Below are 230686 nucleotides of genomic sequence, written 5' to 3'. Positions count from 1 at the left end.
CCAGCTCTTCACGCACGGCCTGCTCGCACCGGAGGTGCGCGCCGTCGCTGACCTGTCGGTCATGGAAGCCCCCCCGCGCAGCGCGCGGCAGGCCGCCGCCCCGCCACCTGCCTCGGCGTCGAGCAGCGAGCGCCGTCGTTCCAAGGCCAAGACGACCTAGGTGACCTAGGTGTAGGGCTTTGCCTGAATAAACCGGCCGGAGACTCAGCGGTACCAGGACAGCTTACAGGGAATCCCTGACGAGGGATTCCATATCGCCCTAGCGGTCGGTCGGGCAGCAGCTGAGCTACAGCTAGCAGTCAACGGGATTTTCGGCGGGACAGTGAGGGGGTGGAGCGGGGAGCCGGAGGGGGAACCGCTCGGGCAACTCGGGAGGAGCGCAGCCTTGGGGAGCGGTCCTGCTCGTTCAATCGCGCCAGGCTGACCGTCGCGCGCTCTGGCCGGTCGCAGGCACTCTCTGGACGGCTCTCCGCAGAAGAACGGAACTGTCGAGGGGGGGCGGAATGGGCAACCAGACGGGTCGTGATAGACGGTTAATCCAGGAGCTGCTCCGGCAGACCTGCCGCTCGATCCAGTGGCGTGCGGACACCGCAAGGTCGATTGCGGACAGGATCGAGGTCGCCCTCGCCGAGCACGCGCTCCACGTCTCCACGCCGGACGTCGACCTGCGCGTCCGGCTGACCAAGGACTTTGCGCTCGCCATCGCGATACGCGTGCTGTCCTTCGGCGAAGACGCCGAGGAGTCGCTGAGCAAAGCCCTGTGTCAGGACAGGTCGCTCATGGCGGAGCTCGTGAAGGCAGAGTGGCAGCTCGTGCGCACCGCCTGCAGAACAGCCGAGCAGACCGCCGGGAGGCTGGTGCTGCTGACGGCGGTACCGGAGGCGTGAGACCGCAAGCAGGACGCGCGCCCAGAACTCGCGCCCTGGGCTCACGGCGAGAGATCCGTGAGAACCTCATGGAGCAGGGGGCTCGCCCGCTCGGCCCGGCGCCATGGCGAGCTGCACCCCGGAAGCTGCTGTCAAGAAGAGCGCAGCACCACATGACGCGACCGGGCCCACGAGGCGATAGAGATGGCGCCCCAGACCAGCTACAGCATTTACGTTCGCTTCCGGGGCAGGCGGCTCGCGCTCACGAAGCACATCCGCTCGCTCGAGACGGCTCGGTCTGCGCTGCAGGCCTTGCGGGCAGAGCGGTTCCACGACGCCGATCAGGTCTTCCTCGTCAACGACGCGACGAAGCAGATCGTCGACGAACGGGGGTGGGAGGACGCCGGGGGCCCCGCGGAGGATCAGCAGATCAGCGTCAACCTCCGCCTTCCGACCGATGGCAAGCGCACGGAGCGCACGCAGGACGCGGGGAACAGCGAGGCGGATCGATCGCCGCGAGGGGCCCAGGCTCCCGCGCTGCTCGCGGCGCCCGAGGTGCTTGCGCCGCCGCTCGCGGCGCCCGCCGATCACCTGGCGCGAGCCGAGGGCGAGGCGCGGCACGTCTCACCGGAGAGGAGGTGGTCCGGGGTCGAGAACCTGGAGCCGCCGCGCGCACGCCTGCGCCGCGCGATGGCGGCAGCCCAGGTCGCCCGAGCGCGCCACGATGCCGCGCTGGAGGCCATGACCAGGCTCCAGCCCGGCGGGAGAATGGATGAAATGACACTGATGAGGCTCAACGATTCTGCCCGAATGGTATCCGACCGATCCGCACACATCATCGAGCGGCTCGAGCAACTCCTGAAGCGCCTGGAAGGCGCGCGCTGATATGGTGAGATGACCGTGCGGCGCCGTGTCCCATGCGCGACATGGACGACGACAGCCATCGTTGACCGACCGCCCACCGGAACCCTGGCTTAGTCCCTGTCAGGCTCTCGCCGTCGCGAGACGCGTGAGAGAGCGCCCAACCGTTCAAGCCAACAATGCCCGAACAGAAGAAGTCACGCCGGACGCAACTCGGGGCACCGGGCCCGAGCGACGCCGCGCCCCAGGCCGGCAGGGCATCCGCGCCGGGGCGCGCGCCGGTCCCGCCGGAGGACGCCGGCGAGAGCGCCGCGGCGGGCGAGCCGCGCCCCGAGGGTGAGCTGCGCTTTCCCGTCGTCTGTGTCGTCGCTTCGGCGGGCGGACGCGGCGCGATCGCGGAGCTCCTCCGGCGGTTGCCCAGCAGAGATACCAGCCTCTCTCTCGTCCTGATCTACAGCGCAGATCCAGGGGAGCTCCCCCTCCTCGAGCTCGTGGCGCAGAGCAGCCCTCTCCCTGTGGCCGAGCTCCGATCAGGGATGAAGCTCGCGCCGGGTCGCGTCCAGGTCCTGCCCCCGGAGGCGCAGGCGACGCTGGCGGGGCTCCGCGTCGAGCTCGCGCCGCGGGGCGAGGGCGGCCCGGGCCCTGGCGATCTCTTCCTGCGCTCGCTCGCGGGCGAGCTGGGGTCGGGCGCCGTGGCCGTCGTGCTGTCCGGCGCTGGGAGCGACGGCGCGCTGGGGCTGAAGGACGTGAAGGCCGAGGGCGGGGTCACCTTCGCGGAGAACCCGCGCGGCGCGGAGCGGCCGGCGCTCCCGCGGAGCGCCATCGCGGCCGGAGGCGTCGACTTCGTCCTCAGCGTCGAGGAGATCGCGGCGGAGCTCGTGCGGATGGGTCGCCCCGGGCACGTCCTCGCTCCATGGCTCAGGCAGGGTGCGCCCCTCGGCATGGACGCCGAGCTCAGCAAGCTCCTCAGGCTGCTTCACGCCGCGGTGGGCGTCGACTTCAGCCAGTACAAGAAGAGCACCCTGAGGCGGCGCATCCAGCGGCGAATGACGCTCCATCGGCTCGCCACCCTCCAGGATTACCTGGATCATTTGAAAGCGCACCCCGGCGAGATCGAGGATCTCTACCAGGACCTCCTCATCAAGGTCACCACGTTCTTCCGCGATCCGGGCGCCTTCGCCGCGCTGAAGACCCACGTGTTCCCGGTGCTCATGCACAGCAGGCCGCAGGACTCCCCTGTTCGCATCTGGGTGCCGGGCTGCTCGACGGGCGAGGAGGTCTACTCTCTCGCGATCTCGTTGCTCGAGTTCCTCGAAGCCGACGCGACCGATCATGCCATCCAGATCTTCGGCACCGACCTGAGCGAGGCCGCCATCCAGCAGGCGCGGTCCGGGATCTACATCGAGAGCATCTCGATGGACGTCTCTCCCAGCCGGCTGCGCCGCTTCTTCGTCAGGGTACAAGGCGGCTTTCAGGTCAACAAATCGGTCCGCGATCTGTGCATCTTCTCGCGCCACAACGCCGCGGCCGACCCGCCCCTGTTGAAGCTCGATCTCACCAGCTGCCGCAACCTGATGATCTACCTGGAGCCGAGCCTGCAGCGCCGGCTGCTGCAGACGTTCCACCAGGCCCTCAAGCCCACGGGTTTCCTGCTCCTCGGCTCGTCCGAGAGCCTCACCACGGCGCCCGATCTGTTCGGGGTCGTGGACAGGACCCACAGGATCTTCTGCAAGCGCGCCGCGTCGGAGGCGGCCCACTCGCTCGCCCTCACCGCGCCCGCTCTGCCCGGCGCGCCGGTGGTCGCGCTGGCGTTGGAGAGGCCGCGGGAGCCCGAGGGGCTCGGCATGGATGCGGTGCGCAAGGAGGCCGACGCCATCGTCATGGCGCGCTATGCCCCCGCCGGCGTGGTCGTGGACGAGGAGATGCAGATCGTCCAGTTCCGGGGCAAGACGGGGCCCTACCTCGAGCCGTCACCGGGCGACGCCAGCCTCCACCTCTTCAAGATGGCCCGAGAGGGGCTCGTCCTCGGCATCCGGGCCGCCATCGACGCGTCGATGAACTCGGGGGCGATGGCCCGCAAGGAGCAGATCAAGGTCAGGCAGGACGAGAAGATCCGGTACGTCGACATCGAGGTCTGGCCGCTCAAGGTGCGGCTCCCGCAAGGGCGCTGCTTCCTCGTCACCTTCTCCGAGTCGGGCGCCGCGCGGCTGGACCGGCCGGGCAGCGACCCGGCCCCGAGCGACGCCCAGAAGGATCTGGAGATCGTCCAGCTCCGCAGGGAGCTCGTGACCACGAGGGAGTACCTCCAGTCGCTCATCGATGAGCTCGAGGCGACGAACGAAGAGCTCCTGTGCACGAACGACGAGATCCTCGCGAGCAACGACGAGCTGCACAGGGTGAACGACGCGCTCGCGGGCGCCCACGACGAGCTCGAGTCGGCGAACCAGGAGCTGACGACCATCAACGAGGAGCTCCGCAGCAGCAACGTCGCGCTCGGCCTCGCCAACGACGAGCTGCGCAAGCTCCTCGGCGGCATGAACATCCCGATGCTGATGGTCGACGCGGACCTACGGATCCGCCGGATCGCCGGCGCCGCCGACAAGCTGCTCGGCCTCGCCGCGAGCGACGTGGGCAGGTCCATCCTCGAGGTGAAGTCGAGGAGCGTGGCCGACATCGCGCCGGTCGTCGCCGAGGTGCTCGGCACGATGAGCACCGTCGAACGGCACGTCGAGGACCGCGACGGGCGCTGCTACCTCATGCGGGCACGCCCTTCCCGGACCACCGACGACGAGGTCGACGGCGCGGTGATCTGCTGGCTGGAGAGCGAGGCGCCGAGGCGCGCGGCGCGCGAGCTCGCGGGCGCGCGCGACGGCCTCTCCGCCGTCTTCGAGGTGCTGCGCCATCCGTTCCTCCTGCTCGACGGGGAGCTCCGGATCCGGGCCGTCACCCGGCGCTACTGCGAGCAGTTCATGGTCCCGCTCGGGGACATCGAGGGACGATCGCTCTCGGCCATCGATGCCGGATGGAACACCCCGCAGCTGGAGCAGCAGCTCCGGGACGTGCTCCACCGCCGCGCCGCGCTCGTCGACTTCCGCCTCGAGGCCGTGCTCGCGCACGCCGGCCGCAGGACGCTCTCGTTCTCAGCCTTCCGGCTCCAGGCCGACGAGGGCGAGCTCCCGGCCCTGCTGCTCGTCGTCGAGGACAGGACGGCGCCCGAGATCGACCCGGCCGGTCCACCCGGGCTGCGGCCAGCGCGCCGCGCGGGCCCCGGCTGACGCGCTCATCGCCGCCGTGTCCGCCAGTCCCCCGAGGCGATCCGAGGCGACCCCAGCGCCTGCCCTGCGGGCATCAGGTAGGCCTCGCAGAGCGCGCCCCCGTCGAGCTCGATCGGCTCACGATTGAAGAGGTCGGGGCAGTCCTCGTAGAGGTCGAGCGAGGGCAGCGCCTCCGGGTCCGGCTCGTACAGCTCCCCGAGGACCGCGACCGAGCCCCCGCGCACGAGCGCCGGGTAGGCGCCGAGATCGGCGAGCTCGAACGACGGGGCCGTGCGGGCGGGCCCGAGGCACCGCGCGCGCCCGAGCAGCGCGTGCGCGCGCTCGCCGCGCATCAGCGTGCCGTAGACGAACAGGCGCGCCGTCACCGGCAGTGCTGTTCGACCGCGGCGAGCAGCTGCTCGAGGTTGATCGGCTTTTTCAGGAACTGCGCCGCGCCGAGCGAGGACACGAACTCGTCGCGGCCCGTCGCGGAGATGATCACCACCGGGATCGCGGCGAGCTCCGGATCCTTCTTCTGCTCCGCCCTGAACTGCCAGCCATCCATGATCGGCATCATGAGATCGAGCAGGATGAGCCCGGGTCTCGGATCCGTTCTCAGCGCGCTGAGCGCCTCGCCGCCGTGCGCCGCCGACGCGACGGCGTACCCCTCCTCCTGCAGGAGCTCGGCGAGGGTCTCTCGAATATCCGGATCGTCATCGACAACGAGGATCCTCTTCAAGGGAGTGGCAGGCACGGTGCATCAACCACTATGCGAAAGCCTGACGTCACGGCGAAACAGGGAAAGCCCTGAATCCCTGCTCGGGTTCCGCTTGATGAGGCTCTTTCTGCGAGGAAGGGGGCTCATGAAGGTCTCTCTACGTCTCTCTCCGGCAATCAGCGCCGCAAAGGCGCCTCGGAGCGGAGCCCGCTCCCGCGTCGCCCGTGCGGCCATACAACCACGCGGGGTCGACGTTGGTTGAGCCGGCAGCTCTGGCAGGCGGGTACGGGCGTACGCATTACGGCGATCGATCGTCGGCGGTCGAGCCCGATGTTACAGCACGGTGGCGCTCCGGCGAAGCCGCTCTGTGCCCGATCTGCGGCCAGCCAGGGTGAGCGCAGCGCGGCTTGGTCGCCATCCACGTCATGAGCGGCGATCCTACCACCGGAGCCGGAGGGCGCAGCAGCCCGGCGTCCGCCGGAACGACGGCCCGAGGCGCTCGCGACGTGGTCCGAACGGGCAGCGTCAACGGTCGATATCTGTTGAGCCGAGCGAGCCGAGCACCACCTTCGAGAGGGTGCCCAGCAGGACGTCGATGTCCACCGGCTTCGGGATGAGCGCGGCCGCATGCAGCCGCTCGGCGATCGCCTGCATCTCGTGGGGGAGGCGGGCGGAGAAGATCATGAGGGGCGAGGGCGTGCCGAGCCCCTCGATCTCGGAGACGAACCGGTCCGTCGTCATGCCTGGCATCGTCAGATCAAGGAGGACCGCGTGGAAGCGCCGCTCCGCCAGCGCATCGAGCACCGCGCGCGCGGTGGCGGTCAGCTCGACCTCGTACCCTTCCAGGGTCAGGAGTTCTTCCAGCATCGTCGCGGTGTCAACGTCGTCCTCCGCAACCAGGATCACGTGCTTGCCACACATGGCTCCCCTCGGCTTTCTTCAGTAGCGGGGGTCGCTCGCCAGGGCAGCGCGCCCTCTCTTCCCCATGCTGGGGGAGGACGGGATGCGCGCTCGACGCTGCCCGAGCCTCCGCTGGCCAGCAGCCAGCGCAGCGCGAGCAACCTCGGTGATGCCCCCGGTGTGACGAATCGCCCGGACACACCGGAGCGCTCGCCGCGGTGCGCCACACGTACGACCACGCCACCAAGTGCGCAGCCCGACAGTCCGCCGCTGTCTGCCGATCCGGTACGTTCCGTTCCCCCTCTCCCGCCCAGGGCAATATGAAAGCCCGACTGCGCGCCGGATGCAACTCCGGGTAGAAGGAGCAACTCCGGGCGCAAGGAACCGACCGGGGGGCGGGGAGCGAGAGCAGACAGAGAGCGCGAACGGACTCCCCGACAGGGGAGACACCCTGGTAGACTCTCATGGATGCCTGGCGAACGCCGCGTCGCGCTACTCGCGATGGAACCAACCATGCCGGACGGTGGGGGAGCGCCGTCCAGCCATGGAGTCCGTCGTGTCGAGGCCTCCTTGCTCGCCGATCCGGACCTCGCCGGCGTGCCGATCCACGTGATCGACGCGCAGACGAGGGATCTCGACGCGTGGGTCGCGGAGGTCGAGACCGTGGACGCGGACGTGGTCGGCCTCGCCGCGCACGTCTGGTCGTTCCCCACGTTCATCGAGATCGCGCGCCACCTGCAGCGCAACCGGCCGGGGCGCACGATCGCCCTGTGGGGGCCCCTCGCGCGCCCCGCGATGTTCGCGCTCGCGCCCTGGCGCGACGCCACCGCTTGCATCGACGCCCTCGTGCACGGCAACGAGCTCACGTTCCGGGACATCGTCCGGCTGAGCGAGCGCTCTCCCGATGCGCTGCGCGCCGTGCCGGGGCTGCACGTGTCCACCGCCGGCGGCTGGGTCTCGACGGGCGACCCCCTCTACGTGGCGCCCGACGCGCTCCCCTCGCCGATCCGGATGAAGCTGCTCCCGACCGATCGCATCGTCCCGCTCGAGATCTGCCGCGGGGGCGCCATGAGCTGCGCGACGTGCGGCGTCTCCGCGGGCGACGCTGGCAGCGTCTTCTCCGAGGCCTACCTCGTCGAAGAGCTGAGCGCGCTCCGCGCCGCCGGCGCGCCGGGCGCGCAGATCGTCGACGCCCCGCTCAACCTGAGCGCGGAGGCGTTCCGGAACCTGGTGGCCGCGGAGAAGCAGGTCGGCTTCTTCAAGCAGGCGACGCTGACGGCATCGATCGATCCCGAGCACGTGCACGACGAGCACCTCGAGTTCCTCCGCGGCGTCGCGCGCGTGTCGCTCGACGCGCGGCTTCCGCCGCTCAACAAGGAGACGGGCGACGGCACGCAGCGCCCCTTCAGGGAGTCGAAGTTCGCGAAGGTGATCGAGGAGCTCTCGACGTTCACGGACATCGAGGTGGACATCCTCCTCGGCCTCCCGGGCGACGGCCCGATCACGTTCCGGCGCACGCTCGAGCGCGCGCGCGAGCTCCCGTGCAAGGTCCGCATCTTCCACAGCCTCGTCCTTCCGGACGACCTCATGGTCCGCGCGCCCGCCTCGTTCGAGCTCCGCTTCGACCCCTTCACGCTGATGATGCGCTCCTGCCTCGGCTGGTCCGAGGACGCGCTCTCTCGCGAGCGCAGCCGCCTCATCGAGATGGCCTACCGCGAAGGCGGCGAGATCACGCCGGACATGTGGTCGTTCCCCGGGCCTCGGGAGATGCGGCGGCCCACGATGCCGCTCGGCAGCGGCGTGGTCCCGCCGGGCGCCGAGATCCGGGTCGAAGGCGCGGCGACGCTCGCGCCGGCGGGCCAGGACTTGCAGCGCGTGCTCGAGCTCGGGATCAAGGAGGCGACCTCCGGCGGGTGGACGTTCGTGGAGGCCTCGGCGCGCCCGGGCGAGATCGTCGTCATCATGAAGACGCGCGACGGCGCGCTGGTCGTCGAGATGCGCCCCGCCTCACCCACGGAGAACGCCTACAAGGTCGTGGACGGCGTCGCGTTCGGCTACCGCTCGCCGCGCGGCGTGAAGATGAGCGACGGCGCGCTCCGCCTGCTCGATCGCGTCCTCCAGCGCCTCCACGCGCCGGCGCGCACGGCGCTCGGCCTGTCGACGCAGGACGGCGGCCCCGGCTCGGCGCGCGTCCGGCGCTTCCGCGCCACGCCCTCGTGACCGTCTCGCCCCGATCGCGCAGCGCGCCGCGAGCCTTCAGCTACTCCTTGCTGCGCAGGGCCGCCGGCGCCCGCGGCGGCATCGATTCCATGGGACGGACCCTCGAGAGGAGCTCTCTCCGGAGCTCGCTCAGGCGCGCCGGAGACAGCTCCATGTAGTCCACGATGTAGGGGTGGACCTGGCGGCTCTTGCCCCGGATGCTCAGCGCGCCGGTCGGCTGCGCCGGGACGCAGTCGTCGAGGGTCGCGTACGTCGTCTGGCAGATGATGATCTTGGAGCCGAGCTCCTTGTTGAACTGCTCGAGGCGCGCGGCCGTGTTTACTGTATCTCCGATGCAGGTGTACTCCATGCGCTGAAGCGAGCCGATGTTGCCGGAGATGACGGTGCCGGTCGCGATCCCGACGCCCATCTGGATCTCGCCGCAGCCGAGGAGCTTCCGCTGGTTCATGCGCTCGAGCGCCTGCACCATCTCGATCGCCGCGATCACGGCGCGCTTCGGCGCGTCCTCGACGGAGAGCGGCGCGCCGAACACCGCCATCAGCCCGTCGCCGATGTACTTGTCGAGGGTGCCCCCGTAGCGGAACACGATCTCGACCATCTCCGTGAAGTACTCGTTCAGGAACGAGACCACGGCCTCCGGCTCGACCGACTCGGTGAGCGGGGTGAAGTTGCGGATGTCGGTGAACATCACCGAGACGTGCCGCCGCGTGCCTCCCAGCTTGAGCCGCCTCGGATCGGACAGGACAAAGTCGACGAGATCCTTCGACAGGTACCGGCCGAGCTCCTGCTTCTCGCGCTCGAGCCGGAGGCGGGCCATGGACTCCACCTCGGCCCGCACGACCAGGTTGCGCGACATCCGCGCGATGATGCCGGCGACGACGCCGGGGAGCGCGATGAAGAGGATCTGCTGGCACTGGTCCGCGATGTTGATGGCGTTCTCTCCGTAGACGGACACCGGGCTGATCGGGACCGCGCCGGAGCCGACCGTGACGGCGAGCACGACGGAGTTGAAGAGGGCCGACAGCCCCGCCGAGTACAGGCACGCCGCGAGGCTGTAGCGGAAGCCCGACATCAGGTTCCAGAGGACGTAGACGGTCGCGAGGTAGCTCGTGAAGTACTCGATGATCCCGGAGTGGTTCCTCGCGCTCCCCAGGGCCGTGAGCGTCAGGAGCGCGAGGTCGACGAAGATGCTCACGTACTTGAGCCAGCCCGCGTAGACGCCGGGGCGCAGCCGGAAGAACGCGTAGAGCACGAGCGAGTAGGCGAGGTACCCGCCGGTCAGGATCGCGAAGATCTGGTTGGCGGCCGGCGTGTTGATCGTCCACACGTGCATGAACGTGGCGGCGCTGAGCAGCGCGAACGCGAACCGGATGTGGTTCACGATCTGCTCGCCGCGCATCTCCTGCGCCTCCATGATCCGCACGATCTCGGGCGACTTCTCGATGCTCATGTGCGCCGCTCCCCCCCGCGCCGCAGCCGGGACCGCGCGGCGGCGAGCCCACGCGCGCAGAGCGCGGTCGTCAGCGCTCTGCCCTGGTGGTGCCCCTCGCGACCGCGCTTCATGGGCACCCGGTAGAGCGGCTCCGCTGGCCAGGAGCCGTCCACGAGCTGGCGCTCGCCGAGGTAACGCATCCCTCGCTCGAGGAGCAGCGGATCGGGCCGCTCCGTCGTCGCGGCCCCCTCGAGGCACGCGGCCGTGCAGAGCGGCGCCCCGAAGCCGCCGTCGAGCCGCTGCGATCGGAGCATCCGCGACAGCGTCGCGGCCTCGACCGCCGCGACCTCGTCGGCCCACCGCGCGTCCCCCGCCCTCCCCCGGTAGAGCCGCGCGAAGCGGAGGAACGCGAGGTCCGTGTACGAGGCATCGTAGAAGCAAGCGCCCTCGATGCCGCCCTCCGAGGCGGCGTCGAGCACGCGCCGCGCGTTCGCGTCGATGAGCCGCGCGAACCGCTCCGCGTCGAACGAGAGCAGGCCCACGAGCAGGTTCAGCCGGACGGCCGCGCAGTCGTCGCCGGCCCACGCCACGCCCGGCGTGGTCGGCCCCGCGGGCCCGCGGTAGAACCAGGTCGGAACGACGCCGTCCTCACCCACGTTGGCCAGCATGACCTCGATCCACGACTCCGCCCGCTCCTTCGCGGCGCCCGTCTCGGCGACCAGCTCGAGCACGACGCCGAGGAGGTCGGCGTCCGGCGGGACGTCACGGAACGCGGTGAAGTAGCGGAGCTCTCCCGCCGGGATCTCCTCGAGCAACGCCGCGGCGTCGGCGCGGACGTCGCGCCCGACCTCCCCGATCTCGAGCAGCGCCCTCAGGATCGTCGCCCGGACGAACCAGTGCCCGACCGGCTGCTCGCTCGACCCGAGCACGCCGAAGCGCTGCACTTCCCAGGACTCGCGCCACGGCGCGGCGTCCAGGAGGAACGCGACCGCCGCCTGCAGATCCGCGCGCGCCTCGTCGGGCGGCGCCGGCTCGCCCTGCGCGCGCGGCGGCCCGAGCGCCGCGCCGGGGCCGAGGAGATCGCGGAAAGACATCAGCCCCTCGAAGAAGCGGAGGCGCTCGCCGAGCGCCTCGAGGAATTCGCGCTGCGCCTCGGCGAGGCCGCGCGCGCTCGGGCTCGTTCGAGGAGAGGTGGCCACGACCTCACGGGCGGACGCGAGCGTCTCCTGCATGCGCGCCGCGAGCGCGGCGCGGTACGGGCGGGTCGCGAGCAGGCTGTGGATCTCGCCGCGGCGCACGCGGGACACGCGCTCGCCCGAGAGCGCGCGGAGCAGCGGAGGAGCGAGCCCCGCGCCGCGCAGCCAGAGCGCGAAGAGCGGCGTGAGCGTCGGCGCTGCGAGGTCAGGCGCGATCGGATCGATCCAGAGGCGCACGAGCCCGTCCAGCAGCCAGATCGGCTCGGCCACGGCCTCTCCGAAGCGACGGGCGGGCGCGAGCTCGTCGCCTGCGACGAGCGCGGGCGCCGTCCAGAGGGCCACGGCCTCGCGCGCGCCGGCGGCGGTGGGCGCCGCCATGGCGCCGGAGCCGTCGATCTCGATCACCGGGTTCTCGCGCCACGAAGCCTCCGCCAGGTCGGCCAGGCCCAGGAGCCACCTGTAAGCGCGCGCGTCGTCCGCGTGCTGCGCGAGGAGACGCGCGGCGATCGCGCCCCGCGCGAGCGCGTCAGGAGCGCCTTCGATGCCCCCGGCGGCCACCGCGGCGACCGCCACGGCGGCGTCCGCGGCTGCGTCGCGCGCGGACACCCGCCCGCAGAGCCGCAGCGCCCAGCTGGCCCACGGGACGCTGTACCCCGGCGGTGTGCCCACGCTGCGCTCGAGCGCGAGCGCTCCCCACGCCGCTTCACCGCGCTGAAGCGCCCCCTCTGATGACAGATGCGCCGACCAGGCGCGCTCGCACACAGCCCGGTCACCCGGGTCGAGCCATGGCCAGGCGGCGGTCACCCCTCCAGCAGGGGACAGCGTCACATACCGACTCCGCCCTCACGCGCCGCGGCCGAGATGGCCGCATCGACCGCTTCGGGCGTCGAGGTCGCGGCATCCCGGATGCGCTGGAGCGTCTCCGCGCCGACGTCGTACCCCTCCGCCTGGATGGTGCGCTCGGGATCGGCAAGGAGCTGCTGGCGGAAGCTCGAATCCACGACGGCACGACCGATGAGCTCTGCCTCTGATTTCTTCGACGTCACGACTCCTCGCTTTCTCGCTCGGGAGGCTAGGAGACCTCCAAACGGCGAGCAAGTACAAGCAGGCGCGTCCGCGCGTGCTCGCGTCCTCGCGGGGTGTTGCGTCCGCGCACGACACCCCGGTTCACCGCGGCGCGACGACGGGCTCGCCGGCGAGCGCGCTGAAGAACGCGAGGAATACCCGCCGCTGGATCGCGACCATGTACTGCTCGCGCTCCCTGCAGAACCGCGCAGCCTCCGGTAGCCCGAGGGCCCCCGCGGCGACCTCGGCGCGAGCCAGCTCACAGCGCGCCTCCTCCAGGATGGCGTCGAAGCCGCCGCGCGCAAACAGCCGCGCGCGCAGGGCCGCCGCGCTGCGCATCTCCTGAGCGCGACAAGGCCCCCTGCCGGAGACGTCGGCCCCGCTCGGCGACGCCGCATCCGCCTCGGCAAGCGCCCAGAGCCGGGAGAGCACATACGTTGTGTTGCCGAACGCACGATCCTTCTCTGCGTGCAGCAGGTCCGCGAACAGCTGATGCGCTGCAACAAGGGCGGAAACGAACTCCTCGAGGGCGGCCAGGTGCTCGGCCTGCGACAGCGCGAACAGGGCCGCCGCGGCCGGGAGCACGAGCGGGCGCGAACGGGCAAGCACCCGCCGGAACGTGGCGCCGTCCCGCGGGCCTGCGCCGCGGTGGAGCCGCCGCTCGAGGAGCATCGCCTCGCCATACCCGAGCCAGACCTCTTCGAAGAGGCCCCAGAACGCGCTCCCGCCGGGCAGCGAGCGAGCGAGCAACGCCTGATGGCGAGCGAACAACGCCCCGGACAGGAGCACCGTCGCTCCAGGCTCACCGACCCCTTCGTCCAGCAGGTCGTCCTCGATCCGGACGTGCAGGTACCCGACCGCTGCTGCCTCGGCGAGGTCGACGGCGAGCGGCGGAAGCGCCGGCGATCCAGGGTCCAGCGCAAGCGCCGGCCCGCCGGGACGCGTCGCGACCCAGAGCGGAAGCGCGAGCACCGGGAGCGCCGTCGGGTGCGAGAAGTAGCCCTCGCCCGGCTCCCCCTCGAACAGCCTTAGGCGCGCGGCGAGCTCATCGAACAGCGCGCCGAGCTCGCTCCCCAGCCGCGCCCGGAACGACGCGAGCCGCCGCAGCACCTCGGCCTCGAGCGCCGCCTCGATGGCGCCTTGCGCGCCCCGGCCTCCCCCTGCGCGGCTGTCCTCGCTCATCCCACCTCCGGACGGCGCTGGCGGCGCCGACTCGGGCGACGCTAGCACGAGCAGCCCCGAGGGGGCGGGCGCCGCCGACTTTGCCCCGCGCGCCGCCCGTGCGACACTCAGCGACTTCACGAGATCAGAAACCATGATCGATTCCGAGCGTTTCGCTGGGCGTCACGGGGACATCACGACCGACGCGCGCGCTGACGTCCTCGATTTCCGCGACACCCTCTATCGCCCCACGATGGTGGAAGTGCCTCCGATCATGCCCCCGGAGCGCTTCGTGGAGTACGGCGTGCCCGTGCTCGACCAGGGCAAGAACAACGGCTGCACCGGCTTCACGGTCGCCACCGTGGCGCACTACCTGCTGCGCAGGCGCCGGGTCTCGCCGGACCGCAGCCTCGTCAGCCAGAACATGGTGTACACGATGGCGCGCCGCTACGACGAGTACCCCGGCGAGGACGACGCGCGGGGATCCAGCCTGAGGGGCGCCATGAAGGGCTGGCACAAACACGGTATCTGCTCCGATGAGCACTGGCCGTGGGACGCGAACGATCTCCACGGCACGCTCACCCCGGAGCGCGCAGTGGACGCGATGCTCCGGCCGCTCGGCCTGTATCAACGGGTGAACCACAGGGACCTCCCGGCGATGCACAGCGCCCTCGCGGAGGTCGGGATCATCGCGGCCTCGGCGCTGATCCCGTTCAACGGCTGGTATTACGGGACCCAGAGGAACGGCATCATCCCGACGGTCGACAGGACGAACCCCTTCATCGCCCCCTGGGGAGGTCACGCGTTCGCGATCATCGGGTATGACGCGGAGGGCTTCTGGCTCCAGAACTCGTGGGGTGTCGGCTGGGGCAAGGGCGGCTTCGGTCGACTCTGTTACGACGACTGGCTTCAATACGGCTTCGACGCGTGGGTCGGGCGGCTCGGCGTCCCGATCCGCCTGAACCAGGCGCGCTCGCTCCGCCCGCTCACGTCCACCAGCCGGACGTTCGCCAGCCTGCGGCCGCACCTCGTCAGCGTCGACATGCACGGCCAGCTCCAGCAGCGCGGAGCCTACGGCACGTCGTCGGAGGACGTCCGTATCATCATGGAAGAGGATTTCCTGAGCGCGACCGCGACATGGAAGCGCCGCCGGCTCGTCCTGATCGCGGGCGGCGGGCTGCGCCGGCAGATCGACGCGATCAACCGGATGTCGCGCCTCCGGCCGAAGCTGCTCGGGCACGAGATCTACCCCATCGAGCTCCTCTGGGAGACCGACCACTACCCCCGCCTCCTCGAGATCCTCCATCGCGCCACGGAGGGGCGCCGCCACGACGGCTACGATCCCAGGGCGTTCGGGTTCATGATCGATCGGCGCGACGACGCCCTCGAGCCGCTCGTCCGCCGCATGGGCGGCAAGGCCGAGTGGGACCGCATGAAGCTGGCCGCGGGCGACGCGACGATGGACGCCGACCACGGCGGCGTCCGCGAGATGATCGGCCGCCTCGCGTCGCTGATGGACAGCGATCCGAAGATCGAGCTCCACCTGGTCGCCCATTCGAGCGGCACCTTCCTGCTCGCGCCGCTCGTCCAGCTGGTCACCTCGGAGAAGGGCAAGAAGATCGAGGGCGGCCCGATGCGAGGTCAGCTCGGGCTCGGTCTCCCCATCGAGTCGCTCTCCCTGCTCGCGCCGGCGAGCGCCATCGACGCGTTCCGCGACACGTACATGCCGCCTATCAAGAGCGGCATGGTGCGCCGGTTCGCTCTGTTCACGCTCACGGACGAGGCCGAGCTCCAGGACCACTGCGAGGTGTACGGCAGGTCGCTCCTCTACCTGGTGTCGAACGCTCTCGAGCGGCGCCCGCGGGTGCCCGGCACGAGCGGCGTCTCGCTGCTCGGCATGGAGGCGGGGCTCCTCGATCCGGAGAACGCCGACGTCCTTTCGCTGCTCACGGAGACCAAGGACGACCGGCCCGTCGTGTTTCCGAGGGCGGAGTGGATCAAGGGGCCCAACACGAGGCCCCCTCCCCACGGCTCCGAGGCGCGGCGGCATGAGGACTTCGAGAACGACATGACCACGTGGAAGTCCGTCATCGCCCGCATCCTCAACCAGCCGTTCGCCGATCACCTGCCGCCCATGTCGGCGCGGGATCCGTGGTGAACGCGCCCCCCTCACCCCTCCGGGCGGCGCCGCTCCACTGAGCTCAACCCGCGGAGCGCCGGGGCGCCGAGCCGCCCGGGCGCGAGCGGCGGCGCGCTCGCGCCGCTCAGGAGGAGCGCGAACGACGCCCGGATCTCCTCGCCGAAGTTGATCCGGAAGAGGCCCATATCGGGGCGGCTGCGGATATCGCGGATCACGTCGCTGGGATCGCAGACCTGGCGCATCCCGATGAGCAGGGCGTACATCCGGATGAGGGTCGGGCCGCCATGGCCGGGAGCGAGCGACGGCAGGCACCGCTCGAGCAGCACCCCGGTGCGCTCGACGTGACCCAGGAGAGAGAGCTTGAAGCGGAGCGCGGCCTCGTAGCTGACGTTCTGCTCGAGCACGCTGTGGAGGATGCCGAGCAAGCGTGTCATCGCGTCGCGCGCGGCGAGGGTGGTCGACAGGATCGAGGCGACGCTCGCCGACGCGTCCTCGGCAGGCGCCCCGGGCGCGCCGCGGCGGGCCCGCGAGGGCCGAGGGCGCGCCGCGCTCGCGTCACCGCGGGAGGCGCAGAAATGCGTCAGATGGATATCCACATCGTGGAACCACTTCGCGAGCTCTTGATCGACGACCGCGAGAAAGAGCTCCTCTTTCGTGGTGAAGTAGAGGTAGAGCGTGCCCTTGGCGAGCCTGGTGCGCTCGGCGACCTGAGCCATGGTGACCTCGGGATAGGGGGTCTCCTGGAACAGCTGCCAGGCTGCGTCGATGATGAACCGCCGCCGCTCCTCCTTCTGCTCCTCCTTCCTCGCTCTCCGCGTCGGGCTCATAGACTTCTCGGTCTACGATGTCTCCAGAAGCGCCGCAATCCAGACTCATCGGTCACCACACAGCGCGAATTCGAGCCGACGGGCGCGACCAGCGCTCGCCGCGATCGCTCAGCAGAGCAGCGAAACGCATGTTGCATCCGCGGTAACCGCGTTCATCACATTTCGCCGGACACGGTCACACCGAACCCGTGCAGACCAAGGAACATCGGGGTGATGCCCGAACGCGCCACCCGCTCGACGGTCCTTGAGAGGGCGCGCGCGACCCGCGCCGGGAGCCAGCCCGAGCCCTCGGGTACGCCGAGAGGCGCGGCGGCGCGCGAGACGCGCGCGACGCGCGGCGCAGGCAGCGCGAACAGGCCAGCGCCATCGTTGCAAGGCAGCGCGAAGCAGAGAGGAGAAGAGACGAGGGTCGCCACCACGACGACCACCAATCCCTTCATGATCGCCGAACCAGCGCTCACTCCTGCACCCACATCTAACCTAGCGCTGCCACCGGCGATTGTCGTGAGCGGCAGGGCAGCAAAATAACGTTGTTGCTGTCCAACGATGGAAGTTCGACATGGAGAGTCGCCCTTTCTGCGACATCCCACCTACGCCACGGCCGCGCCAAGTCGGGCGCTCCCTGGATCGCGCCGTTTCAGCCGGCGGCCGCCATCGCCAGGGCTTTATGGATCACGCGGAGCGCGACGTCGGTGAGGCCGTAGGCCGGCAGCTCGGGGACGGGCACGAGGGCCACCTCGGAGGCGTCGTCCCCTGGAGAGAGTGCGCCTCCGATCGACTCGCACAGATAATCGAGGATCACATAATGATAGGGAGTCGCCACGATCTCCACGACCTCCACGAGGGGACCGACGCGGACGTCGAGGCCCGTCTCCTCGCGGATCTCGCGGGCAACGGCGTCCGCGAGCCGCTCTCCGGGCTCCACGCGCCCACCCGGAAGCGACCAGGAGCCCGCGAGGGGAGGACGAGCGCGCTTGACGACGAGCACGCGCGGCGCGTCAGGCGCGTTCGGCCGGCGATCGATGACGACGGCGCCCACCGCGACGCGCGGGGGCGAGAGGGCGCATGCCGGCGCGTCGCTCACGGGGCGGCAGCTTCCGTGCGGCCGGCCTTGCAGCGGACGTCGCCCGGCGTCGCGACCGCGAGATCGTACTCGCCCAGCGCGAAATCGCCGGGGATCACGACGGCCCCGTCGTACCGGCCGCGGTCGTCGGTCGACAGCGAGCCGACCGTCACGCCCTGCGGCGCCGCGGTCCCCGTCAGGATCACGTCGACGCGGACGTGCCCGCACGGCGCCCCGGCGCTGCTGACCTGTCCCTGGAGGTGGAGGGGAAAGCCGCGGCGGATGTCCTTGTCCAGCGCGGTCACGACGACGTCGGTGCTCTCCGCCGCGCGCCCGGCCGCATCGCTCGTGGGCGAGGACGCAGGGGGCGGCGGCACGGCGGCGCCGCTGCTCCCGGCCCCTGGGCCAGCGGGCCCCGGCTGCGTCTGCTCGGCGCGCGTGCGGTCGGCGAGATCCTGGCCCGAGTCGCGCTGCTCCGGCCAGCTGTAGGGATCCGGCGGCGGCACATGCGGCGGGCGGCTCGGATCGACCTCCTGGTCCATGTTGAGGGCGGCCCCCCCGAGGTCGATGCGGTGCCAGAGCGAGCCATCGAAGACCTCCACCCAGGCGTGCGCCTCGTTGACGACCATCCGCGCGGGGATCCCGATGTGCAGGGCGGTGACGAGGAACGCGAAGGCGCGGTGGCGGCAGACGCCTTTTCGCGAGAGCGCGAGATCCAGGTAGATGTCGCCGTTCCCCTTGGGCGGGTCGTCCGACGGGGCGAACGACCGGAAGTACTCGACCATCTTCTGAACGACGTCGCGCGGCCGCATCGCGGACGAGATGCCGATCGCCTGGGCGACCTGCCTGAACGCCGCCTCGTGGGAGGCCTCCTGCGGCCCGCGGAAGGGCTCGAGCTTGCTCCAGCCGACGTCGGCGAACTCGCTGCCGAAGGTCGCGCGGGCGATGGCGAGCTGCACGATGAGCCGGACGCGCGCGCTCTTCGTGCCGCGCACGAACCAGTTGTCGGCGCCGTCACGCAGGACGACGACCGGGGTATCGGGGTTCACGTGCATCCGCACGAGCCGCGTGTCCGGCCCGACCGTCGGGATCCGGACCGGCTCGTTGGGCACGAGATCGACCGCGATGTCCCCGTAGAACGCCTCATCGCCCGCCGAGACGGCGCTGTCCGCCTTGACGGTCTTCAGGCTCCGATCTCGGACGATGAGCGAGTAGTCCGCCCTCACGGCGTCGTACGCTTGCAGCCGCTTGAACGGCGCGGTCGCGGGGGAGAACGGATCGTCGTAGCGCTCGACGTTCGGCCGGCGGGTGTCTCGATCCGGCTCGTAGGACGCGTCGGGGCCGGCATCGGATCCGACGTTGCTGTAGACCTGCTGCTGGTTCGACGGCGGGCGCTGCGGGTCGGGCGCCGTGGCCAGGCCGCTCGGCGTCTGGATCGCCGCGGGGAGCCCGCCGTCGAGCGTCGTCGTGGCGAGCGACACGTCCTCCGCGGGATCCGGCGCGATGAACTCGTGCAGGAGCGACGCCTGCGCATCGGCGAGCCGCGACACGGCGCAGGCGAGCGCGAACACGAGCAGGCTGCGCGCCGAGCCGCCGAACCGGCGCCTGGACGCGGGGACAGCCGGGGGAGCAGCAGGGCGCAGGCGTGCGACCGGAGAGGACATCAGGGGCCTCTTATGAAACCAGAAACCCCGGTGATGTTCCACGGCGGCTGGTCGGTTGCCGTCAGCTACCTGCCCGACGGCCATCTTCGATCGCGCCGGGGGCGCCGGCGGTCCCCACGTCGCCCACGTCGCCCACGTCGATCACCGGTCAGCGCCGGAACTGCGCGGCGTCGGCGTGCTGGCGCCGCGGGTGCGGGGCGGAGCGCAGCCGGTCGATCGCTTCCGTCGACTCTCCGCGCGCGGTGAGCTCGGCGGCGAGCACGTCGAGGGCGGGCTGGAAGATGTCCGTCCGCGCGAAGCGGCCAGCGCGACCGCCCACGAGCCTCGGCAGGACGGCGACGATGCGCCGCATGCCGTCGGCGTAGCGGCGGGAGATGGCCAGCCGGTCGATGAGAGGCTCGAGGAAATCGGCGACCGCCGCCGCGCGGTCGCGGACGCCGTCGCAGGCCTCCTTCATCGGCTCGAGGAGCAAGAGCGTCCAGAGGACCGTGTCGTCGAGCGGCCGATCCGCCGCGGTGCGCCGGTCGACGTAGTCGAGCACGCGCCAGAGGCGCTGGCCGGGGCCGTCATCGCCGCGATCGTCGTAGAGCAGCGCCGAGACCTCCGGCAGGAGGACGTCGAGCACCCCGGTCTCCCACGCGAGGTAGATGGTGCGGCGCGCCTGGCCGCCGCGCAGCAGGCGCAGGATCTCCTCCGAGAGGCGCGGGCGCGCCGCGAGCGCGAGCGCGTCCCGGCAGTAGACGACCGCATCGTAGACGTCGGGGGTGATCGCGAAGCCCAGCCGACCAGCGAACTTGAGCGCGCGCAGGATGCGGATCGGATCCTCGCGGAAGCGCGTCTCCGGATCGCCGATCGTGTGGACCACCTGGCGGCGCACGTCCTCCATGCCGCCGACCCAGTCGAGGATCTGCCGCGCCTCCACGTCGTAGAAGAGCGCGTTGATCCGGAAGTCGCGGCGGAGCGCGTCCTCGTGCGCGACGCCGAACGCGTTGTCGCTGCGGATGAGCAGCTCGCTCCCCTCCTCGGAGTCCTCCTTCGGGTTGCGGCGGAAGGTCGCCACCTCGATGACCTTCCCGCCCTGGAAGAGGACGTGCACCAGGCGAAACCGCCGGCCGATGATGCGCGAGTTGCGGAACAGCTCGCGGACCTCCTCCGGCCGCGCGCTGGTGGCGACGTCGAAGTCCTTCGGGCGCCGATCCAGCAGCAGATCCCGCACACAACCGCCTACCAGGTAGGCTTGGAAGCCGTGGCGGACGAGGCGTCGCACGACTTTCTGGACGTCCGGATCGATCCGCGCCTCGTCGAAGACGACCTGGTAGCGCCGCGGGGTGGGGATGTCTTCGTCGACGAGCTCGACGCGGAACGGATCTTCGTCGAGGGCGCCTGTGTCCGTCGGCATGAGCTCGCCCTCGGGCCCAGCGCGTGGCCCGAAGGCGCTGCGGCTCTCGTACATCGGGAGTTCGGCGTCTTGAAACGCCGCTGTACCGTTATCAGGTGATGGGGTCGCGCGACCCATAGTCAGCAACCGAGAAAGCGCCAGGCAGAGCCTGGAGGGAGTGGAGGACGACTGGCGCGCGATTCTGGGATTCCAGTACTCGCTGGAGAACCGACCCGCGCAGATGAGGCCCGCGCCCGCGGACCTCCGAACCGCGCCGGCTCGCTCGCCGCGGCCGGTGTCGGCCTGACGAGCGGATCCGGCTGTCGCCCGGAACAAGAGATGGTAACGGCCGTCTAGCAGGGCTTCGCCGTGAGAGCAAAGCCGAGGCGCAGGGAGGCCGACGGAAGCCTCCGGAGCGAGCGGGCTTCACGGTTTGGTGCCCCAGTGCCCGACGCCGGGGGGCGGCGGCGCGCCGGTGTCGGGCGGAACGGCGGACGACGTCCCGGCGCGGGCCTCGGGCGTCGCGAGCAGCGCATGCCGCAGCTCCGCCATCGAGGCGAACCGGCCGCGGGGGTCCTTCACGAGCGCCTTGCGCACGACGGCGTCGAGCTCGCGCGAGATGAGCAGCCCCGGGTGTACCCGGTGCAGCGGCGGCGGCGGCTCGCGCCCGTGCTTCTCTGCGATGGCCGGGTACGGGCCCTGAAAGGGGACACGGCCCGCGAGCATCTCGTAGAGCACGATGCCCAGGGAGTAGACGTCGGCGGCGGGCGCCGCCGGCGCGCCCTGCGCCTGCTCGGGCGCCATGTACTCCGGCGTCCCCACGACCCGGGGGAGCAGCGGGCCTTCGGCGCCCTGGCCCTGGATGCACGAGAAGCCGAAGTCGAGCAGCTTGACGATCTCGCGCCCGTCCGCCGCGTGCACGAGGAACACGTTCTCCGGCTTCACGTCGCGGTGGATCACCCCGGCGCGGTGGGCGGCGTCGATGCCCGAGGCGAGGTCGGCGGAGATCCGGACCGCGCGAGACGGGACGAGCGCTCGGGTGAACGTCAGCGTGTCGGCGAGATCGAGCCCGACGAGCAGCTCCATCGCGAAGCACGGCGCGTCGCCGGCACGCTCGAGCGCATCGACGCAGAGGACGTTGGGATGACGGACGCGCGACGCCGCGCCGGCCTCTCGCTCGAACCGCGCGACGAGCAGCGGATCGTCGCGGAGCTCTGCCCGGAGAACCTTGACCGCGACGCGCGACGTCGCGGCCTCACGCGGCCTGCCGACGCGATCCGCGAGGTAGACGTGCCCGACCCCGCCGCTGCCGAGCAGCTGCACGACGCGGTACTTGTCGCAGAGGAGCTTGCCCACGAGCGCTTCAGCGGCGACGCGAGCGGGAGGCATGGGATCGATCGTAGCGCAGTCGCGCCTGCCGAAGGGCACGGAGGGCACACGGACGCGACGGCGGCGCAGAAGAGAGCGCTGGCCAGCCTGCGCGCAGCCAGGAGAGGTTCGCGCCCGTACCATTGGGCGGCCACATCGCGCGCCCCGCTGCAGCGCAGCGCTCCGGCCGCGACCGTTCCCACCGACCGGGCCGACGCCACAGGAGGACCGTGGCGCAGCGAGATGACGCGCAAAGTCATCGGTGTGCGCGCAGACCTGGTCGAGCCTGCAGCGGGCGTGATCAAGGGTCCCGGGGCCAGGCGAGCAGCACACCGCCACCGCAGGGCCGCGCGCCGCCCAGCAGCGCGGCGTGCGCTCCTAGAGCACGGCGAACTGCCCGTCCTGAGCGCAGGCGCGCGTGGATCGCTTGAGCGGCGACGAGGAGGCGGCCACGCTAGGCGCCGCATGACCGACGACCGTCGATCCTCCACCCCGAGCACGCTCGACCTCGACGCCGAGCTGGCGCCTGCGGCGACGAGCTCTGCAGAGCCGAGCGCAGCAGCCGCTTCGCACCCGTCCCCGCTGCGATGGCAGAAGAACCTCGCGCTCTTCTGCCTGACGGTCGTCTCGGTGTTCGTGGCCGGCACCCTCTGGACCCCGATCACGCCGGACGACGACAGCGCGCTCTCGTTCGTGAAGGCGCTGCCGCAGACGTGGCCGTTCGCGGTGCCGTTCCTGTCGATCCTGCTGGCTCACGAGTTCGGGCACTACTTCGCGGCGCGCGCGCACGGGGTGGAGGCGTCGCTCCCCTACTTCATCCCGCTCCCGGTGGTGAGCCCGCTCGGCACGATGGGCGCGGTGATCTCGATGAAGGGCAGGATCAAGTCGCGGAACGCGCTGCTCGACATCGGCGCCTCCGGCCCGCTGGCCGGCCTCGCGGTGGCGCTCCCGGTCCTCTTCGTGGGCCTCATGCACTCGGAGGTGCACGCGAGCTCCGGACCTGCGCTGCAGGAGGGGCGCAGCCTCCTGTATCTCCTTCTGAGGCGGCTCGCGGTCGGCCCGATCCCCGAGACCCATGACGTCTTCCTCGGCCCCACGGCGATGGCGGGGTGGGCCGGGCTGCTCATCACGGCGTTCAACCTCTTTCCCGTCGGCCAGCTCGACGGAGGGCACGTCGCGTACGCGTTGTTCGGCAAAGAGCAGGACCGCTACAGCCGCGCCGCGCACCTCCTGATGCTCGCGCTCTTCGTCGGCAACGTCGCCTATTTCACGCGGCACTTCATCGCGGAGGGGCTGTCCGACGCGCTCATCTCCGCGGTCGCGAACGGGATGCCTTGGCTCACGTGGTTCGGCTTGGTCCACCTGATGTTGCACGTCGGTGGGCGGGAGCACCCTCCCACGGAGGCCGGCGAGCTGTCGCCGGCGCGCAAGGTGATCGCCGTGGTGACGCTGCTCCTGTTCGTGCTGCTGCTGATGCCGACCCCGTTCGGCACCTACTGACCGCGCGGGCGTTCAGGGTTTCGCGGCGCCGAACTTCGCCCGGAGCGCGTCGCAGACGGCGGCGGGCGCGTAGTGGCTGACATCGCCGCCGTGGCTCGCGATCTCGCGCACGAGCGACGCGGAGACGAAGCCATAGTGGGTGCGCGTCGGCAGGAACACGGTATCGACGCCGGGGAGCATGTCCGCGTTCGCGTGGGCGATCTGCAGCTCGTACTCGAAGTCGGTCGCCGCGCGCAGGCCGCGGACGATCACCCGCGCGCCGACGCGCTGGCAGTACTGGATGAGGAGCCCCTCGAACGAATCGATCCGCGCGTTCGTCACCTCGCTCGTGGTCTGGCGCAGCAGCTCCAGCCGCTCCGAGTACGTGAACAGCGGGTGCTTCGTCGGATGCCGGCCGACGGCGATGATCACCTCACCGAACAGCTTCGACGCCCGCTGGATCAGATCGAGGTGACCGAACGTGATCGGATCGAAGCTCCCCGCGTAAACCGCCAACAGATCCTTGGACATGACGCTCACTGGTCCGGCGTCCGCTTGGGAGCGCTCGCGGGCGGCGCCGACTTCGGAGCGGCCGCAGGCGGAGTCGACCTCGGAGCGGCTGCGGGGGGTGCCGCGGGGGGGGTCAGCGGCGCCTGGAGCGCGGGCCCCTGGGGCGCAGGTGAGCCGGGCGCGCCTGCTGGACCGGCGCCCTCTGCTGGCGGCGCGGCGGGAGCCTGCCCTTCGTTGACGGGCGCCGGCGCGCTGCCCCGGAGCACCTTGTTCACCGCGGTGTCGTCCTCGATCCACATGAGCCGACCGCCGTCGCCGAAGGTGACACGGAAGTAGGCGAGCAGCCCCGCCCCGATCACGCCGTCCAGATCGAGCTGGAGCTGCTTCTCGATCGCCTGGAGCGGCGCCCCGTACACGCCCGGGACCTTGGGGATCTCCAGCGCGCCCAGCCGCAGCATCGGCACGACGCCCTGCTTCAGCTTCTGCTCTGGATCCTGCTCGACCCGCTTCAACCCATCGGCCTCGAAGCCGGCCTTCTTCCAGCCTTCCTTGTCGAGCGCGATCGGGAACGTCATCGACGTGTCGATGAGCAGCGGCCCCTGCACCGACTTGTCGGGGCCGAGGCTGCTCCGCAGCACCATGCCGCCGCCCTTGATGAACGCGACGTCGACGCGCGTCGCATCGGGCGGCGCCGGCGGGGAGAAGCTGCGCACGACGAACTGCCAGCCGCTGTAGTCGATGGTCGCGTTGAGGCGGCGGAGCAGGTTCACCCCGAGCAGCGCCTTGACCGGCGCGCCGATCTGCTTCGAGACGCCCGACAGGTCCTGCGTGAGGGCGGGCACGTCGTTGATCTCGAGCTTCTTGCCGAAGCGGAGGGAGACCCAGCTCGGCTCCTTGCGCGTGCTGCTGTCGAGGACCACCTCGCCCGTGCCGGTCGACACCATCGCGAGCGCCGACTCGCCGTCGATCTCGAGCGGGACGACGAAGAACGGGGCCGCGGGGCTGACGTGCTGCATCTCGATCGCCGCGAGGAGCGCGCCCGAGACCGTGAACGGCGCGCGCCCCGCGCCGCGCCTCGCCAGCTTGGCGATCGACTTCGCCCACTCGTCGACGACATCGGGATCGTCGAGCATCGCCTCGAGCTCGTCGGCGGCGGCGTCGAGATCGCCCTTGTACCAGAGCGCGCGCCCGCGGAGCCCTGCGGCCTCGGAGCCGGCGACGCCCTTGAGGAGGCGCAGCGCCTCGGCGTAATCGAGCCGGGCCAGCGCGATGCGCCCCGCGAGCAGCCGGGCCTCGGTGTCGGTCGGGACGATCGTCAGCGCCCTCGAGACCGCATCGCGCGCGTTCTCGACGTCGGCGGCCTGGAACTCCTGTCGAGCGCGGGCGAGCCATTTCTCGGCCGCCGGCGGGCGGGCGGACTCCGGGCCGATCATGCTCGAGCACGAGGCGAGGAAGGTCGCGGTCAGGAGGCCGCCGAGGCGGACGGCGAGGGAGCTTCTCGTCGGCGAGGTTCGGTTCGAGTGGATTCGCACGTGGATCTCAGGCCTTTTGCGGCACGCCGTCCGGCCCGAGCTCTCCCGGCGAAATCGGCTCGATCGCCAGGATGCGATCGGCCCGTAGCTCGCGACGGCTGCGCGACGGGAGCAGATAGCCGAGAACCCGGGGTGGGTCGAGGTCCGTTCGCACCCCCGTTACGCACACGACGAGCTCCTCCGGCCCCCGGCGCGCCGGACGGTACCTCACGCGCACGGTGGCGGCATGCTCGGCCGCGCGCACCGCCGCTGCCACCAGCGCCGGGCGGGCGTGGCGCTCGCCGATCCGGACGTGCCACAGGTCGCGCGGCGTCCGCGGCGCGAGGACCTCCACGATCTTGCGGAACACGGCGCGCAGGGCATGGACGTCGTCTTCGGCGCGGTGAGCGCGCTCGCGGTGCACGCCGAGCTCCCTGCAGAGGGAGGCGAGGCTGTGGCTCGGCAGGGCGAAGGCCCGGCGGGAGAGGACGAGCGTGTCGAGGTAGCACGGGAGGCGCCTCGCCCTGCCCGCCCGCGCAAACTCGGCCTCGAGGAACGCCACGTCCCATGCGGCCGCGTGCGCGACGAGCACCGCGCCCTCCGTGACCTGGTCGATGCGATCGCAGAGCTCGGCGAACGTGGGCGCGCCCGCGAGCTCCCGCGGATCGATGCCGTGCACGTGCGCGTTGCCGAACACGCCCGGCTCGGGCCGCACGAGCGACGTGATCGCGTCCTCGCACGCATCCCCCCGCGTCCGCTCGGCGCAGACCTCGATCACGCGATCGCTCTCGGGGCGGAGGCCCGTCATCTCGAGATCGAGGAACACGAGCGGCGCGCTCTCGATCGGATCATCCCATGGCGAGCCGGCAGGGGGCTCCGCGCCGGTCGCCCGCTCGGGCCCCACCCCTTCGCGCTGCTCCGTCATCCGACCTGCTTCCCCACCACGGCGGCTCGACCCAGGAGACGACCGTCCCTCGACATGGACGCGTCTTAGCGAATACGGCGCCCGATCGAAAGCGATCCGCGCGGAGCGTCGAGCGCGGCACGCCCGGCCCGTGACGTCCGGGCTCCGGCGCGCAGCCCGAGCTTCGACAGGGCGGGCGCCGGGGGTTCGAGGTGATGCCCTGACGGCTCAGGGCGCGGCGTCGCGCCCGATCCGCCGCGCGGCAATGGCAGAGATCCAGCAGAAACGCCGCCGTGCAGCGCCGGATGTTCACCGGAGCTTTCGTTGCTACACTGCCCAGCGTGCCGGACGGGGTAGCTACAGTCCCGGGAGGCTCTCCTCACGAGGAGCTCGATCTCGGCGACGGTTTTTCTGGGTTCCGCTGCGAGCGTAGGACCGAGCCGCTCGATCTCCCGGTCCTCGTGGTGAACCGCTTCTTCCAACCTGTGCAGATCACGACGGCGCGTCGCGCTTTCCTCCTGCTCTTCGGCGGGGCCGCCCTCGCCGTCGACGAGGTCGGCGATCTGCACGATTTCTCGGCGTGGCGGAGCTTGCCGGTGCGCGAGAAGGACGATGGCCTCCCCGTGGTCGGCGGCTCGCTCCGCGTGCCGCGCGTCCTCCACCTCCGCCGGTACGACCGCATGCGGCGCCCGACGATCCGGCTGACGCGGAAGAACGTGATGCTCCGCGACACGCACCAGTGCCAATACTGTGCGCGCCGCCCGCCCGTTCGCGATCTCAACATCGACCACGTGCTCCCCCGGTCGCGCGGCGGCGAGGACACCTGGGAGAACCTCGTGACCGCGTGCCGCACATGCAACCTCCGCAAGGGCTGGCGCACGCCGGACGAGGCCAGCATGCGGCTCATCCGCCAGCCTCTGCCGCCGCGGTGGTCAGCGACGATGCAGATCCTGATCGGCTTGCCGCATTCGTTCGACGAGTGGAGCCCCTTCCTCAGGGCCGGCTGACGGGCTCCCCCGTGGGTCTCTCCTCGGCGCCGAAGGCAGGCGCCGACGAGCTGTTCGTTCACGGCGCCACGGTCACGCGCCCTTGCTCGTCGCAGTAGGCGATCGCTCTCCACCCCTCCTCGGTGCAGAGGAAGAAGTCGATGCAGCCGGTCCAGCACGCGGTACCCACGCAGGTCTCCGCGGCATCCGCCGGGCAGTCCGGCTCCTGCAGGGCGGGCGAGCAGCCCGCGGCCTCGCCGCTGCGATCGAGCGTCACGACCTCGCACGCGCCGGGGCCGCCACCCGCGCCCGCATCCCGGTCCCCGGCAGGCTCACCGGCGGAATCGCAGGCCGCGGCCTCCGTCCAGGCCCCCTCGAGGCAGTCGTAGAGCGCACGACACGCGGCATCGTCGCAGGTGCCTCCCCGGCCGACCGGGCACCCTCCCTGGGGGATCTGGCCGCACAGCTGCGGCTCCGCGATGGGATCGCAGCCTGCCGGCGCGAGGACGGCGACGGCGGCGGCCGCGATGAAGCACAGCGGGATCTTCAAGACGGCCGTCGAGGAGAGCTCAGATTGCCGGCGGGAGGGGAGAAAAACGCAAGGCGCCTCGCCTCCGCTCAGCCGAACCGTTTAGTATGCGCGCCATGCGTCCCTGCGCCACTGCCAGCGCCGTGTTCACCGGAGTCCTCCTCGCCGCGGCCCTGTTCGCTGCCTGCTCAAGCGGCGCCGCGCCGCCGCCTTCGCCGCCTGACAGCGCGCCGCTCGGCGCTTCGCCGCCGCCTGCCTCGCAGCCGACGTCCCCTGGCGCCACGGCCCCTGGCGCCGCGGACCCGGGCGCCGCCGCGCCCGCGCAGCCGGACCGGCCTGCGAGCCGCAAGAAGGCCCCCGAGACCGTCGAGGACTGCAAGGTCATCGCCTCCGAGATCACGAACGATCCGCCGGACGGCGGGGTCGTGATGAACAACGCGACGACCTCCGCCGACGCCGGATCGAGCGATCGGCTGCAACCGCTCGTCGACGCGATCAAGGCGAGGCGCGACGGCTTCCGCTGCTGCTTCGATCTCTACGCCCGCAAGCACCCGGGCGCGCAGGGCAGGATCACGTGGCAGCTCAAGCTGAAGCCCGACGGGACCTTCGAGGAGGCGAGCATCGTGCGCGACAAGAGCGACGTGACCGCGCCGCAGGTCGAGTCCTGCATGGAGGAGCTCGCGAAGTCGATCACCTGGGCGCGCTCGCCGAGCGGCAAGGAGACCGTGCTGACCTACCCCTTCGACTTCAAGCGACGCAACTACTAGCAGCGCGCCGCCTGCGAGGAGCACGTCAGTGTCGAGCGACGCTTCGGGGATCCTGCGCGGCTCGGGCCACCCCGGCCGCAACGCCTACGCCGAGCTGCTCCGCGACACGCGCGGCCTGAGGCGAGAGCAGCAGCAAGCGCGCGAGGCGTGGTTCGCGCGCCTCGCGGCCGACAAGAAGGACGAGACGCTCTTCGAGCTCGAGATCCTCCTGAAGGGCGTCGCCTGCTTCGCGAACCCGCGGAACCACCCGGGCGCCGGGCGGCGCCAGACGATCGTCAGCCACGACTTCCGCGAGCACCTCCAGCACGCCCGCGACGGCATGGCGCGCGTCGTCCAGCTGACGCGCACCATGCTCGGCGATCGCGATCGCGCCTTCGTCTTCCAGCGCTACCTGGAGACGGTGCTCCCGGAGGACACGGCGCGCACGCGCCTCCTCCACGCGACGATGGCGCAGGAGTCGCCGGAGTCGAGCCTCTTCGTGCTTCGGCACGGCTTCACGAACCTCATCGAGGTCGCGGGCGGGCTGCTCCGGTTGCCGAGGGTCAGCTTCAGGCTCTTCTACGCCCACCTCGCGACGGCGATGCGCGAGATCGCCCAGAGCACGTTCTTCAACCCGCTCCACGCGCTCGAGTTTCGCCCGGAGTTCGATCGCATCCCGTCGACGCAGGTGCTCGAGCTCATCCACCGCGTGCCCGGCGAGCAGGCGCACCGGCTCGTGGCGCTCACGTTCCTCGCGCTGTTCAGGATGCTCAGGTACCTCCGCCTGCTCGACGCCATCGCGCTCGATCACTCGGATCACCGCGTGGCGGGGCGCGGGTACCTCGTGCTCGCGGTCCTGCGCAGCGACGCCCGCGCGCTCTCGAACTACCTCCGGCGCCGAGCGGGCGCGCTGCTCGCGGACAGCTTCGAGCGCGATCTGCTGCGCGTGCCCGCGAGCGACATCGTCGCGCGCCACGACGAGCTCGCCGCCGAGGGGCACCGCCTCCTCTCCACGAAGGCCGCGCTGAGTGGGCTCGCCGCCAACCTGCGGCTCGAGATGCGCCGCGCCTTCGAGCACGACCTCCCGCCCGCCGACGCGCTGGTGAGCGAGTCCGAGTACCGGGTCCGCCTCCGCGCCGTCTCGCACGGCCTCCGCCCCGCGCTGCAGAACGCGATCCTGTTCCTCGGCAGGTCGCTCGGCGCGAAGCTCGAGGAGGGCCGCGTCTTCGACGATCAGGCAGCGCGGCGCGCGACGAGCGATCGCCTCCGACGCGACGTGTGGATGTTCGCCCAGATCGCGCGCGCGTTCGCGAGCAAGGCGCGCAACACCGGCCCGGCGCCCGATCGATGGACCGGCATCGCGAGCTTCGCGTTCGTGCGCGAGTTCCTCTCGTATTTCCGGGCGATGGGCTACCCGCTGCTCCGGGTGGGCGACTATCCCCACGTCGACGCGTTCGTCTCCGCGATGACGGCGCTCGAGGAGAGCGACCTCCTCGATCCGCAGCGGCTCGACGCCGCCATCCGCGAGTGCGAGGCGTTCTTCGAGTTCCTGATGAAGCTGTTCGAGCAGATCTCGAAGCGCGAGGACCTCGCCGGCGTCCCGTTCGATCGCAAGGGCGCCGCGCGCGCTCTCCGGCTCTACCTCGGCGAGCGCACCTGAGCGCCCCTCGCGGGCCGCGCCGCCGCACCCTCAGAGCGCACCGAGAGCACGAGCGCCGCTCGCAGATCCTGGAAGCTCCCCCGCAGTCCGCCGTCGCTGAGCGGGGCCGCACGCGCCCCACCCGCCGCTCCGGCACCCCGGCGAACAGGCGCAGCGCGCCGCACGCCGATGCCGGCCACCTCGGCCGCAGGCGGCGGCGCAGCCGCGGGGACATCGTCCACCCGCGCGCGCCTCCGGCCTGGACCCGCGCGTCCGGATCCGCGGCGTCCTCACCCCCCGATGGTCTTGTAAGACGGATTATCTGGTCGCAACCGGCGGGTCGGCTCGCTGCGCCTCGTTCTGTTGGAAGACCCGAGGCGCTCCCGTGTCGTGTCGCCTTATTCCGACTCGTCGGACGGGCCGGTGCTCGCAGGAGCAGGCGCCGGCGTGCTCTTGCGCGCGCCGCGGGTGCTCGCGCCCTTGGCCGGCGCGCGCTTGGCGGCGGCGCGTCCTCGAGGAGCAGCCGCCTTCTTCGGCGCAGCCGCCCGCTTCCCGGCGGCCTTCGCCTTGCGCTTCGGAGCGGCCTTCTTCGCGGCCGGCTTCTTGGCGGCGGCGCGCTTCGGGGTCTTCTTGGCGGCGGCGCGCTTCGGGGCGGCCTTCTTCGCTGCCTTCCGCGCCGGCTTCTTCGCGACCTTCCCGGCCTTCGCGGCGGCCGGCTTCTTGGCCGACTTCGTCACCTTCTTCGCAGGCTTCTTCGCGGTCTTCTTAGCAGCCATTGGAAATCCTCCTGCATTCGCCCCGGCACGGCACGGCGGACATCGCCGAACGTCCTCTCCGCTACAGTTTCCTTACCGAGGCAACAGATGTTGCACGACGTATATTGCCACGCATGGTGATGGTCAAGGAAAATCTTGCAGGCCCTAAACCGATGTATCCCGTGTGTTCCAGGCAAACTGGTCCGCAAGCGTTGCGAGGGTAAACGTCGGAGCAGGCCGTGGTGAAAGCAACCAGACCGAACCGTACGATTGATTTTTGTTGACAACTTATTGAATGTCTGTCTTGCCCCTTTGCGCTCCTTCCTGGCGATCGCGCGCCTGCACGGCGCGGCAAACGGCGCCGGTGTGCTCATGGTCGCACGGAGGTCCAGCGTTGCGCAGGCTCTAGAGAGCCTTGTGCGGCGCCATTCGCCTCGCTACGGTCGCGCCGCCTGCGCGGCGCCCCTCATGGCCGAGCGCCGCGCTGCTCTAGGCTGCTCTAGGAGGAAAGGTATGTTGGTTCGTCGCTCGACGTCGTGGTTGTTGCTTGGCGCAACGCTCCTTGCGGGCTCGGGGGCGCTCGGGTGCGGCTACTCGGAGGAGGAGATGCAGGCGAAGATCCGCGAGATCGAGGGCCTGAAGACCCAGCTGAGCGCCGAGCAGGCGCAGAACAAGAAGGCCAAGAGCGAGCTCGACGAGGCGGCGGCCCGGATCGAGCAGCTCAAGTCCCAGCTCAAGGCAGCAGGCGTGGACATCTCCAACCTGAACGCGAACCTCGAGCAGCAGGCGCGCGCGCTCGAGGATTTCCGCCGCCGTGCCCAGCAGCTCGAGGACATCAAGAAGCGCTTCGAGGTCCTGCGGGACAAGCTCCAGGCCCTCACCAAGCTCGGGCTCAGCGTGACCGTCCGTAACAACCGGATGGTCATCCAGCTGCCCGGCGACGTCCTCTTCGACTCGGGACGGGAGACGCTCAAGAAGGAGGGTCAGGAGATCCTGCTCAAGGTGGCCGAGGTCATCCGCAACGACTCCGGCCTGTCGGCGCGCTCCTTCCAGGTCGCCGGGCATACGGACAACGCGCCGCTCGCCGGCGGCCGCTTCAAGGACAACTGGGGGCTCAGCGTGATGCGCGCCCGCGAGGTGCTGGCGTTCCTGCTCCAGCCCGAGGACAAGGCCGGCGGCGGCCTCAAGCCCGAGCGGTGGAGCGCCTCCGGCTACGGCGACACCGACCCGGTGAAGCCCAACGACACCCCGGAGAACAAGCAGGCCAACCGGCGCTGCGAGCTCGTGGTGCTGCCGAACGTCGAGGAGATGCTCGACCTGAAGACGCTCACCCAGTAAGGCTCGGGGCATGAGCGTCGCGGCCATCGACATCGGCACGAACTCGGTCCTCCTGCTCATCGCCGAGCGCCGCGGGGGTGAGCTCGTCGCGCTCGTCGAGCGCGCGACCATCACCCGGCTCGGCCAGGGGGTCGACGCGGCGCGCGCGCTCGCGCCCGAGGCCGTGGAGCGCACGCTCGCCTGCCTCGCCCGCTACGGGGAGGAGCTCCGGTCCCGGGGGGTCGAGCGTGTGGACGCCGTCGGTACCAGCGCGATGCGCGACGCCGCCGGCGGCGAGGCGTTCATCGCCCGCGCCCGCGAGCTCATCGGCGTCGCGCCGCGCGTGATCTCCGGGCCGGAGGAGGCGGCGCTCACGTACGCCGGCGCGCTGACGGGGCTCGACCTGCCGGCCCGCGGTCCCACGATCGTGGTTGACGTGGGCGGCGGTAGCACGGAGATCATCGTCGGCAGCGCCGGCGGCGCGGTGGAGCAGGCGGTGAGCCTCGACGTGGGGAGCGTCCGCCTGACCGAGCGTCACGTGCGCACGGATCCGCCGGCCGCCGCAGACCTCGAGGCCGTCCGCGCCGACGTCCGGGCGGCGCTGGCGACGCTTCCAGCCGTGCCCCAGCTCGCGGCGCCCACCCTCGTCGGCGTCGCGGGCACGGTGACGACCCTCGCCGCGCTCGTGCGCGACGTGGCCCCCTACGACGGCGCCCGCGTGCATGGCGCGCGGGTATCCGGGGCAGAGATCGTGGACATCACGTCCCGCCTCGCCTCCCTGCCGCTCGCCGCGCGCAGGCAGCTGCGCGCGCTGGATCCAGCGCGCGCGGACGTCATCGTGGCGGGCAGCGTGCTCATCGAGGAGATCCTCGCGTGGGCCTCGAGGTTCGCCGGAGCTCCCGTCGATCTCGTCGCTTCGGATCGCGGCGTCCGCTGGGGGCTCGCCGAACGCCTCAGCGCCGCCTGAGCACCCCGGCTCGTTTGAAGGCTGGACGGACTCAGTGCCCCAGGTCCGTCGCGTCCGTCACATTTTCGAGTCATCCCACCCAGGTCAGGTCCGCCACCTCTCCCGGAGAGGCCCGCTCTGCCCTAAACTAGGCGGGTGAGCCGGCGCGCACCTACGCCGATGCCTCCATCGGTACACACTGTCACCCCGCCCGACCCCGAGGAAAAACCAGAGTGATCACGCCACGATGGCTCAACCACGGGGATTTTCGTTGACCTATCTCGGCCGGCTCACTAGAGTGCGCGCGCCTGGCGCAAACTGGCCCTTTTTCAAGAGGGCCGTTCCCCCAACCTCAATCCCTTCCGCCCGCAACCGTCCGCTTCAACCGCCGTTTGTCAAGATTCCGCCGTGCACGCCAGAGCACCGACCTCTCGCGGGTCATGGAGGGTGCTCGCGTTCCTGCTTCTCGCACAGCGGTCTCGAGCGGCGGCTCATGGCTCTTTTCTCGAAATTTTTCTCGGAATGCGTGACGGTGTGTGTCGGTTCTGCGGGTCCAGGTTCAACCGCATGTGCAGCGTACGCCCCTCGAAGGGATTTCGGGAGGCAGACGAAAAACTAAAAGGACGGCGGGGTGGAAGGCAAAGGAGACGATATGCAGGCTCGTTCGGAGATCCAGTTCAAGGTGGGCGACAAAGCCGTCTACCCGGCCCAAGGCGTGGCCGAGGTGGTCAACATCGAGGAGAAGGACATCGCTGGCAACCGTCAGCGATTCTATGTTCTCCGCATCTTGGACACGGATCGAAAGATCATGGTTCCAGTCAGCAACGCGAGCGCGGTCGGCCTTCGCCAGGTCATCTCTGAACAGGAAATTCGAGAAATTTTCGACATCCTCCGCGAGCGTACCATCGCGTTCGACAACCAGACATGGAACCGTCGGTACCGCGGCTTCATGGACAAGATCAAGACGGGTTCTATTTACGACGTCGCCGAGGTGCTACGCGACCTCTATCGCTTGAAGACGGACAAGCAGCTCTCGTTCGGTGAGCGCCGCATGCTCGACACCGCCCGGACGCTGATCGTGAAGGAGATCGCGATCGCCCGAGGTCAGACGGAAGAGCAGGTGAAGACCGAGATCGAGGCGATCTTTCTCGCCAACTAAGGCGTTACCTCATGGTTAGCGGCCTTGCGGCCGCTGCCGATGGAGGCCGGCACTGCCGGCCTCCGGGCTTTTGTGGGCCGGGAATTCCGTGCACCATCGGTCCGGGCGCGTTCAGAGATCGCTGCCCGGTCGCTTCTGCACGGGAGGGAGCGGGGGCAGCGCCACATCGACGCGCCACCCCGCGTCCTCGTAGACGCAGGGCACCTGGACGCGCTCTCCCGGGAGCAGGCCGGCGATGTCCACGAGGGCGTGGGCGCCGGCGATCTGGGCGGTGTAGCGCTGCGGCTCGAAGCGCAAGAGGAAGCGGGACGGCGTGATCATCGCCTCGGGCGCGATCGCCTTGCCGGTCGCGGCGCTGTAGCGCTGCGCGCGCGACGCGAGGTTGTCCCGAGCGCGGCGCGACAGGAGCTCGAAGGCAGCCTTGGCGTCAGCCGGGTCGCCGTGCAGCTGGCGCAGGCGAGCGACCAGCTCCCGGACGGCGCCGTCGGGCGTGCCGCTCGGAGGCCGCCTGCTGCATCCGGCGGAGGCGAGCGCCGCGACCGAGAGCGCGACCGCCACGCCGGCACGCACGAGGCGCGCGCCCGGCCGTCGGGCGTCCTGTCGCGCGGGTTGCCGGTGCATGACCATGCGGCCTTCTCTTTAGAACGACGCGTCGCCGACGTCCACGGCGCGCGGCCGCCGGCCCCAGGGTGACGTCGCGGCGGATCGCGCTCTTACCGGATGTTGCGCGCGCCTACGCGCACGCGCCGTCACCCCGGCCCGGCGCTGGCGAGCGCGCCCACCTGGCGGAGCGCCTCGTACAGGACGATGGACACCGCGTTGGCCAGGTTGAGGGAGCGCACGGGACCCAGCGTGGGAATGCCGAAGACGTCGTCCGGCATCCGTGCGAGGAGCTCGGGGTCGAGGCCTACGCTCTCCTTGCCGAACACCAGCGCGTCGCCAGGCCGGAAGTCCGCGTCGAGGTAGCTCCGCGGAGCCACCGCGCTGAAGAGGCGGAGCCGAGCGTTCGGGTGATGGTGGCGAAAGTGGGCGATGTCGAGCTGCTGCTCGAGCGTGACCAGGTGCCAGTAGTCAAGCCCCGCGCGGCGGACACTCCGCTCGTCGATGCGGAACCCCAGCCTCCCGAGCAGATGCAAGGGGCTCTGCGTCGCAGCGGCGAGCCGCGCGATGTTGCCTGTGTTCTGCGGGATCTCCGGCTCCACCAGCACGATCCGGAACGGCGGATCGAGCGGCGCCGCACGGAGCCGGGGGCGACCATCTTTGAGCACGCCCTCTCTTTCCGCGACGCGACCGCGCGCCGCAACCCCCGAGCGGGGGATCGCGCGCGCGGCCTGGCTCGCCAGCGCCGCCTCGACAGATAGCCGGCCCACGCGGTCGCGCGGAAAACGCGAACCGAACGGACGGAGGCCCCTCTGTTCGCTTGACGGCTGTACGAGCGGACACGTAGCCTCCCGCCTCGGAGACACGGAATGCGCGCATCGTGCTGGATCGCTTCGGCTATTGCCCTCGCAGGAGTGGCGTCGTCCTCGCTCGCGGCCGCCGACGCCATGGATCCGGCGCTCGCGCGGCTCGTGCGCGACCCGGAGCCGAGCCTCGGCGGCGCCGCCGTGCCCTGCCGCATCACGGGGCCGGAGGGTGGCCTCTACTACAACCCCGCTTCCCGTTATCAACGCTGCCTGACCGACGACGCTGGGTTCGCCAAGCTCATCGCGCAGTACGGCTTCGCGGTGGCGCCGTCGGCGATGCACTCGGCGCGGACCACGGGCTACGGCGGGTTCGAGATCGGCATCGAGGCCAACTACACGAAGATTGACAGCGACGCCGACTATTGGAAGCAGGGCACGCAGGGGCCGCAGGATCCGACCAGCAAGAACTTCTCCATCGAGAACCGGAGCCCGGACTCCTTCCTGCAGCACTACTCCCTCAAGGTCCGCAAGGGTTTTCCGTTCGGGTTCGAGCTCACCGGCGCCGTCGGGTTCCTCGCCAACACCAGCCTCGTCAGCGCGGGCGCCGACGTGCGCTGGTCGCTGTTCGAGGGGTTCCGCCGAGGGCTCCCCGCGATCCTCCCGGAGCTCGCCGTCGGCGGTAGCGTCCGGAGCGTCACCGGGACCGAGGAGTTCCAGCTGACCGTGGCCGGCGCCGACGCAGTGATCTCGAAGCCCCTGCCGATCGCCGGCACGGTTGTGATCACCCCCTACGCCGGCTACCAGTGGCTCCGGATCTTCGGAGACTCGGGGCTCATCGATCTCACCCCGAACACCGACGCCGTGAACTTCTGCAACTTCCGAGGGGTGAACTCGCCTGCCAACCCGGTGCAGGGGCAGGACGGCAACCCGCTCCCGCACGACGGCCAGCCGGTGTGCGATGGCGGCTCCCAGGCCGACTTCAACAACACCGTGGTGTTCGACGCCGTGCGCATGAACCGCCACCGGCTCCATTTCGGCGCGCAGCTGCGGTTCCAGATGGTCAAGCTCGGCGCGCACTTCATCACCGACATCGTGAGCCCCGAGGACGCGAACCAGGGCGCGGCGAACGAGATCGACGGCGAGAACAAGTTCGCCGGGCTCGGGTCGCAGTGGACCCTCGGGATCGATCTCGGCGCGATGTTCTGAGACCCGCTGCGCCGGGGACGCTCGCCAGGGGCCCTCCGGCGCAGACCCGCTTCGAGCGGGCGCGGCTCGCTGCGCTCCTCAGCGCTTCGAGCTCAGATCGGGCAGCGCGTAGCCGAGCTCGGTGAGGAGCGCACGGAATGCGCGGTCCTCGTTCCGCGCCACGGTGAGGTGCTCCATGAACTTCTTGAAGTTGCCCTGAGCCGCCGCGTCGGCGGCGCGCTCGCTGTTCTCGAGCACGAGCAGGAGGTGCGGGTGCGCCTTGGAGACGGAGCTGGGGCACTCCATCTTGCTCGCCACCCGGGCGCGCGCTTCCGCGAGCGCATGCACCACCATGACGAGCTCCTTGTCATGGGTCCGCGGCAGGAGCATGTCGCCCTCCCTGCGCGCCTCGTCGAGCAGCAGGCTCGCCCTGTCCAGGTAGCTCCCGGCCCAGGCCGGCAGCGCGACGAAGAGCGAGCAGAGCGCGAAGGTGAAAGCAAGCATCAGGTGACGGATCATCGACTGGGTCCTCGGTCGTTCACGGTTTGCTCGGAGGACACCTCGCCGGATGGCGGGCCCCCCCTGCCCTCGGGCGCACCTTGCAGGGCCTCGGCGGCTGCCCGTCCATCGGATGCTGCGGCCGAGGGCTCCGGCGCGGCGCACGAAAGGAGCGCGGCGCGCGCGGCCGCCTGCTCCGCAAGCTTCTTCGACCGGCCCCGGCCGGTGCCGATGACCTGGCCATCGACCTCGACGGCGACGAGAAACGCGCGGTCGTGATCGGGCCCCTCCGTGCCCATCAGGCGGTAGCGCGGCGACGCAGCGCCGCGCGCCTGCACGCGCTCCTGCAGCTCGCTCTTCGCGTCACGCCCGAGCAGGCTGCCGCTCGCGAGCTGCGCGAGCGGGCTCGCGGCGATCTTCCGGCTCAGCGCCCGCGCGCTCTCGAAGCCGCGATCGAGGTACAGAGCCGCGACGAGCGCCTCGGTGGCGTCGGCGAGCACGTTCGTCTGGTCGCGCTCCCCGGCGACCTCCGCGCCGCGCCCGACCCGGAGCGCCGCGCCGAGCTCGATCCCTCGCGCCCACGCCGCCAGCGCGTCCGTGTTGACCAGGGCCGAGCGCATCATCGAGAGCTCCCCCTCCCTCGCCCCCGGAAAGCGCTCCATGAGGAGCTCCGTCACGCACAGGCCGAGCACGGCGTCCCCCAGGAACTCGAGGCGCTGGTTGTCCACGCGCCGGCCACCTCGCTGCTCGTTCGAGAAGCTCGGATGCGTCAGCGCCTCCTCGAGGTGCGGCAGGTCCCCCTCCAGCCCCAGATCCAGACGTTGCAGCAGCTCGCTCGGGAGCATCCCCAGCACCTTGCCCACGCGCAGCGTCAGCCCGCGCTCAAGCGGTCGGTCAGCTCTGCCAGCTCCAGGTCGAGCGCGGTCAGACCGCCAGCGTCATGCGTGGACCACGCGACCCGCACCTTGCCCCACGACAGCGCGATCTCCGGGTGATGATCGCGCCGCTCGGCCAGGAGGGCGATCTGCATCACGAAGCCAACGCCGGTGCCATAATCCGGAAACGAGTAGCTCCGCTCGATCTGCTCGCCCGCTCGCACCCAGCCCGGGTGAGCAGCGACGAACCCGGCGATCTCATCGTCCGAGAGCCGATCACGCTTGCCCATGGGACGCAACTATGGGCTAAGCCCCGCCCCGGTGGAACCCCGGAATGCGTCCCCCGCCCCGCGCGGCGTCCCCCGCGCGCGCCGTTCGTCGTGCGCTATCCTCCCGCCTCGATGACCGGGCTTCACGCCTGCCCCTTCTGCCGGGAGATGTTCGAGGCGAAAGAGGCGTCCACGTGCCCCGCCTGCGGCCTCCGGCTGGAGGCGCTCGCGAAGCTTCCCCCCTCGTACGACGCGCTCCAAGAAGAGCCTGACGAGCCGCTCCCGCCGCACATGGAACCGCTCCCGTGGACCTACGCCGGGCGCGGCCGGGGCGCCCTGCTTGCGCTCGCGCTCCTCGGGCTCGCGGCGTTCTTCGCGCCGTGGATCCACGAGACGGCCCCCGAGCTCCGCGACCTCAGCGGCTTCGGGCTCGCGCGACGGCTCGGCTGGATGTGGGCCCCGGCGGTCGCGTTCTTCGTGATGATCCCGCTCGCGCTGACCCGGAGGTCGATCCACAAGATGCGCGGCGCCCGCGTGGCCGTCGCTTTCCTCGCCGCGGTCGCCCTCGTCACCGTCGCGATGCGCCTGATGTTCACGCCGGGCAGCACGCTGCTCCGTCCCGTCCGCTTCACGTGGGGCTACGGGCTCTACGCGACCGGGGCGATCGCGCTGCTCGCGCTGTTCACCGCGGCGTTCTTCGGCGGAAGGATCGACGACCTCCCCACGGGGCAGCGGCGGCGGGGCAACGAGGTGCTGCACTGAGCACGCAGCGCGCACGCCCCGCGCGTTGACCGATGACGACCGGTGTTCCGACGTCGCCAGGTCGCCAGGTCGCCAGGTCGCCAGGTCGCCAGGTCAATCGATGGCCGTCTTCCGCGATAAGACGCCCTGCGCGCGCCAACGCAACGCCGACGCCGATCGGAGCCAGGAGGACGCGCCGGAACCACGCGGCGCGGGAAGCTGGAAGCTGGCGGAGGGAACGCGCCAAGCGCGTGGCCGGTGGTATCTCGGGTCGACAGGCTCGCCCGTGCGACGTAACCTTGATGGGAGTGGCCTTTGTCCGCTGCTCGAAGGTGCGCAATGGCCAAGCGATCTGCCAGCGGACGCCGTGAGCTCTCGCGGGACGACGAGACGTTCGATGTCCCCGCGGCGGTGCTCTGCGCGTGCTGCGGACAGCCCGACTGCGCCGGGTGCTCCGCGGCGAGCGACGAGGGCTCGGGGGTCGTCGCGATCGTCCCGTGGGAGCGCCCGATCGGCGGGGTCTGGTCGCGGCTCTGGGCCACCTCGAGGGCGACCACGCTGGGAGCCGAGACGTTCTTCGCGACGATCCCCGACGGCGCGCTCCCCGCGGCCATGCGCTTCGCCCTGCTGGCGGAGACGCTCGCGATCCTGTCGATGATCGCCGCCCTCCTGCCCCTCGTCGCGCTGGCGCTGCCGAGCCTTACGCTGGAGCTGGCTCGCAACCCGGCCGCACGCGCGAGCGCCCTCCAGTGGCTCGCGATCGGCGTTCCGGCGGTCACCGTGTGGATGGTGCTCGCGCACACCTTGCACGGCGCCGCGCTCGACCTCGGGGCACGGCGCCAGGGCGCGCGGCCGGAGCGCCGGCGCGCGCTCCGCTTCGGGCTCTACGCGTGCGGCTGGGATCTCATGGCCGGCCCGCTCGGCGCGCTGGCCATGCTCATCACGGGCGGCACCAAGGGAGCCGAGCAGGTCCTCTCCGCCTCGCTCCGGGTACCGGGCAAGGCGTCCATGGCGCTGCTCCTGGGCGTCTACGCGCTCCACCCCGACGCGGCGGAGCGCGCTCGACGCGCCGGGAGCATCGCCGCGCTCGCGCTCACCATCGCCTCCGGCTTCGCCGCCATCGCGCTCGCCATCGCCTTCAGCTGACACGCCGTTCAGCGCCCTCGGGGGTGTCGCCCTCGGCGGCGCTGCCCCCGCGGGTCTCGAGCGCCCATCCGTGCGCGCCGGCAGCCTCAGCGCATGTCGTGACGCGGCACGGGCGAGGGCGGAGGCGCGCCAGGACGCCGACCGCTCGCGAGGGTGCCCGGGCGCCTCTTCGGCTGCAGATCCCCCGTCGAGGTGATGTCGATGAGGTCCACGAGCTCGGGGGCGTGACCGGAGACGTCCTGCGCTCGCAGGCGATCGAGGAGCTGCTTCACCTGCGCCTCGGCCTTGCCGTGCGCGAGGATCTGACGGATGGACGGCGCCTCCTGCTCGAGCGAGCGGCTCACGGGTTTCCTGCTCTGGCGCCGCCACAGCACAGCAAAGCCATCGCCCTCAGGCACGGGCTCGGGCACGAGCTCCGCGTCTTTCACCCCGGCTGCAGCCGAGAGGAGCCCCGGGTCGACCTTCAGCCCCGGCTCGGACGTGGTGCCATCGGACGCCACGAAGCCGAGATCGCCGCCGCGCATGCTCGTCGCCTTGTCGAGCGATTTCTCGCGCGCGATTTCCTTGAAACGCTGGGGTGACGGGTCCTTCTTCAGCTCGGCCAGGATCGCCTCGGCCTCCCCGCGCGTCGCGACGAGGATGCGCCAGAGCGCCACCATCGCCGGCGAGCTGAACCTGTCGCGGTGGGCCTCGTAATAGGCGCGGACCTCCTCGTCCGTCACCGGGGAGCTCGCCGCCGCCTCCGCCTGGATCCGCTGCAGCAGCGCGGAGCGCAGGACACCGCGCACGCGATCCTGCACGTCGGCGCGCTCCGTCAGCTTCTGCGCGGCGGCCCCCTGGGCGAGGAGCAGCTCGCGCACGAGGACCTGGTTGACGAAGTTCTTCCGGATCTCTTCCGGGGTACGCCCGAAGGTCTGGAGCTGAAACGGCGGGACCTGCGCGAGCCTGCGCTCGACCTCCGACGCCGTGATCGCCGCGTCGCCGACGCGCGCCACCGGGGCGTCCGCAGCGACCGCTGGCTGGGCCTCAGCGCGGAGCGACGGGCCGGTCGACGCCGCGCACACGACCGCCATGGCGGCCGCGCCGAGGTGGAGCTTCAGCGTTCTCGCGGGCATCGGAGCGGGTTATCCCCGCGCCGGCAGGCAAGGTCAAGCTGCCCCTCGGCGCGCTGCCTCGGCGGACACGCCGCGCTCGTCCCCGCGTTCACCTCCGCGCTCGCCGCCCCGCAGCACCCCGGCCTTCCGCAGCGCGTGCGCGTCGAGCCCGACGAACCGGTACACGTCCGCGGAGAAACCGTAGGCGCGGTGGAGGTGCCTCAGGCCCTCCACGAGCTCGGCGGTCACCTCGACCGGGGGCGGGGGCGGGTACGCCTTGCGGATCGAGGCGAGCGGCTCGCCCAGCTCCAGGAGCTCCTCGACGCGCGACAGCACGTCGATCGGCTTGAGCGCGCGCTTGCCTCGCCGCGCGACGCCCTCGGCCAGCTCGGCGAGCAGGCGTCGGCGCCGGCGCTCGGTACGGCCGTCTCCGGCGCGGCCGCCGCCGCCCAGGAGCAGCTCGTTGAACCGGCGCGCGGCCCGGCGCTTCTCGACCGCATCCGGACTTCCCCGGCGGTTCTGCGCACCGCCACCCCGCTTGGCTGGACGTGGCGCTTTGGTGGACCCGGCCGTGCGGGCCGGCGAGCTCTTCGTCTTCACGATCCTCGGCAAGAGCACAGCGCGCTCGAGGAGCCGGTATTCCCCGGCACATCTTCTTGCTGTCCCGGCAGTATAGACAGCTCATCCTCCCGCTTCGAAGAAAGCGGCGGGCGCACGGTCATGCTCGCCCCGCGCGGCGCTGGACGTCAGCGCCCGCCTGCGCACCACGCGAGGGCCGTTCCGACGGCCGCGATCAGCCAGGCCGGCCACGTCGCGCGCACGAAGCCGGCGAGGTCCGACAGGGCGCCGCGCCGGGCGCGCCGCACCGCCTCGGCGTGGCCCACCCGGCGCAGCTCCTCGCGCGCGATCTGCTCGCGCTCCTCGTCGTCGAGCGGATCGCTGCCCGCCAGATGGTGCAGGTGATGTGTCACCTCGTGGTCGATCGTCTCCTCGATCTCCGCGTCGATGTCGAAGCCGGGATCCTCGCGGGCTTCCGACCGGAACGTCCGATAGAAGATCCGGATCTCCGGAGGATGGGCGATCCCGAGCGCATCCGCGGGTGTCCCGGGCGTGTAGCAGCCGAGCAACGGCTCGCCTCCGTCGTCGCAGGCCGGCACGCCTGCGTCGATGAAGAGATCGATGTTCCGCACGCCGCGGGCCTCGTAGATGCGCCCGGCCGCGGCGCGGACGCGCGCCTCGAAGCCGTCGAGATCCGGAAAGGCGCTCGAGGCGCTCGCCCGAGCCCTCGTCCCTGCCCTCGTCGAGCGGGGCTCCCCGAGCGCGTCCGCGTCCGCTCCGGGAGCGCGCAGCGGGGCGCGCGCGAGCTCCCGCTCGAGCGGCACGTCGAGATCGTTGCGGGCGCCGCAGCCCGGGCAGCGGTGGACGGCGAGGAGCCGCGCGGGGTAGCGCGCCTCGTGGTAGAGGTCGACGATCGCCGCCCACGCCTCGTCGGGAGCGCCGGCGAGCGCGTCGGCGATCACCGGCGCGCGGCGCTCGCGGCCGAGCGCCGCGATCCCCATGGCCACCACCAGCGACGGCGTGACGCGCAGGACGCCGTCGTCGGGCAGGCGGAGGAGCGGCATCGCTTCCTCGACGGTGCGCTCCACGAGCCGCACGGCGCGGCAGACGGCGCGACCCACGCGCAGCGCCGGGATCGGGTGCGACACGCCGAAGTCGAACGGGAGATCGAGCTCGGGATCGTCGAGCTCGCCATCGGTGAACGGCCCGATCTCCAGCAGGCCCGACGGAGCGACCTCGAACGGAGCGCTGCAGTTCTCGCAGGTGTAGGCGCCTGGCTCCTCGGGCACGATGCCAGCAGACGCGAGGAGCGCGCGCAGGACATGGGCGTCGGTGAGCGGGAGGCCGAGAGGATCCAGCGGCGCGCCGCGCGCGTCGGCCAGGACCGACGGGCCCGCGAGGACCTGCACGTCGAGCGCGCACCTGCCGATGGATGCGCGCTCGCCGCCGCCGCGGCCTGCGGGAGCGCCGAAGACGGACGAAGCGCGAGCGCGCGCGGCGGCGTCCGACAGGCGCGCCACGCCGCCGGAGGGGAGGTGGACCTGAGCGGGGAGCAGGCGTCGCGCGGGCGCAGGCATCGCGGCGGCCTATATAGCGGGTGGCTCGCCTCAGGGGTCCTCGGGACGCGGCGGACCGCCGACGGCGCCCTCGTCGGTCGGAGCGAGCGATCCCCACGGTTCACGATCCCTGTCGGTCTCGGACGGCTCGCTCGCCGCGCGGCCGACGTCGAGGCCGGCGGCGCTGGCGAGCTCGGCAGCCACCGCCGCGGAGAGCGAGCCTCCGCTGAGCGGTGAAGCGCCGGCGACGGTCGAGACGGGCGACGGCTCCGAGGAAGGGCGATCTCGGCGGCGACGGGGAGCGAGCACCGGCGCGCGCTCCCCGTCGCCGGCCGGATCCGGCGCGGCCGCGCCCACGCGATGGACGGTCGCGCGCAGCTGCACGCGCCCGAGCGACAGGCTCGCCGCGCTGGCGGGCGGCACGCTGGACGAGAGCTCCGCGCCCACGGGCACGCCTGTCCCGAAATCGAGGTAGCGGGTGATCGCCAGGGCGTAGATGAGCTTGCGCACGGTCGGCTCCGGCGCGACCCCGGATCGGAGGAGCGCGGCGAGCGTGGGCGTGGAGCTCTCCAGCGCCTCGATCACCGCGAGCTCGCCCTCGCGGAAACCGAAGCGGCCGGGCTCGAGGGCGGGGTGCAGGCGGAGGGGCACGGCCCCGATCCGCTCCAGGGTCCGCTGGAGGCGCGTCGAGCGCTCGCCGTGCTCGCGCAGCCCCGCCCATAGGAGCGCGAGGGGATCGACCTTCGCGGGATCTCCCCCCCACTCGGCCAGCGCGTCGAGGCCGTCGAAGTAGCGGTACTTCGTCTCCGGGGGCAGATCGAACAGGCGCACCATCCGCCGCACGAACTGAACCTGGGCGAGCCAATCGATGGTCGCGGCGTCGACGCACCCCGACAGCAGCAGCACATCCCCCAGGAGGCCCCTTGTCGCGAGCGCCTCCGCCAGGATCTCGGCGGTGATCACCCCCTCTTCGAGCAGGATCTCCCCGAACCGGGCGTAGCCGTCGCTCGGACGGATCTTCACGGGGTTCCCCCGGACGATCCGCAGCGTGTGCTCGGCGCCCGTGGGCTCCACCAGGATGAGCGCGCCGGTCAGCCGATGCTCGACGGCATAGACGAAAAGATGAGCGAACGGCGTCCGCTCCAGATCTCCTTCCGCCGTCGCGAGACCGTCGGGAGACATCCTGGGCCAAGCTACCATAGCGCGCGCAAGCCGGATCCCCCTTTCTCCACGCGCGGCGGCGCGGAACCTGGTCTGGTGGCGCTGGCGTCGCCGGTCCCGGAGCGCGCGGTGCACGCGCCGCCACACGCTGCCTCGCGCGTCGGGTCGCCGCCATGGATTCTTGCCGCCGCCGACGCACGCTCGACGCACGCTCGACGCACTCCACAGCCGTTCCACGCACGTTCAACGCCCGTTCACGCACGGCTTCCGGCGGAGTGCGCCTGCGCTCCGGCCGGGTGCTCCGCGCTCCAGCGTCAGGCGCGCAGCCGGCGGGCATCGGCCGCGGCGGTTCCGCGCTACGGTGGCAGACATGCCGCGCGGACATGTGCTGGTGCTCGACGACGAGCGGGCGATCTTGACGACTCTCCAGAAGGCCCTGTCGCTCGAGGGCTACACGGTCGACGTCGCCGGCGGCGTCGGGGTTGCAGAGGAGAAGCTCGCGAAGCGGAGCTACGACATCGCGCTCTTCGACGTCTCGCTGCCCGACGGTGACGGCGTGGAGCTGCTCCAGCGGATACGCGCGCTGGGCTCGGAGCTGCCTGTCGTGATGATGAGCGGCCACGCGACGGTCGACGCCGCCGTCCGCGCGACGCGGCTCGGGGCGATCGACTTCCTGGAGAAGCCGCTCTCGACCGATCGGCTGCTGCTCGTGCTCGAGAACACCCTGCGCCTCGTCCGCGCCGAGGCCGAGGCGAAGGCGCTGCGGACGCAGACCGGCCAGGTCGGCGAGCTCATCGGAGCGAGCCGGGCGATGCTCGACCTGCGCGAGCAGATCGCGCGCGCGGCGAAGGCGACCGCGACGGTCTTCGTGACGGGCGAGCGCGGCACCGGCAAGGAGCTCGTCGCGCGCGCGATCCACGGCGCGTCGAAGCGGGCGCGCGGGCCGCTCGAGAAGATGAACTGCGCCGCGGTCCCGAGCGAGCTCATCGAGAGCGAGATGTTCGGGCACGAGGCCGGCGCGTTCACGGGCGCGACGAAGCAGCGGCGAGGCAAGTTCGAGCGAGCGAGCGGCGGGACGCTGTTCCTCGACGAGGTCGGGGACATGCCGCTCGCGATGCAGGCGAAGCTGCTCAGGGTGCTCCAGGAGCGGGAGATCGAGCGCGTGGGCGGGCACGAGACGATCAAGGTCGACGTGCGCGTGGTGGCGGCGACGAACCGCGACATCGAGGCGGCGTGCCGGGAGGGGCAGTTCCGGCCGGATCTCTACGATCGGCTGAACGTGCTGCCGCTGTCGCTGCCGCCGCTGCGCGCGCGGCGCGAGGACGTGCCGCTGCTCGCGCGGCATTTCCTCGCGCTCGCCACGCAGGCGAACGATCGGCCCGGGATGGCGTTCACGGACGGCGGGATGAGCGTGCTGGTCGCCTACAGCTTTCCGGGGAACGTGCGGGAGCTGCGCAACATCATCGAGCGGCTGGTGATCCTGACGCCCGACGAGGCGATCGACGAGGGCGACGTGAAGGTCTGCCTCGGAGGGCAGCAGGCCGCGATGAAGGGCGGGCTCTTCCGGCCGGGGGTGCCGTTCCGGGTGCTCGCGGAGGAGGCGGAGCGGGCGATCCTGGAGGAGGCGCTCGGCCATCATGGAGGGCAGATGGCCGCGACGGCCCGGGGGCTCGGGCTCGAGCGGAGCCACCTGTACAAGAAGTTCAAGGCGCTCGGGCTGCGGGGGGACAAGGGGGAGGCGGAGGACGAATAGGCCGCCAAGGGAGGCGGTCCTCGCGGTGGCGCCGCGCCGAGGGGAGGGTCTGCGCGGCGGCCGGGGGTGGGCGCTCACCATCCGCCGAGGCGGGAGCGTGGAGCTTGCGCATGGACCACCACCCGGCATGTCTCCCGTCGGGCCTTGCCACCTGGGACGTTTCGTCGCGCGCCACACAAGGCGCGCCTGAGACGTCGAGCCCGCTGGACCCTTATGGCACCTCGGTCGGTGCTCGATCGCGCCCACCCCCGGCCGCCGCGCAGACCCTCCCCTCGGCGCTACGGGAGTGGAAGTGGCGCGACAGGTTCGGCCGCGACATGGGCCGCAGCTGGACCAATACTCCTTCCGGGGTGGTCATATCTTCGTGGGTGCGCGGCCTGGTCCCGGTGCTCCACGTCCGTACGAACGGCGCGTGCTCCGTCTGGGATCCCTGTCGAAATATTCCCTCGATGGGCAGCGCTCTGTACCGGCTCTCGTCGTCGCCTTCGCCCGATCCCAGCCCTATCTCTTCGAGGAAAGACAGCTCTGGGACGGGCTCGTTCACGAGGGCAAACCCGTCTGCAACGGGCTCGTCCAGGACTGGGTGACGTGGCAGCTCGAGGCGGCGGACAACGACGGGGCTCACCCGTTCGAGCTCCTCTGCCGCGTGCTCGATCAGCTTTCTCATCCCGAGGAGACGATGAAGCCCGGCAAGCCGGTGCGGCTCTACCTTGACGACGTGCGCAAGTTCCCGACCGTCGAGCTGCCATACGGAACGATCCCCATCGTCCACGCGTCCGCCGGGATGAAGCGGATCCTCGCGCTCTCCTACCTCATCGCGTGGTCCTGGTCGGAGCACGTGCAGGCGTCACGCCTGATCGGCTGGCAACCCTCGGAGCGCATCGTCGTGCTGATGGAGGAGCCCGAGACGCACCTGCACCCCAGGTGGCAACGCCACATCGTCCCCGCGCTCCTCGGTGCCCTGAGCAGGCTCTCCCCGTCGATGCGCCCGCAGGTGCTGCTGACGACGCACTCGCCCCTCGTTCTCGCGTCGATGGAGCCGCACTTCAAGCCGGCCAGCGACAAGCTGTTCGTGTTCGAGCTCCATGGCACCGACGTGACCGTGCGCGAGCTCCCGTGGACGAAGCGCGGCGACGCGATCGGGTGGCTCACGTCCCCGGTGTTCGGCCTGGAGCAGGGGCGCTCGATCGAGGCGGAGCGCGCCATCAAGGCTCGACTTCCGGCAGCAGTGGTACCGGATGTACTGCGAGGGAAAGCTCAGCCTGGACGGCCTCGCGCACTGGGCGCCCCTCCTTGCGCGCGCGGTGCGGAAGCAGCGGGAGCAAGCAGCCGCCGAGTCGGTGGCGAGCGACGGTGCCCCGCGCTCCGCGCAAGAGGAAGCGTCGGGCGCATGACTGCTGCCGCACCGTGGAAATCGGCCGTGGCGAAGTGTTCGCCCAACAGCGTCTGCCCCCGACCGGCAGACGGCACATCAGAGCCTGTCGCATAAATCGCCGGCCAGGCTTCTCAGAAGGCGCTGCGCCATCAAGGAAGGAGGTACTGGCGACCGCTTCCGGTTCCTCAAAGGCTCCCAGCTGCCTCCCCCAGACCGTTTCCGGTTCGCCGAAGGCTCCCAGCTGCCTCCCCCGAACCGTTTCCGGTTCGCCGAAGGCTCCCAGCTGCCTCCCCCGAACCGTTTCCGGTTCGCCGGCGGGCGGAACCCGCGCATCTTCACCCAGCGCGCGGCGATTTGCTCTGGCACGACGCGAGCGCCGGAGGGGGTCTCCGCGCGGCAGGGCGCGGGTGGGCGCGGCGAGCACCGACCGAGGTGCCATAAGGTCCAGGAGGGCTCCACGTCTCAGGCGCGCCTTGTGTGGCGCGCGACGAAACGTCCCAGGAGGCAAGGCCCGAAGGGAGACATGCCGGGCGGTGGTCCATGCGCAAGCTCCGCGCTCCCGCCTCGGCGGATGGCCGAGCGCCCACCCGCGCCCTGCCGCGCGGAGACCCCCTCCGGCGCGTGCAGCCGGGATCTCCGCCCTCCCCTCGCCCCGAGCCCCGAGCCCCGAACCTCAATCCGGCATCGCCCGCGGCGCAGGCGGCGACGCGCCCTTCATCGCCTTCTGGTACTCGAGCGCCTGCTTCGCGTAGTCGTCCCGCTTCATCTTCGCGTACGCCTTGGCGAGCTCCCCGTAGATCTCCGCCGCGTCCCCCGGCTTCGGCCCGGACAGGAGCGCGCTGTTCAGCTCGTAGATCGCCGACACGTGCCGCCCCGTGCGCGCCAGCGCCCGCGCATAGAGCCGGTGGATCTCCGGGTTCGCCACGTCGACGAAGATCGCGCCCTCGCCGACCTTGCGCGCCTCCTCCCACGCGCCGCGCTCCACGAGCAGCCGTAGCAGCCGCCGCCAGACCCGGCGATCGTGCTGGTCGAGGAGCGCGAGCCGGCGCAGCGCCGAGAGCTCGCCCGCCGCGTCCTTCTGCCGGCGCGCGAGGTCGTAGAGCCCCTGGAGCGGCTCGGCCTGCGTGGGATCCTGGCGCGACGCCGCCTCGAGGTTCGCCTTCATCTTCGCCGCGTCCTTCTTCAGCTCGGCGAGATCGGCGAGCTTCATCCGCACGACGTAGCCGTCGTTCCCGTCGGCGATCATCTTGCTCAGGAGCCTCGCCGCCTCGTCGGGCTTCTTCTCGGCGAAGGCCGCCCGCACCTTGAGGTAGGTCGCGTCGGGCTGCTTCGGGTCGACCCGGAGCGCCTCGGCGAGCACCGCCTCTCCCTCCTGGCTCTGCCCGTCCTCGAACAGCGCGAGCGCGAGCTCGACGAGCCGCTTCGCGTCCTTCGGAGCGCGCGCCGCCGCCTTGCGCGCCTCGTCGAGCGGCGGCGCGTGCAGATCCGGGACGTACTGCTTCTCGTAGCGCTCGAGGCGGGGCTTCAGCCACGCGCGGAAGCGCCGGTCGAGCTCCTCGGCGCTGATCCCGAGCGACTCCTTCACCACCTCCTGCGTCCGCTTGCCCGCGGCCCACCGGGGCAGCATCGAGACCACTTTCGGGAAGCCGAACTCGCCCGCCATGAAGACCACGATCTGGCTCGCCGCGAAGTAAGCCATCGTCACGTCCTCGATGTCGTCGACGTGCGTGAATGCCCGGTTGAACCCGTCGACCGCCGGGATCCTCCCGCCCTTCAGGGCGGCGAACAGTGCCGGATCTTCCTCACGGTGCCACTCGGGCCGCCGCACGATCGTCTCGTACTCGCTGAGCCCCTCGGTGAACCAGCGCGGGACGTGGTTCTTCGAGAGCTGGATCGCGAAGACGTGCCCGAGCTCGTGCCACAGCACGTTCCCCCAGTTGAACTCCCCCGCCGCCGGGCTCAACGCCGCGAGCGTCTGGCCGAAGCAGACGCCCTGGATGCCCACGTTGGGCAGGCCGCTCGTCCTGACGCTGAAGTTCTCCGTCGACGCGTAGAGCTCGATCGAGACCGGGACCTTCGGCGTGAAGCCGTACCGCTTCACCATCGAGCCCCAGGCCTCCTCGAGCATGCGCGGCACGTACCGCTCGAGGATCGCCCGCTCCTGCTTGTGGTAGCGGACGCGGAACGTCTGCCCCTCCACGGTCACGTACTGCGCCGCGATGTCCTTCTCGTAGAGGTTCAGCGTGTTGAAGACCCGCACGTTGAAGCGGTCCTTGTCCCACGCCTTCTGGAGCGAGAGCACGCCGCTCTTCTCGTCGCCGGCGCGGATCAGGTTCAGGCCGAGCGTGGCGTGCGCCTTCGCGTCGTTCGGATCGACCTGCGTCGCCTCCCCCATCATCTTGACGATGTCGTCGTAGCGATGCTCCCACTCCGCGAACTCGCCGACGATCTGGAAGAACCGCGAGAACTCCGGGTTCAGGCCGAGCACCTTCGCCTTGATGGCCTCGAAGCCGGCCGCGTCGTCGGCGAGGAAGCGGCCCGCCGCCTTGATCGAGAGCAGCGCGAGGTCGTTCGGGTTCACCTTGAGCCCGCGGTCGGCCGCGGCGTCCGCGGCGTCGATGTCCATGTCGCGGAGCGCGAGCCCGGCGCGGACGAAATACGCCTCGGCGAGGTTCGGATTCACGGAGAGCGCCTGCGCGACCTCGCTGTCGGCGCCGCCGAAGTCCATCGCGCTCTCGAGCTTGACGCGCGCCATGGCGACGCGGCAAAGCGGATCCTTCGGGGCGAGCTTGAGCGCCTCCTTCACGACCTGACCGGCGTGGCCGGGGTCGTATTTGTCGAGGAACAGCTCGGCCCGCCAGAGCAACGTCTCGACCCGCTGCTTGCCGCCGACCTTCTCGGCCGCGTTGAACGCGTCGTTCGCGTCGCGCGCGCTCCGGAGCAGGTGCGCCGCGCGCCCGACAAGCGACAGCCCCTCCGCGTCGCTCGCGGTGATCTTGTCATCGTTGTAGTCGTCGATGATGGTCATCAGCGGCGCGCGCGCCTCGCCCCGCTTGCCCGACTCGATCAGGAGCTCGCCGAGCACGAGCCGCGCGCGGCGGGCCTCGTCCTCCCGCTCCACCTCGCGCACCGCCGCGATCGCCTCGGCCATCCTCCCGCGGCGCGCGAGCGCCTGGGCCCGGAGCGGCGCGGCGGCGATCCGCGCCTCCTTGCCGAGCGCGGCGGCGGCCTTCGCCGTCTTCGCCGCGTCGTCGTAGCGGCCCGTGAGCAGCTCGATCCGCGCCTTCGCGAGCAGCGCCGCGGCGCGCTCTTTCCCGCCCTGGAGGCTGAGGATGACCTTCTCGGCCTCCGCGTAGTCGCCCTGCGCGAGGAGCGCCTCCGCGCGCGAAAGCGAGGGGGACGGCTCGCCGGAGGCGGGAGCGGCGGCCGCGCAGGTGGCGGCGACGAGGAGAGCGGCAAGAGAGCGGCGGATCGAGTGGTTTCGCATGTCACCCCGTGCGCAACCGTGCGCGACCGTTCGTCAATCGTGCACGACCGCACGCAAACGAACGCAAACGAACGCAAACGAACGCAAACGAACGCAAACGAACGCAAACGAACGCAAACCTACGTTGAGACGCGGCGCCCGGTCGAGCCCGGGTGAGGCCATCGTAACCGACGCCACCGGCGCGACCGAACGGCGAAAGGCCGAGCATGAGCGAGCGCGCGAGGGCGCGCCAGGGCGCGCGCTCCCGCGATCGTGGTATGCGGGCGTCCATGGCAAGCAAGCTCGCCGGGCGGGTCGTTCTCATCACGGGCGCGTCGTCGGGGATCGGCGAGGCCCTCGCCCGGGAGGTCGCCCGGCGCGGCGGCCGGGTCGTCCTCGCGGCGCGGCGGGCCCAGCGGATCGAGGCGCTCGCGACGGAGATCCGGCGGTCCGGCGGCGAGGCGCTCGCGACCCCGTGCGACGTCACGCGCGACGGCGACGTGGAGCGCGCCGTCGCGCAGGCGAGCGAGGCGTTCGGGGGGCTCGACGTCGCCATCGCGAACGCCGGGTTCGGCGTGGCGGGGCGCGTCGAGGAGCTCGCGCTCGACGATTTCCGCCGGCAGTTCGAGACCAACGTCTTCGGCGCGCTGCGCACCGTGAAGGCCGCGCTGCCGGAGCTCAAGCGATCACGCGGCGGCGTCGCGCTCGTCGGCAGCGTGATGGGCTACCTCGCGGTCCCCGCGGTGGGCGCCTACACGATGAGCAAGTTCGCGGTGCGCGCCCTCGCCGAGACGCTGCGCGCGGAGCTCCACGCCGAGGGCGTCGCGGTCACGCACGTCGCGCCGGGGTACGTGGCGAGCGAGATCCGCCAGATCGACAACGCGGGCAACCTGCACGAGGGCACCCCGGATCCCGTGCCGCGCTGGCTCGTCATGCCGGCGCAGACGGCGGCGCGACAGATCATGGACGGCATCGCCGCGCGGCGCGCCGAGGTGATCGTGACCGCCCACGGCAAGCTCGGGGTGTCGCTCTCGAGGCACGCCCCGGGGCTCCTCCGCGCGACCGTGTCGAGGCTCCCGCGCAAGCGCCGCGTCAGCGAGCGCTGAGCCGGCGCGGCGCCGCCTACGGCGCGGCCTGCGCGAGCTCGCGCCGGACGAGCGCCTCCAGGGCGTCGATGAAGCGCGGCCGCGTGTTCACGGCCGGCGCCCGGGAGAGCCGCGCGAGGCCCGCCTCACGGGCGAAGACCTGCGCCTCCACGTCGAGATCGTAGAGGGTCTCGACGTGATCCGCGACGAAGCCGATCGGCGCGATCAGCGCCTCCCGCACGCCGCGCGCGGCGAGGCCGTCGAACGTCGACCGCAGATCCGGACCGAGCCAGGCGTCGCCGGTCATGCCCTGGCTCTGGAAGGCGACGAGCACCGGGTTCCCGCGGGCGGCGATGCGGCGCTCCACCTCGGCGGCCATCGCGCGGAACTGGCGCTCGTACGGATCTCCGGCGGCGATGATCCGCTGCGGGAGGCTGTGGGCGGAGAGGATCACCGCCGCCTTCGCCCGGCCCTCCTCGGGGATGCGCGCGAGCGCCTCGTCGATCACCTCGACGAAGGCGTCGATCAGCGCGGGCTCGAGCCCCCACGCGGGCACGCACCGGACCTCCATGCCGCCCTGCTCGGCAGCCGCGTCGCGGACGACGGCGTGGTAGACGTCGACGGACTGCGGCGCGAGCGGCAGCGAGACGACGCGCCTCACGCCGCTGCGGTGGAGCGCGCCGAGGACCTCGGCCGGATACGGGTGCCAGAGGCGCCCGGCGATGGCGACCGGGAGACCGAGCCTCGCAGCGAGCGCGTCCGCCTGGGCCTGCGTGATGCGCATGAGCGGCGAGCCGCCGATCGCCTGGAAGCGGCGGCGGACCTCGTCGATCACCTCCGGCGGGGCGGGCCTGCCGCGGCGGATGTTGGTGACGAATGCGGGCAGATCGTCGAGCCGCTCGACGGTGCCGTGGCAGCTGAGGAGGACGGCGGTGGTCACGGCGCTACTCTACATCGGCGCCGCGCGAGCAGCGCAGCATCGGCGCCGCGCGAGCAGCGCAGCATCGGCGCCGCGCGAGCAGCGCAGCCCTCGCCAGCGCGTGAGGGCGCCGCCGCTCGCTGGCGCTGGCTCAGTCCGCGTCCCAGGCGACGACGACGCGATCGTGGCCGATGAGGCCGTTCTTCTTGCGGGCCAGGTGCTGCGCGACGACCCGATCGCCGGCCGCATAGACGCGCACTTCCATGTACGCCAGCCCCTCGTCGGTCTCGATTCCGTCCAGGATCTCCGTCGTGTCGAGCTGGCGCTCCCAGCCCGAGACCGGATCGCGGAAGAGGTCGCTCTTGAGCCGCTCCAGGATCGCGTGCCTCCCGCTGGTGACGCTGGGGTGGGCCGGCGGATCGCGGCTGCTCACCTCCTCGATCACGGCGTCTTCCGCGTAGATCCGGGAGAGGGCCTCGATGTCCTTGCCCCTCAGGGCACGGGTGATCTCTGCGAGCAGTCCACCGTTCACCCGCTGGGCCGAGGGTCGCGTCCGCGCCGAGCCTTCCATGCCCGCTTGCATGGGACGCAGCGGCGCAGGCGTCGAGCCCGTGCCAGGGCCGCGCGGCAACGGTGACGGTGATGAAGCGATGAAGCGCCGCATCCCGGCAGCGACATCGGGCCGCGACGCGAGCGTCACGGATGTGACAGACGGGCGCTGAGCTCGGTGGAACGCTGAGCTCGGTGGGCAGCCCTCGTCCACATGGCCACCAGCCGAGATCGCGTGGCTGGCGGCGAGTTGCAGCGCCTGGACGGACGTGATGGATAAGGAAGGTTATGACGCAGCGCCGCACAGTCGTGCTCGCCGATCTCCATCTCGTGCGCCAGACGCCGCGCGACGTGACCGCCGATCTTGCCCGGTTCGTGGAGGCCCACCGGGGGGCACGCATCGTGGTCGCGGGCGATCTGTTCGATCTCTCCTCCGAGTCGCCCTGGATGCCCCGGCCGCGCGCGCTGCGCGAGGCGCTCCTCGCGCACCCGACCGCGCGGGCGGCGCTCGCCGAGCACCTCGACCGCGGCGGCGAGCTCTGGCTGGCGGGTGGCAACCACGACGCCGAGGTCGGGGCGCCCGACTTCCCCGTGGCGCTGGCGGAGGCGCTCGAGGTGACCGGCGAGGCACGGTCGCGGCTCCGGACGACGCCCTGGTTCTTCCGCGAGGGGGCGATCCATCTGGAGCACGGCCACCTGTACGATCCTGACAACGCCCCGGCTCACCCGCTCGTGGTCGGTGAGCGCAGCCTCGGCGTTCACTTCGTCGAGGAGTTCATCGCGCCGACCGGCGCGCACCGCTATCTGCAGGCGAACGATCAGACGCCGCTCAGCTTGTTCCTCTCGGCGTTCACCTGGTACGGCCCTCGCGCGCCCTACGTCATCTACCGCTACTTCCACGCGGCGATCGGCGCGATGTTGAAGAGCGGCCCGCTCTACCGCGCGGGAGGCGAAGCCACGGTGGGCGCCGCGGCCATGGAGCGCTTCGCGCACGAGCTCGGGGTGCCGCGCGCGATGGCAGACGCGCTCGTCGGGCTCGGGGCCACGCCGACCCTGGAGAGCGCAGCGCGCACGTTCACGCGGCTGTACTTCGATCGCGTGATCGCGACGCTGTCGATGGGCGCCGGGATCGCGGCGCTCGGGCTCGGCGCGCGGGAGACCGGCGCCGCGGCGCTCGGGCTCGGCGCGCTGCTGATGGGCGCGAGCTGGGCGAACGGGCACAACCGCTACGCCGGCACGGTCACCGAGCGCCTGGCCGAGAGCGCTGGCCGCGTCGCGAGGACGACCGGCGCGAAGCTGGTCGTCTTCGGCCACACGCACCGCGAGGCGCTCGGCGACGGCTACGCGAACACCGGGAGCTTCTCGTTCCCTCGCGCCGCGCCCGGCCGGCCCTACGTGGAGATCGAGGGGCCGCCGGAAGCACCGCGCGCGATGACCCGCTTCTGGAGAGCCGTGGCGTGACTCCGAACCACCATCCGAACCACTAGAAGAGCCGCCGAGCGGCGGCCGCCCGCGCAGGAGACGGGCGGCCGTCGGTCGCTCTAGCCCCCACTCGCGTGCGCCGTGAGCGCGCCCTCGACGAGGTCGAGCGCGAGCGGGACGTCCTCTTCCGGGATCGGCGCGCCGCCGAGCATCGCTGCCAGCAGCCGCTCCCTCGGCTCCGGCCGCAGCACGACAGGACCGCCGCCACAGGCCCGGCAGACGAGGCCGCCGCGCGCCGGGTCGGCACAGGCCGACTGCGTCGTGTCGCAGGCGCGCCCGCAACGGACGCACTGCGTGAGCTCGAGGCCCCAGCCGAACGCGACGAGCAGGCGCAGGCCGGTCTCCACGAGCAGCGCCTGGGGAGGGGCAGTGGACACCTCGTCGAGGCGGTCGAGCAGCTGGTTCAGCTCGCTCCACGCCGCCTGCTCGGCGGTGTGCGCCGGCGCGATCTCCCGCACCCAGCGCAGCGCGCGCCCGGCCACCTCGAGGCGTCCGAGATCCCCCGCGAGGCGCAGGCGCGGGCGCTCGATCGCCGCTTCCGTGAGCTGGGCGAGCTCCGCGCCCGGACGGATCTCCAGCGTCACGCGGAGCAGGTGCATCGGCTCGAGCGCCGGGAAGCGCTTGGCCGAGCGGCGCGCGCCGCGCGCCGTGGCAGAGATGAGCCCCCCCTGCTCGGTGAAGAGCCCGACCAGGAGGTCGGCTTCACCGAAAGGGACACGCCGGACCAGAAGCGCCCCGGTCCGGAGGCGCTCCGTCCGCGGGCGAACCGATCGAGGCATGGCAGGTACCGGCGGTTATGGCGCGAACCGCGCGCGAGCGCCCGGCGAAAATTTGGCCCTCAGGCCGAGAGGGAGGTACGAGCCCTCGCGAGCGTGCCCTCCGACAGCTCCGGCGGCATGTCGTGGCCGCGGGGCCTGAGCACGATGCTGAGCGCCAGCGTGAAGAGGATGAGCAGCAACACGAACGCGATCGCGACCCCGAAGCGCCTGCTCTGGGTGCGGCGCGCGGGCGCCGCGATGGGCAGCGGTGTCACCAGCGCGATCCGGCGGCTCGCCGTATATCGGGCCAACACCTCCTCCATCGGGAGCGAGACCGCGCGAGCGTACGCCTTCAAGAACCCGCGAACGAACACCTCGCCGGGCAGGTCGTCGAAATGATCTGCCTCGATTCGCTCGATGGAGATCACCGGGATGCGCGTGGCGCGGGCGACTTCCTCCACGCTCATGGCTCGAGCCTCACGCGTGCGTCTCAGGTAGCGTCCGATCGACTCCATCCCATTCCACCCATCGTCATTCGGTCGTCACTCTACTCACCCTGAGAACCGTTGCTCAACCCCCTAGCGCACCCCGCGGTACTTCTCGGAGAGCGGCGCGCCGAGGCCCTATTGCAACGTCTGTAACTGTGCAGCGCAGCGCTGCCCCACGGGCGTCGTCGCGTTGATCTCCCGGCACCGCTCGAGATCGGCGCGCGCGTCGTCCACGAGCCCCCTCTTCTCGGCGATGCGGGCGCGCGCGTCGAACGCGTCCTGCAGCCGCGTGCACTCCGGCTGGTCGGTCTCGACCGCCCTCGTCAGCGCCTCGCGCGCCAGATCGAGCTCGCCTCGCTTCTCGTAGGCGAGGCCGAGCCGGTACTGCCCCACGCAGAAGAGCGGCTGCGCGGCAATCGCGCGGCGTAGCGCGTCGATCGCCTCGTCGTTCCTGCCCTTGAGCAGGTACGCCCAGCCCAGGTTGCCCCACGACTTCTCCGGCGAGGCGTACAGGATGTCCTCGGTCAGCGGCTTGAGCACCGCGATTGCCTCGTCGTAGCGCCGCTGATGCACGAGGATGACGCCCAGCGCGTTCTTCGCGTCCCGCATCTCCGGGTTCGCCTCGAGGGCCCGCCGCGCCATCTTCTCGGCGCTGTCGAAGCGGCAGTCGCTGGAGTGGGCATCACCCGCGCAGAAGCCGAGCAGGATCAAGGCGCCGAGATAGGACGCCTCGGCGTTGTCCTCGTCGTGCGAGAGCGCCTGCTCGACGTGCGCCAGCGCCTCGCGCAGGCGGCCGCGCTGGAACGAGTCGCGCGCGAGATCATATTCCGCGAGCGACCGCGCGTCGCTCGTCTGCGCCGAGGGCTGCGCGCCACCGCACGACGCGAGCGCGAGCGGCGCAATGGACGCGACGGACGCGACGGACGCAAACGACAACAGCGACCCCATCGACACGACAGCAGCCGCGCTGGGGATGCACCCCGCGCGGGTCGCTGCTGTCCTGTGTCGCTGCGAGGTCATGTGCGATCTTGAATCCGCTGCCGGACGATGCCGCGGCGCGGCACATTGTCAGGACGGGACTTCGCCTGCCCTGCGGGGAACCCTGAGTAAACCAGGCCGCTTGTCACGTCAACCTGCGAATCTCCCAGGAAGACGCGGCGCGTTCTCAGGATCCCGATTCGGCTTCCAGCAATTGTCAGGTCGGCGTAGGATGGCGGCGCAGGCGGTTCCTGCTCGTCACTGTTCGCCACGGATCTCGTCCTTGAGACCCAGCAGGCCGAACAACCTCCGCAGCGCTTCGATATCCGGGATCTCGAGGCGCTCGTCAGCGACGCGCAGGTACTGGCCCTCCCGGAGCTGCTGGACGGCGCGCTTCACCGTGTCGACGTCGAGGCCGACGCGGGTGGACAGCTCCATCGGCGAGATCGCGAACGAGGCGCCGTTCGATGCGGCGCCGCCGGTGGCGCGCGACTGCTGCGCGAGCTTGAGGAGCGCGTTCACGACCTTCGACTGCGTGTCGTTGAGCATCATGATCTCGATCTGGTCCTCCGCGTCGCGGAGCCGACCGACGAGCTGCTTGATGATGCGCAGCGCGACGGCCGGGTTGCGCTCGACGAGGTTCTGCAGCGTGCCCTGATCGAGCGCGAGCGCGACCCCGCGGGAGAGCGCGATCGCCGTCGACGAGCGCGCCGCGCCGCCGAGGAGCGCGGATTCGCCGAACAGATCGCCGGGCTTCAGGACCATCAAGCTGCGCTCGGCGCCGCGGACCTTCTTGATGAGCCGGACCCGCCCTTCCTCGAGGAGGTACGCCTCGGTCCCGGGCTCGCCCTCGCGGAAGATGACGTCGCCGGCCTCGAACGGGCGGCCGAACCGGGCGCGGAGCCGCTCGGGATCGGGCCCCGGCTCGGCCGACTCCACGGGGGCGGACGGGGCGGCGGGCTCGTCGCGCGACGCGGCGGGGACGGAGGGAGAGCCAGCAGGCTCCGCTGCCGCGGCGGGCGGCGGAGCGCGCTCCGCGTCGCTGGGGCTCGAGGCCTCGCGCTCCGCGTCGGGTGCGACGCCGTCCCCTTCAGGCGAGCTGATCATCGGGGCGGAGTGTATCCCAGCTCGGCCGGCTTCGCGTCCGGCGCGCGCACATAGAGCGGCTCCAGGAGCGCCGGATCGTGCGGGGCCGCCGCTGGCCCGCGCTCGCCGCCCGCGGCGGCCGCCCGGAGCCGGTCGATCGCGAGGCGTCCGATCCATGTCGCGTCGGGAAAATCCAGGGCGTCGCCCCGCGCGGCGAGCGGCCGGAGCGCCTCGATCTCCTCGGCGACGGCGCCGACGACGACGATGCGGCGCCCCGCGGCGAGCTCGGCCACGACATCGAACACCGCGTCGCGCGGCAGGTGGCGCGGCGGGATCGAAGGCGCCGCCGCGGGCGCATCGAAGGCCGCCAGGAAGACCTCCCCCTTCTTGGCGTCGATCAGCGGGACCAGGAGATCGCCGGGGCCCGCCGCGCCAGCAGCGAAGGCGGCGGCGGCCATCGCCTCGAGCGATGTGACGCCGGCGACCGGGACGTCCAGCGCCAGCGCGACGCCCTTGGCCGCCGCGACCGCCACCCGGACCCCGGTGAACGAGCCGGGCCCCACGTCGCAGCCGAGCGCCTGCACCGCGGCGGCCGGTAGGCCTGCCGCGGCGAGCACCTCGTCGACGGCTCCGAAGATGCGCTCTGCGTGCCCGTGCAGGTCGGCGTAGGTCGTCGCCGCGAGCAGCCGCGCGCCGGCCGCCGGCGCCGCGGCGAGGCCGGCGGTGGAAAGCGCACCGCCCCGCGACGCCGCCGCCTCGGCGTGCAGGTCCACGTCCGCTGCTTCGAAGAGGGCGGCGCTGCCGCGCGGGGTCGAGGTCGAGAGGGCGAGGAGCTTCAAGGCGCGCTCGGGAACGTTGCAGCCGCGATGCTGTCTGGCAGAACCTCGGGCCAAGGGCAACGAGCTTCGGCGAGGCGCTGGGGCCGCTGCGCGTCCGACTGGGCCGAAGGGCGGGGTGCGAGCCGATGCGCGATCAACGAGCGATGCTGCCGGCGCTCCTCGTATCGGCGCTCGTCCATCTGGGCGCGTGGAGCTCGGCGCGGCTCGGGCCGGAGCTGCCCGCCAGCGATCCCGCCGAGCCAGCGGCGGAGCGCGAGCCGATCGATCTCTGGACCGGGCTCACGGCCGCGCTGCCGGGCAGCGGTGGCGCGGCGCGCCCGAGCGACGCTCGCGGCGGGCGCGACGAGGCCGGCGAGCGCGGCGAGCCGACGAGCATGCCAACGGCGCGCGCTCCGGCCGATGCCAGCCGGCCCACGGCGCCTGCAGAGCGCCCCGCAGAGGCCGGCGGCGAGCCGGCGCCGCCCATGGCGGCCGCGCCGCGCGGCCCGGCAGCGCCCCCGCCCAAGGCGACGCCCCGGCCCAAGGCGACGCCCCGGCCCGCGGAGCGACGCCGGGAGCCCGCGGCGAACGGGGAAGCCGGCGCACCGGCGCGCTCCGCCGCCGCGCGGACGAGCGCTGGCGCCGGAGAGGACGGCGAGGGCGACTTCGGGGCGGCCGGCGTCAGCGCTGTGCGCAACCTCGGGCGCGCCTTCACGAGGGCCATCCCGCCCGCGTGCCAGGCGGATCCGATCTGGGCGACGCTCCCGCCCGGAAGCGCGGGGAAGGCGCGCTTCGTGATCGACATCGACGACGCCGGGCACATCGCAACGTGGCGTCCGGAGCCCGGAGGGGAAGAGCCCGCGCGACACCTGAGCAACCTGACGAAGCGGACAATCGCGCTGCTCGGCGGCGGGACGTTCGCGGTGGCGCGGGGCGCCGTGACGGCGGGGAAGCAGACGCTGGAGGTGAGCGCCGTCGTCCGCGTCGGCGAAGGCGCGGGAGAGACAGGCGCCCCTGCCGATCTGGCGTGGCGCTTCGAAGGGGGGCGCGGCAAGGCGTCGTTCGTCCAGCCCGGCGGTCGCCTGGTGGAGGTCGTCGTCCAGGTGGTGCGCACGGAGGCCGCGCGAGGCGCGCCTCCTGGCTGAGCGGCCAGCGGGCCGCGCGTGCGCCGCCTCGTCCGGCCCACGGAGCAGCTCGGCCGCGGCGCGGAGCGCTTTCCAGCGGCCGGTCCTTGCGCGCTTGCGGTCGCGCCTCGAGGCTCTACGTCCGGCCCGTGGGACGGCTCCGCGCTGCCGCATGGGCGTGTGTCGGGTTCCTCGGGACCGCACCGCTCGCTGCCTGCGACGACCGGGCAGCCGCGCTCTCGCCCCCTCCATCGCCCCGCGGCGCGGCGAGCGCGCCGTGCTCGGTCCTGCGCGCGGAATCGCCGCCCGAGCCGCCAGCGGCCCGCGGCGCGATGACCCTGCCTGCGCTGATCGAGCAGGTGCGGCCGGTGGTGGTGACCGTCACCACCCTGCGCGCGCCCTCGTTTCCAGACGGGCGCGCGGGCCCGGCGCTCCCGTTCGATGGCCGTGTGCAGCGGGTGGAGCGGGCGATCGGATCCGGGTTCGTGATCGCCGAAGAAGGGCTCGTGCTGACGAGCGATCACGTGATCGGCGACGCGTTCGGCATCGAGGTGCAGCTCTCGGACGAGCGCGCCTTCGAGGCGACCGTGGTCGGGCGGGATCCGACGCTCGACGTGGCGCTGTTGAAGCTGCTCGGAGCGGGGTCGCTGCGGGTCGCCTCCCTCGGATCGAGCGCGCCGGTTCGGCCTGGCGACGGCGTCATCGTGATCGGGAGCCCGTTCGGGCTCGGACCGACCGTGACCCGGGGCATCATCAGCGCGACGTCGAGGCCCATGGGCACGGGGAACCTCGACGGCTTCCTCCAGACCGACGCCGCCATCAACCCGGGAAACAGCGGCGGGCCGCTCTTCGACGCCACGGGGCAGGTGATCGGCATCGCGACGGCGATCCACGCCGATGGCCGCGGCATCAGCTTCGCCCTGCCGATCGACGAGGTGCTCGAGATCCTGCCCGAGCTGCGGGAGACGGGCCGCGTGGACCGGGGGCGCATCGGGATCAGCTTCCAGGAGGTGACCTCGCAGCTCGCGCGGGTGCTCCGGCTGCCAGGGCGGATGGGCGCGCTGATCACGGAGGTCGAGCCGGAGGGCCCCGGATCGCGGCTGGGCTTCAGGCCGGGCGACGTGATCACGTCGGTCGAGGGGCACCGCGTCGAGCACGCGCGCGAGCTCGCGCGCATGCTCCGGCGAGCCAAGCCGGGAGACGAGGTGGAGCTGATCTACAAGCGCGACGGCGCGGACCGGCGCGCGACGATGAAGCTCGATCCCTCGGCCCCCCACGAGCCATCGTCGAGCTGGCGCGCGCTGGAGGATCGCGCGCCGAGGGACGCCGAGCAGCCGCCGTTCGGCGTGCTGGCGAGCGACGCCCTGGAAGGTGCGCGCATCGAGTCGATCGCGCCTCGGAGCCCTGCGGCTGGCCGCCTCGAGGTGGGCGACGTGGTGCTCGACCTGAACGGCGCGCCGGTGCGGGGCGGCGCCGACCTGACCGCGCGCCTGGGCGCGGCGGCACACAAGGATCTCCTGTTGCGGGTACGGCGCCACGGGGCGCCCCGCTACCTCGCGGTCCCGGCGCGCTGAGCGGGCATCGCTCCAGCGACCTCGGTCCAGCGCGCTGGGCGCGGGCGACACACTCACCGAGCACTGGCCACATGCCGGCGAGCGCGGGCCCACTGCTCACCGAGCGCGGGCCCACTGCTCACCGAGCGCGGGCCCACTGCTCACCGAGCGCGGGCTACATGCCCGCAATGGACGCTGCTACGTTACGCCGCATGGGAGCTTTGGCAGGCGCGAGGTGCCCGATTTGCCGCAAGTCGGCGGGGCCCAGGCCCGAGAACCCGGTCTTTCCGTTCTGCTCGCCCCAGTGCAAGCTGGTGGACCTCGGCCGCTGGCTCGACGGTGGCTACCGGGTGCCTGGCCCGCCCGTTTCATCCACAGGGGACGCCGAGACCGTGGAATCGACGGGACGAACCGACGGGCTCGACGGGAACATCCAGGAAGAGGACGAATGATCTCTCGTCGCGCGCTTTGCCTGCTCACCGTTCTCACGTCGGCCTCCATGACGTCCGCGGCCCTGGCACAGCAGGGGCAGCCGCTCTTGGGGAACTCGCCGAGCGCCGCCTCGCCCGCCGGCGCCGCGGCCGCGCAGCCGAACCCGTACGATCCATCGATGCAGGCCGGAGGCCTGGCGCCGCCCCCTCCGATGACCACGCCCGAGCCGGAGCCCGCCGCCCCCGACGGCACAGAGCAGCGCCTCGACGAGGCCAAGGAGCGGGACTCGGGGCGCGGCCTCGAGATCGTCTGGCTGAACGTCGAGGGAGGCTACGAGAACGTCGGCCTCCAGACGTTCAACATCGACGAGGACGACTTCACGGCCGGGTTCGTTTCGAGCGCGGCCAACGGGGGTGTCATCGGCGCGGGGGCCGGCGTCCGGCTCCTGTACTTCACGCTGGGCGCCCGCGGACGGGTCGGGTTCTTCAGCGACTGGCAGCTCTTCACCCTGGGCGGCGAGGTCGGCATGCACCTGCCGCTCGGGAAGCTCGACCCACACGTCGATCTGGGCTTCGGCTACGCCGGCCTCGGCAGCGTCAAGAGCGCGGTGAGCGGCGCGGCCGACGCCATCGCGATCCGCGGCTTCTACGGAAGGGTCTCCGGTGGGCTCGACCTCTACCTGTCGCCGGTCTTCTCGATCGGCGCGAACGCGAGCTGGGAGCTCCTGGCGCTGACCAGGCCGGGGCTCTCCTCGGCCGCGATCGAAGGGATCAAGGGCGGAGCCGCCGCGCCTCAGCAAGCCAAGGCCGATCTGCTCGCGGCCGAGGGCTCCAGCGTGGGCTCGGCGCTCGCCCTGACCGCGGTCGCCGGCCTCCACTTCTAGCCGCAGCGAAGCCAGCTCCGCCGCCCCGCCCCTCGCGCCCATGAACGCCGCCGCCGCGCTCCTCTGGCTCGCCACCGTCGCAGCGCCGCTCGGAGGGCTGGCCGCGCTCCTCGTCTGGTCGCAGCGCCTCTATGGCAGGCGCCGGTTCGCGGTGGGGACGGCGCTGCTCGGCGCGCTCGCGTTCGTGCCGGCGCTGCTCATCGAGACGTTCCTCCAGCGCTGGCAAGGCGTCGACAAGGTCGCCAGCGCGCTCGACGCCGTCACGCTCGTCTACATCTTCGTGGTCACGGCGCCGCTGGAGCAGGGCCTCAAGGTGGCGGCCGTCGCGCCGATCGCGCGGCTGCGCGCGGTGGAGGAGCCGTTCGATGGGCTCGTGTACGCGGCCGCCGCGGCGCTCGGGTTCGTGTCGGCCCACAACGCCGTGTACCTGTGGGGCCGGCCGCTGGAGCCGCTCGACATCGCGCGGGCCCTCCTCGCCGTGCCGGGGCACCTCTTCTTCGCCTCGCTCTGGGGCTACGCGCTGGGCCGTGAGCGCACGCGGCCGCTGGGCGGCCGTCGCTTCAACGCCGCGTGGCTCGGCGCGATGGTGCTCAACGGCGCCTACGACTACATCGTCTTTGCGTGCCGCCCGGTCGCGCTCGTCATCGCGGCGCCGGTGCTCCTCGGCACCGGCCTCGTGACCTTCCTCGCCGCCCGCGACCTGCTCCGCCGAGGCGCGTCGCCGCACAGCTCGCAGCGCAGGGAGCGCCGCTTCCTCCCCCGCATCGCTCCGCCGTCGCTCGGAACGTTGCGTGAGGCGCTCAGGCGCACCGAACGACCGGTGACGCTCACGTGGATCGCCTTCGGCGCGCTCGTCACGGTCGGGGTGATGACGACCGCGCTCGCGATCGCGATCGCGCTCGGCCATCGCTTCGGCGTCGACTTCGCGGCGGTGGACCGGGGCGACGCCTCGACCGCCGCGGCGGCGCCGCTCCTCTTGCTCGTCGCAGCGGCGATCGCCGCCTTCCCCTTGGCTGGTTATCTCGTCGCCCGGGCCTCGTCGACGGGCAGCGTCCTTGAGCCGGCCGCCTCGGCGGCGCTCGCCATCCTGGGCTCTCTGGTGCTGCTCGGCCTCGCGGCCCCCGTCGCCGTCGTGTTCGCGGCCGCGCTCGCCCCCATCGCCTTCAGCCTCGCGTGCGCGGGCGCCTGGATCGGCACGACGCGCTGAGCGCGGCGCACGCTCGCGCCTGGCGCTGGAAATCCTGCCAGTTCGGTGGGCGTCGGCTCTGCGATGAGCCCGCGCGACCCCGACCTCGTCGCCACGCAGCGCCGCCCCGCGCCGCTGCCGCCGCAGCGCTGGCCGGAGCTCGAGCGACCAGCAGACCTACGCGGTCGCCGCCTTCGCCGCCGGCTGGTGCTTGGCTACCTCGTCCTGGAACCTGCGGAGCAGCTCCTGCGCTGCGGGCGACAGGTTCCGCGGCACCTCGACCTGGATGACCACCTGGAGCGCTCCGCGGCCGCGACCATCGATCCGGGGCGCGCCCTTGCCCTTGACCGAGATCACCTCGCCGGGCTGCACGCCCGCCGGGACCTCGACGTCGACGACCGTGTCGTCCGGCAGGTCGATCTTGACCGTGCTGCCGAGAGCCGCGTCGGCGAAGGAGATGGGCGCCCGCGTGATGAGGTCGAGCCCGTCGCGCTCGAAGCGCTCGTCCGCGGCGAGATCGACGTCGACGTACAGATCGCCGGGCGGCGCGCCCTGGGCGCCCGGCATGCCCTGGCCCGGCACCCTGAGCCGCTGGCCGCCGTCGATGCCGGCCGGGAAATTGACGACGACCTTCCGCGTCTTCTCGACCGCCCCGAACCCCTTGCAGGTGGCGCACGGCGTCTTGATGACCGAGCCCTCGCCCGAGCATTCAGGGCACGTCTGGGTGAACATCACGAACCCGCGCGAGGTCGAGACCTGCCCGGCGCCGCCGCACGTACCGCACGGCTTGCGTTTCGTCCCTGGCTTCGCCCCCGAGCCGGAGCAGTCGTCGCACGCCACCGGCGTCCGCAGGACGACCTCCCGCTTGCAGCCGAGCAAGGCGTCCCGCAGCGAGAGCCGCTGCTGAACCCGGATGTCCTGGCCGCGCGCGGGCCCGCGCCGCCGGCGCTGCCCGCCGCCGAAGCCGCCGAAGAACTCCGAGAAGATGTCCTGGAAGTGGGAGAAGATGTCGCCGTCGGCCGCGCCGCCGATCCCCTCGAGGCCGGCGTGCCCGAACTGGTCGTACCGCCTGCGCTTCTCCTCGTCGGAGAGGACCTGGTACGCCTCGGTGGCCTCTTTGAAGCGGGCCTCCGCCGACGCATCGCCGGGGTTCCGGTCCGGATGGTTCTTCAACGCAGCCTGACGATAGGCCTTGCGAATGTCGTCAGGCGTCGCGTCTCGCGCGAGGCCAAGAACTTCGTAGAAGTCGCGCTTTTCACTCATGAATCGTGGACCGCCGCGTCGATCCTGCCCGACAGCGGGCACAGGTGCCGGCAGACCATAAGTCGTCGTGCGCGCCTGTCAACGCGTAATACAGCGTGAACGCCCGCGGTGGCTGCGCGCCGGGACGCCTTCCGTGCAGGCTGCGGCGCTTCTACTGGCCCCGGCGCTGGAACGCGGGCGTGTCCCAGTCGGCGTCGAGCGGAGGGACGAAGCTCGCGCGGTCGCGCGGGCTGCCGCCCGCCGCCTGGACCTGCGGCGCGGGCCGACGGGTGGTCGGATACGCGACCTCCTCGTGCCGGTGCGGCTGGCGCTGCGTCATGGGCATGGGAGGAGCGCTCGGGGCGGAGCGGCCCGACATCGGCCCGGCCGCTGCGGCCAGCGACGCTCCGATGGAGTGCGCGGTGGCGCGCGGCTGCGCGGCGCTCGCGAGCTGCTGCGGGACCTCGGCGACGAGGTGGTCGAAGCCGGTCGCGATGACCGTCACCTTGATCATCTCGCCCATGTTCTCGTCGATCGTCGCGCCGAAGATGATGTTCGCGTCCTCGTGCGCCTGCTCCTGCACGAGCGTCGCGGCCTCCTCGATCTCGCGCATCCGCATGTCGGGGCCGCCGACGATGTTGATGAGCACGCCGGTCGCGCCCTCGACCGAGATGTCGTCGAGCAGCGGCGAGCTGACGGCCATCTCGGCGGCGAGGCGAGCGCGGCCCTGCCCCTTCGCGCAGCCGGTGCCCATGAGCGCGCGGCCCATGTTCGACATCACCGTCTTCACGTCCGCGAAGTCGACGTTCACGATCCCGTTCTGCGTGATGAGATCGCTGATGCCCTTGATCGCCTGATAGAGCACCTCGTCCGCCTTGCGGAACGCCTCGACGAACGAGAGGTCCTCGTCGCCCAGCGAGAGGAGCTTCTGGTTCGGGATCGTGATGAGCGTGTCGACGTGCTCCGCGAGCATCGCGAGGCCGAGCTCGGCGCGGCGCGAGCGCTGCTTGCCCTCGAAGAAGAACGGCTTCGTCACGACGCCGACGGTGAGGCAGCCCTCCTCGCGCGCGAGCTGCGCGATGACCGGCGCGGCGCCCGTGCCCGTGCCGCCGCCCATCCCCGCGGTGACGAACACCATGTCCGCGCCCTGGAGGCACTCCTTCACCCGCGTCACGTCCTCGAGCGCCGCCTTGCGGCCCTTCTCGGGATCGGCGCCCGCGCCGAGACCGCGCGTGACGCTCGCTCCGATGTGGAGCTTGGTCGGGGCGAGGCTCGATCCGAGCGCCTGGGCGTCGGTGTTGACGACGATGAACTCCACGCCCTCGAGGCCGAAGTTGATCATCGTGTTGACTGCATTGCCGCCAGAACCGCCACAACCGATGACCTTGATCCGGGCGTCGTACCCGGTGTGCTCGTCGGCAAACTCGATGGAGAAACTCATGAACTCCTCCCGGGGAAGTACAGCTAGCCGCTCGGCCCGGCGCCGACCCCTACGGAGGTCGAGCGGCGCGGAACCCTCAGTGCGCGAGGACGTCCTCGCTCCGGACGGCATTCGGAGGGGCGCCTCTTCCCCTTCGAACACCGCGCTTCAAACCCTCTTGACTTCGCGTTCAAGAGGGATCGCCAGTGCGCTATCGGATCCTCTCAAACCCAATTCTCTAACAACTTTCTCTTGCCACGTCATGCCTAGAATGCTGCTCGAAGCCAGTTCCAGAACCTCCCGCTCGACCTCTTTTCAATCGCCATTTCTTCGACGACATCTCGACGCGACTCGCGCTCGCGGAGCTTCTCGCGACGGATCTCCGCGCGCCCGGCGTGGCCGGCGTCGAGCGTCACCGGCGTGAGCGCGCGCGCCTGCGCGAGTGCGTTGGCGCCGTACTGAACGAGGCCCACGCCCGTCGCGTACTGCGGGCCGGCCACGAGCTGCGTGATGCCTCGCACGCCGACCGGCACGCCGAGGCGCACGGGCATCCCGAGGATCTCCTCGGCGAACTCTGTCATCCCTTCCATGAGGACGCCGCCGCCGGTGACCACCGCGCCGGCCGAGAGCTGCTCGAGCATCCCGGTGTCCTCGATCCGCTTGCGGATGACCGCGAAGATCTCCTCGACGCGCGGCTCGATGATGTCCGACAGGACGCGGCGCGCCGCCTTGCGCGGCATGTGCCCGCCGACGCCGGGGACCTCGATCTCCTCCTCGTCGCCCACCATTCGGCCCAGGGCGCAGCCGGCGTTGCGCTTCAGGCGCTCGGCCTCGCCCATCGGCGTGCGCAGCCCGGCGGCGATGTCGGCCGTCACGTTGTTGCCGCCCGCCGGGATCACGCTGGCGTGCGCGATTCCGCCGTCCACGTAGAGGAGCAGGTCCGTCGTACCGCCGCCGATGTCGATGATGGCGACGCCGATCTCCTTCTCGTCCTCGGAGAGCACCGCCTCGGCGCTGGCGAGCGGCTCCAGTACCACGTCGGCCACGGTGAGGCCGCAGCGCTCCGCGCAGCGGACGACGTTCTGCACGCACGAGGTCGCGGCCGTGATCAGGTTCACCTTCACGCCGAGCCGGACGCCGCTCATCCCGACCGGGTCGCGGATGCCGTCCTGGTTGTCGACCGTGAACTCGCGCGGCAGGACGTGCAGGATCTGACGATCGGCGTCGACAGGGATGGCCCGCGCGCCCTCGAGGACGCGCTCGACGTCCAGACGCGTGACCTCGCCGCCGGAGACCGCGGCGACGCCGTCGGACTGCTGGCAGCGGATGTGGCTGCCCGCGACGCCGGCATACACGGTGCGGATCTCGACGCCCGCCATCGTCTGGGCGGCCTCGATCGCCTCGGCGATCGAGCGCACCGTCCAGTCGATGTTGCTCACCACGCCCTTCCGCAGGCCGCGGCACGGGACGTTGCCCACCCCGAGGATGGTGATCCCATCAGCGTCGATCTCGCCAACGACCGCCGAGACCTTGGTCGTCCCGATGTCGAGTCCGACGACGATCTCAGTAGTCTCCATCCGGCTCTTCATTGCGTGCACCACCTCATGCGGGGACGAGCCCCATGCGCGTGTAAGGCGGGCACGACGCTGCCATGAGCCAGCAGCACCGGCCAAGTTTTGCTCGGCGATCGCCGGCGCGGAGAGCGGGCCCGACGGCGCTCATCTCATCCTCACCACGACGCGCTCGGGGTGCGCGTCGTTGTCGAGGAAGATCACCGACGCGTTCGCCTTTCGCTGGGCGAGCTCGGTGAGCACCCGCGACGCCTGGGCGACCTTGTCCCGGTAGGGCGGCTGCCCGAGGTGGAGCGAGATCGCCTCCTTTCCGATGGTGACGACGATCGACCCGTCCCGCTCGACGTGGAGCTCCTGGGTCGGATAGCGGCGCGCGACGCCGGCGCGCTCCAGGTCCTCGACCACGTCGAGCAGGCGCCGGACCGCGATGACGACGCCGGGGCGATCCCGCGCCACCTGTTCGCCGGTGATCCCCGTGACGATCGGGAGGTCGACGGGGTCGTCGCCAGCGAGCTCCTTGAAGAGCTCGCCGTCGCGCGTCGCGAGGTAGAGATCGCCGCCGATCGCGACCAGGGCCTGCGCCTCCCGCTCGACGACGTCGACGTGGATCGTCGAGGGGAGCCTGCGCGTGACCGTCGCCTTCTCGATCCAGGGGTCGGTGGCGATCGAGGCGCCGGCGAGCTCGAGATCGAGCGTGAAGATGTTCTTGCCCACCTCGATGCCGCCGGAGCTGGCCACCTGCTCAGCGGTCCGGCGCTGGACACCGTCGACGAGCACCGTGCGCACGGCGAAGCGAGGGCTCGACACGATGTAGCGGCGCGCGCCCCACGCGACGGCGGTCGAGGCGACGAGCACGACGGCGGCGCCCGCGAGCAGCTGCAGGGCGCGGAGGTGGCGCGCGATCGGCCGCCGAGGGCGCGCCGCCGAGGGCGCGCCCTCGGCGGCGCGCTCTCCGCGGTCGATCGCGCGCGGCGGGCGCACGGAGACGCTCGTCGCGGGCGGGGCCGGCGACTCGTGCGACGACGGGGTCGACGCGCGCACGCGCTCGTTCTTCGGCGGCACCGCCGCCACGGGCTCGGGCTTCGAGCCGCGCGAGGCCGCCCGGACCGGCGGCGCCGCGGGCACCGACGGCAGCGAGCGGCGGCGGTTCGGCGGGGGCGCGCTGGGACGCTCGGTCATGAGCTGCCCTCCTGCGGCGGCGACTTCGCCTCGAGCCGCGCCTTGAGCCCCCGCACGCACGCGTTCACGTCGCCCGCCCCGAGCGCGATGACGACGTCGCCGGGCCGGGCGATCTTCTCGAGGGCCTCCGGGAGGTCGGCCTTGTCGGCGATGAAGCGCGCGTCGTGGTGGCCGTGCTCCCGGATCGACTGGACGAGGCGCTCCGCGGTGACGCCGGGGATCGGCGGCTCGCCCGCGGCGTAGATGTCCGTGACGAGCAGGACGTCGGCCTGGTTGAAGGCGCGCGTGAACTCGTCGAAGAGATCGCGCGTGCGGGTGTGCCGGTGCGGCTGGAAGGCCACGACGACGCGGTGATCCTCGCCGGGGAACGCCCGGCGGGCCGCGTCGATGGTGGCGCGGATCTCGGCCGGGTGGTGGCCGTAGTCGTCGATCATCGTGACGCCCCCGATCGACCCGACGACGGTGAAGCGGCGAGCGACGCCGCCGAACGTGGCCAGCGCCTGCTTGGTGACGTCGAGCGGCACCTCGAGCTCGTCCGCGACCGCGATGGTGGCGAGGCAGTTGAGGACGTTGTGCGCGCCCGGCATCTTCACCGTGAACCCGCCGAGCGGCTCCCCTCGGCGGTACGCGTTGAAGCTCGTCTCGAGGCCGCGGAACTGGATGCCGCGCGCCGAGTAGTCCGACTGCGGCGAGACGCCGTACGTGACGTGGCGGCGCGGGATGCGCGGGAGCAGATCCTGGACGTGCGGGTGGTCGAGGCAGAGCACGGCGAGCCCGTAGAACGGGACGCGCGCGGCGAACTCGACGAAGGCGTCCTTGATGCGCTCGTGCGTGCCGTAGTGATCGAGGTGCTCGGGGTCGATGTTGGTGACGACCGCGATCGTCGGGGTGAGCCGCAGGAACGATCCGTCGCTCTCGTCGGCCTCGGCGACGAGCAGGTCACCGGCGCCGAGCCGCGCGTTCGTGCCGAGCGCCGCCATCTTGCCGCCGACGACGACGGTGGGATCGAGGCCGGCGGCGCGCAGGACCGTGGCGACCAGGGAGGTCGTGGTGGTCTTGCCGTGCGAGCCCGCGATCGCGACGCCGTACTTCACGCGCATCAGCTCGGCGAGCATCTCCGCGCGCCCGATCACCGGGGTGCCGAGCGCGCGCGCCTCGGTGAGCTCGGGGTTCTCGGGGCGGATGGCGCTCGAGTACACGACGACATCGACGCCGCGGACGTTCTCGGCGCGGTGGCCGATGTCGATCCGGACGCCGAGCGACGTGAGCCGCCGCGTCGTCGAGCTCTCCTTGAGATCCGAGCCGGAGACCTCGAACTCGAGCGAGCGCAGGATCTCGGCGAGGCCGCTCATCCCGACGCCCCCGATGCCGACGAAATGGACGTGGCGAACGCGACCGCGGAACATCAGCCTGCCTCCTCCCAGCCGAGGCCAGCGCCGAGCGGCGCGGCCTGGTTCGTCACGGCGCCGCGCTGCGCCTCGCCAGCGCGCGCCGCGCGCCCTCCGAGGGTGGGGAAGCGCAGCGCGCGGTGGCGCGGAGCCCGCGCGAGCTCGAGCAGATCGGCGGCGACGCGCGCCGCGGCATCCCGCGTGGCGAAGGCCGCCGCCGCGTCCGCCATGCGGGCCCGGAGCGCCGGCGCGGCCGCGAGCCGGGCGATCTCGTCGGCGAGGCGCATCTCGGTGGCGTCGCCCTGGGCGATCGCGACCGCGGCGGAGGCCCGCTCGAGGGATTGCGCGTTCCTCAGCTGGTGGTTGTCGGCCGCGAACGGGTACGGAATCAGGATTGATGGGCGCCCGACAGCGCAGAGCTCGGCGAGCGTCGACGCGCCCGCGCGGGCGATCACGACGTCGGCCGCGGCGAGCGCCTCCGCCACGTCGTCGATGAACGGGACGACGCGCGCGCGCCCTGCCAGGCCGAGCTCGGCGTAGAGCGAACGGACCGCGGCCTCGCGATCCCTGCCCGTCTGGTGCACCACCTCGAGGTCGACGCCGCGCTCGCGGCCTCGCGCGATCGCGCGAGGGACGACGTCGTTCAGCGCCAGCGCGCCCTGGCTGCCGCCGAGAACCAGCAGGCGGAGCGCGCCTTCGCGCGGCGCGTACGGGGCGCGGGCGAAGGCGCGCCGGAGGGGGACGCCGAAGAGGCGCACGGTGCTCGGGCGCAGCGCGCGCGCCGTCTCCGGGAAGGCGACGTACGCGCGATCGACGATGGGCGCGAGCAGCCGGTTCGACAGTCCGAGGACGCTGTTCGGCTCCAGGATCGCGACCGGAACGCCGAGCGAGCGGGCAGCGAGCGAGACCGGTCCGCCGGCGTACCCGCCGAGCGAGAGCGCCACGCGGGCGTCGAGCCGCTCGACGAGCCGCCTCGCCTCCGGGAGGACGCTGCCCGCGCGGGCAGCGCCGCGCACGAAGCCGGAGAGGCCGCCCCCGCGGAGCGGCAGGACGTGGAGCAGCTCGAGGTTGTCGCCGCGCTCGCCCATCACGCGCACCTCGATGCCGCGCGCGGTGCCGACGTAGACGACGCGCGCGTCGGGCGCCGCAGCGCGGACGGCGTCGCCCACGGCGATCATCGGGAAGACGTGGCCGCCGGTGCCGCCTCCGGCGATGAGCACGGTCACCATGCGCCGCCCTCCTCGGCCGACGCGGCGACCACGGCCGACGCGCTCGGCGCGTGCGGGACGGGCGAAGCGCCCGCCTCGCCGCGCTTCACGGGGGCCACGACGGTCCGCGATCGGCTGATGCTGAGCAGGATGCCCGCGGCCGCGGCGTTCACGAGCAACGAGGAGCCGCCATAGCTGAGGAACGGCAACGTGAGCCCCTTCGTGGGGAGGATCGCCATCGCGACGGCGAGGTTCGTCATCGCCTGCACCCCGAAGAGCGTCGCGATGCCGAACGCCATGAAGCTGCCGTAGTCGTCGGCCGCCTCGAGGGCGATCTTCACGCCCCGCGAGACGATGACGAGGTATGCCGCGCACAGACCGACGATGCCGACGAAGCCGAGCTCTTCGCCGACGATCGCGGACACGAAATCGGTGTGCGCCTCCGGCAGGTAGAGCACCTGCAGCCCTCGCCCGAGGCCGAGGCCGAAGAGCCCGCCCGAGCCGAAGCTCATGACCGACTGGAACGGCTGGTAGGCGAGGTCCGCGCGGTTGTTGTCCATGTCGATCCACGCGAGGTAGCGCGCGTAGCGGTACCCGCTGAAGCGAACGAGCGCGGCGCCGGCGAACGCCAGCAGCATGGAGAACGCGGCGATGTACGGGACGCGCGCGCCCGCCACGAACAGCAGCGTGAAGGTCAGGAAGAGCAGCACGACCGCGCTTCCGAAGTCGGGCTGCTTGAGGCAGAGGAGCATCAAGAGCCCGACGACGAGGAGGTGCGGGAGGAAGCCGACCGAGAACGACTTGATGCGCTCGGCCTTCTTCGACAGCGAGTAGGCGAGCCAGAGCACGATCGCGAGCTTCGCCACCTCGGCCGGCTGCACGTGGACAGGGCCGAGCGAGATCCAGCGGTAGGCGTTGCCGGCCTTGTGGCCGAGCCCCGCCACGCAGGCGACGAGCATCCCGGTGACGGTGATGAGCACCGGGTACGTGAGGACCTTGAGCCGGCGGTGATCGATGCGGCTCGTGATCCACATCGTGGCGATCGAAAGGACCGCGTAGACCGCCTGACGCTTGAGGAAGAACTGCGCGTCCTTGTAGCGGACCGTCGCCTCGACGGCGCTGGCGCTGTAGACCATCACCACGCCGAAGCCGATGAGCGCCGTGACGACCGCCGCGAGGAGGGCGTCGACCGGGCCCGACGGGCTCGATCGCACCTTCCAGAAGGCCTCGGCGGCCGCCGCGATCCCGCCCGGCGCCGCCTTCTCCTGGTCGGGGGGACCGACGTGCCGGTTCTTGGGTGCGTCGGCGCGCGCGCCGAACGCGCTGCTCCACGACGTCACGACGCCACCTCCCCGGCGGCCCTGCCGCCAGCTCCCTGGAGCTCGCGGACCGCGCGGACGAAGGCGTCGCCGCGGTCCTTGTAGTCGCGGAACATATCGAAGCTGGAGCACGCGGGGCTGAGCAGCACCGCGTCGCCCGGCCGGGCGAGGGAGCGCGCGGCGAGGACCGCCTCCGTCATCGAGCCCGCCCGCGCGATCGGCAGGACGCCGGCGGCCGCTGCGGCGATGCGGTCCGCTGCCTCGCCGAGGACGACGAGGGCGCGCCCCCGCTCGCGCAGCGCGGACACGAGCGGGGCGTAGTCGCCGAGCTTGTCGCGCCCGCCCGCGATCAGGACGGCCTTCGCCTCGATCAGGCCGGAGAGCGCGGCGACGGAGGCGCCGACGTTGGTCCCCTTCGAGTCGTCGTAATAGCGGACCCCGTCGACGTCCGCGACGAGCGCGGTCCGGTGCGCGAGCCCCTCGAAGCCCGAGAGCGCGTCGCCGATCGCCGCCGCGGGGGCGACGAGCGCGGCGGCGAGCGCGACGGAGGCGCAGGCGTTCGCGAGGTTGTGCGCGCCCGCGAGCCGCACGCGATCCAGCGGGTAGCGGGCGCCGGCGACGCGATCGACGATCGCGCCCCCCGCGGCGCTCACGTCCGCGCGGGCGTCGCGCGCGCTGAACGTCACGACGCGGGCGCGCCCGCGCTCCGCCTGTCGGGCGACGAGCTCGTCGCCGAAGGGGACGACCGCCACGTCGTCGGGCGTCATGCGCTCGAACGGGTTGCCCTTCGCGTCGGCGTACGCCGCGAAGCTCGCGTAGCGATCGAGGTGATCGTCCGTGATGTTCAGCAGCGCGTGGGCGCGCGCGTGCAGCGTCGGCACGCGCTCCGCCTGGAAGCTCGAGATCTCGAGGACGAGCACGTCCCACGTCTGGTCGACGACCTCGGCGAGGGGGGTCCCGAAATTGCCGCCGACGAACGTGCGGAGGCCGGCCCGCTCGAGCATCGCGCCCGTGAGCGCCGTCGTCGTGCTCTTGCCGTTGGTCCCGCCGACGAGCACGACGGGCGCCGACACGAAGCGCGACGCGAGCTCGAGCTCGCCGATGACCTCGCGCCCGGAGCGAGCGACGGCGTCGAGCGCAGGGAACGACGGCACGCCCGGCGAGACGACCACGAGGTCGGCGCCGTCGAACAGCGCCGGATCGTGCCCTCCCGGCGCGAGGACGACGCCCTCGCCCTCGAGGGCCGCGGCCGCGGCGGAGAGCCGCTCGCGCGGCGCGCCGTCGTTCGCGATCACGCGCGCGCCGCGCGCGTTCAGGAGGCGCGCGGCCGCGACGCCGCTCCGGCCGAGACCCACGACGATCACTGTTCGCCCGCGGACGTCCATCATGCCCTCACCGCAGCTTCATCGACGCCAGGGACACCAGCGCCAGGAGGATGGAGATGATCCAGAAGCGGACGATGATCTTGGGCTCCGCCCACCCCTTCTTCTCGTAGTGGTGGTGGATCGGCGCCATCAAGAAGACGCGCTTGCCGGTGAGCTTGAACGAGAGGACCTGCGTGATGACGCTGACCGTCTCGATGAAGAAGATCCCCCCGAGGATGATCGACAGGAGCTCGTTCTTGGTGAAGACGGCGAGCATCCCGAGCCCGCCTCCGAGGGCGAGCGACCCGACGTCCCCCATGAAGACCTGGGCGGGGTACGTGTTGTACCAGAGGAACCCGATCCCCGCGCCGATGACCGAGCCGCAGTACACCGACAGCTCGCCGGCCGACGCGATCGCCGGGATGTCGAGGTAGGCCGCGAGCGAGAAGCTCGCGATGGAGGCGCCGACGATGTACGCGAGGATGAGGTAGGTCCCCGCGTTGATGATCACCGGGCCGATCGCGAGGCCGTCGAGGCCGTCGGTGAGGTTCACGGCGTTCGACGTGGCGACCACGACGAAGACGGCGAACGGGATGTAGACGTAGAGCGGCAGCTCGATCGGGTACTTCGAGAACGCGACGAACGGGATCGCGAGCCGCGTCCTGATCTCCGCCCAGTCCGGCGGGAGCTTGGACGCGAGCAGGAACGTGTAGGCCACGGCCGCGCCGCCGATCAGCACCTGGCCGATGAGCTTGTAGCGCCCGGGCAGGCCCCCGCTGCTCCGCCGCTTGATCTTGAGGAAGTCGTCCAGGTAGCCGATGACGCCGTAGCCCGCGGTGACGGCCGTCGTCGCGAGGACGAAGGGGTTCCTGAGGTCGGCCCACAGCACGGTGGGGAGCAGCAGGGAGAGCAGGATGAGCGCGCCGCCCATCGTCGGCGTGCCCGCCTTGATCTTGTGCGTCTCCGGCCCCTCGGCGCGGACCACCTGCCCGATCTGCTTCCGCCGGAGCTCGCGGATGAACCACGGCGCGAGCACGAACGTCAGCACCATGGCGGTGATCGTCGCCATGATCGTGCGGAACGGGATGTAGCGGAGGACGTTGAGCCAGCTCAGCCAGCCGTAGTGGAACTTGAGCGGGTAGAAGAGCTCGTAGATCACCCCGCACCTCCGTGCGACGGCCGCTCGCCGAGGGCGCGCGCGCGGCGCGCGGCGAGCGCGCGCCGCGCCTCGTCGCGATCGTCGAACGGCAGCGTGACGCCGCCGATGATCTGGTACGGCTCGTGGCCCTTGCCGGCGAGGAGGACCACGTCCCCCGGCTCGGCGTCGAGCACCGCGCGCTCGATCGCGCGCGCTCGATCGAGCTCGACGACGACGCGCGCGCGCCCGGCGGCGAGCCCCGGCAGGATGGCGTCGGCGATCGCGCGCGGGTCCTCGCTCCGCGGGTTGTCGTTGGTGACGATGGCGACGTCGGCGGCGCGGCCGACCGCCTCGCCCATCTGCGGCCGCTTCAGCGGATCGCGGTCGCCGCCGCACCCGAAGACGCAGAGGACGCGCCCGCCGCCGAGGGCACGCACGCTCGCGAGCACGCGGGCGAGCGCGTCCGGCGTGTGCGCGTAGTCGACGAGCACGATCACATCGTCGGCGTCGGGGGTATCGCAGCGCTCCAGGCGGCCCGCGACCTGGATCGGAGACGAGAGCGCCGCGGCGGCGTCACCGACGTCGAACCCGAGCAGGTAGGCCACGGCGAGGGCGGCGAGCAGGTTCGACGCGTTGTGCGCGCCGAGCAGGTGGGAGCGGATGGTGACCTCGCCGACGGGCGTGCGGGCGCGGATGAGCGTGCCGCTCGCGCTGTGCGCGAGCTCGACGGGGGCGATCTCCGCGGCGTCCGGGCCCACGCCCACCTCCGCCGAGTAGCGCGCGAGCGTCGCCGCCGTCGGGCGCGAGAGCCCGCCGGGGGCGAGCATCTCGACGAGCTGCCGCCCGAAGGGATCGTCGACGTTGATGACCGCGGCGCCGGGGCCGAGATCCACGAACAGGCGCGCCTTCGCCGCCGCGTACGCCTCCATCGTGCCGTGGTAGTCGAGGTGATCCTGCGTGAGGTTCGTGAAGACGGCGATCCGGAACCGGACCGCATCGACGCGCTTCGCCGCGAGCGCGATCGATGACACCTCCATCACGAGGTGCGTCGCGCCGCGGGCGACCATCGCGGCGGCGACGCGGGCGAGCTCGTCCGCCTCGGGGCTCGTGTGCGAGGCGTGGACATCGAGATCGCCGAAGCGGTAGCCGAGCGTCCCGACGATCCCGGCCTGACCGCCGCACCGATCGATGCAGGCCTGGACGAGGTGGGCCGTCGTCGTCTTGCCGTTCGTACCGGTGATGCCGACGACCTCGAGCGTGAAGGTCGGGTGTCCGTAGACCACGGCGGCGGCCTGAGCGAGCGCGAGCGGCACGTCGGGGACCTCGACGCGCGCGGCGCCGAGCGTGTCGGCCGCGCTCCCGCGGGCGACGATCACCGCCCGCGCGCCGCGCGCCACGGCCTCGGGGATGAAGCGCTCGCCGTGGTCGCGCGCGCCCGCGCGCGCGACGAAGATGTCCCCCTGCCTCACCTTGCGCGAGTCGAGGTGCACGCCTGTCACGACCATGTCCGCGGCGCCCGCCGGAGAGAGCGCGGCGCCCGGGATCTCGAGCAGCACGTCGCCGAGGCGGAGCGCGAGCTCGACCTCGGCCAGGCTGGCTTCCTTGTGATCGTGCTCCGTCATGTGGGGGGCTCGAAGATGAGCTTCAGGGGCGATCCCTTGGGCAGCACGGTCCCGGGCGGAGGCTCCTGGCGCGCGAGCCGCCCCGTGCCCTCGACGCTCGGATCGAGCCCGAGCGCAGCGGCGCTCTTCACGGCCTCGCGCTGCGGCAGCCCCGTCAGATCGGGGACGCGCAGCTCCCCCGCCTTGAGCGGCGCGGACGGCGTGACCACCCCCGTCGAGATCGGCGCGGCCGCGGCGCGCGCCTCGCTCAGCACCTGATAGGTGCTCGCCGCGAGGTCCTCTCCGGACTGCTCGCTGATCTCCGACAGCTTCATCGGCACGCTCCCGCGCGGGGTAACGCCCAGGTAGCGCAGCGCCATCTCACCGATCCGACGGAAGACGGGCGCCGCGACCGAGCCGCCGGCGTACGTGCCGCCCATCGGCTCATCGAGCACCACCGCGATGGCGATCCGAGGCCGCTCGGCCGGGACGAACCCGACGAACGACGCCACGTAGTGGGTGTCGGTGTACTTGCCCGTCGCGGGATCGATCTTCTGCGCGGTGGCCGTCTTCCCCGCGACGCGGAACCCCGGGATCGCGGCCTCGACGCCGGTCCCGTCCCCCTCCGTCACCGCGACGAGCATCTCCGACATCATCCGCGCGATCGGCGCCGGCACCGCGTCGCGGCGCACGCGCGGCGACGGCTCCGACAGCGTGACGCCCGTGCCGTCGGTGACCCGCTTGATCAGGATCGGCTCGAGCAGCCGCCCGTGGTTGGCGACCGCCGCCGTGGCCATCGCCAGCTGGAGCGTGGTCACGCTGATCCCCTGCCCGAACGAGGCCGCCGCCGTCTCGACCTGGACCCACGGGCGGCCGCGCGGCCGCAGCACGCCCACGGACTCGCCCGGCAGCGGCACGCCGGTCAGGTCCCCGAAGCCGAACCGCCGGAAGCCCTCGTAGAGCCGCTGCTCGCCGAGCCCGAGCGCGATCTTCGCCGTGCCGATGTTGGACGACTGGGCGAGGATCTGCGGCACCGTCAGCCACTTGTGAATGTGCGTGTCGTGGATCACGACGTTGTCGATCGCCATGTTCCCCTCCTCGCAGTAGATGGTCGCGCTGGGGGAGACGCTCTTCGCCGCGATCGCGCTCGCGATGGCGAACACCTTCATCGTGGAGCCGGGCTCGAAGCGATCGACGACGCAGCGGTTGCGCCGGGACCCTGGATCGCTCTGCGAGTAGTCGTTCGGGTTGAAGCCCGGAGCGCTCGCCATGGCGAGGATCTCGCCGCTCTCCGGATCGACGACCACGATCGATCCGCCGAGCGCCTCGTAGGTCTTCATCGCCGCCTCGAGCTCGCGCTCGGCGGTGAACTGGATGCCCTTGTCGATCGTCAGGTGGACGTTGTGCCCGGCGAGCGCCTGCTCGTCCTCGATCCCCTCCGAGAAGATGAGCCGGCCCGAGCGATCGCGGAGCCCGCGCACCTCGGACGCGTTGCCGCGGAGCTCGTGCTCCAGGCTGAGCTCGATCCCCTCCTTGCCCTCGCCGTCGGTGGCGACGAAGCCGAGCAGCGGGCCGGCGAGCTCGCGGTTCGGGTAGAAGCGGCGCCCCTCGCCCTCGATCACGAGCCCGCGCACCGGGTAGCGCTGCGTCCTGTCCCCGAGCGCGCGGACGTTCTCGACCTCCTGCTCGGAGATGCGGCGCTTGAGCCAGGCGAAGCGGCGCCGCCGGCCGAGCTTCTCCACGACCTCCTCGAGCGGCAGCGAGAGCGCCTGCGCGATGCGCTCCGCGTACTGCTGGATCCGCATCGGGACGTACTTCTCCTCGATGCCGCGGAGCATCTCGACCGCGTCCACGGAGACGCTGGGCACCTCCACGCTCTCCGCGAGCGGCGCGCCGTTCCGGTCGTAGATGGTGCCGCGCTTCGGCGTGATGTGGAGCCGCCGCTGGCGCTGCCGCTCGGCGAGGTCGTACCACGCGTCCCCGTCCTCGACCTCGATGCGGTAGGCGCCGGACACGACGCCGCCCAGGCCGAGCGCCATGAGGCCGCAGAGCAGCCCCATGCGGATGCGGATCCACCGCGCGCGCCGGGGATCGAGGTTCTTCACGGCTGCCCTCCGCTCGGCGGCGCGCGGCCGGGCTCCTCGCCTTCGGGCTCGCGCTCGCCGGGCGGCGCGGAGTAGCCCCGCACCGGGATCACGCGCTCGGGCGGGGGCGGCGTCATGCCGAGCAGCGAGCGGGCGACCATCTCCACGCGCTGCGGCGTCTCGTAGCTGGCCGCCTCGAGCGAGAGCACCCGCTTCACCTCGCGCAGCCGCGCCTGCTCGGCGCGCGCTCGCCCGAGCTTGTATCCCAGGTCGACCGTGCGCCCTCGCAGCGCGAGGTGCACGATGAACGCCGCCACCGTCGCGGCCACCGCGAGCGTCCACAAGATGAGGAACGGACGCTGCTGCGTCACGCGAGCGCCTCCGCCCCGCTTACGCGCCTCGCGGCGCGGAGCTTCGCGCTGCGGGCCCTCGGGTTGCCTTCGACCTCGTCGTCGCCCGCGGTCACCGGCTTCTTCGTCAGCGGCTCCCAGACCTCCGGCTCGCGCAGCGCGCGCTTGACGATGCGGTCCTCCAGCGAGTGGAACGAGATCACGGCGAGCACGCCGCCCGGCGCGATGATCCTGGGCGCCGCCTCGAGCAGCGCCTCGAGCTGGTCGAGCTCACCGTTCACCGCGATGCGCAGCGCCTGGAACGTGCGCGTCGCCGGATCGACGCCGCCGATGCGCGCCGGCCCGACGGCGCGCACCACGGCGCGCCGCAGGTCGAGCGTCGTCACGAGCTCGCCGCTGTCGGCCGCCTGCTTGATGCAGCGCGCGACCCGCCGGCTGCGGCGCTCCTCGCCGTAGCGGTAGATGAGGTCCGCGAGCTCCTCGTCGCTGAGCCGCTCGATGAGCTCGAGCGCCGTCTCGCCGCGGCTCGGGTCCATCCGCATGTCGAGCGGCCCCTCCGCGCGGAAGCTCATGCCGCGGGCCGGGTCGTCGAGCTGCATGGAGCTCACGCCGATGTCGGCGACGAGGCCGTCCACCTGCGGCACGCCGAGGGCCGCGAGGTGCCGCTCGATCTCGGAGAACTCGCCGTGAACGTAGGTCACCCGATCCCCCGCGCGGGCGAGCCGGGCGCGCGCGATGGCGAGGGCGCGCTCGTCGCGATCGATCCCGATGACCCGGGCGCCCGGCGTCTCGAGGATCGTCGCGGTGTGGCCGCCGGCGCCGAGGGTGGCGTCGACATAGACGCCCTCGCTGCTCGGCGAGAGCGCGGCGAGCACCTCGCGGCCGAGGACGGAGACGTGCTGCTCGGCGCGCGGGCGCGGCGGCGGAGGAGGCAGGTGCATGGGGACTACATTGACGACGTTCATAGGCGGAACTGCTCCGCGATTGCGTTCTTGAAGCTCTGAAGCTCGACCTCGCTCATCTGCTGAGCGGCCTTCCACCGCTCCTGCGACCAGAGCTCGATCGTCTGGCCCATGCCCGCCCACAGCACGTCCTTCGTGAGGTCCGCGTGCTCGCGGAGGGACGGCGGGATGAGGATCCGGCCCTGCTTGTCAAGGTCACACTCGACGGCCGCGGACAGGTAACGGCGCCGGAAGGCGACCACGTTCGAATCGAATTGCGGAAGTGCTGCAATTTTCGCCTCCAGCTCTTCCCAGGCCTTCATCGGATACGCGTGCAGGCAGGGGTCGAAGAGGGCCGGGGTGATGACCATCCGCAGGTCGTTCGCGGCCGCGAGCACGTCGCGAAAGCGCGAAGGGAGGCTCGTGCGCCCCTTCGCGTCGATCGCGTGCTCGAAGTGACCGCGAAACATCGTGCTCATCGACCCCAGCTCCGGCTGGTCCGTCCCGCCGAGGGGTTGGCGACGCGTTGCTCCACCGGGCGCACGCCGCGTCGTGACATTCTCTGCCACTTCTTCCCACGAAGCTCCGCCACGCTACGGAGTGAGGTGCCGAGTGTCAACAGTTTGGGAGATTTCTGGACCTCATCCGCCACCTATGTAGGACATAAACCCTCAAGGTCACACCCCACAAAACAGCGCGATTTATCGACAAATAGCTCCCGGGAAGTACCGTGGGAGGAAGTGGGGAGCCGCTCGGAGGTGGGCTGGAACGCGTCGGGCAGACGCTGGCAAGACGGAAAGCAAGCAAGACGGATCGCCGCCCTGAGCACGTCGATTCGCGGCCGGGCGAACGGGTGCGTAGCCGGGTTACCGGACGGGCTCAGCGAGCGTGTGGCTCTGGGGGAAACCGGGCGGGGGAGGCGCGCGGTGGGGAGAGTGGGGAGGCGCGCCGCGGTGGGGGAGAGTGGGGAGGCGCGCCGCGGCGGCGGTCAGCTGTGGGGGGTCACGTTGGTCTGGATCCACTCCACGATGCTCTTCAGGGTGGTCCCGGGGGTGAAGACGCCCTTCACGCCGGCGTTCTGGAGCCGCGCGATGTCCTCGTCCGGGATGATGCCCCCACCGAACACCACGATGTCCTCGGCCCCGCGGCTCCGGAGCGCTTCGATAACCGCGGGGAAGAGGGTGTTGTGCGCTCCGGACATGATCGACAGCCCCACGGCGTCGACGTCCTCCTGCACAGCGGCGGAGGCGATCATGTCGGGGGTCTGGTGCAGGCCCGTGTAGACCACCTCGAAGCCCGCATCGCGGAGTGCCCTGGCGACCACCTTGGCGCCGCGGTCGTGGCCGTCCAGGCCGGGCTTCGCCACGAGGATTCGGACTTTGCGCTCTGCCATGAGCGCGTCGATTACCGCCTGCCTGGGCAGACGTAAAGCGAAGCGCCCGATCGAGCGGCCTTCGCTCCGCAGGGGTGCATCCTTGCTGAGCAGCGGGCTTACTGCGCGGCGAAGACGAACGGAATCGTTACGGGCGTGGAACCCGAGGAAGGAGGGAACCGCCAGGACTTGATCCGGGAGGCGATGCAGCTCGACAGGCCGGGGTAATCCTTCTCCGATCCGCCGGCCGAGACGGACTGGACGGCGCCCGACGCGGCGATGACCACCGAAGCGGAGACCCTGGCGGTGCTGGCCGCGTTGCTGGCGCGGGCGTCGAGGGCGGGCTGCCAGCAGTGGCGGCGGACGCTGGGGCGGTTCGACTCGACGACGCCGGAGATCTCCCCCTGGGAAAGCGGGGTCAAACCGGCGCCGGCCCCCTGGCTGCCCGGCCCTGACGAGGGGCCGGGGACCCCAGCGCCGAACCCGGACCGGTCGAGCTGAGCAGAGGCCGATGGAGCGACCGGCTTGTCCGGCGGAGGGCGCTGGCTCGCGACGCCGCCCGCCTTGCCCGTCGAAGCGACCTCTGGCCGGGCGGAAGCCGTCTCGGCCGGTGCAGGTGCGTCCGGCTCGACGGTCGGCGGCGGCGGCGGGGCCGCCGTGGGCAAATCGGCCGGCTGGCTCTGCGGCGGGGGGGCGGTCACGACCTGCACGGGCTGCGGCTTCGGGGAGAGCAGGACGAAAGCGGAGACGCCACCGAACGCCGCGGCCATGGCGATGAAGGCGTATGCGAGCGGGCTCATGCCCGATCTCCGCCTTGGCGCGACCGTCTCCACCAGGCTGCCAGGCGTGGCCACCAGAGGTGCGGGCTCCGCGGCGGAGAGGGCCCCTGCCGGCGCGGCGGGCAAGCCCCCCGCGGTCAGCCTTCCGCCTGCTGGCGCCGTCGCAGAGCGCGCACCCCCAGCGGCCAGGCCACCCGTGGGCGCCGCCGCAGAGGGCGACCCGCCCGCGGCCAGGCCGCCGGCCCCGCGAGCGAGCTCGGTCGAGGCGGACGCGGCCAGCTCGGGTCCGGGCGCGAACGCGACGGGGTCCGTCCGATCGGCCGCGAAGGGATCGGCGAGCACCTCCACCGGCGCAGCGCCCGCGGCGTGGGTCCGCCCGGCGCCTGCCGGCGCTCCTGGCCATGCGGCCGGCGCGCTCGCTGCTGGCGCAACCGGGGCGACGCGCGCAACGGACGTAACGGACGCAACGGACGTAACGGACGCAACGGACGCGACCGGCGCGGGCAGCGGGGCCGACACAGCGGGCGTCCCCGCCGCGGTGAAGGCGGCGACCGCCGGGGCCTGCTCGTTCAGGCCAGGAGGCTCCGGCTCGCGCGTCGCCGTGCGCGCGGGCGCGGCCCCCCCGAGCGCAGGGACCCTCGACGAGGAGGGCGCCTTCGCCGACGACGCCTGCGGCTGACCGACAGAGGAGCCCGTGGTGCTGATGCGGCGCGCGGGCGGGGACAGGCGGGTGGACTGAGCCTGCGTGACGATCTCGAGCAGCTCCGGGAAGTTCTTGAGGGGCTGCCACTCATCGAAGCCCTCGCGCCAGACGAGCGACTCGCCGTCCACCGCGCCGGCAAGCGCCTTGTCGCGAATGACCGAGAGCCGCACCGGGCCGAGCGGGACGCCGCCGACCCCGACGTACCAGTCCTCGCTCGCCGTGGCGCGCACGGCCGGCGCCTTCCCGAGCGGGCGGTCATTGGACATCGCGCGCGTGAACGCGCCGGCGGCCCCCGCCGGCGGCGTGGGCTCCGCCGCCCTGGCGGCAGGCGCAGGGGAACGAGCCGGCACCGCGGGCGCCGGCTGGACAGCCCGGGCTGCCGGGGAGGCCTGCGGTGCGGTCGCCGGACGCGGGCTCGACGCCGGTCCGGGGACGGCACGCGGCGCGACCGGAGGTCGAGGAGCGCCCGCCGGGCGCGGCAGGGCCTGGGATGCCGGCCGGGGCGGCGCCGGCGCGGCGCCGTGGCCCAGGGACGAAGCCAGCGGCGGCTTCAACGGGCTCGCCGCGCCCCCGTCCGCCGCCGGCGCCTCGTCGCTCGGAGAAGCGACGTACGCATCGTCGCCCGCCTCGCGCGGCGGCTCGACCGGAAGAGCACGCGCCACGGAGCTCTCGGTGACGCTCGCGCTGACCTGGATGAGGTGCCCGCATCGCCGGCACTGCATCCGCACCATCTTGCCGGCGACCTTCTCGTCACCGATCTGGTACTTGGCCTTGCAGTTATCGCAGATGAATTTCATCCAAGGACGCGCCTGCCGGTGGAATGGCGCAGTCTACGACAGCTTGGCCCCAGACGACATGGGGTATGCGGTCAGAGCAGCCCGAGCAAGTGCTCCTTGATCGATTGCCGCGTCGGGTCATCGGGGGCGACGCCCAGCGCGCGCTCCCAGGTCTCGATGGCTTTGTTGCGGAACCCGGCCTTCTGATAGAGCACGGCGAGGTTCTTCAGCGCGGGGAAGTGCTTGCCGTTGATGTGCAGCGCCGTCTCCAGCTCCTGGATGGCGTCGTAGAGCTGCCCCTGCTTGCCGTAGAGCAGGCCGAGGTGGAAGTGCAGCCGGTACGCGAGCGGGTCGATCGCCGTGCCCTCGCGCAGGTGCCGCACGGCCTTGTCGAAATCGCCCGCGCGATACGCCGCGATCCCCGCGGCGAGGAGGCGCTCCGCCTCCGCCGAGATCCGGTCCTGATCGCCGCGGATCGAGCGCGCCTGGAGCGCGTTCTCCACGGCGGCGACGACGTCGGCGACGCGGAAGGGCTTCTCGATGTAGGCCTCCACGCCGTAGCTCGACTTCAGGTCCTCCGCGAACCGCCACCCGCGGTAGACGGCCGAGATCATGATGATCGGGATGTGGCCGTAGCGCTGGGTGCCCTTCATGCGGCGGGCGATGTCGAAGCCGTGCACCTCCGGCAGCATGGCGTCGAGGATCATCACGTCGGGCGGATTCTCCTTGACCATGCGCAGCGCGAGGAGCCCGCGGTCGGCCTCCTCCACACGGTACCCGCGCTCCTCGAAGATGCGACGGAGCAGCTTCCGGATCTCCGGCTCGTCGTCGACGACCAGGATCGTCGTCTGATCGCCCTGCGGCGCCTTGCCTGCGCCCGGGAGCGACTCGACGACGGAGAGATCGCGGTCTGCGGTGCCGAAATCCGTGTCCGTGAGCTCGTCGGCCGCCGCCGCCCTCCGCATGGCGTCGTCGACGACGAGCGGCGGCCCCGCCGGGGAGAGGCGGGCCGGCGACGGGGCAGCAGGCGGGCTCGGCTCGTCGGTGAGATCGGCGAACGAGATCTCCGCGTCGTCGCGCGAGCGCTCCGGCGCGGGCCGCGGCGGCGGCGGGGCGGCGCTGGGAGCAGGCGCCGCAGGGGCCTGGGCCACCGGGGCCTGGGCCACCGTCGCCGGGGGCACGGCGGACGCAGGCCGGCGCGGCGCGGGCTGCGCAGGGGCTGGCGGGGGCGCGGGCGGCGCCTCGGAGGCGGACGACGCCGTGGCGCCGAGCCCGGCCCGCTTCAGCACCTCGGGCGGGCACTTGGCGCCCACGTAGAACGGCTCGCCCTGCTCCTTCATGTCGTAGGCGGCCGCGATGGTCCGCACGAGGGGGCCCGCGAGCGCGATGTACGGGAAGACGCGCTTGCCGGTCACGAACTCGAGCTCGTCGATCACCTTCTTGTCGGCGGGCGCGGCCATGGCCACGAGGATGCGATCCTCGCGCACGAGCACGGGAAGGAGCTTGTGCTTGGCGGCGATCTCGCGGGGGAGGATGGAGAGGTCGCTCAGCTTGATGCAGACCTGGTTGAGATCGATGCCAGGAACCCCGCTCTGCTCGGAGAGGGCCTTCAGCGCAGCGACCTCGGAGACGGTGCCGCTCTCGATGAGGTTCGTGGCGAGGGGCACCCCCTTCGCGCGCGCGTCGAGGAGCGCCTGTTCGAGCTGGGGCTGGGTGACCGCCCGTTGCTGCAGGAGGATGCGTCCGAGCGGCTTCTTGTTGGCGTCTTGCGTCATTCCGCGGGCCGAGTTCGAAGGCTAATGGACGAGGAATGCGCGGGCAAGCACGCGACCCGCGCGCGAAGGCGGCCATCCGACCGACACGACCGGCTCGGGCTCGTGCGCCGGCGGCTCGGGCATACGGCCGGGTCGAGCGCGGCCAGGACGCCGCCCGATGCGCGCGGATCCGAGCGCGCGTCCCGACGCCAGAGGCGAGAGCTCACCATCCGCCCATGTTACTCCGGAACCCTCCGGGCAGCGCAGGCGATGCGCCGGCGGCGCGACGGCGCCCGCTGCGCCCGCTCCGCGAACGCATCGAAGAGGCCATGGCGACGATGTAGGGTCACTCCATTTACTCGGTCTTACTCGGGCTTACTCGGTCGCGCCCACCGTATCGTTCGCGTCGTTTGCATTACCGGCGTCGCTCGCGCCGAGCCACTCGCGAGAGAACGCCGCGTACCTCCCCTCGGCGATCGCCGCGCGCGCTTCTCGCATCAGGCGGCCATAGAGGTGGAGGTTGTGCTCCGTCAGCAGGCGCAGCACCAGGATCTCGCCGGCCATGTAGAGGTGCCTCAGGTACGCGCGGCTGTATCCACCGGCGCAGGTCGGGCAAGCGCAGGTCGGATCGAGCGGCGAACGATCTTCTTTGTAGCGGGCCTGCTTGATGACGATCTTGCCGTGCTGCGTGAGCGCCTGCCCGTTCCGCGCGTTCCGGGTGGGGAGCACGCAGTCGAACATATCGACCCCGGCGCCGATGGCGTGCACGAGGTCGAGCGGCGTCCCCACGCCCATGAGGTAGCGCGGGCGCGTCGGGTCGAGGTGCGGCCCGATCTGGGCGACGACCTCGTGCATCATCGCGATCGGCTCGCCCACGGAGAAGCCGCCCAGGGCGAGCCCGTCGAACGGCAAGGCGCCGAGCTCATCGGCGTGCGCCATGCGCAGCGCGACCGAGGTGCCGCCCTGCACGATGCCGAAGAGCGCCTGGCTCGGGCGCTTCGCGGCGAGGCAGCGCTTCCCCCAGCGCGTCGTCAGGCGACACGCCTCCTCGACCTCTGGGCGCGGCGCGCCGCCTGGCGGGCACACGTCGAGCTGCATCGCGATGTCGGCCCCGAGCAGCCCCTGCACCTCCATCGCGACCTCGGGCGTGAGCGCCTTGCGAGCGCCGTCGAGGTGCGATCGGAACACGAAGCCGTCCTCGACGAGGGTGCGCCGCTCGGCGAGCGAGAAGGCCTGGAAGCCCCCGGAGTCCGTGAGCATCGCGTGCGGCCAGCGGGTGAACGCGTGCAGACCGCCGAGCTGCGCGACGAGCTCGGGGCCAGGGCGGAGCCACAGGTGGTACGTGTTGCCGAGGACGATCCTCGCGCCGGTCGCGGCCACCTCGGCGGGGGTCAACGTCTTCACGCTGCCCTGGGTGCCGACGGGCATGAACGTCGGGGTCAGCACGTCGCCGTGCGGCGTGGAGAGCACGCCCGTCCGGGCATGCCCGTCCCTCGCGAGCTCGGAGAAGGAGAAGCCAGGCGTCCGGCTCATGGCGCGTCCACCCCCCGGATCAGCATGGCGTCACCATACGAGTAGAAGCGGTAGCCGGCGTCGATCGCCGCGCGGTACGCGAGGAGCGTGCGCTCGCGGCCGGCGAAGGCGAACACCAGCGCGAGCAGCGTCGAGCGCGGCAGGTGGAAGTTGGTCAGCAGGGCGTCGACGACGCGGAACCGATAGCCCGGCTGGATGAGGAGGCGCGTCTCCCCGGACTGCGCCCGCACGAGGCCTGCGCGGGCCGGATCGGCGGCCGACTCCAGCGCGCGAACCACGGTGGTGCCGATCGCGATCACCGGCGCGCCGCGCTCGCGCGCCCCCGCGATCGCGCCCGCGGTCGCGTCCGGGATCGAGTAGACCTCCGCGTGCATCGGGTGCAGGTCGAGATCGTCGACCGTGACCGGCTGGAACGTGCCGAGGCCGACGTGCAGCGTGACGCTCGCGATCTCGACCCCGTTCGCGCGGAGCCGCTCGACGAGGCCGGGCGAGAGGTGGAGGCCCGCCGTGGGCGCGGCGACCGCTCCTGGGACCCGGGCGAAGATGGTCTGGTACCGCTCGCGATCGGACGCGTCGTCGCCGCGGCCGAGGTAGGGCGGGAGCGGGACGTGCCCGTACGCGTCGATCGCAGCGGCGACGGACAGCCCCGCGGGCGAGGAGAGCTGCACCGTGAGCACGCCGTCCTCGGCGCGCTCCAGCACCTCCGCGACCAGCGCGCCGTCGCGCTCGATATCGAGCACCGATCCCGGGCGTATCGGCTTGGAGGCGCGCCCCATCGCCCGCCAGCGCTCGGACCGCGGCGCGCTCTCCTGCGGCCCTCCGCCGAGGTCCTCCGCGCCGGCCGGCGCCCCGTCCAGCCGGTGCAGCAGGAAGAGCTCGACCTGCCCGCCTGTGCCGCGCTTCCTCCCGAACAGACGAGCGGGGACGACCTTCGTGTCGTTGACGATGACGAGCGCGCCGCGCTCGATGTACCGGTCGAGATCGCGGATCGCCGCGTGCTCCACCTCGCCCGCTCTGCGGCCGCGATCGACCAGGAGGAGCCTCGCTCCGTCGCGCTCTTCGGGGGGCCGCGAAGCGATCAGCGCTTCAGGGAGTTCGTAGTCGAGCAGCTCGCAGCGCACGCCGCGCTACTAGCACGACGCGGGCGTGAGCACGTTCGTCTTGGCGCGGAGGAAGCGACAGATCTCGCCAACCTGGTAAGGCTTGGGGACGAAGGCCACCGCGCCGCAGTCGGCGCGCTCGACCTGGCGCGCGGAGAGGTGATACGCGCTGGAGAGCACGACCCGCACCCTCGGGAACGCATGCCGGATGTGCCGCGCGAGCTCGAGGCCGTTCAGGTCCGGCATCATCAGATCGATCATCGCCACATCGATCGGGGACGAGCCGAGGGTGAGCAGCGCATCCTGGAACGAGGCGGCGAACACGACCTCGAACCCCTCGACGCTTAGCCCTGCCGAAAGAGCGCGACGCTGGGAATTCTCACCGTCCACGATCAGCATGCGGGCCATTAAGCGTCCTCCTGCGGCGATCGCCGCCATCCAATACGCCTACTTGTCTAGCAATCATCGGGCCAAGTTCCCGAATCGACGCGTTGCGGTTGCCGACGCTAAAGTGAAACAGAAGAGCACAGTCTACATCGGGCGCCTCATTGCACTAAGGCAAATCCCGACGCTGCATCATTGCAAAGATGCAATCTCGCGTGGGCTACCTCCCTCGATTTGCTGCTGAGTCAGGTGGTTTGCTCGAATCGAGCGGCCGCATCCATACGGCCCGAACGGAGGAATGCAGGCTGAGCTCGACGGGCAGCATGTCGCGGTGCCTGGGGAGCACGGCCCATCGAGCACGGTCCGCCTGAGGTCGCTGTGTCGCGTGGAAGCGAGCTGCTGAGCCCGGCCGGTGGGCGAAGGAAGGCGCTCGACAGACCGGCGCCGTTTCAGCTCGGGGGATACGTGATCGTCAGGCGGGTCATCTTGCGCCACAGCGTGGTCGCGCTGATCCCGAGCACCTCGGCGGCGCGCTCCCGGCTGCCGTCGCACTCCCGCAGCGCGGCCTCGATCGCCTGGCGCTCGGCGCAGTCGACGACGTCGGCGAGCAGCCTGCCGCCGGCTTCGGGCGCGCGCTTCGGCTGCATCGCGGCGGGCAGTACGTCGTCGACGCTGATGACGCCGCCGCCCGAGAGGGCCACCGCCTGCTCGACCATGTTCTCGAGCTCGCGGATGTTGCCGGGGAAATCGTACTGCGTCAGCGCCTCGATGACGCCGTCGGCGGCGCGGGCGCGACATGTCATCTTGCGGTTGTACTTCTCCAGGAAGAACTCCCAGAGGATCGGGATGTCCTCGCGACGTGAGCGGAGCGGCGGGAGCACGAAGCGCGCGACGTTCAGCCGGTAGTAGAGGTCCTGGCGGAACCGCTTCTCCGACACCGCGGTCAGGAGCTCCTGGTTCGTCGCGGCGATGATGCGCACGTCGACGTTGATGGGTTTGTTCTCGCCTACCCTGCGGATCTCGTTCTCCTGGATCGCGCGGAGCAGCTTCGCCTGGAAGGTGAGCGGGGTCTCGGCGATCTCGTCGAAGAAGAACGTGCCCCCGTCGGCCTCCTCGAACAGCCCTTTCCTCGCCGAGATCGCGCCCGTGAACGAGCCTCGCGCGTGGCCGAACAGCTCGCTCTCGAGGAGCGTCTCGCTGATGGCGGCGCAGTTGACCGGCACGAACGGGCGGTCGGCGCGCTTGCTGTTGGCGTGGATGGCCTTGGCGACGAGCTCCTTGCCGGTGCCGCTCTCGCCGGTGATGAGCACCGTCGCGTCGGTCGGCGCGACCTTGACGATCCGGCCGAGCACCTCGCGGACCGCCTGCGAGCGGCCGACGATGTTCTCGAACCGGTAGCGCTCCTTGAACTCGCTGGCGAGCAGCTGCACCTCGCCGGTGAGCTTCCGGTTCTGGATCGCGCGCTCGACCTTCACGAGGAGCTCCTGCTCCGAGAACGGCTTCTGGATGTAGTCGAACGCGCCGAGCCGCATCGCCTCCACCGCGCTCTCGATGGTGCCGTACGCGGTCATCACGATGACCTCCGTGTTCGCGTTCGACTCCTTCACCGCGCGCAGGACGCCGATCCCGTCGAAGCCGCCCATCCGGAGGTCGGTGAGCACGACGTCGTACGCCCCCTTGGCGCCCAGATCGGCGCCCTGGCTGCCGTCCGCGGCTTCATCGACCTCGTACCCGGCGCCACGCAGCATCATCGCGAGCGTGGTCCGCATGTTCCGCTGGTCATCGACGACAAGAATCTTCGACATGGATTTCCCCCGCCGCGCGCATCCTCCTCCGGGAAACGAGCGCGGCGCGACGATCACGACCGACGTGCCGCGCTGGCGCGTAAGCGCGCGAGCACGGTCGTCCGCGGCGCCTTGGACATGCGTCCAGAGCATCGTACGTCAAGCACGACCTCCGCCGCCAGAAGGTGCACGGGGGACGCTCGCTGCGCGAGGGACGACCCCCACCCTACCCTACTCGCGGATCTGCTGGGCGAGGTAGGCGGTCTCGCCGAGCTTCTCGATCAGCCCGATTTGTGTTTCGAGCCAGTCGATGTGCTCCTCCTCGGACTCGAGGATCTTGGCCAGGAGATCCTCGCTGGTGCGATCCCCCTTGTCGCGGCAGAGGGCGATCGCCGAGTTGAGCCGCTTGACCGCGTGGTACTCGAGATCGAGGTCGCTCTTGAGCTGCTCCGGCACGCTCTGCCCGATGTGCAGGGTGTCCAGGCGCTGCAGGTTGGGCAGCCCATCGAGGAAGAGGATGCGCTCGATGATCGCATCAGCGTGCTTCATCTCGTCGATCGACTCGGCGCGCCCGTGCGCAGCGAGCGTGACGAAGCCCCAGTGCGAACACATCTTCGCGTGCAGAAAATACTGGTTGATCGCAACGAGCTCTCCGGCAAGCACCTCGTTCAACGCATCAACGACGTCTTTTGCACCCTTCATCGGACCCCTCTCGCGCTCATGCCTGTCGTGCGGACCCCGCCCCTGTTGGGGCGGGGGGACGCTGGCTGGAACGCCAGCGCCCCGCACAAATGCGCGAGGTCCGTGGAGGTGCGCAAGAAGTTTCTAAGGAAATAGGTGCCACCGCCGTCGCTTCCGACGGAAACCAGGGCATCGAGGCTGTTGCCGGTCAATCCGGAGGATCAAGCTGCGCTGGAGACCGGCGCCATCACCAGGCGACGCGGCGTCGAGGCGCCATCGCGCTCGCCGACAAGCTCGGCGATCGTCGGCCGACAGGAGCCACACCGCGTACCGGCGCCCGTGCACTCCATGACCTGCGAAACAGAGCAGGCGCCCTCGCTCATCGCTTCACGAATCTCTCGATCACAAACGCCCATGCAGAGGCAGACGTACATGCAGACCCCCGGCTACGTAACGGGTGGGATTGATATTGAACATAGCTTTCAATATCGGAGCGTCAAGGGGAATGTCGCCCGGGCGGATCGCCGAGTTGGCTCGTGGTTCGAGATCCCCTTGGATCGAGCCAGCAGCGCTCGATCGAACGCGCCGAGCAGCGCTCGGTCGGTCGAGCGCCACAGGAGCGTCGGAGGAAGAGGGATCGGGCAGGGATGCAGCCGGTCAGACCGGCGGAAGATGACGCCGCGCGAGCGCGGCCGGGAGGCGAGGCGCGAACGCACGCCCAGCGCGGAGCGGTCGGCCGCGTGACGGCGTCACATCGTGAGGCCGCCGTCGACGTCGATGCAGCGACCGTTGAAGTACTCGCACTCGATCACGAAGCGCACGGCCTGCCAGATGTCCTCGGGCACGCCGATGCGGCCCACAGGGATCATGGCGACCAAGGCGTCGCGCGCCTTCTGGTGCATGCCCTGCGTCATGGGCGTCTCGATCATGCCGGGCGCAACGGCGCCGACGCGGATGCCGAACGGCGCGAACTCGAGCGCCCAGGTCTTCGTGTTCGCCGCGAGCGCGCTCTTCGCAGCGGTGTAGCTCGACTGGCCTCGGTTGCCGTGGCGCGCGATGGAGCTGATGTTGACGATGACGCCCTTCTGCTCGGTCTCGATCATCTTCGCGACGACCTCGCGGACCATGAGCGTTGCCCCCGTCAGGTTGACGTCGATGACGGCCTGCCACTGCGCCGCGCTCAGCTTGACGACCGCGCCCGTCTGGCGGTCCTTCTTGACGAGCAGGCCGTCCCGCAGGATGCCCGCGTTGTTCACGAGGCCGTTCAGGCCGCCCATCGCCTCGTGCGCGAAGCGGACGAACGCCTCCACCTCGGCCTCCACCGCCACGTTGACCGCCCGCGCGTGGACCTTGCCGGCGAGCCCCTTGCTCGCCTCGACGAGCGACGCGAGCCCCTCCTCGTTCATGTCGCCGGCGGCGACCTGGCCCCCGAGCTCCGCGAGCCGCAGCGCATAGTGGCGACCCAGCCCCTGGGCAGCACCTGTGACGACGAACTTCGTGTCCTCGAGTCGCATGATCGCACTCCTCCAGGGATCGCTCCCGATCACCGTGTCGAGCGCGCCGTCTACCACGACACCGCCTCGAGGCGGCGGACGACGTACGACGTCGCAGCGCGCCACCAACGCCCGCAACCCCCGCCTGGCCTGCAGGCCCCCGCGCAATCCGTGTAACCGCGCAACCCGCGTAACAGCGCAACCCGGGCAACAGCGCGGTCGCCGCTTGCGCCGGGTGGCATCGATGTTATTCAGCGCCCATGAGGTCGATCGCGCTCGCCGCCGTGTGCGCCGGCATCCTGACGCTCGCGCCTGCATGTGACCGCGCCCCCCCGGTGCCCGAGACCTCCGATCCGACGGGCAAGGATCTGGTGATCGGCGCCGTGGTCGCAGCCGCCGAGCAGAGCGGAGGGATCCGCATCTACAAGATCGTCGAGGTGGAAGAGCTGCCCGCGCCGTTCGGGTCCGATCTGCACATGATCGCCTACGATCCGAAGGCGCAGAGCTTCGAGGAGGCCGCGGAGCTCCGTCGCAAGGGGAAGCTGACCGTCGCGAAGGACCACATGACGGTCCGGCTCGTGTATTTCCTGCCGCGCGACCACCGGGTGATCAGCAACGAGCCGGTCAGCGACGACGAGCGGGCCCCGTATCTCCGCTCGTTCCAGAGCCGGCAGCGCTGACCGGCATCCGCCGGCGGGCGGCGAGGCGCCCGCGCGTCAGCGCGCTGTGCGGAGCAGCTCGCCCAGCCGCTCGATCGCCTGGCTGTGCAGCCGGCTCGCCCAGCTCTTGCTGATCCCGAGATCCTGCGCGATCTGATCGAAGCGTTCGTCGTCGAAGTAGTGGCGCTCCACGAGGGTGCGCTCGCGCTCCGGGAGCTCGCGCACGGCGTGACGCACGGCCTGCGCGAGCTCGGCGCGAGAGGCGCGCTCCTCCGGGTCGTCCGCGGCGTCGGGGACGGCGGCGACCTCCCCGTGACTCGAGAGCAGGCCGAGCGCCATCGCGGCCGCATGCCCGGCGAGCAGATCGCCGAGCCGCGCGGCGTAGGCCTCCTGCGTGGCAGGCGCGTCGGCGTCGTCGTCCGCCCCGCGTCCCTCGGCGAAGCGCGCCGACGCAGCGAGCGCGCTGGCCCGCGCGGCCGCGGACCGCCAGCGCGTCTCCCTCCGGACGCCGTCGAAGATGGCCCACCGGAGCTTCCGCTTGGCGTAGGCCTCGAAGGTGGATCGGCTCGGATCGTGCGTCCGCACGATCTCGAGCAGCGCCGGGTGCCCCAGCGCGACGAGGTCCTCCACCGGGATCCGGCGGCCCAGACGGCGTGCGATGCGCTTCGCGACCAGCTGAAGCAGGTCGAGCCCCTCGGCGAGGAGCCGGTCTTCCGGAGTGCGCACCGCTATCCCGCCTTGGCGCGCCCCGCTGCGCCGAGCACCCCGAACGCCCGCTCGCCGCTCTCGTCGACCTCGCGCGGATGCGCGCGCCGCAGGAGGCGGCTCGCCTCCTCGTCGTGCAGCAAGACCTCCACGAGCTGCTCGCGCATCCACGCGATCTCGTGCGCGGGCAGGCGCCCCACGTAAGGCGCCACGGCGGCGTCGACCTGAGCGGCGATCCAGGGGTCATCGAGGAGCGAAGCGTCCATGGGAGACGCCCATTATATCTCCGCCGAGCGCGCCGTCATCCGCCGCTCGCCGCGTCGCCGAGGCGTCATTTGGACGGCGGGGGCGCGTTGAGGCAGGCCTCGAACGCCCTGACGGTCCGCGCGTCGAACGCGCACTTGAGCGACCTCGGATCCACGCTCTTGCCGACGTTCTGCTCGCACGACTGCGCGTACTGCTCCCCCAGCGTGGCCGCGACGGCGTCGATCTTCTTCTCGGTCTCGCCCCGCTGCTCCGCCGTGAGCTTGGCGCTGAGCGCCGCGACCTGCTCCGAGCGCGTGAGCACTGTGAGCCGCTTGCCCAGATCCACGCAGTCGCCATGCATGAGCGCGTAGTCGTCGGGCACCGAGTCGTCGCGACGCGGCGGCGCCGGCGCCGCGGCGCCCGGCTCCGCGTCTGCCTCCGGCGTCGCGGCGCCCTGGGCGGCGTCGTTCGTGGGCTCGGCCGCCGGCGCCCGCTCCTCCGGCCGCGCTGGCTCGGGCTGCTCGATCGTGGGCGGCGAGGCCCCTCCGCACCCGAGCAGCAACGTCGACAACGGACCCATGACCATGATCAAGGAAAGAGCTCTCCCCATGCAGCGAGGGTTGATCGGCTCGCGCCGGGCGTCCATGGCGCGCCGGGCGCGCTCGGCGCTGCGCGGCGGATCGAGAGACGCCTCGGCTTGCCGCGCTTGCCGCGAGGGTGCACGGGCCGCCTTGGCAGGCTCCGTGCAGGGCGCACCGTGACGACAGGTCGGCCTCGCCGGCCATGTCGCCTGTCCGTGCGGAGGCGGGAGCATGCGGTCGCTCTGGATTGTTCTCGTCCTGGTGCTCGGCTCGGCGTTGCTGCTTCAGGTGATGGCGGCGTCCGACGGCCGGATCCCCTACGCGCGCTTCCGCTCGCTCGCGGAGAGCGGAGAGCTCGCCGAGATCGAGATCCGGGACGACATGTACATCGGACGCGCGGTGCCCGGCCTGAGCGCGCGTGCGCCGCAGAGTTACCGCACGGGGCGCATCGAGCAGACCGAGAAGGATCTGCTCGCCGCTCTCGACCGGCGAGGGATCCCGTACACGCGCGTCGCGGACGAGCTGGGGCTGCCGCCGTACCTCTGGCTGCTGCTGCCGCTCGCCGGTCTGGCGGCGATGGGCCACCTCGTGTCGCGCCGTGCGACGACGGCAGGGACCATCTCGGGCGCCGCGACCGCCTTCGGCAAGCACAAGGCGCGGCTCTACGAGGAGCGGGGCGCGATCGCGACGTTCCGCGATGTCGCCGGCAACGCCGAGGCGAAGACGGAGCTCGGCGAGATCGTCGACTTCCTCAAAGCGCCCGAGCGCTACGAGAAGCTCGGCGGGCGGATGCCCAGAGGGGTGCTCCTCGTGGGGCCGCCCGGCACGGGCAAGACGTTGCTCGCTCGGGCGATCGCGGGAGAGGCGAGCGTACCCTTCTTCAGCGCAAGCGGGTCGGAGTTCGTGGAGATGTTCGTCGGCGTCGGCGCCGCGCGCGTGCGCGACCTCTTCTCCCAGGCGCGCGAGAAGGGGCCCTGCCTCGTGTTCATCGACGAGCTCGATGCGGTCGGCAAGGTGCGCGGCCTCGGCGGGTCCGTCGGCGGCCACGACGAGCGGGAGCAGACGCTCAACCAGCTCCTGACCGAGATGGATGGGTTCGACGCGCACACGGCCATGGTCGTGATCGCCGCGACGAACCGCGCCGAGATCCTCGATCCGGCGCTGCTCAGGCCAGGGCGGTTCGACCGCCGGGTGCACATCGATCGGCCCGACCTCGCCGAACGGAAGGAGATCCTCGCGGTGCACGCGAGGAAGGTGGCGCTCGATCCTGGCGCGGATCTCGACGCCGTGGCCGCGCAGACCGCGGGGCTCGTCGGCGCCGACCTCGCGAACATCGTCAACGAGGCGGCGCTGCTCGCGGCGCGGCGCGGCGCGGAGGCGGTGGGACAGAGCGATCTGGAGGCGGCGCTCGAGCGCGGGCTCGCCGGGATCGAGCGCCGTGGCAGGCGGCTCGGAGCGCGCGAGAAGCTCGTCGTCGCCTACCACGAGGTGGGGCATGCGCTGACCGCCTCGCTGCTGCCGACGCAGGATCCGGTGCGCAAGGTGTCCATCGTGCCGCGGGGGCCGGGCGCGCTCGGGTACACGATCCAGCAGCCGCGCGAGGATCGTTACCTGTGGAGCCGGCAGGAGATCCTCGATCGGCTGGTCGTGCTGCTGGGCGGGCGCGTCGCCGAGGAGGAGGCCGTCGGAGACCTCTCGACCGGCGCGCAGGACGATCTGCTCAACGCGACCGAGCTCGCGCGTCGCATGGTCCGCGAGCTCGGAATGGGCCAGGGGGTCGGGCTCTCGGCGCTCGAGCCGCGCCGGCCGCTGTCGTTCCTCGGCGAAGCGCAGGGCGCGATGCCGTCCGGCGCAGGGCCGCGGGAGTGCAGCGACGCGACCGCGCGCGCGATCGACGCGGAGGTCGCGCGGATCCTCGCGGACGCGGAAGCGCGGGCGCGCGCTTTGATCCAGGGGCACCGGCCGACGCTCGAGCGCGTCGCCGCCCGGCTCTACGAGGTCGAGACCCTGAGCGGCGATGAGCTCAGGGAGATGGTGGCAAGAGGGGAAGCCTAGAGCAGCCGGTCAGTCGACGCTCCGCAGCGCGCGGGACAGATCGAAGCCCGCGGCGTCATGGTGATAGACGACGCGGAGCACGCGGCCGCGCAGCAGCTCCCGCGGCACCGCCCCCATCGCCCGGCTGTCGAGCGAGGCGGCGCGGTTGTCGCCCATCACGAAGAGGTGGTCCGGCGGGACGACGACCGGACCGAACGCGTCGAAGTCGGGCTCGCCGGCCGCGTGTGTGACCTCGCCGAGGTGCTCCACCCTCGTGCCGTCCCCGAGCTGCTCGAGGGCTTGCGCCGCACCGTCGACGTACAGCACGCCTTGCCGGAGCATCACCGTCTGGCCCGGGAGCGCGATCACCCGCTTGACGAGGAGGGTGGACCCGCCGCGCGGATCCGCGAAGAGCACCACGTCGCCGGCGCTCGGCCCGCTGCGCTCGAACAGGTAGTGTTCCGTGAGCGGGACGCGGAGCCCGTAGGCGACCTTGTCGACGAGGATGCGATCGCCCGGGGCGATCGTCGGCCACATCGAGCCGGTGGGCACGTGGTACTGGTCCGCGAGGGTCGAGCGACCCAGCGTGAGGATCGCGAGCGCCGCGAGGATCTTGAGGAGGCTCCGCCCGAACGGCGCGACCGTCTGGTAGGCGCGCCGCGCGAGCGCGCGATCGGATCGAAGCATGAAAAGTCCGGCCTTGTCGGGCTGGAGGCACACCGCCGCGGCCTCCACCGCCGGCCGGGGAACGCTGGGCTCGCTCATCTCTGGCGGGGCTAGCATCCGCGCTCGAGACAAGCCAGCTTCGCTGCATGCACGGCTGCACTTCATCGACTGCACCACTCTCCCAAGCTCTGGGCCGCCTCACACTCTGCGGATCAATGTCGCGTCATCCGGTAACGACAGGGGCCGCCATGCACCTCGCCGGCTACCGCGCGCTGGGACTCGATTTTACCTATATCCCTTTTGCGGTGACCGATGTTGAAGGCGCCACGCGCGGGATGCGGGCGCTCGGGATCCGCGGCCTCGGCGTGTCGATGCCTTACAAGCAGGCGGTAATTCCATTGCTCGACGAGCTCGATCCCGTCGCCGAGCGGATCGGCGCGGTCAACACCATCGTGAACAACGACGGGCGCCTCAGGGGCTACAATACCGACTGGATCGGCGCGGTGCGGGCGCTCGAGGAGGTGACGCAGCTCGGGGGCGCGCGGGTGCTGCTCCTCGGCGCCGGCGGCGCGGCGCGCGCGGTCGCGTTCGGGCTCGCGGAGCGCGGCGCCAGCGTCACGGTGGCGAACCGCGATCTCGAGAAGGCGCGGCAGCTCGCGGCGGCGGTCGGCGGGGCGGCCGTGCCGCTCGACGCAGCGGCGCTCTCGCCCGACCACGGCGTCCTCGTGAACGCCACGTCGCTCGGCATGGCCGAGGTCGATCCGCGAAGCCCTGTCCCGGAAGAGGTATTGCGGGACGGTCTCCTGGTGATGGATATCGTGTACAAACCGATGATCACGGAGCTCGTGGCGGCGGCGCGTCGGCGCGGAGCGATCGCCGTTCACGGCGGGAGGATGCTCCTCCACCAGGCTGCAGAGCAGTTCCGGCTGTACACCGGGCGGGAGCCGCCGCTCGATGCCATGGACGAGGCGCTGCGCGCTCAGCTCGGCTGACGCGCGGAGCCGCCGCTCGACGCCACGGACGAAGCGTCGCGCGCTGAGCTCGGCTGACGCGCGCGACGTCCCGCGCCAGGCTCGCGCTGTCCGGCCGGCCAGGGCGAGCGGCGATCGCCGCTCTGCGCCGTGCGCACGGCCTCCGGAGCAATGGCCAAGGACGGGCGCCACGCGTAGGCTTCGGGCGATGGTCTCGTTCGAGATACGCGCAGCCGTGACCGGCGACGAGGAACAGCTCCTCTATGTCGCGCGCCACCTGAACTCGGTCAACCTGCCGAACAACCGTGACGCAATCCACGAGATCGTCGCCGAGAGCCACAAGAGCTTCAACGGGGCGATCCAGGATCCCCGCCTCCGCCAATACGTCTTCGTGCTCGTCGACCTGACGAAGGGCGACAAGGGCATGATCGTCGGGACGTCGATGATCATCGCGCAGCTCGGCCGGCGCGGCATCCCCTACATCTTCTTCGACGTGCTCGACGAGGAGAAGTACTCGGCCACGATCGACAAGCACTTCCATCATACCGTGCTGCGCATCGGCTACTCGTACAACGGCCCCACGGAGATCGGCGGGCTCGTGCTCATGCCGGAGTACCGGCAAGGGCCCGAGCGGCTCGGCACGATGATCTCCTATGTTCGCTTCCTCTACATGGCCGCGCGATCCGCGCTGTTCCAGGACGAGATCCTCGCGGAGCTGATGCCCCCCCTCGAGCCGGACGGGACAAGCCACCTCTGGGAAGCGCTCGGGCGCAAGTTCACCGACATGAGCTATGCCGACGCGGATCTCCTCTCCAAGAAGAACAAGGAGTTCATCAAGGGGCTCTTCCCGGAGGGGACCATCTACGCCTCGCTGCTGCCCGAGGACGCGCAGCGCGTGATCGGGAAGGTCGGGGCGCAGACCCGGGGGGTGGAGAAGCTGCTCCGCCGCGTCGGCTTCCGCTATGCCCACAGGGTCGATCCGTTCGACGGAGGGCCGCACTTCACCGCCCGCATGGACGAAATCTCGCTCGTGCGCGATACGCGCCGGGCGAAGGCGGGCCGCCCGTTCACCCCGAGCCCGTCGGATCCGAAGGGCATCCTCGCGATAGAGCGCCCAGACGCCCCTTACTTTCGCGCGGTCGCCGCGAGCCTCCGCGATGAGGGAGAGCTCGGCATGGCGATCGCCGAGGACGCCTGGAAGCACCTCGAGCTCCAGCCTCGCTCGCCGATCTGGGTCCTGCCGATGCCGTGACAGGGCGCCTGCGCTCCACATCCAGCGCGCGCAAGAGCAACGGATCAGCCCGCCTGCGCGCCACGTCCACCAGCGGATCAGGTCGCCTTGCATCGCGACGATTCTGTTGCTACAGAATTAACAGAAGCTTTCACGAGCGGTTCGGAGGACCATGACCCTTGGATTGGACCTCGATTTCGGGCGCTTGCCCGCGCTGGAGCGGAGGGAACGCTGGCCCGGGACACCGAGGGAGGATGCCGGCGCGGAGAGGGCCCCCGAGGCAAACGGCGGCGCGGAGCCCAGGCTCTCTGGGCGGGAGATGCGTATCGCCGCCGCGCTCGCCGAGGCGGCGATGCCGCCCGGCCGCTTCCTCGACGGCGCGGGCGCCGCGACCGCCAGCCGACTCGCGGCCTGGCTCGGCTCGATCCCGCCGCACCTGGCGCAGGGGGTGCGCGCGGCGCTGTGGGCGATAGAGCTCGCTCCCCTTCCGTTCCGGCTCAGGCCGCTGTCGGCGCTGCCGCTCGAGGAGCGGATGGCGGTGCTCCGCGGCTTCGAGCAGAGCCGGGCGCGGACGCTGCGTTCGCTGCTCCGCGCCGCGCTCACGCCGCTCAGGTTCGTCCACTACGACCGGCCCGAGATGTTCAAGCACGTCGGCTGCCGCTACGAGCTGCCCACGGTGCGCGACGAGGCGCCGCGCTGGCTCGCGCAGGTGACCGACGGGCGCGAGGTCGAGGAGGACCTGGAGCTCGAGTGCGAGGTCCTCGTGATCGGCACCGGCGCCGGCGGAGCGGCCGCGGCTTACGAGCTCGCGTCGCGCGGACACGCGGTGCTCATGCTCGAGGAGGGCGACTTCCACCGCCGCTCGAGCTTCACCGGACGGCCCGCGCGCGCTTACCGGGAGATGTACCGCGACCACGGGCTCGACATGACGCTCGGCAACGTGAATATCCCGGTGTTCGCGGGGCGCGCCGTCGGAGGGAGCACCGTGATCAACTCCGGTACTTGCTACCGGGCTCCGGAGAGCACCTTCGCGTCGTGGCGAGACGGCATGGGGCTCCCTGCGGAGTTCTCGTCCGGCGGGCTCTCTCCCTATTACGAGCGCGTCGAGCGCATGCTCCAGGTCGCCCCCGCCGACCCGCTGCACCTCGGGGCGATCGGGCCGATCGTCCGGCGCGGGGCGGAGCGGCTCGGGCTGCGGCACGGGCCGCTCCAGCGCAACGCGCCGGACTGCGATGGGCAGGGGATCTGCTGCTTCGGCTGCCCAACGGGGGCCAAGCGCTCGACCGACGTGAGCTATGTGCCCGAGGCGCTGAAGCGGGGCGCGCAGCTCATCACGGCGGCGCGGGTCAGGACGATCGATGTCGTGGCGGGCCGCGCGCGGGGGGCGACTGCCGTGCTCGGGGGGGACACGAGGGCCGGAGGCCACGGCGGCCGCGCGGCGAGCGGCGCAGGGCGGGGGCCGCGGCTCGTGGTCAGGGCGGAGGCCGTCGTCGTGGCCGGCGGCGCGCTGATGACGCCGCTGCTCCTGCGCCGGAGCGGAGCGTGCCTGTCGAGCGGCGCGCTGGGAAAGAACCTCTCGATCCACCCGGCGTCGAAGGTGATGGCCCTCTTCGATGAGCGGATCGATCAGTGGCAAGGCATCCCGCAGGGCTACCAGATCGACCACTTCGCCGATGAAGGGCTGATGTTCGAGGGAGGCTCGCTCCCGTTCGACGTCGCCGCGCTGGCCGTGCCCTGGACGGGACATCGCTACACGGAGCTGATGGAGCGGTATCCGCACCTCGCGACGTTCGGGTTCATGATCAAGGACACGAGCCGCGGCGAGGTGAGGCCCGGGATCGGCGGCACGCCGCTCGTGCTCTACACGATGAACCGGGAGGACGTCGCCAAGATGCAGCGCGGGGTCGAGCTGCTCTGCGAGGTGTTCCTGGCCGCGGGGGCGCGGCGCGTCCTGCCGCTCGTCGCCGGCTGCGACGAGGTGAACGGCCCCGCGGACCTGGAGCGGCTCAAGGCGCGGCAGGTCAAGGCCGGGGACCTCGACGTGGCCGCGTTCCACCCGCTCGGGACGTGCCGTATCGGGGTGGATCCGCGGTCATCGTGCCTCGGGCCGGACCACCAGGCGCACGACGTCGCCGGGCTCTACGTGTGTGATGGAAGCGCGATCCCCTCGTCGCTCGGCGTGAACCCGCAGATGACCATCATGGCCATGTCGCTGCGCGCGGCCGAGCTCCTGAGCGAGCGGCTATCCGGCTGAGCCGTCGCGGTACCCGAGGGCCGCGGCGCGCTCGCTGCCGATGCGATCGCTCTCGATCGTCCCGTCGCGCATGGTCACCACGCGCGGCATCGACTCGGCGAAGCTGAGGTTGTGCGTCACCACCACGATCGTGGTGCCGTGCTTGCGGTTCATCTCGAAGAACAGCTGGTGGATCGAGTCGCTCGTCGCGGTGTCGAGGTTCCCGGTCGGCTCGTCGGCGAGGAGGAGCTTCGGCGACAGGACGAGCGCCCGCGCCAGGGCCACGCGCTGCTGCTCGCCGCCCGACAGCTCTCCCGGCCGGTGCGTCGCGCGCGCCGCGAGCCCGACCTCGGCGAGCAGCGACCGCGCGAGCGGCTCCATCTCGCGGCGCGTCTTCCCCTGGATGAGGCCCGGCATCATCACGTTCTCGACCGCGTTGAACTCAGGGAGCAGGTGGTGGAACTGGAAGACGAAGCCGATCGTCCGGTTCCGGATCGCCGCGAGCCGCGAGCCCGGGAGGCCGGTGAGCTCGTCGTTGCCGAGGCGGATACGGCCGCTCGTCGGGAGGTCCAGCGTGCCGATGCAGTGGAGGAACGTGCTCTTGCCGGCGCCCGAGGGGCCCACGAACGCCACGACCTCGCCCTGGTTGATGACGATGTCGATGCCGCAGAGCACGTGGAGCTCGCGGCCCATGTGAACGAACGTCTTGCGGAGGTCTTCGACGACGACGAGCGGAGTGGACATGGAGTGATTACTCGTAGCGGAGCCCGTCGACCGGAGAGAGCCTCGAGGCGGCGCGGGCCGGGTAGATGGTGGCGATGGTGCAGATGAGCATCGACGCGACCGCGACCATCGCGTAGTCGGAGAGGTTCACGTTCACGGGCAACCGGTCGATGTAATAGACGTCCGGATCGAGCCGGACACCGAACCAGTACAGGCCCGTGCAGACCGCGAGCGCGGTGCCGACACCGTAGATCGTGCCGATGGCGCCGATGATCACGCCCTCGAGCATGAACACGCGCATCACCGCGTTGTCCGAGGCGCCCAGCGCCTTCAGGACGGCGATCTCCTTGCCCTTCTCGGTCACCATGAGGAGCAGCGTGCAGACGATGCAGAAGCTCGCGACCGCGATGGCGATGGACAGGATGATGAACGTCGCGATCTTCTCCAGCTTGAGCGCGCTGAAGAGGTTTTTGTTCATCTCCATCCAGTCGCGGACGCGGAGCTGCGGCGGCGGCTTGCCTCCCTCCGGCGCCTCGTCGAGCGCGGCGCTCGCGGCGACGGCCGCCTCCACGGCCGGGCGGACCTCCTGCACCCGCTCGGGATCCGGGACCCGGATGTCGATGTGGGTGATCTTGTCGTCGAGGCTGAAGAACTTCTGCGCCTCTTCCATCAAGACGTACGCGTGCGTGACGTCGTACTCGTACATGCCGCTATAGAAAATCGCCGCGACGCGGAACTTGCGGGAGCGCGGCATCACGCCGGTGGGGCCGAGCTCGCCCATCGGCGACAGGAGGGTCACCTCGTCCCCGACGAGCACGTGGAGCGATTTCGCGAGCTCGCGGCCGATGATGACGCCCGGGTACACGCGCGTCTGCTGCTTCAGGTAGTCACGCACCGACGGGTCGACGTCCGTGGGCTGGCGGAAGTCCGGCCCCTTGAAGTACGGCTCCCCGCCCGGACCTCGACCGATGATCTCCTCGGGAGGCAGGCTCGTCAGCTTCTCGGGCTCGCGCAGGTAGTCGAAGCTGCCGACCTCGATGTTCTTGGCGAGGTCGATGACCTGCCCGATGGTGTCCGGATCGATGCCGCGGACGAGCGCGCCCGCGGTGTTCGAGGCGCTGGAGCCCATCGCCTCGCCGGCCGCGACCGGGGTCGCGGCGCCTCCGTAGGGCGCGAGCGCGACGCGCACCTGGGTGAGCTTGTCGTCCCAGTTGCCGAAGCCGCCAGGGCGGGAGGCGTCGACGACCATGTGCGCGTTGTTGCCGAGGATCTTGCGCTTCAGGTCGGCGCCGAAGCCGCCCATGATGCTCGTCACCGAGCACAGGGCGCACGAGCTGACCGCGACACCGGCCATCGACAGGACCGAGATGACCGTGAGAAAGCCGCTCTTCGAGGCGCGCACGTGGCGCGCGGCCACGTGGGGCACGAAGCTCCGGCGCTCGAGCGCGTCGAGGGCGATCGGCAGGAGCGCCGACAGCACGAAGAACAGGAAGACGACGCTCGAGACGAGCGCGGTGAAACGGATGATCTGATCCGTGGGATTGAACGACGCGCCCTTCCCGACGGGCATCCTGGCCGTGAGCGTCGCGGTGACGCCGAACGCCACGCCCACGAGCGCGCCCCACCACCAGCCGAGCGCGCGATAGAGCCCCTTGCGGACAGGGCGGCTCCCGGCGACCAGATAGCCCGCGCCCGCGCCGAACAGGATGCCTCCAAGGATCCACCTGAAGGTCGGCTGGATGGGCAGGACCGCGACCCAGAGGACGACGATCGCGAGCGCGGCGAGCAGGGACATCGCGCCGAGCACGCGGAGCCCCACGCGGGCCTTGGACCCCCACCTGCCGGAGAGCCACCGGGCGTTGTCCGCACCCGTCCTGGCCCGAAACAGCCGAAGGGCCCCGGCCACGACCAGCGCGGCGACGAGCGGGGCGATCCTCTCCGTATTGCTCGCGAAGAAGGAGCCGATGAGCGCGAGGCCCTTCGCGCGCCCGCTGGACGCGACGAGCGTGAGCGCGAGCAGGCTGGCGCCCGTGAGAGCGACCACGACCCCGACGCGCACGACGCCGGGACGCCGCGGCTCCAGCTCGCCCTTCTTGTCGAAGCGGGTGTAGCCCCGCCAGGCGAGAAGGACGATGCCCAGAGCGACGGCGGCGAGGAGCGCGGCCTGCAACGACCTGGAGAGCTCGATCACGCGTCGGTCTCGGGACGGAGGAGCGGGAACAGGATGACGTCGCGGATGGAGGTCGCGCCGGTGAGGAGCATCGTCAGGCGATCGACACCCATGCCGAAGCCCGCCGTCGGCGGGAGGCCGTGCTCCAGGGCGCGGACGTAGTCGGCGTCGTAATCCATCGTTTCCTCCTCGCCCCGCGACTTCTTCTCGACCTGCGCGCGGAAGCGCGCGTCCTGGTCCTCGGGGTCGTTGAGCTCGCTGAAGGCGTTGCAGAGCTCGCGGCCGTCGATGAAGAGCTCGAAGCGGTCGACCAGCGAGGGATCGCTGTCCTTCTTGCGCGCGAGCGGGGAGACCTCGAAGGGATAGTCGATGATGAAGACAGGGACGCTCTTGTCGCCCGCCTCCGTGCGGTAGTCCCTCGTGAGGAACGGCTCGACCACGTACTCGTAGGCGCAGAAGATGAGCTCGCCAGGCGACTCGCACTTCTTCGCGCCCGCGCGGAAGTTCGTCCAGTCGATCTCGCGCCCGCTCGCCTTCGCCGCCTTCGCCCACTCCTTGATCGGGGCGTCGTCCGCGGCGACGCGCTGCGGGACGTCGGCCGGCAGGCCCGACTTCGACAGGGCGCGGGCGATCCCCTCGGCCATGGGGACGCGCTCGAAGCGCTCGAGCGAGTACGTGCGCTGCGCGGCCCAGGCCGCGTGCTCGGCCGGGAGCCGCTCGGCGAGGCGGGCGTCGACGTGGCGGAGCATCGCCTCGGTGGCGTCCATCAGCGTCTCGTACGTCGCGTACGCCTGGTAGTACTCGAGCATCGTGAACTCGGGGTTGTGCCGCGTCGACAGCCCCTCGTTCCGGTAGCAGCGCGCGATCTCGTAGACGCGCTCGAAGCCGCCGACGACGAGCCGCTTCAGGAAGAGCTCCGGCGCGATGCGCATGAAGAGCCCGAGGTCGAGCGCGTTGTGGTGGGTCTTGAACGGCTTCGCGGCCGCGCCGCCGACGAGCGTGTGCATCGTCGGGGTCTCGACCTCGAGGAAGCCGCGGGTGTCGAGGAACTCGCGCAGCGCGGCGACGATCGCGGTGCGGGCGCGGAAGACCCCCGCGACGTGCGGGTTGGCCACGAGATCGACGTACCGCATGCGGTAGCGCGACTCGACGTCCTTGAAGCTCGTCTTGGTCGGCAGCGGGCGGTAGGCCTTCGTGAGCAGCCGGAGACGCTCGGCGCGGATCGAGAGCTCGCCCTTCTGCGTCGCCATCGCGACGCCGCGGGCCTCGACGAAATCGCCGAGGTCGACGTCCTCCAGCCGCTCGAAATCGGCGAGGCTCCCCTGCTCGCAGTAGAGCTGGAGCTCGCCGGTTCGGTCGCGCAGCCGGACGAAGGTGACGCCGCCGAACGAGCGCACGAAGAGGACCCGGCCCGCGACGCGGAACGGGACCGGCTCGACGCGCGCCGGATCGTAGCGATCCGCCGCGGAGGAGGCGGATCGCTCGGGCGCCGCGCCCTCGGGCCTCGGCTCGGCCGCGGCCCGCGCCCCGTCGAAGCGGGCGCGGACGGCCGCGAGCTCGACGAGCGGCTCGCCCTCCGTGACGTCGTTGGCGAACGGGTTGTCGCCGCGGGCGCGGAGGCGGGCCGCCTTCGCCTTGCGGGTGGCGATCAGCGTCTCCTCGGCGCGCGCGGCCTCGGCGGCCTCCTTCACGAGCCGCTCGGTCTTCTTGTCATTCGGTCTGTCTTTTTGCTGGCTCACGGAGCGTCGTCCTCCGCGACGGAGCCGCCCTTCCTGAGCGAACCGCCGGCCGCGGCGAGCAAGTAGGCCTCGATGAAGCCCTCGAGATCGCCGTCGAGGACGGCGTCCACGTCGGTGGCCTCGGTGGAGGTGCGCACGTCCTTGACGAGCCGGTAGGGCGCGAGGACGTAGTTCCTGATCTGGCTGCCGAAGTTGATAGCGCTCTTCGCGGCGTTGTAGGCCTGGACCTCGGCATCCCGCTTCTGGAGCTCCATCTCGTACAGCTTCGCCTTGAGGACCTTCATCGCCATCGCGCGGTTCTGGTGCTGGCTGCGCTCGGCGCGGCACACGATGTTGAGGCCGGTCGGGAGGTGCCGCAGGCGAACGGCGGTCTCGACCTTGTTCACGTTCTGCCCGCCCTTGCCGCCGGCGCGCATCGTCGTGATCTCGATGTCCTTCTCGTTGACCTGGATGTTGATCTCGTCGTCGCTGTCCGGGGTGACCTCGACGGCGGCGAACGCGGTCTGGCGCGTGTGATCGGCGTTGAACGGGCTCATCCGCACGAGGCGGTGGACCCCGGCCTCGGAGCGCAGATAGCCGTAGGCGGCGTCGCCGCTCACCGTGAGGGTGACGGCGTCGATGCCGGCCTCGTCGCCGTCCTGGTAGTCGATGATCTCCGTCTTGTACCCGCGGCGCTCGCAGAAGCGCAGGTACATGCGGAGGAGCATGGACGCCCAGTCCTTCGCGTCGGTGCCGCCGGCGCCCGGGTGGATGCTGACGATGGCGTTGCCGCGGTCGGCGGGGCCGGACAGCATGCGATCGAGCTCGACCTTGCGCAGGCGCCCGGCGATGGCGTCGGCCTGCGCGTCGGCGTCGGCGATGACGCCCTCGTCGCCCTCGGCAGCGCCGAGCTCGAGGTACTCCGCGAGATCCTCGATCTCGCGGCCGAGCCGCTGCGCCACCTCGAGCTTCGACTCGACCTGGGCGCGCTTGCGGAGGACGGCTTGGGCCTTTTCCTGATCGTTCCAGAACCCCGACGACAGCGTCGTCTGGGTCAGATCCTGGAGCATCCGTTCGAGCTTGGGGACGTCAAAGATGCCCCCTTAGCGCCTCAAAGCGCCGTTTGATGTCGAGGACTTTCTCGCGGGTCTCGGAGAGCATGGCCGGGGATCTATTCGATCTGGGCGGCGATCGCCAGGAGAGACGCCAGGCGAGACCGCCGCGCGCGGGCGGACCGAGGCGGCTCCACGCCGGCCCCAGGTCGGCTCCGCGTCGGGCGCGCCGGCGACGCGCTCGTCAACGCGGCGCGCAGGCGGGAGAGGTGCGGCGGATGACCCGGCGCCGCGGATTCCTTGGCCGTGGACCGCGTCACGACCGCCGGGCGCCCCGAGGCCGCGCGAGCTCCGAGCTTCCCGTCCAGCGGGACAGGGCGCCTCAACCAAGAGTCGGCGCAGGGACGGATTCCCGGACGGCGCGGCGGATCCTGAACCACAACCGCTGAGCGCTCCGCGCTCGCCTTGGGTTCCGCAGGGCATCCCTGATGGCCCTGATGGAGACCGCGGGAGGCGGCGCCTCGCTGCTCAGCGCGGCGTCGAGGTAGCGGCCCAGGAACTCCGTCAAGGCGACGGCGGTGACCGCATTGGAGAAGAGACCGGCGACCGGGACGAGGCCGAGCGTGAAGTTGGCGAAGAGCCTTACGGCCGCTCCACCCCAGATGATCTTGCTCACCTGCAGCCACGGAGCCCTGCGGAGCGGCGCGCCCCGGCGCCGGGTCAGCGACACGGAGAAGGAGTAATGAATGGGAACCACGATCAACTCATCTGCGCCGGGAATGGGCTGAGTGACGAAGCTGATCACTGCAGTGATGGCAGAATACTTGTTGGTCAGCCGGCGGATCGTCGGTTCCATCGGTCGTATATACGGCGTGGAGCCGGCCGCCGGGAGGCCGAGAGAAGCATGTTGACGAGGGCGCGGCCCGCGCAGCCGAGGGCGGATCACGCTCGGCCTGGACGAAGCATGGGAGTCTCCGCGCTCGTCGGTGTCCTGGGGGACCTGGAGATCTTTGCAGGACAGGGAGAGGGAGATCTCCAAAGCACGTTGAAGCGCCCCGCGGATTGGACCCCGGCATGGGAAAGACCATTTCCCGCGGCCCTCGCGAGGCGCCGGCGCTACGGATCGAGCCCTTCCCTGCACGCGACCCGGAGCTCACCGAGCGCGGCGACGAGCGCGCCGCGCTCGCCCTGCCACGCCGGCGACGGGTCCTCGGCGTCACGCCGGCGGATGTGCTCGCGGGCCTCGTCCCAGAGCGGACGCGGCGGCACGAGCGGCGGCACCCGCGCGCGCACCGCGTCCGTCAGGCGCAGCACGCGCTCGACGCGGGACAGCGCCTCGCCGAGCGGCACCTCGCCCGCCTTGCAGCGCCGGAGCAGGCCGCACTCGTAGCTGCTGCACACGGAGAAGCGCATCTCGTAGACGGTGCACTTCCTGTCGAGATGGCAGGGGCACGGCAGGCTGAAGGCGTCGTGGTACCGATTGCAAGCGAGCGGCAGGCGCAGCTTCTCGGCCCGCGGGAGCTCGTGCTCCTCGAGCGGCGCGACGTCGAAGAGCAGCCCCGTGCAGCAGAGGCCGCACGCGGTGCAGAGGTCCGAGCCGTCCGGCCGCGCCTCGGGGGCTTCGTTCGCTGGGGGAGCGCTCACCCGCGTCGATTGGCACGCGCGTGGCCGCGCGTCGAGGCGCGAAGCGGGCGGGCGGCGCGCGCGTGTCTGACGAGCGCGTGTCTGACGCGCGCTCAGTGCGCGGCGTCGTCGAGCACGATCTCGCGCAGGTGGTCGAGCCCGACGGACCCGGAGCCGATCACCCTGGCGTGAAACGCCTTCAGATCGAAGGCCTCGCCGTGGCGGCGCCGCAGCGTGTCGCGCAGCTCCAGGACGACGCGCTCGCCGACCTTGTAGGAGATCGCCTGCCCCGGCCAGCCCAGGTAGCGCGTCGCCTCGCTGTGCGCGTGATCCAGCGGGAGGAAGGCCCGGCGCTGGAGGTACTCGACGGCGATCTCATAGCGCCAGGGCTCGCCGGCGTGGAGCGGCGCGTCCCGGGGGATCGGCAGCTCCAGGTGCATGCCGATGTCGAGGACGACGCGGTAGGCGCGCGTCAGCTTGCCCGCGAGCATCCCGAGCACGTAGTCGGGGCGCTCGAAATAGCCGAGCTCGTACATGAGCTGCTCGGCGTAGAGGGCCCACCCCTCGGCGTGGCCGGAGTTCGTCACCAGGAAGCGGTGGAGTCGGCTCAGCCGGTCATCGAGGTGCACCTGGAGCGCGCACTGCAGGTGATGGCCAGGAAAGCCCTCGTGGTACGCCGTGGTGATCTCCTCGTAGAGCGGGAACGTCTCCTTCGTGCCGGGCGCATACCAGACGGTGCCGGGCCGCTTGAAGCCGTCGCTCGGGGGCACGTAGTAGGCGCCGATCGCGCCGCCCGGCGGAGCGAGCTTCACCTCGATGTGACGGATGGGCGCCGGGATATCGAAATGGACGCCGTCGAGATCGGCGAGCGCCTTTCGCTGGCGCTCGGACATCATGCGGAGGAACTCGTCGGCGCTGTGCGCGCACCGGGCGGGGTCGGTCATGAGCAGATCGATCACCTCGGACAGCGACGCGCCGGGGAGGATCTCGGCGGCGATGCGCGCCATCAGGGCCTCGATGGCGTGCACCTCGGACCACCCCCAGGCGTACGTCTCGATCGGGTCGATGCTCGCGCCGAGGAAGCGGCGCGAGAGGCGCAGGTAGCGCTCCTCTCCCACGGCGTCCGCGGCGCGCGCGCTCGGCAGGTACGTCTGCTCCAGGTAGCCGGCGAGCGCGCCGAACGCGGCGCGCGCCCGCTCGACGCCGTCGACGACGCGTGCGCGGCCGGCGCCCGCGCCGCAACCCGACGCCTCGTGAGCGGCCGGCAGCGTGAGGAAGAACGACGCGTCGCCCGCCTGGTAGCGCGCCTGCTCGATCACGGCGAACACCTGGCGACGCGCGACGACCTGGCCCGTCCGGCGCCCCTCCTCGAGCGAAGCGCGGTAGCTGTCGCACGCGCGCGGCAGGCCCTCCAGGCGCGACGCGATGGCCTCCCAGCCGGCGGCGCTGTGGACATCCATGAGGTCGAAGACCATCCGGAGGTGCTGGAACGCCGACTCGATGTTGTTGAGATCGCGCAGGTGCTCGCCGTGACGGAAATCGTCGAGCCGCTCATCCAGGTGTTCCGCCATGACACGGCGTGCGAGGCGACCCCACCGCGCCTCCGCCCCGGAGCGCGGCGGCGGCAGCGAGCGGAGCCGCTCCTGGAAGGACGCGACCGTGGAGGCCCAGGACGCGGCGCCGCTCGGGCTCCAGTCGTTCCAGGCGCCTTCGTCGCAGGGGATGCCCGCGAGGGTGGCATGGGCAGGACAGCGGGCAGCGAAGGCTTGGACGAACTCGTCGCTGAGGGCGAAGATAGGATCACGCGCGTCGTGGTCTTGGCTCACCGCGACAGCATATGCGGCCACGACCGGTTTTTCTCCGGGCGCGCGAGACGATCCGTCGGGTCTTCGTTACGCTTGCTGGAGGGAGGTCGCTCACGCGGCGGCCTCGGGGAGCGACATGAACCACCGCAGCCTGCCAGGCGAGCTCCATGACGACGACCGGCCCTCCTGCGCCGCTCCTCCATCGCGCCCCCGACCCCCGCAGCGGCGCGCCTGGCCGCGCGTCTCGGCGCTCGTCGCCGCGGCGGCGATCGCGGCGCTCGGCTGCACCGCGAGCTCGGCAAGCCAGCCGGCGATCTCCGCGTCACAGCCCGCGGCGATGACGCCAGCGCAGATCGCGGCGCGCGCCATGCCGGCGGTCGTCACGATCCGCGGCGACGGCTCGCTCGGGGCGGGCTTCCTCGTCCGCGAGGACGGCTGGATCGCGACGAATTTCCACGTCGTCGCCGGGATGCCGGACCTCAAGGTGGTCCTCTCCGATCAGAGCGAGCACCCGGTGCTCGAGGTGCTCGCGTTCGACGAGGCTCGAGATCTCGCGATCGTCCGGATCCACGCGCCTCGGAGGCTCCCGCTGCTCTCCCTCGGCAACAGCGGCGCGGTCCGCCCCGGCGATCCGGTCGTCGCGATCGGCCATCCGCTCGGCCTCGCGGACACCGTGTCGAACGGCCTCGTGAGCGCGGTCCGCGTCGTGGATCCGGAGCTGACGCTGCTACAGATCTCCGCGCCGATCGCGCCAGGCTCCTCGGGCGGCCCGCTGTTCAACGAGCACGGCGAGGTGATCGGCGTCGCCGCGGCGGTCTCGACGCAGGGGCAGAACCTCAACTTCGGCGTGCCCGCCGACTACCTCAAGCGGCTGCTCGTGCGCCCCGATCCCGTCCCGCTCTCGACGTTCGCGGCCGAGACGGCCGACGAAGAGCAAGGGCTGCCGGCGGTCAAGCGATCGGTGCCTCACCACGCGCTCGCGATCCTCCGCGGCTGCACCGAGGGTGACCTGCTCGTGCTGGCGCGCACGATGGACGGCGCGATCCAGGTCGGCTCGCCCCTCTACAACCAGGGGGATTTCGCGTCCTGTTATCACGTCTACGCGGGCGCCTCGCTCGACATGGAGCGCCGGCTCGGCCCCGCGTGCAGGGGCCCGAGGAACGCGCTCGTCGAGGGACGGCGCAAGGCGGCTGGCCTCGACGACGAGGCCGCCCAGGCCTGGGCGATGCGCGACGCGTTCGACGGGCTGCTCGAGGTGATCCTGCGCAAGGTCCACGGCGAAGCGCAGTGAGCGGCGCCTCGCCGCGGTAGCGAAGGGGGCCGGGCGCGGCGCGCCGCGGCCCCGGAGCGCTGCTGCTAATCGAGCTGCGCCGGCGCCGGCCGGCCCGCGTCGTGCGCGACGGCGGCGCGCGCCGCGGCGCCGCGGTGCCCCGCCGCGACGACCCCATCCCCCGCCGGAGCGACGCCGCCCTCCCCCGCCCCGCGCGGCTCGCCCTGGTCGTCGCTGCCCCGCATGAAGGGCAGGATCCGCTTGAGCCACGAGGAGACGTCGTCGAACAGCGAGTAGGCGACCGGGGTCGCGAGCAGCGTCAGGAGGAGCGCCAGCGTCTGCCCGCCGATGATCACGAAGCCGGTCGCGCGGTTCGTGCCCGAGCCCGCGCCGCTCGAGACGACGAGCGGGATCATGCCGGCGACGAACGCGAGCGTGGTCATCAGGATCGGCCGGAGCCTGTCGCGGTTCGCCTCCAGGATGGCCTGCGCCCGCGGCAAGCCGTGCTCGCGCAGCTTGATCGTGTGATCGATCTGGAGGATCGAGTTCTTCTTCACGACGCCGAACAGCACGACGATGCCGAGCAGCGAGAAGATGTTGAGCGACTGCCGGAAGATGATGACCGCGATGAACGCGAACGGCACCGTCAGCGGCAACGACAGGAGGATCGTGATCGGGTGCAGCCACGACTCGAACTGCGCCGCGAGCACGAGGTACATGAAGACCAGCGACAGGAGGAGGGCGACGAGGAAGCTCTTCATCATCTTGATGAGCTCCTTCGACGCGCCGACGGGGCCAGCGGAGTAGCCGGACGCGAGGTTCATCTCCGCGACGGCCTTGTCGAGCTCCTGGATGACCGTCTGCTGCGAGTAGCCCGCCTCGAGGTTGGCGGTCAGCATGACCTGCCGCTGCCGGTTGTACCGCTCGATGCGCGACGGGCCCGTCCCCTCGGCGAACGACACCACGTTGTCGAGCGTCACGGCGCCGAGCTTGGTCGACGGCACCGTGATCTTCGCGAGGCCTTCCTTGTCGGAGCGGAAGCTCGACAGCGCGCGCGCGCGCACCTCGTACTGCTCCCCGCCTTCGTTGTAGGTCGACACCTTGTACCCGCCGACCAGGAGCCGCAGGGTGCTGGCCACGTCGCCGACCTGAACGCCGAGATCGGCGGCCTTCTTGCGGTCGATGACCACGCGGATCTCCGGCTTGCCCACGAGCAGCGAGGTGTCCGGATCGACGACGCCCGGGATCGCCTTGAGCTTCTGCAGCAGCGCGTCGGAGTAGTGGCCGATCTTCTGGAGGTCGGGGCCCTGCACCTGATAGGCGATCTGGGTGCTCTGACCGCCGGAGAAGGCGGGCACGACGCCGATGTTCGCACGGAGCTTCTCCGCGTCGAACTGCGGAGTGAGCTCGCGACGAGCGCGATCGATGAGGTCCTGCTGCGACAGCGCGCGCTGATCCGCCGGCTTGAGCTTCACGTAGATGGTGGCGAGGTTCGGCGTCTTCTGCGGATCGTCGCCGATCGTCGTCAGCGTGTACAACACGCCGGGGAGCTTCTCGATGTCCGACGCGATCCGCGTGGCGATGACGCGCGTCCCATCGAGGCTCACGCCCTCGGGCGCGCGCATGCTGACCTGGAACTGCGACTCGTCCTCGACCGGGAGGAAGTTGAACTTGGCCATGCCCCCCAGCACCGGGATCGAGAACAGCGCCAGGAGCGAGGCGAGCACGATCACCCAGCGGTGCGCCATCGACCAGCGGAGGATCGCCATGTAGCCGCGCTCGATCGGCCCGTAGAAGCGCGACTCCTTGGAGCTACTGGCGTCGTGCTTCTCCGGCTTCTTCAGCCATCGCGCGGACAGCATGGGCGTCAGCGTGAAGCTCACGATCAGCGAGACGAGGATCGAGAACGCCATGGTGAGGCCGAACGAGTTCAGGAAGCGGCCGACGATGCCGCTCATGAACGCGACCGGGAGGAACACGGCGATCAGCGAGAGCGTCGTCGCGAGCACCGCGGGGCCGATCTCCTTCGTGCCCTGGAGCGCCGCCTCCCACGGGCTCGCGCCCTTCTCTTCGATCCAGCGGTAGCAGTTCTCGAGGACGACGATCGCGTCGTCGATCACGATGCCGACCGCAAGCGTCAGCGCGAGGAGCGTGATCCCGTTGAGCGTGAAGCCCGCCACCTTCATCAGGGCGAACGTGGAGATGATGCTCGTCGGGATGGCGATCGCCGAGATGAGCGTGCTGCGGGCGTTCGCGAGGAAGAGCGCGACGATGATCGCGGCGAGCACCGCGCCGAGCACGAGGTGCTCCTTGACCGCATGGACCGAGTTCTTGATGAACTCCGACTGATCGCGGGCGACGGCGATGCTGTACCCCTCGGGGAGGCGCTTCTCCACCTCGCTGATCCGCGCCTTCAGCCCGTCGATGACCTCGACGGTGTTCGTCCCGCTCTGCTTGCGGATGCTGAGGAGCACGGCAGGATCGAGGCCGCGGAAGCCGGCGGACTCCGGCTCCGCCATGCCGTCCTGGACCTCCGCGACGTCGCCGAGCCGGACGGAGTAGCCGTCGCGGTTCGCGAGCACGATGTCCGCCATCTGCTGGACCGACTGCACGCGGCCGCGCGTCCGCAGGGTGAGCGCCCTGCCCCCTTGCTCGATCCGGCCGGCCGGGATCTCGACGTTCTGGCTCGCCAGCGCCTGGGCCACCACGCCGCCGGTCAGGGAGTACTTCTCGAGCTTCTCCGGATCGATCCAGATGTTGATCTGCCGGCTCCGGCCGCCGATGAGCAGCACCTGTCCGACACCGGCGAGCGACTCCAGCTCGCGCCGGAGCGTCTTGTCGGCGAACTCCGTCACCGAGCGGACGTCCGCCTTCGGAGACGAGACGGCGAGCGTGAGGATCGGCGCGGCATCCGGATCGAGCTTGCCGACCACCGGCGGATCGATCCCTTCCGGCAGATCCGCGAGGATGCCTTCGACCTTGTCGCGCACCTCCTGCGCGGCGACGTCGACGTCCTTCTCGAGCTGGAAGGAGATCATGACCTGGCTGAGCCCCTCGACCGAGGCCGAGCGCAGCTCGTCGATGCCGCTGATCGTGTTGACCGCCGACTCGATCTTGTCGGAGAGCTCCGTCTCGACCTCCTCGGGCGCTGCGCCGGGGAGGACGGTCGTCACGACGATGAACGGGAACTCGACCTTGGGAAACCGGTCCACGCCGAGGCCGAAGTAGGAGAACGCCCCGAGCACCGTCAGGAGCAGGACGATCACCGAGGCGAAAACCGGCCTACGGATGCAGATTGCCGCGAGCCATTGCATGGTCGCTACCTTTCTTCAGTAATGGGGCGCGCGGTGCGCTCGGCTCACTGCGCCGCCGCGACCTCGATGCCGTCCGCCAGCTCGCTCACCTTGTCGATCGCGACCTCATCCCCCTCGGCGAGCGGACCGACGACCTCGATGAGGCCATCGATCTTGCGGCCGGGCTTGACGAGCCGCTCCGTCACGCGATCGCCCGACTTCACGAACACGCGCGCGCTCGTCCCTGAGGTGCCGACCGCCGACTCGGGGACGAGGATCGCCGTTCTTGACTCGCCGGTCAGCGCCAGCTGCCCCTGCGCGAAGAGGCCGGGGCGGAGCTTGCCCTCGCTGTTGTCGAACTCGGCCTCCACGGGCAGGGTGCGCGACGACGCCTTCAGGCTCGCGCCGATCCGCTTCACGACGCCCGGGAACAGGCGATCGGGGAAGGAGGCGACCGAGACGCTGACCGGCTTGCCCACCTCGATGTGCGCGATGTCCGCCTCGGGCACGTCGATGCGCAGCCGCAGCGGGTTGTCGCGGACCACGACCGCGACGACGCGGCCCGGGCTGGCGTACTCGCCGACGCTGATCCGCTTCTCGGCGATCGCGCCGTCGAAGGGCGCCCGCACCGTCGTGTCGGACACCGCCTTCGAGGCGAGCCCCGCCTGCGCCTGCGCGGACGTGAGCGCCGCGACGGTCGCGCGGATGCCGTTGACCGCGGCCTCGTACTGCGCGGTCGCGTTCTGGGCCTGCGTGCGCGCCGCGTCCCAGGTCGACTGGGGGACGGCGCCCTGGTCGTAGAGCTGCTTCACGCGCTCGGCCTCGGACTTCGCGAGCTCCATGCTCTGCTTCGCGGCCCGGACCTCCGGCACCTGGTCGGGATCGATGCCCTTCGGCGACGCGCCGTCCTGCAGCGCGAGCTTGGCCCGCGCCTGCGCGACGGCCGCGGACGCGGCCTGCGACTGGAGCGCCACGTTGCGCGCGTCGAGCACGACGAGCGGATCGCCCTTCTTGACCCGTGAGCCCACGTCGACCGCGACGCTCACGACCAAGCCGCCGATCTGCGTCGCCGCCTCGCTCGTCTCGTCGGCGACCAGGGTGCCGCTGACGTCCAGCGTCTGCGCGAGCGGGCGCGCGATCACCTTCCCGAAGTGCACCGCGGGCTTCTGGCGTGGCGCGGCGGTGTCGCGCGCCGGCGACGGCTGCGCGTCCGCCTCGGGGCGGCGACAGCCGGTCAACGTGGGCACCGCGAGCGCGGCGAGCAGCGCCGCGACGACGGCGGCGCGGGAGTGATTCGATGCGGCGCTACGAGCGCCGAGAGCCCATCGAGCGAAACGGCGCTCGGGTCCGCAAGGAGGATGTGTCATGGGGAGTCCGCCCGGTTCTTTGCCAGCGCCTGCCGGTGCGGTCCAGGAGCAAAGCTGGCGGGCAACACACTAGGGTGCTGACCGGCCGGTCATCAAGGGGGTGTTCCGGACAAGGTCTCCGTCCCTCTCGCACTTCATGCCGCCATGACCGCGAAAAACGTGCTGGGAGATGTGCGCCGGGTCGCGCGGCCGGCGGCCGGCGATGAAACGGGCGGGTGAATCGCGGGTCACCCTCCCGAAAAGAGGCGCCGAGGGCACCGCCGCGGGGCGCACACGCCCTCCCACCGAGTCGACCGCCGTGGCGAGGACGGTCGGCGATCATGCGAAGTACTTTCGCACAATATTTTAACACAATTTAATTCTTCTTTACCGGAAAGAGATCTGCCCCTGGAGCGCGGGAGAGCCGGAGGCGAGCGGCGCGGAGGAACGCCGGCTCAGCGCCACGGGTCGAAGGCGCCTCGGAGCACAGGGCCCGAGAGCTCGGCGAGGAAAGGGTCGAGCGCGCAAAGCGCGTCGAGCCACGCCACGTCGGAGGGCGAAGTCGTGGACTGCTGGGCCAGGTACGCGAGGCGGCGGGCGCGGGTCGCGTGGGCGTGGGCGCGCGCCTCCGCATAGGAAGCCATCTCCCCGGCCGACATCATGAAGGCCCAGTCGCTCGATTGAAGGAGGAGGAGCTCGCGGATCGCCTGGTCCAGCGCGCGGCCGGGCAGGCCGCCCGCGTGGCGGCAACTCGAGAGCGCGCCCAGCACGGCGCGCTCGGCGTGGTGCGCGTGGCGCCACAGGGAGGACGCGCTCGGGCCCGTCCAGAATGCGCCGAAGCCGCCTTCGCCCCACGTCGAGGCGGCAGGCTCCACGACCTCGACGGGCGGATGGCGCTCCAGGTACGCGCCGAGCGCGATCGGAACGGCGCGATCCGAGGCCGCGAGGCGGCGCAGGGCGTGCTCGAGGAACTCGGGCCCTTCGAGCCACCAGTGGCCGAAGAGCTCGGCGTCGTAGGGGGCCACCAGGATGGGCGGGGCGTTCACGCCGCGGATCGACGCGAGCGCGGCCTCGCGGCGGGCCACGAAGTCCGCGGCGTGCGCGCGCGCCTGCGCGGAGGCACGCGCCGGGTCGTACGGCGCCTTGTCGGGGCCGGGCCCGGTCACGCGATGGAGCTTGAGGCCGGTCATGAGCCGGGTGCCGTCGGGACCGACCTCCCCTTCGAGCTCGCGCTCGGGCAGGTCGAGCCCGACGTCGCGGTAGAACTCGCGATAAACCGGGTGACCCGGATAGCCGGCGTCGCGCGACCAGACCTCGCGCGCGCTGTCGCGATCGCGCCCGAAGCACGCGAGGCCGGCAGGCGAGAGCACCGGGACGGACGCGCCGGTGGACGCAGGCGGCGCGGCGAGCGTGAGCGCGTGGGCGTCGAGCACGGTGAAGCGGACGCCCGCCGCCGCTAGATCGGCGTCGAGGCCGGGCGCGTAAGCGCACTCGGGCAGCCAGAGGCCGCGAGGCTCGGGCGCGCCGGTGAAGGCCGCGAAGGCGCGGCGGCCGAGCCGCAGCTGCGCCCGGATCGACGCCGGCGTGGCGAGCAGTCCGGGCAGGTACGCGTGCGTCGCGGCCGTGGTGAGGAGCTCGACGCGGCCCGCCCCGGCGTGGCGCACCAGGGCGCCCGGGACATCGCCGCCGAGCGCCTCCCACGAGCTCGCCGCGTCCGCGAGCCGCGCGCGGTAGAGCGCGGCGGCCCCGGCGAAGCCGCTCCCGGCGAAGCGGGCTTCGACCCGGGCCGCCAGCGCGGTGAGCCGGCGGAGGTGGTCCTCGAACCGGCGAAGGAGCAGCTCGTCGCGCAGCATCGCGAGGAGCGACGGCGAGACGGAGAGGGTCAGCGGGGCGACGACGCGGTCGGCGGCGAGGCGATCGAGGACCCCGAGCAGGGGGAGATAACACTCCCAGAGCGCCTCGAAGAACCAGCGCTCCTCCAGGGAGCGGACGTGCTCGGGGTGACGCACGTACGGCAGGTGAGCGTGGAGGACGAGGGCGACGTAGCCCGGCATGGAACGCTGGAGGCGGGAAACCGCCGGTGGGCTGTCGTCTCGCACGGTCGCGCCCGCGCGGGAAGCGCGCGGCGAACGCGCCGGTCATGGGCGGCGGCGCGCAAGGCGCGGGCCGACGGGCTCCGCCTGGAGGCGCTTGCGCGCCGAGCGCTGGCGATCCCATCGCCAGGGGACCGTTCATCCCGGCATGGTGCGGAGATCCCTTATCAATTCCATTCTAGAAATGTTCCGGACGTGGCAGCCTTCCAGTCGAGTTACACGCATCAACCCTTCTTGAGCTCCGCCCCGAGGTCCGCTCCGAGGCGCTCGGCTTCGTGCGTGTTTCCGGGCCACGACAGGCGCCTTTCCGCCCTTCGCAACCGGGAGCCGTCGGGCTCGGCGAGGAGCGCCCGAAGCCACAGCGCGTCGCCGTCCCGCACCGCATAGGCGGCCACCGGCGTCCGGCAACTGCCTTCCACCGCGGCCATCACGGCTCGCTCGGCAGAGACGCAGATCGTGGTCTCGGCGTCCGCGAGCGTCGCCAGGACGCCGCGCACGCTGTCGTCCGCCGTGCGGCACTCGATGCCGAGCGCGCCCTGTCCGATCGCGGGCAACGACACCTCGGGCGACAGCACCTCCGTGGCGCGGCCTTCGAGGCCGAGCCGCTTCAGGCCGGCGAGCGCCAGCACCACGGCGTCGAACACGCCGTCGAACACCTTGCGGAGCCGGGTGTCGACGTTGCCACGGACCGGCTCGATCACGAGATCCGGGCGCGCCTCGCGCAGCGCGACCGCCCGGCGGAGGCTCGAGGTCCCGACCCGGGCGCCCGCCGGCAGCTCCGCGAGCAAAGCGCCGCTCCGGGTGACGAGCGCGTCGCGAGGGTCCTCCCGCGCGGGGATGCAGGCGAGGCACAGCGCCGGGGCGATCTCTGCGGGGACGTCCTTGATCGAGTGGACCGCGAAGTCAGCGCGCCGGTCCAGGAGCGCCTCTTCGAGCTCCTTGATGAACAGCCCTTTGCCGCCGATGTCCTGGAGCGAGCGATCCTGCGTCTTGTCGCCCGAGGTCACCACCTCGAGCTCGCGCAGGGAGAGATCGGGCACCGCCGCTTCGAGGGAACGAGCGAAGGCGCGGGACTGGGCGAGGGCGAGCGCCGAGCGGCGCGTGGCGAGGGTGAGCTCCGTGGGCATCACGCTCCCTTTAACCCAGCTGCGCTCACGGCCGCGGCTGGATTCGCGACGGCCATGACGCCCGCCTCGGCGGGGCGCCCGCCGGGCTGCCGCGCGTAAACGCCGTTGTCCTCTGCAGCCTGGTGGCGCGGATCGGCGTGCCGGGGCGAGGCACCGCCTCGAGCGCCGGAGGCGGGAGGCGCTGCCCCGCGGGCGGAGCGAGGCGTGGGAGGCCCGTCCACCGCGCCGCGCAGCTCCCCCTCGGCGAGCGCCGAGGCGGCGGCGTTCTCGGACGGCGCGCCGTCGATGTCGAACAGCTCCTGGAGCGAGTCGACGTGCTCGGCGACGCGGGGATCGCCGGCCATCGCGCGGAGTCGGGTGGTGGGCACGTGGAGCAGCTTGTTCGTGGCGGCGTCGATCATCATCGCGAGGGCCTGGCGCTCGGCCACGCCGAGGTGCCGGAGCTTGCCAGAGAGGCTGCGCTCGACCTCGGCCGCGAGGATGGATCGCGTGCGGGCTCGCAAGCCGACGATCGTGGGCGTCAGGGCGCGCTCGAGCGTCCACGCCTCGAAGGCCTGCGCCTCGTCCGCGACGATCGCCTCGGCCCGCGCCGCCTCGGCGGCGCGCCCCTCGACGGACTGCGCCACGATCTGCGAGAGGTCGTCGACATCGTAGAGGTACACGCTGTCGAGCTTGTTGACGGCGGGGTCGATGTCACGCGGGACCGCGATGTCGATGAGAAACAGGCTCCTGCCCTTCCTGGCCTTGCGGGCTCGGCGGACGAGGTCGGGCGTGACCACGTAATTGGGGCTCGAGGTCGACGAGATCACGATGTCGGCGTCGATGACGGAGCGCTCGAGGTCGGCCCAGGGGCGAGGCTCGCCGCCGACCTCGCGGGCGAGCGCGGCGGCGCGGTCCGGGCTCCGGTTGACCACGATGAGGCGGGTGCCGGCGCGGACGAGGAGCTTCGAGGCGGCCTCGGCCATGTCGCCGGCGCCGATGAGCAGCGCCGTGTGACCGGCGAGATCGGCGAAGATCTGGCGGGCGAGATCGATGGCGACGCTGGAGACCGAGACCTGCCCGGCGCCTATCGCCGTCTCCGTGCGCACGCGCTTGCCGACCTTGATGGCGCGGTGAGCCGCGCGGCCGAGCCGGGCGCCGAGGGTCTTTGCCCCGCGGGCCACCTCGATGGCCTCCTTCATCTGTCCGAGGATCTGCGGCTCGCCGACGACCATCGAGTCGAGCGACGCGGCGACGCGGAAGAGGTGGAGGACGGCATCGCTCCCGACGCGGCCTGCGAGGTGGCCCCGGACGGCGTCTCCGCCGAGGCCGACGAGGGTCGCGACGGCGGCGCGCAGCGCCTCGTTGTCGCGCGAGAGCTCCTCGTCGGACGGCGGTGGAGCGCTCCCGGGGCGGGACGGCGCGGGCGCCTGCTGCCGGGGTGAAGCGTAGATCTCGACGCGGTTGCAGGTGGAGAGGACGAGCGCCTCTCCGATGGCAGGGTGGGCCGTGAGGCGCGCGAGCACCTCGGGCAGCCGATCCCGCCCGATCGCGAGCCGCTCGCGCACCTCGATGGGCGCGGTCTTGTGGGAGAGCCCGACGAAGATCACCTGCGCTAGCCTCCGAGCCCCGCGGCGGGACGGACGAGATAGATGATGAGCACCGCCCCGGCGCAGGCGAGCCCCGCGATGGTGCCGTACGCCGCGCGGCGGCCGCGCCAGCCAGCGGCGGCGCGCAAGAGCAGCACGAGCGCGATGAGCAGCCATGTGGCGTAGCCGAAGATGGCGCGCATCACCTCCTCGGCGTTGCCCATCTCGAGCTGGTGCGCCCAGTACGTCCCCGTGACGATGCCGAGCGTCAGCAAGGGGAAGCCGGCGCTCAGGAAGCGATGGATGGCGCGGTCGAGCGTGTCGAGCGCCGGGAGGTTGCCCATGCGCTCGAGATGCCGCTTCCGCTTGAGCCGCTTCTCCTGGACGAGGTAGAGCGCCGCGGAGGCGCCGGCGAGCAGAAAGAGGGCGATCCCGAGCAGGTTCGCCATGACATGCGCCGCGATGAACAGCGGGCTGAGCTTCGGCTCGGGGTGCGGCTTTCCGAGGAAGAACGTGCCGAGCAGGAAAGCGAGCCCGAGCGGCCCGATGAGGAGCCCGAGCGCGTCGATGCGAAAGCGATGGCGGGCGACGAGGTAAACGGCGATCGCGAGGAGGGACGCGACCGAGAGCATGAAATGAACGGAGTGCACCGGGCAGACCCGCGCGACGAAGCTGGCGAGCGTGACGTAGGTCGCGTGCCCGAGGGCGCCCAGGCCGAGCAGCAAGGGCGCGTGCCGCGAGGCGGACGCGGCGACCGCGGCGCTCGGCCGAGCGCCGGGGTCGTGGACGCGCGCCCCCGCGCCGAAGAGGCCCGCGAGGTCGCCCGTGGAGGGGAGCCGGGCGCGGCTGCGGGCGACGTCGAGGAAGAAGAGCGCGCTGGCAGCGCTGTAGAACAGCAGGGCGAGCGCGAAGCTGATCCCGGAGATGACCTCGGGCATGGCCCCGTTATAGCCTGCCTCACCGGGGATGGCCCGCCGGCCGCAGAGGCGGGAGCGTACTCTCGTAGGCCGAGGCCTGACAGCGCGGATGCGCCGGGAGAGGCGGGCGCGAGAGACCGTATCGGCAGCGCCTCGCCACCGCGGGTGTGGCGCGCCGGCGGGGGCGCCAAGGCAACCGGGCACGGCGCCCAAGCAACCGGGCGCGGCGCCCAAGCAACCGGGCGCGGCGCCGCTACATCTTGCTGGTGAGGAACGCGGCCAGGAGCTCTTCGTCGCTCGTCGGGCTGCTGCTGGTCGCGGTCCCCGCCGGGGCGACCTTGCGGTGCTCGGCGAACGTGCCCACCGGGGCGCCGATGAACCCCGGGATCACGTCGTAGGCGTTGTCGCCGATGATCATGGACCCCTCGAGGATCTCCGCCCCGAGCTCCCGCAGGAACGCCCGCGTCTTGACCCTGCCGAGGACCTCGTGGATGTCCGCCGAGCCCGTCACCTCGCGGAGCACGCGGATCGCCTCGATGATCTTGTAGCGGCGACCCTCGGTCTTGATCAGAAGCTCGTCGTTGTTCAGATCGACGCGGTCGCTCGCGATCCAGTCGTCGAGCGCGGCCTGCGGAAAGAACACGCGGTTCTTCATCGCACGCAGTCTACTCAAAAATGAGCCGGAGCGGTTGGATCGCGATGCCGGCCACCAGGGGTGAGCCCGAGCCGACGCGCCTCAGGCAGCAGGTGTCTCAGGCCGCAGGCGCTTCAGGCCGCAGGTGCCTCAGGCCGCAGGCGCCTCAGGCCGCAGGTGCCTCAGCCGCAGGCGCTTCAGGCCGCAGGCGCTTCAGGCCGCAGGGGGTAGCGTGGGCGGAGGCACCGAGTCCCGACGCAGGCCGCGGAGCCGCGCAGGCAGGTGCCAGAGCGACTCGAAGATCCCGAGCAGCACGTAGAAGCCGAGCAACCACACGAGCACGAACGCGGGCTGCAGCTGCGTCGAGATCACCGCGCTCGACCCGACAGCGAACGCCACGAAGAGCACCGTCCGGACGTTGAGCCGGAGATCCTTGAAAGAGCGGAACCGGATGGTCGAGACCATCAGCAGCGACAGGATCGTCGTGGTGGCGAGGATCGCCGACGCGTAGCGCTCGCTGCCGATCTCGCCGGCGGCCGCGTGGTTCGCGACCACGATCGAGACGAGGATGCCCGCCGCGCCCGGGATCGGGAGGCCGACGATGTACTTCGAAGGCTTCGTGGGCTTGCCCGCCTCACCCATGGAGAGGACGTTGAAGCGCGCCAGCCGGACCGCGCCGCAGGCCGTGAAGATGAACGACACGAGCAGCCCCGCGAGATCGAAGCGGTGCAGCGTCCACTGATACACGAGCATCGACGGCGCCACGCCGAACGAGACGATATCGGCCAGTGAGTCGATCTGCAGGCCGAAGGCGCTCTGGGTCTTCGTCATCCGCGCGACACGCCCGTCGAGGGTGTCGAAGAACATCGCGAAGACGATCAGCAGCGCGGCGCGGTAGAAATCATCTTCCGAGTGCGCGGTCGCGGAGCGCCGGATCGAATCGAAGCCACAGAAGATCGATGAGAGCGTGATCAGGTTCGGAAGCAGGAACAGCGTCTTCCTGAGCTCGAACCGCCGTCGCTTCCGGATCATGCCGCCTCCCGTTTAGGCAGGCCAGGCTATCGCCGCAGGGACCGCGAACGCAAGCGCCGAAGCGCACACGCGAGTCGCTAGAAGGTTACCGCGAGCCAGGATCCGGGATCGTTTCATCTCACCGTCAGCTTCGTTTCATTCGTCGTTTTTGTTTTCCGCCGTCGCTCAACGCGCGGGCTGCGCCATGCCCGGCTCACTCCATACCGCCTCCGGGACCTCCGCGCCGGGATCGAAGCGGCACACCATCGGGCGGAGCTCGACGGCCGGGCCGCTCGATCCGCCCACAGCGACCGCCGAGCCCGCCGCGGCCCGGAACAACCACGCCTGGGCGAGATCGCCGGGGATGATCGCAGAGCGGGGCGCCCGTCCGATCGCTCGTGCCTCCCAGCCCGCAACACACGGCGCGGCAGGCGTACCGTGGAGCACCGTGGTGGAGGTCAGGAGCACCGTGACCTCGGGCGGACTGGAGGGACCAGCGGCGTCCACGACGAGCACCGGGTGGCGTGTGCCCGAGAACAAGGCCGTGCTGCCGAGGAAGAGCGGCGCCTCCTGGCGCGCGGTCGCCGCGCGTTCGGCGGCAGAGCAGGGGCGCGGCGCGTCTCCGAGGTCGAACGGCGTCGGCAGCGGCTGAGCGGGGCCGAGCGTGCCATCCGCGCGGAACGGCTGGAAGATCGACCACGCCGCCGCGTGCCCGGGATGGGCGACCAGCGTCGCCACGCCGATCGACCGTCCTGCGTAGGTCCAGTCGGTGTGCACGATCCGATCGCGGTCCGCCGGCGGAGCGACCGAGACGGCATCGATCACCCACGCGGCGCCCGGGCCCGGCGCGGCGGACGCGCCGGCAGGAGGCGCCGGGCGGTGGGCGAGCAGCATCCCGATCATCGGGCCGTTCGACGCCTGCCGGACCATCCCCACGCCGACGGGCTGGCCGTCCGCCAGGACCGCATCGGCGCGCACGTCGAGGCTGCCGTGAAGGCCCGACGCGGGCCAGGACGGGAAGTCGAAACGCTGGAGCTTCCCCGGCGGCTCGTAGAAGAACGTGAGCGCCGACTGAGCGCTGTCGGAGTGCGGCCTGATGAAGAGCCCGCGCAGCGAGACCGACAGGAGCGCGGGATCGAAGAAGTCGTCGGGGGGCGGCGCGCGGCGCGAGGCCGCGCCTCCCGGGCCGGCCTGCGGTCGGGCGCCCGCGCGCGGCTTTCGCGCGGCGTCGGGGACGACCTTCACGTCGCCGAGCTCGAACGGGCCGGCGTCGGGGATCGTGCCGCGGCCCGAGGTGCCATCCATCCAGTTCTCCCAGGCGACCTCGACGTTGCGCATCGGGGCCCCCGGCGCCGCCGCGCCGCCTGGGATCCGCAGGCGCGCCACGGCGTAGCCCTCCATCTGGGAGGTGACGTTGGTCGCGACCCGCGCTCGCCCGAGCCCCGCCGGCACCGCGGGCAGCAGCGATCGCGTGACGACCCGCGCCTCCCCGGCGCCGGACTCGGGGAGCATCGCGGAGACGACGTCGACGGCGCCGCTCGGGGCGCGCGTGAGCAACGACCACACCGACCGGCCGCGCAAGAGCTCGTCGCCGTCGGGCAGGCCGAGGCCGCTCGAGTCGACATGGTCGACGCGCGTCCACTTCGAGGACGGCAGCGTCTCGCAGACGATGGGCGTGCGCGCGGAAGGCTGCGCGCGCGGGGCCGGCTCCGGCGCGCGCGGCAGCGCGCCGTCGGCCTGGCCGCCCCAGCCGACGCGGGTCGCCACGTCGCCGAAGAGGCAGCCGCTGGCGCCGCATGTGATGGCGAGCTGGGCCTCGGAGACCTCGCGCGAGAGCGCCGGCATCTCCGGGAGCTCCGCCCAGCTCACGCCGCCGTCGAGCGACTCCCAGAGCGCCGCGACGTCATCGCCGCTGTCTCGCGCGCGCGACGCAAGCGCGAGCACGCGCCGCCCGAAGCCGGCGAACGCCGCGCTCTCCGCCGGCGGGGTCGTCGCCGTGAGCACCCGGCCGTCCTCGTCGGCGGTCAGGTACGTGAGCGAGCCGCGCTCCGAGAGCAGCAGGCCGACGGCGCCGTCCTCCGCCGGGCGCAGCGCGCTCTCCTCGACGACGTCGAACCCCTCCGGCGAGGGACCGTCGCCCGGCCCGCCCTCCTCGTCCTCGTCCTCGGCGCCGTCAGCCTGCGGGGCGGGCAGCGCGGCGGTCGCGTCGAGCGGCCGCGGCGCGAAGGTCTCGCCCCCGTCGTGCGAGACGAACAGCGCGAGGCGCTCGTCCTTGCCGCGGAAGCCGAGGAAATACGCGGAGCGCCCGTCCGCCGAGAACGCGGGCAGCACGGCGGGCGCGCCGAGCGTGGGGGCCGCCGCGAGGGCGACCGCGGCGCGATCCTCGTCGTGGGCGCCGTCGTGGGACAGGAGGAGCGGCGCGGTCGGCTTGCAGCTGTCCGCGCCGTCGCTCGGCTTGCAGACGCCGGTCAGGAGCGCCGCGCCATCGGGCGCCACCGCGACGCCGACCTGGTCGATGTCCGGCGTCTCCAGCGTGGCGGCCGGCGACCACGCGCCGCCGCCATCGTCGCTGCGGAGCACCCGCGCCACGACGCGATCGCCGTCCGGCTCGGCGCACACCGCGACGACGCGCCGGCCGTTCGCGCCGAGCTTGATGCTCCCGCAGTCGCCCGTGCCCGGCATGGCCGCCTCCTTGAGCGGCCCCTCGATGGGGCCGCTCGCGAAGAGCCACGGCGCGCCGGCGTCTTCCGGGCGGACCGCCTCGACATAGCGATCGCCGCTCATCGCCGCCCGCCCGATCGAGACGGCGGAGGCGGACGGGGCGCGCGGGGTCGTCACGTCGAGCTCGACGTCGGCCCGCGGGAGCGTCGCCGCGCTGCGGGAGAACGCGGGCGTGCGCCGTGGATCCCAGGTCGCCGACGCGAGGAGCCCCTCGGCGAGGAGCTCGCCCCCGAGGGCGCCGACCCGCGAGAGGCCCATCGTCGGGAGCGGCGCGCGCGACCAGGTGCCCCCGCCGTCCTCGCTGGCGAACAGCGCCTCCGGCAACGCGAGCACGAGCGCGCGGCCGCCGTCGGCCATGGCGACGCCAAAGGCGCGCGGCGGGGCCCCGCCCTGCCCCGCGGCGCCGTCGAGCAGCACCGGCTTCCATCCGAGCTCCTCGCGCCACCGGAGCACGCCGCCGCCCCGGGTCACCCCGATCAGCGAGCCGCCGGCGCCCGCGACCTGCAGGAGCGGCTCGGGCGGAGAGAGCGCCCGCGTGAGCTGGCCGAGCGGCGAGGAGGCCTCGTAGATGGCGCCGCTCGCGCCGACGAACATCCAGGAGGCCGGCGAGCGCCGCACGATCGCGGTGAGCTCCTCCGGCGCAGGCGAGGCGCTCGTCCTGCCCTGGCCGGCGCAGCGCGCGGCCTGCGCGGCGGGCCCGGCGGCGCTCGGCGGCGGCGTGGACGTCCGTGGATCGGGCGTCACCGTCCATCGCTGCCCTCCCTGGGCGACGACGACGCAGCCGGCGCCGGCGAACGGCGCCCACGCGACCGCGGCGTCGGGCGCCGCCGGATGGTAGCTCCAGCGCGCGGGCGAGGTGTAGGCCGCGCCCGCGGCGTCCATCGACGGGAGGGTGGCCTCGGCAGGGCGGGACGGCTGCGCCGGGGCGCCCGAGCAGCCCGCGAGCGCGCACGCCGACGCGAGCGCGAGCGGCGCGCGGGTCCGCGACGGCGGCGCGGTCATTCGACCCAGCGGGCGACGAACAGGTTGGTCTCGCCGGGCTTCGCGCCGTGCCGGTTCGAGGCGAAGACGACGTGCTCGCCGGTCGGAGAGAACATGGGGAAGCTGTCGAAGCCCTCGTAGAAGGTCACGCGCTCGACGGGCGGCACGCCGTCCGCCGTCGGGGGCGCGTCGGAGTCGACAAGGTAGAGGTCGAAGTTGGGCATGCCCCGGGCGCCCTGGGGGGTGCTGAAATCGGAGGCAAAGAGGATCCGCCGCGAGTCCGGGAGGAAGTAGGGCGCGAAGTTGGCGCGGCCGTTCCTCGTCACCGGGCGCGGGTTCTGCCCGTCGGCGCCCGCGACGAAGATCTCGAGCGCGCTGGGGCGCACGAGCCCCTTGGCGAGCAACGCGCGGTAGTCGTCGAGCGCCGGTCCGGTGGGGCGGCTCGCCCGCCAGACCAGCTTGGTCGCGTCGGGGGAGAAGAAGGCGCCGCCGTCGTAGCCGGGCGTGCTCGTGATGCGCTTGACGTCCGAGCCGTCGAGCTTCGCGGTGTAGAGGTCGATGTCCCCGTCGCGCGTGCTCGTGAACACGAGGCGCGAGCCGTCGAACGCGACGGTCGCCTCGGCGTCGTAACCCTTGCCCTGGATGAGGGGGCGGAGATCCGAGCCGTCGGCGCTCGCGGTGTAGATGTCGAACTCGTCGAGCGGCCAGACGTACCCCTGCGAGTGGTCGGGCTTCGGGGGGCACGCCTCGCCGGCGGCGTGCGTGGAGGCGAAGAGGACGCGCGCCTGGGCAGAGGCCGCGGGCGCGGGGAAGAGGAAGTAGCCGCAGGTGGTCTTGCCCTGGCCGTTCGAGACCCGGCGGACCTCGCCGCTCTCCAGATCCAGGATGTACTGCTGGTCGCACTTGTTCTCGTCGCGGGTCGACTGGAACACGAGCTTCCTGCCGTCGGGCGACCAGTAGGCCTCGGCGTTCTCGCCGCCGAAGGTGAGCTGCCGGAGCTCGGCGAAGTGCTTCTCGCGCGGATCGGCGGCGACGCTCTTGCCGGCGCGGATGCGGAAGGGAAGCCACTCGGGCTTCGCCGTGGTCGTCGCCTCCGGGATCTGGCCGAGCGGCTCCTTCGGTCGGGGTTCCGAGGAGGCGCAGGCGGCGAGCAGCAGGCAGGCGAGCGGGGCGGGCAGCCTTCGTTTCATGGCGGCGCGACCATAGTACGAAAGCGGCGAGCCGTCGCGGGGAGGCGTCCGCAGCGGGTCAGCCCGAGGCGAGGCGCGCGGCGAACCGGGCGGCGGCGCAGGTGAGGGGCCGACTCGGCTGCTGCTGCCGGAAAATCACGCGCTGGCGAACGCAGCTGAGAGGAGCCCGTGGCCGTCGCGCTTGCCACCGACGAGGCGCACGCGACGGAAACCCGGACCCGCTACTCCCGGAAGACGGTCACCGTCGTCGGCGTCGTATGGCCACCGCCAACGCAGTTCGGGAAGCTGCCGTCCGACGTCGGAGCGCCGCAGATGGCGTCGCAGTCGCCGAGGACGTCGACGATGCATCCCTGCGTGTCGACGCCCGTCCCGCCGCACACGCGGCTGATGAGCGTCGAGCCGGGCGACTTGCACGCGAACCGGCGCTGCTCCGGCGCGAAGAGGTCGCCGAAATAGGCCGCCTCCCGCCGAGGGAAGGCATCCCGCTCCGCTTGATCCGAGTCAAGGGCCTTGTGCTTGCCACGCATCGAGATGGGCACGCTTTGCCCGACATCGTTGATTCTGGCCAGCATGCAGGCCGAGACCCAGCCTTGGCAGTGAGCGTTGCACTTCCCATGAGCTCGGCCCCACTCGACGGCAAGACCGATGCTCCCCCCGAAGGTATAGGTCTCGCCGTCCAGGGAGACCTGCACGGATTGCCCCTCCGGGAGCGCGCAGCTCGCCACGTACGTCAAGAACTCGCGAGCCAGAGGATCGCGCAGCGCCCTCATGACATCGCTGCTGCTCGCGACTGCGTCGCTCGTCAGCGCGTTGCCCGTGAGCGCTTCCGTGGCAAGCGTGTCTGTCGCGAACGCACTCTCCACGAGCGCTTCCTTCGTGAACGCATTCCGCGTCACCATCTCTTGCTCCGCCGTGCCGCCGGCTGCCTCCAGGGGGTCAGCCTCGCCGATACAGGCCGGGAGAACGCACGATAGACCCAGCAACGAGATTGCGAATTTGAAACGGTATTGCATAGCCCCCTCCTCACAAATGAAACACGCATCAGGAATTTCCTCAACGAATTTTCCGGAGGAACCCTAAAATTCCGCGCCTGCGGTGACGTCGTGAGAACGGCGAGGAAACGGTCGTTCAGGCGCGCTCGTGGGCAGCACACGGCTCCTGGAAGAGCCGCGAGCAGCGAGTCCCACGTGTGACGAGGCGCGAGTTCATGGACCGTCGCTGTCGCCGAGCCAGCGCGCCGCGAGCGCGAGCGTCTCGCCGTTGTCGAGCGCAGACAGAAACTGATCCCGGTAGCGAGGATTCGAGATCTGCCCGGCACGGGACATCACGCTGCGGCGCGCCCGCGCGATCGCGTCGAGCCCCTCGGCCTGCCGGCCGCTCGCGAAGAGCGCCTCGGCCCGCACGAGCCGGATCAGCGACTCGCCCTCCTCGACCGCGCCGAGCGACTCCAGGAGGGAGAGCGCGTCGCCGGAGAGGGCGAGCGCCTCCTCGGCGCAGCCCTTCCGGAGCAGGACCCGCGCGGAGAGGGCCCACGCCGCCGCGCGCATCGGCGGCGCGCTCCGCAGGAGCTCCGCGGCCGCGCGGGCCTCGGCCTCGGCGGTGCCGAGATCGCCGCCGAGCAGCGCCGCCTTCCCCAGGTAGGCGCGGGCGATCCCCTCGGCCCTCGGATCGCCCAGCCGCTGGAACGTCGCGATCGCCTCGGCCTGGACCCGCCGGGCCTCGTCGAGATTGCCGCGGGCGCTCATCACGTTGCCCAGGTTGGTGCGGGCGACCGCGGCCAGATCCGTGAGCTCCATCTGCTCCGCCGCGCGGAGCGCGGCGCGCAGCGCGGCCTCGGCCCCCTCGTAGTCCCCGAGCTCCATGGTGATGGCGCCCAGGTTCACCCGCAGCGAGCACGCGTTGCGGCGATCGCCGCTCCGCTCGAACACCGCGAGCGCCTCCTCGATGCCGTCGAGGCAGGCGCCGAGATCGCCGGAGGTCATGGTGCGGATGGCTCGCGCCTCGTAGAGCCTGGCGAGCACCTCGACGTCGAGGGGCCGCTCCTCCTCCCCGCTGCGCTCGAGGGCCTCGATGATCCCGTCCGCCACCGCGTAGCGGCCGCCGAAGGCGAGCCAGTTGGCCCCCTCGACGAGGCAGACGTCCCTCCCGGTCAGCGCGCGCTCGCGGGGCGACGCGCCCCGCGCCGTCGCCACCCAGGACTCCACGCGATCGAAGGCCCCCTGCTTGCCAGCCGCCGTGACCACCCAGGTCACGGCGGAGTACCAGGACGACGAGCCGAGCTCGAACAGCGCGACGGCGTCGAGCGCGCGCTGCTCGGCCACGGCGAAATCGCCACGCCACACGCGGGCCTCCGCGTCGACGAGGAGCAGCCCGCCCGCCTCTGCTCCGGTCGCGCCGCACGCGAGGCCGCGCTCGGCATGGCGGATCGCGGCGAGGAGATCGTTGCCGCGCAGCGCCTGCTCCGCCGCGCGCCGGTACCACGCGGCCGCGCGCCCCGGCTGGGCGCCGCGCTCGAAGTGCTCCGCGAGCTCCGCCGCGTCGCCCTTCCCCTCCCCTTCGAGCCACTCGCCCGCCAGCCGGTGGCCGAGCCGCCGGTCGTACTCCGTCAGCGCCCCGTACGCCGCCTCCCGCACAAGGCCGTGCCGGAAGCTGTGCTCGGCGTCGTCCGCGCCCGCCTCGATCGGAGGGCCAGGCTCGGGCGCCCCGGCACGGCGCGCCGGCGAGGCCTCGCGCTCGGGCCCGTCCCCGGGCCTGCCGCGCGCGGACGACGTGGAGGAGAGGCTTTCACCAGGCGCGCCGCCCCGGCCAGGCGGCCGCCTCGGGGCGATCACCTCGCGTTCGACGAGCTCGGCGAGCCGGACCGCCACCTCGGCGTCGGCGCCGCCGAGCAGCGCGGCGACGCCGGCGGGCCGGAAGCTCTGGCCGAAGACGCTCGCCGCCCGGAGGACACGCCGCGCCTCGGGATCGAGCGCCTCGAGCCGCGCCTGCACCATCGCCAGCACCGTCTCCGGCAGCGCGGCCCCTCGCCCCTCGGCGGCAGCGCGGATCTGCTCTTCCAGGAAGAAGGCGTTGCCGTCGGCCCGCTCGATCAGCGTGCCGATGATCTCCTCCGTGAGGGCGCCGCCGAGCGCCTGGCGCGCGAGCCGCTCGCTGGCGCGGCGCGAGAGCCCCGTGAGCTCGATCTCCTGGACGCCGCGGCCGGCCCACAGCTTCGGGAACATCTCGCGCACCTCGGGCCGGCCGAGCGCCAGCACCATGAGAGGCGCGTCGCGCAGGTTGCGGAGGGCGCTGTTGATCATGCCGACCGTGGGCAGGTCGCCCCAGTGCATGTCCTCGAGGACGAGCAGCACCGGCTGCGCCGCGCACTCGGCGCGCAGGAACTCCTCCCACGCGAGGTGCAGCTGATCGCCCATGAGCACGGAGCTCCGCCGCGCTGCCCTGAGCGCCTCGCTGGCCTCGTCCGGGAAGGGCGTCCCCACGAGCTCGCCGAGGAAGGGCGCGACGTGGGCGCCGCGCTCGCCGTGACGACCGACGCGCTCGCGGATCTTGCGCTGCACCGCCGCGGCCGGCGCGCCGTCGGCGACGCCGAGCGCGCGGCGGAGCACCTGCGCCAGGAGGCCGAAGGCAGAGCCGGCGCTCATGGGGTCGCCGCGCGCGATCCAGACCGCCATGGGCTCGTCCCGCGCTCGGAGGCGCCGGAGCAGCTCGACGCGCAAGCGCGACTTGCCCATGCCGGCGGGGGCCGTCACCAGCACCGCGGACGGGGTCTGCTCCTCGATGCACTGGACGAACGTCGCCTCCAGGAGCGACAGCTCGCGGTCACGGCCCACGCACGGCGTCGGCTTGCCGAGGAGGCGCGGCACCGCCTCGAGGTCGTCGCACTCGCCGCGCAAGAGATGGCCCGCGTGATCCGACCCGAGATCGAACCGCGCGCCGAGCAGGCCGGCCGTGACCTCGTCGATGCGGACCACGCCGAGCCGCGCCTCGTCGCCGGCGAGCAGCGCGGCGGCCTGATCGATGAGCTTGCCGATGGGAGATCGGGCGGTGATCTCGGCGCGCCCCGAGACGAGCGCGACGGGCGCGCCGCCGAGCAGCACCTGCATCGCGAGCGCGCACCGCGCCCCCCGGGCGGCGAGGTCGGTCGGCGCGACGAGGCCGGACAGCACCACGACGGGAGAGCGCGCCTCGATGATCTCGAGGCGGCCCTGGTGGCGCTCGGCCAGGGCGCTGAGCGCGCGCACGCGGAGCGCGTCCTCGCCCTCGGACCGGGTAGCGTCGCTGTCGAGCGCGCCGTCGCGGGCGAGGAGGAGGCAGATCATCCGGCGCTCGCCGGTCGTCAGCTCGGGCGTCGGGCCGCCGATGGGCAGGGGGAGGCCGCGCCGCGAGGCTGGCGCGAGATCGCCGAGCGACCCGAGCTCGGCGGCCACGGCCGCGCCGTCGCGGGGACGGTCGCGCGGGGCCTTGGCGAGCATGCGCGTCACGAGGTCGTCGAGCGCGGCCGGGACCTCGCCGCGGAGCTCCCGGAGCCGCGGCGGATCCTCGAGGAGGACCTTCACGAGCACCGAGAGGCCGTCGTTGCCGACGAACGGGGGCCGGCCGGTGAGGCAGCGGTAGAGGATGCAGCCGAGGGCGAAGACGTCGGCGCGGGCGTCGATGGCGACCTCGCCGCGCGCCTGCTCGGGGGCCATGTAGCCGGGGGTGCCGAGCATCACGCCGGGCATGGTGAGCTCCTGGCCTGCGTCCGCGACGCGCACGACGCCGAAGTCGAGGAGGGTGACCTCGTCGACGGAGCCGCCGACGAGCAGGAGGTTGCTCGGCTTGAGGTCGCGGTGGACGACGCCGAGCCGGTGGAGGGCGCCGAGCGTGGAGGCGACGCGCACGCCCAGCGAGCGGCTCTCGGGGACGGTGAGCGGCTCGCGGAGCAAGCGCTCGGCGAGCGTCTCGCCGGAGAGCCACTGCATGGCGAGGTAGAGCTCGCCGCACTCGGTCGTGCCGTGGGCGACGTACCCGACGACCCCCGGGTGGCGGAGCGCGGCGAGCGCGTGAGCCTCCCGGCGGAAGCGGTGCGACTCCTGCGGGCCCGTGCGCTGGAGGATCTTCAGCGCGACCGGCTCGCCCGTGAGCCGATCGCGGGCGCGGAAGATCTGCGCCATGCCGCCGGAGGTCGCGTGCCCTTCGATCTCGAAGCGGTCGGCGACGATGTCACCAGCGCGCATCAGCGGTACCCCCGAGACGACTCAGAGAGCCGCAGCGCTCGCCTGTGGGGTGCTTCGGACGAGCTCATCGCAGCGACCGAGGATATCCAGAACTGCAGCGCTCTCCGTCAGCAAATTGTGCTGTAAGCAAGGCAACGTCAGGGACCGCAGCCGGTGAGCTCGCGGCGAGGGCGGATCCGAGGTTGTGCGCCTCACCACATACGAACAACGATGTACTCCACGTCTGCCCGAGTCGATTGGCCCGGCGCGTGTCCGTCCTTGGCGCCGAGTACCTCATCGACGAGCCTCACCCAGGCGCGCTTTCCGTCGAAGACCGCGACCAGCTCATGCACGGGGGCGGCGCCGGCGGCGACCAGCTCGACCGCGTAACGGCGATTGCAGACTTGCCGCGCCGCGGCGAGGAGCGCCTGCTCCGGGGTTTCGCCTCGCTGTGGCACCTTGAGCTCCAGCACGGCGCCTGGACGGCCCGGCGCGCGCGGCCGCACGAGCATGCCCGCACGGCCGAGGCCGGACTCGCGGTTCGAGCGAACGTCGTAATCGCCCTCGAGCTGCACGAGGAGGCCAAGGATGAAGCCGTGATAGAGCTTCTCCGGCTCCCGGCCGGCGGGGTCCTGATAGGACATCACCGTGACGAGCAGGGAGCTGGCCTATGAAGGGCGTCCTGTCGACATATCCTGTCCTGCGCCCGCGCGGCGGAGCTCGCGACAATCGGACTGGCCGCGGGCTGGGACGAAGGGCATGGCGACTCGCCGCGCGCAGGGGCCATCGCTCGACGTGATGGGGTCGACGCCACCAGGGCGCGCGGGGGACTGTCCCCGGCCGCCCCCGGCGCGTCAAGGGCCCGGCCGGAATTGGAAAGTCGTCTGCTGAGCTCAGCGGCCTCGCATGTCCCGCATCCGCGCCGCCCCGATCGCGCCCGTTCCCGGCGCCGCCGCTGCTCCGCGTGGCCCGCCGCGCACCGTCGGTCTACCCTACCCAGGTGCGATCCCACGTTCTGGCCGGCTGCCTCGCGGTCCTGATCCCCGCGGCCGCGACGCTCGCAATCCCGCACGCCGAGGCCGCGGATTTCGATCCGTCCGGCCGCGGCAAGCGGCCCAGGCCGAAGGCCCCGAAGCCCGGCGGCAGCAAGCCTGGCCCCGCCGCGCGGCCGCAGCCCGCGAAGCCGCCGCAGGCGAAGCCGGAGCCGGCCGAGACCGGCGACGGGAAGCGGGGCGGCCCGTCGAGCGACGCGCTGATCGCGCGCTACACGGCCATCGTCATGAGCCAGCCGAGCGCGCCCTTCCCCCTCCAGCGCCTCGCCCAGCTCTACCGCGAGCGCGACGGGAACCTGAAGAAGCTCGTCGAGGAGTTCGAGCGCCGCGCCGCGCAGCCGGGGGCCGACGCCTGGGCCTCGAAGGTCGTGCTCGCCGGCGTCTACAAGCAGGACGGGCGCTACGACGACGCCATCAAGACCTACGAGGCCGCCATCGCGGACCGGCCCGGGGACCCGGCGGCGATGATGGCGCTCGCCCAGCTCGAGGCGGATCGCGGCGACAAGGCCCGCGCGCGCGCGCACTACGAGAAGGCGCTGCCGCTGCTCAAGGTCCCCGCGGACGTCGAGCAGACCCGGCGCACGCTGCTCGCGCTCTGCCTCGACCTCTCCGACTTCGAGGCGGCCAAGGCGCAGCACGACGCGCTCGTGAAGAACGCGCAGGGCTCGCTCTTCGTGAAGGCCGAGCTCGGGCGCGAGCTCTCGGCGCGCGGGCACCACGCGCGCGCCGAGGCCGAGTTCCGCGAGCTCGTGAAGGCCGCGGCCGGCGACAACCGGGCGCTCGCGCCGGCGCTGCGCGATCTCGGGCAGGCGCTCGCCAAGCAGAAGAAGATGGACGAGGCGCTCGCCGTGCTGAAGCGGGCGCTCGCCATCGCCGGCAGCGCCGCCGGGGTGCGGGCCGAGATCCTGCTCATCATGACCGACGCGTTCCGCGCCGAGGGCAAGCTCGCGGAGCTCATCGCGATCCTCGAGGCCGAGAAGGGGCAGGACTTCCAGCGGCTCGCGACGCTGGGCGCCCTGTACGAGGAGACCGGCGACGTCGACAAGGCGATCGGGATCTACAGGAGGGCGCTCGCGCTCGACGGCAAGCACATCGACACGCGGCTCCGGCTCGTCCACCTGCTCCAGACCGCCGGCGAGCTCGACGCCGCGATCCGCGAGTACGAGCTCCTGATCAAGGCGGCCCCGGGCAACGCAGACTTCGTCTTCGAGCTGTGCGAGACGCTCATCCAGCGGGGCGACCGGCCCAAGGCGCTCGCGCTGCTCACCCAGCTCGAGGGGCGCGTCGCGGACGAGGCCGAGACGCTCGCGGCCGTCGCCGATTTCTACGAGCGGGTGGAGGAGAAGGACCGGGCCCTCAAGGTGCTCCAGCGGCTCGCCGGGGCCGCGGGCGGCGATCCGAGCCACCTCGTCGACCTGGGCGACCGGTACTTCCAGGCCGGAGACAAGAAGAAGGCGCTGGAGACGTGGGCGCGCATCAAGCAGGTCGTGCCGAGCCGGGCGCGCGCCGCGGCCACGCTCGGCGAGGTGTACCTCGACCACGACATGGTGGCGGAGGCGCTCGCCGCGCTCCGGGAGGCGGCGCAGCTCGAGCCCGCGAACAGCCGCTACAAGAAGGCGCTCGCGATCGCGCTGGAGCGCACCGCGAGCGCGCTCGGCAACGCGGGGCCGCGCTACACGGAGGCGCGCGAGCTCTGGGAGCAGCTGCTCGCCGGGGCGGGCAACGACAAGCTGCTCGCGCGCGAGGCGCGCACCCACATCGTCAGCCTCTGGTCGCTCACCCACGAGCTGCCGAGCCGCGTCGCGCCGCTCGCCGCGCGCTTCAACGCGACCCCGCCCGACCTGGAGGCGGGGCGGCTGCTCGCGGAGGTGCAGCGCAAGCTGCACAGGCTTCCCGACGCCGAGGCCACGCTCCGGAGGCTGGTCCAGGCCGCGCCGGGCGACGAGGACTCGCTCCTCGCGCTGGAGCGCGTGCTCGTGCTCCAGCAGAACCTCCTCGGCGCGATCGACGTGCTGGGCAAGCTCGTCGAGGTGAACCCGAAGCGGGCCCGCGAGTTCTACCAGCGCATGGCGCAGTACGCCGCGGAGCTGTACCGCGACGACGACGCGATCCGGTACGCCGCGCGGGCCGTCGAGCTGTCGCCCGAGGACGCGAGCGGCCACCAGAAGCTCGGCGACATGTACCGCCGGCGGCAGGACTTCCCGCGCGCGATCGCCGAGTACCGGCAGGCGCTCGCGAAGAACGATCGGCTGTTCCCCGTGTACTTCGACCTCGCCGAGCTGCTGCTCACCGCGGGTCAGGCCGAGGAGGCCGACCGGCTCTTCCGCCGGGTGGTGAGGGCGTCGAACGACGAGGAGCTCGTCGCGCGCGCGGCGCGGATGTCGATGCAGGTGAACCTCGGCAGGGGCTCGCTCGAGGTGCTCGAGCGCGAGCTCCTGCCGGTCGCCGTCGGCAACCCGCAGAAGCCGCTCTACCGGCGGCTGCTCGTGGAGCTCTACGGCGCGATGACCTTCCCGCTGATGCAGAAGGTCCGCGGCGAGGGCCGCGCGGCGAGCGCGGCGGCGCGCGCGGAGCTCGCGAAGATCGGCGCCCGCGCCGTGAAGCCGCTGCTCGACGCGCTCGCGGACGAGAAGGAGTCGCAGCAGAAGGTCGCGATCGAGGTGCTGGCCTACGTCGAGAACAAGGGCGCCGGGCCGGCGCTCTACAACTTCGCGGTCGGCCAGGCAGACAAGGGCCTGCGCGCCCGCGCGATGATCGCGTGCGGCGCGCTGCGCGATCCGGCCATGCTGGAGCGCTACGAGCAGATGCTCGCGCCGCGCGACGCGGCGGCGAGCGTGCTGCCGAACGACGCGGTCGCGGTCGCCGCGACGTGGGGCGTGGCGCGGCTCGCGGCGGGCGGCGGGCGGCCGGCGGCCAAGGCGGTGGCGCTGCTCGCGCGGCTCCTGTCGTCGCCGGCGCCGGAGGTGCGGGCGCTCGCGGCGGTCGGCCTCGGGCTGACGCACGACCGGAAGCACGCCGCGGCGCTGTCCGCGGTCGCGAGGGCGCCCGAGGCCGGCTCCGTGCCGCGCGCCGCCGCGGTCCGCGCGCTGGGCGAGCTCGCGGGCGGCGGCGAGGGGCCCGCGCTGTTCATGTCGCTCGCCGACTCGAGCGAGCCGGAGCTCCGCCGCGCGGCGCTGCTCACGCTCGCGCGGCTCGGCGGCGGCGGCAGCGCGGGACCCGGGGGAAGCGGCGCCGGCAAGGCCGAGGCGGTCGCCGCGGGCGGGGCCGCCCAGGCGATCGCGGCCGGCGCGTTCTCGTCGGACGAGGGGCTGCGCGCCGCCGCGGTGTCGGCGGCGGTCGCGCTCACGCGGCGCGCGTACCCGCGCACGCGCGAGCCGCTGCCGGTGCCGGACGGCGCGCTGACGGTGAAGGGCGTGCTCGCGGGGCTCGACCCCGATCCGCCCGGCCCGGAGGATCGCGCGGCCGCGCTCGTGGCGCTCGGCCCGGCGCTGCAGAAGGCCGCGGTCGCCGCGGTCGCGACGTCGCCCGAGCGGGCCCTGGTCGTCGCGGACGCGATCCTGTCGCGCGGCGCGGCCGTGTCGGGCGGGGCAGGCGGCGATCGCGGCGCCGCCGGGGGCGTCGCGGCGCTCGGGCTCGCGCCGTTCACGGACGGGCGCGCGGCGCTCGCCCCGGAGCCGAGGCGGCAGGTGGAGGCCGCCGTCGAGGGGATCGCGGCGGCGGTCGTGAGCGGGTTCGTGGCGCTCGTGCGGCACCCGGCGATCGAGGTGCGCACGCGCGCGGTCGAGCTGCTCGCGACCCGGCCCGAGCCGGAGGCGCAGGCCGCGGTGGTCGACGCGCTCGGCGATCCCGAGGAGAGCGTGCGGCGCGCGGCGCTCGCGGCGCTCGGCGCGGTCCGGCACGGACCGGCGATCGCGGCCGTCTCGGAGCTCCTGCGGACCTCGTCGAGCTGGCCGCTGCGCGTGCGCGCGGCGGAGGCGCTGGGTCGGCTCGGCGCGCCGGGCGGGGGCGCGGGCGGCGGCAGGCCCAGTCAGGTGGCCGAGACGCTCGGTGAGGCGGCCCGCGCCGACGCGTACGCCCTGGTGCGCGAGGCGGCGGCCCGCGCCCTCGCCTCCGCGGACCGCGCGGCGGCGGCGCCGGTGCTCCGGCAGCTCGCAGCGAGCGATCCCGAGCCGCGCGTCCGCCAGACCGCGGCCGAGCTGATGCGGAGCGCCGCGCCTTGAGCCGCGCCGCTCCGCCCGGGCCGCGGCGCCGCGCGCTGCGGCTCGCGCCGCTCGCCCTCGCCGGCGCGATGAGCGCCGGCGGGGCGGCCGGCTGCGACGACCTGAGCCGGTTCTCGACGGCCGACGGGGAGGCGTACTGCGGCGCGATCACGCTGGGCGGCGCGTTCCGCGCCGGCCTGAGCCCGCGGGTGCAGATGCGGCTCACGCTCGACGCGGACGCGCTCGACGGGCCAGAGCCGCCTGGCGCGCTGTGGACCTACGAGGCGCCCGACGGGGCCACGTCCGAGCGGCGCCTCCTCGACGGCGCGCCGCTGCGGCCGATCGGCGCGCTCGCCCACGACCCGCTGTCGCGGCTGGAGTTCGGGGAGGGCCGGGAGCGCAACGCGATCTACGCGGTCGACGCGTCGGAGCCGGAGGCGGAGCCGCTGCTCGCGGTGCTGTCGCTGCGCACGGACGCGTCGGTCGAGGTCCGCCTGCTCCGGCCTGGCCGGGCGCCGCTCGCGCCGGGCGAGGCAGAGGTGGCGGGGCAGCGGCAGGTGTTTGGCAATTTCAGGCTGACGCGACGGGCAGGGACATGCGGGTTCTAGGGATCGAGACATCGTGTGATGAGACGGCGGCGGCGGTGGTCACCGAGGGAGGCGACGTCCTCTCCGACGTCGTGCGCAGCCAGGTGGCGCTGCACGCGCCTTACGGGGGCGTCGTGCCCGAGGTCGCGGCGCGCGACCACGCGCGCGCGGTGGTCCCGGTGGTGCGCGAGGCGCTCTCGCGCGCGGGCGTCTCGGCGGCGGATCTCGACGGCGTCGCGGTGACGTCGCGGCCGGGGCTCGCCGGGGCGCTGCTCGTCGGCCTGCAGGCCGCGAAGGGGCTCGCGTGGGCCGCGGGCAAGCCGCTCGTGGGCGTCGATCACCTCGTGGGGCACCTGCTCGCGGTGTTCCTGCGGCGGGGCGGCGCGCCGCTCTCCGACGAGCGCGAGCGGCCGTCGTTCCCGTACGTGGCGCTGCTCGCCTCGGGCGGGCACACGGCCATCTACCGGGTGGATGGCCCGGCGATCGGCGCGATCCGGGAGCTCGGCGCGACGCGCGACGACGCGGCGGGCGAGGCGTTCGACAAGGTGGCGAAGCTGCTCGGCCTCGGCTATCCGGGCGGGCCGGTGGTCGATCGGCTCGCGGCCGGGGGCGACGCGGCGGCCGCGGCGGACGCGGTGCCGGCGCTGATGGCGCGCAAGGAGTCGCTGGAGTTCAGCTTCTCCGGCATCAAGAGCTCGGTCGCGCGGCATGTGGCGAAGCGGGGGCGGCCGGAGGGGCAGGCGCTCCGCGACCTGTGCGCGGCGTTCCAGGGGGCCGTGGTCGACGCGCTCGTGCAGAAGACCGTGCGGGCCGCGCGGGCCGAGGGGATCGGGCGGGTGGTCCTCGGCGGTGGGGTCGCGGCGAACCAGGGGCTCCGCGCGAAGATGGCCGCGGCGTGCGAGCGGCGGGGCCTCGCGCTGTTCGTGCCGCCGCTCGCGAGCTGCACGGACAACGGGGCGATGATCGCGTATGCGGGCGCGCTGCGGCTCGCGGCCGGGGAGCGGGACACGCTGGATCTCGCGCCTGAGACGAGGACGGCGCTGCCGCGGGTGACCCGCAAGGGTGGTGGCGCGAGGTGATCGGGACAGGCCGGTAGCGGGAGCGGCGCGAGGGCGCGGAGGACGCGGATCCTGTATCTGTGGGGACATGGCGTCCGGTGGCGGACGGTGGCGGACAGTGGCGGACAGTGAAGTGATGGCTCGTGCTGGGGATTACCTCGGACTTGTACGCTGCGGCGAGCCGTGGTCTGATGCGTTCTCAGGATTCAGGCCGGTCCGCGCTTGCCGTTCTTCCGGCCGCGCGGGACAGGACAGGGCGGGATAGCCCGCCCGGCGGGGCGCGAGGATTGTAAGCCATGCAGCAGGTTGTTCTACCGATAGTGCTCGGGTTGATTGCGGTGGCGTGCGGCGCAGGCGCCGTGTTCCTGTTGATGCAGGCCACGCAGCTGAAGCGGAAGCTTCAGGACGCGAACCAGCACATCGAGGCGCTCCGGCAGGCGAAGGGCCAGCTGGATCAGCTGCGGGCGCAGTATGGGCAGATCCAGCAGGCGCTCGAGATCGCGAGGAGCGACGATCGCCAGAAGGTCGATTGGCTCGACGCCCAGCAGAAGGAGATCGACTGGTACAAGAGCGAGCTCGAGAGCCGGCCGAAGATCACGCAGAAGCGGTACAAGATCCTGACGCTCGGCATCAAGTGGACCGGCAAGACGTCGCTCACGCTCAAGTGGGCGAATCCTCTCGTGGATCTGGGCACGCTGCAGGGGACGAAGATCGAGCGTTACGAGCGGACCGTCAGCCACGTTCTCACGAAAGAGGTGTTGACGGAGCACGTGTTCGAGGTCGGCGACTGGGGCGGCGAGCACATCGTGGACGCGCAGCAGGAGCTCATCATGGAGGAGGTCCATGGGCTCTTGATGGTCGTGGATCTGGCGGGCAAGGACGGGCAGAAGGTCGAGCCGTCGCGGATCCAGGAGCAGCTCCGGGAGTTTCAGCCGCAGTCGCTGCAGTTCTTCTTCAGCCCGAAGACGCTGGCCTCGTGCAAGGCGGTTGTGCTCTTCATCAACAAGTCCGATGTTCTGTCCGGTACGCCGGCCGAGGTGGAGCGGGAGGCGCGCGGGTATTACAAGACGCTCATCGACAGCCTGGAGCGGTACAAGAACAACATCGACATTCGCGTGCTCGTCGGGTCGGCGAGCTACGGGCACAGCACGCATCACCTGTTCTCGCACTTCGTGGAGAAGATCCTCCCGAAGAACGCGTATGATCCGCAGCTCCTGCAGCGGATGAAGCAGGACATCAGCGGGCATTCGGCGTTGTCGCGGACCGCGGCGCTCCCTGCCCCGCCGGTGCCGCAGCAGGTCAGGCCCAATGTACGGTAGCGAGGGCGCTTCGGGGTATGTGATCCCGCGGTACCGCGCGCCGGCGGACGCGGCGTGGTATCACGTGCTGCACGGGAACATCCCGGGGCACCAGATCGACTTCATGTACTGCCCGGAGGTGCCGCAAGGGCCCCTCACGACGACGCAGTTCAGCCACCTGGCGCGGCTGATGAAGTACATCGAGCCTGCGACGGGGGCGACGCACGCGTTCGCGATTGGCAATCTGTCGAGGGATGACACGCAGCACGAGCCTGGCCACGGGGCGGTGGGGCTCATCTTCGGTTTCCGGATCGGCGGGGCGGTCGACCATGCCGGGCGGGGGAACCCGCCGTTCGCGCACGGGATCGTCGCGGTGGATCGGGACCTCGGGTATGCGACGCTGCTGGAGGCGTCGGCGACGTTTTACCGGCACGTGATGAACGCGACGGAGCTGAACTCGTCGGCGGGCATGTTCTACCGCGAGTACGTGAGCGCGGTGCGGGAGGCGCCGGAGCGGGTGGCGCACGTGCTGGAGCGGTATGTCGAGGAGTTCGGCGATCTGCCGTATCTCCGGCGGAGCGGCGCGACGTGGGACTGGGTGGCCGACGAGGGGGCGCAGCCGAAGCGGGTGGTGATCGTCCACAAGCCGGATGAGCCCTTCGGGTCGATCGCGCTCGCGGCGGCGAAGATCGCGACGGTGTTGTACCGGTCGAACATCAAGTGGACGTCGATCACGAGCGGGCGGGAGGCGGATATCCCGGGCGGGGTATCGGTGCGGTTCGTGCGGGAGCGGGACGTCACGATGGAGGACCGGCACGGGGTGCTGATCCGGATCGAGGAGGTCTCGGAGGACGAGGGGGAGATCGCGCGGGGGATGTTCGGGGCGCGGCCGCTGGCCGAGGTGGAGGAGAAGCCGCAGTTCGGCGGCGGATGGCGCGAGCGGTTTGCGGCGCAGCAGGGCGGGACGGGGCCGGTGGGCGTGGCGGGCGCGATGCCGGGGGTGGCGCTGCAGGAGCGGCGGGTACCGGGGTCGATGCCGCCGTCGCAAAAGGGCGTGGCGGGGCCGGCGGGGCCGGCGTCGCAGCAGGTTGGGCCGAAGGGGACGCTGGTCATCGATTCGGAGAAGCTGCTGGGGAGCGCGGCGCTGGCGGCGGGGGTCGAGGCCGGAGGCACGGGGCCCGTGCGGATGGGCCAGGCGGCGGCGGGGAATGCCGTGCCGGCGCAGGCGGCGAGCGGCGTTGCGGGGCGGGCGGCGAGCGGCGGGGCGTGGAGCGCGCCGGCGGGGCCGATGCCGGCCGCCGGCTTGGAAGAGCGCGACGAGATCCCGGTCATCGTGGAGAAGCCGGCGTCGTCGCGGACGTGGATCTGGGCCGTCGCGGGGCTCGGCTTCATGGCCGTGGCGGGCATGGTCGCGGTGCTGGTATCGCAGGGGACGCCCGGGGGTGGGACGGCGACGCCGGAAGCGACGGGGCCGGGCGTGGCGGCGCCCGCGGGGAGCGCGGCGGCGCCGGGGCCGAGCGCCGAGGCCGGCACGGCGGCGACGACAGGCTCGCCCGCCACGACGGCGCGGCCGGAGGCGACGGCGAAGCCGCAGGCGGGGCAGGAGCAGCCGCAGCAGGGTGAGCCGCTGCCGAAGGCGCAGCCATCGGGGCGGACAAGGAACACCAAGGTAGGTGGGACTGCGCCGGGGCGCTTGGACGCGAAGCCCAGAGGGGGTAAGGTGCCGCCGTCGAGCACTGCCGTCCCGCCTCTCCCCGAAGGGAAGCCTGAGTTCTGATGACTCCGACGATGAGGAAGCAACCGCTGCTGTGGAGCTGGAGCGTGGCCGTGGCGTTGATGACGCAGGCGGCGGGCGCGCAGCAGCCGGCCACCGCGGCCGCCGCCGGCGAGACCGACGCGCTGACGGACAAGGCGCGACAGCTCTACGAAGAGGGGAGACAGGCGGCGGCGGCGGGGAAATGGGCCGACGCGCACGCGTCCTTCCTCGCGGCGTGGGCGATCAAGCCCCATTACCAGATCGCGTCGAATCTGGGGGTCGCGTGCCTCAAGCTGGGCAAGCACCGCGACGCGGCAGAGTACCTGACGCGGTATCTGCGCGAGGCGCCGGCCACCAAGGTGAACGAGCGACAGAACGCCGAGGCGTCGCTGAAGGAGGCGCTCGCGAAGGTCGCATCCGTGACGGTGCAGGTGACGCCGGCAGGGGCGGAGGTGACGGTCGACGGGGCGGTCGTGGGCAAGGCGCCGCTCGCGGATCAGGTGTTCTTGGCACCGGGCGAGCACGAGATCGGGGCGAAGCTCGAGGGATACGCGCCTGCGACGCGTCCCCTCGCGGCGGTAGCGGGCCGTGCGGAGACGGTGACGGTGCAGCTGGAGCGCGCGCCGGCCGCGGGCGCGGGAGTGCGTCCCTTCGTTGTGGAGCCGGTGGCGCCGGTGGCGCCGCGCGCTGAGCTGCGGACGCCGTTGCTCGTCACGGGCGGGGTCGTGGCGGGCGCCGGCATCGTGACCGGCGTGGTCTTCGCGGTGCTCTCCGGCAATCGAGCCGATCGCGCAGAAGAGGTCAGGAACGAGCTGAGCGGTCGCTGGAACGGCGAGCGTCTATGCCCCGACGGGGACGTCCCGAAGTGCAGGGAGCTCAAGGACGCGGTGCTCGACGAGATCCACTTCAGCAACATCGGGTTCTGGAGCCTTGTCGCGGGAGGCACGGTCGGGGTCGGCACGCTGGTCTACGGACTGGTAACAATGAATGCCGAGCCTCCGAAACCGGGTCAGGGCGCACGCGTGGCGCCGCTCCTCGGACCGGGCACTGCCGGGGTTTCGCTCAGCGGAAGTTTTTGAGCTTACCTACTTCGAAGGGAGAAGGCCGAACCATGCGTCGTCGTGCCCATCTTGCTGCTGTGATCCTCCTGGCGACGATGGTCATGGGATCCATAGGGCCTCGATGCGACAGCGAGTCTGAGATAAAGATCCTGGCGCTGGAAAGTGCCCCCAGCGGAACAGCAGGAGGGCCGCCGGATCCGCCGCCGAACTGTGTGCCAGGAGAGGGCGAAGGGTGGGAGGCCGACGCGTTGTGTGGTGGGATCTTCGTGAGGCTCGACGGAGACGATGAGAACGCCGGGACGCCGGACGCGCCGGTGAAGTCGTTGGGGAGAGCCATCGCCCTCGCGACCGCCCTCCCCGATGCCACGAAGAAGAACGTATATGCCTGCGCCGAGACGTTCGAAGAGAAGGTCGAGATCCAGGCAGCTGTGACGCTGTTTGGTGGACTCGACTGCGCGAATGGCTGGGGATGGATAGGCGATCAGAAGCGGACGACGCTGACGGCCGAGGCTGGGACCATCCCTCTCACGATGCATGGGGGCGGATCAGTTCGGATGGAGGACGTGCATGTCCTTGCTGAATCCGTTCTGACGTCCGGTGCGTCGTCGATCGCGGCGATGGCCGATGGTGTCACGGTCTCGCTGGCGCGCTGCACGATTGAGGCAAGTGATGCCGCACCTGGCGCCGATCAAAGCCAAGACACGAACAGCGCCACGCGCGGTAGCGATGGGAACCCAGGTGAAGGTGGGTGTACGGCTGCTGTTGTCCCCGGTGGCGCCGAGCCAGTCAACAACTGCGAAGATGGGGGCGAGGTCTCCATCGGCGGTGCTGGCGGAGTAGGACAGCCGAACAACGGTGTCATTGGCAGTGATGGCACACCGGGTGGCTCGGCCAATGGCGGAGCCGGGCAGACGGCAGGAGGAACTCTCTGCCGCCCCGGCGACGCTGGCGCCAATGGCACGCCCGGCGGGCCAGGCACCGGGGCCACGGCTCTCGGTACCCTCACACAAGGTGGCTACATCGGCCTATCCGGCGTTTCCGGCATGCCCGGAAACACGGCTCAAGGTGGCGGCGGCGGTGGCGGCGCTCGCGGTGTTCCCAACACTCCCAACCCCGGACGTTCCTGCCCTGACCCCAATGCCAAAGGAGTCGGTGGCGCCAGCGGCGGCTCGGGCGGCGCGGGCGGCTGCGGTGGTAAGGGCGGCCTCGGGGGTTCCGCCGGCGGCGCGAGCATCGCGCTCATCAGCCTCGACGCCACCCTACAGCTCCACGACGTCACCCTGAAGACAGGCAGCGGTGGCAAGGGCGGCAACGGCGCTCCAGGACAGCGCGGCGGCGCCGGCGGCGCCGGCGGCCTGGGCGGCACGGCGCTATCGGGCTCCTCCGGCCTTAACGACGCCTGCGACGGCGGCCGCGGCGGTCAGGGCGGCCAGGGCGGCCGCGGCGGCGGCGGCCGCGGCGGTCACTCCATCGGCATCGCCTTTCGCGGCACACCGCCGCCCATGGACGCGAACGACATCCATTTCGAGCTCGGCGAGCCTGGCCTCGGCGGCGAGGGAGACGGGAACGACGGCGACGGCGCCCCCGGAGCCAAGGCGCCGACGCTAGATTTCTCCTCCCCCTGACGCCATGGCCCCATCGATGGCCCCTCGTGCGTCTCGCGCGCCCCCAATGGCCCCGCAGTCGCGCCAGCGGCGTCGCTCGGCGCAGCCCGCTTCCCGTGATGTCACCGCTCCACCGAGGGGAGCGCAGACACGCCGTCAGCACCCCTGACCTCAGCGTCCGCCACGCGCCCGAGCTTCCGTCCACCACGCCCGCGTCGAGAGAACCCCGGTCGCCACCGCATCACCGCCTGCCCCGCGCCTCCCTCCGCCAGCCGCTGCCACCCGATCCACCCCCGCTCGCCTTCGTCCTCTTCCTCCCCCACGCCCGGATCCGCTAGCCTCTTCCCTCCTCCCGAACTCCCGCCCATGCACCTCGGCGCCGGCTCCGTCCTCATCGGCAAGTACCGCCTCGAGCGCCCGCTCTCTCGCGGCGGCATGGGCTCGGTCTGGGTCGCGCACCACCTCCAGCTCGGCACGCCGGTCGCCGTCAAGTTCATGGACCCGGCCTACGCCAACTCGCCCGCGTTCCGCGCCCGCTTCGAGCGCGAGGCGCGCGCGGCCGCCCAGCTCAGGACCCCGCACGTCGTCAAGGTGCAGGACTTCGGCATTCACGAGGGCGTCCCGTACCTCGTCATGGAGCTCCTCCAGGGCGAGGACCTCAACGCGCGCCTCCTGCGGCGCGGCCGCCTCCCGCTGCTGGAGGCGCATCGCATCCTCGCCCAGACCGGCAAGGCCCTGCGCAGCGCGCACGACGCCGGCCTCGTCCATCGCGACCTCAAGCCCGCCAACCTCTTCCTCGCGCGCGTCGACGGCGAGGACGAGGACATGGTGAAACTCCTCGACTTCGGCATCGCCAAGGAGACCACCTCGAAGCTCGTCGCCGACGCCTCCACGACGGGCGAGGTGATGGGCTCGCCCCACTACATGAGCCCGGAGCAGCTCCGCGCCGAGCGCGACGTCGACGCGCGCAGCGACCTCTGGGCGCTCGGGGTCATCCTGTTCCGCATGGTCACGGGATACCTCCCCTTCCCCGGCGATGTGCTCGCGCAGGTCATGACCAGGATCCTCGTCGACCCGATCCCCTCCGCGACCCAGCTCGCCCCCGGCCTGCCCCCGACCATCGACGCCTTCTTCCACCGGGCGCTGGCGCGCGATCGGGCCCACCGGTTCCAGACCGTCCGCGAGATGGTCGACGAGTTCGCGCGCATCGCGGGCGCGCCGCGGTTCGCGTCGTCCGTCTCCGATGCGCACGGACCGTTCCCCCTGGCCCCCACCGGCTTCGTTCCAGGGGCGGCGACGCCCCTGCCCGGAATGCCACTGGGGCCGGGCGGCACGACCCCCGGCGGGCCGCTCGCCTCTTCCCCGGCGCCGCTGGCGGGCTCTGTCTCGGCGGGCACGCTGACTGGCACGATCGATCCTGCCAAGCCGTCCGGTGGACGGCGCTCGGTCGCGTGGACGACGTGGCTCATCGCCGCGGGCGCCGCGGCTGCCGTCAGCGGGCTCGGCGTGACGCTCGGAGCGTACTATGGCGGGCAGGCCGAGCTTCCCTCTCCCGCAGACGCCCCGGCGACCGCCGAGCTCGCGGCCTCCCGCCCGGAGATCACCACCCGCGACGCCCCGTCCGCGCCCCCTGCGAGTCGCCTTGCTGCAGAGACGTCGACCGCTGCACCCCTCGTCGTGCCGTCTGCGCCGGCGCCGGATGCGGGTTCGGACACCGCCTCCGAGCCATCAGCGCAAGACCCCACGCCGCCCAGCGAACCGGCGGCCGTTCGCACCGGCGCGCCGGCAGCGGGTCGCACGGGCGCGCCGAGCGACGATCGCGGCCCTGTTGCGCCACCCGCCGGCACACAGCCCCCGAGCGGCCCCGCCCCCCACAGCACATCCCCTCGGCGACCGTCTCCGCCGACACCCCCCAGCCCGCCGCAGACGTCGAAGCAAACGAAGCCGCGCTGGGGGATCTGAGGGAAGTCGAAGGGAGGGGAGCAGCAGTCTCCGGCGCTCCGAGAGCACGCTTCTCCCTCCGGGAAGCCCCTGGGCCGAGGCCGTCGCCGCGCAGCACGGCGGCAGGGCGGCGTGCTGCGGAGCCGCTGCACCATCACGCCCTGCGTGGAACGGGTGGACAAAAGCTTCCGTCACGGCGCGGAAGAAGTACGGTCCGCGCTCCAGGGTGGGTAAAGTACGGCTGTACGCGTCTTCCGAACCGCAGCTCCCTGGAGCACCGCTGGACTCCTTATGACGACGAACCGCCCGCTGCTGTGGACCTTGAGCATCGCCGTCGCCTTGCTGGCACCTGCCGCCGGAGCGCAGCAGGCGGCCCCTCGGGCCGAGGCGCAGGAGAGCGATGCGCTGACGGACAGGGCGCGCCAGCTCTTCGAAGACGGGGTGAAGGCGGCCAACGCGGGAAAGTGGGCCGACGCGCACGCGGCGTTCCTCGCGGCGTGGGGGCTCAAGCCGCACTACCAGATCGCCTCGAACCTGGGCGTGGCCTGCCTCCGGGTGGGCAAGCCCCGCGACGCGGCCGAGTACCTCACGCGCTACCTCCGCGAGGCCCCCGCGACGAAGGTCCAGGAGCGGCAGCGCGCGGAGGCGTCGCTGCAGGAGGCGCGGGCGCAGGTCGCGGCGGTCACGGTCCGCGTCGCGCCGGACGGGGCCGAGGTGACCGTCGACGGAGCCAGCGTCGGGCGAGCGCCGCTCGCAGATCCCGTGTTCCTCGACCCGGGACGGCATGAGGTGGGAGCGAAGCTCGACGGGTATGTGCCGCAGACGCGCTCGGTCGAGGCGACCGCGGGGGGCACGAAGACGGTGGTCATCGCGCTGGAGCGCCCTCCGGCGGCGGACACGAGGCGTGCCGGCGCGGAACGGAGCGTCCCGCCGGCGCCCGGGGTGTCGCGGGACGGCGGGAGGACGGCCGTGCTCGTCGGGGGCGGCATCGTCACCGGCGTCGGAATCGCCGCGGGCGTCGTGTTCACGCTCGTCGCCAACGGCAAAGCGAGCGATGCGGCACGGCAGAAGAGCGTGATCGCCGCCATGGATCGCGGACCCGTCCCCATCAGCTGCGCGACCCCCGATGGCAGTGATCAGACGCAGCAGTGCAGCAAGCTGCGCTCGCTGGTCGACGACCAGTATCTTTTCAGCAACCTGGCGCTCGGGAGCTTCATCGGCGCAGGCGCGAGCGCGGTGGTGACGCTCGGCTACACCTGGCTCGCTGGAGCGCCGAGCGAGCCAGAGCAACGGGTGCATCTCTTTCCGCTCGTGATGCCGGGCGGCGGCGGGCTCGTCGCCGGCGGCGTGTTCTGAGCCGAGGAACCATGAACCGACGAACACAGAGGGCGATACGGCTTGCCGCGTGTGGAGCCTCGACGCTGACCCTGGCCACGATCGCAGCGGTGCTCCCGACGGCGAGCTGCCTCGGCCCCGACTGCAGCGAGCTGTATGAATGCGGCGGCGGGCGCGGGGTGGGCGGAGAAGCAGACGGCGCGGGGGCCGGCGGCGCATCAGGGAGCGGAGGTGCCACGGGGACCGGGGGAGCCGGCGGGACCGGCGGCGCGGCAGGGAGCGGAGGTGCCACGGGGACCGGAGGAGCCGGGGGAGGGCCGACGCCCGTGGGGTGCGTGCCCAGCGAGGCGCAGACCTGGACCGCGGACGCGAGCTGCGGCTTGTTCGTGTCGGCCACGGCGGACGACGGGGGTGACGGGAGCCCGGGTGCACCGGTGAAGACGCTCGCGGAGGCCCTCCAGCGCGCCGCGCTGATCGAGGACGAGAAGGCGCGGCGCGTGTATGCGTGCGCCCAGACGTTCAACGAATCGCTCACCGTGACGGCGGGGGTCACCCTTTACGGTGGTCTCGATTGCGATACAGACTGGCAACGAAGCGAGATGAACAAGACCATCCTCACGGCGCCGCCCGGGGTTGTGCCGCTGGCCATGCGCGCCCAAGGCGAGACGGTGCGCCTTGAGGATCTTCATGTCTTCGCTCCGTCGATCGATCCGGCTGACGCGGGGACCTCCGCCATCGCGGCGATCGCCGAGGGCTGCGCCGTCGACCTGATTCGGTGCACCTTCGAGGCGAGCCATGCGGCGTCCGGTGCACCGGGGACGGCCTCTGCTATGCAACCCGCGCAGCCCGCCCAAGGCAACGGGGGGAACCCTGCATGCTCGGCGAGCAGTGTATCGACCGTCGCTCCGCTGCCCGAAACCTGCGGCACAGCGGACACCTCCGACGACTCGATCGGGGGGTTGGGCGGTAATGGCTTCGAGACGCGCGGGAGCGATGGCGGCAGCGGCGCTCCCGGCGACGAGACGACTTCCAACATCGGCGAATACCTTACCGCAAGCGCGTCGTGTACCCAGGGCAAGCCAGGCAGAGCGGGTGACGACGGCGCACCAGGCGCAGGGGCAGTCGGCATCGGCCAGCTCTCCACCGCAGGCTACACGGGGTCGTCCGGCCGCAATGGCCAACGCGGAGCGACCGCCCAGGGCGGCGGGGGTGGCGGTGGCATGGGCGGGAGCACATCATGCCCTTCTCGTGACAGCCGTGGCGGCGCCAGCGGCGGCAACGGCGGCGCTGGCGGCTGCGGCGGTGCTGGCGGCAGGGGCGGCTCTGCCGGTGGGTCGAGCATCGCCCTGGTGAGCATCAACGCAACGCTCACGTTCCGTGAGGGCGTCCAGCTGATCGCTCGTAATGGCGGCAGGGGCGGCGACGGTGCCAACGGTCAGGAAGGCGGACATGGCGCGTTGGGCGGGCCGGGCGGGACGGGTTCGAGCGTGCACCACGCGAGCGAAGCCTGCAGCGGCGGACGGGGCGGCAAGGGAGGCTCCGGCGGCCGGGGCGGCGGTGGGCAAGGCGGCCATTCCCTCGGCATCGCCTTCCTGGGCATCCCAAACGCCGTCCCGTCCATCGAGACCGTGACGGTCCAATTGGGCGTGGCCGGCGACGGCGGCGATGGCAGCGATGCCGAACATGCCGGCAGTGCGGGTGAGGCCCAAAAACTGCTGGATTTCTCTCCGCCTCAGCGAACGCCGGCGCCATGACGTCCGCCGGCGTCTCCGCCTCGGTCTGCCCCGCGCCCGCGCGGCGCGTCAACGGCCTTCCGGGGAGCTCGCCCGGCACCCTTGGCTCCGGTGGTCAGGGCATGGCCCTCGACCACGCCAGCGCCACGGCGGATCGCGAGCCATCCGCTCGAGCTCCGCTGAACCGCCCACCGCCCGCATGCACCTCTCCGTCATGAGATTCCGCCGACGGCTCCCCTTGGGTCTGCTGCTCGTGTTCGCGCTCCCGGCCGTGCCGGCCACCGCGATGTCCCGGCCGGCCCAGCCGACCCAGGCAGCCAAGGCCGCGGCGCTGGCCCTCGCCGACAAGGGCTGGGAGCATTTCCAGGGCGGCCGCTACGAGGAGGCGCTCGCTGCCTTCCGCGACGCTTACGACCAGGTCCACGCTCCTCCGATCCTGCTCTACGCGGCGCGATCCTGCGAGCGGCTCGGCCGCCTGATCGAGGCGCGCTCGCTCTTCCAGCGGGTCGTGGACGAGCTGCTCGAGGCCAGCGCGCCGCAGGAGTTCCATGAAGCCCAGGCGAAAGCCAGGGTCGAGCTCGCCGCGCTCGCGTCCCGCATCCCGACCCTGGAGATCGCGATCACGGGCGTGGCGCCAAGCGCGGTGGAGCTGACGCTGGACGGAGAGCCCGTCTTTCAGACCGGGCCGCTGGAGCGCGACCCCGGCGAGCACACGGTCGTCGCGACCATGCCGGGGCAGGCTCCGGTGACGAGGACGATCCGGCTGAGCGAGGGCGCGAAAGAGCGTGTCGCCCTGGTCCTGGCGCCCGCCCCCGCGGTGGCGACGCGATCGGCGCCCCCCTCGGGTGATGGGATCCACTCCGCCAGGAGCGACATGGACATGCCCGTGCTCGTCGGCGGCGCGGTCGCGACCGGCGTCGGCGCGGTGACGGGCGTGCTCTTCACGGTGCTCGCGAACGACCGGGCCGGAGACGCCGAGGCGCTGAAGACGACGCTGCTCGCGGGCGGTCGGAACCCGTGCACGACCCGGCCCGCCCCCGCGGCGTGCACACAGCAGGGCCAGGCGGTCGACGAGAGCCGACTGTACAGCAACGTGGCGTTCTGGAGCTTCGCGGGGGCCGGGGCAACCGGCCTCGGGACGCTGCTCTATGCGCTCGTGCTCCGCCCTGAGGCCCCCGTTCAGGTGACGCCCGCGGTGGGAATGAACGACGTGGGGCTCTCGGTGGGCGGAGCGTTCTGACGACGGTGACCTCGGAATGAGGAAGGATGGCTGATGCCTCGGATTGCTCGTACCGCCGCGCTGTTCGTCCTCGGCCCAATGGCCACCAGCCTCGCTCCGGCGGGCTGCTTCCCGTTCCCGCCCCGAGACGATTGCGAGCACAAGGCCATACGCTGTGAAGAGAATCAGAGCGGGGCAGGCGGAGCGGGAGGCGTGGGCGTCGGAGGGACCGGCGGCGCGGCAGGGAGCGGAGGTGCCACGGGGACCGGAGGAGCCGGGGGAGGGCCGACGCCCGTGGGGTGCGTGCCCAGCGACGGGCAGACCTGGACCGCGGACGCGGCCTGCGGCGTGTTCGTGTCAGCGACGGCGAGCGACGGGGGTGACGGGAGCCCGGGTGCACCGGTGAAGACGCTCGCGGAGGCCATCCAGCTCGCCGCGCAGATCGAGGACAAGGAGGCACGGCGCGTGTACGCATGCGCCCAGACGTTCGAGGAATCGCTCACCGTGACGGCGGGGGTCACCCTCTACGGTGGCCTCGATTGCGACGCAGACTGGCAGTGGGAGGAGGCGAACAAGACCACCCTCACGGCGGCGCCCGGGGTTGTGCCCCTGGCCATGCGCGCTCAAGGCGAGACGGTGCGCCTGGAGGATCTTCATGTCATCGCTCCGACGATCGATCCGGACGATGCGGGGACCTCTGCTATTGCGGCGATCGCCGAGGGCTGCGCGGTCGACCTGGTTCGGTCCACCTTCGAGGCGGGCGATGCAGCGCCCGGTGCCCCGGGGACGGCCCCTTCTCCGCAGCCCGCGCAACTCGCCCAGGGCGCCCGCGGGAGCGCTGCATGCTCGGCGAACACAGTATCGACCGCTGCGCCACCGCCCAATGAGTGCGGCACCGCGGACACCTCCGACGACTCGTTCGGGGGGCGGGGCGGGAATGGCGAGGAAACGCGCGGGCGCGATGGCGGCAGCGGTTCTCCCAGCGCGGAGACCAATCCCAACGCTGGCGCATACCTGGCCGGCGACGAGGAGTGTACCCAGGGCCGGCAAGGCAGAACGGGTGACGTCGGCGCACCAGGCGCAGGGGCAGTCGGCATCGGCCAGCTCTCCAGCGCCGGCTACACCGGGTTGTCCGGCAGCGATGGCCAACGCGGAACTACCGCCCAGGGCGGCGGGGGTGGCGCCGGCACCCGCGGGAACACATCGTGCCCAGCTGGCACCCGGGGCGGCGCCAGCGGCGGCAACGGCGGCGCCGGCGGCTGCGGCGGTGCGGGCGGCAGGGGCGGCTCTCCCGGTGGGTCGAGCATCGCCCTGGTGAGCGTCAACGCGACGCTCACTTTCCGTGAGGTCGTCCGGCTGACCGCCCGTGATGGCGGCAGGGGCGGCGACGGCGCCGCCGGCCAGGCGGGCGGACGCGGCGCCTATGGCGGGCCGGGCGGGATAGGTTCGCCCCAGAACTTCGTGCCCGACGGCTGCAGCGGCGGGCAGGGAGGCCAGGGAGGCTCCGGCGGCCGGGGCGGCGGCGGTCAGGGCGGCCATTCCCTCGCTATCGCCTTCCAGGGCACTCCGGGCACCGCCCCGTCCCTCGAGGGCGTGATGGTCCAGTTGGGCATGCCCGGCGACGGCGGCATTGGCAGCGGTGTCGAGCAGGCCGGCGATGCGGGTCAGGCCAGCAGGCTGCTGGATTTCTCGTCTCCTCAGCGAGCGCCGACGCCATGACGTCCTGCCGGCGTCTCCTCCTCGCTCCGCACCGCGCGGACGACGCCGGCTTTCGTCATGTGATGGTCCCTCAGAAAGGCCGAGGCGGCGCAACGTTCTTCCTCTCCGTCGCAGGCGCTTCGCCCGGCGATGCGCCACGTCCAGTGGGCGCCGTGGATCGCGCAGCCGGCTCCCCATACACCGCGTCCTCCGGCGGCGGCACCTTCGCCAGGCCTGCCCTCTCGCCGGCCTGCAGCGTCCGTTCTCCCGTCACCGCCGCACGCGACGGCAGGCTCACCTGCCCCGTTGTCGCCGCCGGGGCGGGCCGCTTGGCGCCCACCTTCGGCGCGACTTGCGGCGCCTGTGCCGCCTGACCCGCCCCAGCGTCTCTGGCGTCCCCCTCCCCGACCCCGACCGCCTCCACGCCCTTGGGCGCCGCATCCCCAACCTCGGCGGGGGCCCCTGCCACCGCCGTCGTCGTCTGCTCCGGAGCAGACGACGCACCGAGCGTCGCCGCCGCAGCGGACCGCTCCCCTCCCCGAGCGAACGCTGCCGCCGGGTCGCCGCCGCCGTCCGCTCCCGCAGGTGCGACCGGCAGCTGCTCCCGGCGGCTAATCCACACGGCGACCAGCGCGCCCACGATCAGGCCCACCGCAAGCGTCACGACCACGTCAACGGCCCTGGATTTCCCTCTCTCTCGCCTCACCTCGCCGTTACTCGCCCCCCTGGCTGCGGGTTGAGCGCTTGCGACGGGCGCGCCGCCCCTCTTCGCCTGCTCTCTTGCCGCATCCATGATCGCAGCCACCGCCCGCTGCTGCGCTGCGGCCAGCTGATCTCGCATCACGACGGTTCCGCGATGTGTCACCACCGGCCTGGGGTCGACGACCGGCGCCCCGATCGGCATCCCGGCGCTCGAGGCCCCACCGACCTGTTCCCCCGCGCCCGGCCCTCCGAAACGCGCTCCCCCGCTGGCCGACCTCCCATCCCGGACCGACACCACGCTCGCTGGCTGAATCCCCTGCCCCTGCCTCGTCGCCTCCGCTTCCACCCCCGCCTGCCCGCCTGCCCCGCCGCGGTCTTCCCCCCGCCGCTCTCCCGCTCCGACCGCGCCACCGGCACCGTCGTCGCGAGTTCATCCACGCTCGCGCCCTGGCTCCACGCCGGCGCTACCGCCGTCTCCCCGCCCTCCTGCTTCACGACGGTCTCCGGCAGCGCCTCCCCGCCCTCTCCCGCCACTCCGCACCCATCCCAGCGCTCCACCGCCGCCACCCGCTCCACCCCCGCGCCTCCCGCCATTCCCGGCCCTCGCGGCACGAACACCGCCAGCTCCCGCGCCACCTCGTCCGCCGACGCGAACCGCTCCTCCCGCGCCCTGCGAAGGCAGCAATCGACGATCCGCACGAGCCGCTCGTCCACGCGCCGCAGGTAGCGCGACACCTTCGGGATCTCCCCCTCCAGGATCTGCGAGATCAGCTGCGTCCCGTCGCCCTGGAACGGCCGCACGCCGGTCAGCATCTCGAACAGCACCACCCCGAGGGCCCAGAGGTCCGCCCGCGGATCGATGTCCCGGTCGGCGCGGACCTGCTCCGGGCTCATGTAGAACGGCGTGCCCACCGCCGCGTCGAGCGTCGACGTCGCGCCGCTCGCGATCGCCAGGTTCTTCGCCACGCCGAAGTCGAGCACCTTCACCACGAAGTCGCTCGCCTCCGGCGGCCGGTGCAGGAAGAGGTTCGCCGGCTTGAGGTCGCGGTGCACGATCTGCACGGCGTGCGCCGCGGCGAGCGCGCCTGCCACGTCGCGCGCGATCCGCGCCGCCAGCGGCGCGTCCAGCCGCCGCCTCGCCTCGAGCAGCGCCGCCACGCTCTCCCCGACGAGCATCTCCATGATCAGGCACGGCTCGGCGCTCTCGGTGCGGGCCACGTCGATCACGTCGACGATGTTCGGGTGCTGCAGCGCGCCGCACGACTGCGCCTCGCGCAGCAGCCGCTTCCGCAGCGAGGGATCCGGCCGGGCGATCACCTTGAGCGCCACCTCGCGCCCCGTGGCCTCGTTGGTCGCGGCCCAGACGACCCCCATCGCCCCCTGCCCGATCTTGCGGTGCAAGCCGGTACTTGCTGGCGAGCAGCATGCCCGGAAGCAGCTTGTACGCCTCGATCAGCCCCGACATAGGCCCCCAGGTAGCTCCCCCACCTGCGCAGGCTTACCATTGCGCTCGCGCGGCCGGAACGACGGATACCTGGCTCCCCCGCGCGCAACACCGCTCAGGGAGCGTAGGGGTCCTTCTTCTTCGCCTGGTCCCGCAGGCAGTTCGTCCGCATGAACCCTGTCTTGCCCGCGCACGGATCCACGGGTTGCCGCCGGGCGGCCGGTTGCTGCGCAGACCGCGACGGCGCGGGCGCGGGCTGCGCCGGAGGCTGACTCCTGGGCTGCGCCGCGACGACCGCCCGCGCCGACGCAGGCGCCGCAGCAGGTGGCGACGCCGCGACAGCCGACACCGCCGCCGCTGGAGTCGGCGCCTCCACCGCCGGCTGGCTCCGCTCCACCGACGCCGGCTCCACGCCCGCCGGCCCCGCGTCCGGCGCGCTGTTCGCCCCGCCGGCATCCACCGGCTCATCCACCCTGGGCGGCTCAGCCGCCACCGAAGCCTGAGGCGCAGCGGTCGCAGGCGGGGTCGGCGGATCCGGCGGCCTTGCCGCGCTCGTTGCGGCGCTCTCGATCCCGGCCTCCGGCATCGTCTCGATCCCAGCTGCGTTCTCCGCGGGCGCTGGCGAGCGCAGCGCGACGAAGAGCGCTGCGCCCACCAGGCCAGCCGCGCCGGCGGCGAGCGCCGCGACAGCCGCCGGGCCCGGAAGGCGCTTCCAGCCTGCCTGCCGCCGCGGCGGCGTCCGCGGCGCCCGCGGAGGCACCGGCGTTGCGCGCGCTGCCCAGGGCGACGGCTGCGCGCCTCGGCCTGCCTCCGGGCCCAGCACGAGCGGCGCGGTCGTCGATTTCCCCGGCTCACCGTGGCCCCATGCGGGCGGCGCGCCCAGCGCCGCCTCGGCGCTCGCCATGGCCTCCGGCTCGAGCCTCTGGGTCAGCTCGGCGTTCCACTCCGGCGCAGACGCCCCGCTCGCCGTCGGCGACACCACCGCCCCGCTCGCCATCGGCGACACCGGCGCCCCACTCGCCGTCAGTGACACCACCGCCCCGCTCGCCATCGGCGACACCGCCGCCCCGCTCGCCATCGGCGACACCGGCGCCCCTGCCGGCGCCGCGCCGGGAATCGCGGGCGCCTCCATCGCCGCCACCTGCCCGCCGCCCCCGCCCCCGACGGCAAATCCCGCTGCCCTCGCCCCCGCCGCCGTGTACCCCTCGAGGAGGTCCGCCACCTCCGCCGCCGACCCGATCCGCTCGTCCCGGTGGCGCGCCATGCACCGCGCCACGAGCTCCACGAGCCCCGGGTCCACCCGCCGCACGTACCGGGAGATCTTCGGTATCTCGCCCGTCAGGATGCCGGTGAAGACCGCCCTCGCGTCCCCCTGGAACGGCCGCATGCCCGTCAGCATCTCGAACAGCACCACGCCGAGCGACCAGATATCGGCCCGGTGGTCGACGTTCGGCTCGGCCCTCACCTGCTCCGGGCTCATGTAGAGCGGCGATCCCACCGCGCCGCCCGTCGCCGTGCGGATGCCGTCATTCACGGAGAGGTTCTTCGCGACCCCGAAATCGAGCACCTTCACCACCGGCTCGTCCGCGTCGGCCTCGCGGTGCAGGAAGATGTTCGCCGGCTTCAGATCGCGGTGGACGATGTGCAGCGCATGCACCGCCGCGAGCCCCCTCGCCACGTCTCGCCCGATCGACGCCGCCACGTCCGCGTCGAGCCGCCGCCTGCGCACGAGCAGGTCCGCGAGCGTCTCTCCGGTGAGCAGCTGCATCACCAGGAAGGGCTCGCCGAACTCGGTCTCCCCCATGTCATACATGTCGATGACGTTGCGGTGCCGCAGCGCCCCGCCATTGCGCCCTTCACGCTGCAGCCGCCTCCGGAGCTCGGGATCCGGGCGGTGAATCAGCTTCAACGCCACCTCACGCGAGGTGGACAGGTTGAGCGCCGCCCACACGACGCCCATGGATCCCTCTCCCAGCCGCCGCACAAGCTTGTACTTCTCGGCTATCACCAGGCCAGCAGCGATCTGCGTGAAGGAGGTGGACATCGAGCTCAGCAGGGTGGGTCGAGGCGCGTCGCCGCGGCGGGCGAGGTCGCTTTGCCTAGCGCAAACGAGAGGGCGACGCGGAAGGTAGCACGCTCTCCGCCGGGGTCCCTCGGGCGCTCCACCTCGCTGCGCCGCAAGAGATACCCCGCGGCCATGCCGATCCCCAGGAGGAGCGCCGCCGCGACAACGGCCATCGCGATCCACACGACAGGCGAGCGGGCGGGCACAGGAAGCGGCCTCTTCGGCTCGGGGAGCGGATCGAGCGGCACCGTGCCGCCGAGCGACAGCGCCTGTCCGAGGGGAGCGGCCGGACGCGCCAGCGACGCACTGGACTCTGATCGATAGGCGGCCGCCTGCTCGGGTGACATCTTGATCGTCCCGCGGTCCCCCAGCAGAGGATTGCTCGCCATCCGCTCCCGATGCCCCGGGGCCGCCGCCCCGCCCGCCGCCGGCTGCCCCGGCCACGCGCCCGCCGCCGGCTGCCCCGGCCACGCGCCCGCCGCCGGCTGCCCCGGCCACGCGCCCGCCGCCGGCTGCTGCGGCGCCGCGAGCGCCCCGCGCGGCCCTGACACCGGCGTGTTCGGGTGTCCCTGCGGGGCCTGCAGATGCGCCACGGACGCCGGGAGCGGCGTCCCGGTCGCCGGCGTCGGCGACCGCCCGGGAGCGGCCCCACCCCACGACCCTCGCCCGAGCTGCTGCGGGATCTCGTGCCGCAGCTCCGGCGACGACCCCGGCCTCGAGGGCGCGCGCTGCGGCGCCGACGGCGTGACGAACGGCTCGAGCGCCGCCGCGACATCGGCCGCCGAGCGCGGTCGCTTCTCGCGATCGCGCTGGAGACACTGCGTCACCAGGGCATCGAGGCCGGGATCGATCTGCCAGACAGACTGGGACACCGCCGGGATGTCGCCGTGCAGCACGTTTCTCAGGAGCTCATGCGCCTTGCCCTGGATCGGCCGCCTGCTCGTGAGCATCTCGAACATCACCACGCCGAGCGCCCAGAGGTCCGCGCGCGTGTCGATATCGCTCTGCGCCCGCACCTGCTCAGGGCTCATGTACGCCGGCGAGCCAATGAGGATGCCTGTCGCGGTCTTCACCTGTTGAGGACCCGCGAGGAACTTGCTCACGCCGAAGTCGAGTATCTTGACGATGGCGTCGCCCTCGCCAGGCTCGGTGTGGAGAAAGATGTTGGACGGCTTCAGGTCGCGGTGGATGATGCCCCGCTCGTGCGCGGCGGAGAGGCCGCGCGCGATGTCCCGAGCGATGCGCGAGGCATCGTGGATCTCCAGCTTGCGCTTGCGCTTGAGCAAGGACGAGAGCGTCTCGCCGGAGAGCAGCGGCATGACGAGGAACGGATCGCCGTTCTCCGACTCTGCAGCATCGTAGATATCGACGATGTTCCGGTGGCTCACGGCGCCGCAAGCGCGCGCCTCCCGCAGCAGCCGGACGCGGAGCTCCGGGTCGGGCCGCACCAGCAGCTTGAGCGCGACCTCCCGAGAGGTAGCCTCGTTGTGCGCTGCCCAGACGACGCCCATCGCCCCTTCGCCGATCCGCCGAAGAAGGCGGTATTTGCCGCAAATGAGCGCACCTGGCGGCGGCGCGGCAGGAGCCGAAGGGGACTGCATGGGGTGGTCTCGCTGGAGGACGGACGTGGCAGCAGGTCGACGGTGCTTGGAAGAAGTGTCGCAGGTGAGGCAGCGCACCGTCAAGAAAAGCTGCCGGCCGGGCTCGCAGAGCGCGAAGCCGGCTCCGGCGCTTCCGGTGTGGGCACGCGCTCAGCGCACGTGATCGTCGCCACGTCGTCGCTGCCCAGGAATCGCGGCGTTACCGTGGCGTCATTTCGGGAGGGGCGCCCCGAGCCGCGGAGAGGCCGAGTCTATTTCTTGAGCTTCGCCTCGCACTGCTTCTTCGCCAAGAACCTGAGATGAGCGCACGAGGCCGCGGATGGGGCAGGAGCAGCCTTCGCGGGCTGCGATGTCGCGGGAGGCGCCCCGAGCGTCGAGCTGCCCGGCTTCGCGCCGCTCGCCGTCCCCGGCGCCGTGCCCGCGCCGCCGCCTGGCGCCGACGCGCCGGCCGCGCTGCTCGTCGGAAGGGCGCTCGGCGCCGAGGGCACGGCCGGCGCCAGCGCCGAGGAGCCCGGCGGCGCCAGCGCCGAGGAGCCCGGCGGCGCCAGCGCCGAGGAGCCCGGCGGCGCCTCCGCGGATGGCGCCGAGGGTTCCTGCGCTGGGAGCTCCTCGTTCCGCGACGGCGCTCCCCCGCGCTCCGGCGCGGCGACCGTGTCTCCTCCGGCGCGGTCCAACGACGGCATCGCGCTCCCGGACACTTCCGGCGCGGCCGACGACGTCTCCGGCGACCTCAGCGAGATGAGCATCCCCACGAGGATCAGCGACAGCGCAGCAGCCACGATCGCGAGCGTCGCGGCCGTACGCTTGCGCCTCGGTTCGCCGCCGTGCGGGGCCCGCTCCTGAGCGTCCTGGGCCTGGTGCACCCCGACCTGATGGACCGACGGGTGGTTCGAGACGAGCGGGGTCGTCGACGAGCTCCCGGCCTGGCGCGGCGCGCCCGTTGCCGTTGTCGCGCCCGACCTGGAGTCCGAGGCGCTCGCGCCCGCTTCCGGGCCGAGCCTCGCGGCCGGCGCCGAGCTCCAGCTCGGCTGCGCGGAGATGCCTCCCGGCGGCAGCGCGCCAGCAGGGCCGAGGCCGCCTGGCCCCGCCCCTGCCTCGGGCATCGGCGGCGCGTTCATGCGCACCGTCATCGCCCAGGAGCCCTGCTGCGGCGCCGCCACGGGCGCAGGCTGCACCGGAGCGGCTTGCGCCGCGCTCGCCTGGGACGGCTCCGGCGCTGCAAACGCCGCCACCGACGACGACGGGGGCCGAGGCGCAGCGGCGGCAGGCCCCGCCGCCGGATAGGTCCCCGACCCGGCGCGCGGCCCCGCGGCCCCGGCCGCATCCGCGTTCCGCCGCGTGAGGGGCAAGGTCGCCACGTCCTCGTCCCGCAGCGCGCGCACCACGGACGCCGCGGCCAGGTGCTGGCCCGAGCTGCCCGGACGCCGAGGAACCGCGCCCGCCGCATGGCCGGCGCCCGACGCTGGCCCGCCATCCGTCGCGCGGCTCATGCCCGACGCTGGCCCCGCAGCCCCCTGCCCCGGCCCCAGCGACCTGTGCGCCTCAGGCGACTCCTGCACCGGCACCGGGGCCCGCGGCCCCCCACCGAGCAGCGCCAGCGGCAGCGCTCCCGCGCCCCCCTCGACGCTCCCCGACCGGTTCGCCACCGACGCGGGGTACGCCACCGACGCAGGCTGCGCCACCGACGCAGGCTGCGCCGCGAGGGCCGACCCGGGTTGCGCCACCGACGCAGGCTGCGCCGCGAGCGCCAACCCAGGTTGCGCCGCAAGCGCCACCGTGCCGCCTTGCGACTCCTCCCAGCCGCCGTCCACATCCTCGTCCGGGAGCGCCCCCCGCCCCTCCGGCGACGACTGCCGCAGCGCCGCGTCCCTGCCCGGACCCACGCCGCGCTCCGCGTACCGATCGAGCAGCGCAGCGACCTCCGCCGCAGAGCTGATCCGGTCCGCGCGATCCCTGCGCATGCAGCGGGCGATCAGGTCGACGAGCCCCTGGTCCACCCGCCTCAGGTACTTGGACACGGTGGGGATCTCGCCCGTCAAGATCCCCATGAACACCGCCTGCGCGTCCCCCTGGAACGGGCGCATGCCCGTCAGCATCTCGAACAACACGACGCCGAGCGCCCAGATGTCGGCCCGGTGATCGACGTTCGGCTCGGCCCTCACCTGCTCCGGGCTCATGTAGAGCGGCGACCCGACCGCGCCGCCCTGCACCGTGTGCAGGCCGTCGTTGACCGAGAGGTTCTTGGCGACCCCGAAATCGAGCACCTTCACAACCGGCTCGTCCATGTCCGGCTCGCGGTGCAGGAAGATGTTCGCCGGCTTCAGATCGCGGTGGATGATGTGCATCGCGTGCGCCGCCGCGAGCCCCCTCGCCACGTCTCGCCCGATCGACGCCGCCACGGGCGGGTCGAGCCGGCGCCGCCGCGCGAGCAGCTCGGCCACGGTCTCCCCCGTGAGCAGCTGCATCACCAGGAACGGCTCCCCGGCCTCGGTCTCCCCCATGTCGTAGATGTCGATGACGTTCCGGTGCCGCAGCGCCCCGCAGTTGCGCGCCTCGCGCTGCAGCCGCAGCCGGAACTCGGTCTCGGGCCGGTGGATCAGCTTCAGCGCCACCTCGCGGGCCGTCGCCACGTTCACCGCCGCCCAGACCACGCCCATCGCCCCCTCGCCGATCTGGCGCAGGAGCCGGTACTTCCTGTCGATCAGCACACCGGACGCGAGCAATGTCGAGCTCTTCGGCGAGGGCATCATCGGCTTTCCGGAAGCGCGACGCGCCCCGCCGTCACGGAGCGCGCACGGACGGCCGCGACCAGCAGAGCGATGCGAGCGACGGCGCACCCACGACGCCCCCGACGCCCAGCGCTCACGCCGCGCGATCCGTCAACCACCTGCGCCCGCGCGACATGACATCCGGTCCCCAGGTCCACGGGACAGCCTCCTGTGCGGGCATCCTACAGCAGATCTCCCTGGCGCGATACGTTCCCTGCAAGGACGAACGCACGAAGAAAACCGACGAGGAAAGAGGGAGAAGCCCGATTCGCTCCAGCCAGGCGCGGACCCACGCTCGTCGCCAGACCGGCAAATCACTCGTGGAGGAAAGCGAGGCGCACATGAGCGACACAACCGTCATGAAGGTCTCCTCCGGCCGCTCTCCGACAGGCCAGATGGGACAAAAATACCTGGCCTCCGGGATCCAGGTATCGATGCGGCTCTGGGAATGCGAGCCGCCAGGCGACGCCAAACAGCCGACCGCGCGGGATTACGAGACCGTAGGGTTCGTCATCGCTGGACGGGCCGAGCTGCTCATCGAGGGGCAAATGGTGCGCCTCGAGCCGGGCGACTCCTGGACGGTCCCCAAGGGGGCGTCGCACTCTTACAAGATCATCGAACCGTTCACCGCCGTGGAGGCGACGAGCCCGCCCGCCGGCGTCCATGGGCGGGACGAGACCGGGGCGACGCCCTCTGCCAAGACCTGAGACCACGAGGCGGGGGTCTCGCCCCCTGGAAGCCCGAGCTCACCCGGACCTCACAGCGCGGTGCCAGCGCCAGACGCGGGCTTCTCCTTGTCCTGCGCCCCCTTGGCGCGCCCCGCCGGCTGCGGCTCGGCGGCGCCACGCCCCGCGGACTTCTTGTCGTCCGCTCCGCCCGCCGCCGGCTTCTTCTCGCCCTCGGCGGCCTTCTTCTCCTCCGGCCTCGCTCCGGCCAGGTCGCCCGCGCCCGCCGCCCCCGCGCCGCCGGGCTTCGCCTCGCCCGCGCCCGCCTCGACGGGCGCCACGGGCGTCAGCAGCACCGCCGGCTTCACCGGCTCGGCCGCCGCCTTGTCGCCGTCGTCCACCGCGCCCGCGGCCTGAGCCGACGCCACGCGGACCTCATCCTCGCGCGGCTCGACCGGCGCCGGGTCGTCCGGTCGCGAGGTCGGCACGTACACCACCAGCCGATCCCCGGGCATCAGCGGGCTCCGCCGCGAGCGCTGGTTGATCCGCTCCAAGCTGCCGACGCTGAGGCCGTACCGGCTCGCGATCTTGCTGAACGAATCCCCCTCTCGCACCGCGATCTCGATGCGCTTCCGCCCCTTCAGCCCCTCGAAGTGCGCGAAGAACTCCTCCGAGCCGACCTCGATGACGCGCGCGCCGCCTTCGTCGAGCAAGAACACGCCGTCGTGGCGCTGCGACCTCGGGACGAACAGCTGGAGCGTCATCCCCTCATGGAGCGACGCCCCAGGCGCCAGCGTGTTCCAGCGGCAGATCTCGTCGGGCGTCACCGAGAGCACCGCCGCCAGATCCCGCAGCGCATCGCCCGCGACCACCCGATAGAACACCCGCCGGCGCCCCTCGTAGGAGAAGCGCTGCGCCGGGACCACCACGACCGGCTTCCCCTCCGACGACAGCGGCGCGCCGCTCGCGAGCAGGTGCTCGGCCGCCGCCGCCCCGACGCCCTCCGCCGCCGGGACGAACAGCAGCGCCCCGGGACGCACCGGCTCGCCAGCCCGCAGGCCGTTCAACGTCTGCAACGTCCACCGCGTCGTCCGCCGGAACGTCGCGATGTCGTCGAGCGACTCGCCCCAGCGGACCAGGTAACGCTCGAGCTTCGGCTCGCGCTCCAGGAGCTTCGGCATCGACTTCGCCGCGCGCGCCCCCGCACCCGCGGGCACCCGGACCTCCCAGCGCGCCTGCTCCTTCGCGTCCACCGGCGACGGCGGCGTGCGCTTCGCCACGAGCTGCGGGTTGAGCGCCTCGATCTCCGGCGCCGCCGCGCCCGAGGCCGCCGCCACCGCCTGCAGCGACACCCCGGAGCCCAGCGAGATCTTGTCGAACGTCACCGCCGGATCGAGCTCCACGTCGTCGCAGCCGAACACCGCCGGGTTCCGCGCCACGATCGCGATCGCGAGGATCTTCGGCACATAGAGCGCCGTCTCGAGCGGCATCCCCGCCTCGAGCCGCGACAGCTCCCAGAAGTCGTTCGTGTTGTACTTCCGGATCGACGCGAGCAGCCCCCCGTACCCCATGTTGTACGCCGCGAACGCGAGCTCCCAGCCGCCGAAACGCCGCCGCAGATCCGAGAGGTACCGCGCCGCCGCCAAGGTGGATCGCTCTGGATCCAGGCGCTCGTCGACCCAGCGGTCGACGGTGAGGCCATAGATGCGCGCGCCCTCCGGCATGAACTGCCAGAGGCCTGCCGCGCCGGCCGGGGAGTGGATGGTCGGGTCGAAGCCGCTCTCGACGAGCGAGAGCCAGAGGAGATCCTCCGGCAGCCCCTGCTCGCGGAGGACGCGGCGGATGGCGGCGCCGTAGCGGCCGCTCTTCTTGATCCACGTGACCACGGCGGAGCGGCCGCGCGGGTCGTCCTTGTAGTACTCGAGGTAGCGCACCACCCGGCCGTCCCAGCGGACCGGGATCTCGGGCAGCTCGAGCTGACGCAGCCAGGAGATGTCGCGGGTCTCCTCCGCTTCCGCCAGCGGGGCGGGCAGGCCCGCGGGCGGCAGGCCGGAGACCTCGAGGCGCGGCTCGCCTGCGCCGAGCAGGAGCGTGCCGTCGACCGGCCACGCGGGCCCGGCGCTCGGGGCCGCGCCGGGAAACAGCGCCAGGTCGATCGCGCGCAGCGTGCGGAGCTCGGGCGACTCGCCTGTGCTCGCCCCCGCCGGCGTCGCTGTGCCGGCGATGACCCGCCGCGCCGCCTCGTCCGGCGCGCCCGGCTCCCCCGGCTTGCGCGTGTTCTTCGCCGCGCCCTTCTTCGACGGCTTCGATCGCGCAGCGGCCTTCGCCGGCGCCTTGGCCGCGCTCTTCGCGCCGCCCTTCCCGCCAGACACGGCCGCCACCCTGACCGGCGCCGGCTTCTCCGCCTTGCCCTCGGCCGGCCCATCCTTCTTCGCGTCGGCCTTCGCCGGCTCCGCCTTCGCGGGCTCAGCTTTCGCCGCGTCGACCTTCGCGGGCTCCGCCTTCGCCGAGTCGACCTTCGCCGGCTCCGCCTTCGCGGGCTCAGCTTTCACCGCGTCGCCCTTCGCCGGCTCCGCCTTCTTCACGTCGGCCTTCGCCGGCTCCGCCTTCGGCGCACCGGCCGCAGGCCCCGCTACCTCCGAAGGAGGCGCCGCAAGGCCGTCGAAAGCGACGCCCGAGAGGGCGGCCAACCAGCCAAGACATACAAGCCTGCGTGCGGCGCGTCGGATCCGCATGTCAGGGACCGACCTGTCTCACGATGCGCCCGAGGGGTCAACTTTGGCTGCCCGCTGGAACCCAGCTCACCCTAGAGCGGTTCCCACCCGCCCTGGTACGAGCGTCGCAGAGCGGCGGTCACCCGCACAGGAGACGGGTCCAGATCGGCGTTTTCGGCGCGGAAGCGCACTCCAGTGCGCTGAGCACCGAAAACGTCGAGATGGGCCCGTATCCGAAGCGGGTGACCGCCGCTCAGGAGAGCAGCGCGATGAAGTCGCCGATCGCGGTGAAGGGCAGGCTCTCGTTCACGACGCCGGCCCGCACCGCAGCCCCGGGCATGCCGTAGACCACCGCCGAGTCCTCGCTCTCGGCCACCACCGTGCCCCCGGCCGCGCGGACCGCCCGCGCGCCGTTCACCCCGTCGTCGCCCATCCCCGTCAAGATGATGCCCACCGCGCGGCTGCCGCCCACCTGCGCCACGCTCCGGAACAGCCGGTCCGCGCTCGGAACGTACCGGTCCCCAGGCGCCGGCGCCCCCACCCGGATCCGGATGTCGCCGCTCAGCCCGACCCCGCTGCCCGGCGTCACCGCGATCTCCATGCACATCCTACCCGGGCACACATACGCCTTGCGGGCCACCACCTGCTCGCCGTTCTGCGCCTCGACCACCCGGAGGCCGCCCTTCCGATCGAGCCGCTCCGCGAACGTGCGGGTGAACTTGTCCGGCATGTGCTGCGCGATGAAGATCGCGCCGGGGAAACGATCCGGGATCCGGTTGAAGATCTCGAGGAGCGCCGTGGGCCCGCCCGTCGACGAGCCGACCGCCACGAGGTGGCGCAGCGAGACGCCGAGCCGCGACGACTCCTGCACCGCGCGCGGCGACGCAGGCTGCGCCGCCCGCGCCGGGGCCGGCGCGGCCGGCATCGGAGAGCGGGGGCGGAGGTAGCGCACCAGCAGGACCTTCTGGATGATCTCCCGCCGGATCTGCGCGTCCGCCGTGAACTGCCGGTCCGGCTTCGCCACGAAGTCGACGGCGCCCAGCTCGAGCGCCTTGAAGACGTTCTCCTTGTGGCTGTAGCTCGAGACGATGATGACGGGCGTCGGCTGCCTCGCCATCAGGATGCGGAGGAAGGTGAAGCCGTCCATGCGCGGCATCTCGAGATCCAGCGTGATCGCGTCCGGCCGGAGCTGCGCGGCTTGACGGAGCGCGTCGTCGCCGTCACCGGCCTTGCCCACGACCTCGATCTCGTCGCTTCCGCTCAAGATCTCGGCGATGTTGCGCCGGTTGTACGCGGAGTCGTCGACGACGAGCACGCGCAGGGGAGCGAATGTCATGAGCGCAAAACCTTCCGCCGGAGGTTCATTCTACCCCACCCGGAGCGCCATGGGACCAACCGTCGCCTGCGCAGCCTCGACTTCGTCGGCGCCTCATCCGCCCTCCTCCCCGCCGCCCCGCTCCGGGCCGCCCCGATCGGGCGAGATCTCCGGGATCCCCAGACGCAGCGTGGCCGCCGGCTTGCGGTACACGAGATCCTCCCGAAGGTGCACGAGCTCGAACGCGGTCGTGACGTTCAGGAGCGACTCGGAGTGGCCCAGCAGGAGGAACCCGCCGGACGAGAGGCGCTCGTAGAAGATGTCGATCACGCGGCGCCGCGACTCCTCGTCCAGATAGATGAGGACGTTGCGGCAAAAGATGACGTCCACGCGCCCGATCACCGCCGCCCGCGACGAGTCGAGCAGGTTCAGGTGGCCGAACTGGCAGAGCGCCCGCAGCTCGTCCACAACGTGGAACCCGTCCGGGCGCTCCACGAAGTAGCGCCGCTTGAGCTCGGGCGGCGTCGCGCGGAACGACGAGGCGCCGTACACCCCCCGGCGCGCCGCGATCACGCAGCGGCGGGAGATGTCGCTGCCGAAGATGCGGACCTCGCGGCGCTCCGCGGCGCCGGACTCCCGCGCGGCGATCGCGATCGAGTAGACCTCCTCGCCCGTCGAGCAGCCCGCGCTCCAGATGGACAGCCGGCCCTTGGCGCCCCCCGCCTTGACGATCATGGGCACGAGCTCGGTCATGAGCGCGCGCAGCTGGTAGTCCTCGCGGAAGAAATACGTCTCGTTGACCGTGATGAGCTCGAGCGCCTCGTCGAGCTCGGCGCGCCCGCGGCTGTGGAAGCGCAGGTACTCGTAATACTGCGCGAACGACGAGAGCCCGAGCTCGACGACCCGCTCGCGCAGCCGGCGCTCCATCGACGTGCGCGCCTCGGGCCCGAAGTGGAGCCCGCAGTGCTTGTTGAACAGGTCACGCAGCCTCTGGAACTCGTCAGGCAAGAGGCGGATCTCGTCGTCCCGCCGCCGGTTCACAGCACCTTCCCCGACGGCGGCCCGCCGGTCATCCCCGAGGGGGACGCCGGGGCCTCACCGCCGTCGATCGCCACGGGCGCGCTCGGCCGCTCCGCGGCGTCGCTCCAGGGAGGATCCGAGCGGAACGGCGCGCCCCCCTGCGCCGCGGCCGCGATGAGATCGGGCTCCCCCGACGCGCGCACCAGCCCGAGCAGCTCGCGCGCGCGCGCCCGCTCGTCGCTCGCGCGGTCCGAGAGCGACGCGTACAGGCGGCCCAGCGCGCGCGCCGCGGCGAGCCGGACCTCGCGCTCCTCGTCGGCCAGGGAGAGGCTCAGCACGTCGAGCGCAGAGACGCCCGCCGCCGCCGCGATCGCGGTCACGGCCGCGCGGCGCGCGCGCACGTCCCCCGCCGACGCGGCGCTCGTGAGGAACGCGATCTCCTCCGGCTCCGCGTCGCCGAGCGCCTCGATCACGATCGCCGCCGCGAGCTGGGTGTCCTCCGCCAGCGCGAGCCCGCGCGCGAGCTCGCGCGCCGTCTCGGGGTAGCGCTCCGTGAGCCCCGCGAGCGCGCTCTCCGCCGCGCGCGCCACCGGCAGCGAGATCGCGCGCGTCTGCGACACGATGAGCGGGAAGTCGACCGCGGCCCCGATCTTCGCGAGCCCGTAGAGCGCGCTGGTCGCCACGAGCGTCGAGGGACTCCGGACCGACCGCCGCACCGCGCCGAGCAGCTCGGCGAGCGTCGCGTCGATGTCGGGCCGCTCGCCGTCCAGCGCGCCCTCGCGCCCGCCCTGCTCCGCGATCGCCACGGCGCCGTCGAGGAGCGCGGCCGTCGCGTCGTCGACGCCCTCCCAGAGATCCGGGTCGGGATCGATGTGGCGCTCGAGGTAGGACAGCACCGAGGGCAGCGCCTCCGCGCCGAGCAGCCCCAGCGCGCGCTGCGCCGTCTCGACGAGCGCGGGCTCGATCATGGCCTGCACCGCGGCGTCGGCCGCGCCCGGGGCGCGCGCCATCGCCGCGAGCAAGAGCGCCTGGGCGCGCCCGCTCACCGGATCCGCGCCGAGGCCGCGCCACGACGGGGGCTCCGCGCCGCCCGAGCCCGGCGCGCCGGCGGCGGCCTGCACGAGGCGGGCGCCCACATCGGGCGGCGCCGCCCGGAGCGCGTCCACCGCGTGCGACGCGAGCGGCCCCTCGGCGAGCCGCGCGAGCGCCCGGACGAGCTGCGCGAACGCGCCGCCCCGCGCCGTCGCGAGCGCCGCGCAGAGCGCCCGCGGCGCCTCCGGGCTCTCCGCGAGCGCCGCGGCGACCAGCGCCGCCGGCCGGAGGATCGGGTCGTCGATGAGCGACGAGAGCACCCGCCACGGCACCGGCGCCTCGAGCCCGTTCAGCCCGTTCAGCGAGGTCAGCCGCACGAAGCGATCCCGATCGGCGAGCCGCTCGTACAGGATGTCCGTCACCCGCTCGCGCGCGATGAGCCCCATCCCGGCGATCGCCTCGATCGCGCTCTGCCGCAGGTTGTCGTCCTGCTCGGCGAGCGCCGCGTAGAGCGGGTCGAGCGCCGCCGGGTCGCGCGTGCGGCCGAGCGCGTCGACGACGAGCTTGCGCTCGTCCCCCGCGAGCGCGCCGAGCGCGTCGACGAGCGCCGGCGTGGCGTCTCGGCCGCAGTAGCCGAGCACCTCGATGGCCGCGTTCCTGAGGCCGACGTCCTCGCTCTTCTGAAGCGCGTCGAGGAGCGCCGCGACGAGGAGCTGCGGGGCGGACGGCCGCTCGCCCTCCGCGCCGGCGCCGGGTGAGGCCGGCCGCTCCCCCTCGGCGGCCTGCGCCGGCGCGGAGGCCGGCGCGGCCTGGATCAGCCGGTGGCAGGCGTAGGTCGCCTCCTTGCGGACGCGCCAGTCGGGATCGCCGAGCGCGCGGAGCAGCAGCGGCAACGCCTCGACGACGTCGGCCCTGCCGAGCCGCGCGGCCGCCTGGCGGCGCTCCTCGGCGTCGTCCGCGGAGAGCGCCGCGGCGATGACCGCGATCGGCATCGGCGTGCTCCGCACGCTGGGCGAGATGGACTCCGGCTCGGCCGGCCAGGAGCCCGCGTCGCCCGCGCGCGGGCCCTCGAACGGACCCAGATCGTCGAACGCGCGGCTCACGGGGCCTCCAGGAGGGCGCCCGACGCGGCGAGCGCGAGGGCGAGCTCGATGAAGCGCCCGACGTCGAGCACGAAGATCATCCGCTCGTCGTGGGTCGTCACCCCCGTGATGCCGCGCAGATCGCTGCTGCCGCCCACCGGCGGCGTCGGCCGGTAATCGCCGCTCGTCCCGAAGACCTCCGTCACCGCGTCGACCACGAGCCCCACCGTATGCGTCCCCACGTCGACAAGGATCCACTTGGTGCTGCGGGTCGGATCGACCGGAGGCAGCCCGAAGCGCACGCGGAGCTCGATGACCGGCACCACCTCGCCGCGGTGGTTCGCGACGCCGGCGACCTCGGGGGGCGTGTGCGGCAGCGTGGTCACCTCGAGCGGATTCACGATTTCGCGGACCCGCGTGATGTCGATCGCGTAGTGGACGTCGCCGACCACAAAGCCGACGAGGCTCTTCTGCGGGTCGGGACGGCTGCGCTCTCCAGTCAACGGCATCTGAGCCTCCGAGCGCCCGGGCTCTACGAGCCGCCCGGGCGCGGACGAATCGTCCGTTAGGACGCGAGTATGGCCTGCAGGTCGAGCAGGATGATGACGCGCGGCTGCGCCTCGCCCTGGGTGCCATCCGACGCGCTCGCCCCGTGCATGGGCCGGGCGATGCCGGCGATGTAGCCCGCCACGTCCCCCCCGAGCGCCGTCGCGGCGTGCTCGATCTCGGCGTCGGCGAGCCGGTAGACCTGCTGGACCTCGTCGACGAAGAGGCCGAGCGTCTCGCCGTTCGCCGCGTCGACGAGCAGGATGCGCGCCCGCCGCTGCGCCGCGCTCTCGTGCAGCCGCATCCGCCGCCGCAGATCGATGACGGTGACGAGCTGCCCGCGCACGCTGACGATGCCCATCGTCGAGTCCGGCGCGCGCGGCACCGGGGTGAGCGGGGGCGGCTTCAGGATCTCGCGCACGAGCGAGACGGGCGCGGCGTAGGTGTCGCCCGCGAGCGTGAACGCGAGGTACTCGGTCCGCGGGCCGCTCGCCTGCGCGCGCGAGTTCCGCTTCGAGACCGGTATCCGGGCGGGCCTTCGGGTGAGGTTAGCCATGGGTGCTCCGCGGATCGTTGCGCTGCCGGTCCCCGCCGTGGAGGATCTCCTCGATGAGCGCGGGGGCGTCGAGGACGAGCGCGATGCGCTGGTCGCCGAGCTCGGTGGCGCCGGAGAAGCCGCGCACCGAGGAGAGCGACGGGCCGAGCGCCTTGATCACGACGTCCTGCTGCCCGATGAGCGTGCTCACGACGAGGCCCAGCCTGCGCGCGCCGACCGACGCGACGACGATGTACTTGCGCTTGCTGCCCCCCTGGAGCCCGAGCGTCGCGCGGCCGCCGTCGCCCCGGCGCCCGCCGCCCACAGCGGCGCGCGCCGCCGAGCCGCCGCGCGCGCCGCCGAGCAGGCCGGCGATGCGCGCGCTGAGCTCCTCCTCCTCGTTCAGGCCGAAGAGCCGCGCCAGGTAGCAGAGCTGGAGCGTGCTGTTGCGCAGCGTGATCATCTCGCGGCCGTCGATCTGGCGCACCGTGGCCTCGTCGAGCGCGACCGCCTCCTGCACGTTGGTCAGCGGGATCGCGAACAGCCGGTCGGCGACCCGGACGATGAGCGCGCTGATGATCGCGAGCGTGATCGGCAGCGTGACCGTCATCTTGGTGCCGATGCCGGGCTCGCTGTGCACGTCGATGACGCCGCCGAGCTTGCTGATGTTCGTCTTCACGACGTCCATCCCGACGCCGCGCCCCGAGATCTCGCTGACGTCGGTCTTGGTCGAGATGCCCGGCTGGAAGATGAGGTTCAGCACCTCGCGGTAGCTCGTCGTCCGCGCGTCCTCCTGGGTCATGACGCCGCGGCGCAGGGCGGCGTCGAGCAGCTTGTCGACGTCGATGCCCTTGCCGTCGTCCTCGATCTCGATGACGACGTGGTTGCCCTTCTGGAAGGCGTTCAGCGCGATCGTGCCGACCGCCGGCTTGCCCACCGCCTCGCGCATGCTCTTCGACTCGATGCCGTGGTCGATGGCGTTGCGCATCATGTGCATGAGCGGGTCGCTGAGCTCCTCGACGATGAGCTTGTCGACCTCGGTCTCGGCGCCCGTGATGACGAGGTTCACGAGCTTGTCGGCGTCGCGGCTGATCTGGCGGACGACGCGCGCGAGCTTGTCGAAGACCTGCCCGAGCGGGACCATCCGGACCTCGAGGATGCCCGCCTGCATCTGGGCGAGGTGCCGGTCGAACGTCCGCTGGAGCCTGTGGAGATCGAGGGAGAGCTCGCGCTCGGTGGGCGCCGCGCGGAGCCGCTCGACGAGGCGGCCGAGCGCGGAGCGGACGAGGGCGAGCTCGCCGACGATGTTCATCAGCCGGTCGAGCTTGTGGATGTCGACCCGCACCGTCTGCGCGACGGAGCGGATCGAGCTGAGCTCCCCCTTGCGGTTGCGCGCGCTCGACGGCGGGCTCGCCGCCGACATCGAGCCGGTCAGGTCGACGGCCCGCGACACGCCGGTCGGCGCGCCGCCCCGGAGCGCCGCGGACATCGACGGCATGCCCGGCGGGGCGACCCGGCCGTGGCCGTTGTTGTTGCGCCGGGGGATCTCCTCGACGGCGGCGCCGGCCTGGTGCAGCGCGCGCTGGAGCTCCTCGAGCGGCGCGCGCGAGGCCATCAGGATGTCGAGCTCGATCGAGTCCTGGTCCGCGCCCGCGCCGGTCGGCAGGTAGGTGATGATCTCGCCGTACGGCTTCGCGGTGATCTTCAGGTCGTCGAGGGCCTGATCGATCGTGGCGAGGTGGAACTGCACGCGGAGCCGGAACAGGGTCATCCCGCTCGCGATGTTCGTGCGCAGCCGGTGCTCTTCGTACTCGGTGAGCACGGAGAGCAGCCCCGGATCGAGATCGTAGTTGTCGTCGGGGAGGCCGGCCGCGCTCGGGCCTGCGTCCTGGTGCAGCTGGCGCAGGAGGTCGTCGACCTCGGGCATCGGCGCGTCGCGCCCGTCCTTCTCGTTCTGGAGGATGCGCCCGTAGAGCTCGACGCTGCGGAACAGGAGGTCGAGGACCGACGCGCTGATCTCGATGCGCCCGAGGCGGAGGTTGTCGAGCAGCTCCTCGAGCTCGTGCGAGAGGGTGGCCATCCGGGTCGCGCCGAAGAGCCCGGCGAGCCCCTTCAGGGTGTGCACGGCGCGGAAGACGTCGTTGATGACGTCGGGGTCGACCTTGCTGGTCCGCACCGCCTCGTCGAGCGCGAGGAGGTCGCGCCCGAGCCCCTCGACGATCTCCTGCGCTTCCGAGAAGAACTCTTCGCGCGCCCGATCGCCGCTCTCGACCATCAGCCGCCGCCTCCCTCGCCGGAGCCGGGCTGCTTGGCGCGGGCCGCGGGCTCCTCCGCGCGCGGGGACGCAGCGGAGGCGCGATCGTCGACGCCGGCGGCGCCGTCAGCGGACGGCGAGGCGCCGGCCTGCGGCGCCTCGGCCCGCGCGTCGAGGCTCGCGACCACCGCGTCGCGCAGGGCCTCGGGCGTGAACGGCTTCGGGAGGAAGCGGTCGGCGCCGAGGCGGAGCCCGCGCTGGATGTCGCGTTCGGTCGCCTGCGTGGAGATGATGAGGATCGCGACGTGCCGGTAGCGGTCGCTCTGCCGGACGAAGCGGATCACCTCGAGCCCGTTGATGTCGGGCATGTTGATGTCGGTGATCACGAGGTCGAACGCGCCGCGCGGCAGGAGCCGGAGCGCGTCGAAGCCGTTCACGGCCTCCACGATGTCGACGTCGCCCGCGAGCCCAAGCACGCGGTCCTCCAGCGTCGAGCGGATGTACGCTCGCATTGCCGGCGAGTCCTCGACGATCAGGATGCGTGCCATGCGGCGACAGGGTAACGGAAATCGGCCCGGGGAGACCAACTCGCTGAGCGCCCGGAGGCGACGCGCGCGGTCTTCGAGGCGCGCGGGCCTATGTACGGCGGTCTCCCTCCCGGAGTAAACCAGCGCGAGCGCCTCCCTGCACGATCGGCGAGGCGGCCGCGCGGGCGGCGCCTCGGGGTGGGGCGCCGCCCGCCCCGCCGGCGCGGCCGCGCGGCCGTGCCCGCCCGGCGGGGCGGCCTCGGGGAGGAGCCGCCTGCGGCAGCGAATTGACATCGCGGCGTCCGATGCGCGCTAATCGCGCGCGTGAAAATCCTCCTTTGTTCTCCAGCGTTCCGGATCCTGCTCGCCGCCCTGTTCGCTCTGTCGAGCGTGGCGTGCGGCGGCGGGCTGCGGGTGACCCGGATCAACTCCGCCCAGAAGAAGCCGAACAACGTCTGGGTGTTCTTCAGCGTCGACGCCGGCGAGGACGAGCCGGTGGGCGGCCTCACGGCCGAGGACTTCGAGATCTACGAGGACGGCGAGATCGTCTCGAAGTTCGAGAGCAAGCAGACCATCCAGAACCCCGAGGTCGCGGCGGTCATGTACACGATGCTGCTCGTCGACATGAGCGGTAGCATCACCGAGGCGGGTCAGGCCGACGCCCTCGTCGACGCCGCGCAGTCGTTCAGCGATCGGGTGGGCAAGAGCCAGAAGGTCGGCGTCTACGCGTTCGACGGCGAGGTAAAGATCCACTCGGTCGTGCCGTTCACCGAGGCGCAGGGCTCGGTCGAGGGCGGGCTCGAGGGGCTCCGGAGCTACAAGCCGAAGGACCCGTCGACGAACCTCCACGGCGGCGTGGTGGAGGGCATCCGGGAGCTCAAGAAGCAGCTCGACAAGGACCGGCGCCCCCTCAAGTTCGGCACGCTCGTCGTCTTCTCGGACGGCACCGATCGCGCGAACCGCGTGAGCCGGGAGGACATGCTGAACGAGCTCAAGAAGGAAGACTACGAGAACTACCAGATCTTCGTCGTCGGCGTCGGCGCCGAGATCGAGAAGGCGCGGCTCGACGAGATCGGGCGCGACGGGACCGAGCTCGCGGCGGACCAGGCGAAGGTCAAGGAGTCGTTCGACAAGATCGCGGCGAAGATCGAGGCGCACATGAAGCGCTTCTACCTGCTCTCGTACTGCACGCCGGCGCGCGCGGGGGAGCACGAGGTGGAGATCAAGGCGATCCGGAAGGATCCGTCGGCCTCGGGGTCGCTCGCGTGGAAGTTCAACGCCGACGGGTTCGGGCCGCCGCCGGAGTGCGATCCCAACACCCCGCCGTCGTTCGAGCTGAAGGCGACCGTGCCCGCAGACGACGACGACGGCGGCGGAGCGGGCGGGAAGGCGAGCTTCAAGGCGAACGCCAACGTGAAGGTCGAGGCGAAGTGAGGTGCGCCGCGGCCGCGAGGGGCGGCCGCGACGCCGTTCCAGCGGCTCGCCGCGCCCCGCGGCGGGCCTGATCCAGCCAGGATCGAGCCTCCTCCCTCCCGTCGACGTTCACGCCTCGACGTTCACGCCTCGACGTTCATCCTCCTCTGCTCGACGCCGGCGCTTGCTGCGGCGTGGCGCGCGCTGCCATCAGGACCCGCCAGGCGGTGGCGCCGAGAAGGACGGCGCCGCCCACGGTCGACCAGATCCCGGGGCGCTCGCCGACGAGGAGGAGCGCCCAGACGGGGTTGAGCACCGGCTCCAGGAGCACCAGCAGCGAGGCCTCGACGGCCGGCGTGTGGCGCATGCCGCGGCTGAACAGGGCGGTCGCCACGCCGATCTGCACCGCGCCGAGGAACACGAGGAGCCCGAGGTCGACGAGCCCCGGGCGGGCCGCGCCGCCCAGGGCCATCGGCAGCGCGCCGAGCCACGCGAGGACGTTGCCCCAGACGAGCACCGCGGGGTTGTCGTCCGGAGCGGCGCGGAACCTCATGATGCACAGCGCGAACGCGAGCCCGGAGAGGAGCGCCAGGGCGTTGCCGAGGAGCTGCCCCGCCGAGAGCTGATCCAGAAAGAAGAGCGCGAGGCCCAGGATGAAGATGGGGGCCGCGACCCTCTCGCCGCGCGAGGGCCGCTCGCCCAGCAGCCAGGGGCTGAGCAAGAGGACGTACACGGGCGAGGTGGACTGCAGGAAGATCGCGTTCGCCGCCGTCGTCAGCTTGGTGGCCTGCACGAACAGCACCATGACGGCGGCGTAGATCGCCGCGACGCCGAGCGTGCGCCACGAGGGGAGGCGGCGCGCGCTCGGCATGGCCAGGCCCAGCGCGAGCGCCGCGATGAACGCGCGGGCCGAGGCGACCTGCCACCCGTCGAGGGAGATCAGCTTGATGGCCGCCCCTCCGGTGGACCAGAGGACCGCGGCGGCGAGGATCATCAGTCGAGAGCGGAGCATGGGCGACGAGGGCGGCGAGCCTAGCCGAACGGTCGACGAGGCGCGCAGGGGCAGATTACGCTGCTCCGCGATGCCACCCCGCCGCCCCGAGCGCGCCGACCGCGACATCGATCCTCGCTCCCGCCGCTCGGAGGAACGCGCCTCGCCCGGGTCGCCGACGTCGCGCGGCGCACGCCGCCGCGGGCGGCTCCTCTCGCTCGCCGTGGCGGCGCTCGTCTCGGCGGCCCGGCCCGCGCCGCTCGCGGCGCAGCCGAGCCGCGCCGAGCCGGCGAGCGAGGACCTCGCCGCGGCCCACGAGCGCTGGAGAGCGGCCGTCGAGAGAGACGATCTGGCCGAGGGCGCCGCCCTCGCCGACCGGTACTTTGCGCTGCTGGAGGGCACCTCCGGGCTCGACAACGAGCTCGCGCATTTCTACCTCGGCTACGGCGACTACGCGCGCGCCGAGGCGCTGCTGGTGCGGGGGCTGACGCGCGAGCAGCCCTCCTTCAACGACGAAGGGATGCTCTATGCCCGGCTCGCCAACGTCTACCTGGACTTCGGGGACCTCCAGAGCGCCGAGGAGCTCCTGAAGCGAGCCCAGCCGCTCCTCCAGGGCTGGGGCGAGTTCTATGCCGTCGACTCGCTCGCGCGGCTGTACCTGGAGCGACGCGCGCTGCGCTCCTTCGCGGAGGCGCTCGACAGGATGCGCGTGATCCTCAGGGAGGCCACCGGCGGCTCGGGGTGGGCCTACGCGATCCCGGATCTGCGCGCCGCGCAGCTCTCCTTGCGGCGCGGGCAGGTCGAGGAGGCCGAGCGGCGCCTCCTCGACCTTCGCCCGCGGCTCGAGCCCGCGCTCCCGGCGCAGAGCGCGGTGCGCGCCGATCTGCTGGAGGAGCTCGGCGTGCTCTTCACCCGCAAAGGCGATCCCGCGGCGGAGGCGCTGCTCCTCCAGGCGCTGGTGATCCGCGAGCGGGTCTTCGCGCCGGATCACCCGGCCATCGTCCGCGCGCTGGGGCACCTCGCGAACCTGTACGTCGCGCAGGGCCGGACCGCCGTCGCCGTGCGGACGCGCGAGCGGGCCGCCGGCCTCCAGGACCGGAGCGCCCGGGCCAACCTGGCGAGGGGCTCCGAGCGGCAGAAGCGCCTCTACATGGGCCTCGTCCAGCGCGACACCGACGCGACCCTCTCGCTGCACCTCCAGGATGCCCCGCGCGACCAGGCCGCGGCGCGGCTCGCCCTGCGGTCGATCCTCCGGCGCAAGGGGCTCGCGCTCGACGCCATCGCCGAGAGCTTCGCGTCGCTGCGGCAGAGCCTCGACGCCGAGGGCCGGGCGCTCCTCGGCGCCCTCACGCAGCTCGACGCGAAGCTGTCCACCGCGATCACGCGCGGCCCGATCGACGTCCCCGCCGAGGAGCACCAGCGCGAGGTGCAGCAGCTCGAGGCCGAGCGCCAGAGGCTCGAGTTCCAGCTCGCCGCGCGGACGCGCGCCGCGCGCCCGGCGGACGCGAAGCAGCCGCCGATCACCGTCGAGGGCGTGCAGGCGGCGATCCCCGACGGGGCGGCGCTCGTCGAGATCGTCCAGTACCGTCCCTATGACCCGTTCGGGCCGCCGGTGAGGCCCACGTGGGGCAAGCCTCGCTACGCGGCCTATGTCGTCGGGCGGCGCGGGGGCGTCACGGGGGTGGATCTCGGCGACGCCGCCGCCATCGACGCGGCGGCCGCGGAGCTCTCGCGGGACCTCTCGAACCCGGAGCGAGACCCCCGGGAGCGCGCGCGCCACCTCGACGCGCTCGTGATGCAGCCGATCCGGGGCGCCCTCGGCCCCGCGCGCTGGCTCCTCCTCAGCCCGGACGGCGCGCTGAACCTCGTGCCGTTCTCCGCGCTCGTCGACGAGGAGGGCGGCTATCTCATCGACCGCGCCTCCTTCACCTACCTGACCAGCGGGCGAGATCTGCTGCGCGCCGCGGGTGTCGTGGCGCCGCAGGCCGGAGCGCCACGTGGAAGCGTGCTGGTCATCGCCGACCCCGCGTTCGGCAGCCTCTCGGAGCTCGCGCCGGACGACGACGCCACGCGCGGGCTGCGCTCCGCCGAGCTGGCCGGGGCGCGCTTCCCGCCCCTGCCGGGCACGGAGCGCGAGGCGGAGGCGGTGCGGAGCGCGCTGGCCAGCGCGACGGTCCTGACCGGCCCGTCGGCCACCGAGGAGGCCCTCAAGCGGGCGCAGCGTCCGCGCGTGCTGCACATCGCGACGCACGGCTTCTTCCTCCCGGACCAGGGCTCCCCGGGCGAGCCGGCGAACACCCGCGGCGCCGAGATCGAGGGCCACGCTTTTCGCGAGAACCCGCTCCTGCGCTCGGGCCTGGCGCTGGCCGGGGCCAACGCGCGGCGGAGCAGCTCGGACGAGGACGACGGCATCCTGACCGCGCTCGAGATCTCCTCGCTGGACCTCCACGGGACCCAGCTCGTGGTGCTCTCGGCCTGCGAGACCGGCCTCGGCGAGGTGCCGCGCGGCGACGGGGTCTACGGGCTCCGCCGCGCGCTGCTGCTCGCCGGGGCGGAGACGCAGGTGATGAGCCTGTGGAAGGTCGGCGACATGGCGACGCGGGATCTCATGACGTCCTACTACGCGGCGCTCGCGCGCGGCGGAGGGCGCAGCGAGGCGCTGCGGTCGGCGCAGCTCCAGATCCGGCGTGAGCGCCCGCACCCGCACGCGTGGGCCGGCTTCATCACCTCCGGCGAGGGCGCCGCGCTCGACGGCAGGCGGGTCGCGCCGAGCTTCCCGCGTGCGGCGCCGGGCCCGCGCGGGTGCGCCTGCGCGGCCGGCGAGGAGGGCCCGAGCGCTCCGCCCGCGCTCGCCGCGCTCGCCGCGGCGCTCGTCCTGGTCGCGCGGAAGCGCTGGCCCCGCAGGGCTGGGAATTGGTAGACGTCGACGCCGGAGCCCACCCATCGCGGGCTCGTGGAGGTCTGCATGCGTCGATCGGCGATCGTTCTGGTGCTCCCCGCCCTGACCTGGGTGCTCTCTGCCTGCGGAGGCGCGCAGGCGCCCGAGCAGCCCGCCGCCAGGGAAGGCGAGGCCGAGATCTGCCCCACGGGCGATCCCAGCGTGCAGCCGTGCCCGGCGGGCTGCGTGTGGGACGAGAAGGTCCAGAAGTGCAACAAGGACCGCGGCATCATCGTGCACTACAACCCGGGCACGACGGCCCCCAAGCCGTGAAGTGATCACCCCCCGTCGAGCCACGCCGCCATCTCCGGCAGGAGGCCTCGCAGGAGGCCGATGACGCGCGGGCTCGACGCGCGCACCTCCCCGACGAGCCGCCGGCGCTCCGCCTCGAGCCTGGCGAGGACTTTCTCCACGCTCGGCGAGGCCCGCCACTTCGGTGTGCCGCACCACACTTCCTCGCGCTGCGATCCGGCTTCCTTTACCTACGCGCTCAAGCCGCCTTGACGGAGGCGACCCGTCGCTCTCTTCTTCTGCTGTGTCAGCGAGATCTTCCACGAGAGTGCATGTATGCAAGAACCGATGACCCGGGGCTCTCTGATACTCAATGCAGCAGCCTACTCGGACGTGCTGTGTGACGAGGCTGGGGTCCGCCGGGTTCGTCACGGGCTCTCTCAGGAGCTCAGGAGGGCGCTGGCCACCATGTCCAGCACGGCGTGGTACCCTCGCGCCTACTACGTCGAGGTGCTGCGCGGCATCGTCCAGGTCCACAACGAGCCATCGCAGAGCTACCTGGACGTCGTGAGGTGCGGCCGGACTGTCTTCGAGAAGGAAGCGAACACCTTGATGAAGCTGCTTCTCAGGGTGATGAACGCTCGGCTCTTCCTCCGGAAGTTCCCCGACTTCTGGGCGCAGGATATGGTCGGCGGGACGCTGCGAGTGGATTGCTCGCAGATCGATCGGAACGAGGCGACGCTGCTCGTGACCGAGGTCGCAGGGTTCGAGCACCTCGGACCGCTGTGCGTCGGCTTCGCCGGCCGTGCGCTGGAGCAGGTGACCGGCAAGCAGGTCGACGCGACCCAGACTGGCTGGTCGTTCGACCAGCCAGACGCTGATGAGGTCACGTTGCGCTTCTCGTGGTGAGCGCGCCGACGCGCCGGGGTGCGCGAGCGGTGACTGCCAGGCGGAGGAGGCGACAACCTCCCTGAGACATAGGGGGAGCGCCGCTCGCTTCGTGAGCGCCTCTCCGCCGCCGCGAAAACGCTATTTCGTTGGATGCGTGGCTGCCATTCCGGAATTCGCTCACGCTCGGCGCTTCCATTCGCGAGGATGTCGGCGGCCGTGGATCACTCCAACAATCACGATCGCGGCGGGCAGAATCCGGTAGAAGACCGCGTACGGGAAACGTTCGACGAGTACGCGCCGGACGTCTCGGTACAGCGGCGGGTACGCGAGCGGTGCGCTCCGGATGTGTTGGATGGCGTCGTCCAGCTCTCGTCGGAAGACGGCGCCAAGCCCAGACCGCTGCTCCTCGTATCAGCGGAAGGTCCCGAGGGCTTCGGCGCGAGCTTCGGCGAGGAGGACAACGCGGCTCATGCCCCGCCGGTCAGGTGCAGCGCCTGGTTCGGCGTGGCTGCCTGGCTGGCCCACGATGCTATTTGTCCCTTTCGGTGTCATTCACGCTTGGCCACTTCGATTCTGATAAACTCGGGCAGGTATGACGGCGTACAGTTTCTGGCGACATGGTCGTCCTTGTAGAGCCCTAATGCTTCCCCGAGCTTGATACATCTGGATCGAAATTCAGGCTCGTGAACACCAATCTGGCAAGCGCAGAAGTTCATTGCCCATTGAACCACGGGCTCAGCATCAGCCATATCGTTTTCCAGGGAGTCAAGCAGTTCTGCACTATTACCGGGAGGAGCTTGCCCGACCCAGCGCAAGCGCGCTTGGTGATACCAGAACCAGCGACGCAGAATCGGGGAAGAACCCTTCTCCCACGTCGCGATAAGGGAGACCAGTTTCTTGTCTTTGGCGAGCTGGTTTGCCAACAGCCAGTCAGCCAATTGGCTGCTTTCTTCCGCGTCATGCCGAAGCACATCCGATGCAAGCTGATCGATGACGTTTTCTGTGAGGAGCTTCTTATCGAAGATGAGGGTCGCGAGCAGACGAGGGTAGTATTCGCCCGTTGACCAAAGCTCCATTGCCAGGTCGTGGTCTTTCTTAATCTCTTTGCCACGCGTTCGCAGGTCGCCCAACATCACGTTTCCATTCGTGATCTCAGCGATAAGTTTCTTTGCTTTTGCCGATAACCCATTTGTCTACATCTCCTGTATTCGCCGAACGCCCTGCCAATCAGCCCGCGCGTGCGCCGCCGAGCGGAGCCCATCCGTTCCCGAACACCAGGTTGCACATCTTCGTGGCGTCGTCGTTGACGGGCATCTTGCCGGCCGTGAGTCGCCGGTCGCATGCCTGGATGATGTAGTCCCGGTTGCCCGTCGAGAGGATCAGCGTCATCTCGAATCCGCTTTTCTGATCTGGCGCATCCGCTCACCGTAGCACGTGGAACGTAGAGGATCCAAAGGGGGTCCTGCGGCGTTCCTGCGGCCAAGTACCATTCTGCCCCACGTGCCCGTTGACGTAATGCCGACACCCGGGAGAGGAGCCCCCTTGAACAGCGCGTCGTGGGGCGTGGTCGTCACAGCGCCCACCATGCCCGCGGTCGGGTCGCGTCGCTACGGAGATCGACAGGCTCCACCCCGTGCCGGCCGCCAACGAGCGGCACCGCATCGCTGCACATTCATGGCGGCTCCCGGGGTTCGGTCATCTCGGGTCGACGCCCGCCCAACGTTGAATTGACCTGCGGCGCGAAGCGCCGTCAGGTCCAATTCTGTGTTGGGCGGTGCCTGGTCGCACATCATGGGATCAGACATCCGAGAGCCGCCTCTTGCCGGGCTGAGAGCCGCCGCTCGCCGCAGCAGCGGTCGTGGTCGCGCCCTACCTCTCCGCCATGGCGCCGCCAGGTCCCGCCGGCTTTCGTCCCGCTGAATTCTCCGCGGAGCACGAGCGGCCCGTGTTTCGCTCGCAGCCGCCGGGATGCTCACCCAAGCGGAGTCTCGGCCGCTGTCGGCGCGTCCAAGGACCTCGCGGCCAGCGCCGCACGCCTACGCGCCTCGCCAACCGCATCAGACCGTGTTGTATGGCCTTGTTCAGGAGCACCTCGCGACCTACGTCGCGCACGCAGCGCGCACGTACGCGGCCCCGCTCCCGAAGTACGTTGTCGCCGCCTTCGATGGCTACCTCGCCTGTGGCGATCTCGCGCGAGGTTTCGTCCGATGTCACTGCGATGGCTGCGGTCACGATGTGCTCGTCGCCTTCTCATGCAAGCTCCGCGGCCCCTGCCCCAGCTGCGCCTCGCGCCGGATGTGCAATGAGGCGGCGACGCTCGTCGATCGTATCTTGCCCAACGTGCCCGTCAGGCAGTGGGTCATGTCGCTTCCGTTTGAGCTGCGTGCGCTTGCGGCCAAAAGGTCCGACGTCCTCGCGGCGATGGAGCGCATCTTCGCGGAGGAGATCGCCCGCGTGACCACGCGGCTCGCGAGCATCGCCGGCGCACGGACGGGCTCGGTCGGGTTCCCTCAGAGATTCGGCTCGAGCTTGAACGTTCACGTCCATTTTCACACGCTGGCAATCGACGGCGTTTTCGAGAAGACCGCCATGGGCGTGCGCTTCCACAATGCGCCGCCGCCTTCGAAGGACGATGTCAGTGAGGTGGCGCGACGGGTGCGCGAGCGTGCGCTTCTTTGGCTACGGCGCCGCGGTTACCTCGACGAGCGCGCGGCCGAGGAGCGCAGCAACGAGACCATCGAGCCCTCCGCGCTCGATGCGTGTACCCAGCTCGCACTCGCAGGTGGAGCGTATCTTGCGCGGCCTTTCGAGCACAAGGACAGTCCCGACGCGGCTTTCGAGCGCCGAGAGCGACGCTTCTCCGCGGCGTGCGACGGGTTCGACGTGCATTGCGCGGTGCGCATGGCAGCGGATGACGATCAGGGGCGCGAGAGGCTCGTGCGGTACTGCTCCCGCCCGGCCTTCGCACTCGATCGAATCGAGCTCCTGCCCGATGGGCGTATAGCGTACTTGCTGAAGACACCTCGGCGGGGACGCACTCACCGCGTCATGAGTCCAATGGAGTTCATGGCCCGGCTCGCGGCTTTGATTCCTCCGCCGAAGATCCCGCTTGTGAGATACCATGGCGTGTTCGCGCCTCGCTCGTCGTGGCGCTCTCTCGTGACACCCAAACCTCCGGCCCGCGCCGCGAAGTCTGAGCCGTGCGCGGGGCACGCGCCTCTGCCCGCCGCGCCCGCGCCCGCGACCGCATCGCCCGCGCCCGCGCCCGCGTCGCCGTGCGCTCCGCCGGCGCTCTCAGCGAGGTCACTCGCGCATGCCGAGCCCACGGTGCGAGTTGAGCCGACCCTGATCTCGGTCTTGCACTGGGGGCGGCTGCTCGAAGGGGAGTTGTTCGCAACGTCGCGCTACGTCGAGTGGGCCGTGCTCATGAAGCGTTCGTTCGGCTTCGATGCGCTCCGCTGCCCGAGATGCGAACGGAGGATGCGCGTGCTTTCCACGATCACCGACTCAGCGGTGGTGCGCCGCATCCTCGATCATCTGAACTTGCCCTCGCAGCCCCGAACGGCAGCCCCCGCGCGCGATCCAACGTGGGGACCGATGGCGTTCGGGTTCGACGCGGCGTAGGTGGGCACCCGGCCCGAGCCCGTCATGGCGAACGCACGTCGCGGTCGTCGAGCCAGAGCTGCACCCAATGCACGGCGCGCGGGCCCTGCGACGGGGCGAGCGGGTGTTTGATGCGCGATAGACGGCCCGCCCGGCGCCGTTCCCGCGGGGCTTGACACCGGCGAGAGTCCTATGGTTTCCTATCCGCTCGAGCCACGCGGCAGGCGCTCGTTCCTCTCGTCGAGGGCTACGTGAGCGACGTCTTCGAAGGCGTGTCGCAGCGCGATTTCGAGGGTTTTCTTGCGTGCCTGGAGCACGTGCTCCGAACCCTCCCGGCAACGACCGGGAGCCAGGAGGATGAGCCATGAAGCTGGTGATCTTTGGTGCGAATGGCCCCGTGGGCCTGCTGCTGGTCCGACAGGCACTCGACAAAGGGCACACGGTCACCGCCGTGACCCGCCGTGCGTCGAGCTTCCCCATTGCGGCGACGGAGCGGCTCACGGTGATGCAGGGCGACGTCCTTCGTCTCGAGGACGTCGAGCGCGCCGTCGCCGGACAAGACGCGGTGCTCTCGACGTTCGGCGTGCCGTTCACGCGCAAGCCCGTGACGGTCTACACCGAGGGCATCACGAACATCATCGCAGCGATGAAGGCTGCGGGGGTACGCCGCATCGTCGCGGTCACCTCTGGCGGAACCAGGCCGGGCATCGATTGGAAGGACGGGATCTTCTTCTCGATCGTGCTGAAGTCCTTCATCGGCAAGACGCTGTACGAGGACCAGCGGCGGATGGAGAACATCCTCATGTCGAGCGGCCTCGCTTGGACGATCGCGCGTCCCGCGCGGCTCGTCGACACGCCGCAGGTCACCCATTACCGCGTCGAGGAAGCGTACGTCGTGAAAGGAGGCTCGCGAACGTCGCGGCGCGACCTCGCCGACTTCATGCTCGAGCACGCATCCCGGCCCGACCAACTCGGCAAGGCCGTGGCGATCGGCACCTTCGACTGAGGATCCCGAGCACGACCGCCCTCAGAAGTCGAACATCTCCCGTCGGTCTCGATGAGCCGATCTTCTTCGAGGTGAAAGATCCGATCGTTCTGGATGCGACGCGGGCGCGGGAGCGTGGTCATGGTCGGCGGCCGAGCGATCAGACGTTCCCCTCTTTGCGCGCGGCCCTCTGCAACGCGTTGAACTTCTCGCGGTCGGTTCGGTACGGCTCGAGCCAGCGTGGTGTAGACAACAATCCACAGCCGAGTGAACTCGTTGGATCTGTTGGTTTTTGTAGGCGGATCAATGGATCCGTACTTTTTGGACGTTATGTCAACTGGCTGTTGTTGGCGTAAAATTCCTGACCGGTCGAAACCGCTCGGTGCGCGCCGGCCGCAAGGCCGAGGACGAGCAGCTCCTGAACCGGCCGGAGCGCGCCAGGCCGGCCGCTACCGATTTCACGCAGACCGATCCGTGGCGGGTCCTCCGGATCCTGGGCGAGCTCGTGGCCGGCTTCGACGCGCTCGCCGAGGTGGACGCCGCGGTGGCCGTCTTCGGTCGAGGGGAGCGGCGGCCGTCGGGCGCCGCTCCTGACGCCGCGCGGACGCGAGATCCAGGGCGAGCCCGGCGGCTCGCCGGGTCCGCCAGGTCGAGCTACGCGCTTCGCGCTGCGATCCGGCTTCTTTTACCTACGCGCTCGATGACGAGCGGTCGCCGGAAACAGTAGCGATTCTCATGGCTTCCGCCTGTTTCGCCGCCGAGGGCGACTCCGGTGTGGCCCAACGGGGCGCCCTCCGCCGTCGCGTCGTCGCGTCGCCCGCGGTTAAGGGCCCGCGGCATCACCGATCGGGGTCGGCGCCTGGCCTGGCGGCGCAGCGCCGCGGGATTCTCCTTCGCTCGCCGCCCTGTTGTCGGGCCCCTCGATGCGCTGCCGCCTGTTTCGGGATCGTGCCTGCGTGCCCGCACTCTGTCAGCCCAACGTCGCAATCAGCTGTGATGCGCGACATATCTACGCATTTCCCCATGTAGGCCGCGAACCATGGCACCCTATCTCCATATTCCCGAGGATACGTCGCGGCTCGTCATGGCCTATCTCCATGATCCCGCAGATAGGCTGTGACCTTCCGCGACCTATCCCCGTCATCCCGCAGATCGGCCGCCGCTGCGTAACTACGTATTCCCGTTGCCAGGTCTCGGACGGCGACGGCGTGTCGTCGCGCAAGATTCGCGCCGACGGCCGGGTACCCCGGGCGACCAGAGCCCGGTCGACCGTGGCGCGGCGGCACGAGAAGGAGCTCGCGGCTGGTCGCGGCGAGGTCGACCTGCCCCCACGCTCTTCTCCCAGGGCCGACGGTGGCCACGCGGATCCCCCTCGCCGGCCGCCTCGCCGCCCGCTCCCTCCCCCGCCGGCGGAGATGGCCGCGATGATCCGCGCCGAGCAGAGCACCTCCGGGAAGGCGCTCGCGGCGCTCCCCGCCGGGGCGGCGGCGCGCCGCCGCGGGACGACACCACGGGGCTCGCGTCGAACCTGGAGCACCGGCCCTCCGGGCCTCCGCGCTCTTCACCGAACGCCGCGAGCTCCTGCAGGGCGGCCGGATCGGCGCCGGACACGAAGAGCGACATCACGACGTCGAGCCGGAGGTCCGCGCCGTCCGCGTGGACCGCGACGGCGGCGAGCGCCGCAGGCGGGCCCCTGTCGCACGGGCATGACACCCGGCGTCGCGCCTGCGTGACAGCGTCACGACGTTGTTCCACGTTGCCCACGTCGCTCGCTCCTGACGGGCTGAAATCCGGGCGATCCGCGCCGTGCGCGCACAGGTACGGCCAATGCACTGCTCGGAATGCGCAGGGGACCTCACCAGAAATGGAGGCGAGTATGTTGAACGATAGGCGCGTTCCGGGTGTTTTCGTCGCAGCTACGCTGCTCGCGGCAGGCTGCGCGGTCGAGGCGGGCGATACGGGGCAGGTCTCGGAGGAGGCGTCCGCGAGCCAGGCCTCGCACGGTTTCGGGCGGGAAACGCCCGAGGAGAGCGCCGGCAACCAGCCCGCTCGGGCCATCGAGAGGATCGAGAGCAAGGTGCTGAATCGATTCGTGGTGCCGCGTGTCGGGACGGTATCGCTGATCGACGAGGATCCGAGCAGCGCGGCGCCCCAGATCGGCGTCCTGGTCGTCTCTTCGCCCGAGGACGACAAGCTCATGCCGCTCGTCCACGAAGACGGGACCGAGATCACGCCGCTCGAGGTTCTTCTGAGCGCCGACGCCTCGGCCGACGTCGCGCCGCGGCTCTTCGAGCAGCACGTCTCGATCGCCGGCGGGACACGGATGCTCTCCGTGGTCTACGACGCGGGGCCGGAGGTGACCGCCGGGAACTGCGCAGCGGCGTCGTGGCAGAGCTACTTCGACAATGAGGCGCTCTCGTTCGGCGGCGTGGACGATTCCGAGCACCTCCCGAGCATGACCACGTCGTTGCCGAGCTGGACGGCGAGCGGCTACCTGGGCAAATACTCGCGCATCGTCGCGGGGGCGTGCTTCGTCAGCCAGGGCGACGGCAACGACGACCTGACGGTGAAGATGGAAAGGCGCGTCGACGGAAGCTGGCAAACCGTGAGTGGAACGCAGGTCACGCTCAATACGACGATCAACGGCGGCAAGGATCGCTATCTTTATTTGAGCGGCTCGTATTGTTATGACCACGAACGCCGCATCACCGTCGCGGGGCGCCCCCCGGGTGGCATCTACCCGCCGGACAAGTTCCACCTCTCGGGCGCGTGGGGAGGGCAGGCGAACGGCTGCTGGATCGAGTCGGGCGGCTGACGCGCGCCCGCCCCTGCGCCTTCCGCGCGAAGAACCGCCGCGCGACCCCCTCCAGAACGCGCCCCCGTGGAGCACTCGGAGGGTCGCGCGGGGGTCCTGGGGCAGGGCGCCAGCGGTCGCTGCGGCCGAAGCACCCGCGTCAGCGCGGCTGCAGGTCAGCTCGCCCAGAGCACCGAGAGATCGAGCTCGACGGCGTCGAAGGGCTCGACGCGGACGCGGGCGGCGTCGCGGTGGACGACCGCAGGTCCCCAGCGGCGATCCGCGCCGAGCATGTACACCTCCAGCGTCCGCTGGATGGGGTCGACCAGCCACGCGTGCCGCACGCCCTCGCGCGCGTAGATCGGCATCTTTTCGTCGCGGTCGACGTCCTCGGTGGAGGCGCTCAGGACCTCGCAGATCCAGTCCGGGGCGAGCGCGAAGTACGCCGTCTCGGGCAGCTCGGGCATGCGCTCGCGGCGCCAGCCGGCGATGTCCGGCACGAGCGCGTCGATCTCACCAGGCGCGTGCGGGTCGGGGAAGTGCAGTTCGGGCTCCACCAGGATGCGCCAGCCGCCAGGGCCCCCGCGCCCGCGCCCGAACGCGCCAGCGAGCTCGGTAGCCAGCTCTGTCTCTGCCTGTGCATGCCGCGGCGCCGGCCGTGGGAACACGTGCAGGGTGCCGCGAACGAGCTCCGCCACCTTGTTCGGCGGGACGGCCTCGAGGTCGGCGTACGTGGCGCGGCGCTGCTTCTCGGCGGGCTGACCCATGACGGAAGCCTGCCCGTGGGCGGGCGGCGGGGCAAGGCGTCCAGGTCCGCCCGTCGCTCACCCTCGCCGCGGCCGCACGGCCCTGATCAGCGCATCGATCCCGCGGGAGCGCCACCTGTAAGCCGTGCTGACCGGCGCGTCTTGCTGCTCGGCCACGTCCTCGATCGACATCTCGAAGATGTCGTGGGCAACGATCACGTCGCCCTCGTGCACGGGTAGCTGGTGCAGCGCCTCGAGGAAGGCAAGGCGCCGCTCCTCGCGCTCGATGGCCTGATCCGGAGTCGGTGCCTCGTGCTCGGCGTGGGGCGGGATCGCAACGATCTCCTCGCGTTGCACCCGGGCACTTTCGAGGTGATGGCGGACGCGGTGATAGGCCAGCGCCCGTATCCAGACACGAAGCGCTTCTGCGGGCTGCACGTCCGGGTCGGGGCGGTAGCGGTCCTCTTCGCTGGCCTCCCACGCGGCGAGGAGCACGTCTTGCGCGAGGTCTTTGACGTCCTCGCGTGTCGCCCGGCGACCTCGGAGGTAGCGCGCGACGAGGGCGCTGACGACGCCTGCTTGCGCGACGAGCTCGGCAGACGTGATGCGCCTTGGCGCGAAGTCCCGCCCCGCGCGGTAGATCGCCGCGAACGCGAAGAGGACAAGATGGCACAGCGCTACGTCGAATCCCGAGATCGCCATATGCTCGCCGCGTGGACCGCTATAAGGGCCATGAACATCACGATGAGGATCTGCTGGGCTCTCTGCCAGGTCAGGAAGATGTTGCCGCGGTAGGGACCGCCCGTGACCATCGCGAGCTCGACAGAGACGATGATGCCGGTCGCAAGCGCCTTGAGTGTCAGCGGCTCACGCGACCGGAACCAGACCAGAAGGCAGCCGAGCGATGCGCACAGCGCGGCGAGCTCGACGGCCAGATAGAGACGCTGGAGGTCAGCTCCGCGCGGGTAGGTCGCCACCATGAACGCCATGGCGGCTGCGTAGGCTATCAGGACGCCCCATGGCCGGCGCTTCGTGAAGACCCAGATCGCGAGCGCGGCGACGCCGGCGGGCCAGGAGATGAACAACGCGCCGTCGATGTCGACCGCCACACGCTCCCAGCCGGTGAACGAGATGGCCGCTGGATCAAGGCCCTGCGCCCGGATAGCGTCGCGCGCAGGCGCGATGATGAGCTCCCGCAGCGCGCGCCGACCGAGGTTCGCGAGCAGGTAGAGGGTGAGGAGCCAGGCGATCGGCCGGTGATCGGGCCTCCGACGCGCCATGGCCCACGCGAGCGCCGCCGCCCCCGCGGTCGCTACGTACGCCAGGAGCACCAAGTTCATGGCCCGAACACCCGCCCCGCCGCCGGTGAAGGGCCGGACACGTGGAGCAACATGCGGGCGAGGCTACTTGGCTACACCGAGGAGGCCCAAAACCCGGGGCTGATCAGCGGGGGTCGAAGGGGGAGCGCGTGGGGGGGCGCCGGCGGGCAGCCGGCGAAGAGGCGCGTCAGGAGCGCGGACGGCGGTTGCGGCGCACGAAGCCCAACCCGAAGCCGAACACGGCCAGGAACTGCGCGAACCAATGGGAGACGATGTGGGGATCGGGCGGTTCGATGGAGAGCATGGCCGGAAGGTTATCAGCGCCGGCTCGTGGACGTCGTCCGCTTTCTTGGCCCGGCGAGTCGACCTGTGGCACGCGCGTGCGCGCGCGATGAGCCCATGCAGGGTCAAGAGGAAAGTCGCGCCCGAGCGCCGCCCTCGCCGCACGAGCGCCTCGACCTCGCTGCAGGACGAGCAGCGCGCGGGAGGCTACCAGGGCTTCCGGCCGGTGGGTGTCGATTTCGTGAGAGAAGATCCGTGGCATCCGTAAGTGGCATCGGCGCGTCACGCGGCGAGCGCCGCCGCGACAGCGACAGGAGCTGGCCGTCGACCCCTCCTCGCCTCGCTCTGGCGGGCCGCCCCCGGGCCGCTGGCCCGCTTGGTACCCGTCGCGCCACGAGGGTGAACGTGTGGAGGAATGCATGCGCACGCGGGCTGTTGCCCATCGCGCTCCGCCGGCCCTGGTGTGCTCGCGCTCCGGCGCTTTCTCGTCCGCCTTTGCGTCGTCACACGCCCTCTCGAGCCGGCCATGGCGCCCAAGCCGGCGAAGTGATCACCCCTCGTCGAGCCACGCCGCCATCTCCGGCAGGAGCCCCCGCAGGAGGCCGATGACGCGCGGGCTCGACGCGCGCACCTCCCCGACGAGCCGCCGGCGCTCCGCCTCGCTCTTGACGAGCTGCGCGCGGCGCAGCGCCGCCCAGAGGCGCGCGCCGGCGGCGATGCTGTCGTCGCCGTGCTCCTCGGCCACGCGCCGGGCCTCCACCGCGTCCTCGAGGGCCTCCCCCACCCGCTCCAGCTCCCAGTGAATCTCGGCGCGCCGGAGCAGCGTCAGCGCGTGGTATCGGTCCCCCCGCGCCCGCTGGAGCTGCTCGGCCTGATCCGCGCTCTCCAGCGCGGCGGCGGGGCGGCCCGCCCGCGTGAGCGCCGCCGCCAGGAGCGAGAGCGCCGCCGCGCGGAGCGCGGGGTCCCCGTCCTGCGCCGCGAGCTCCGCGGTCCGCCGCGCGACCTCCGCCGCCTCGGCGGCGCGCCCCTCGCGCATCAGGAAGGCCGAGAGGTTCTGCAGGAGCAGCCGGAGCTGGCCCCGCATCCCCTGCTGCTCGGCCTCGGCGACGAGCCTGCGCAGCCGGTCGATCGCCACGCCGGTCCGCCCGAGCTCGGCCTCGAGCACCGCGAGATCGCCGCCGATATGGACCCTGTGCCACGCCGAGGCCAGCGGCGCCGCGATGGCGAGCGCGCGCTGGAGATCGCGCTCCAGCAGCTCGTGATCGCGGCGGTTCTGCGCGTAGTTCAGCTCGCACCGGAGCACGCGGGCCGCGAGCTCGGCCGCGGGGCCCGCGCCCGCCGCGAGCTCCACCGCCTCACCCGCGAGCTCCATCGCGCGATCCCCGCCGGCGACCCCCGCGAGCGCCATCCGCGCCTCGCAGCGGAGCGCGGCCTCGCCGAGCGCGTCCGCGTCGGCGAGCAGCCCCGGATCATCGGCCCCCGCCTCGCTGAGCCCGCGCGCCACCTCGAGCCGGTGGATGCGCCGGCGCACGTCGAGCGGCCCGCCGCGCGCCACGACGGCGTGCTCCGAGAGGCGCGCGAGCCGCCGGCTCGCCTCCTCGAGCTTCCGCCCCTGGATGAGCGCCCGGACCGCGTCGATCTCGAGGCCGGCGCGCGCCTCGGGATCCGCCGCGAGCGCGGCCAGCCGATCCGCGAACGCCGCCGCCTCCTCGAAGAGCCCCGCGGCGGCCGCCTCGGCCATCGCGCGGCCGAGCCAGCGGCGCGCCTCGGCCACCGCGCCGAGCCGCTCGTAGCCCGCGCCGAGGAGCCCCGCGTCCACGCGCCCCTGCGCGCCCTCCGCGAGCGCGTCGAGCAGCGCCCGGTGCAGCCGCTGGAACCACGGCCGCCGCTGCGTCAGGTGGAGCGCCGCCTGCCGCAGCATCTCCTGCGGGAAGCTGTACTCCTGCGCGTCGCCGGAGGCCGTCAGCACGCCCGACCCGCCGAGCGCCTCGAGCGCCGCCTCGGCGCGCTCGTCGTCCCCCACGACGCGCAGGAGCACGTCGACGCCGAGCCCGCCGCCGCAGAGCGCCACCGCGGCGAGGGTCCGCAGGGCGCTGCGCTCGGCGGCGCTGTCGGCGGCGAACGAGGCCACCCGCGCCTCGAGCAGATCGGCCACGCCGGGGACCTCCCCCCGCAGGGCCCGGTCGTCCGCGGCGCAGAGGGTCCCGTCGCGGAGCGCCAGGGCGCCGCCCTCGTGCCACGCCATGAGCGCGTGCACGATGTAGAAGGGCACGCCTCCGGACGTCGCGACCACGGCCCGCTCCAGCGCGGGCGCGAGCGGGGCGGCGAGCGCCGCGGCCCCGCCCTGCGTGGCCTCTGGATGCAGGCCGCGGCCCACCGCCTGCGCGAGCTCGGCGGCGGCTTCAGGGTCGAGCGGCGCGAGGCCGAGATAGGTCACCCCGGGACACACCCGCGCCCGCACCTCGCCCAGCAGGGCGCGCAGGGGCGCCGGCCGGCTCGGCTCGTTGCGCGCCGCCGCCATCACGAGCAGCCGGCCCTGCGCCTCCGCGGCGGCGCGCCGCAGGAGCAGCTTGATCAGCTCCAGCGTCGCCGCGTCGGCCCACTGCAGATCGTCGACGAGGAGCAGCAGCGGCTCGCGGGCGCTCGCCCGCAGCAGCGCGTCCTCGATGGCCTCGACCGTGTGCGCGACCTCGTCCGCGGAGGGGAGCAGCGCCGGAGACAGCGCCCGCTCCAGCGCCGCGGGGAGCGCGCGGAGCTCGGGGAGGTCGCTCTCGCCGAGCTCCTCGGCGGCGCGGCGCAGCGGATAGAACGGGCTCCGCCGCTCGGGCAGGCACCGGAGCCGGACGACGTGGCGCAGGTCCCATCCGGTGCGCTCGACCGCCGCATCGAGCAGCCGGCTGCGCCCGATCCCCTGGTGGCCGCCCACCACGATCCCGCGCACGCGGCCCTCCTGCGCGGCCTGCGCAGCGCGCGCGATCGCGTCGAGCTCGGCTCGCCGCCCGAGGAGCGGCGGCCGGCCGTCGGGCGGCGGACGCGCGGGGCGGTCCTCGGGCGGCGGCCGCGCGGGCCGGTCGGACCCGCGAACCGGCGGCTGCGACCCTTCCTTGCTCCCTGGCGGGGCGAGCTCGGGATCGAGCGCGGCGAGGATGCGATCGAGCTCGCGCGCGACCTGATCGGCGTGCCGGGGGCGGCTCTGAGGATCCAGAGCGACCAGCGTTGCCGTGAGGCGAGAGAGGAGGCCGGTCGCCGTCGTCGGGTCGGGCACGAGCGCCTCGAGCGGGGGAGCCGGTCGCCGCGGCACGAGGAGCCAGTGCGCGGGCTCCCCGCTGCGCTGCTCGATCTCGGCGGGGAGGCTGCCGGTCCTCAGGCGGAAGATCAGGACGCCGAGCGCGTAGAGATCGCTGGCGGGCGTGGCGGACTGGCCGACGGCACACTCTGGAGCGATGTAGCCGGGCGTGCCCGCGAGCACGGAGCCCAGCTCCCGGACGCCCCCGGCGACCGCGGGCACGCTCAAGGTCATGGTCGCGCCCGCCGGCTCCTCGGCCAGCACCGTGCCGGAGTAACCGTCGACCGCCACGGTGGGCGGCGGCCCGGTGGGGGCGGCGAGCCCCCGCTCGACCCAGCTCCGCGCGTTTCCCCCGGAGATCCCGAAATCGATCAGCTTGTAGACGCCCGACCCGCGGACGACGTTGGCGGGCTTGACGTCCCGATGGACGAGCCCGGCGGTGTGCACCGCGGAGAGCGCCCAGGCGACGGCGGACGCCGCTTCGAGGACGACGCGCTCGGGGAGGCGGCCTGCCTCGCGAGAGAGCTCATCGAGGCTCGTGCCGGCCACATACTCCATCACGAGGCCGACCACGCCGAGGGCGTCGTCGCGCTGGAACGAATAAAACCGCACGACGTTCGGGTGCTCGACCCGGCAGAGCGCCTGCGCCTCGTCGAGAATCGTGTCTCGCCACGCGGCGGTCGCGTCGGGGGAGCCCGCGAGCTGCTCAGGCACGAAGAAGAGCTTGATGGCGACGTCGCGGAGCTTCCTGCCTTCGTAGATCTCCTCGGCCTGCCAGACCGGCGCGAACCCGCCGCTACCGAGCTGCCGGACGAGCCGGAAGGGACCGAGGCGGGCGCCCTGCCCGAGCGGGGCTCCGGAGGGATTCGGCGACGAACTGGTCATCCGCCGCCGAGCATATCCTAGCCACCCCGGCGCTCCCGCAGGAACTGGTCGCTCGCGCTCTCCCTCGTCCGCTCGTGCGTTCCTGCGCGGGCGCCGTCAGGGCACGATCTCGCGGACGCTGCCCTTCTTGTACAGGAGCCCGTTGGTGCCAACCCCGTCGCTCCGGAAATAGACGCTGATGTTGGGCTTGCCGGTCTCCGACCCCGCTCGGGTCCGCGCCCGCGTGAGCTTCATTGCGGGATCGATGCCCGGCTTACAGGGCTGGCGGCCCACGCCGAAGTCGGTCCCCTTGTCGACGTGCTCGTGGATCTTCACCCAGGTGCCTCCGCGCACGCCGTCGGTCTTGTCGATCCAGAGCTCCTGCTTCACATCGCCGCTCGGCAGGTCGTAGACGAGGTGCTTGTACCCGATCCATACATTCTTCGGCATGCCACCGTCCCAGTACCTCTTGCTGAGGATGGCCGCGGAGGCGGGGTGATTCGTCTCCTTCTCGAAATCGATCTTGCCGTCGTAGCGCATGCGGGCGGCGATCCCGCGCGTGTCGCATTTGTTGACGTCCTCGTCGCCGATCGTGCCGTGGTTGGTGCGCGCCACGCTGACGAGGCCGCCCCAGGCTGTCCCGTCGTCGGCCACCCGCTGGAAATACATCGTCACCTCGACGTCGCGCCATTGGTCGGCGAGCGCGGGGTCGTGCACGTACATCCGCGGGACGCTGCCGCTGATCTTGAGAATGCCCCGGCCGTCGGTGCGATAGGACGCATCGCCGTGGTTGGCGTCGAACCAGGCATCGCGCGGGTCGATCCCCGAAAAGGTGCGCGCGACGCCGTTGTCCCAGGTCGAGAACCACGCTTTGCCCGAAGGCAGCGTGGGCCGCAGCATCGCTATCCCGAACCTGTCGCGCTGTCCCTCTTCCCCTCCCCCGGCGCCGGCCGAGCTGGACGCCGCTGCGCTGCTCGATGATGCGGACGACGCCGCCGCGCCGCCGCGGCCCCCGCAGCCGAGGCCGTCGCTGCCGGGGCCGTCGCTGTCGAAGCCGTCGTTGCCGAGGGCGTTGCCGCCCCCCCCTCCGCCGCCGCCGGATTGGCTTCCTGACGCAGATGCGTGTTCGTCTCCGCAACCGGCGCTGCTCAAGCCGACGGCAGCCGACGTGACCCAAATCGCAATCGTCAATAAGGTTCTCACACCCACCTGCATAACATGATCTCAACGGCTCTGCGAAGCATTGATGGCGAGATACCGACTGCGACGTGCCTAACAGGCGCTTCACGGAACAGCTCGGTTGTTTCGAGAATTGCACATTTCATCGTGCTTCGAGCGGGCAGCCGCTCGACGAGTTCGCCCGCTGGGTATCACGACGCCGGCCGCTTGAATGGGTGCTGGCATGCTAAAGTACCTGCCCATATTCGACGAATATCCATGAGGAGTTCCTGTGGAGGTTCGCGAGGACCGACGACCCGGAGATCGACGCCCGGCAGCGACGGTTCCTCGAGGTCCTGCTCGCGGCCAATCCTCGGATGAGGCAGCGGCTGGCCGATGAGGGTCGCCTCGACGGCCGCCTCGACGAGGCACGCGCAGCCCTTCGCCGCGCGCTGGCACACTGGCAGATCCCGCTCGCCTCGGAGGACGAGGCGCGCATCGAGGCGTGCGCCGACCTCGCGACCTCGGAGCGGTGGCTCGGTCAGCCGCTCGCGGCGTCCAGCGCACAGCAGGCCCTCCGCAGAGCGCCGCGGCCGGCGCTCCTCAGCACCGGAACGGCCGCGGCAGCATCAGCGGCCCTTCCGGAAAGGCCCCTCGCACCAGGAGCCGCGCCGCGCCCGCGCCGCCCATGGCATCGTCGCCGTCCACGAAGACGTGCGGCTCCGCCGTCCCCGCCATGCCGAGCGCGTCCGGGCAGGCGAAGAGCTCCACGCGCCGCACCGGCGCCGGCGGCGCCGAGCGCGCGCGCTCGATCGATGACCTGCGCCAGGCCGGGGGAACACCGTGTCCATGAGCGCGATGAGCTGCGCGCGAAGGCCAGGCTCCGACCAGGATCTGCGCGATGTCTTCATTCCCTGCCCCGTCTATCCATCTTCGCATATCACATCCCAGCGCACTGGACGCGCCATCAGCGTGCGCCGCCCGCATGCCAGAGCAGGAGCAGGCCGACATTCCTGGAAGACGCAGAGAGCTCGATCCATGGCGACATAGAGAATCAGCGCTTCGAGAGAACTGAAAGACCAGCGCTCCGGCTCTCCACTCCCCTCTGCAACCGCGATGCCTCTGCGGCTCGAACGCTCTGGCTCGGTCTCGAGGCCCCAGTTCCAGCAGGATTGCGCCTCCGGAGCGCGCGCCCTAGACAATCCTCAACTGCATCGCTCTGCGGGGCGATTGCCAGGGGGGGAACCATGAAGAGTATGCTCGGCGCGCTGATCCTCGGCGCGCTCTCGCTGTCCGCCGTGCTGTCCAGCAGCGATGTGGCGCAAGCCCAGGACAGGGGTCGTCCGCCACGCGGCTCCTATCTCCAGACGTGCAGGAACGTCCGGACGGAGCGAGGCACGCTGTTCGCCCGCTGCGAGGATCGGAGGGGCAACTTCCACAATACACGGATGGTGGACTGGAGGAGGTGCAGAGGAGACATCGAGAACGACAACGGCCGGCTCCGCTGCTCCCGCGGCCGCTGACGCGCGCCGCGACCGCGCAGGGCGCCCTTGGCGAGGCGGGCTCCCTCAGCGACGAGGAAGCGGGGCCCCCGCCGGGATCCGCCCTTCCTCGACGGCCACGACGTACGGCGGGTACCAGACAAGGTTCCGACGTCCGCTCGTGGATGCGCCTTCGCCGCTACCCCTTCCGCTCCTTCCACGGATCGTCCTGATACAGGTAGTTCGGCTTCAGGATCTTGTTCTCCATGTTGGTGTGGAACACCGCCATGGTCGACGCCGACATCGGCGGGACGATCCACGTCCAGTCCGCATAGACCGGGCGCTCGCACTGCCGCTCCTGCTGCTCGAACTTCTTGAAGTACTCCGAGAGCGTGTGGTGGTCCATCATCCGCACCTTGGCCTGCCGGAACGAGTGCAGCACCGCGACGTTCAGCTCGACCAGCGCGGCGTCCTGCCACAGCGTGTCGCTGCGCGTCCGGTCCAGCCCGAGGCGATCCGCGATGAGCGGCAGCTGGTCGTACCGCGTCACGTCGCTCAGGTTGCGCGCGCCGATCTCGGTGCCCATGTAAAAGCCGTTGAACGGCGCCGCCGTGTACTGGATCCCGCCGAGATCGAGGGCCAGGTTGGAGACCGCCGGCAGCGCGTGCCACTTCAACCCGAGCTCGGCGAACCACGCATACCGCGGGTGCTCGATCGGCACCTCGAGCACCTTCTCCCGCGGCAGCTCGAACCACCTCGGCCGGCCGTCGCCGATCTGGATGATCAGCGGCAGCAGATCGAAGCGCGTCCGCTCCCCGCCCGGCCAGCCCAGCGCGAGCGCCTGGTCCGTCAGCTCCACGTTCCCCGGATCGCCGAGGACGCCGCCCTCCGGGAGCCGGTAACCCGCATAGCGGACCAGCTGGCCGTTCCAGATGCGGATCCGCGGCTCACCCGGCCTGAACACCGTCATGGTCGCCCGGACGTCGCCCCCGTTCGTCGCCAGATCGAGGTGCTCCACCAGCGCCTGGAAGATCTCCTCCTCCGTCTTCAGGTGGCGCAGATCGCGCACGTGGAGCGTCGACCAGAAGAAGCGCCCGATGCAGCGCGAGCTGTTGCGCCACGCGAGCCGGGCGCCATAGGCGAGCTCGTCGGGCAGGTGCGTGTACGTCCCGTGCTTCTCCAGGCTCGCCCGCACCTCCTGCCAGCGCTCTTCCACCGCCGAGGGCACCCCGAGCTCCGCGTAGCACTGGCGCAGGAACGCCTCGGCCTCGGTCGGCACCGCCTCGGGCGCGGTGGGGGTCACGTGAAACGACCCGTGCTCGACCGGACACACCCCGCCGACCGCCCGCGCCACGCCGGCGCGCCGGAGCGGCGTCGGGCGGACCTCGCCGGCGGTGTCGACGTTCGAGCTGAACAGCTCCCGCTGGATGGCGTCCGGCGGCCAGCCCACCGCGCGCAGGTGCTCCTGCGCGTCGCGCATGAAGGCATCGGGACCACACACGAGCGCCTGCGACCCCGGCCGGTAAGGATACAGCTCGGCCACCTGCTCCCTGGACAGCCGCCCCTCCGCCTTCGTCGCGCGCAAGCGGAGCGCGACGCCGGGCGTACGGCCGGCGATCGCGCGCAGATCCTCCTCGAAATAGGCGAAATCCGCGGCGCGCGACGCCGACCAGTCGAGGAGGAAGGCCCGCGCGTCGGGGCGGCCGGCCCTGCCGTCGAGCGCCCGCAGCATCGCCATCGCCGGCGTGACGCCGATCCCGCCCGCGAGGAACACCACCCGCTCCACGGGCGGCGCCGGAAGGACGAAGCTGCCCTTCGGCGCCGACGCGCGCAGCAGCGAGGCCGCGGCGCGCTCGCACAGCCACCGCGAGAACACCCCGAGTTCCTCGCGCTTCACCGTGATCTCGTAGTCGCCGCCGGCGCGCGCCGGCGCCGAGAGCGTGTACGCGCGCGCCACCCAGCGCCGATCGAGGTAGCCCTGCACGAGGACGTGCTGCCCGGGCACCGACGCCGCCGGCGCGCCGCCGACCGGCGAGAGTGTGATCTGGAAGATCCCGGGGGAGAGCTCCCGCGCGGCCTTCACCTCGGCCTGCTGGAGGCTCGATCCGCCGAACATCTCGGCGACCGCCGGGGCGCAGCCGCCGCAGATCTGGCCCGCCCGCGTCCGCTCCGACAGCTCGGCGGGCGTCGCGCACCCGGCCTCGATGAGGCTCGTGATCTGCCCGCGCTTGACCCCGGCGCAGTTGCACACGACCTCGTTCGGCTCGAACAGCGCCGCGGGTTGATCGATCTTCAGCTCGCCGAGCTCCCGGAACGTCGTGAGCTGCCAGCCGGGCAGCGGGCCGCGCGCCATGAGCAGCCGCATCGCCGAGGGGAGGTCGTTCCATTCCCCCTCGACGTGCAGCCCCGTGAGCTGCCCGCTCGACAGGAGCAGCGCGCGTCGCTTGTCGCGATCCCCGCACGGCACCCACCGGAGGCTCTCCATGGGCGCGTCGAGCCACCGCGCCGAGACGCCGCTCCCGTCGAGCGCGCGGGAGAGCGACAGGATGCGGCCGCCGCCGTCGACGATCTTCGAGATCGCGGCCTCCTTGCCGGCCAGGGCGCCCATCGCGGCGCTGCTCTCGACGACCCCCTCGCGCCGGGAGAGCAGCCCCTGCCCGGGCAGGAGGTGGACGTTGACGAAATCGAGCGCGTGCCGCTCGGCCCAGGCATCGACGCTCGCGGGCGGCAGCTCGAGCCAGGCCTCGTCGGACCCGCGGACGTCCGCGGGGATCCCCTCCCTGGCCAGGCTCGCCCAGCCCTCGATCAGCGCCTCGGCCGCCGCCTTCCGCAGGCCCGCCTGGACGAGCGCCGCCGCGGCCCGATCGGCCGGCGTGTCCACGTACCGGAGCTCGAACGGGTCCTCGCGCAGCAGCTGCTGGACCAGGTTGTCGAGCCGCCCCCGCAGCCCGGCGGTGAACTCCTCGAAGTCGACGGTCCCGTCCCCGGTCGTGTCCGCGGCCAGGAGCAGCGCCTTCGCCTCGTCGGCCCGCATCCCGAGGCCGGTGAGGTACGGCAGGAGCTCATCCTCGCTGAGCTTGCGGTCGTGGTCGCGATCGATCTCCTCGAACCGGCGCCAGGCGAAGCGCTCGCTCATCAGGCCGGCGCGGAGGCCGCGGGAGAGCGCGGCCGCCACCTCGGCGCCCGGGGCGGCGGGGCCGCACACGACGGGCGCCGGCGCGGCGGGCTGCTCCAGCGCGCGGATCGCCCTGCGGGCCACGTCCGCGGGCGCCACCCAGGGCAACGCGCCGCCGCCCAGCGGCAGCGGCAGCGTGCGGCGGAGCCGGATGTCCTCGCGCCAGAGGTTGAGCGCGCTCAGCAGAGGTCCGTGCCAGACCGTGGTCACCGCCTGGCCGGAGGCGCGCACGAACGCCTCAGCGTCGCGGATCTGCTGCCCCACCCGGCTCGAGGGAGGGAAGTACGGCGCCACCCAGAGGAGGTGCGACGCGCCCACCTCCCTCGCCGACGCGAGGAAGGTCCGCGCGGCCACGAGCGGATAGGCGAGATCCGCGGTGCCCATCACGAGCGCGATGGCCGGCTTTGCGGGCTCGATCGGCAGCGATTGAAGGAAGGAGGCGAGGTCGTTTCTGGGCTCGGAACAGACGATCTTGAGGAAGCTCATGGTGCTCGGCAGGGGCAGCCGCGGAGGAGCGCAACCGCCCTCGCGGCCGCAGGCGGCGTCGATGGCTGCGCGCAGGCGCGGAGCGCTCCGCGCCAGGATACGGCGCATCACCCGGCCGGCCGAAACCCGAAAACGCCCGCGCGACCCAGCACACACCGCCGCACCCGGATTACCAAGGTGTGCACGGCGTCGGGGGATTCCTTGTTTTGCCTGGAGGAGACCCGTCTGCGCGTCACAATCTGCCTCATGGGGCACTTTGGCGCGCCGGCCTGCGCTCTCACCGCGTCGGGCCACGACGCTGACGGGTCCGCCGCTCGACGTTCCCGCCGCTGGTAGCCGCGCGGCGCCACCGGGACCTCGCCCGCTCGCCCCGGACCGACGGGCGAGCGTTCTCCGTATTCGCGGGAAATCCGACGTGAAGGGAGAGCAGGCGAACGGGCATGCAGGCGCCGATCGCGCGCTCGAGCGCCGCGCTGCGTGCGCTCGTACATCCTGTGGCTGTGTACGACTGCGGGCCGGACATACGGGCACGATCCTTGAATTCGCTCGCTCAGCGCAGCCATGAAGACCCTTACTTCGGATCAACCCCTGGCGATGAGGAGCAAGCAGACGCGGTCATTGGCTGCGTCCCGTCCCGCGGTGTCCACCGCGCGTCATCCCGTCCTGCAGGGCGTGACGATGACGCCGGCGAACGTCTCCGAGGCGCTGATCGCGCTGGAGACGGTCGCCGCGCGGCTGCGCGAGAGGAACGACCCGCGGGCCGTGTTCCCCGACGTCTACGCCGTGATCACGCGCCGCGTGAACGAGGCGGTCGTCGGCGGCTCGGACGGCCGGTTCCTCGAGCCGGCGTGGATCTCGCGCCTGGCGGGGATCTTCTGCGAGTACTACCTGACGGCCCTCGCGGCGTCGCTGGAAGGGCGGTCGACGGGCATCGAGGCGTGGGACGTCGCGTTCCAGTGCGCCAGCGCGGGCGGGGCGGCGGCGGCGGTGCACGGGCTGCTCGGCATCAACGCGCACATCAACTACGACCTGGCCCTCGGGCTCTACAGGAACATCGTCCAGCACGGCGCGGCGCAGGACGCCCGGCTTCTCGACCGCTACCGTCACGACCACGACCTTGTGAATGAAATTCTCGCGGCGGCGATGCCGGAAATCTTCGCGATCCTGCGCGCTCGTTATCGCTGCCCGCTCGCCCGGATCGCGACCTTCAGCCCGGACGTGGAGCGCGCCATCTCGAGCGTCGTGATGTTCCTGCTGAGGCGCTGGCGCGACCGGGTATGGACCGACCTGCTCTCCTTGCTCGCGACGCTCGGGCACACCGGCGAGACGGGCAAGCGCGCGGTGCTCGCCCGGATGGACCAGCGTTCGGGGAAGATCGCCCGTACGTTCGCGGCGGGCCACGGGGCGCTCCGCGTCGGGGCCCCGCTCGCCCGCGGCGCCGCCCTCACGCTGGCTCTGGCTGCCTGACGCGGGCCATCCCCGCGAGCTGACCGCAGGCGCCGCCCACGTCGCGCCCCCGCGGCCGTCGCACGAGCGTCGTCACGCCATGGCCGGACAGCCGCGCCACGAAGGCGTCGAGCCGCGCGGCGGACGGCGGGCGCAGCGCCGGATCCGGGCCGGGGTTGCAGGGGATGACGTTCACCCTGCACCGGAGCCCGGCGACGTACGCCGCGAGCAGATCCGCGTCCTCCGGGGCGTCGTTGAAGCGATCGAAGAGCACGTACTCGAAGAGCACGCGCCGCCCCTGCGGCAGCGCCCGCGCGATCGCCTCCTTCAGCGCCGCCATCGAGAAGCGCGCGTTCACGGGCATGATCGCCTGCCTGCGGGCGTCGTCCGGGGCGTTGAGGCTGACGGCGAGCTCCGCCCGCGCCTCGCGGAAGAACGGCTCGATCTTGTCCGCCACCCCGACGGTGCTCACGGTGACGTGCGACGGCGCGAACCGGAAGGCCCGCGGATCGGTGAGCAGCCGGATGGCCTTCAGCACCTCGCCGAGGTTATCGAACGGCTCGCCCATCCCCATGAAGACGAGGTTCCTGAGGGGCGCGCCGCCGCGCTCGGCCGCGAGCGCCCGGGCGATCCGGACCTGATCGACGATCTCGCCGGCGGCGAGCTGGCGCTCGAGCCCGAGCCGCCCCGTCTCGCAGAACGAGCAGGCCCGGGCGCAGCCGACCTGGCTCGAGACGCAGAGCGTGGTGCGGGCGGGCCCCGGGATCAGCACCGACTCGATGAGCGCGCCGTCACGCGCGCGCAGGACGAGCCGGAGCGTGTCGTCCTGCGCCGGCGCCCGCTCGGCGATCTCGAGCGACGGCGCCGGATCGAGCGCGAGCAACGCCTCGTGCGCCCAGGCCCCCACGCCCAGGGCGGCGAGCGCGCGCGCGTCCCAGGCCGGCGCAGGCACCGGCGCGCCCGGCTCGGCGCCGAAGGCGTGGCGCACCACCTTGCCGGAGACCGCGCGCGCCGCCGACGCCGTGCCGCCGGCCCGGCGGAGCAGCTCCGCCAGCGAAGCCGCGTCGTGGTCGGCGAGCCGCGCGCTCCAACGTGGGACACGCGCGCTCCTCCGGATCAGCGGGCGCCCTGCGACCTGAGCCGGCGGGTCGCCGGCGCGCAAGGGCGACGCCATCTCTTCGGGGATCTCCGGAACGCGCATGCGCACCCGCTAGCACGCCAGCCGCGGCGCCGCGCGGCCCAGCGACACCGCGCCCGGCGCGGCCGCCTCACCCGGACGGCCGCCGGATGGACCGCTCGCCGGGCGCTCCGGCCGGCCGAGCCCCGGCGCCCGCGCGTCCGCCGGATGGACGCTCGCCGGGCGCTCCGGCCGAGCCCCGGCGCCCGCTGCCTCCCCCACCCAGGTCATCGCGAGCTTGTCAATCGCATGTCGATCGCCACCCGAAAGACAAGCGAGAACTCGCCCGGCGCCCCCCATCCGACAGGAAACCTGGGCGCCGTCTGGGGCCATCAGGTGGCCAATCTGTGGACAAGCATGTGGACTGTCAAACCGGGCTCGGGAACGTGATTTTTGGGTTGCAGATTGGTTCCGAAGGAGGGAGTTTAGCGCCCGGAAGTTGGGAGGCGCGCCGGGCCACGGAGCGCCAGAAATCGCAGCAAAATCGGTTGCATCGGTGTGGGCGGCGCGTCCATGCCCGGGCTGGCTTCGGCTGGCGCCGGGGCTTGGAGGGGCTGCCGCCCCGCGATCAGCGCAGGACGGGCAACTGAGTTGCCAGGGTCCCACGGGGTTTCCACAACCTGGGAACAACCTGTGGATTATTTGTCCCTCCTGCGCGTGGCGTGTTCCAGGATCGGGTGAGCGGGGTTCCCGTCCCCAAGCTTTTCTGGCGCTCGCGGACACACCGGTGGGCTACGTTGCGCGCCGATGTCCGCACGCCACGGCCCTGTTTCCTGCGCGCCGCGCGCGTCCCTCGCGATCGCGGGGAGCCTCGCCGGGTGGCTCGCTGCGGGCGCCGCGGCCGCGCAGGCTCCGCCGCGGAACGCGCAGGCGGAGGCGGCCCTGAAGGAGGCGATGGGGACCGACTACCTCGAGACGCGGTTCGCCCAGGCGGAGCGCAAGCTCCGGGCCGCGCTGGACGCCTGCGGCGAGTCGGGCTGCTCGCCCGCGGTCAAGGCGAGGCTGCTGGTCGCGCTGGGCACCGTGCTCGCTCAGAGCAGAAAGGGGCTGGAGGACGCGCGGGGCGCCTTCGCGGACGCCCTCCGCGTCGATCCCTCGGCGAAGCTGGACCCGGATCTGACGACTTCGGAGGTCTCCTCCGCGTTCGAGCAGGCGCGCGCGGCCACCGGCGCCGGGGCGACCGGGTCGCCCGCGGCGGCTGGAACGGGCGGAGCGCCCGCGGCGGCCGGAGCGACCGGGGCACCCGCGGCGCCCGGCGCGGCGGAAGCGCAGCTCCAGATCGCGCCGATGCCCGAGCAGCGCGTCCGCACGCCCGTCCCGCTCCATGCCGAGGTCCCCGCCGAGCTGCTGCCCAGCGTGAAGCAGGTGACCGTCTGGTACCTGGCGCCCGGGGAGCGCGAGGTCCGCTCCCTCGTCATGAAGAAGCTGCGGGGCCAGGGGTTCGGCATCAACGTGCCCTGCGCCGCGGTGGGAAGGACGGGAAAGCTCCTCTATCACGTCGCGGCCGTCGACGAGGACGGCGCGATCCTCGCGAGCGCGGGCACGCGCGACGCCCCGCTGGTCACGCAGATCAGGGAGAGCATCAGCTCGGCGCCGCCCCGCTGGCCCGGCCACGCTCCGCCGGCGGAGTGCGCGGCCCCGGAGCAGGAGCGCCCGTGGCAGTGCCTCGACGACCGGCAGTGCGACCGCGGGCTCGCCTGTGTCGGCGGCGCGTGCGTCACGCGAGCCGCCGCGGAGGCTGCGCCGGATGTCCGGAGGAGCTGGGTCACCCTCACCTTTTCACCCGACGTCGCGCTGCTCTCCGGCCAGGACGTGTGCACCGTCGCGTCGCAGCGGAGCGACCATTTCGTGTGCCTGCGCGGCGACGGGACCCGGTACGACGGCACGCCGACGCCGGACGTCGCGAACGACGTGAACCTCGGCTTCGCGCTCGCGACGTTGCGGGTGGCGATCGCCTACGATCGGCTGGTCCTCGACAACCTCACGGTCGGCGGCCGCGTCGGCTTCGCGGCCGGCGGCACGACGGAGGGCGGCGCCTCGTTCCTGCCGCTCCACCTCGAGGCGCGCGCGCAGTACTTCCTCGGCGCGCGGCCCTTCGAGCAGCTCGGCGCGCGCCCGTTCGTGCTCGCCGCGGCCGGGGTCGCGCAGGTCGACACCGAGGTCGACGTGGAGGTCCTCGAGGACGCGACCGCTTGCGGGGCCGACCTTGCCGACAGGACGAGCCCTTGCACGAGGCCGGGAGCGAGCGGCAGAGTCGAGGCTCGGCGACAGACGCTCACCGCGACCCGGCAAGCGGGCCAGGGGTTCGCGTCGGTCGGCGCGGGCGTTGCCTATGCGCCGATCGAGGCCCTCTCGCTGAACCTCGCGCTCCGCGCGAGCCTCACCTTTCCTGCCGTGACCACCGTCCTCTCCCCGGAGGTCGGTCTTTCCCTGGGGTTCTGAATGGCTGACACCTCGGATACGCGCCGGGGGGCGACTCCCCCGGGCGCCTTGCGCAACCCGAAAATCGATGCGGCGATCGAGCGCGCCGTGCAGAGCGGCGACCCGGCCGAGCTGCTCGCGCTGCTCGATCGGAGCTCCGGGCTGCCCGCCCGGCGCGGCGGGGTGCGCGCGCCAGGCCCCGACCTCGGGCCGAACGCCCCCTTGCCGCGCGTGAACCTGGATCTCGCGCGGGCGGTCGGCGCGGCGATCGCGGACCGCGGCGCGCCGGCCGAGCGGCTCGTGCGGGCGCTCTCCGCGACCGCCGAGGAGTACGCGCTCATCGTGGCGGCGCAGGCGCTCGCGTCGCTCGCGGTGAAGGGCGCCACGCCGGCGGGCGGAGCGGGGCAGGCGCCGCGCGCGGGCGGCGCGCGCCGCGGGAAGGGCGGGCTCGATCCGCTCGAGGCGCTCGAGGAGCTGGCCGAGGACCCGCGGCGCGTCGTGCGCGACGGGGTGGTGGCGGCGCTCCGCGCCGTCATCGCGGCGCGCGGCGACGCGGTTGTCGGCGAGCTCTCGTCCTGGACCGACGGCTACCTGCAGGCGTACGTCGCGCTCGAGGCGCTCGCCGAGCGCACGCTGCTCGCCAGCCTCTCGGCAGGCGCGGAGGTGGTCGAGCGCCTCGAGGAGGCGTTCGTGCTGTCGGATCGCTCCCCGCGCGCGGACGAGCGGCTGCAGGGCCTGCGCCTCCTCCGGCAGGGGATGCCCGCGCAGATCGCGTCCCTCGCCGGCCGCTTCCCCGAGGTCGTGCGCTGGCTCGAGGAGAAGACGCGGGCGGAGCGCCCCGAGTCGCGCGACGTCGTGGCGGACGCGATCGCGGCGCTCCGGAAGGCGTCCTTCTCGGATGCGGAGGTCGACCGCCTGTCCGCGGCGCTCGGCGCGACCGCCCCGATACCGCGCTACGCGGCGCGCATCGTCCAGGGGACGCGCAAGCGGAGCAAGGGGCGGCGGTAGGACGAGGCCTGGGCGCCGACACGCACTGCGCGTCGACCGGACGCGGCTGTCACGAGCTCCTCTGCAAGAGGTCAAAAGTCGTCGAACCGAGAGCTACGGCGTCCGACTCAGCGTCATCGCCCGTCGCGCGGCCGTGGATCACCGAGAAGCGGTAGAAGCGTCTCCTCGATCTCCTGCGTATATGCGCGCACACCAGCGTGCGCCCCGTGCTGTTCGAGGGTCTCGAGCGGTGTTTCCTTCCAGCACCTCTCCCACGCCTGGTAAGCGTCCCCATGGGGCCCGAGGAGCGCCTCGCAGACCCGCTTGGCGTCGCGTTTGTCCGTGGCCCGATTGGCGCTGAGCAGCTCGGGCCGGGTCACGGGATCAAAGCCGAGCCTCTTTCGCTCTTCGCCGTGTTGGATCTGGCCCTTGGCCAACCAGGGCGCGGCCCCGGCAATCACCCAGGCTTCGCTCTCCGGGTGCGGCGCCACCACGATCACCCTGAAAGAGGGCGGAGCGCCTCGACCGCGCGCCCCATCCCGGAGCCGCTCGCGGACCTCCTCGTCGCCGTCGGTGTCGTGCACGAGGAACAGCGCATCGATGCGCGGTTCGTCTGGTGACGCCGCGTCGATCTCCGCCGCGATGGCGACCGCTTTGCGCGCCATGGCTCGCTCTGCGCTCATCCCGAGCCCATGCACGCGGATCGAGCGCTCCTCGGCAAGCCGTTTCACCTCCGCCCAGCGACACCACCCCTGCCCTGCCCTGAACCCGCTGAAGGTCCGATGCATGGAGAGCGTACCCTCGTCAGCCCAGAGATCTCTCAACCACTCGACCCCACGCTCAGCGACCACGCGATCCGCCAGATCGCGGGCGAGCCTCTGCCCCAGCTCGTCCTCGGCAACGAGCACGAATCGCGCAGTCATGCTCCGGTCACCCACCCCTCGCCCTCGGCCGTCCACAGCTCACCGCTGGTGAGCACATCGAGCAGCTTCGCTTTGGGGTGCTCCGACAGTCGCCGCGCCGCCACGCGCCCGTCGGCGCCCCGCCCGAGCACGACCACCTCGTCCGACTTCAGCGCATCCACCAGATAGGGCGAGTGACTCGTCGCGATGATCTGCGCCTCCGTCGCTGCGGCCTGGGCCGCGTACAGCATCTTGATGAGATCCTGCTGCGCCTTGGGGTGCAGCGCCCGCTCGATGTCGTCGAGCAGGAGCAAGCGCGGCGCAGCGGGTCCGTACAGCGCCGCGAGGACACCGAGCACGATCAGGGTCCCCTCGCTCGCCGCATGCGCAGGCAGACCGGTAGCGTCCACGAAGTCGAGCACGAGCTCGTCCGCGACCCCCACGTCCCGCTCCTGCACGAGAACTTTCTGCCCCTCGACCGTTATCGCCCGCGCCGCTTGCCGCTCGATCCGCGTCCGCTTGAAGCCAATCCCCCGCAGGGTCGGCACGATCCGGCAGGCGGCGTCCTCGAGCTCCCTGAAACGTGCTGTCGAGATCAGCTTCATGGCCGAGAGCACGGTCGCGAGCCCGTAGCCATCTTCCTGGAGGCCCGGCACCTCTTCCTCGCTGATCGACGGCTCGGCGAGGCGCCTGGAATCGAGCCGAAGCATCACCGCGGTACGCAACGTGCGACCCACCACGGATACCTTCAGGTGAGCGCCTGCGTCCTCGTCCAGCGCAGCAGGCCCCTCCACATCCCAGCCTACGCCTGAATTCAACGAGTCGAACCAGATCCTCCAGGGCGGAGCGTCCTGCCTGCGTCCTTTGAGCTCGACGCGCATCGGCCCCGTCGCCTCACGGCGCCTCAGCCATCGCAGATCGCGAGCGCCGACGAACACCGACTTTGTGGACTCATTGTCCTCAATCGCCCTGCCGAGCAGCTGCAGCGCCTCCAGCACGCTCGACTTGCCCGCCGCGTTGGGCCCGATGAGCACTGTGAGCTGCTGGAGCGGGATCCGCGTCGCCGTGTGCGCCCTGTACTCGTGCAGCGAGAGCTCGGTTAGCATGGGGCGCCGAGCATAGCGCCACCGCCGAGGAGATGCCTCAGCCGCGATCGAGCCCCGCCGGCGCACGGCCGTTCAGGCCGCCCGCTCCGACCGCGCCGGCGACCCGGCGCCCCCTTGCTGCTCCCCTGCGGCCTCGGCGAACAGGAACTGCAGCGCCCCCGGCGCGCGCCGGCGCCACGCGTCCTCGCAGTGGGTCCCGTCCTCGTCCGGGCAGAAGAGCAGGTCGACCTCGCCGTAGCCCCGCTGGCGCAGGTGATCCACGAGGTGCGCGGCGTCGCGCAGCACCGAGCCGTCGTCCTCCTGCGCGCCGGCGTCGACGTACAGCCGCGAGCTCGCCGGGACGGCCTGGGAGGCGATGAAGTCGAAGATCTTCCGCTCGGCGAACCAGAGCGACGGCGACATGCAGAGCGCGGCCCCGAGCACGTCGGGGCGGCGGAAATGGGCGTAGAGCGCCGCGAGGCCCCCCATGGACGAGCCGCCGATCGCCGTGCCGGCCGGGTCGCGCCGCACCGCGAAGCGCTCCTGTACGGCCGGCACGATCTCGGAGGTGATCCAGCCGAGGAAGTCGTCGAGCCTCCCGTCGCTGCCGTCGCCCGGGAACGGCGACAGCTCGGTCAGCCGCTCGCTCCCGCCGTGATCGATCCCCACGAGGACGGGCGCCACGAAGCCTCGGCCCGAGAGATCGCGCACCGCTTGGTGCAGGTGCCAGCCGCCGCTGTAGGACGGGTCGTCGTGAAAGACGTTCTGCCCATCGAACAGGAAGAGCACAGGCGACGGCCCGGCGGGCGCCCCCTCGCTGGGCAGGTAGACGCGGACGTTGCGCTCCCCCTGGAAGCCGGGAATTCGATAAGGACCGAGGAGATAGATGATGTGTTCCGCCATGAGAGCTTCGAGACGGATGACCGGCGCAGCTCGTTTGCTCCGAGCACACCACCGTTCCGTCGTCCGAAGCTCAAAGCAATCGCCGGGCCGCCACTCGGCCGCTGCTCTCCGGCTGTGGAGCGCGGCGCGGCCCGGGCCATCTCGGCTCCCGGGTCGCGCCGCCCCGCCATGGCAGAACGCCTCACGCGTGACACGCTGCTGCGAGCAGGCGGCCGCCGCCGCGGGTGCCTGGCCTAATTGCAGCTCGCCTCGGAGCTGCCGCCGAACACCGTGGTCCAGTAGGACCCGTAGGTCCCGCCTCCGGTCGCCCGCCCGATGCCGATGACCTTGTAGGCGGAGCCGAGCATGTTCTTGTTGTGGCCGTCCGAGTTCTTCCACTGGGTGAACGTCGCCTGGGCCGTCGAGTTGCCAGCGGCGATGTTCTCGGCCATGGCGGTGCCCCCGCAGCCGAGCTCGTAGCAGGCGTTGCACATGCGGGTCCAGGGCGTCCGGCCGTCGAGGCTCGTGTGCGAGAAGTAGTTCTGATCGCGCATGTCCTCGCTGTGCCCCTGAGCAGCGCGGTTCATCGAGGTGCAGCCCGAGAGCGCCCCGAGGCCGTTCTGCGCGCGATACTGGTTGATGATGGTGAGGAACGCCTGCTCCTCGGTGTCGAGCGGAGTCGTGCTGGGCCCGGCGCCGCCGCACACCTGGCATGCGCCGCAGTCGCTCGAGCAGCTCGAGCAGTCCTCGCCCGCGCCGCAAACCCCATTGCCGCAGACCTCACCGCTCGTCGAGCCGCCCGCGCCTCCGGTGCTGCTCGTCGAGCCTCCCGCGCCTCCGGTGCTGCTCGTCGAGCCTCCCGCGCCTCCGGTGCTGCTCGTCGAGCCTCCCGCACCGCCCGCGCCTCCGGTGCCGCTCGTCGCGCCACCCGCGCCACCCGCGCCTCCGGTGCCGCTCGTCGAGCCGCCCGCGCCGCTGCCCGGCGCGGGGCCGCACGCCGCCTGCACGTAGAGCCGCTTCGCGGTCCTCCTGCACGGATCACCGGAGAAGGTCGCGTTGCTCGCCCGCACGGCGCAGCTCGCCTTTCCGAGGCACGCGCGCTCCACGACGGCCTTCGACGTCGGCGCGTTGCACGAGGTGGCCGCGTAGCCGCCGCAGACGCCGCGCGGCCTGCCATAACTCGCGAACTGGATCGCCGTGATGACCTCGCCGGCAGGACAGGAGAGCTCCACATCCGAGCCCTCCGACGCGGTATCGCAGACCGCCCCCGCGAGCGGCGAGGACTGGTCCTCCGACAGCTCCGCCGACGGCTCCTCGTCGACCTCGGTCGAGGCGAGGCAGCCGACTGCAGAACAGCCAGCGATGAAGGCGAGGACAAGCGTCCTGTGCAAAGCGCTCATATGCATGCTCCTTGGTTCTCTGGGCCCGTCCGAGCTCGGCCCGCCCCTGCGTCGCGGCTCGCGCCAGCACGTACGCCGGGGCACACGACACCTCGACGGGCCACCCCAGTACAGCGTTGTTCAGGGGGCGGAGTAGCGCACAGCGCGATCCCACGCAGCGCAGCGCCTCCCTTCGATTCGCTCACACCACGGTGTCACCTGACCGCGGGCATGTCCAGATACGAAACACTCTGGCACGCATGATTTGCCGCCGGATCGCTGGATCTTTTCAAGACCCATGAAACCGAGCTCCCCGGAGCTCGACGACACAGGATTTCTTCACGCAAAGACGGTGTGAGACATGGAGCCATCAGGACACAACATCTCCCCTGGTCCGAAGGGTGGGTGTCCGTGTCCGACGACAGACCGCGATCAGAAGCACGTGGGGGCGACGACACCCTGCGAGCCTCCGCCTCCGCCCGCCGTGGATCGCGCGTCGACGCGCGCCGCGGGGAGCCACAGGCCGCATGTCGGCAGCAGGTCAATCGAACGCCCATGAAATTCCGCGCGACTCCCCCGCTCCTCGCCCCGCACCGCCACGCCGCTCGCCTGAGGGCCCTCGCCCGCTCACGTCCGCGGCAGAGCTCGTCCCTGCGTCACGCGGGGTGGTGGTGGATGTGGCCTCCCGCCGTACGCGCGCGCCATCTCCTCCGCGCGGCAGGCCGGCTGCCGCGCTCGTGGGAAGGTGGAAAGGCGCCCCGACGGCCTGACGCCCCGATGACAGCGCGGCGACCCCGCAGCACGGCCGCTCGACTGCGAACCGCGAGGCCGCACCCGCGGCGGCTCCTGTGCTATGACCGCCGACCATGCGCCTCAAGGACCGCGTTGTCTTCATCACAGGAGCTTCCCGCGGGATCGGACGGGTCGTCGCCCTCGCCTGCGCGCGAGAAGGCGCGGATATCGTCGTCGCCGCGAAGACGGAGGTCGCCGAGAACCCGCGCCTCCCGGGCACGATCCACGACGTCGCCCGCGAGGTCGAGCAGCTCGGCCGCCGCGCGCTGCCCATCAAGCTCGATGTCCGCGACGACGAGGCCTGCAGGGGCGCCGTCGCCACGGCCGTCGAGCGCCTCGGGCGCATCGACGCGCTCATCAACAACGCGGGCGCGCTCTGGTGGGCCGACGTCGTGGACACACCCATGAAGAAGTTCGACCTCATCATGGGCATCAACGTGCGCGCGTCGTTCGCCCTCTCGCAGGCCGTCCTCCCCCAGATGATCGCGCAAAAATACGGCCACATCATCATGATGTCGCCCCCCGTCGACGCCGAGGCCTGCGCCCACCACGGGGCCTATGCGGTCTCCAAATTCGGCATGACGATGATCGCCGACGCCATCGCCGGCGAGTACGCGGAGCACAACATCACGGCCCACGCCCTCTGGCCCGCGACCGCGATCGAGAGCTTCGCCACGATCAACTTCGGCCTCGGCGGCCCGGAGCTCTGGCGCAAGGCGGATATCCTCGCCGACGCGACGCTCGCGCTGCTCTCGCGCGAGCCGTCGGCACGGCGCGGCAAGGCGTGGATCGACGAGGCGCTGCTCCGCGAGGAGGGCGTCACCGATTTCTCGAAGTACCAGTGCGTGCCCGGCGTGGAGCCGCCGCACTTCCCCTTCACCGCGATCCCCAAGGCGACGACCACCAAACACCCATGAGGCGCGACCCGTGACCCGCGAGGACGACAAGAAGACGCGCCCCGCCGCCGGCGGCGGCATCGATCCCGGGCCAGAGCTCGCCGCGGTCTTCGACGACCTGGAGACGCTGCTCAAGAACGGCGACGTGATCGAGGCGCTCACGGCGCGCGGGATCAACGCGAGCCTCGCGCTGCTCGCCGCCGACGCGCTCCGCGCCTACCTTGCGGGCCGCAAGGCCGACGCGGCGGAGGACTTCGCGACCGTCGCGGAGGAGATCCGCGGCCGGCTCGCCGCGAGCGCCGAGGCGCGGGGGCCGGAAGACGGATCGCCAGGGGAGCCGTCACGCTCGAACGGGAGGCGCTGAATGGGCACGAGCTTCGAAGCAGAGCAGACACCGAGGCCAGGCGATGGCGTGCGGCCGGCGCCGCCCTGGGAGCCGGCCGCGGCCCTCTCCGGCGCCGACTACTCGGCCGTCGAGCTGGCGCAGGGCGACGACCGCGTGTTCCTCCTCGAGCAGCGCGAGCTGCCCGAGCGCGAGCGCTACCTTACCGTGACCGACTCCGCCGGCGTCGCCGAGGCCATCCGGACCATGGCGGTCCGCGGCGCCCCGGCCATCGGCATCGCCGCCGCGTACGGGATGGCGCTCGCCGCGCGCGCCGCCCGCGACGAGGGCGCCTCCAGCTACGTCGCCGCCATGCGGGCGGCGGGGGAGCACCTCGCCTCGGCCCGGCCCACCGCCGTGAACCTCGGGTGGGCGGTGCGGCGCGCGATCGCCGCGGCCCTGCAGAACGCCGGGCGCCGCGGCGAGGAGCGCGCGCGGGAGCTCGCCGAGCTCGCCCGCGAGATCCACCGGGAAGACGTCGCCGCCTGCCACCAGATGGGCCGCGCCGGCGCCGCGCGCCTGCCGGAGTCGGGCACGGTCCTCACCCACTGCAACGCGGGCGCGCTCGCGACCGGCGGCTACGGCACGGCGCTCGGCGTGATCCGCGCCGCCATCGAGGAGGGCAAGGCGCTCCGCGTGCTCGCGTGCGAGACCCGCCCGTACCTCCAGGGCGCCCGCCTCACCGCCTGGGAGCTCCAGCGGGACGGCATCCCCGTCGAGGTGATCTCCGACTCGATGGCCGCGTGGTTCATGCAGAAGGGCGAGATCGGCGCCGTCGTCGTCGGGGCCGACCGCATCGCGCGGAACGGCGACGTCGCGAACAAGATCGGGACCTACGGCCTCGCCTGCCTCGCGCGCCACCACGGCATCCCGTTCTACGTGGCCGCCCCGTGGAGCACGATCGACCTCGCCACCGACAGCGGCGCGTCGATCCCGATCGAGGAGCGGAGCCGTGACGAGCTCGCCGTCGTCGGCGGCCGCCGCGTCGTCCCGCCCGGCGTGCCCGTCCGGCACCCGGCCTTCGACGTCACCCCCGCGGAGCTCGTCACGGCCGTCTTCACCGAGCGCGGCAAGCTGACGACGCGCGAGATCAGCCGCTCCGTGCCGCCCGCGCCGCCGTCCGGCTAGCGCACCTCCCCCTCGCGCTCCCCCGCCGCATGGGCTAAGGACACCCCTGATGGCGCAGTTCTCGCCCAAACCTGAATGGCTCAAGGTCCGCGCTCCCGGGGGTGACACGTACCACCACCTCAAGGAGACGTTCCGCAAGCTCGATCTCCACACGGTCTGCGAGGAGGCGCGCTGCCCGAACGTCGGCGAGTGCTGGCGCGAGGGGACCGCGACGGTGATGCTCCTCGGCGACGTGTGCACGCGCGGCTGCCGCTTCTGCGCGGTCACGACGGGCGATCCCCGCGGCGCGGTCGACGTGCGCGAGCCGGAGCACGTGGCCCGCGCCATCGCCCGGCTCTCGCTCCAGTACGTCGTGATGACGATGGTCAACCGCGACGACCTGCTCGACGGCGGCGCCGAGCACGTCGCCCGCACGGTGAGCCGCCTGCACGCGCTCCGGCCCGACCTGCTCATCGAGACGCTTGTCGGCGATTTCCAGGGCCACATGAGCGCCGTCGACATGGTGGTCGACGCCGGGCCCGACGTCTTCGCCCACAACGTCGAGGTCGTCCGCCGCATCACGCGCGTCATCCGCGACGTCCGGTCGAGCTACGACCAGTCGCTCGCCGTGCTCCGGCGCGCGAAGGAGCGCCAGCGGCGCCTCGCCGCCGACGCCGCGGAGGCCGGCGCGCCCGCGCCGCGGCGGCTCACCAAGAGCTCGGTCATGGTCGGCATCGGCGAGACCGACGACGAGGTCCTGGAGGCGCTCCGCGATCTGCGCGAGGCCGGGGTCGACATCGTGACGATCGGCCAGTACCTCCGCCCCTCCTCGAAGCACGCGCCCGTGCAGCGCTTCGTCGAGCCCGAGACGTTCGCCGCGTTCGAGCGCGCGGCGCTCGAGATGGGCTTCCTCTACGCCGCCAGCGCGCCGCTCGTTCGGTCGAGCTACAAGGCGGCCGAGGTCTTCGTCCGCAGCCTGATGGACCGAGGCGGCGCGGCGCTGCCCGCCGGCGCCTCCCCGGCCGGCGAGGATCCCGCAGGCCCGGCAGCCATCGAGGCGCTCCTCGAGGAGCGCCTCGCCGTGGCGCGCCGCGAGGCCGCCCGCCTCACCGCAGAGCTCGATCCGGACGAGCCCCGTCCGCCCGTCGCCCCAGCGACGCCGTCGGCGAGCCCCGCGCGGCTCGTTCCTGCAGCCTCCCTCGTCCGCCGCTAGAGCGGCGCCCACCCGCTTCGGAGACGGGCGGGGCGGGTTGAATGAGAGGCTGAACGCATTCACCGCGGGGACCGCAGCCCCGGGGCTGGCAGGCGCAAGCGCCTTGACGCTTCCCGGCGTTTGGCCGAGCGTATTGGACGGCAGGAGGGTCCAACACCACGATGTCCGCTCCCATCAACAGGCGCCTCGGCGGCATCACTCCAGGCGCCTCGCGCCTCGGCTCGGAGACGCCCCGCGTGCGCGTGGCGTCGATCCTGGCCCAGGCCGCGAGGGCCTACAGCGCGCGCCCTCCCATCGAAGACATCACGATGCCCACCGGCTTCGATCCCGCCGCGGTGGCGCTCTTCGAGACGATCATCGAGGCCGCGTTCCTCGTCGCGAACGCCGACGGCCACTTCGACGACGAGGAGCGCGGGCGCTTCCAGGCGATCGTCGCCGGCGCCTGCCAGAACCTCGTCCACGAGAAGCAGCTCGAGGCGCTCCTCGCGGATCTCGGCGAGATGCTGGCCGAGGACGGGCTGGAGAAGCGCATCAGCATGGTCGCCCGCACGATCGCGCGGACCGAGCACCAGCGCGAGGTGCTCCGCGTGGCGGCCTCCATGGCGCACGCCTCCGGCGGCGTGAGCGCGCAGGAGCACGGCGTGCTCGAGCAGCTCGCGCGCGGCTTCAAGCTCGACGTGGCCGCCGTCGACGAGGCCCTCGCGCAGGCAGCCGAGCCCGTGAACGTCTAGCGTGGACATCCGCGCCGCCGCGTACGGCGGGAGACGCGCATCAGCGCGCGCGCGGGTTCGAGCTCGCCGCGGCGAGTCAAACCCCGAGCGCGATCGCTGCGACGAGTCAACGTCACCTCAACGTCACGCGTAAAGCGAATGAGCGTACGCCGCGTCTGGGCACTGGTCTCGGGCAGCGCCTTTGGTTAGTGTCCCGCGAACCGATGAGCACCGCGACGTACTCCACCGACCGCCCGCCGAACGTCTCAGGGGCAAGCCTCGAGCCGCAGGCTGCCGTCGCGCGGCACCCGCTCGATACGTGTGCCGACGACGTGATCAAGGTCCTGCGCGACGACGGCTCGCTCGACCCCGCGCACGATCCGAAGCTCGAGCCATCGGAGGTGATCGCCCTCTACAAGGCCATGATGCGCACGCGCCTGCTCGACGAGCGGCTCGTGGCGCTGCAGCGCCAGGGGCGCATCGGGTTCCACATCGGCTCGCTGGGTGAGGAGGCTGCGGTCCTCGGCAGCGTGTCCGCGACGCGGCCCCAGGACTGGGTGTTCCCGTGTTACCGCGAGTTCGGGGCGGCGCTCTGGCGAGGGCTGCCGCTCCAGCGGTACATCGACAACATGTTCGGCAACGCGAACGACACGGTGAAGGGGCGGCAGATGCCGGACCACTACACCTACCGCGAGGGCCACTTCGGCTCGGTGAGCTCGCCCATCGGCACGCAGATCACCCAGGCCGTGGGCTTCGCGTGGGCCGCCAAGCTGAAGCGCGACGAGCTCGTCACGCTGGCCTACTTCGGCGACGGCGCGACGAGCTCGTCGGATTTCCACAGCGGCCTGAACTTCGCTGGCGTGTTCAAGGTGCCGGTCATCTTCCTCTGCCGGAACAACGGCTGGGCGATCAGCGTGCCGACCGAGCGCCAGACGTCGAGCAACACGTTTGCGAGCAAGGGCGTCGCCTACGGCGTCCCCGGGGTGCGGGTCGACGGCAACGACGTGTTCGCCGTCGTGAAGGTGACGCGCGACGCGATCGCGCGCGCCTCGCGCGGCGAGGGCGCAACGCTCATCGAGGCGATGACGTACCGCCTGTCGGGCCATTCGACGAGCGACGACCCGAAGGCGTACCGCCCCGACGCGTGGCTCGACCCGTGGCGCCGGCTCGATCCGATCGCGCGGCTCCGGCGGCACGTCGAGCGCACCCAGGGCTGGACGGAGGCGCAGGATCGCGAGATCGAGGCGGCGGTCGACGCGGAGGTCAAGGCCTGCATCGCGGTCTCGGAGAAGGTCCCGCCGCCGCCGCTCGACTCGATGTTCGAGGACGTCTATGCGGAGCCGCCCTGGCACCTCGTGGAGCAGCGGGAGCAGCTCAAGGCGGGCCCGAGGCCCAAGGGCCACGGCGGCCACTAGGCAGCGTGGACGGCGGCGTCGGCGTGGCGGCTCGCCGGACGGCGGCGCGGCGGGGGTGGCGCCGCTGCCCGTGATCGGCGGGGACCCCCGGGGGGCCGGGGCGCCGGTGAGGTTGTACCCCCACCTGTTGGCCGAGAGACGGAGACGAAGAGCATGCCTCAGATGAACATGGTCCAGGCGATCAACGACGCGCTACGCCACGAGATGCGGCGGGACGCGCGGGTCGTCGTGCTCGGCGAGGATGTCGGCAAGGTCGGCGGCGTGTTCCGCGTGACCCAGGGCCTGTTCGACGAGTTCGGGGACGACCGGGTGATCGACACGCCGCTCTCGGAGAACGGGATCGTGGGGACGGCCATCGGGATGGCGCTCTACGGGCTCGTGCCGATCCCGGAGATCCAGTTCGCCGATTTCATCTATCCCGCGTACGACCAGATCGTGTCCGAGCTGGCGAAGTACCGCTACCGCTCGGGGGGAGAGTACCCGTCCAAGCTGGTCATCCGGACGCCGTTCGGCGGCGGCATCCGCGGCGGGCACTACCACTCGCAGTCGCCCGAGGCGCAGTTCATCCACGTGGCGGGCCTGAAGGTCGTGTGCCCGTCGAACCCGGCCGACGCGAAGGGGCTCTTGCTCTCGTCGATCCGGGACCCGGATCCGGTGCTGTTCTTCGAGCCGAAGCGCATCTACCGCGCCGCGAAGGGCGACGTCCCCGACGGAGAGTACACGGTCCCGCTCGGCCAGGCGAAGGTGGTCCGGCCGGGCTGGCACGTGACGCTCGTGGTCTGGGGCGCGATGCTCTACGAGGCGCTCGACGCGGCGAACCAGGCGGCCGCCCAGGGCGTCGAGTGCGAGGTGATCGACCTGCGCACGCTGTGGCCGCTCGACATCGACACGGTGATCGAGTCGGTGAAGCGGACGGGCCGGTTCATCGTTGTGCACGAGGCGCCGAAGACCTGCGGCCTCGGGGGCGAGCTCGTCGCGCTGGTCAACGAGAAGGCGTTCCTCCACCTGGAGGCGCCGCCGCTCCGGGTCACGGGCTTCGACACCCCGTTCCCGTACACCCTCGAGAACGAGTATCTCCCCCTTTCCCATCGTATCCTTCCGGCGATCCTGGAGACGGCGAGGTACTGACGCATGGGCAAGTACGAGTTCAGGCTTCCGGACATCGGCGAGGGCGTCACCGAGGGCGAGATCGTGACCTGGCTGGTGTCGCCGGGTGACATGGTCGCCGAGGACCAGCCGATGGTCGAGGTGATGACCGACAAGGCGACGGTGACGATCACGTCGCCGCGCACGGGCCGGATCGTGGAGACGCGGGGCAAGGTGGGCGGGGTCGTCCCGGTCCACTCGGTGCTCGTCGTGTTCGACCTCGACGACCGGCCTGCGGCGGCGCCGCCGCCCGCGTCGGGGGCGGGGGTGCGCCAGGCAGCGGCGAATGCGGGACCCGCCGAGCCCGCGGCGCCGGCCGCGAAGTCCGGCCCTGCGGAGCCCGCGGCGACGGCGGTCGGCGACATCCGGGAGGACCTCCCGGGGATGAACCTGGTGGCGCCGGCGCGGTCGGCGTGGGCGAACGGCAGCATCGGCGCGGGCGCGCGCGCGGCGGCCTACTTCAACGAGAAGCCGCTCGCGACGCCCGCGACGCGCAAGCTGGCGCGCGACCTCGGGGTCGACCTGCGGCGCGTGCCGCCGACCGGCCCGGCGGGCCGCGTGACGAAGGACGACGTGCGGGCGCTCGAGGCGCCGGAGGTGGAGCCCGCGACGGCTCCGATGGTGTTCGATCCGGGGCATGACCGGGCGGCGGCGCCCCTGGACGCGGGGGAGCGCGCGGCGGCCGGGCGGCTCGAGGAGGACCGCGGGCACGGGGCGGCCCGGCCCGAGGCGGAGCGCGGACGGGGGTTGCCCTCGGCGCCGGGCGACGAGCGCATCCCGCTGCGGGGCGTGCGCAAGCGGATCTTCGAGGCGATGTCGCGGTCGAAGCACACGGCGGCGCACTTCACCTTCGTCGAGGAGTGCGACGTCTCGGCGCTGAAGGAGCGCCGCGCGCGCCTGCGCCCGCTGGCCGAGAAGGCGGGCGTCAAGCTGACCTTCCTGCCCTTCTTCGTGAAGGCCGTCGTCGCGGCGCTGAAGAAGCACCCGACGTTGAACAGCGCCTTCGACGAGGCCGCGCAGGAGATCGTCGTCAAGAAGAGCTATCATATCGGCATCGCGTCCGCGACCGAGGCCGGGCTCATCGTGCCTGTCGTGCGCGACGCGGATCGCCGGAGCGTGCTGGAGATCGCGCAGGAGATCGCGCGGCTCGGCGAGGACACGAAGTCGGGGCGGGTGAAGCCGGAGGATCTCGGCGGCTCGACGTTCACGATCACGTCGCTCGGCCAGCAAGGGGGGCTGTTCGCGACGCCGATACTGAACTTCCCCGAGGTCGCGATCCTGGGTATCCACCAGATGAAGCAGAAGCCGGTGGTGCGCGACGGGCAGATCGTGATCGGCGAGGTGATGCTGGTGTCGCTGTCGTTCGACCACCGGATCATCGATGGCCACGTGGGGGCGGCGTTCGCCTACGAGATCATCGGGTACCTGGAGGATCCGGATCGGCTGTTCCTGGAGATGAGCTGAGCGGCTGCTGCGCGCAGCGGCGGCCGCGCGCGGCAGCGATGCGCCCACGGCTTGTCGCGCGGGGCCGGAACCGGCAACATCGCGCGCCGTGATCGCGATTCCCAAGACCCTCGAGGACGCGCTGCGCGACCGGTTCGTCGTGCCCTTCGTCGGCGCCGGCGTGTCCATGGCCGCGCTGGACCGGAACGGGAAGCGGATGTTCCCCAGCTGGGGAGACCTGCTCCTCGGGGCAGCCGCGCGCCTCCGCGAGGACGGCAAGCGGCCTGAGGCCAACGTCGTGGAAGGGCTGCTGGAGAAGCGGGCGCCCGACTACTTCGAGGCGGCCCGGCACGCGCGCGAGGGCATGGGGCCGGGCTGGTACCGCTACCTCCGCCAGGTGCTCGATCCGCCGGGCAATCGCATCGACACCGGATCTCTGTCGCTCGCGCGCGCCGTCTGGCAGCTGCCGAGCAGGCTGGTGATCACGACCAACTACGATCAGATCCTCCGCTACGCGCTCGACGATCCGAACGATCTCGTGCAGATCAGCGTCGACGCGACGGCGGAGCTGTCCGCCATGCTGCGCGACGAGATCGATCGCCCGACGGTCTGGCACCTGCACGGCTTCATCCAGCAGCCGCAGCGGCTGATCCTGACGCCGGACGGCTACCGCGAGCTGTACCCGAGCCAGGAGGACGAGGTGCGCTACCGCGGCGCGCTGCAGGCGCTGCGCCACCTGCTCGCGGCGCGCACCTTCCTGTTCGTCGGCTTCAGCCTCGACGACGCGATGTTCGGCAACCAGATCGCGTGGGTCCACGAGGCATTCGGCGGCGCCGCAGGGCCGCACTACATGCTCGTTCGGGCGCGCGAGCTGCGCGACACCCAGCGGCGCCTGAGGGACCTGAGCTGCATCGAGTTCCTGACGTTCGAGGAGTTCGGTGATCCCCTGGTGGCGCTGGTCCACGCCCTCGGTTCCGCCGGGAACCGGGAGCCCACCACGCCGCCGCCGCTCATGGCGGGCGCCCCTCGGCCCACCGCGCGCCTCGAGGTGGCAGCCGCCCCGTCCCCCGCCCCCGCTGGGCCCCTCGCGTTCCTCGCCGACGAGGTCGAGGTGATGGTCCCTCCCGTCACCCGGGTCGCACACCGAGCGCTCCTCACCGAGGCGGCGCCCGCCCCGCCCGCCGCCGCCGCGACGCCTCGAAGCTTCGAGACGACCGCAGGGGACGTCGGGATGGACATGGCGCTCGTGAGGCAGAGCTATCGGCTCGTCCACCAGGTTCAGCGCCGCGTCTTCGATCGGCTGGCAGAGCTGTCCGATGCGCTCGCGGGCATCGGGCTCACGTTCGAGCGCTGGGACCCGTCCCTGTTCTCGCGTCACCCGAAATCGACCTCGGAGTTCTTCCGGCGCAAGTACTGGGCCTGGGATTTCCTGCCTGCGTATCGCCTCCAGCTCGTCTGGCAGTCATCGGCCAGCACCTCGCGGAGCGTGGTCCTCGAGGTCGTGTCGGACACGGGCTTCACGCGCGACGGCGGTGGAGAGCCGGATCCGACGCGCTTCGGCGACGCGCGCGCGGCGGGCTCCGAGCTGCAGATCAGCCTGATGCGCTCCTCCGTTCGGAACCTGCCGTGGAACCAGATCTGGTCGTCCTTGAGCGGACAGGAGGACACCCTCTACGACGGAAACGATCACGATCTCGACGCCGGCGGGCGCCCTTGCACCTACCGCTACCTCCGCGTCGATCTCGGCGCCGCGCTGGACAAGGAGGCGTTCAGCGAGCGCGTCATCGCCCCTGTCAGCACCTGGCTCGCTCGGTGATCGGGAGCCTCGGACGAGCGCGCCCCGCCCGGGCGCGGGGCCGTCGGGCGGCGCCACCCCTTCTTGCGATGACGCGTCCTGCTCCAGGAGGGGGAGTCGCACTGTGCGCTGTACCCGGCTTACCTCCCCTTTCGCCGGCTGCCCCCCAACCTCGACCGCCTGTGGTCCGAGAAGCTGGCCGGGTTGGACGACATCGCTGCCTGGAACTTCCTCGACGGGTTATTGTACGGCCATCACGGAGACGTCGAGGTGCCCGATACCCGAACGGCCGAGGAGCGCCGCCGGGACTGGACGTTCTGGAGCGCCCACGATTTCCTGACCAACTGGGGCGAGCAGCTCGCCGGGTGCAAAGCATTCGTCCTCTGTCCGCCCGGCGGCTCGGTTCGCATCCTCTCTCGCGAGCTACCCGGGCACATGGGCCGCGGCGTGGAGGTGTCGCGGGCCGGGCTCGTTGCAGCCGCCGAGGGGTTCGCACGCTGGTTCGAGCAACGGACGCGGCGTCTGGAAGGCGGTGCATCGTCAACGGACGCTTCCTCAGGGGCCTACCGCCTACGGAGGAGCCTGCCGGTGCTGGATGGCGTGCTCGGCTTCCATCGTGTACCGGCGGCTCTCGGCCTCGTCGGGTTCGAGCCCCAGCTCACCATAGCGATAGGCCATCGCCAGCGCCTGGAGCGCGGCGGGGTGCTCCCGCTCGCCAGCGCTCTCGTAGAGCTCCACGGCTCTTCTGTCGTTCCTCGGCACGCCGGCGCCCGCGCGATACGCATTGGCGAGCAGGAACATCGCGTCCGGCGATCCTCCGCGCGCCGCGATCTCGAACCAGCGCGCAGCCTCCGCGGGGTCCGCCTTCACGCCATCGCCGTTCTGGCTCATCACGCCGAGGAAATACGCCGCGCTCGGGTGCTGGGAGGGGGCTGCTCGCAGCAGCCAGGCGCGGGCGCGCGCCGCGTCCCTGGGGACCGACGGAAGCCCCTTCAGGTAGATCCTTCCGAGCGAGACCTGCGCCTCGACGTCTCCCTGCTCGGCCGCCCGCGCGAGTGAATCCATCCCGGCGAGGACCTCCCCGGGATCCGCGAGCGTGAGCAGGCGAAAGCCGAGCGCCCGAGCCTCCATGCCGCTCGGGGGCGGCGCCCCAGGGCGCGACGGCGGCGAGGGCGCCGCGGCGGCCATGGGGCGGTCCGCCTCGGGACGATCGCCCTCGCGCAGCCCTCCAAGGGACAGGGCGGCGGCGCCGCCGAGCACGAGGACGCCGCCGACAAGCACAGCGAGCCGCACGGGACGCGGGGCGCTCACCGGCTCAGGTCGATGGAGTAAACCGAGAGCATCTTGCCGCTGCCGTCATCCTGCGCGACGAGCGAGAGGTTGGTCAGCCCGGCGGCCTCCGCCTTCGGAAGCGCGTTCTGCGCCGAGGTGAAGGTCACGGGGCCCATCGTCGTGACCCGGGCGAAGCGCCAGCTGCGGGCAGAGCCGTTCTGGGCCCGCGTGAGGTTCTCGACCTTCTTGATGTACGTGATGAGCACGTCGCGGTTCGTGTCCGGCGCGGCGTAGATCGTCTTCGAGCCGTCGAGGCCAGGGAAGCTGCCGCCGCCGCTCGCGCGGTAGTTGTTCGTGGCCACGATGAACTCCGCGGCCAGATCCATGGGCTCGCCGTTCCACTGGAGGTTCTTGATCCGGCCGCTGGCCTTCATCCCCGCGGGCGGGAGCGGCTGGGTCACGTCGATCTCGTACGTGATCCTGCTGTCCGTGAACATGTCGAAGTTGTATCCGGGCATCGCGCTGTTGATGAGCGGCTGCGGCTCCGTCTTGCTCGGATCGATCGGATTGAAGCGCGTCGCGGCCCTCTCCAGCCAGTCGAGGATGTCCGCGCCGGTGACCTTCACCGCCTGGACCGTGTTCGCGTACAGGTAGAGATCGGCCGCGTTGTTGATTGCGATGCTCCCCGCCGGCACGTCGGTGTAGTCGTTGCCGCCCTGAAAGCCGGACTTGAACGGCGCGCTCACCGAGAGCACGGGGAGCGACGCGTACTGGGGCAGGTTCTCCTCGATGTAGCGGGCGATGTAGTCGGCCTGGGCCTGGTTCACGATCTGGATCGCGCTGGCGTCCCCCACGTCGGCGAACATCGACGACATCGCGAAATCGCTCGTGCCGATGGGCGTCCTGACGTAGGCGACCGTCGCCTGGTGCTCGGCGTCGAGCAGCGGCGCGAAGGAAGCGTCGGCCGCGACGAGGACCTTCGTCTTGTCCGGCTGCGCGTCGCAGAGCGTCGCGAACGCGCAGGACGCCCCCGTGCGCCAGCGCTCCATCGCATCACACGCCTCGGGGAGCCCCCCTTTGCAGGTCGTGGCGATCGGCCGGGCCTCGACGACCGTCTTCGCCTTGTCGACCGTCCAGCCCTCGCCGTCGTGGGTGAGCCCCAGCTTGATGACACCGAGGTGCTGGCCCCAGAAATTCGCCATGACGGCGGGGACGCCGCCGACCGTGCCCGCGTCCTTGTCGACCTCCGGCAGGCTGAACTGCGCCACGGTGCTGCTCGGGTTGGGGAAGATCTGGTGCGAATGGCCCATGAGCATCGCGTCGATGCCGGGCACCTGGGCGAGGTGCCACGCCTGGTTCTCGAGGGTGGGCGTATACGGCGAGTCGTCGAGGCCGCCGTGGACGATGGCGACGACCAGCTCGGCCCCCCTGGAGCGGAGATCGTCCACCAGCGGGGCCGCGACCTCCTGCACCCCCTTCGTGAAGACCTTGCCCTCGAGCCATTTCTTGTCCCAGCTCAGGATCGTCGGCGGCGTGACGTCGATGAAACCGACCTTGACCGTGCTCTCGATGGCGCCGCCGCCCGGCGCCGTCGCGGTGAGGGTCTTCTCGACGAGGACGGTCTTCGGGAAGAGCGTCTCGCTCGTCTTCAGGCTGAAGACGTTGGAGTTCACCAGCGGGAACCGAGGGCCCTCGCAGTCCGCCGACGCAGCGAGATCGAGCCCGTCGACGTCGAACGGGGTGTGGGTCACCTGCGAGAGAAAGGCGAGGCCGAAGTTGAATTCGTGATTGCCGATCCCGCCGACGTCGAACCCGAGGTGGTTCATGGCCTTGTACATGGCCAGCGTCTCGCCGCACGCGATCGGCTCGACGAGCGCCTGATGGTCGGCGAGGACAGTGCCCTGGATCGTGTCGCCGTTATCGATCAGGAGAGTGTTCGAGAACTCGTCCCGCGCCTGGTTGATCAGGGTCGCGGTGCGCTCGAGGCCAATCGATGGCTCAGCGACCAGCTTGAAGTAATCGAAGCCGAGGATGTTGGTATGGAGATCGGTGGTCTCGAGCAGCGCGAGGTCGGCCGTGGCGCCGCTCGGCGTCGCGGGCGCCCCTCCCGAGCCGCCGCCCCCCTGCTCGCCGCCTCCCGAGCCACCTCCCCCCTGCTCGCCGCCTCCTCCCGCCCCGCCTCCTCCTCCCGACCCGCCTCCCCCGTTGCCGCCTGAGCCTGAGGAACTGGAGGAGGAGCTGGAGCTGGAGGTCGATGAGCCCGTGCCGCCCTGGTCATCGCCGCACGCGGTCAGCGCGGTCATGGCCAGAATCAGCGAGGAAACCGACGCTATCCGTCCGACTCGACCTGTCATCGTGAACACCTTTCCGAGCGCCGCATCGGCCGATGCCTCTTCGCGCGCAACCAGCCATATCGAGTCGAGGCGGTCGAGTTTTCGCACCGATGCACGCCCGGATCAAGGGCTACGATGAGCTGCTCGCCATGTCAACAGCACCGGAGAGGCGATGCGGCGGAAGAACGCTTGAACGGCGCGCCCTCCGCCCTCCGCGCGCCGCTGCGTCAATCCGATGGACGGCTGGTAACAGTCTCGTTAACGCTCGCCACGCGCGAACGACCGCGTGGCCTCAAAACACGATCGTCCAGCCGGGATTGCTCACCTGCTGCTTCGTATAGGACACGCCGTCGACCTTCAGCCCTTCCGCGTTGAGCAGCGTGATGAGCCCGCCCTTGTTGGAGAGGACCATCGGAGCCTGGACGACGACCGTCGTCAGCCCACCTGGCTGAAGCTCTCCGGTGAGCGCCATCTTCGATTTGGCCTTGTCGGCCAGCGACCAGCCAGCGAGGTTGATCTTCCGGTTCGACGTATTCACCAATGTGACGGTCTCCCGTTCGGGTGTGCGCGCGTCGTTCACGAGGGCGGCGACGATCCGCACGATCCCGTCGGGCTGCTCCACCGTGGGGAGCCCACCGCCTCCACCTGCCACGTCCGACGGCGGTCCGGATACCGGGATGTCGAGCGTGTGCCCTGTCTGGTCATCGGTGTGCCACGCCTGCGTCTGAAACTTCAGGAAGATCGCGACCCACTGGTCCCCACGCGGGAAGTGGATGAGGAGGCCGCCGTCCTGCCAGACACCGTCGTCCTTCTTGAAGCGGGCGTCGTTGCCCTGGTTCATGTGGATATCGTGGATGCCGTTTCCCGGCAGGAAGCCGAAGATCTTGTCCTTCTTCCCGTTCTCCGGGCCCCAGCGCTCCCCGAAGGCGTACAGGAGCGCCGTCTCGTCGGCCATCGCCCGCTGCACGTAGTGGTCGAGCTTCTCGTTGAGGTCGTTGTCAGGGCCCGGGGCGGAGAATGGCAGCGGAACGAACTCCGTCCGATCCACGAGGTTCCCCCGGATGAAGTCGAGCCCGAGCCCGCCCGGCTTGCTCTCCAGCGGATGAAAGCCCGGCTTCAGCTCGTGGATCTCTTGAAGCAGCGGGTGCGCAAAATGGGACTTGACGACATACTCGACCTGGGAGCCGTCCTGCGACTGCACATTGACCGCGATGCGATAGTCTATCGTGTCGTCCACGACGTGGATCTGATAGTGCGGGTTCGCTCCCGACGCGAAACGCCGATCGATCACTGTACCCTTCAATACGCCATAGCTCTTCAGCGGCATGTTGCCTCCCGCATCCATCGGCTGAGCACGGCCGGTGCCCGCCTGTGAGATAGTATCAAAACCCTACTTCACTGCTTCGAATGGTGATGAATCATCCGGCATGCGCTCCCCCTTGGAGCCGGTGACCGACGGGTGTTGAATGGAACGCGCGATAGCGCCTTCTACACCATGTGAAGCCGTCATTTTTTTGAAGTCAAGACTGAACTGCCCGCGGACTCGGAAATTCCGCCGCCCTGTCACGCAATGGTCCATGCAGCGGAACGCCAGGGAGCCGACGCCGGAACCCCATCATCTCTCGAGCGGCCAGCGCCGAGCCGAGGCGCACGCTACTTACAGGTACATCAAATTCATCATGGATTCGCTCGCGCGGCGGAAGGCCCGCTTCGAGTCGATTTCGGCCGCGACGGATCTCGCCGGGGCCGTGTTCGAGGTCGGCCGGACCGCTGCCGGCGCGGTTCGCCTTCACGGTCGACCCACAATCGTCTCATGGCCGGAGGGAGCCGTTATCCGCGGTACTCGCGCAGCGCCGTGCCCCGGGCGCGGCCCAGCATGGCGAACGCGCGGCGCTCCGCCTCCCAGAGGATTCGCTCCTCGTCGAGCGTGAGGAGCTCGTGGTCCTTCATGACGAGCCGGCCCGCGATGATCGAGTGGCGAATGTCGCTGGACCTCGCCGAATACACGAGGTTGCCGACCAGGCTATTGCGAGGCCGGAGGTGAGGGCGGCGGGAATCGAAGAGGATCACGTCGGCCGCGGCGCCCGGGGCGATGACGCCGCTCGCCTCGAAGCCCAGGGCCCGCGCGCCGTTCCGTGAGGCCAGGCGGAGCACGGTGTCGCCGGGGAGGGCCTCGGCGTCGCGGAGGTGGGCCTTCTGCAAGAGGCCCGCGAGCTGCGCCTCTTCGAGCATGTCGAGGTTGTTGTTCGAGGCAGGGCCGTCGGTGCCGAGCGCCACGTTGACGCCATGGGCGAGGAGCGAGGGGACGGGCGTCACCCCCATTCCGAGCTTCATGTGGCAGCCGGGGCATTGCGCGACGCTCACGCCGCGGGCGGCGAGGATCGCCATGTCCTCCTGGGTCACAGCGATGCAGTGGGCGGCGAGCTTCTGGCCGGGCACGTCGAGGAGGCCGACCGCGTCGAGCTGCGCGGGGGGCGTCTTCCCGTGGCGCTTCCGCGAGATCT

181 protein-coding genes and 2 pseudogenes (2 of these 183 only partly in view) are annotated in these 230686 nt (G+C 71.9%); 66 read left to right on the top strand and 117 right to left on the bottom strand.

The genetic code is table 11. From position 1 onward, the window contains the following. The 4 genes from WMF39_RS09335 to WMF39_RS09320 form a co-directional block, all read left to right on the top strand. Positions 1-160: the final stretch of a TetR/AcrR family transcriptional regulator gene (locus WMF39_RS09335; protein WP_437745187.1), read on the top strand. It extends 572 nt beyond the left edge of the window; 160 of the gene's 732 nt are visible here — the last part of the coding sequence; its start codon lies beyond the left edge, outside the window; it ends in the stop codon at positions 158-160. A gap of 343 nt (positions 161-503) precedes the next feature. After that, positions 504-887 (top strand): hypothetical protein, encoded by a 384-nt coding sequence (locus tag WMF39_RS09330; protein WP_437745186.1) that lies wholly within the window; start codon positions 504-506, stop codon positions 885-887. Positions 888-1070: 183 nt separating this feature from the next. Beyond that, positions 1071-1751 carry a hypothetical protein gene (locus WMF39_RS09325; RefSeq protein WP_437745185.1) on the top strand — a complete coding sequence of 227 codons (681 nt, stop codon included), beginning with the start codon at positions 1071-1073 and terminating at the stop codon, positions 1749-1751. A gap of 155 nt (positions 1752-1906) precedes the next feature. Continuing rightward, positions 1907-5002 carry a CheR family methyltransferase gene (locus WMF39_RS09320; protein WP_437745184.1) on the top strand — a complete coding sequence of 1032 codons (3096 nt, stop codon included), beginning with the start codon at positions 1907-1909 and terminating at the stop codon, positions 5000-5002. Positions 5003-5007: 5 nt separating this feature from the next. Here the strand turns inward: WMF39_RS09320 and WMF39_RS09315 are convergent, their stop codons facing one another. The 3 genes from WMF39_RS09315 to WMF39_RS09305 all read right to left on the bottom strand — a co-directional run bounded on the left by WMF39_RS09315 (position 5008) and on the right by WMF39_RS09305 (position 6620). Next, complete coding sequence (locus tag WMF39_RS09315) at positions 5008-5367, bottom strand: gamma-glutamylcyclotransferase family protein (protein ID WP_437745183.1); 360 nt, start codon at positions 5365-5367, stop codon at positions 5008-5010. Continuing rightward, on the bottom strand, positions 5364-5720 hold the full coding sequence (locus tag WMF39_RS09310) for a response regulator (protein WP_044964390.1): 357 nt from the start codon (positions 5718-5720) through the stop codon (positions 5364-5366). Before WMF39_RS09310 ends, WMF39_RS09315 begins: the two co-directional genes overlap by 4 nt. Before the next feature lie 504 nt (positions 5721-6224). Then, a complete protein-coding gene (locus WMF39_RS09305) occupies positions 6225-6620 on the bottom strand; it encodes a response regulator (protein ID WP_437328491.1) in 396 nt (131 codons plus the stop codon). 492 nt (positions 6621-7112) lie between these two features. On the opposite strand from WMF39_RS09305, the gene WMF39_RS09300 reads away from it, so the two are divergent. After that, positions 7113-8819, top strand: coding sequence for an oxidoreductase (locus tag WMF39_RS09300; protein ID WP_437745182.1), 1707 nt, complete (start codon positions 7113-7115; stop codon positions 8817-8819). A 40-nt stretch (positions 8820-8859) separates the two neighbouring features. Here WMF39_RS09300 and WMF39_RS09295 read toward each other — a convergent pair whose 3' ends face one another. The 4 genes from WMF39_RS09295 to WMF39_RS09280 form a co-directional block, all read right to left on the bottom strand. Beyond that, positions 8860-10269, bottom strand: a complete 1410-nt coding sequence (locus WMF39_RS09295; protein ID WP_437745181.1) for an adenylate/guanylate cyclase domain-containing protein — start codon at positions 10267-10269, stop codon at positions 8860-8862. Beyond that, entirely contained in the window at positions 10266-12116 is a 1851-nt protein-coding gene (locus WMF39_RS09290; protein ID WP_437745180.1) for a hypothetical protein, read from the bottom strand. The genes WMF39_RS09295 and WMF39_RS09290 overlap by 4 nt, the downstream gene beginning before the upstream one ends. A 155-nt stretch (positions 12117-12271) precedes the next feature. After that, positions 12272-12493: a Franean1_4349 family RiPP gene (locus tag WMF39_RS09285; RefSeq protein ID WP_437534351.1), complete on the bottom strand. Its 222-nt coding sequence runs from the start codon at positions 12491-12493 to the stop codon at positions 12272-12274. Positions 12494-12614: 121 nt separating this feature from the next. Beyond that, on the bottom strand, positions 12615-13829 hold the full coding sequence (locus WMF39_RS09280) for a geranylgeranyl pyrophosphate synthase (protein WP_437745179.1): 1215 nt from the start codon (positions 13827-13829) through the stop codon (positions 12615-12617). Here WMF39_RS09280 and WMF39_RS09275 point away from each other — a divergent pair. Then, a complete protein-coding gene (locus tag WMF39_RS09275; protein ID WP_437745178.1) occupies positions 13828-15831 on the top strand; it encodes a C1 family peptidase in 2004 nt (667 codons plus the stop codon). The genes WMF39_RS09280 and WMF39_RS09275 overlap by 2 nt on opposite strands. Before the next feature lie 11 nt (positions 15832-15842). Here WMF39_RS09275 and WMF39_RS09270 read toward each other — a convergent pair whose 3' ends face one another. The 6 genes from WMF39_RS09270 to WMF39_RS09245 form a co-directional block, all read right to left on the bottom strand. Beyond that, the gene (locus WMF39_RS09270; RefSeq protein WP_437745177.1) at positions 15843-16640 is read right to left on the bottom strand and encodes a TetR/AcrR family transcriptional regulator; all 798 of its coding nucleotides are present in this window, start codon (positions 16638-16640) and stop codon (positions 15843-15845) included. Positions 16641-16795: 155 nt separating this feature from the next. Continuing rightward, positions 16796-17080 (bottom strand): hypothetical protein, encoded by a 285-nt coding sequence (locus tag WMF39_RS09265; protein ID WP_437745176.1) that lies wholly within the window; start codon positions 17078-17080, stop codon positions 16796-16798. A gap of 197 nt (positions 17081-17277) precedes the next feature. Then, positions 17278-17724, bottom strand: a complete 447-nt coding sequence (locus WMF39_RS09260) for an NUDIX hydrolase (RefSeq protein WP_437745175.1) — start codon at positions 17722-17724, stop codon at positions 17278-17280. Next, positions 17721-19367 (bottom strand): transglutaminase-like domain-containing protein, encoded by a 1647-nt coding sequence (locus WMF39_RS09255; protein ID WP_437745174.1) that lies wholly within the window; start codon positions 19365-19367, stop codon positions 17721-17723. The genes WMF39_RS09260 and WMF39_RS09255 overlap by 4 nt, the downstream gene beginning before the upstream one ends. Before the next feature lie 148 nt (positions 19368-19515). Beyond that, complete coding sequence (gene pcnB / locus WMF39_RS09250; RefSeq protein WP_437745173.1) at positions 19516-20766, bottom strand: polynucleotide adenylyltransferase PcnB; 1251 nt, start codon at positions 20764-20766, stop codon at positions 19516-19518. A 405-nt stretch (positions 20767-21171) separates the two neighbouring features. Next, complete coding sequence (locus tag WMF39_RS09245; protein ID WP_437745172.1) at positions 21172-22134, bottom strand: serine/threonine-protein kinase; 963 nt, start codon at positions 22132-22134, stop codon at positions 21172-21174. 444 nt (positions 22135-22578) lie between these two features. Between WMF39_RS09245 and WMF39_RS09240 the strand changes: the two genes are divergently transcribed. After that, entirely contained in the window at positions 22579-23613 is a 1035-nt protein-coding gene (locus WMF39_RS09240; protein WP_437745171.1) for a site-2 protease family protein, read from the top strand. 12 nt (positions 23614-23625) lie between these two features. On the opposite strand, the gene coaD is transcribed toward WMF39_RS09240, so the two are convergent. Genes coaD through WMF39_RS09225 form a run of 3 tightly spaced genes read right to left on the bottom strand, consistent with a single transcriptional unit; the run spans position 23626 to position 26538 of the window. Then, positions 23626-24123: a pantetheine-phosphate adenylyltransferase gene (coaD, locus tag WMF39_RS09235; RefSeq protein ID WP_012234349.1), complete on the bottom strand. Its 498-nt coding sequence runs from the start codon at positions 24121-24123 to the stop codon at positions 23626-23628. 5 nt (positions 24124-24128) lie between these two features. Then, a complete protein-coding gene (locus WMF39_RS09230) occupies positions 24129-25634 on the bottom strand; it encodes a tetratricopeptide repeat protein (RefSeq protein ID WP_437745170.1) in 1506 nt (501 codons plus the stop codon). A gap of 7 nt (positions 25635-25641) precedes the next feature. Then, positions 25642-26538 carry a 3'-5' exonuclease gene (locus tag WMF39_RS09225; protein ID WP_437745169.1) on the bottom strand — a complete coding sequence of 299 codons (897 nt, stop codon included), beginning with the start codon at positions 26536-26538 and terminating at the stop codon, positions 25642-25644. Between the two features lie 320 nt (positions 26539-26858). On the opposite strand from WMF39_RS09225, the gene WMF39_RS09220 reads away from it, so the two are divergent. Next, positions 26859-27524 (top strand): HNH endonuclease, encoded by a 666-nt coding sequence (locus WMF39_RS09220; protein WP_012234346.1) that lies wholly within the window; start codon positions 26859-26861, stop codon positions 27522-27524. Positions 27525-27582: 58 nt separating this feature from the next. Here WMF39_RS09220 and WMF39_RS09215 read toward each other — a convergent pair whose 3' ends face one another. After that, the gene (locus WMF39_RS09215) at positions 27583-28053 is read right to left on the bottom strand and encodes a hypothetical protein (protein ID WP_437745168.1); all 471 of its coding nucleotides are present in this window, start codon (positions 28051-28053) and stop codon (positions 27583-27585) included. Positions 28054-28148: 95 nt separating this feature from the next. Here WMF39_RS09215 and WMF39_RS09210 point away from each other — a divergent pair, with 95 nt between their 5' ends. Together WMF39_RS09210 and WMF39_RS09205 are read left to right on the top strand one after the other, a co-directional pair. Beyond that, positions 28149-28799 (top strand): AgmX/PglI C-terminal domain-containing protein, encoded by a 651-nt coding sequence (locus tag WMF39_RS09210; protein ID WP_437745167.1) that lies wholly within the window; start codon positions 28149-28151, stop codon positions 28797-28799. A 28-nt stretch (positions 28800-28827) separates the two neighbouring features. Beyond that, on the top strand, positions 28828-30438 hold the full coding sequence (locus WMF39_RS09205; protein ID WP_437745166.1) for a hypothetical protein: 1611 nt from the start codon (positions 28828-28830) through the stop codon (positions 30436-30438). 377 nt (positions 30439-30815) lie between these two features. Here the strand turns inward: WMF39_RS09205 and WMF39_RS09200 are convergent, their stop codons facing one another. Then, positions 30816-31193: a hypothetical protein gene (locus WMF39_RS09200; RefSeq protein WP_012234342.1), complete on the bottom strand. Its 378-nt coding sequence runs from the start codon at positions 31191-31193 to the stop codon at positions 30816-30818. 492 nt (positions 31194-31685) lie between these two features. On the opposite strand from WMF39_RS09200, the gene WMF39_RS09195 reads away from it, so the two are divergent. The 3 genes from WMF39_RS09195 to WMF39_RS09185 all read left to right on the top strand — a co-directional run bounded on the left by WMF39_RS09195 (position 31686) and on the right by WMF39_RS09185 (position 34594). After that, positions 31686-32510, top strand: coding sequence for an OmpA family protein (locus tag WMF39_RS09195; protein ID WP_437298758.1), 825 nt, complete (start codon positions 31686-31688; stop codon positions 32508-32510). A 10-nt stretch (positions 32511-32520) separates the two neighbouring features. Next, the gene (locus tag WMF39_RS09190; RefSeq protein ID WP_437745165.1) at positions 32521-33456 is read left to right on the top strand and encodes a Ppx/GppA phosphatase family protein; all 936 of its coding nucleotides are present in this window, start codon (positions 32521-32523) and stop codon (positions 33454-33456) included. 631 nt (positions 33457-34087) lie between these two features. Continuing rightward, the gene (locus tag WMF39_RS09185) at positions 34088-34594 is read left to right on the top strand and encodes a CarD family transcriptional regulator (RefSeq protein ID WP_012234339.1); all 507 of its coding nucleotides are present in this window, start codon (positions 34088-34090) and stop codon (positions 34592-34594) included. Between the two features lie 111 nt (positions 34595-34705). On the opposite strand, the gene WMF39_RS09180 is transcribed toward WMF39_RS09185, so the two are convergent. Further along, on the bottom strand, positions 34706-35215 hold the full coding sequence (locus WMF39_RS09180) for a hypothetical protein (RefSeq protein ID WP_437745164.1): 510 nt from the start codon (positions 35213-35215) through the stop codon (positions 34706-34708). Between the two features lie 128 nt (positions 35216-35343). Continuing rightward, the gene (locus tag WMF39_RS09175; protein ID WP_437745163.1) at positions 35344-35862 is read right to left on the bottom strand and encodes a tRNA (cytidine(34)-2'-O)-methyltransferase; all 519 of its coding nucleotides are present in this window, start codon (positions 35860-35862) and stop codon (positions 35344-35346) included. Positions 35863-36108: 246 nt separating this feature from the next. On the opposite strand from WMF39_RS09175, the gene WMF39_RS09170 reads away from it, so the two are divergent. After that, the gene (locus WMF39_RS09170) at positions 36109-37206 is read left to right on the top strand and encodes a hypothetical protein (RefSeq protein WP_437745162.1); all 1098 of its coding nucleotides are present in this window, start codon (positions 36109-36111) and stop codon (positions 37204-37206) included. A gap of 78 nt (positions 37207-37284) precedes the next feature. On the opposite strand, the gene WMF39_RS09165 is transcribed toward WMF39_RS09170, so the two are convergent. Genes WMF39_RS09165 through WMF39_RS09155 form a run of 3 tightly spaced genes read right to left on the bottom strand, consistent with a single transcriptional unit; the run spans position 37285 to position 38848 of the window. Further along, positions 37285-37704, bottom strand: a complete 420-nt coding sequence (locus tag WMF39_RS09165) for a hypothetical protein (protein ID WP_437745161.1) — start codon at positions 37702-37704, stop codon at positions 37285-37287. After that, a complete protein-coding gene (gene rnc, locus WMF39_RS09160) occupies positions 37701-38528 on the bottom strand; it encodes a ribonuclease III (RefSeq protein WP_437745160.1) in 828 nt (275 codons plus the stop codon). Before rnc ends, WMF39_RS09165 begins: the two co-directional genes overlap by 4 nt. Positions 38529-38554: 26 nt before the next feature. After that, positions 38555-38848, bottom strand: a complete 294-nt coding sequence (locus WMF39_RS09155) for a 4a-hydroxytetrahydrobiopterin dehydratase (protein ID WP_437298751.1) — start codon at positions 38846-38848, stop codon at positions 38555-38557. A 111-nt stretch (positions 38849-38959) separates the two neighbouring features. Between WMF39_RS09155 and WMF39_RS09150 the strand changes: the two genes are divergently transcribed. Then, entirely contained in the window at positions 38960-39589 is a 630-nt protein-coding gene (locus WMF39_RS09150; RefSeq protein WP_437745159.1) for a hypothetical protein, read from the top strand. A gap of 318 nt (positions 39590-39907) precedes the next feature. Continuing rightward, complete coding sequence (locus WMF39_RS09145; RefSeq protein ID WP_437745158.1) at positions 39908-40714, top strand: hypothetical protein; 807 nt, start codon at positions 39908-39910, stop codon at positions 40712-40714. 86 nt (positions 40715-40800) lie between these two features. Here the strand turns inward: WMF39_RS09145 and WMF39_RS09140 are convergent, their stop codons facing one another. The 4 genes from WMF39_RS09140 to WMF39_RS09125 all read right to left on the bottom strand — a co-directional run bounded on the left by WMF39_RS09140 (position 40801) and on the right by WMF39_RS09125 (position 45104). Beyond that, the gene (locus WMF39_RS09140) at positions 40801-41829 is read right to left on the bottom strand and encodes a peptidylprolyl isomerase (RefSeq protein WP_437745157.1); all 1029 of its coding nucleotides are present in this window, start codon (positions 41827-41829) and stop codon (positions 40801-40803) included. A gap of 33 nt (positions 41830-41862) precedes the next feature. Further along, positions 41863-42408, bottom strand: a complete 546-nt coding sequence (locus WMF39_RS09135) for a hypothetical protein (protein ID WP_437745156.1) — start codon at positions 42406-42408, stop codon at positions 41863-41865. A 146-nt stretch (positions 42409-42554) separates the two neighbouring features. Continuing rightward, positions 42555-43943 carry a metallopeptidase family protein gene (locus tag WMF39_RS09130; protein WP_437745155.1) on the bottom strand — a complete coding sequence of 463 codons (1389 nt, stop codon included), beginning with the start codon at positions 43941-43943 and terminating at the stop codon, positions 42555-42557. Between the two features lie 30 nt (positions 43944-43973). Next, positions 43974-45104, bottom strand: a complete 1131-nt coding sequence (locus tag WMF39_RS09125) for a hypothetical protein (protein ID WP_437745154.1) — start codon at positions 45102-45104, stop codon at positions 43974-43976. Positions 45105-45453: 349 nt separating this feature from the next. Between WMF39_RS09125 and WMF39_RS09120 the strand changes: the two genes are divergently transcribed. Together WMF39_RS09120 and WMF39_RS09115 are read left to right on the top strand one after the other, a co-directional pair. Then, positions 45454-46836 (top strand): sigma-54-dependent transcriptional regulator, encoded by a 1383-nt coding sequence (locus tag WMF39_RS09120; RefSeq protein WP_437745153.1) that lies wholly within the window; start codon positions 45454-45456, stop codon positions 46834-46836. A 412-nt stretch (positions 46837-47248) separates the two neighbouring features. Beyond that, entirely contained in the window at positions 47249-48325 is a 1077-nt protein-coding gene (locus WMF39_RS09115) for an AAA family ATPase (RefSeq protein ID WP_437745152.1), read from the top strand. 559 nt (positions 48326-48884) lie between these two features. Here the strand turns inward: WMF39_RS09115 and WMF39_RS09110 are convergent. Beyond that, positions 48885-51698: a tetratricopeptide repeat protein gene (locus WMF39_RS09110; RefSeq protein WP_437745151.1), complete on the bottom strand. Its 2814-nt coding sequence runs from the start codon at positions 51696-51698 to the stop codon at positions 48885-48887. 269 nt (positions 51699-51967) lie between these two features. Here WMF39_RS09110 and WMF39_RS09105 point away from each other — a divergent pair, with 269 nt between their 5' ends. Further along, complete coding sequence (locus WMF39_RS09105) at positions 51968-52783, top strand: SDR family oxidoreductase (RefSeq protein ID WP_437745150.1); 816 nt, start codon at positions 51968-51970, stop codon at positions 52781-52783. 16 nt (positions 52784-52799) lie between these two features. On the opposite strand, the gene hemH is transcribed toward WMF39_RS09105, so the two are convergent. Both hemH and WMF39_RS09095 read right to left on the bottom strand, forming a co-directional pair. After that, positions 52800-53702, bottom strand: a complete 903-nt coding sequence (gene hemH / locus WMF39_RS09100; RefSeq protein WP_437745149.1) for a ferrochelatase — start codon at positions 53700-53702, stop codon at positions 52800-52802. A 130-nt stretch (positions 53703-53832) separates the two neighbouring features. Next, positions 53833-54252, bottom strand: a complete 420-nt coding sequence (locus WMF39_RS09095) for a hypothetical protein (protein WP_437745148.1) — start codon at positions 54250-54252, stop codon at positions 53833-53835. A gap of 266 nt (positions 54253-54518) precedes the next feature. On the opposite strand from WMF39_RS09095, the gene WMF39_RS09090 reads away from it, so the two are divergent. Next, positions 54519-55691, top strand: a complete 1173-nt coding sequence (locus WMF39_RS09090) for a UDP-2,3-diacylglucosamine diphosphatase (RefSeq protein WP_437745147.1) — start codon at positions 54519-54521, stop codon at positions 55689-55691. Between the two features lie 80 nt (positions 55692-55771). On the opposite strand, the gene recO is transcribed toward WMF39_RS09090, so the two are convergent. From recO to tsaB, 5 genes are all read right to left on the bottom strand, one after another. After that, positions 55772-56491, bottom strand: coding sequence for a DNA repair protein RecO (recO, locus tag WMF39_RS09085; protein WP_437745146.1), 720 nt, complete (start codon positions 56489-56491; stop codon positions 55772-55774). A gap of 59 nt (positions 56492-56550) precedes the next feature. Continuing rightward, positions 56551-56985: a helix-turn-helix domain-containing protein gene (locus WMF39_RS09080; protein WP_044964367.1), complete on the bottom strand. Its 435-nt coding sequence runs from the start codon at positions 56983-56985 to the stop codon at positions 56551-56553. Between the two features lie 108 nt (positions 56986-57093). Continuing rightward, a complete protein-coding gene (locus WMF39_RS09075; RefSeq protein WP_437745145.1) occupies positions 57094-57906 on the bottom strand; it encodes a tetratricopeptide repeat protein in 813 nt (270 codons plus the stop codon). Between the two features lie 288 nt (positions 57907-58194). Next, positions 58195-59043 carry a Crp/Fnr family transcriptional regulator gene (locus WMF39_RS09070; RefSeq protein WP_437745144.1) on the bottom strand — a complete coding sequence of 283 codons (849 nt, stop codon included), beginning with the start codon at positions 59041-59043 and terminating at the stop codon, positions 58195-58197. After that, positions 59040-59861 (bottom strand): tRNA (adenosine(37)-N6)-threonylcarbamoyltransferase complex dimerization subunit type 1 TsaB, encoded by an 822-nt coding sequence (gene tsaB / locus WMF39_RS09065; protein ID WP_437745143.1) that lies wholly within the window; start codon positions 59859-59861, stop codon positions 59040-59042. The genes WMF39_RS09070 and tsaB overlap by 4 nt, the downstream gene beginning before the upstream one ends. A gap of 125 nt (positions 59862-59986) precedes the next feature. On the opposite strand from tsaB, the gene WMF39_RS09060 reads away from it, so the two are divergent. The 5 genes from WMF39_RS09060 (at position 59987) to WMF39_RS09040 (ending at position 65039) form a co-directional block, all read left to right on the top strand. Beyond that, entirely contained in the window at positions 59987-60985 is a 999-nt protein-coding gene (locus WMF39_RS09060) for a hypothetical protein (protein ID WP_437745142.1), read from the top strand. 128 nt (positions 60986-61113) lie between these two features. Next, complete coding sequence (locus tag WMF39_RS09055; RefSeq protein ID WP_437745141.1) at positions 61114-62538, top strand: trypsin-like peptidase domain-containing protein; 1425 nt, start codon at positions 61114-61116, stop codon at positions 62536-62538. A gap of 191 nt (positions 62539-62729) precedes the next feature. Further along, complete coding sequence (locus tag WMF39_RS09050; RefSeq protein WP_437745140.1) at positions 62730-62969, top strand: DNA gyrase inhibitor YacG; 240 nt, start codon at positions 62730-62732, stop codon at positions 62967-62969. After that, positions 62966-63832: a hypothetical protein gene (locus WMF39_RS09045; protein ID WP_437745139.1), complete on the top strand. Its 867-nt coding sequence runs from the start codon at positions 62966-62968 to the stop codon at positions 63830-63832. The genes WMF39_RS09050 and WMF39_RS09045 overlap by 4 nt, the downstream gene beginning before the upstream one ends. A gap of 40 nt (positions 63833-63872) precedes the next feature. After that, on the top strand, positions 63873-65039 hold the full coding sequence (locus WMF39_RS09040; protein ID WP_437745138.1) for a PrsW family intramembrane metalloprotease: 1167 nt from the start codon (positions 63873-63875) through the stop codon (positions 65037-65039). Positions 65040-65195: 156 nt separating this feature from the next. Here the strand turns inward: WMF39_RS09040 and dnaJ are convergent, their stop codons facing one another. The 24 genes from dnaJ to WMF39_RS08920 form a co-directional block, all read right to left on the bottom strand. Then, on the bottom strand, positions 65196-66281 hold the full coding sequence (gene dnaJ / locus WMF39_RS09035; RefSeq protein WP_437534265.1) for a molecular chaperone DnaJ: 1086 nt from the start codon (positions 66279-66281) through the stop codon (positions 65196-65198). A gap of 151 nt (positions 66282-66432) precedes the next feature. Continuing rightward, on the bottom strand, positions 66433-67701 hold the full coding sequence (ftsZ, locus tag WMF39_RS09030) for a cell division protein FtsZ (RefSeq protein ID WP_437745137.1): 1269 nt from the start codon (positions 67699-67701) through the stop codon (positions 66433-66435). Between the two features lie 245 nt (positions 67702-67946). Beyond that, a complete protein-coding gene (ftsA, locus tag WMF39_RS09025; RefSeq protein WP_437745136.1) occupies positions 67947-69269 on the bottom strand; it encodes a cell division protein FtsA in 1323 nt (440 codons plus the stop codon). A 129-nt stretch (positions 69270-69398) separates the two neighbouring features. Next, the gene (locus tag WMF39_RS09020) at positions 69399-70430 is read right to left on the bottom strand and encodes an FtsQ-type POTRA domain-containing protein (protein WP_437745135.1); all 1032 of its coding nucleotides are present in this window, start codon (positions 70428-70430) and stop codon (positions 69399-69401) included. Next, positions 70427-71836, bottom strand: coding sequence for a UDP-N-acetylmuramate--L-alanine ligase (gene murC / locus WMF39_RS09015; protein WP_437716583.1), 1410 nt, complete (start codon positions 71834-71836; stop codon positions 70427-70429). Before murC ends, WMF39_RS09020 begins: the two co-directional genes overlap by 4 nt. Beyond that, entirely contained in the window at positions 71836-73047 is a 1212-nt protein-coding gene (murG, locus tag WMF39_RS09010; protein ID WP_437745134.1) for an undecaprenyldiphospho-muramoylpentapeptide beta-N-acetylglucosaminyltransferase, read from the bottom strand. Before murG ends, murC begins: the two co-directional genes overlap by 1 nt. Next, positions 73041-74366: a putative lipid II flippase FtsW gene (gene ftsW / locus WMF39_RS09005; RefSeq protein ID WP_437745133.1), complete on the bottom strand. Its 1326-nt coding sequence runs from the start codon at positions 74364-74366 to the stop codon at positions 73041-73043. Before ftsW ends, murG begins: the two co-directional genes overlap by 7 nt. Continuing rightward, positions 74363-75733, bottom strand: a complete 1371-nt coding sequence (gene murD / locus WMF39_RS09000; protein ID WP_437745132.1) for a UDP-N-acetylmuramoyl-L-alanine--D-glutamate ligase — start codon at positions 75731-75733, stop codon at positions 74363-74365. Before murD ends, ftsW begins: the two co-directional genes overlap by 4 nt. A 4-nt stretch (positions 75734-75737) precedes the next feature. Next, positions 75738-76868: a phospho-N-acetylmuramoyl-pentapeptide-transferase gene (mraY, locus tag WMF39_RS08995; protein WP_437745131.1), complete on the bottom strand. Its 1131-nt coding sequence runs from the start codon at positions 76866-76868 to the stop codon at positions 75738-75740. Continuing rightward, on the bottom strand, positions 76865-78469 hold the full coding sequence (locus tag WMF39_RS08990) for a UDP-N-acetylmuramoyl-L-alanyl-D-glutamate--2,6-diaminopimelate ligase (protein WP_437745130.1): 1605 nt from the start codon (positions 78467-78469) through the stop codon (positions 76865-76867). Before WMF39_RS08990 ends, mraY begins: the two co-directional genes overlap by 4 nt. Continuing rightward, positions 78466-80553, bottom strand: coding sequence for a penicillin-binding protein (locus tag WMF39_RS08985; protein ID WP_437745129.1), 2088 nt, complete (start codon positions 80551-80553; stop codon positions 78466-78468). Before WMF39_RS08985 ends, WMF39_RS08990 begins: the two co-directional genes overlap by 4 nt. Further along, the gene (locus WMF39_RS08980) at positions 80550-80903 is read right to left on the bottom strand and encodes a hypothetical protein (RefSeq protein WP_437745128.1); all 354 of its coding nucleotides are present in this window, start codon (positions 80901-80903) and stop codon (positions 80550-80552) included. The genes WMF39_RS08985 and WMF39_RS08980 overlap by 4 nt, the downstream gene beginning before the upstream one ends. Next, the gene (gene rsmH / locus WMF39_RS08975; protein ID WP_437745127.1) at positions 80900-81847 is read right to left on the bottom strand and encodes a 16S rRNA (cytosine(1402)-N(4))-methyltransferase RsmH; all 948 of its coding nucleotides are present in this window, start codon (positions 81845-81847) and stop codon (positions 80900-80902) included. Before rsmH ends, WMF39_RS08980 begins: the two co-directional genes overlap by 4 nt. Further along, on the bottom strand, positions 81844-82302 hold the full coding sequence (gene mraZ / locus WMF39_RS08970; protein ID WP_012234291.1) for a division/cell wall cluster transcriptional repressor MraZ: 459 nt from the start codon (positions 82300-82302) through the stop codon (positions 81844-81846). The genes rsmH and mraZ overlap by 4 nt, the downstream gene beginning before the upstream one ends. A 509-nt stretch (positions 82303-82811) precedes the next feature. Then, positions 82812-83216 carry a cobalamin B12-binding domain-containing protein gene (locus WMF39_RS08965; protein ID WP_437745126.1) on the bottom strand — a complete coding sequence of 135 codons (405 nt, stop codon included), beginning with the start codon at positions 83214-83216 and terminating at the stop codon, positions 82812-82814. A gap of 98 nt (positions 83217-83314) precedes the next feature. Beyond that, complete coding sequence (locus WMF39_RS08960; RefSeq protein WP_437745125.1) at positions 83315-85474, bottom strand: GYF domain-containing protein; 2160 nt, start codon at positions 85472-85474, stop codon at positions 83315-83317. A gap of 71 nt (positions 85475-85545) precedes the next feature. Next, positions 85546-87228 (bottom strand): response regulator, encoded by a 1683-nt coding sequence (locus WMF39_RS08955; protein WP_437745124.1) that lies wholly within the window; start codon positions 87226-87228, stop codon positions 85546-85548. A 354-nt stretch (positions 87229-87582) separates the two neighbouring features. Continuing rightward, positions 87583-88740 carry a tRNA guanosine(34) transglycosylase Tgt gene (tgt, locus tag WMF39_RS08950; protein WP_437745123.1) on the bottom strand — a complete coding sequence of 386 codons (1158 nt, stop codon included), beginning with the start codon at positions 88738-88740 and terminating at the stop codon, positions 87583-87585. Next, a complete protein-coding gene (gene queA, locus WMF39_RS08945; RefSeq protein WP_437745122.1) occupies positions 88737-89861 on the bottom strand; it encodes a tRNA preQ1(34) S-adenosylmethionine ribosyltransferase-isomerase QueA in 1125 nt (374 codons plus the stop codon). Before queA ends, tgt begins: the two co-directional genes overlap by 4 nt. A 9-nt stretch (positions 89862-89870) precedes the next feature. Continuing rightward, positions 89871-90278, bottom strand: coding sequence for a response regulator (locus WMF39_RS08940; protein WP_437745121.1), 408 nt, complete (start codon positions 90276-90278; stop codon positions 89871-89873). Between the two features lie 395 nt (positions 90279-90673). After that, positions 90674-92029: a sigma-54-dependent transcriptional regulator gene (locus WMF39_RS08935; RefSeq protein WP_437745120.1), complete on the bottom strand. Its 1356-nt coding sequence runs from the start codon at positions 92027-92029 to the stop codon at positions 90674-90676. Positions 92030-92239: 210 nt separating this feature from the next. Continuing rightward, positions 92240-92710 (bottom strand): bacterioferritin, encoded by a 471-nt coding sequence (bfr, locus tag WMF39_RS08930; protein ID WP_012234283.1) that lies wholly within the window; start codon positions 92708-92710, stop codon positions 92240-92242. Between the two features lie 200 nt (positions 92711-92910). Beyond that, a complete protein-coding gene (locus WMF39_RS08925) occupies positions 92911-93123 on the bottom strand; it encodes a (2Fe-2S)-binding protein (RefSeq protein WP_012234282.1) in 213 nt (70 codons plus the stop codon). Between the two features lie 315 nt (positions 93124-93438). Next, the gene (locus WMF39_RS08920; RefSeq protein ID WP_012234280.1) at positions 93439-94203 is read right to left on the bottom strand and encodes an SDR family oxidoreductase; all 765 of its coding nucleotides are present in this window, start codon (positions 94201-94203) and stop codon (positions 93439-93441) included. Between the two features lie 239 nt (positions 94204-94442). On the opposite strand from WMF39_RS08920, the gene WMF39_RS08915 reads away from it, so the two are divergent. Continuing rightward, on the top strand, positions 94443-94862 hold the full coding sequence (locus WMF39_RS08915) for a hypothetical protein (protein ID WP_437745119.1): 420 nt from the start codon (positions 94443-94445) through the stop codon (positions 94860-94862). A 36-nt stretch (positions 94863-94898) separates the two neighbouring features. Here WMF39_RS08915 and WMF39_RS08910 read toward each other — a convergent pair whose 3' ends face one another. The 3 genes from WMF39_RS08910 to WMF39_RS08900 form a co-directional block, all read right to left on the bottom strand. Next, positions 94899-95567, bottom strand: coding sequence for a sigma-70 family RNA polymerase sigma factor (locus WMF39_RS08910; protein ID WP_437745118.1), 669 nt, complete (start codon positions 95565-95567; stop codon positions 94899-94901). Positions 95568-95569: 2 nt separating this feature from the next. Beyond that, positions 95570-95812, bottom strand: coding sequence for a hypothetical protein (locus WMF39_RS08905; RefSeq protein ID WP_012234278.1), 243 nt, complete (start codon positions 95810-95812; stop codon positions 95570-95572). Between the two features lie 65 nt (positions 95813-95877). Beyond that, positions 95878-96372, bottom strand: a complete 495-nt coding sequence (locus WMF39_RS08900; RefSeq protein WP_437745117.1) for a hypothetical protein — start codon at positions 96370-96372, stop codon at positions 95878-95880. 232 nt (positions 96373-96604) lie between these two features. On the opposite strand from WMF39_RS08900, the gene ftsH reads away from it, so the two are divergent. After that, positions 96605-98428 carry an ATP-dependent zinc metalloprotease FtsH gene (gene ftsH, locus WMF39_RS08895; protein ID WP_437745116.1) on the top strand — a complete coding sequence of 608 codons (1824 nt, stop codon included), beginning with the start codon at positions 96605-96607 and terminating at the stop codon, positions 98426-98428. 9 nt (positions 98429-98437) lie between these two features. On the opposite strand, the gene lepB is transcribed toward ftsH, so the two are convergent. Continuing rightward, positions 98438-99172 carry a signal peptidase I gene (gene lepB, locus WMF39_RS08890; RefSeq protein WP_437745115.1) on the bottom strand — a complete coding sequence of 245 codons (735 nt, stop codon included), beginning with the start codon at positions 99170-99172 and terminating at the stop codon, positions 98438-98440. 149 nt (positions 99173-99321) lie between these two features. Here lepB and WMF39_RS08885 point away from each other — a divergent pair, with 149 nt between their 5' ends. From WMF39_RS08885 to WMF39_RS08875, 3 genes are all read left to right on the top strand, one after another. After that, positions 99322-100065, top strand: a complete 744-nt coding sequence (locus WMF39_RS08885; protein WP_437745114.1) for a shikimate dehydrogenase — start codon at positions 99322-99324, stop codon at positions 100063-100065. 187 nt (positions 100066-100252) lie between these two features. Beyond that, positions 100253-101296 carry an arginine N-succinyltransferase gene (locus WMF39_RS08880; protein ID WP_437745113.1) on the top strand — a complete coding sequence of 348 codons (1044 nt, stop codon included), beginning with the start codon at positions 100253-100255 and terminating at the stop codon, positions 101294-101296. 151 nt (positions 101297-101447) lie between these two features. After that, positions 101448-103529, top strand: a complete 2082-nt coding sequence (locus tag WMF39_RS08875; RefSeq protein ID WP_437745112.1) for an FAD-dependent oxidoreductase — start codon at positions 101448-101450, stop codon at positions 103527-103529. On the opposite strand, the gene WMF39_RS08870 is transcribed toward WMF39_RS08875, so the two are convergent. From WMF39_RS08870 to WMF39_RS08840, 7 genes are all read right to left on the bottom strand, one after another. Continuing rightward, the gene (locus WMF39_RS08870; RefSeq protein ID WP_272101325.1) at positions 103518-104252 is read right to left on the bottom strand and encodes an ABC transporter ATP-binding protein; all 735 of its coding nucleotides are present in this window, start codon (positions 104250-104252) and stop codon (positions 103518-103520) included. The two genes, WMF39_RS08875 and WMF39_RS08870, sit on opposite strands and share 12 nt — an antisense overlap. A gap of 7 nt (positions 104253-104259) precedes the next feature. Next, positions 104260-106422 carry an FtsX-like permease family protein gene (locus WMF39_RS08865; RefSeq protein WP_437745111.1) on the bottom strand — a complete coding sequence of 721 codons (2163 nt, stop codon included), beginning with the start codon at positions 106420-106422 and terminating at the stop codon, positions 104260-104262. Further along, the gene (lysS, locus tag WMF39_RS08860; RefSeq protein WP_437745110.1) at positions 106419-108140 is read right to left on the bottom strand and encodes a lysine--tRNA ligase; all 1722 of its coding nucleotides are present in this window, start codon (positions 108138-108140) and stop codon (positions 106419-106421) included. Before lysS ends, WMF39_RS08865 begins: the two co-directional genes overlap by 4 nt. After that, a protein-coding gene (gene prfB, locus WMF39_RS08855) for a peptide chain release factor 2 (RefSeq protein WP_437534213.1) occupies positions 108137-109280 on the bottom strand; the annotation gives its coding sequence in 2 pieces (ribosomal slippage) (positions 108137-109210 and positions 109212-109280; 1143 coding nt in all). Before prfB ends, lysS begins: the two co-directional genes overlap by 4 nt. Before the next feature lie 273 nt (positions 109281-109553). Then, positions 109554-110027, bottom strand: a complete 474-nt coding sequence (locus WMF39_RS08850; RefSeq protein ID WP_437745109.1) for a hypothetical protein — start codon at positions 110025-110027, stop codon at positions 109554-109556. A 260-nt stretch (positions 110028-110287) separates the two neighbouring features. Then, a complete protein-coding gene (locus tag WMF39_RS08845; protein WP_437745108.1) occupies positions 110288-110815 on the bottom strand; it encodes a hypothetical protein in 528 nt (175 codons plus the stop codon). A 92-nt stretch (positions 110816-110907) separates the two neighbouring features. Then, a complete protein-coding gene (locus tag WMF39_RS08840; protein WP_437745107.1) occupies positions 110908-112620 on the bottom strand; it encodes a DUF885 domain-containing protein in 1713 nt (570 codons plus the stop codon). Between the two features lie 115 nt (positions 112621-112735). On the opposite strand from WMF39_RS08840, the gene WMF39_RS08835 reads away from it, so the two are divergent. Next, positions 112736-113890, top strand: a complete 1155-nt coding sequence (locus WMF39_RS08835) for a S1C family serine protease (RefSeq protein ID WP_437745106.1) — start codon at positions 112736-112738, stop codon at positions 113888-113890. A gap of 65 nt (positions 113891-113955) precedes the next feature. Here the strand turns inward: WMF39_RS08835 and WMF39_RS08830 are convergent, their stop codons facing one another. The 13 genes from WMF39_RS08830 to WMF39_RS08770 all read right to left on the bottom strand — a co-directional run bounded on the left by WMF39_RS08830 (position 113956) and on the right by WMF39_RS08770 (position 136589). After that, the gene (locus WMF39_RS08830; RefSeq protein WP_437745105.1) at positions 113956-117183 is read right to left on the bottom strand and encodes an efflux RND transporter permease subunit; all 3228 of its coding nucleotides are present in this window, start codon (positions 117181-117183) and stop codon (positions 113956-113958) included. Between the two features lie 44 nt (positions 117184-117227). Next, positions 117228-118529, bottom strand: coding sequence for an efflux RND transporter periplasmic adaptor subunit (locus WMF39_RS08825; RefSeq protein WP_437745104.1), 1302 nt, complete (start codon positions 118527-118529; stop codon positions 117228-117230). Positions 118530-118963: 434 nt separating this feature from the next. Next, positions 118964-120562: a glycoside hydrolase family 57 protein gene (locus WMF39_RS08820; RefSeq protein ID WP_437745103.1), complete on the bottom strand. Its 1599-nt coding sequence runs from the start codon at positions 120560-120562 to the stop codon at positions 118964-118966. Between the two features lie 263 nt (positions 120563-120825). After that, on the bottom strand, positions 120826-121731 hold the full coding sequence (gene hemC / locus WMF39_RS08815; RefSeq protein WP_437745102.1) for a hydroxymethylbilane synthase: 906 nt from the start codon (positions 121729-121731) through the stop codon (positions 120826-120828). Then, positions 121728-123317: a glutamyl-tRNA reductase gene (hemA, locus tag WMF39_RS08810; protein WP_437745101.1), complete on the bottom strand. Its 1590-nt coding sequence runs from the start codon at positions 123315-123317 to the stop codon at positions 121728-121730. Before hemA ends, hemC begins: the two co-directional genes overlap by 4 nt. Positions 123318-123322: 5 nt before the next feature. Continuing rightward, positions 123323-124234 carry a cytochrome C assembly family protein gene (locus WMF39_RS08805; protein WP_437745100.1) on the bottom strand — a complete coding sequence of 304 codons (912 nt, stop codon included), beginning with the start codon at positions 124232-124234 and terminating at the stop codon, positions 123323-123325. Between the two features lie 232 nt (positions 124235-124466). Then, entirely contained in the window at positions 124467-124868 is a 402-nt protein-coding gene (locus tag WMF39_RS08800) for a hypothetical protein (protein WP_437745099.1), read from the bottom strand. A 192-nt stretch (positions 124869-125060) separates the two neighbouring features. Further along, positions 125061-125879: a CDP-diacylglycerol--serine O-phosphatidyltransferase gene (pssA, locus tag WMF39_RS08795; RefSeq protein ID WP_437745098.1), complete on the bottom strand. Its 819-nt coding sequence runs from the start codon at positions 125877-125879 to the stop codon at positions 125061-125063. A gap of 165 nt (positions 125880-126044) precedes the next feature. Continuing rightward, on the bottom strand, positions 126045-129581 hold the full coding sequence (locus WMF39_RS08790; RefSeq protein ID WP_437745097.1) for a hypothetical protein: 3537 nt from the start codon (positions 129579-129581) through the stop codon (positions 126045-126047). Then, positions 129578-130750, bottom strand: coding sequence for a TolB family protein (locus WMF39_RS08785; RefSeq protein WP_437745096.1), 1173 nt, complete (start codon positions 130748-130750; stop codon positions 129578-129580). The genes WMF39_RS08790 and WMF39_RS08785 overlap by 4 nt, the downstream gene beginning before the upstream one ends. Before the next feature lie 221 nt (positions 130751-130971). Beyond that, positions 130972-131649: a hypothetical protein gene (locus tag WMF39_RS08780; RefSeq protein WP_437745095.1), complete on the bottom strand. Its 678-nt coding sequence runs from the start codon at positions 131647-131649 to the stop codon at positions 130972-130974. 306 nt (positions 131650-131955) lie between these two features. After that, positions 131956-135966 carry a protein kinase domain-containing protein gene (locus WMF39_RS08775; RefSeq protein ID WP_437745094.1) on the bottom strand — a complete coding sequence of 1337 codons (4011 nt, stop codon included), beginning with the start codon at positions 135964-135966 and terminating at the stop codon, positions 131956-131958. 191 nt (positions 135967-136157) lie between these two features. Then, positions 136158-136589: a PD-(D/E)XK nuclease domain-containing protein gene (locus WMF39_RS08770; RefSeq protein WP_437747958.1), complete on the bottom strand. Its 432-nt coding sequence runs from the start codon at positions 136587-136589 to the stop codon at positions 136158-136160. Positions 136590-136945: 356 nt separating this feature from the next. Here WMF39_RS08770 and WMF39_RS08765 point away from each other — a divergent pair, with 356 nt between their 5' ends. The 12 genes from WMF39_RS08765 (at position 136946) to WMF39_RS08710 (ending at position 156507) form a co-directional block, all read left to right on the top strand. Continuing rightward, positions 136946-141217 (top strand): tetratricopeptide repeat protein, encoded by a 4272-nt coding sequence (locus WMF39_RS08765; RefSeq protein ID WP_437745093.1) that lies wholly within the window; start codon positions 136946-136948, stop codon positions 141215-141217. Further along, the gene (locus WMF39_RS08760; RefSeq protein WP_437745092.1) at positions 141214-141804 is read left to right on the top strand and encodes a hypothetical protein; all 591 of its coding nucleotides are present in this window, start codon (positions 141214-141216) and stop codon (positions 141802-141804) included. Before WMF39_RS08765 ends, WMF39_RS08760 begins: the two co-directional genes overlap by 4 nt. Continuing rightward, the gene (gene tsaD, locus WMF39_RS08755) at positions 141792-142862 is read left to right on the top strand and encodes a tRNA (adenosine(37)-N6)-threonylcarbamoyltransferase complex transferase subunit TsaD (protein WP_437745091.1); all 1071 of its coding nucleotides are present in this window, start codon (positions 141792-141794) and stop codon (positions 142860-142862) included. The genes WMF39_RS08760 and tsaD overlap by 13 nt, the downstream gene beginning before the upstream one ends. 275 nt (positions 142863-143137) lie before the next feature. Further along, positions 143138-144160, top strand: a complete 1023-nt coding sequence (locus WMF39_RS08750; RefSeq protein WP_437745090.1) for a hypothetical protein — start codon at positions 143138-143140, stop codon at positions 144158-144160. Further along, the gene (locus WMF39_RS08745; RefSeq protein WP_437745089.1) at positions 144150-145916 is read left to right on the top strand and encodes a hypothetical protein; all 1767 of its coding nucleotides are present in this window, start codon (positions 144150-144152) and stop codon (positions 145914-145916) included. Before WMF39_RS08750 ends, WMF39_RS08745 begins: the two co-directional genes overlap by 11 nt. 11 nt (positions 145917-145927) lie before the next feature. After that, the gene (locus WMF39_RS08740; protein WP_437745088.1) at positions 145928-146974 is read left to right on the top strand and encodes a PEGA domain-containing protein; all 1047 of its coding nucleotides are present in this window, start codon (positions 145928-145930) and stop codon (positions 146972-146974) included. 248 nt (positions 146975-147222) lie between these two features. Then, complete coding sequence (locus tag WMF39_RS08735) at positions 147223-148581, top strand: PGRS family protein (RefSeq protein WP_437745087.1); 1359 nt, start codon at positions 147223-147225, stop codon at positions 148579-148581. 345 nt (positions 148582-148926) lie between these two features. Further along, entirely contained in the window at positions 148927-150522 is a 1596-nt protein-coding gene (locus WMF39_RS08730) for a protein kinase domain-containing protein (protein WP_437745086.1), read from the top strand. A 270-nt stretch (positions 150523-150792) separates the two neighbouring features. After that, on the top strand, positions 150793-151857 hold the full coding sequence (locus WMF39_RS08725; protein WP_437745085.1) for a PEGA domain-containing protein: 1065 nt from the start codon (positions 150793-150795) through the stop codon (positions 151855-151857). 413 nt (positions 151858-152270) lie between these two features. Further along, complete coding sequence (locus WMF39_RS08720) at positions 152271-153590, top strand: hypothetical protein (protein ID WP_437745084.1); 1320 nt, start codon at positions 152271-152273, stop codon at positions 153588-153590. Between the two features lie 193 nt (positions 153591-153783). After that, a complete protein-coding gene (locus WMF39_RS08715) occupies positions 153784-154809 on the top strand; it encodes a tetratricopeptide repeat protein (RefSeq protein ID WP_437745083.1) in 1026 nt (341 codons plus the stop codon). 381 nt (positions 154810-155190) lie between these two features. Beyond that, a complete protein-coding gene (locus WMF39_RS08710) occupies positions 155191-156507 on the top strand; it encodes a hypothetical protein (RefSeq protein WP_437745082.1) in 1317 nt (438 codons plus the stop codon). 840 nt (positions 156508-157347) lie between these two features. Here WMF39_RS08710 and WMF39_RS08705 read toward each other — a convergent pair. The 4 genes from WMF39_RS08705 to WMF39_RS08690 all read right to left on the bottom strand — a co-directional run bounded on the left by WMF39_RS08705 (position 157348) and on the right by WMF39_RS08690 (position 165048). After that, on the bottom strand, positions 157348-158589 hold the full coding sequence (locus WMF39_RS08705; RefSeq protein WP_437745081.1) for a serine/threonine-protein kinase: 1242 nt from the start codon (positions 158587-158589) through the stop codon (positions 157348-157350). Positions 158590-158747: 158 nt separating this feature from the next. Beyond that, complete coding sequence (locus tag WMF39_RS08700; RefSeq protein WP_437745080.1) at positions 158748-160676, bottom strand: serine/threonine-protein kinase; 1929 nt, start codon at positions 160674-160676, stop codon at positions 158748-158750. A gap of 5 nt (positions 160677-160681) precedes the next feature. Further along, a complete protein-coding gene (locus WMF39_RS08695) occupies positions 160682-162298 on the bottom strand; it encodes a protein kinase domain-containing protein (RefSeq protein WP_437745079.1) in 1617 nt (538 codons plus the stop codon). A gap of 251 nt (positions 162299-162549) precedes the next feature. Further along, on the bottom strand, positions 162550-165048 hold the full coding sequence (locus WMF39_RS08690) for a protein kinase domain-containing protein (RefSeq protein ID WP_437745078.1): 2499 nt from the start codon (positions 165046-165048) through the stop codon (positions 162550-162552). 359 nt (positions 165049-165407) lie between these two features. Here WMF39_RS08690 and WMF39_RS08685 point away from each other — a divergent pair, with 359 nt between their 5' ends. After that, positions 165408-165773 (top strand): cupin domain-containing protein, encoded by a 366-nt coding sequence (locus WMF39_RS08685; protein ID WP_437745077.1) that lies wholly within the window; start codon positions 165408-165410, stop codon positions 165771-165773. 50 nt (positions 165774-165823) lie between these two features. Here the strand turns inward: WMF39_RS08685 and WMF39_RS08680 are convergent, their stop codons facing one another. The 8 genes from WMF39_RS08680 to WMF39_RS08645 all read right to left on the bottom strand — a co-directional run bounded on the left by WMF39_RS08680 (position 165824) and on the right by WMF39_RS08645 (position 176777). Further along, complete coding sequence (locus WMF39_RS08680) at positions 165824-168316, bottom strand: transglycosylase SLT domain-containing protein (protein WP_437745076.1); 2493 nt, start codon at positions 168314-168316, stop codon at positions 165824-165826. Between the two features lie 382 nt (positions 168317-168698). Next, a complete protein-coding gene (gene cheB / locus WMF39_RS08675) occupies positions 168699-169781 on the bottom strand; it encodes a chemotaxis-specific protein-glutamate methyltransferase CheB (protein WP_272101288.1) in 1083 nt (360 codons plus the stop codon). 93 nt (positions 169782-169874) lie between these two features. Continuing rightward, positions 169875-170801, bottom strand: coding sequence for a CheR family methyltransferase (locus WMF39_RS08670; RefSeq protein WP_437745075.1), 927 nt, complete (start codon positions 170799-170801; stop codon positions 169875-169877). Then, positions 170798-172915, bottom strand: a complete 2118-nt coding sequence (locus tag WMF39_RS08665; RefSeq protein WP_437745074.1) for a HEAT repeat domain-containing protein — start codon at positions 172913-172915, stop codon at positions 170798-170800. The genes WMF39_RS08670 and WMF39_RS08665 overlap by 4 nt, the downstream gene beginning before the upstream one ends. Further along, positions 172912-173403, bottom strand: a complete 492-nt coding sequence (locus WMF39_RS08660; RefSeq protein WP_012234231.1) for a chemotaxis protein CheW — start codon at positions 173401-173403, stop codon at positions 172912-172914. The genes WMF39_RS08665 and WMF39_RS08660 overlap by 4 nt, the downstream gene beginning before the upstream one ends. A 56-nt stretch (positions 173404-173459) precedes the next feature. After that, positions 173460-173996 (bottom strand): chemotaxis protein CheW, encoded by a 537-nt coding sequence (locus tag WMF39_RS08655; RefSeq protein ID WP_012234230.1) that lies wholly within the window; start codon positions 173994-173996, stop codon positions 173460-173462. After that, positions 173989-176250, bottom strand: coding sequence for a chemotaxis protein CheA (locus WMF39_RS08650; protein ID WP_437745073.1), 2262 nt, complete (start codon positions 176248-176250; stop codon positions 173989-173991). Before WMF39_RS08650 ends, WMF39_RS08655 begins: the two co-directional genes overlap by 8 nt. Next, a complete protein-coding gene (locus WMF39_RS08645) occupies positions 176250-176777 on the bottom strand; it encodes a response regulator (RefSeq protein ID WP_437745072.1) in 528 nt (175 codons plus the stop codon). The genes WMF39_RS08650 and WMF39_RS08645 overlap by 1 nt, the downstream gene beginning before the upstream one ends. Before the next feature lie 303 nt (positions 176778-177080). Between WMF39_RS08645 and WMF39_RS08640 the strand changes: the two genes are divergently transcribed. After that, positions 177081-178190, top strand: a complete 1110-nt coding sequence (locus tag WMF39_RS08640) for a VWA domain-containing protein (RefSeq protein ID WP_437745071.1) — start codon at positions 177081-177083, stop codon at positions 178188-178190. Between the two features lie 136 nt (positions 178191-178326). Here the strand turns inward: WMF39_RS08640 and WMF39_RS08635 are convergent, their stop codons facing one another. After that, positions 178327-179181 carry a DMT family transporter gene (locus WMF39_RS08635; protein WP_437745070.1) on the bottom strand — a complete coding sequence of 285 codons (855 nt, stop codon included), beginning with the start codon at positions 179179-179181 and terminating at the stop codon, positions 178327-178329. A gap of 70 nt (positions 179182-179251) precedes the next feature. Between WMF39_RS08635 and WMF39_RS08630 the strand changes: the two genes are divergently transcribed. Both WMF39_RS08630 and WMF39_RS08625 read left to right on the top strand, forming a co-directional pair. Then, on the top strand, positions 179252-182080 hold the full coding sequence (locus tag WMF39_RS08630; protein WP_437745069.1) for a CHAT domain-containing protein: 2829 nt from the start codon (positions 179252-179254) through the stop codon (positions 182078-182080). Between the two features lie 45 nt (positions 182081-182125). After that, complete coding sequence (locus WMF39_RS08625) at positions 182126-182371, top strand: hypothetical protein (RefSeq protein ID WP_437745068.1); 246 nt, start codon at positions 182126-182128, stop codon at positions 182369-182371. A 5-nt stretch (positions 182372-182376) separates the two neighbouring features. Here WMF39_RS08625 and WMF39_RS08620 read toward each other — a convergent pair whose 3' ends face one another. Continuing rightward, complete coding sequence (locus WMF39_RS08620; protein WP_437745067.1) at positions 182377-182511, bottom strand: hypothetical protein; 135 nt, start codon at positions 182509-182511, stop codon at positions 182377-182379. Positions 182512-182677: 166 nt separating this feature from the next. Between WMF39_RS08620 and WMF39_RS08615 the strand changes: the two genes are divergently transcribed. Beyond that, entirely contained in the window at positions 182678-183238 is a 561-nt protein-coding gene (locus WMF39_RS08615; RefSeq protein WP_437745066.1) for a hypothetical protein, read from the top strand. Positions 183239-183397: 159 nt separating this feature from the next. Here WMF39_RS08615 and WMF39_RS08610 read toward each other — a convergent pair. The 3 genes and pseudogenes from WMF39_RS08610 to WMF39_RS08600 form a co-directional block, all read right to left on the bottom strand. Continuing rightward, positions 183398-183589, bottom strand: a pseudogene (locus tag WMF39_RS08610) (type II toxin-antitoxin system RelE/ParE family toxin); the annotation flags it as partial. 179 nt (positions 183590-183768) lie between these two features. Beyond that, the gene (locus tag WMF39_RS08605) at positions 183769-184353 is read right to left on the bottom strand and encodes a DNA alkylation repair protein (RefSeq protein ID WP_437745065.1); all 585 of its coding nucleotides are present in this window, start codon (positions 184351-184353) and stop codon (positions 183769-183771) included. 94 nt (positions 184354-184447) lie between these two features. Then, positions 184448-184609: a hypothetical protein gene (locus WMF39_RS08600; protein WP_437745064.1), complete on the bottom strand. Its 162-nt coding sequence runs from the start codon at positions 184607-184609 to the stop codon at positions 184448-184450. A gap of 579 nt (positions 184610-185188) precedes the next feature. Between WMF39_RS08600 and WMF39_RS08595 the strand changes: the two are divergent. The 5 genes and pseudogenes from WMF39_RS08595 to WMF39_RS08575 all read left to right on the top strand — a co-directional run. Continuing rightward, positions 185189-185578 (top strand): annotated as a pseudogene (locus WMF39_RS08595) (transposase zinc-binding domain-containing protein); the annotation flags it as partial. 3 nt (positions 185579-185581) lie between these two features. Beyond that, a complete protein-coding gene (locus WMF39_RS08590) occupies positions 185582-186844 on the top strand; it encodes a transposase (protein ID WP_437747957.1) in 1263 nt (420 codons plus the stop codon). 343 nt (positions 186845-187187) lie between these two features. Further along, entirely contained in the window at positions 187188-187829 is a 642-nt protein-coding gene (locus WMF39_RS08585) for an NAD(P)-dependent oxidoreductase (RefSeq protein WP_437745063.1), read from the top strand. Between the two features lie 361 nt (positions 187830-188190). Further along, positions 188191-188535 carry a hypothetical protein gene (locus WMF39_RS08580; RefSeq protein ID WP_437745062.1) on the top strand — a complete coding sequence of 115 codons (345 nt, stop codon included), beginning with the start codon at positions 188191-188193 and terminating at the stop codon, positions 188533-188535. Between the two features lie 1149 nt (positions 188536-189684). Then, positions 189685-190623, top strand: a complete 939-nt coding sequence (locus WMF39_RS08575; protein ID WP_437745061.1) for a hypothetical protein — start codon at positions 189685-189687, stop codon at positions 190621-190623. Positions 190624-190778: 155 nt separating this feature from the next. Here the strand turns inward: WMF39_RS08575 and WMF39_RS08570 are convergent, their stop codons facing one another. From WMF39_RS08570 to WMF39_RS08545, 6 genes are all read right to left on the bottom strand, one after another. Continuing rightward, entirely contained in the window at positions 190779-191369 is a 591-nt protein-coding gene (locus WMF39_RS08570; protein WP_437745060.1) for a Uma2 family endonuclease, read from the bottom strand. A 57-nt stretch (positions 191370-191426) separates the two neighbouring features. Next, a complete protein-coding gene (locus tag WMF39_RS08565; protein ID WP_437745059.1) occupies positions 191427-192050 on the bottom strand; it encodes an RNA polymerase sigma factor in 624 nt (207 codons plus the stop codon). Beyond that, positions 192026-192688 (bottom strand): hypothetical protein, encoded by a 663-nt coding sequence (locus WMF39_RS08560; RefSeq protein ID WP_437745058.1) that lies wholly within the window; start codon positions 192686-192688, stop codon positions 192026-192028. The genes WMF39_RS08565 and WMF39_RS08560 overlap by 25 nt, the downstream gene beginning before the upstream one ends. A gap of 811 nt (positions 192689-193499) precedes the next feature. Next, on the bottom strand, positions 193500-197120 hold the full coding sequence (locus WMF39_RS08555; protein ID WP_437745057.1) for a serine/threonine-protein kinase: 3621 nt from the start codon (positions 197118-197120) through the stop codon (positions 193500-193502). A gap of 96 nt (positions 197121-197216) precedes the next feature. Next, positions 197217-198314, bottom strand: coding sequence for a hypothetical protein (locus WMF39_RS08550; RefSeq protein ID WP_437745056.1), 1098 nt, complete (start codon positions 198312-198314; stop codon positions 197217-197219). A 546-nt stretch (positions 198315-198860) separates the two neighbouring features. Further along, positions 198861-199028, bottom strand: coding sequence for a hypothetical protein (locus tag WMF39_RS08545; RefSeq protein WP_437745055.1), 168 nt, complete (start codon positions 199026-199028; stop codon positions 198861-198863). Positions 199029-199504: 476 nt separating this feature from the next. On the opposite strand from WMF39_RS08545, the gene WMF39_RS08540 reads away from it, so the two are divergent. After that, positions 199505-199780 carry a hypothetical protein gene (locus WMF39_RS08540; RefSeq protein WP_437745054.1) on the top strand — a complete coding sequence of 92 codons (276 nt, stop codon included), beginning with the start codon at positions 199505-199507 and terminating at the stop codon, positions 199778-199780. Between the two features lie 157 nt (positions 199781-199937). On the opposite strand, the gene WMF39_RS08535 is transcribed toward WMF39_RS08540, so the two are convergent. Next, the gene (locus WMF39_RS08535; protein WP_437745053.1) at positions 199938-203399 is read right to left on the bottom strand and encodes a nitric oxide synthase oxygenase; all 3462 of its coding nucleotides are present in this window, start codon (positions 203397-203399) and stop codon (positions 199938-199940) included. A gap of 678 nt (positions 203400-204077) precedes the next feature. Between WMF39_RS08535 and WMF39_RS08530 the strand changes: the two genes are divergently transcribed. Continuing rightward, a complete protein-coding gene (locus WMF39_RS08530) occupies positions 204078-204866 on the top strand; it encodes a DUF5995 family protein (RefSeq protein WP_437745052.1) in 789 nt (262 codons plus the stop codon). On the opposite strand, the gene rlmN is transcribed toward WMF39_RS08530, so the two are convergent. Beyond that, a complete protein-coding gene (rlmN, locus tag WMF39_RS08525) occupies positions 204844-206046 on the bottom strand; it encodes a 23S rRNA (adenine(2503)-C(2))-methyltransferase RlmN (RefSeq protein ID WP_437745051.1) in 1203 nt (400 codons plus the stop codon). The two genes, WMF39_RS08530 and rlmN, sit on opposite strands and share 23 nt — an antisense overlap. A 9-nt stretch (positions 206047-206055) precedes the next feature. After that, complete coding sequence (locus WMF39_RS08520) at positions 206056-206253, bottom strand: hypothetical protein (protein WP_437745050.1); 198 nt, start codon at positions 206251-206253, stop codon at positions 206056-206058. A 516-nt stretch (positions 206254-206769) separates the two neighbouring features. Here WMF39_RS08520 and WMF39_RS08515 point away from each other — a divergent pair. Continuing rightward, positions 206770-208464, top strand: a complete 1695-nt coding sequence (locus WMF39_RS08515) for a hypothetical protein (protein ID WP_437745049.1) — start codon at positions 206770-206772, stop codon at positions 208462-208464. Positions 208465-208512: 48 nt separating this feature from the next. Next, positions 208513-209451, top strand: coding sequence for a hypothetical protein (locus WMF39_RS08510; protein ID WP_437745048.1), 939 nt, complete (start codon positions 208513-208515; stop codon positions 209449-209451). Between the two features lie 113 nt (positions 209452-209564). On the opposite strand, the gene WMF39_RS08505 is transcribed toward WMF39_RS08510, so the two are convergent. The 4 genes from WMF39_RS08505 to WMF39_RS08490 all read right to left on the bottom strand — a co-directional run bounded on the left by WMF39_RS08505 (position 209565) and on the right by WMF39_RS08490 (position 213699). Then, positions 209565-210368: a hypothetical protein gene (locus WMF39_RS08505; protein ID WP_437745047.1), complete on the bottom strand. Its 804-nt coding sequence runs from the start codon at positions 210366-210368 to the stop codon at positions 209565-209567. After that, entirely contained in the window at positions 210350-211438 is a 1089-nt protein-coding gene (locus tag WMF39_RS08500) for an AAA family ATPase (RefSeq protein ID WP_437745046.1), read from the bottom strand. The genes WMF39_RS08505 and WMF39_RS08500 overlap by 19 nt, the downstream gene beginning before the upstream one ends. Positions 211439-211510: 72 nt before the next feature. Then, positions 211511-212320: an alpha/beta hydrolase gene (locus WMF39_RS08495; protein ID WP_437745045.1), complete on the bottom strand. Its 810-nt coding sequence runs from the start codon at positions 212318-212320 to the stop codon at positions 211511-211513. Positions 212321-212553: 233 nt separating this feature from the next. Then, the gene (locus tag WMF39_RS08490) at positions 212554-213699 is read right to left on the bottom strand and encodes a CAP domain-containing protein (RefSeq protein WP_437745044.1); all 1146 of its coding nucleotides are present in this window, start codon (positions 213697-213699) and stop codon (positions 212554-212556) included. Positions 213700-214544: 845 nt separating this feature from the next. On the opposite strand from WMF39_RS08490, the gene WMF39_RS08485 reads away from it, so the two are divergent. The 9 genes from WMF39_RS08485 to WMF39_RS08445 all read left to right on the top strand — a co-directional run bounded on the left by WMF39_RS08485 (position 214545) and on the right by WMF39_RS08445 (position 224598). Then, entirely contained in the window at positions 214545-215387 is an 843-nt protein-coding gene (locus WMF39_RS08485; RefSeq protein WP_437745043.1) for an SDR family oxidoreductase, read from the top strand. 10 nt (positions 215388-215397) lie between these two features. After that, complete coding sequence (locus WMF39_RS08480; RefSeq protein WP_437745042.1) at positions 215398-215730, top strand: hypothetical protein; 333 nt, start codon at positions 215398-215400, stop codon at positions 215728-215730. Beyond that, the gene (gene mtnA, locus WMF39_RS08475; RefSeq protein WP_437745041.1) at positions 215731-216876 is read left to right on the top strand and encodes an S-methyl-5-thioribose-1-phosphate isomerase; all 1146 of its coding nucleotides are present in this window, start codon (positions 215731-215733) and stop codon (positions 216874-216876) included. Between the two features lie 49 nt (positions 216877-216925). After that, positions 216926-218068, top strand: coding sequence for a lipoyl synthase (lipA, locus tag WMF39_RS08470; RefSeq protein ID WP_437745040.1), 1143 nt, complete (start codon positions 216926-216928; stop codon positions 218066-218068). A gap of 161 nt (positions 218069-218229) precedes the next feature. Then, the gene (locus tag WMF39_RS08465) at positions 218230-218799 is read left to right on the top strand and encodes a tellurite resistance TerB family protein (RefSeq protein ID WP_437745039.1); all 570 of its coding nucleotides are present in this window, start codon (positions 218230-218232) and stop codon (positions 218797-218799) included. 203 nt (positions 218800-219002) lie between these two features. Next, complete coding sequence (locus WMF39_RS08460) at positions 219003-220193, top strand: thiamine pyrophosphate-dependent dehydrogenase E1 component subunit alpha (protein ID WP_437745038.1); 1191 nt, start codon at positions 219003-219005, stop codon at positions 220191-220193. A 153-nt stretch (positions 220194-220346) separates the two neighbouring features. Continuing rightward, complete coding sequence (locus WMF39_RS08455) at positions 220347-221321, top strand: alpha-ketoacid dehydrogenase subunit beta (protein WP_437745037.1); 975 nt, start codon at positions 220347-220349, stop codon at positions 221319-221321. A 3-nt stretch (positions 221322-221324) separates the two neighbouring features. Beyond that, positions 221325-222803, top strand: a complete 1479-nt coding sequence (locus WMF39_RS08450; protein ID WP_437745036.1) for a dihydrolipoamide acetyltransferase family protein — start codon at positions 221325-221327, stop codon at positions 222801-222803. Positions 222804-222891: 88 nt separating this feature from the next. Beyond that, a complete protein-coding gene (locus tag WMF39_RS08445; protein WP_437745035.1) occupies positions 222892-224598 on the top strand; it encodes an SIR2 family NAD-dependent protein deacylase in 1707 nt (568 codons plus the stop codon). A gap of 549 nt (positions 224599-225147) precedes the next feature. Here WMF39_RS08445 and WMF39_RS08440 read toward each other — a convergent pair. The 4 genes from WMF39_RS08440 to WMF39_RS08425 all read right to left on the bottom strand — a co-directional run. Beyond that, positions 225148-225888, bottom strand: coding sequence for a tetratricopeptide repeat protein (locus tag WMF39_RS08440; RefSeq protein ID WP_437745034.1), 741 nt, complete (start codon positions 225886-225888; stop codon positions 225148-225150). Beyond that, positions 225885-228152, bottom strand: coding sequence for a 5'-nucleotidase C-terminal domain-containing protein (locus WMF39_RS08435; RefSeq protein WP_437745033.1), 2268 nt, complete (start codon positions 228150-228152; stop codon positions 225885-225887). The genes WMF39_RS08440 and WMF39_RS08435 overlap by 4 nt, the downstream gene beginning before the upstream one ends. A 322-nt stretch (positions 228153-228474) precedes the next feature. Continuing rightward, positions 228475-229509 (bottom strand): DUF2278 family protein, encoded by a 1035-nt coding sequence (locus WMF39_RS08430; protein ID WP_437745032.1) that lies wholly within the window; start codon positions 229507-229509, stop codon positions 228475-228477. Positions 229510-230012: 503 nt separating this feature from the next. Further along, on the bottom strand, positions 230013-230686 hold the 3' portion of the coding sequence (locus WMF39_RS08425; protein ID WP_437745031.1) for an amidohydrolase. It continues 655 nt past the right edge of the window; the window shows 674 of its 1329 coding nt (coding positions 656-1329); its start codon lies beyond the right edge, outside the window; the stop codon is at positions 230013-230015.

This window comes from Sorangium sp. So ce1504, from assembly GCF_051521635.1.
Classification (GTDB): Bacteria; Myxococcota_A; Polyangia; order Polyangiales; family Polyangiaceae; genus Sorangium; species Sorangium cellulosum_B.
Note: the sequence above shows the minus strand (reverse complement) of the source record. Positions and strands in the feature narration are given on the sequence as shown.

Coding starts and splice junctions, on each gene's coding strand:
- WMF39_RS09330 (WP_437745186.1), top strand. CDS start 504: ATGGGCAACCAGACGGGTCGTGATAGACGGTTAATCCAGGAGCTGCTC.
- WMF39_RS09325 (WP_437745185.1), top strand. CDS start 1,071: ATGGCGCCCCAGACCAGCTACAGCATTTACGTTCGCTTCCGGGGCAGG.
- WMF39_RS09320 (WP_437745184.1), top strand. CDS start 1,907: ATGCCCGAACAGAAGAAGTCACGCCGGACGCAACTCGGGGCACCGGGC.
- WMF39_RS09305 (WP_437328491.1), bottom strand. CDS start 6,620: ATGTGTGGCAAGCACGTGATCCTGGTTGCGGAGGACGACGTTGACACC.
- WMF39_RS09300 (WP_437745182.1), top strand. CDS start 7,113: ATGCCGGACGGTGGGGGAGCGCCGTCCAGCCATGGAGTCCGTCGTGTC.
- WMF39_RS09295 (WP_437745181.1), bottom strand. CDS start 10,269: ATGAGCATCGAGAAGTCGCCCGAGATCGTGCGGATCATGGAGGCGCAG.
- WMF39_RS09275 (WP_437745178.1), top strand. CDS start 13,828: ATGATCGATTCCGAGCGTTTCGCTGGGCGTCACGGGGACATCACGACC.
- WMF39_RS09280 (WP_437745179.1), bottom strand. CDS start 13,829: ATGGTTTCTGATCTCGTGAAGTCGCTGAGTGTCGCACGGGCGGCGCGC.
- WMF39_RS09270 (WP_437745177.1), bottom strand. CDS start 16,640: ATGAGCCCGACGCGGAGAGCGAGGAAGGAGGAGCAGAAGGAGGAGCGG.
- WMF39_RS09265 (WP_437745176.1), bottom strand. CDS start 17,080: ATGAAGGGATTGGTGGTCGTCGTGGTGGCGACCCTCGTCTCTTCTCCT.
- WMF39_RS09255 (WP_437745174.1), bottom strand. CDS start 19,367: ATGTCCTCTCCGGTCGCACGCCTGCGCCCTGCTGCTCCCCCGGCTGTC.
- pcnB (WP_437745173.1), bottom strand. CDS start 20,766: ATGCCGACGGACACAGGCGCCCTCGACGAAGATCCGTTCCGCGTCGAG.
- WMF39_RS09245 (WP_437745172.1), bottom strand. CDS start 22,134: ATGCCTCCCGCTCGCGTCGCCGCTGAAGCGCTCGTGGGCAAGCTCCTC.
- WMF39_RS09240 (WP_437745171.1), top strand. CDS start 22,579: ATGACCGACGACCGTCGATCCTCCACCCCGAGCACGCTCGACCTCGAC.
- coaD (WP_012234349.1), bottom strand. CDS start 24,123: ATGTCCAAGGATCTGTTGGCGGTTTACGCGGGGAGCTTCGATCCGATC.
- WMF39_RS09225 (WP_437745169.1), bottom strand. CDS start 26,538: ATGACGGAGCAGCGCGAAGGGGTGGGGCCCGAGCGGGCGACCGGCGCG.
- WMF39_RS09210 (WP_437745167.1), top strand. CDS start 28,149: ATGCGTCCCTGCGCCACTGCCAGCGCCGTGTTCACCGGAGTCCTCCTC.
- WMF39_RS09200 (WP_012234342.1), bottom strand. CDS start 31,193: ATGGCTGCTAAGAAGACCGCGAAGAAGCCTGCGAAGAAGGTGACGAAG.
- WMF39_RS09195 (WP_437298758.1), top strand. CDS start 31,686: ATGTTGGTTCGTCGCTCGACGTCGTGGTTGTTGCTTGGCGCAACGCTC.
- WMF39_RS09190 (WP_437745165.1), top strand. CDS start 32,521: ATGAGCGTCGCGGCCATCGACATCGGCACGAACTCGGTCCTCCTGCTC.
- WMF39_RS09185 (WP_012234339.1), top strand. CDS start 34,088: ATGCAGGCTCGTTCGGAGATCCAGTTCAAGGTGGGCGACAAAGCCGTC.
- WMF39_RS09180 (WP_437745164.1), bottom strand. CDS start 35,215: ATGCACCGGCAACCCGCGCGACAGGACGCCCGACGGCCGGGCGCGCGC.
- WMF39_RS09165 (WP_437745161.1), bottom strand. CDS start 37,704: ATGATCCGTCACCTGATGCTTGCTTTCACCTTCGCGCTCTGCTCGCTC.
- rnc (WP_437745160.1), bottom strand. CDS start 38,528: ATGCTCCCGAGCGAGCTGCTGCAACGTCTGGATCTGGGGCTGGAGGGG.
- WMF39_RS09155 (WP_437298751.1), bottom strand. CDS start 38,848: ATGGGCAAGCGTGATCGGCTCTCGGACGATGAGATCGCCGGGTTCGTC.
- WMF39_RS09150 (WP_437745159.1), top strand. CDS start 38,960: ATGACCGGGCTTCACGCCTGCCCCTTCTGCCGGGAGATGTTCGAGGCG.
- WMF39_RS09145 (WP_437745158.1), top strand. CDS start 39,908: ATGGCCAAGCGATCTGCCAGCGGACGCCGTGAGCTCTCGCGGGACGAC.
- WMF39_RS09140 (WP_437745157.1), bottom strand. CDS start 41,829: ATGCCCGCGAGAACGCTGAAGCTCCACCTCGGCGCGGCCGCCATGGCG.
- WMF39_RS09130 (WP_437745155.1), bottom strand. CDS start 43,943: ATGCCTGCGCCCGCGCGACGCCTGCTCCCCGCTCAGGTCCACCTCCCC.
- WMF39_RS09125 (WP_437745154.1), bottom strand. CDS start 45,104: ATGTCTCCCGACGGTCTCGCGACGGCGGAAGGAGATCTGGAGCGGACG.
- WMF39_RS09120 (WP_437745153.1), top strand. CDS start 45,454: ATGCCGCGCGGACATGTGCTGGTGCTCGACGACGAGCGGGCGATCTTG.
- WMF39_RS09110 (WP_437745151.1), bottom strand. CDS start 51,698: ATGCGAAACCACTCGATCCGCCGCTCTCTTGCCGCTCTCCTCGTCGCC.
- WMF39_RS09105 (WP_437745150.1), top strand. CDS start 51,968: ATGGCAAGCAAGCTCGCCGGGCGGGTCGTTCTCATCACGGGCGCGTCG.
- WMF39_RS09095 (WP_437745148.1), bottom strand. CDS start 54,252: ATGGAAGGCTCGGCGCGGACGCGACCCTCGGCCCAGCGGGTGAACGGT.
- WMF39_RS09090 (WP_437745147.1), top strand. CDS start 54,519: ATGACGCAGCGCCGCACAGTCGTGCTCGCCGATCTCCATCTCGTGCGC.
- recO (WP_437745146.1), bottom strand. CDS start 56,491: ATGCCTCGATCGGTTCGCCCGCGGACGGAGCGCCTCCGGACCGGGGCG.
- WMF39_RS09080 (WP_044964367.1), bottom strand. CDS start 56,985: ATGGAGTCGATCGGACGCTACCTGAGACGCACGCGTGAGGCTCGAGCC.
- WMF39_RS09075 (WP_437745145.1), bottom strand. CDS start 57,906: ATGGGGTCGCTGTTGTCGTTTGCGTCCGTCGCGTCCGTCGCGTCCATT.
- WMF39_RS09070 (WP_437745144.1), bottom strand. CDS start 59,043: ATGATCAGCTCGCCTGAAGGGGACGGCGTCGCACCCGACGCGGAGCGC.
- WMF39_RS09060 (WP_437745142.1), top strand. CDS start 59,987: ATGCGCGATCAACGAGCGATGCTGCCGGCGCTCCTCGTATCGGCGCTC.
- WMF39_RS09050 (WP_437745140.1), top strand. CDS start 62,730: ATGGGAGCTTTGGCAGGCGCGAGGTGCCCGATTTGCCGCAAGTCGGCG.
- WMF39_RS09045 (WP_437745139.1), top strand. CDS start 62,966: ATGATCTCTCGTCGCGCGCTTTGCCTGCTCACCGTTCTCACGTCGGCC.
- WMF39_RS09040 (WP_437745138.1), top strand. CDS start 63,873: ATGAACGCCGCCGCCGCGCTCCTCTGGCTCGCCACCGTCGCAGCGCCG.
- dnaJ (WP_437534265.1), bottom strand. CDS start 66,281: ATGAGTGAAAAGCGCGACTTCTACGAAGTTCTTGGCCTCGCGCGAGAC.
- ftsZ (WP_437745137.1), bottom strand. CDS start 67,701: ATGAGTTTCTCCATCGAGTTTGCCGACGAGCACACCGGGTACGACGCC.
- ftsA (WP_437745136.1), bottom strand. CDS start 69,269: ATGAAGAGCCGGATGGAGACTACTGAGATCGTCGTCGGACTCGACATC.
- WMF39_RS09020 (WP_437745135.1), bottom strand. CDS start 70,430: ATGACCGAGCGTCCCAGCGCGCCCCCGCCGAACCGCCGCCGCTCGCTG.
- murC (WP_437716583.1), bottom strand. CDS start 71,836: ATGTTCCGCGGTCGCGTTCGCCACGTCCATTTCGTCGGCATCGGGGGC.
- murG (WP_437745134.1), bottom strand. CDS start 73,047: ATGGTGACCGTGCTCATCGCCGGAGGCGGCACCGGCGGCCACGTCTTC.
- murD (WP_437745132.1), bottom strand. CDS start 75,733: ATGATGGACGTCCGCGGGCGAACAGTGATCGTCGTGGGTCTCGGCCGG.
- WMF39_RS08990 (WP_437745130.1), bottom strand. CDS start 78,469: ATGACGGAGCACGATCACAAGGAAGCCAGCCTGGCCGAGGTCGAGCTC.
- rsmH (WP_437745127.1), bottom strand. CDS start 81,847: ATGAACGTCGTCAATGTAGTCCCCATGCACCTGCCTCCTCCGCCGCCG.
- mraZ (WP_012234291.1), bottom strand. CDS start 82,302: ATGAGCACGATGTTTCGCGGTCACTTCGAGCACGCGATCGACGCGAAG.
- WMF39_RS08965 (WP_437745126.1), bottom strand. CDS start 83,216: ATGGCAGAGCGCAAAGTCCGAATCCTCGTGGCGAAGCCCGGCCTGGAC.
- WMF39_RS08960 (WP_437745125.1), bottom strand. CDS start 85,474: ATGAAATTCATCTGCGATAACTGCAAGGCCAAGTACCAGATCGGTGAC.
- WMF39_RS08955 (WP_437745124.1), bottom strand. CDS start 87,228: ATGACGCAAGACGCCAACAAGAAGCCGCTCGGACGCATCCTCCTGCAG.
- tgt (WP_437745123.1), bottom strand. CDS start 88,740: ATGAGCCGGACGCCTGGCTTCTCCTTCTCCGAGCTCGCGAGGGACGGG.
- WMF39_RS08940 (WP_437745121.1), bottom strand. CDS start 90,278: ATGGCGGCGATCGCCGCAGGAGGACGCTTAATGGCCCGCATGCTGATC.
- WMF39_RS08935 (WP_437745120.1), bottom strand. CDS start 92,029: ATGTCGAAGATTCTTGTCGTCGATGACCAGCGGAACATGCGGACCACG.
- bfr (WP_012234283.1), bottom strand. CDS start 92,710: ATGAAGGGTGCAAAAGACGTCGTTGATGCGTTGAACGAGGTGCTTGCC.
- WMF39_RS08925 (WP_012234282.1), bottom strand. CDS start 93,123: ATGTACGTCTGCCTCTGCATGGGCGTTTGTGATCGAGAGATTCGTGAA.
- WMF39_RS08920 (WP_012234280.1), bottom strand. CDS start 94,203: ATGCGACTCGAGGACACGAAGTTCGTCGTCACAGGTGCTGCCCAGGGG.
- WMF39_RS08915 (WP_437745119.1), top strand. CDS start 94,443: ATGAGGTCGATCGCGCTCGCCGCCGTGTGCGCCGGCATCCTGACGCTC.
- WMF39_RS08905 (WP_012234278.1), bottom strand. CDS start 95,812: ATGGACGCTTCGCTCCTCGATGACCCCTGGATCGCCGCTCAGGTCGAC.
- WMF39_RS08900 (WP_437745117.1), bottom strand. CDS start 96,372: ATGGGTCCGTTGTCGACGTTGCTGCTCGGGTGCGGAGGGGCCTCGCCG.
- ftsH (WP_437745116.1), top strand. CDS start 96,605: ATGCGGTCGCTCTGGATTGTTCTCGTCCTGGTGCTCGGCTCGGCGTTG.
- lepB (WP_437745115.1), bottom strand. CDS start 99,172: ATGAGCGAGCCCAGCGTTCCCCGGCCGGCGGTGGAGGCCGCGGCGGTG.
- WMF39_RS08885 (WP_437745114.1), top strand. CDS start 99,322: ATGCACCTCGCCGGCTACCGCGCGCTGGGACTCGATTTTACCTATATC.
- WMF39_RS08880 (WP_437745113.1), top strand. CDS start 100,253: ATGGTCTCGTTCGAGATACGCGCAGCCGTGACCGGCGACGAGGAACAG.
- WMF39_RS08875 (WP_437745112.1), top strand. CDS start 101,448: ATGACCCTTGGATTGGACCTCGATTTCGGGCGCTTGCCCGCGCTGGAG.
- WMF39_RS08870 (WP_272101325.1), bottom strand. CDS start 104,252: ATGTCCACTCCGCTCGTCGTCGTCGAAGACCTCCGCAAGACGTTCGTT.
- WMF39_RS08850 (WP_437745109.1), bottom strand. CDS start 110,027: ATGGAACCGACGATCCGCCGGCTGACCAACAAGTATTCTGCCATCACT.
- WMF39_RS08835 (WP_437745106.1), top strand. CDS start 112,736: ATGAACCACCGCAGCCTGCCAGGCGAGCTCCATGACGACGACCGGCCC.
- WMF39_RS08830 (WP_437745105.1), bottom strand. CDS start 117,183: ATGCAATGGCTCGCGGCAATCTGCATCCGTAGGCCGGTTTTCGCCTCG.
- WMF39_RS08825 (WP_437745104.1), bottom strand. CDS start 118,529: ATGACACATCCTCCTTGCGGACCCGAGCGCCGTTTCGCTCGATGGGCT.
- WMF39_RS08820 (WP_437745103.1), bottom strand. CDS start 120,562: ATGCCGGGCTACGTCGCCCTCGTCCTCCACGCTCACCTGCCGTACGTG.
- WMF39_RS08805 (WP_437745100.1), bottom strand. CDS start 124,234: ATGCCCGAGGTCATCTCCGGGATCAGCTTCGCGCTCGCCCTGCTGTTC.
- WMF39_RS08800 (WP_437745099.1), bottom strand. CDS start 124,868: ATGAAGAACCGCGTGTTCTTTCCGCAGGCCGCGCTCGACGACTGGATC.
- pssA (WP_437745098.1), bottom strand. CDS start 125,879: ATGATCCGGAAGCGACGGCGGTTCGAGCTCAGGAAGACGCTGTTCCTG.
- WMF39_RS08790 (WP_437745097.1), bottom strand. CDS start 129,581: ATGACCGCGCCGCCGTCGCGGACCCGCGCGCCGCTCGCGCTCGCGTCG.
- WMF39_RS08785 (WP_437745096.1), bottom strand. CDS start 130,750: ATGAAACGAAGGCTGCCCGCCCCGCTCGCCTGCCTGCTGCTCGCCGCC.
- WMF39_RS08780 (WP_437745095.1), bottom strand. CDS start 131,649: ATGGTGACGCGGAATGCGTTCACGAAGGAAGCGCTCGTGGAGAGTGCG.
- WMF39_RS08775 (WP_437745094.1), bottom strand. CDS start 135,966: ATGCGCGCTGGTGACATCGTCGCCGACCGCTTCGAGATCGAAGGGCAC.
- WMF39_RS08770 (WP_437747958.1), bottom strand. CDS start 136,589: ATGTCCTATCAGGACCCCGCCGGCCGGGAGCCGGAGAAGCTCTATCAC.
- tsaD (WP_437745091.1), top strand. CDS start 141,792: ATGCGGGTTCTAGGGATCGAGACATCGTGTGATGAGACGGCGGCGGCG.
- WMF39_RS08750 (WP_437745090.1), top strand. CDS start 143,138: ATGCAGCAGGTTGTTCTACCGATAGTGCTCGGGTTGATTGCGGTGGCG.
- WMF39_RS08745 (WP_437745089.1), top strand. CDS start 144,150: ATGTACGGTAGCGAGGGCGCTTCGGGGTATGTGATCCCGCGGTACCGC.
- WMF39_RS08740 (WP_437745088.1), top strand. CDS start 145,928: ATGAGGAAGCAACCGCTGCTGTGGAGCTGGAGCGTGGCCGTGGCGTTG.
- WMF39_RS08730 (WP_437745086.1), top strand. CDS start 148,927: ATGCACCTCGGCGCCGGCTCCGTCCTCATCGGCAAGTACCGCCTCGAG.
- WMF39_RS08725 (WP_437745085.1), top strand. CDS start 150,793: ATGACGACGAACCGCCCGCTGCTGTGGACCTTGAGCATCGCCGTCGCC.
- WMF39_RS08715 (WP_437745083.1), top strand. CDS start 153,784: ATGAGATTCCGCCGACGGCTCCCCTTGGGTCTGCTGCTCGTGTTCGCG.
- WMF39_RS08700 (WP_437745080.1), bottom strand. CDS start 160,676: ATGTCCACCTCCTTCACGCAGATCGCTGCTGGCCTGGTGATAGCCGAG.
- WMF39_RS08695 (WP_437745079.1), bottom strand. CDS start 162,298: ATGCAGTCCCCTTCGGCTCCTGCCGCGCCGCCGCCAGGTGCGCTCATT.
- WMF39_RS08690 (WP_437745078.1), bottom strand. CDS start 165,048: ATGATGCCCTCGCCGAAGAGCTCGACATTGCTCGCGTCCGGTGTGCTG.
- WMF39_RS08685 (WP_437745077.1), top strand. CDS start 165,408: ATGAGCGACACAACCGTCATGAAGGTCTCCTCCGGCCGCTCTCCGACA.
- cheB (WP_272101288.1), bottom strand. CDS start 169,781: ATGACATTCGCTCCCCTGCGCGTGCTCGTCGTCGACGACTCCGCGTAC.
- WMF39_RS08660 (WP_012234231.1), bottom strand. CDS start 173,403: ATGCCGTTGACTGGAGAGCGCAGCCGTCCCGACCCGCAGAAGAGCCTC.
- WMF39_RS08655 (WP_012234230.1), bottom strand. CDS start 173,996: ATGGCTAACCTCACCCGAAGGCCCGCCCGGATACCGGTCTCGAAGCGG.
- WMF39_RS08650 (WP_437745073.1), bottom strand. CDS start 176,250: ATGGTCGAGAGCGGCGATCGGGCGCGCGAAGAGTTCTTCTCGGAAGCG.
- WMF39_RS08645 (WP_437745072.1), bottom strand. CDS start 176,777: ATGGCACGCATCCTGATCGTCGAGGACTCGCCGGCAATGCGAGCGTAC.
- WMF39_RS08635 (WP_437745070.1), bottom strand. CDS start 179,181: ATGCTCCGCTCTCGACTGATGATCCTCGCCGCCGCGGTCCTCTGGTCC.
- WMF39_RS08630 (WP_437745069.1), top strand. CDS start 179,252: ATGCCACCCCGCCGCCCCGAGCGCGCCGACCGCGACATCGATCCTCGC.
- WMF39_RS08625 (WP_437745068.1), top strand. CDS start 182,126: ATGCGTCGATCGGCGATCGTTCTGGTGCTCCCCGCCCTGACCTGGGTG.
- WMF39_RS08615 (WP_437745066.1), top strand. CDS start 182,678: ATGACCCGGGGCTCTCTGATACTCAATGCAGCAGCCTACTCGGACGTG.
- WMF39_RS08605 (WP_437745065.1), bottom strand. CDS start 184,353: ATGTTGGGCGACCTGCGAACGCGTGGCAAAGAGATTAAGAAAGACCAC.
- WMF39_RS08600 (WP_437745064.1), bottom strand. CDS start 184,609: ATGACGCTGATCCTCTCGACGGGCAACCGGGACTACATCATCCAGGCA.
- WMF39_RS08590 (WP_437747957.1), top strand. CDS start 185,582: ATGTCGCTTCCGTTTGAGCTGCGTGCGCTTGCGGCCAAAAGGTCCGAC.
- WMF39_RS08585 (WP_437745063.1), top strand. CDS start 187,188: ATGAAGCTGGTGATCTTTGGTGCGAATGGCCCCGTGGGCCTGCTGCTG.
- WMF39_RS08575 (WP_437745061.1), top strand. CDS start 189,685: ATGTTGAACGATAGGCGCGTTCCGGGTGTTTTCGTCGCAGCTACGCTG.
- WMF39_RS08570 (WP_437745060.1), bottom strand. CDS start 191,369: ATGGGTCAGCCCGCCGAGAAGCAGCGCCGCGCCACGTACGCCGACCTC.
- WMF39_RS08565 (WP_437745059.1), bottom strand. CDS start 192,050: ATGGCGATCTCGGGATTCGACGTAGCGCTGTGCCATCTTGTCCTCTTC.
- WMF39_RS08560 (WP_437745058.1), bottom strand. CDS start 192,688: ATGAACTTGGTGCTCCTGGCGTACGTAGCGACCGCGGGGGCGGCGGCG.
- WMF39_RS08555 (WP_437745057.1), bottom strand. CDS start 197,120: ATGACCAGTTCGTCGCCGAATCCCTCCGGAGCCCCGCTCGGGCAGGGC.
- WMF39_RS08550 (WP_437745056.1), bottom strand. CDS start 198,314: ATGCAGGTGGGTGTGAGAACCTTATTGACGATTGCGATTTGGGTCACG.
- WMF39_RS08540 (WP_437745054.1), top strand. CDS start 199,505: ATGAAGAGTATGCTCGGCGCGCTGATCCTCGGCGCGCTCTCGCTGTCC.
- WMF39_RS08535 (WP_437745053.1), bottom strand. CDS start 203,399: ATGAGCTTCCTCAAGATCGTCTGTTCCGAGCCCAGAAACGACCTCGCC.
- WMF39_RS08530 (WP_437745052.1), top strand. CDS start 204,078: ATGACGCCGGCGAACGTCTCCGAGGCGCTGATCGCGCTGGAGACGGTC.
- rlmN (WP_437745051.1), bottom strand. CDS start 206,046: ATGCGCGTTCCGGAGATCCCCGAAGAGATGGCGTCGCCCTTGCGCGCC.
- WMF39_RS08520 (WP_437745050.1), bottom strand. CDS start 206,253: ATGACCTGGGTGGGGGAGGCAGCGGGCGCCGGGGCTCGGCCGGAGCGC.
- WMF39_RS08515 (WP_437745049.1), top strand. CDS start 206,770: ATGTCCGCACGCCACGGCCCTGTTTCCTGCGCGCCGCGCGCGTCCCTC.
- WMF39_RS08500 (WP_437745046.1), bottom strand. CDS start 211,438: ATGCTAACCGAGCTCTCGCTGCACGAGTACAGGGCGCACACGGCGACG.
- WMF39_RS08495 (WP_437745045.1), bottom strand. CDS start 212,320: ATGGCGGAACACATCATCTATCTCCTCGGTCCTTATCGAATTCCCGGC.
- WMF39_RS08490 (WP_437745044.1), bottom strand. CDS start 213,699: ATGAGCGCTTTGCACAGGACGCTTGTCCTCGCCTTCATCGCTGGCTGT.
- WMF39_RS08485 (WP_437745043.1), top strand. CDS start 214,545: ATGCGCCTCAAGGACCGCGTTGTCTTCATCACAGGAGCTTCCCGCGGG.
- mtnA (WP_437745041.1), top strand. CDS start 215,731: ATGGGCACGAGCTTCGAAGCAGAGCAGACACCGAGGCCAGGCGATGGC.
- lipA (WP_437745040.1), top strand. CDS start 216,926: ATGGCGCAGTTCTCGCCCAAACCTGAATGGCTCAAGGTCCGCGCTCCC.
- WMF39_RS08465 (WP_437745039.1), top strand. CDS start 218,230: ATGTCCGCTCCCATCAACAGGCGCCTCGGCGGCATCACTCCAGGCGCC.
- WMF39_RS08460 (WP_437745038.1), top strand. CDS start 219,003: ATGAGCACCGCGACGTACTCCACCGACCGCCCGCCGAACGTCTCAGGG.
- WMF39_RS08455 (WP_437745037.1), top strand. CDS start 220,347: ATGCCTCAGATGAACATGGTCCAGGCGATCAACGACGCGCTACGCCAC.
- WMF39_RS08450 (WP_437745036.1), top strand. CDS start 221,325: ATGGGCAAGTACGAGTTCAGGCTTCCGGACATCGGCGAGGGCGTCACC.
- WMF39_RS08435 (WP_437745033.1), bottom strand. CDS start 228,152: ATGACCGCGCTGACCGCGTGCGGCGATGACCAGGGCGGCACGGGCTCA.
- WMF39_RS08430 (WP_437745032.1), bottom strand. CDS start 229,509: ATGCCGCTGAAGAGCTATGGCGTATTGAAGGGTACAGTGATCGATCGG.